The following is a 227,689-nucleotide window of genomic DNA, read 5'->3' on the forward strand; positions in this document are numbered from 1 at the left end:
GCCAAAAACCGCCTCTATCTCTCCGGACGTTAATGATCCGGCCGCACGTAACGTCAGTTTCGATCAGCTGGTGACTTCATACCACGAGCAAATCCGCGGGCTGGTCGATGGTGGCGCCGATATCCTGATGGTGGAAACCATTTTTGATACGCTCAACTGTAAAGCTGCCTTGTTTGCGATTGAGACTTTCTTTGACGAGCAGGGCAAGACCTGGCCTATCATGATTTCCGGCACGGTGACTGATGCTTCCGGCCGTATCCTGTCTGGCCAGACCGTGACTGCTTTCTGGCATTCGGTACGCCATGTCAAACCGCTGACGGTAGGCCTGAACTGTGCGTTGGGTGCGACACTGATGCGTCCCTATGCTGAAGAACTCAGCAAAGTCGCAGATACTTTCGTTTGTATTTACCCTAACGCCGGTTTGCCTAACCCGATGTCAGACACTGGCTTTGATGAAACGCCTGATGTGACTTCCAGCCTGGTCAAGGAATTTGCCGACAGCGGCTTTATCAATATCGCCGGGGGCTGTTGCGGTACTACGCCAGACCATATCAACGCCATTTATAACGCCATTAAAAGCTTGCCACCGCGCCAGGTGCCTGAGCTGCCAGTCACGACCAAGCTCTCTGGTCTGGAACCTTTCATCATCGATGAAAGCTCGCTGTATGTGAACGTCGGTGAGCGTACCAACGTCACTGGCTCTAAAGCGTTTGCACGCATGATCATCAACGAGCAATACGAAGAAGCGCTCAGTGTCGCACGCCAGCAGGTAGAAAACGGCGCACAGGTCATCGATATCAATATGGACGAAGGCATGCTGGATGCGGTCAAGGCGATGACGCATTTCCTCAACCTGGTCGCCTCCGAACCGGATATTGCCCGCGTGCCTATCATGATCGATTCGTCCAAATGGGCGGTGATCGAGGCCGGACTAAAGTGCGTGCAAGGTAAAGCCATCGTCAACTCGATCTCGATGAAAGAAGGCGAAACCGAGTTTTTACGCCAGGCCAAACTCTGCCAGCGCTACGGTGCTGCTGTAGTGGTGATGGCGTTTGATGAAACCGGCCAGGCTGATACTTACGCGCGCAAAACCGAGATTTGCAAACGCGCTTATGATTTGCTGGTGGGACAGGGTTTCCCGCCGGAAGATATTATCTTTGACCCCAATATTTTTGCCGTGGCAACGGGGATCGAAGAGCACAACAATTACGCGGTGGACTTTATCGAAGCCACACGCTGGATCAAGCAGAATTTGCCATATGCACGTATTTCCGGTGGTGTATCTAACGTGAGCTTTAGCTTCCGCGGCAACGAACCGGCACGTGAAGCCATTCATACCGTCTTCCTCTACCACGCCATCCAGGCGGGCATGACCATGGGCATCGTCAACGCCGGCATGGTCGGTGTGTATGACGATATCCCCGCAGAATTGCGTGAGCGGGTCGAAGACGTGGTGTTGAATCGCGTGGTCGACCCCGACAATCCGCTGGCGGCGACCGAGCGCATGATCGAGATCGCCGGCACGCTGGTGGCAGGCGGCAAAAAAATCGAAGCCACGCTGGCCTGGCGCGGTACACCAGAGCAGCCGGTACCGGCAAGCAAACGCCTGGAATACGCGCTGGTGCACGGTATCACCGACTTTATCGTGGCAGACACGGAAGAGGTGCGCCAGGAGATCATGAATAACGGTGGTCGGCCTATCCATGTGATTGAAGGCCCGCTGATGGACGGCATGAATGTGGTCGGCGACCTGTTCGGCCAGGGCAAGATGTTCTTGCCGCAAGTGGTGAAATCGGCGCGCGTCATGAAATCCGCCGTTGCGCACTTGATCCCGTTTATCGAAGAAGAAAAAGCGCTGGAAGAAAAACGCACCGGTGTGGTGGCCAAGCCCAAGGGCAAAGTGGTCATTGCCACGGTTAAAGGCGATGTGCACGATATCGGCAAAAACATCGTCTCGGTAGTATTGCAGTGTAATAACTTTGAAGTGGTGAACATGGGTGTGATGGTGCCCGCCGCCGAGATCCTGGCCATGGCCAAGGCGGAGAATGCCGATATCATCGGCCTGAGCGGCCTGATCACGCCATCGCTGGAAGAAATGGCCTATATCGCCAGGGAAATGCAACGCGACCCGCATTTTGTCGAAAACCAGACGCCATTGTTGATTGGTGGCGCGACCACTTCACGCGCGCACACCGCCGTGAAAATCGCGCCTCATTACGAAGGCCCGGTGATTTATGTACCGGATGCTTCGCGCTCGGTCAGCGTCATGCAAAACCTGCTGACGCCAGAAACTCGTGGCGCATACCTGGCCGAGATCCAGGCCGATTACGCCAAAGCGCGCCATCAGCATGCCAACAAAAAAGGCGTGCCCATGCTGAGCCTGGCTGATGCACGCGCCAATGCCGCCAAGGTGGATTTTGCAGCAGCCAATGCGCCGGTAAAACCTAAATTCATTGGTCGCCGTGTGTTTAAAAACATCGACCTGGCACTCATCGCACAATATATAGACTGGGGCCCGTTCTTCCAGACCTGGGACCTGGCAGGGCCTTACCCGGCCATCCTCAAAGACGAAGTCGTCGGTGAAGCCGCCAGCAAAGTATTTGCTGAAGCGCAGACCATGCTGAAACGCATCGTCGATGGCCGCTGGTTATCTGCGAATGGTGTGATTGCCTTGTTCCCGGCCAACCAGGTCAACAGTGACGATATCGAGATTTACACCGATGAAACCCGCAGTCAAGTGGCACTTACCTGGTATGGCATGCGCCAGCAAACACAAAAACCGGTGATCGATGGCGTAGCACGCCCTAACCAGTGCCTGGCCGATTTTATCGCGCCTAAAGGCACCGATGATTACATAGGCCTGTTTGCCGTCACCGCCGGCCTGGGCATGGAAAAACGCCTGGCCGACTATGAAAAGAATCATGATGATTACAACGCCATCATGTTCAAGTCATTGGCTGACCGTCTGGCAGAAGCGTTTGCCGAATATATGCATGAACGCGTGCGTAAAGATTTATGGGGTTATGTCGCAAGCGAGCAATTGGATAGTGAAGCCCTGATCAAGGAAAAATACCAGGGCATCCGTCCGGCACCAGGCTATCCCGCCTGCCCGGATCATACGGTGAAAGCAGATATGTTCAGGGTGCTGCAAGCGGAAGAAATCGATATGCAATTGACGGATAGCTACGCGATGTTACCGGCTGCGGCGGTGAGCGGTTTTTACCTGGCGCACCCTGAATCCAGGTATTTCAGTGTCGATAAGATCGGTAACGACCAAGTGGCAGACATGGCGAAGAGAAGGCATGTGGAGAAGGCATGGTTGGAGAGATGGTTAGCGCCTAACCTTGGGTAGGGGATAGTTGCTTTTATATGTCAGCTTGTGTCCCCGTCTTATCTGGTGCCTGGCTGGCTTTTATACGTCTTTTGATGCTCTTAAACTCAACAATTCTTTGGCATAAACCGCAATGTTGAGAGCCAGAAAACCAGTGCCAATCCGCTGACACCAGCACCTAGCAGGCATACTCCCTGCCAGCCTGATGAGGCATAGACCGACGTAGACACAATGGCGCCTAAACCGCTCCCTGCAGCGTAGAAAAGCATATAGCACCCCACCAGGCGGCTGTGCGCGTGCGTTTGGCTGCTAAAAATCATGCCTTGATTCGTGACATGAATCGCCTGGCCACCAATATCTAACATGATGATCCCGATCACAAGCCAGTAAAGAGAATGTGTGCCGTACCCAAGCGGCACCCATGATGTGAGGAGTAGTAGCAACGCGACCCCGCTGGTCACTTGTCCCAGGCCGCGGTCTGTCCAGTGTCCCGCTTTTGCTGCAATCAGCGCGCCGAGCACGCCAATGAGTCCGAACGCGCCGATAGCGGTATGCGAAAAACGATACGGTGGTGAACTCAAAGGCAAGACCAATGCGCTCCAGAAGATACTAAAAGCTGCAAACATCAGCAATGCAATCGCCCCGCGAATTTGCAGCACACGCTCAGTGCCCAGCAAGGTAAACATCGACACAATCAATTCCACATACGATAACTTTTGCAATGGCCGTGTCTGCGCTGGCAATACCCGCCAGAGAATGACGCCCAGCGTTAGCATCACCATGGCAGAGAGGAAATACACTCCGCGCCAACCGGTTAAATCAGCAATAAAGCCTGCCTGTACTCTTGCCAGCAGTAAACCGATGACGACACCACTTTGTGCGGCCCCAACCACGCGGCCCCGTTCTGCAGGTGCAGCAGCAGTGGCCGCATAAGCAATGAGCCCCTGAGTCATCGCCGTACCCAGCAGACCGATGGCCAGCATGCCCAAAAGCAGTAGCTTGGAGGATGAGGCCACACAAACACTTGCCAGCGCTAAAACCAGTAAAGCTAGTTGCGCCATCATCAACCGCTTCCTGTCCACCACATCACCCAAAGGCACAACCAGGAGCAAGGCTAACGCGCTGCCAAGTTGAGTCGCCGTGACGATGACTCCCACATCTGCAAGACTGATGGCAAATTCAGCAGCCAGAGCGTCCAGTAACGGTTGAGCGTAATACACGTTCGCCACACATAATCCACTGGCACAAGCAAACAGCAGGACTAGCTGGCGAGGCATCGAATGTGCTGGTTTCGATAATGTAGTGTGGTCATCAGGCATATATCAATTGTGCAATCTGGTTTCAAATTAAGACTGGTTGTATTGTAGATGAACTGGTCTTAAAATGAAACCAACTTATATTCGGCATTTATCCCAACCTTGATCATGAAAAAGCAACCAGGAAAACGCATCGAAACCTGTCCGGTGGCGCGCTCGGTAGATATTATTGGCGATCGCTGGTCATTACTCATCGTCCGTAATGCCTTTGACGGAACACGTCGATTTAGCGAGTTTCAGCGTGATCTGGGGGTGGCGAGAAGTATTCTTGCCGATCGTTTGCGTGACTTGGTAGATAAAGGGGTTTTGGAGGTGCAACCCGCCTCCGATGGCACGTCTTATCAGGAATATGTGCTGTCAACGTCCGGACAACAACTATTTACATTAATTGTGGCGTTGCGACAATGGGGCGAACAAAATTTGTTCACAAAAGGCGAAGTACATTCCCAGTTAATAGACAATCTCTCAGGTAACACGCTGAAGTTAATGCAAGCAACGGCGGCGGACGGTCGAATTGTTACTTCGCAGGAAGTAAGTGTTAAAAAAGTGCCCTAGTGATTAACCCAATACCTACTCTGGATTAATAGCTAATGACGAGGAGAAAAGGTATGACGCGAAAGAGGTATGTGCAGAAGACTTGGTTGGAGAGATGGTTAGCGCCGAACTTAGGGTAAGTGATTAACTGCAGATGAAAAAGCGCACAGAATAGTGCATTTTTTGTCTGATTGATTTAGAAAGCAATTCATGGGACTGGGGTATAGATGGATTGGTTGGCGTTTTCTTTCGCCCCTAGGCGAGTGACTTTTCTTTGCTTGCCCAAAGAATAAGTCACCAAAAGAAAGGGCACCCTAGCTTCCGCTTGTTCCCTGCGTTGCTCGCCAAAATAAGCGGTCACGAAACTCAACCTAGCGGCCTGCACACTACGCAGGCCACCGCGGGATTCGGACAGTCGCTCCCTTCCTCCTATTTTGCCTGCGCTACTCGGCGCGTCAGATAGGGGCCCGGTTAAAACCACCACGATGAAACGCTTGTTAAAAGTATGCATTCAGGGCGCTAAGGGACTTCTTTAATTTCTAAAACAAGAGCACCCCACAAACCAACTCCATTGTTTTGTTGGGTGCTCTTGTTTGTTCTATTTCAATGGTTGTGCGGGAAGCGATGTGAGGAGTCTCACTTAAGCAACCGCGTAGTGCTTTTCACGGGCCCCTATCTGACGCGCCGAGTAGCGCAGTCAGCGTGGGAGGTGTCGACCAGCGCCTGTTTGAGCTCCGCAACAAGCCGCGTTGTGTGTGGCTTGTCAGGGCGAGTTTCGCTGGACGCCCACGTTGATGAGCAACGCAGGAAATAAGCGGAAGCTAGGGTGTCTTGTTCTTTGCCTTCTTTCTTATGGACAAGCATAAGAAAGAGGGTCGCCTAGTGGCGAAAAGGTGAGCGGCTAACTATCACAAAACTACTAAGCCAATCAGATGGTTCTTAATCTCGACGAATTAAGGTTTTAAAAACTCTCTGATCGCTACCATCAATCTTTGCGTCGTTCCTCTATGCTGCAAAGCAAACTCCCTCGCCGCGAACGCCATTCTTTGTACTTTTGCCTTATCCGCTGCCAAACTGGCAATCATGCCACGCAGTTCTGAAACTGCACTAATTTGCACCGCTGCATTCGCCGCGACAGCCTCTCTTGTCACCTGTGCAAAATTAAACATATTCGGCCCTAAAATCGTCGGCACGCCCATCGCCGCTGCTTCGATCAGATTCTGCCCACCCAGCGGTTGCAAACTACCGCCCATCACTGCAAAGTCACTCGCCGCATAATAGGCATACATTTCACCCATGCTATTACCTAGCACCACTTGTACATCGTCATTCAGTGTTTGTGACAGCTCCGTACGCAACACATAGCGCAGGCCGCGTGCTTTTAATAAAGTTTCAACTTCGGCAAAGCGTTGCGGATGGCGCGGGACTAGCAACAGCAAAACGTTGCTCTCTTTTACCGCGTCTAGAATCAGCGGTTCTTCGCCTTCACGCGTGCTGGCCGCCATCAATACCGTACGGTGATTACCCAGCAATTCACGTAATGCTAGGCCTTTGGCCTGGCTATCAACCGGTGGCGTGACGTCAAATTTGAGGTTGCCGCATACGATGACATTGTTTGCGCCTAAGGCTTGCAGGCGTTGTGCATCGGCTTCAGTTTGTGCCGCGACCAATGCTAATTGTTGCAGGCCATCACTCGTCAGTTTGCCTAGTTTGGCATAACCGCGGGCAGATTTTTCGGATAAACGTGCACTCAGCAAGGCGACTGGAATCTGCTTTTGTTTTGCCTGGTCTATCAGGTGAAACCACAGCTCGGTTTCCATGATCAAGCCGATAGTCGGCTTGAAATAGTTTAAAAATCGTTTAGCTGCGCCTGGTGTATCAACGGGCAAGTAAGCTTGCAGCACGCGGCCATTGGCAATTTCATCACGCAATATCTGCTGGCCGGTTTCACGTCCGGTAGGCGTGCCGTGCGTCATCAGTATCTGGTGTTGGGGATATTCTTTCAGCAGCGCTTGAATCAGTGGCTGTGTAGCACGCGTTTCACCAACGGAGACGCAATGCACCCAGATCAGGGGCGCGTTGATTTTTGGTGTATATAAGCCGTAGCGTTCAGCCCAGTGCTGGCGGTATTCAGGCTGTTTGAGGCCGCGCCACAGCAGCTTGATTGGCAGCAACAGCGCCACCAGCAGCATCAACAGGGAGTATACGAATTTTGGCATGGCGCTATTCTCGCATATTTGCGCTGACATCTTGCCTGAATGCACCAATCAAATGCATGCGAAACACGAGAGTGATGACTCACCTATGCTTGAAGCCTTATAGCAAAAGTGATTAAAAAAGTGCAAGGTTTATGCACTAAAAAAAGGCATAAAAAATGGGTTGACGTTAACAAAATATAGGCATAAATTATAGTTAATAACACAAGATATAGTGTTTAGTCGGTGATGCGCCCCCAAGCTGAGGGCGCGGCTTTTTTGTGAGTTGTGAATGCTCACCCGGCGTGTTCCAAAGCGAGGTCAGTCGCTCAAGCCTTGGTGCTTACAGGCTGATGCATTAAACCAAATAAGAATCACCAAGGTGTGGAGAAGATCAATGCTAAAAGCCGTTGAAACGAATAAAAAAGCCTATACAGACGAAGCCGTGGTGGAAATCCCGGTGCAGCCTGTCTCGCTGGATATCTGGGATAAAAAATACCGACTGAAAACCAAATCTGGCGAACATGTTGATCTGAGCATGGATGATTCTTATAGCCGTGTTGCCCGGGCGCTGGCCGATGTGGAAACCACCGAAGAGAAAAAAGCCGAGTGGCATGAAAAATTCCTGTGGGCGTTACGCCGCGGCGCGATTCCGGCTGGCCGCATTACTTCTAATGCCGGAGCGCTGGAACACAAACCTGCCACTTCTACCATTAACTGCACCGTGTCCGGCGTGGTGGAAGACAGCATGGACGACATTCTGGGCAAAGTGCACGAAGCTGGCCTGACCTTAAAAGCTGGTTGCGGTATCGGTTACGAGTTTTCCACCCTGCGTCCTAAAGGCGCATTTGTTGCCGGTGCCGGTGCTTACACTTCCGGCCCGCTGTCGTTTATGGATATCTACGACAAAATGTGTTTCACCGTGTCTTCTGCTGGTGGCCGCCGTGGCGCGCAAATGGCGACTTTTGATATCAGCCACCCCGACGTGACTGACTTCATCAAGGCCAAGCGTGAAAATGGCCGTTTGCGCCAGTTCAACCTTAGCTGCCTGATCACCAAAGAATTTATGGAAGCAGTGAAAGCCGATGACGAATGGCGCCTGGCTTTCCCGGTCACCGAAAAAGAGGCGATTATCGATGGCCTGAACGTGAATGACGAGTCACAAGTAGTGTGGCGCGACTGGCCGGTCAAGCATAAATATCTGACCAAGGCCGATGGCCCTGAGGCCGGTAAAGTCGCTTGCCGCATCTACAAAACCCTCAAAGCGCGCCGCCTGTGGGATGTGATCATGTCTTCCACCTACGATTTTGCCGAGCCAGGCTTTATCCTGATCGACCGCGTCAATGAGATGAACAACAACTGGTTCTGCGAAAATATCCGCGCTACCAACCCGTGCGGCGAGCAACCATTGCCACCTTACGGCGCCTGCCTGCTGGGTTCAGTCAACCTGACCCGGTTTGTGCGCCAGCCATTTACTGTCGAAGCACATTTTGATTGGGACGAATACCGCGAAGTGGTCGGTGTATTCACCCGCATGCTGGATAACGTAGTTGAAATCAACGGCCTGCCACTCGAACAACAGCGCCAGGAAATCGCCCGCAAACGCCGTCACGGTATGGGTTACCTCGGTTTGGGTTCCACCCTCACCATGCTGAAAATGAAATACGGCGAAGAAGATTCAGTGAAATTCACCGAAGAAGTCACCCGCATCATGGCCGAAGTCGGCTGGGAAGTCGGCGTACAACTGGCTGATGAAAAAGGCCCGGCGCCTATCATGGACGAGAAGTTCGAAGTGACTGCCGACATGCTGCGCGTGCGCCCTGAAATGGCCGCCGATGGCATCAAGGTCGGCCAAAAACTGGCCGGTAAAGTGTTGCTGGGTAAATACAGCCGCTACATGCAGCAGTTCCCCGAAGGTTTGCGCAACCAGATCGCGACCAAGGGCGTGCGCTTTACGCACCACAGCTCCATCGCGCCAACCGGCACCATTTCACTGAGCCTGGCCAACAACGCCAGCAACGGTATCGAGCCTAGCTTTGCCCACCACTATGCCCGTAACGTGATCCGTGAAGGCAAAAAGTCGAAAGAGAAAGTCGATGTATTCAGCTACGAGCTGCTGGCTTACCGCGAACTGGTGAATGCGAATGCCATGCCGTTTAGCGACAAACCAGAAGAGCAATTGCCGGATTACTTCCTCGATTCATCCACCATCATGGCAAAAGCGCATGTGGATATCCAGGCCGCTGCGCAAAAATGGATAGATAGCTCCATCTCCAAAACCATTAACGTGCCTACCGATTACGACTTTGAGGATTTCAAAAACATCTATCTCTACGCCTATGACAAAGGCCTGAAAGGTTGTACGACTTTCCGCTTTAACCCGGAAGCGTTCCAGGGCGTATTGGTGACTGAGAAAGATCTGGAAAGCACCACCTATAAATTCACGCTGGAAGATGGCACTGAGATCGAAGCCAAAGGCAATGAAGAGATTGAGTACGATGGCGAGATTCATACGGCGGCCAACTTATTCGACGCCTTCAAAGAAGGCTACTACGGAAAATTTTAGTGTTTGCCTGCTGCGCTCGCCATTGCGGCGTTAAAAAGCAGTTTTAAATCCTCATGTACTATTTGTACACTCCGGTTTAAAACCGCTTTTCGCCTGGCACTGGCTTCGCTCGCGACGGCAACCATCTAAAATTTAGGTATTTTAGAAGATTGAATTTAATAAAGAATTGATTACTCCAATAGGGAGAACAACATGGCAATCAAGATCGACAAAAAAATCACCGCCTACAAACTGGTGACCGATGAAGACAAAAAAGCAACCGAGGCCGCAGCAGCGGCTGCAACGAATGTTATCCAGATGGGCGAACCGCTAAGCCGCCCGGATATGCTTGTGGGCAACACCTACAAGATCAAAACGCCGGTGACCGAGCACGCGCTCTACATCACCATCAACGACGTCATCATGAACGAAGACACGCCACAAGAGCACCGCCGCCCGTTCGAGATATTCATCAACTCCAAAAACATGGAACACTTCCAGTGGATAGTCGCACTGACCCGCGTCATGTCCGCTGTGTTCCGTAAAGGTGGCGATGTCACTTTCCTGGTAGAAGAGCTGAAAAGCGTGTTTGAACCTTCAGGCGGCTACTTCAAAAAAGGCGGCAAGTTTGTGCCTAGCCTGGTGGCCGAGATCGGCGAAGTAGTAGAAACCCACCTGCAAGAAATCGGCATGCTGAAAAAACCGGGCCTGGACGAACACCAGCAAAAACTGGTGGAAGAGAAAAAAGCCGAATACCTGGAAAAACATGCCAAGGCAGGTGATGAATCCAACGACGAAGGCTTTCCCAAAGGCGCGCAGCTTTGCAAGAAGTGTAATACCAAAGCAAGCATACTGATGGATGGATGCATGACCTGCCTGAACTGCGGCGACAGCAAGTGTGGTTAATCAAAAAGGGGCGTTAAGCCCCTTTTCTTTCGTTACTACTCATGCCTTACCAGCGATAAGTTGCCGTCAGCATTGCACGACGAGGTTCTCCGTAATAGCAACTGCCAAAAGAACAATTTGCAACGTACTCTTTATTGGTAAGGTTACGAACATTGAAAGCAAGATTCCAGTGGCGTAAATCGTATCCTACTAAAGCATCAAGCAAGGTAACAGAAGGGAGTTTTTCTGAAGCCGTATCGAAGTTTCCACGGGTGCTGCCATTGTATCGTGCGCCAAGCCCAACTTTGATGCCATTCGTAAACCGGTAATCATTCCAAATCGCAAGTGTGTTTTCAGGCGTGGCAATTGCGGGTGTGCCAACTTGGTTAGCATCCGCACTTTTAGTAATTTCAACCTTTGGCGTGTAAGTGTAAGCCACAACCATATTCATACTTTCAACTGGCTGAGTGTGCATTTCCAGTTCGAAGCCACGCACTTGTATCTGGCCAATTTGGCGAGGACTAAAAGTGATAGGGTCGTAAGTAATGAAATCATTACGCTTCAAATCGAAAATAGCAGCGCTATAAATTTCTTTGCTTCCGGTTGGCTGATAGCGTAGCCCTACCTCATATTGACGTCCAGTTTCTGGTTTGAAGCTTTGGAGCGTTACGGGGTCTAGTGTTGCTGTAGGTACAAAAGACTCAGAATAACTTATGTAAGGCGCTAAGCCATTATCGGAAAGATAAACTAAGCCGGCACGCCCGGTGAATCTATGATCGGTAAATTGTTGCGACCCACCACTGATTCGCTCTTCTTGATCAATCTTTGCCGTGTCGTACCGGCCGCCTAACGTAGCAACCCAATGGTCATCCCATTTGATCTGGTCTTGAAGATAAACACCTGTTTGCGCCAGCTTTATCCGCACATCACTTGAAGGGTCGCCAACAGGTATAGCTTGCGTATTATTGGGAGCAGACAAATCAAGATCTGGAGCATTGCCAGAATATGACTCATAGCTGTCTTTAACATGCTGGTAATCCAGACCAAGTAATACAGTATGCTTTGAGTTACCAAATTGGAAATGTGACTGCACCTGGTTGTCTATCGTAAATGCTTTCAGCTTTTCTGGGCTGCCGGTCATGCTTCGGGTGATGAACCGAAAATTATCTGGATCAGAAGGATTTCCGGCATTTACTGTTTGATATGCTCCTCCATATACCTGCCAGTACTCTAAATCTATTTCGCTATAACGTGCATTTTGTCTAAACGTGAATTGGTCATTAAATTGGTGTTCAAATAAATAGCCCACGTACCATTGCTTTTGATTAAAGCGGTTGAAGTTTTTATCGCCAGGAAAGGTGTTATATGAAAGTTTATCCCCTGATGGCGTTCTCAATAATGTGCCTTGCTCGGGAAGCGCTCCTGCAAATACGCCAGCATCAGAATGCATATACTGTGACATCAGTGTTAGCGTGGTCTTATCAGATGGTTTGAAAGTAATTGAAGGCGCAATGAAAACACGATCATCTTCCATGTGCTGGCGTGGAAGCTCTGCGTCTCGTAACAAGCCTGTCACTCGATAAAGCACAGAACCATCCTCATTCAATGCGCCTGAGAAGTCGCCAGCTATTTGCTTACGATCAAAATTACCCAATTGAACCTGTACCTCTCTGATTGGCGTTTCAGTAGGTCTTTTACTTGTCACATTAATTAAACCACCCGCTGAGTTCTGCCCATACAATATCGAAGCAGGACCTCTCAAAATTTCCATGCGCTCGATGCCATAATTCTCGACTTTCCACAGCGCAAAATTGCCTGAGTTTCGCCATTGCAAACCATCTTGATAAAATCCGGGTGAGTAAGCATCAACACCTCGTAATGCGATCCAGTCATATCGTGAATCCGGCCCGTATGGCGCGATATTTACACCAGGTGTATAAGCCATCCCTTCTTTAAGTGTTTGTGCGCCAATAGACTCAATAAAATCTTTTGTCACGACAGAAATAGATTGTGGCGTTTCAACAATCGGCGTATCTGTCTTCGTTCCTGTGGCAGAACGTTTTGCTACATACCCTTTGACGGGGCTCCATGCGGTTTCTTTTTCGACTGATGCCGTCACCTGGACTTCTGGCAGGACACTTTCTTTTGCAGGTGAAAGAATAATCGCATAACGCTTATCACCACGGTGCTCCACCTGCAAACCAGAGCCCTTAAGCAGGGCTTCCAGCCCATCCTGTACATTAAACTTTCCCTGAAGCCCGGGGCTTGACTTTCCCTCTGCCAGCGAGGCATTTGCAGATAGGAGAATACCTGACTCAGCAGCAAAGCGATTCAACACCTGACTAAGCGTTCCTGCGGGGATATGATACTCATGCACCTCGGTGGTGACTTCTGCTGCGCGTAAATTGGCAACGTTGCAGGCACTTCCCAGAATGATGGCAATCAGTGCCGCTCTTACATGATGAGCGACTTGTTTTGAATGATGTGTTTTCATTTTTACTCCCTGAAGATTACGAAATGCGTGATTACATATCTAATCCGAACAAGGGATATAAAAAGGGAACCTGATTTGAAAAAAACCTGAAGTTATTACGACCACTTAATTCTTTGGCAATAACTCCATATTACCCAGCCCATCAATGCTCAGTCGGATTGATAAGCTATTGGCAACTTCGGCCATGACGATTGGGACATTGCTGAATGGATATACGCCCATCACCCGATGATGGGCCAAGCTTCTAGCAACAGAGATTTTCTTAGTTGTGTAATTGGAGAGCTCAGCGACAAAGTCCTCTAGTTTAGAGTTGTCTGCAATGAGCATGCCACGGGTCCACGCTTCCCGGGCGGGCGATGCCGGTTCAAAATCATGAATAGACTGGTTATCGAAATAGGCTTGCCATCCTGCATCAACCACCTTAGCGCTTCCCCGAGTAGGTGTAATCGCTACTTGACCCTGGTAGACAGCAAGTAAAGTTTTTCCGGATTCCTGGCGTACCGTGAAACGAGTTCCCAAAGCCGTCAAACGACCATGTTGAGTATCAACAACTAGTGGACGTTGTTTTTCATCATGGCCCGATTGAAGCAGGATCTCGCCTGCTAACAAAGTGATGCGTCGCAGTGCCCAGCCGTATTCAACCTTTGCCTGACTATTGGCATTTAGCCAAAGCTTTCCGTGATCAGTTAATGCAACCATTGAGGTCTCGGCTGTGGGCGGTCTATACGTTTCATTTGTTGCTGTCAGTGTAGTAACCCAATCCTGCCAAGGGCTGTATTTTTTAATCAGCATCAGACTGAATACAGAAGCACCTGCAAATCCTAATACCTTCATGAAATCTCTTCTGGAAGAAGATTGTCTCAGTGCATCGAAAGATGCAGACTTGCTGGCGATATCATTAAGTTTTTGGAGTGAGGCATGGACACTTTCAACTTCTTGCCAGGCAAATGCATGAGCCGGGCTTGCTGCCAACCATGCTTTCCATGCTTGATGATCACTCTCATTAGCCCGTGCGTCATTGAGTACAGCAAACCATTCTGAGGCTTGTTGCAAAGCAAGATGTTCAGCAGCCAACATTAACCTTGCTCCTCATTGAGCGTACGGCGCAGAAGTAAGCAATGCATCATTGAAGTCGCCATATACTTTTTGATCATGCGTTCTGAAACACCTACGATGTCGGCAATTTCTTTGTAATTAAACCCATGAATTTGAGAGAGTAAGAAAGCCTGCTTGGCTTTAGGATTTAATCGGTTAAGCATTGCATCAATTCTCAATAAGGTTTCAATGACGATGGCTTTTACTTCTTGAGAGGCATAACTCTCATCACCGGATACGCTGAGGGCTTCGACATAACGCTGTTCTAATACCTGCCTGCGCCATTGATCAATGATTAACCCTTTAGCAATACGGACTAGGAAAATTCTTGGGGTAGATAAATCCTGTAATGCCTCATGCTTTAACAACAGCCGCAAGAAAGTATCCTGAGCTATATCAGCTGCGTTATGAGGGCAGCCCAGTTTTCTATTCAACCAGCTAAACAACCAAGTATGGTGACTTTTATATACGATTGAGATCGGTAGCTCGGACGAATTGGCCATGATACTTTTTAAATGCTTAGATGATAACAATTCTCATTCTAAAGCTTTAACTTCTATCTGTCCAAAATTGTGAAAGCAATGATTTCTAAGATGGGAAATTAAAAAGATATTGGAAGCTGCAGAAGGAGTAGTATGTGCGGTTAATCAAAAAGGGGCGTTAAGCCCCTTTTTCTTTTGTGGTCTGCACCATAAGTTGCATTCAGACCTTATCAGTAAACCATTCAAACGTTAACTGCCACCTATCGCCAATTCCAATTCATCAACCTCCACCGGCTTTACCAAATGTTCGTCAAACCCGGCATCCAAAGCACGTTTTTTGTCCTCAGGCTGCCCATATCCGGTGATGGCAATCTTGCGCACGTTTTTGCCTAACGCTAACTTGCCAAGTTGCGCTACCAATTGGTAACCATCCATGTCAGGTAGGCCGATATCAATCAACATGATATCTGGCTTGAAACTATCAATACTGGAAAGTGCCTCTTGAGCACTATGCACAGCCATAGAAACATGCCCCAGTATCCCTGTGATCATCACTAGCGTATCGGCTGCATCCACGTTGTCGTCGACAATCAAAATGCGCACTGGCGCTGATTCGGCTATGCTGGCCTGGTGATCAGTCGCCGTTGAAGAGACGATACGCGGCAGTCGAATTTCGAATGTAGAGCCTAGCCCCTCACCCATACTGAAAGCGCTTACACGGCCGCCATGCATGGCAATCAGGCGTTGCACAATCGCCAGGCCGATGCCCAACCCTCCCTGGGACCTATCCAGGGTCACCTGGCTTTGCACGAAAAGCTCGAAAATCTGCGGGAGCATTTCAGGGGCAATGCCGCTGCCCGTATCTGCCACTTCAATGATCACTTCAGCCTCTTCACTGCGGACATTGATCTTGATTTCGCTATGGGTTTCAGAATATTTGATGGCATTGGTAATAATATTCGCAACGCATTGCACAAGCCGTGCCATATCTCCTTCTACAAACAGTGAAGTAGGGGATGTGATCGTCAGGTGCTGTTGCTTGGCCTGGAGCTGCGGCTCGCACATTTCAACCGCCTGGGCGAGCACGTCAGAGATATTAATCACTTCTTTTTGCAGGTGAATATGGCCTTGCGTGACGCGAGATACATCAAGCAGGTCATCAATCAGCCGCGTCATATGCTTGGCTTGTCGGCGGATGATAGAGGCGGGCGTAGCCACCGATTCATTGGTCTTGGAAATGTGCCAGAGAATCTCGCCTGCCGTCACAATCGGGGCCAGGGGGTTACGAAGCTCGTGGGCTAACATGGCAAGAAACTCGTCCTTGCGCTTGTCGGACTCTTTCAGCGCTTCAATCAATTTGACTCTTCTGGTAATGTCGCGGAAAAGGACAGCAACGCCATCCCCAACCTTAAAAGCCCGTGCCTCAAACCAGAATGCCCGGCCATCCGGGAATACATAATAATGTTCCAGGAACTTAGGCTGCCCATCCAGTTGGACTTGCCTGTACATTTTGCCAATGTCAGATTCGTAGGTTTCCGGAAACTGCTGCCATTGATTAGCGCCTAGCAATTGCGCGCGAGGAATGTCTACAAACCTGCAAGTCGCGTCATTCACTTCAATAATGTTGAAGTCCTGGTCAAACAGGGCAAACGCTTCATCCATATTCGTGATCACGCCACGGTGTCTGGCTTCGCTTTCTGCGACACGCATCTCAACCAGTTTTTGCGCCGTCACGTCCACGGTAATGCCGTCAAAATGGATAGGGCTACCGTCAGCGTCATAATCGGTGCCGCCGAGCGCCCGGATCCACTTTACCTCACCCGTCATGGGGTTCACGGTGCGATAAATGATGTCGTAGGCATCCCGGCTGCTGATGGACTCAGCAATCGCAAGCCTGGTCCGTTCCCTATCATCCGGGTGTATCCTGTCGTAGAAATCTTCGATCTTGACCGCCGCTGCAGGCTCTATGAAAAAGTGATTTTTTACCTGCGCGTCCCACTCGAGCACATCAAAGGGCAGGTCGCAGTACCAAAAACCCACATGCGAGAGGCGGCTTGCGTATTCGAGGCGCCCGCGATTGAGCTTAAGCTCTTTATCTAACGTATCCCGTGCAATGCGCTCACTGGAAAACACCTGGTTGAAGTAATCCACAGATTCGGCAATCGCCTGATCAAGCGCCTCGTTAAAGCGCGTCACATCCTCTATGGCCGTGGCATCGGATAACGGCGTATTACTCATTGCCCATAAGCGCATCACTGAGGCACGCAGGGCGCGATATTCGCTCACAATCTGGGTAATAGAAAATCCGTCCTCTGCCCTAATCCTTCCATGTATTTCAGCGCCTGTTTCCGGTGACAATACTGGCGGTTTCGTGGAACGGGTGGCACTGGTTTGTGACTGACGCAAGTCTTCGGCAATCGCACGTAGAATTTCAGAGCGATGGTCCCGTCCCGCAAGTGCGTTTGTGTTTGCGGCAGATGAAAATTGTGACGCGACGAATGCATCCCACTCTTTCAGAATGTTGTCCAAATGTGAATCGATTACATCAGCCATCCGCATGGATGCGTCCCCTTATTACTAACCTAATCAATGTTTAACTACTTCTAAGCCAATTTTATAGCGTTACTTGCATCCCATGCGAATTTTGTGAGTTGTCGAATTGACTATACAAAGAAAGCGGTCTGAGTAAATTTGGCGGCTAGGGCTTCACAGTTGAAGTCGCTGAAAAAAAAGAAATCATCGCCAAAGCCCAGGAAAAAGTCGCCGCCCAAGTGGTTTTTTCCACCAGCGCCAACTCAGATGAAGCGCCAGTTGAAGCATCCAACAAACCCGTCGATCAAAACTTTAAAGAAGCCACTCTCAAAACAGAACGCGTTGCTCCGCAGATATTGCCATCCGCAGGCTGGGTTTTCCTGGGGCGCGTGGATAAAAATAAAACCCAATGGCAAGACGGTGGCTCACCCACCACTACCGCAACATGGCCGATTAAACCCGATGATGTGCTGACGGTAAAGGATGACGTCTACACTCGCGCAGTCACTAATGATCAATGGCATTCCAAAGCGCCGGTGACTACGGTTTCTAAGATAGGCGATAAGCTGAAGGTGGTAGAGCTGGATTATTCTTCAGCTAAAGCTGGTGGGTTTTTCGTTTGGGCTAAGGTTGTGCTTCAGTCTAGCTAAAGTATTTGAATATATGCATGGCTTGCTTGAACTGCTGAAATAGTAGTTGAGGTTAAACTAAGAGAGAGGTTTCGGCCTCTTCTTTATATAATTAGATGCTACAAAGGACATTCCTCAACTGAACTCGCAGCCGTGCTGCTTTAGCTGTATGTCATGCTATTATCGCTGTGCTATGCTGGTGGTGATCAAGTTTGCGTGCCTGTTACTTATCACCAAGGAGGAGGCTTGAATTTCACAATTGACGACATTCGACAAGCGCTAGACGTTGCGCCACAGATAATCAGCCCAAGCGGAATTATTCACCAGGATACGCTAGCCGGGCTCGAAGGTACTGTTGATTACTCTATTCACTTGGGATGGGATCTTTTGATCGCAAACTTGTGTGATCGCACATGGGGTACATTTAATGTTGCACTCCTTCGTCACATCCGAAAGCTTGAAAGTGAAGGCGTAGACATAGCTCCGATTCTGGAGTCTGCGCAACTCGAAGACAACCATTGGCGCTGGCTTGATAAGACTTTGCACTATCGAGGTGACAGCTACAAGTGGTTTTTTCTGATTGCGGAAAACTACCCTCAGGCAGCTTGTCTTGTCTATCACCCAAAAGCCAGTGTCGTTGGCGCGGGAGACATTTTCTATGTTGAATATATTGCTGCTGCACCCTGGAATCGCGAAAATGTTTTTGCTGAACGCATTTTTAAGGGGGTAGGACCAAAGCTTCTGAATCGCGTCATTAGCTATGCAAAAGATGACTTGAAACTCCGGCCAGGATTTTCGTTGCACTCACTTCCAAAGGCTGTTCAGTTCTATGAAAAGATTGGTATGACGGCTTTCCCCCAATATGATAAAGGGGAGTTGAAATTTTTCGAATGGGTAGATACTCAAATGCAAGCGAAAGGATAATTCAATGCAAATCCTTACTAAACTTGAAGATGATTTCCCGTGCCCTGCCTCTTCAGCGGTTGATGCACGTAAGTATTACGACGCATTTCTTAAAGCCGAAGCAATCCTGTCTGCGGCGCCTAAGCAATATCAAGCCTCTGGTGAAGAGCGCCTCCCAGAATTGATGAGTTTTATATATCGCGGTGGCGATGCTGTAGTAGCGCTTTACCGGAAACGCGACGACGCCTCAGAAGTGTTGAGCAATCTTTGGTTGTCTTCGGTCCGACAGACGGCTGGATGGTATGTGGCAGCTAACTCCACTCCAGTGTTTAAGAGCTTAGATAAAGCTATACTCTCCGATTTACCTAGACGATTTCAGGACCCGAAAACGCTAACACAAATCGGTCCATACTTAGCATTTCACGGTATCGTTTTCCTTTGGGAAGATTCAATTCCCTCAATGAAACTAGACGGTGCTGTGCTTTCTCTTTCATCGGGGCAAATTGTTATAGCGCTGAGTCTGAGATATTCACGCCTAGATCATTTCTGGTTTACTTTGATGCATGAGCTCGCGCACGTGGTCCTGCATGCTGACCAGTTAGATAAGCCGATACTTGATGATTTTGATTCCGTTTCAGAGAGTCTTATAGAGCAGCAAGCCGATCGCCTAGCATCGGATAGCTTGATTCCAAGAAACGAGTGGCGCAGTTGCCCTGCTCGATATACGAACTCAGCAGACGATATCGTTAGCTTTGCGCAACGGCTAGGCATTCCATCTCAATGCGTTGCGGGTCGCTTGCAAAGAGAGCTGGGTCGATATGATTTATTCTCCGAAATTATTAATAAATATAATGTTAGGGAGATTTTGAATGGCTCTAAAATATAACTACACGCCTTTTTTTAAATTTAAAACTAACGAAGTAGCCGGTCTCACTGCACTCAGTTCAGAGTTGAAGGCTCAAGTGACTCCTTTTTTTGATTTGCCTAGAAAAAATGGAATGACTAGAGTCGATTTTGAGAAATTGGTAGACGCTTGCTACAAAAAGGCAGAGAAATATTTAAAAGATTTCCCTTATATCTTCATCGACTCATTTGACATCCCGGATACGATTGCGAAACACGGCTCGCCAAATTGCAGAGTCGTAATCGAAGCATTCAAAGATTTTGAATATGTTCCCATACTGGGGTTAGATCGTGCCTCCGATCATAACCAGGCGATTTTTGATGCGAAGATTGATGATGAACTAATTTCAGACACTATAGCGGTGCGCTTTCAGTCCGATGAGTTCGCCTCCTTTGATTTGATCGAAGATGAATTGAGTGAATTGATTGCGGCCGGTGCGGAATTATTCTCCAACTGGATTTTCATTTTTGATTGCAGAGCCTGCTTGATAAGCAATCGAATGAAACTGGCGGCGGATGTTGCAAATTTTGTCTCAGCAGTAAATCAGAGTATTAAGGTAGAAAAGTACATTATCGTTGGCTCTTCCGTTCCCGCAACTATTACAGATATTGCTAGGCCAGGTGATGAGTCGGTTATAGCTAGGGCCGAACTCGAAATTTTCCATGCTGCTCAGGCAATGGTTGGTACCATTCCTCTGTCACTAGGTGATTACACCATCGTGAGTCCAACTTACTCAGAGCTTACGATTGCACCGGAGTTGATGCTTAGCGTAACGGCGCCAAAGGTGTTTTATGCATTTGAGAACTACCACTACATTGCCAGAGGTGGGCGCATAAAGACCAATGGGTACGGTCAATACGATGACATTTGTGAGGAGATAGTTAGTAAAAGCTTCTACCGAGGAGCCCCTTACTCATGGGGAGACAAATTCATTCAACAACGGGTAGACGGTGATCGAGAGAAGAACGTTACCCCTTCAACGATTCTGAAGCCAACAATCTGTGCTCATGTTGCCTATATGGCCATGGATTACCCGGCGTAATATCGGACAAGTTGCGGGTTGAAAGGGCTAGTCCGACACTCTCATTGATCACGCTTGTTGGGGAGCTCATAGCGATGAGTTTCGCAATCTTCTGTTTATTCATTCTTTCTATAGATGCAGTGGTGGTAACAGGGAATTGCATCAATTCTGAGCGCCATAAGCTCAACAATGCTATTTCAGGGAGATAGCACGGATTTCTTGTAGCGCCACGCACATGCTTGAGGATCACAGAACCGTTGTAGGAAGGATTAGCCAGCACGATTCCCCAATGCTTGGGCGTAATATTCTCAGCTCTTCTTAAGTGATTTGTAGTTGTAATCAGCGTTATTTTAGGGAACGCTTGGTCATAAAAATGTGATTGTCGGACGATACGGTTTATTGAGTCGGTTTCACCTTTTATTTCATAGCAGTGCATTGTTTTGTATACCGCAACAACATCTGCAATTGCATTGCCGTTGCACACGTGAACCTCCTCCAGAGTTGCACGCGGTGGATTAGATCTTCGACCTAGATTGTCTAGGAGTGCAATTCTAATTTCTTTATCTGTCAGTTTTTGCATGGTGAGGCGATTTCTTTACTGCTCCAGTCGGTGCTTAATAGTGTAAGGCTAAAGTTGCCGCTCAAGAAGTTTCTCACATTCTCCCAGATAACGGCTCATCATGCTCGCCCATTAACAGGGCACAGATCACAGTTTTAAAAGTAATCGGTGGTTAAAATGGCTATCGTAGGGCGAGTGAGTTTAACCTGATCCGCCGAACATCAATCCAAGTGTAATGAAATGTCCTTACATTCTGCGCATGACTCCGAACAAAACTAAAGATCAGACTCCTTTAATCTTAATACTTAAGCCAATCCCATCCATTGTGTGGTACCAAGAGCCAAAACTTGTACCGCCTGTTGATATGTAGCTGTGGCAGGTAGATGTTTACCAAGCTGGTGTAGCGAAATAAAGCCGGGATCCAAGTGGACATCTTTTTCACGAAATATGCTGTGCTCTTTGGCGTAAGTTTCCGCCAACGCCCTAAGCAATTCTGCAAGTGGTCTGTTCGGGTCGCCATAGGCCACTTCGTAATATTTCACATTGGCCGTCAGCAGCGAAGTAGGGCCGTCAATTGGCACGTTGCCAACCGCATAATAGCCTGCAATCGCTCGCAGACTTTTTAAGTGATGTTCTTTGCCAACAAAGTGGATGGTTTCACCGCGTGCTTGTAGCTCTTTGATGCCCACAGCCATGTCTTTTGTGGCAGCGTAGATAAGCGCGGCATAATTGTCAGCGCTTTTTCTGGCAAGGCTGTAGTTGATCATGGCGGTGCCGTTGTGATAAAGCTCCATTGCGCTGGTGGCGGCTACTTCGCCTTGTTCATCCAGCACCACTGAAACTGCCATTTTGGTGCCGTTTTCGTTACCACCCGCTAAGGCGGCAAGCCAGTTTTGCAATTGCTCGGCAGGCCATTCTGGATACTGATCTCTGGCAAGCCCGAATTCTTGCGGCAGCAGACTGGTTTGTTCGGCCACACTCAGGTTTTGCAGCCGCACGGTGATATATGTTGGCGGCAGGTTGAAGTCGTAGATCACTATCGTCGCATCCTCTTTTGCTACTCGCGCTTATTATGCAACGGCGGCGTTAAATCTTGTCTTGCGTGTTGGTATCAAAGTCGCTGGCAGCATGGCGTTCACGCAGTTGCTCGGATGGCTCTCCGGTGGTGCGATTGACCATGCGGCCACGTTGCACTGCAGGGCGCTCAAAAATCTCTGCTGACCACCGCTTGAGGTGTGTGTAACTCTCAGCATCTAAAAACTTGCCTGCATTGCCGTACGCTTCATTGCGCACTAATGTGCCATACCAGGGCCAGACGGCCATATCCGCAATTGAGTATTCATCGCCGGCGAGAAAGCGATTGTTCGCCAGGTGTTTATCCAGTACGTCTAACTGCCGTTTGACTTCCATCGCAAAGCGATCGACTGCGTATTTGATATGTACCGGTGCATAGGCATAAAAATGCCCGAATCCTCCGCCCAGGAAGGGGGCAGCACCCATTTGCCAGAATAACCAGTTCATTGTTTCGGTGTTTGATTTGTGATCTTTTGGCAGAAAGGCATCAAACTTTTTTGCCAGGTAAAGCAGGATGGATCCGCTCTCAAACACACGGGTGGGTTCAGCGGTAGAGTGGTCCACCATGGCCGGGATTTTAGAATTAGGGTTGATATCGACAAAGCCGGAGCCGAATTGGTCACTATCGAATATTTTGATCAGCCAGGCGTCGTATTCAGCGCCTTGATGGCCTAGCGCCAACAGCTCTTCGAGCATGATGGTCACTTTGACGCCATTGGGTGTGCCTAATGAATATAGCTGTAGCGGGTGCTTGCCGACGGGAAGTGCTTTTTCATGGGTGGCTCCAGCGGTGGGTCTGTTGATACTGGAAAATGTGCCGCCGTTTCCTGGCTCCCATGTCCATATTTCAGGAAGTTGGTAGCCTGCAGGAAAATTGTTTGCGGGTGAGTTAGACATAAAGATTAAGACCTTTGGCTGAGGAAAGTGAAGGCGAAAATATTGGTGTATATATTAAGTAAGAACATTCTAATGACATAGTTGATCTGCACAGTGTGACTGAAGTTACCTGCTATTGGCTGATTCAATCTGAAAAATCCCACAACATAATCAGCCTCTTGCTGATAAATATAAAGCTATGTATTCACTAACATTTCCAATCGGCGAAAAAGGAGATTGAGATGGCTAGTGACCCAAACCAGCTTGCTGACCCTGAACCAGACATTGAGGTTGAACCCGATGACGAGATCGTTGTTGATCAAGGTGTAGACCCTTACGAGGAAGCGGTTGAAAAGCCACTGAAGGATTCAGAAAACTTTATTCCATCTGAAGAGCTATAACAAAGTAATCCCGGTTAATCATACAACTTGAATTGGAGATGATGATGGCATTTGATTCAGCAGTGCCTATTGAAGGCGTGGAAGAAAAATCTACTGTGGTGAAGAATGTAGACAAAGATACCAGGCAGCAAAAAGACGTGAAAGACAATTTGGGAAACTTAGCAAAAAACCCTGCCATTGACCGGAAAACGCCACCGGATGTGGAGCCAGGGAAGTTACCTGAAGATAATAAATTCACTCAAAAATAACTAGCTGAAAAATATGCCAGCCCAGCCGGTTAACACCCTTTGAGTTGCTGGCTTTTACACTGCGCAGCCAATTGGGTGGCAGCGGCGACCTGTTCAGTAGTCATTTGCGCTAGCGTGTAATTCAGCATTTTTGTGTGACGGTTAACCAGGTGCTTATCTTCGTTTTGGGTGGCGAGCATTAGCCACATGGCTGATTTTACGGCATCTTTTTCTACGCCTATCCCTTGCCTGTAGATATTGGCCATATAGCCTTGGGCTTCACTATTGTTATTGCTGGCAGCCAGGTTTAACCATTTAAATGAGGCCGCCAAGTCTTGCGGAATCACGTCACCACTAAAATACAACATGCCTAAATTCAGCTGCGACTTCACGTGCCCTTGCTCCGCAGCTTGTTGATAATATTGCGCGGCTCTTTCATAAGGGATGCTTTGAATCTCACGCCTGAACACCAGCGAGGCCAACATATACTGCGCCTCTTTGTAATTCAAGTCTGCCGATTTTGTATACCACTTCACGGCTTCGTCCATATCCTGCTTTACGCCATCGCCATCGTGATACATCAGTCCCAAGTTGTAACAGGCCTTGGCGTCGTTTTGATTGGCAAGGAATAAATAAATGGTGTGTGCCGCTGCAAAGTCTTTTTGCGAGAGCTTTTGTTTGGCTTCTTCCAGCGTGTTGGCTTGCGCTATACAACAGACCAACATCCCTACTATGAACAATCGCATTTGCAGCATATGGACCTCTCGATGGTGAGTATTGATGGGTTGTTGGATAGGTGAAAACGTATTAACTATTTGCCTGCCAATGCTGCCTTCAAGCGCAAGAGCGCAGCCAGTACATTGGCCTTTGGAGTACCGATGTTCATGCGCATAAAACCCTCGCCGCCGCGACCAAACATGGCGCCGGGGGATAAACCTAGTTTGGCTTCTTCAATAAAAAAACGATTTAACGCGCGGTCATCAAGTTGTAGCTGACGGCAGTCCAGCCACAGCAAGTAGGTGGCTTGCGAGCATATGACGCGGATGGCTGGTAAGTGTTTTTTGATAAACGCAATGGCCTCATCACGCGTGTCTTGCAAATAAGCAATTAACGAATTCCGCCAGTCACCACCTCCGCGATAGGCGGCTTCAAACGCGACAAGATTAAAGGGATTAGTGACTGAAACCCCCATATGTTGCAGATGTTTCTGGATGGCGCGCCTGTGTGCTTCGTTCGGGATAATCAGGGCAGAAAGCCCGAGGCCGGGGATGTTAAACGTTTTGCTGGGTGAGACGGCGGTGATGATGCGGTGGGATGCCTCTGAGCTTGAGTCAGTATCCATACTCAACCGGCTTAAAGGCGTGTGTTTCGCGTCGCTGTATACCAGATCGGCATGAATCTCATCGCTGAGAATGGTCAGGTCGTGTTTTTCAGCGATGGCCAACAATGCAAGCAGTTCGTCTTTCTGCCACACGCGGCCAACCGGATTATGCGGCGAGCAAAGCAGCAATAGCTCTGCATCTTTTGCAGACTCCTCCAGCTGCGCCAAATCCATTTGGTAACAAAGATTGCCATCGTCTGTGAGCCGCAGCGGGTTTTCAATCAAACGACGATTCTGGTTAGTCACTGCCGAAAAAAATGGGAAATAAACCGGTGGCTGCACGATCACGCCTGCCTGTTCGGCAGTTAACGCAGCTACCACCAGGTTAAGCGATGGCACGACGCCTGGCGTCAGCACAATCCACTCACGTTTAACTTGCCAGTCATGGGTGGCAAGCAGCCAGTCCATCAGCGCTTGATACAGGCTTTCGGGCGCCATTGAATAGCCAAAAACGGGATGTTCGGCGCGGGCTTGTAGCGCTTGGGTGATGGCTTCCGGCACCGCAAAATCCATATCGGCTACCCACATCGGCATCACGTCATCAGTGCCAAAGGTGGCGACTCTGCCATCAAACTTCAGTGATTGAGTATGCTCACGTGCAAGGGGGTGGTCAAATAAGCCGGTCAACGGATGCGCTCCCATAGTGTTACTTCGGAGAGTGTGTGCTGGAATTTGTGCTGGGTTTCACGAATCACAAACGGGATATCCACGGGAGGCTGCATCAGGGTAAAGTGCTCGCCCAGGATGGCTTTCAGGCCGTCTAAGGTGGTCACGTTTTCACCATCTTTTTTATAGCCGCCTATCCATTCCTCACGTGGCGTGTGTTCTTCCAGCCAGGTATAAGGCGAGGTGATCATCAGCACACCGCCGATATTCAGGCGTTCATGAATCGCACTCAAAAATTGACGCGGGCTATAGAGCCTATCGATCAGGTTTGCCGCGAGAATAAAATCGTAGCCGGTGAATTGTGGTTTGAGGTTACAGGCATCGCCTTGCCAGAAGGCTACTTTATCCACCACTTCATTTAAACCAAGCTCAGTGAGATTACGTTCCTGGTAACTGATCAGGTCACCTTCGGTGGCCATGGTGTAACGCAATACCCCTTGCTGCGCTAACTTCAGGGCCAGGCCGATAAACCGCGCAGAAAAATCAATGCCGGTCACGTGATCAAAATGTCTGGCTAACTCGAAGGTGGCGCGCCCTGTGGCACAGCCTAAGTCCAATGCCTTTGCGGCGGGCCTGGATTGCAAATGTTGTATCGCATAATCACTTAGTGCCTTGGAGAAAATGGGCACACCAAAATAGCTATCCCCATAATGAAACTCGGCATACTCAGAAAGCAGTTTGTCTGACTCATAGTGCGAAGCGTTTTCTTCAATCGGCGTATCACTCACAATATAGCGGAATCCTGCATGTTGAAAAAAATGGCGCCTGAACGCATAACGGGCACTTTTCAGCGCCTCGTTGCCTGTGGAGATCCATGAGCCGCCTTTGAATAAATGATGGCGGCCATCAAAAGTGGGGGTCGTGAAATCATCGTATAAAGGATGCACTTGAAAACCGTCAAATGGAAAAATAGGCGTTTCGGTCCATTGCCAGACATTGCCCACCACATCAAACAATTCGCCCTGTGCAAACTGGTTAACGGGGCAGGGGGACGCAAAATGATCGAGGAACAGGTTGGCGTTCATGCTACCGGTTACCTTTTCATCTGACAAACCGGCATGTTCATAGAGACTATACCATTCATGCTCGGTAGGCATGCGTACCGGTTTGCCCAGTTGCACCGATAGCCAGTGACAGTAAGCTTTTGCCTCGTGATAATTAACTTCTACCGGCCAGCTCCACGGCATATCGACCTCTTCCGTCATTAGCCGTAGTTTCCAGGTATCGCCATGTTTTAACCAGAATGCCGGATGCTCGGCTTGCGCATATCGCCGCCAGGCCAGGCCTTCTTCCAGCCAGTATTCATCCTTTTGATAACCGTCAGCTTCCACAAAACTTAAAAATTCAGCATTTGACGTCAGGTATTTTGCTGCCTGAAAGGCGGAGCTCTGCGCTTTAAACTGGCCGTATTCGTTATCCCAACCGTAATAATCAGTAGATTTAGTGAGCTGTATATCCCTGGCCGGAATGTCTACCAGGCTATTCAGTGGCGCAGGGTCATCCTGTGTCTGGCACGGTGCCCAGGCTGGGTTTTGTTGCACATACTGCAGCGCGTGTTGCCGAATCAAAACCGAGCTGGTTTCCAGATGAATCCGTTCGTGCTCAATCCCCATCAGAATCGGCCACCAAGGACTTTCCCAATCAATCGGCAAATTAAACGGCAGTGTGCTGATCAGTTCATCTACCACCAGGCGCACGCTGGCCCTATATGCCTTGACCTCTGCGGGAGTCGGCCAGGTATAGTTCATCTCGTTCACGTCGTCCCAGCCCATTTCATCCACGCCTACCGCAAACATCGACTCAAATTGTGGATTGACACGTTGCGAGATCAACCCTGCCAGGATCAGTTTATTGATAAGAAACGTATTGGTATGACCGTAATAAAAAATCAGCGGATGTCTTAGCGGATTGGGTTTGACGTAATAAGCTTCGTCGCTCTTTAGCAACTGAAACAACGATTCATACACATCCGCAGTTTCATGGAAATAAGCCCGTATATGCTCACGGGTGATGAATGTTTTATTGTTGTGTATCGGGATGCTACGGTTGCGATGCTTGTTCATGTGTTGTGGTGATTAGTTTTCATGGTTGATCGGTAGCGCCAATCAATGTGTTCTTGGAAGATATACGCAAACATGTTTTCAACATATGCGCCTGAAAACGGCCGCCAGGAAAGCGAGTAAAAACGACTGCTTCACCTGATCATAAAAGCTCTTATTTGTTCGGTGTTCAACCGTATTAGTTCATTGCCGACCATTGAAAAAGTCACCAAAAATGCACACTGATTTATTTTTTGTGTAGCCTGGCATTCAATTGATCTATCACTTCGGCCCAGTCCGCATCCTTCAAAATCTCTTCACGTAAAAATGCAGCTTGTGCTGGTGTCCAGTAGGTTGCGTCAGCGAGTGAAATATAGCCTGCGAGATGGTTATGCGTTTGAATAAAGGTTTCTATCTCTTCATCACTGTTTGGCAAGCCAAGTTGGGCGAACAGGTTGTTGAGTGTGTGTAGTGAAGCTTCCATGATGGTTCCTATCGTTGTGATCTCTGAATAATTCACTGCCTGAACAATTCAGACATATTAACTCTAAAGAGAATTCCTACATCTTTTTAAGCAAACGCTGATGGAAGGGCTTTCCGGCATCGCCCATACTCTAAGCTCAAATTGTTTAAATCTGATTCAGGAGACTAGCAATGGTGGATAACAATGATGTGATTGCCATATTGAATGAATTAATCGAGACCTCAAAAGATGGTGAAGAGGGATTCCGCAGTTCGGCTGAACATGTGGATGATGCGCGTTTGAGGGATTTTTTCTTGCGCCGCTCAAAAGAGGTCGGTGAAAGCGTGCGTGAATTGCAGGTTTTGGTGAGCTCGTTAGGCGGCGTGCCAGTGAATGCGACGTCGATAGGCGGTACTTTGCACAGGCGCTGGATCGACCTTAAAACTGCATTGACTGCGAATGATAACTTGGCCGTATTAAATGAGACTGAACGTGGTGAGGATGTCGCGTTAGCGGCTTATCGCGAGGCCTTGGAAATTGGCTTGCCACAACCGATCCGGGCGATCGTCATCCGTCAGTTGGACGGCGTGAAACGCAACCATGATCTGGTGAAACAGTTACGCGATGTGTTTGATGCAGAAGCTGCGATTCACTCGTAGTACCAGCATCGTAATACCGAAAGTAGTCCAATGTGTTATTAAAGGAGAATGCTATGAATACCAGTCAGATTATTCCGGAAATGCCAGTCGTCTGTTCGCAGGGTGGCCAATTCGCTACCGTTGACCACATGGAGGGTCGCAATTCCATCAAGCTGAAAAAAGATGAACAGGGCCAACACCACTATATTCCTACCAGCTGGGTGACCGGCATTGAGGACGGCAAAGTGGTGGTCGACAGGCCTGGTGAAGAGGCGATGGAAGACTGGACTGAAACACCTACGCACTAACCCTCATGGCTGGCGCTTGATGCCTCGCCGATGATGGACCGTGATCTGAAAGACTCAAAGTGAACGCTTTGGGTCTTTTTGCTTTGGTAAGCGACTCCCCGGAATGAACCTTAAACAGGCTGCTTCGCAGGTGGAATCTTACAGCTTTTTAAGAGATGTCCTATGCAAGCCGGGTGCCGACATTGGCATACTTGATTCACTCAGAAGGCTAAATTGAATGCGGAGATTGAAATGATAGATCACAACGATGTCATTGCTGTGTTGAATGACCTGATTGAAACGTCTAAAGATGGCGAAGAGGGATTTCTCAGTTCGGCAAAACATGCAGATGACGCGCGTCTGAAAGACTTTTTCTTGCGTCGCTCGAAAGAAGTGAGCGCAAGTGTGCGTGAATTACAGGACCAGGTACGTGCCTTGGGTGGCGAACCAGTGGACTCCACTTCGATTGGCGGCATTCTGCACAGACGCTGGATCGATATCAAAACTGCCCTGACAAGTAACGATAACCTGGCAGTATTGAATGAAACTGAACGCGGTGAAGATGTGGCCCTGGCGGCCTACCGTAATGCTTTGGAGCAAGAGTTGCCAGCAGATGTGAGAATGCTGATTTTGCGTCAGGTGGAAGGTGTTAAACGCAATCATAATCTGGTGAAACACATGCGTAATATTTATAAAGCTGAAGCGGCTGTTCATTAATGATCAAACGCTGCAGAGCGTTAAATAATGGAGAGAATAATGAAAAAATCACAAACATGGGTTTACGGTATTTCGGTGGGTTTAATGGCGGTGAGTTTAATCGGCTGTGAGCGGCCGCCAGAACAGGAAAGAACCTCGGATAACAAAATCGTTGCTGAGCAGCCGCCTTTGGAAACCACAGCCAGCGAAATCGCTAAAGAATATGCCGATAACTCGGTGGCTGCGGATAACAAATTCAAAGACACTACTTTTAATGTCAGCGGCACCATCGTTGGCGTCAATAAAAATGCGATCAACGAGCCTTACGTCAGCCTGAAAGGTGGCGTTGACCCTAGCAAAGAGCCGCAGTTCGCCTTTATTGTGGCCGATAGGGAAAAGGCGTTTGAATTGAAGCCAGGACAAAACGTCAAGCTGCAATGTAAAGGCCTGGGTGATCTGGCTGACGCGCCTATGGCTGGTGAGTGCAAGATCCTGGAGTGAGCGCTAACTGTTTAATGTAATCAAGCGCTGGTATAGATAAAGAAAAGGAAATAGCAATGGCAACAGATTCAAAAAACCTAATTGAAGAAATTATTGATAACGCGATTGATCCCTCTACCCATCTTGGTCAAGAAGAGGCTGAGTCGACGGTGCCAGATTCTATTGATCCGGATATCATCAAGCGTACACGCAACGATCGCTTGCATAAGGACGACCCGCTCAATGAAAACCTGGTGCCTGACTCAGACAAAGTATCAGGCGCGTAGTGTGAAGTTAACCAGTACGCTATAAAAGAAAAGCCGCGATTCGCGGCTTTTTTCATCTCTACTGCTGACATGTCCTTTTACAATAATTCTTCCACGTGTTTTTTGATATTGGCCGCCAATTTTGGGGTGGGCAAATCATTCAAATCGCTACCAAACGGATCTTCGATTTCTTCTGCGATCAGCTCCAGGCTGGCTAGCACATAGAAAATAAATACCACTACCGGCACCACGTAATAGCCAAGATTGAACACAAATCCAAATGGCAAGGTCATGACGTAGAAGAAAATGAATTTTTTGATAAACGCGCTGTAAGAGTAGGGGATAGGGGTGTTTTTAATACGCTCGCACGCACCACAAATCTCGGTAAATGATTTCAGCTCTTCATTAATGATGAAAAACTGGTCGCCACTGATTTTGCCTGAGACATACAGCGCGTTGGCCTTTTGGAACAATTTCTGGGCAATCTGGTTGGGGTGATGCTCGTGGTGGTCTATCTCTAAATCCAGCCCTTCAAACAGCATTTTGCTGACTTCTTCGTTCATCAGATGCTTTGAAAGCACCGAAGCATAAGTCGGGATGATCTTTCTAAAAAAATCCAGGTCTTCTTCGTCAGACAAATAAGCAGAAAGCTTGATCGCAAGGTTGCGGCTGTTGTTCACCAGCGAACCCCACAGTTTTCTGCCTTCCCACCATCGGTCATAAGCGGTGTTGGTCCGGTAAGCCAGTAATAATGACAACACGAAACCGACGGTGGTGTGGATCAGGGAAAGGTTTTTCACATGACTGGTGTCAGCCAGTTTCCAGTACTCTAGCTCTAGGTAAGCAATCCCGCCTGCATACAAACCAATCAGTATCATCATTGGCGTCAGCTTGCGAAAGGTATCCGACTCGTGAAAACGGAAAATGAAGATAATCCAGTCTTTGGGGTTGTATTGAATCATGGGCTTTTATTTGTAGAGTAAGTGCGGCGAGTTTAGCATGGCCGCATCATAAAACCTGCTGTCCGGCCTGGCGATTCGATGATTCAAGTTCAGGGCTTTATCAATGCGAATGAAAGCATTTCTAACAGCACACTATGTTTTTCACCAGAGCTAAACGAAAGAAACCCGCCTAGCGTAAAACCATAGACGGGTTGTATGAAGCCTTAAACAATTGATTTAGGCTGGGATGCTCTCTGCCAATGCCTCTCTTTCCCAGGTGCGATGGGCTTTTAATGCAGTGAGCAATTTACTTTCTAACGCAGTCAGTGAGTCGCCACTGATCAAGCCGGCATCTTCTTTTAGCGGTAGGTCGTTCAGCAGTTTGGCTGCATCGCCAGTGAGTGCGATGGCTTTAAGGTGTTTATACGACTCATACAAAAAGTGAATGGCAGCGCCGTTTTTTAACAGCTTCTGGTTAATGTCATCACCATCCAGGACTATCACCGCATCAAATGCGATAGAGGGCTCGCCTTTGATGGAACCATCTACTTCTATCGATTTCTGATTGCGTGATTTGACCGGGGCGGAATTTTCACCCAGTAACATGACGGTGATTGCATGTTTTTCGGCAAAAGATCGAGTGGCCTGTAGTTGCTCATCCGAGATGCCTGCAAAAGCCAGGATGGCGATTTTTTTACCTTTCACATCCTCAGGCAAATGATTTTGCTGGCTAAGTGCTGGTGAGGCTTTCAGTTTGGTATCGGGTACTGCCACGGTTTGTTTTGTTGGCGGCGTGATGCCCAGATTGCTTGCTACTTTTCCGGCGAGGTCTAAATCGATGTTGGACAGGATCTCGTTCACCACGCGCTCGCGGATAAATTTGCGCTGTACTTTGCCCAGTTCAAAACTATAGGCATTCACCACGTGCGTTTTTTCATGATCACTCAGGCTGTTGTAGAACAGGCGGGGTTGCGAAAAGTGGTCGCTGAATGACGCTGACCGCTCGCGGATCTTATGTGCATCTATGCGTTCGTAATAGCTTTCAAAGCCCCCATCTTTGGCTGCTGGTGGGGTTTCTTTCGGCCAGCCGCCATCGATGGAGTTGGGTTCATAAGAAGCCTGGCCTTTGTTGATGGTGGTGCGATGGATGGCGTCGCGCTGGTTGTTGTGGAAAGGGCACACCGGTTTGTTGATCGGGATCTCATGGAAATTGGGCCCACCCAGCCGGCTGAGCTGGGTATCGGTATAAGAGAATAACCGGCCTTGCAGCAAGGGGTCATTGCTGAAATCAATGCCGGGCACGATATGGCCGGGGCAAAAAGCCACTTGTTCGGTTTCGGCAAAGAAATTATCCGGGTTGCGATTAAGCACCAGCTTGCCTAATGGCGTGATAGGTACCAGTTCTTCGGGGATGATTTTAGTCGGGTCAAGAATATCGAAATCGAAGTTGTGTTCGTCTTTTTCATCCACGATCTGCACGCCAAATTCCCACTCGGGATAGTTGCCTTGTTCAATGGCATTGCCTAAATCGCGTCGGTGGAAATCCGGGTCTTTGCCGGCCAGTTTTTGCGCCTCATCCCACACCAGCGAAAGCACGCCTTGCTTGGGTGTCCAGATGAATTTTACAAACTTGGAAGCGCCTTCGTCATTAATCAGCCTGAAGGTGTGCACACCAAAGCCCTGAACGGTGCGCAGGCTTTTGGGGATGGCGCGATCTGACATGGCCCAGATCACGGCATGTGAGGCTTCGGATTGCAAGGAGACAAAATCCCAGAACGTATCATGTGCCGAGCCGCCTGTAGGTACTTCATTGTGTGGCTCCGGTTTGACCGAGTGCACAAAGTCGGGGAATTTAATCGCATCCTGGATAAAAAACACCGGGATATTATTGCCGACCAGATCAAAATTGCCTTCGTCGGTATAAAACTTAATGGCAAAACCGCGCACATCACGCACGGTATCGGCGGAGCCTCTTGGCCCTTGCACGGTGGAGAATCTGACAAACACCGGCGTCTGCTTGCCTTTTTCACTAAGGAAACCTGCCTTGGAGAGTTTTGCATGATTGGCATACGACTCAAAATAACCATGCGCGGCAACGCCTCTGGCATGCACGATACGTTCCGGGATGCGCTCATGGTCGAAATGGGTGATTTTTTCGCGCAGCAGGAAATCTTCCAGCAACGTTGGCCCGCGCGCACCTGCGCGTAGCGAATTCTTGTCATCTGAGATTTTAACGCCCTGGTTTGAGCGTAGCGCCTGGCCGCTGGCATCGGATGTATATTGTTCTAGATCCTCAATTTTTGCCGAGGTATTTTGCTTGTCCAAAGCATCTGCACCCGCCGCACTACTTTTGTTTTTGCCCGTAGTACTATTTTTATCCGTGTTTTTATCCGTGGTCACCGCCATTTTGTTTCTCCTAACCCATGTTTTTAGTTTATTGATATTAGGAGGTTTGCTGGCAAACCATTATAGGCAGCTCACGGATAACCATGTAGGAATAACCAGCGCCTGTTTTGCCCTGCTTGCCGCTTGATGTGGGTAGCCTTAGAGACGCTAGCATAGCGCGCAAGCAGATGAGCCCGCTGCGTTTAATTCAATCGGGGGACTCGGCAAGACAAAGCTTGCGAATGAACACCTTAAGGGATGCCGATGATCTTGAGATATTCTTCCAAAGTCAGCGTCAATTGTTGCAATGAGTTGTTTACTTCATCCAGATGCTGATTGCCATTTAAATGCAATTTTTCCAATAACGCTTTGTGTTTCTCCACTGCGTTTAAATGCGCTTCGAGTTTGGCTTCTTTTAATTCTGAGGTCATCATGATTTCTCCTGATAAAAAGCTTTTACTTTATGAGATGGATTGTATTCAGGCTTATCTTTCGCTACAGATGTAGCCAAATTGCGCTCTTTTAGGTTGGAGTCATTAACTATGCGCAAAGTTTGGGCAGTGAATTAAATTAACTTCCAGAAACGAAACAACCCGCCAACAGCAAAACCGTTGGCGGGTTGTGTTAGTCACGCATTATTGATCTTGCGTATAAATCAGGCACGCATAAGCACCTATCGTGATTGGCGCTGAAAATCCATAGCCATCTAAACCTTGTTCATTCGCGGTGATATCGCCAGAAGGGGTCTCATCCATTTCTTCGTTATACAGGCCGGCGTCGCTGTTGAAACGTAGTTTCCAATCCCCGCCTTGCGGCAAGCCGATGACGTAGTTTTCTTTGCGGCCTTCGGCAAAGTTGAATACGACGACGACATCATCCCCGGCACCGCCTTCTTTCCAGCGGTGCATGGCGATAAGTTTGTCGGTGTCGTTCACATGGTAAACCGCAGTATGCTGGCCACTCAGGCCTGCGGAATGGCCGGCGCGGTTCAGGCGCAGGTTAATCAGGTCACGGTACAGGGTGGTGATGTCGGCATATTCATCGGCGCGCTGCCAGTCGATAGGGCGGTCATCGCGGAACCACTGGTCGCGCAGGAACTCCTGGCCCTGGAGCAGCATGGGGATACCAGGTGCAGTGAGCACCAGGGCAGCGCCCAGGCTGGAGCGTTTGATGGCATAGCGGTTGGGGTGCTCGCTAGGGTCTATTTCCGACACCAGGCGTTGTTTACCATTGGCCACTTCGTCGTGTGACTCGGTGTAGACCACGCGCTGGAAGGCATCCTGATTGTATTGGTTCAGCAGGGCGTCACGAACGACAGCCATGGAGCGGTTGGCATCGTCCATTTCGATCAGGATGTCACGGATGGGATGCACAAACCCCGCATCCCACTGGCTGCTGAAATTGGCGCCGCCGTGTTCTTTGTTCCGGGTGAGTTCCGGGCTATTTTGCAGGTCTTCGGCAATGGTGATTTTGCCGGGATGGCGAATTTGAACTTCACTGTTGATCCATTGCAGCAGGCTGAAACCTTCGGCAATCAGGTCTTGCGCGTCGGCTTCCACACTGCGGATATACAGGGTCATGTCGTAACGCAGGCCATCGGCATGATAGTCGCCCAGCCACATCATGGCGTTATCAAAAATGTACTGGCGGACTTCCCCGCGGCCATAATCCGGGCGGGTATCACCCCAGGGTGTGGTAGAGCGCCAGTCGTTGTAGAAATAGATGCCGCCTTTGTCATTTTCGCTCCAGCCGTCGAATTGCCACAGGCTAATATCGGACGGACCAAAGTGGTTGTACACCACATCCACGATCACAGCGATGCCTGCCTCGTGTGCGGCGGCCAAAAAGCGCTTGAAACCTTCCGCGCCGCCGTAGGCGCTTTCAATCGCATAAGGGTGCGCCGGGTTATACCCCCAGGAATAATCGCCGGCAAATTCGGCAATCGGCATCAATTCGACTGCATTAATGCCCAGGGCTTTCAAATGCGGCAGGCGTTCAATCGCACTGTCAAACGTGCCGACCTTGCCTTCTTCGGTATTAAAAGTGCCGATATGCATTTCATAAATCACCAGGTCATTCCAGGCTGGCATCTGGAACTGGTTATGTGGCGGCTCAAATAAATCCAATGGCGGGATCACGCCGCTGCCTACCGAGTTGGTGACGATCTTGGCATAAGGGTCTATGCGCTCCAGTTGCTGTTCGCCATTGATGATATGAAATTTGTATTCGTCGCCGGGTTTCGCGTGCGAGAGGTCGGCATACCAGTAGCCGTTTTCTTCATGTGCACAGGCATCTGTTTCTGCTTGCCAATCGTTAAATGAGCCTATGACAGACACTTGATCTGCATGCGGCGCCCATACGCGGAATGCTACTCCATGCGCATGCGGGATGGCACCCATGCCGGGTAGTGGGTCGAAGGTGGTTTGTAGATTGGCAGACGACATAATGATTAACTCCGCAATGGATGAGTGAGGGGCTGTGAGCCTGTTTTGCAGGCTGGGCGATGTAGGAGAATCTATATAATCAGCGATCCGGAAAAAAGACGCTGCATTCTGATAATGCTGTCAGCGCTTTCTGTCAGATAAGTCTTACTTGAGAATCAGCAATTGGCCTGCAATTGAAAGTCCTTCGTCCAACTAAAATAATCAAAAATTTGCATTACTAACAATATTATTGGACAGGTTGAAGATATATGCTGACATCGATTGAATTTGCGAATGAGGTTTTTGAAGAATTAAGTCTCGCTATAGATCAGGCTTGTAAAGAACGCTACTGGTTTACCGCCTGCCGCAATGCGCGCGTGCTCGGGTTTAAACAATCCGACATGAGTAGTGGCGCTACCTATGGGCAATGCTTCGAGTTGCAGATCGAGCCAGACATCTACCTTAGCCTCACTTATCAATCGATTGAGTCTTGTGAGACGCTCACGCCATCAGATATCGCTAAATTTGAGCTGCAGCTTAAACATGGCGATGTACTGATTAAGGCCTATAAAAATGAGTTTGAAGAGGCACCCATCTCACTGGTGAGAGCCGCTCGGCATAGAGACTATTCAGCCAGCCTTTAAATCTAGTCTGCATACATATTAAAAAAGCCGGGGATCCCGGTTTTTTTAATTTTACAGCTACAGCCCCTGCGTCGACTGGGGCTCATGCATAGGGCAGCCATTCAGCTGCCTGCGGAAAGTGCTCGAATGCTGGTACGTGAGTTTGCGGGCACGCATCACCGACCCTAGCGGCCTATGCGCCGTAATGCCGGTCCAGGGGCTAAACGCCAGTTTGTCTTCAATCGCTGGCGTGATTTTTTCATCCCATGCCGTCTGCGGTTGCACATCCAGGGTCGCCACTCTCAGGTAAGGGCTTGCACCTTCGGGCCAGGCGATAGACGCATCTTCAATTGGCATAGTGTGCAGATTCCGGCATAACTGCACCAATATCTCCCACTGCCCAGCATTGGTTGCAAAAAATGCATTCACCGCATGCCTCAAGGCATGGGGTTCATCATGATTGGCATTCACATGCTTGCCAATCAATGCCTGCAATGCTGGGCTGGATGGGCGCACAGATAATTTCGCCATATAAGGGCCATATAGCACCGGCACCTGGGTAAAAAATTGTTCGCCCAGGATATGGGTTTGTGGGTAACCGCCCAAACTTTTGATGGTGGCACTTTCGCCTCCCAGGCTTTCAATCACTTGTTCTACTCCACGCAAAAACGCCGAGATCACTTTTTTAAACTGGGGGAATTTATTGGTGGTTTTTGCCAGTAATTTCAGGCCAGGCAAAAAACTTTTGGCATCTTTATTCACAAAGGCCGGGCCGCTCACCAGCAGGAAATCCTGGGTATTCTCTGTTGGCTCACCTTGTAATCGCTCACCCTGCACGCCAATCAATTTCAGGGCAAAACCGCGCGGCGTCGAGACACTGTCATCAAGAAAATCTCCGGGGCTGGTGGAAAGCCGGATGACAGCCTCATAAGTTTTCTCATCCGCGAATATGCCCTGCTTCAATTCAGGAGGCAAGTCAGGCGCCACAGTCAATCTCCCAGTGAGCACGCCATGGCTTTTGATATGCACGCTACGGTAGCCATGCCTATCATCCTTTGCCGTCACATCACTGATGCTTTGCAATGTGTTAACCAGGTCTTGGATAGTTTGCTGCTCGTTCTCTTCTGGTGTTTCAAACGAGGGGTCATAGGTGATTGGTGGGGAAAGTGATGTTGTCATGGTATGGGCCTTGATGGATCCTGCTTTTAATCGTCTTCCAGCAGGACATTTATTTTTATTGAATGCATTTTCCCCATCATTTAATAACGTTTTCGGTTTTTTCTTTATCAGGAAGTTGCGCATTTTCTTGTAGGATAGGCTTACCAGTAGGGTGGGTGTAATGTCGTGCCTGGCGGGGAAACTTGCTTGCCAGAAGCCTGAAAACATTAGGATTCAGGCGCTTTTGAAGCAAACTAACTGAGAATAGAGTGGATAATCTATCTATTTCTTAGAGATTAAATTAAATTGGCGCTAATTAATATTGGGCAACCAGAAATGAATTATAAAAATGCCTTTTTCTAAAACAACAACGCCAGAACTTCTGCTCGCCAGGTATCGTAGCCTGATGGCTGATGTGCCCGTAGTGATCTTCGCCGGGCTGAGTGCAACGGCTATCCAGGTGGTAGCCTTGCGTGATGGCATTGACTGGCGTGTGTCGGTGGCGATGCCACTGGTGAGAATGACCTTGGCTGCCATGCTGTTCATCTATTGGTTCTGGCACCGGGAAGATAATCCGGGCATAGAAAAAGTCCGCTGGCGATTACGGGCAGCTTCGATTGTGCTGGTGTTTTCCGGCGTAGTGACTTTCTTCCGCAGTTTGTATCTGTTTAATCACACCGATAGCTTCGGCCATTATTTTCTCATCATCTACATCACATTATTCGGCCTGTGCTTTGCCTTCATTTTAAGCAAAATTGGCCTCGCCGCATTTATCTATAATTTCCTCCTGATTTCCGCCGCCCTGGTTTGCATTTTTATGGGTGATTTTGAGCAGCCCTATGTATTGGCCGGGCTGGTTCTGGTGTTTGAGATCGGTATGCTATTTGCCATGCGGGCAAGTACCAATGTGTTTGACCGGCTGGTGAATGCCACTTATGAAACGCATAGCCTATTGGAAGAAAACCAGCGCCTGGCTAATTTGGATGCATTGACACACCTGCCCAACCGACGCCAGTTTTTCATGCATGTGGAACAGCAGCTCGCACACGCAAAAAGAACCGCAGACCGGTTTGCCGTGGGCATTGTCGACCTGGATAACTTCAAGCCGGTGAATGATGTGTATGGGCACCATATCGGTGACCTGGTACTGGCGGAAATGGGTGAGCGACTGACGCGCATTAAAATCGCAGGAGTGCAGTTTTACCGCTTGGGTGGCGATGAATTTGCATTCCAGGTGATCACTGATCCGCAACATACCATCCTCAAGCAGATCGGCAAGGAAGTGAACCGTGTGATTTCGCAACCTATCATTGCCGATGGCATCCCTATCAGCATTAAAGCCTCGATTGGTGCCTGCGTGTTCTCAAATACCAAAGATACGGCGCAAGAGCTATACGAACATGCGGATTTTGCGCTTTACCATGTCAAGCGCACGGGTCGCGGCAGTATGGAAATCTATTCGCAAACGCTGGAAGAAGAGCGCCAGCACCTGAATAAAGTAGATCAGGCATTACGCGCCGCCGATATGGAGGCGGAGCTATTCCCGGTGTTCCAGCCCATCGTCAATGTGGATACTGGCGCCATTAGCTCTTTTGAAAGCCTGGCCCGCTGGAACAGCCCTGCCATCGGCATCGTACCGCCTGCCGTATTTATCGGCGTGGCGGAAAGCCTGGGCATTATCTCTGACCTCACGCGCTTGATGTTCCAGAAATCCATTATCGTCATGGGCGCCTGGCCGACGCATATCCGGCTGTCGTTTAACCTTTCAGCCTATGATGTGACCAATAAAGCAGTGATTGAAGAGCTGATTTACATGGTGGCGCAAAGCCGCATCCATCCTTCACGGTTTGTGTTTGAAGTGACCGAAACCGCCTTGCTGCAAGACTTTGCCACCGCCAAGGATAATATCGAGTTGTTACGCCAGTCTGGCGCGAGGATCGCACTGGATGATTTTGGCACCGGTTACTCCAGTTTGAGCCATGTGCAAAACCTGCCGCTCGATAAGCTCAAGATAGACCGCAGTTTTATCAAGGATATTGAAACCAACCCCACCAGCCAAACCATTGTGCGTTCGATTCTGGCGTTGTGCCAGGGCATGCAGGTGGAATGCGTGGCCGAAGGGGCTGAGACCGAGAGCCAGGTACAGTTTCTGCAGCAGATGGGCTGCCAGCTGATTCAGGGTTATTTCTATTCCAAACCGATGGCAGAGGAACATATCCAGGCGTATCTGGCCGAGCGCAGCCTGGTGCCGGATGCCGTCGTTCCAGACGTGATATTGACCGGCCTGGTTGCATAAGCACATCGCTTCACCAGGCCGTGCTGCAATGACTTTTAAAAAGTCGCGATCAATGAATCTTTCCTATTGTTGATGGCATGCCGGTCGCTTAACCTATGGGCTTTTGGAACTGGCCAGGAGCCCCCATCATGGGCAAGACATTCATGGGCATGCTATGCATGCTGTTGGTCGCAATGCAGGCGCATGCCGCTGATGTTACTGTCAATTTAGCCACCAGCGATGGCCGCACTTTTGATCGCCTGACCGCTGAAGAACTTGAAACGTTGAGCGCGCCTGATCAGGCGGCTTATCACATATGGGCAGCAGCACGTGGTGCTGAAACATCGACCTATCAGCAAACAGAAGGCCCTAATACCATGGATCTCTCATCCGATTTTTCGATGTAAGCCGCTATTCGTTCAGGTTTATTTTCTTAAACCTGGCGGCTAGCCTAAAATAGCGGCATGTCTCTGCAGTTGATCCAACGATACTTCCCCAGTTATCCCAGCCATGTGCATGCGCAGATTTTGCTATTGCATACCCAAAATAAGCTGGGCCACTATATCAGCCAGCGCTATCCACAAGCGCATATCATTCAAAGTGATAAGGCTCTGTATGATTTTTGCAATGAGTTCAAGCAGCGCTACCTGAAAAATGCGCCACTACTGGATAAAGTGTATTTTGATAACCGCCTGACCGTAGAGCGGCAAACATTAGGCTTGAACACCGCCATTTCCCGCGTGCAGGGTGGCAAGCTGAAAGCCAAGAAAGAGATACGCATTTCGGCTTTTTTTAAAGGCACGCCTGCTGAATTCCTGACCATGATCGTGGTGCATGAACTCGCCCATCTCAAAGAACGCGATCACGACAAAGCGTTTTACCAGCTGTGCCAGCATATGGAACCCAACTATATGCAATATGAATTTGATTGCCGCGTGCACCTGTTATGGCTGGCGTTAAACAAAGGTCAGGCAGATAACTCCACCTAGTTTTTGCATGGGAGTGAGCAAGTACTTACGGCTCAGCCACCGTACTGATCAGCTGCAGTAAAGTATCTGCTTCCACCGTAGGGCGGCTCACCAGTAACCAGACGGCGGCAATCCTGTCAGCCCTTGCATAAGCTTCAGTCAGCAGTTCCTCACTGAAGATATCCGGGTCTATCTCCGTGTATTGATACGTGCAACCGGCAGTTTTGGTCAGCTGTTTCACTGCTTCCAGAAACGGGTCATGGCCATCGACAATGGCAACACCGGTGTATAGCATCAGGCTACCTCCCGGTGCCAGACGCGTCAACGCGGCCTCTACGATATCCAGCGAAAGTTGTGCGCCTAATGGCCCGCTGCCATGACGGTAAGCGCGAGCAGAAGGGTCTACCAGATAGGGTGGGTTGGCGATGATCAAATCAAACTCGCCTTGCAGGTCATGCAACAGGTTGCTGTACTGGAAATGCACATTAGCAATGCTGCTGGCCTTGGCATTGGTGTTAGAAAATGACAATGCTCTTTCATTGATATCGATACCCAGGATCTCAGCGTAAGGCAATGCTTCTGCCAGCAAAATAGCGCCCACGCCCGAACCGGTGCCAATATCAACACAACGCTGTACTTTGCCTGGCAGTGTCGCCAGCGAGCGATACATGGCGTTGATAAAGCGATAGGTATCCGGGCCAAAAAATACCGCGTCTTGTGCATCCGTAGGAAAAGCCGAATGCAGGAATAATTTGTCGGCCACACTAGAAACACGCACCAGCGATTGCCAGCCATTGTCTACCGGCCGTAAAACATCAGCGGCGTGCATCAGCTCTAAAATCTCTACACCGACAATTTCTTTGGTAAATGCACGGTTCCAGCCAAACACATCATGCAGATTGTGGGCCCAGGCATTGGCTGGCCGCTGATTGACCAGTGTATGCGTGGTCGGGGTGACCGTCACAAACTGGTAGCCGCGCTCATATAAGATGCCGAGCAGTTTTTCTAATGGGTCCTGGGCTTTTAAATCATGGACTTGCGCTGTCACGGTGACATCCTTTGGCAATGACATAGAAGTAATGACATATCAGCTTAACAGAAGTCTGCCATTGTTTTAATAAGCGCATTCCTACATGTTTCTCCTTGATTGTCTGATAGGGAATTTGACGCTAACTGCGTAACTTACGCATATGATCAATCAAAGGCGTTCACTATGTCTGGTGTGCATATAGAAATCGGAAGACCGCAGGAAGCAGTCAAGCAGTGGTCTTCAAAGTCGATTTACTTCTCATTGCTAGAAACAAATCATATAGCCAGAACCAGGGCAGAGAGTGCTGTTTTTCTGGCCAAACAACTGAGCGAGACACATAGCCATGCTACTACCATGCCTTCCACGATAGAGCAGTTGGATGATTGGCTGGCTGAACACAATGAAAACGTTGGCCGTCAATATCATGCCTATCTGGCCGCCCGCAAAGCAGGCCAGCCTAGACAGTACTTCCGCACAAAATCGCATGCATTGTTTTTTTTGCGCGCCGTCGCACCGACCAAATTGGTGGATGGCTCCTGGCTGTATGGTTTAATGAAACACTGGCAAGACCCGAGGTTGGCTTCATTAATTAAAATCTATCTTGAAGAGCTGGGCGATGGCGTAGAAGCCATGAACCACGTAGTGCTTTACCGTAAACTGCTCAAACTGAATGCCTGCGAAGACTGGAAAAACCTGGATGAAGAATTCTTCACGCAAGGTGCTATCCAGTTAGCGTTAGCTGCGCACACCGATAGCCATTTACCTGAAGTCATCGGTTTTAATTTAGGCTACGAACAACTGCCGCTGCATTTGCTGATCACCGCTTATGAGCTCAAAGAGCTCAATATCGACCCCTATTATTTCACTTTGCATGCCACCATTGATAACGCCCAATCTGGTCATGCCCGGGCAGCAATCGATGCCGTGTGTGAGGCCATGCCACTGTTCGGTGAATCACGTGACTATATGCGACGCGTGATCGCAGGCGTGAAATTGAATGATGTCGGCTTAAGCACCCTGGATATCATCCAGCATTTCGATATGCAGGATGAGGTGGTGCGCATTCTGCAAAGCAAAGCCAATATCGGCCAATTCATGCATTCGGATCGTTGCGTCATTGCTGGAAAAACCGTCAACGAATGGTTGGGAGATCAAGAGCAGGTAGCCGTGTTTTTAGCTGAAATGGAAAAAGTCGGCTGGGTGAAACGCCATCAGGATCCTGAAGATAGCCCGTTCTGGAGAGTGATCGCCGGCGATAAAGCGCCTATGTTTGGCGTATTCACCGGCTACGAGCAGCAAGTCATTTACGACTGGATCGCAGGAGAAGCCATCGAAAGCCTGCCTATGCTGGCACGCTTGGGGCGCCCATGGCGTATGGTAGAAAAACAATCTATCGCCCAAGATGAAGCGCGTCAAAAACAGTATGCCAATGTGTATGACTTCAAGTCAGGCAATAAACTGACGCACCAGTTGCGGCAGGAAAATGATTTCAATCAGGACCAGCTTTCCTTCGAGCGGCATGTGCATAGCATTGATGACGAGCAGAAACTCATGCACTTTTTAGTGGACTGGATGTCACCCGCCAAACACTATACTGCGCTAGGTTTGTGTGCGACACGCTATTTTAAATCACATATGGATTCGTTATTTTAAATAGACAAACGTGTGAATAGACAACGGTGCTCCAGCCAAAATACAAAAGCCGCACAGTGATGCGGCTTTTGACTAACTAACAATCTCATCTAACGAGTTATGAGCAACAACCGCCCGAACTGCAACCACAGGACTTACCGGATGGCTTAAGCGTCTTTTTCTGCCAGGCCTGCTCAAATGCTTCCCTGCTCATCGGCTTGAGATGCAATGACTGTTGCAATTCGTCATCAACAGCCTGCGTCTGGTAACGGTTGAAATGCGCCAGATATCTGGCATAGGCGCGGTCAGTGCCTAACAACTTTTGCCAGTGTGTCCATAACCATTTTTTCAGTTTAAACATGCATGCTCCTTGCTAACTACTCGTTTGATAAGGCATTGTACAGAATGGTTCTTGTCATGGTGCATCTAAAAGATTCTATTGTTTATGAAAACGATGTGGGTAAGGGGTCGCATAGCATGCTGAAAAAGGTCGTCCTTCTGGCGGCGGCCAGAATCCAGACGGAGTTCATGCATCACCTGGATACAATAAAGAGTGAGTGCTGCACCTTTTGTGATGTTCTAATCGGTATTTCTTTGGTTGGCTGATCAATCGATTTCTCTGCTCTCTTGCAGCATTTCTTTTGGTTACATTTTCTTTGTGCAAGCAAAGAAAAGTCACTCGCCTAGGGGCAAAAAGGAAGGGTGAAATAGAGCACCGAACCATCCAAAGAAATAACGATTAGAACATCACGGTAGTGCAACATTTGCTCTTCGACTGTGATCAAGCTAAACATGAACTCTGCCTGGATTCCGGCCGTCGCCGAAATAACGAAGTAGCAAATCGTAGCATTCCTCTGACTAAGTGAATCCTGTATTAAGGGATCAGTTTTTAAAGTCTGGAATTATGAACTGTTTGCTCAGAACCTTTAATTTGCTTTCATCGGTAAATTCAGCCCGCGTACCTCAAATGTATGGGTATCAAGTAGTTTCCCCTGTGTATCCATCAGCGTCAGCCTATGTCTCCCCGGTAACGGCAGTGGCACCAAGACTTTGGTTTTTCCGCATACCGCCACGGGGCGATCATCCAGGAGCAGGCAGGATTTCCCACTGCCTCCCGATTGCAATAGCAGCGCTTGCCGCTGCTGTGGAATATCAGGATCCGGCGCAATAATCGCTGAATCCGGCGGCGCAATCAGCATAGCGGATGCCGGGGTGACATTGATCAAAATGGTTTGATTGGTAAGTGTCCGCGTCGCCTGGTTATGTTGGATTACCCAGTCTTTTCTTGGCGATTCTATGGCCGGTTGGTAGCGCACTTGCTGATGCAGCAGCCCCGCTGGCGCGGCGGGTTGCTGGCTGTGCCTGGATTGGTGCAGGTATTCAATGATGTCGCGCCAGACCGGCGCAGCGCCGGTAATGCCCGACACATCCCACATGGGTGCGCCGGAAAAATTACCTACCCATACGCCAACTGTGTAACGGTCTGTGTACCCTATTGCCCAGTTATCACGCATGGCCTTGCTGGTGCCGGTTTTCACCGCTGCCCAGGTGCGGGTGGAGAGTGGGCTGGAAAGGCCAAAGGTGTTGGTTCGTGCGCCGGGGTCGGAGAGGATATCGCCTATAATAAAACTGGCTTGCGGGCTGAAAACCTGCTTGTTATCCGCTGTCATTGTTACAGGTGTGGCAGCGGGGGCAAAGGTGGTGGCCTGCCATTTTCCGCCATTCGCCAGTGCGCGATAGGCATTGGTCAGTTGCAGCAAGGTGCTTTCTGCGCCACCGAGTGCCAGGCCAAAGCCATAGTGCTCGGCATCTCGCGTCAGGCTGCTTAATCCTAAGGCTCTCAGTGTTGCCAGAAACGGGTCTACCCCGACCAGCGTGAGAGTACGGATGGCGGGCACATTGAGCGATGCAGCCAAGGCGGTGCGTACGCTCACCGCGCCCTGGAAGTGCCTGTCGTAATCCTGGGGAATATAAAGGCCGGAAGGGGTGGTCAGCGCCAGCGGTGAATCATCCAGTACCGAGCTTGCATTCAGCCAGCCCTGATCAATGGCCAGGCCATACAAAAATGGTTTCAGGGTAGAGCCAGGCTGGCGTGAGGCAGTAACGCCATCGACTTCAGCCGCGCCAGACAGATCGCCACTGGAACCGACATAGGCGAGCACTTCACCGCTATGGTTATCCAGGACGACGACAGCGCCGTCTTCTACATTCTGGTCTTTCAATTGCGCCAGATGGGTGCGCAAGGTATTGCGTGCAAAACGCTGCAAACTGGCATCGACGCTACTTTGCAGGCGTTGGCCATTTTTGCTCAGCAAGTGTCGCGCAAGATGCGGCGCGTCGTCGATGCCGGGGATGGGGGATGGACGCGAAGGTAATAGCGCGGTGCGCAATGTTACCTCCAGGCAAGGTTGCTTTTTTGCGGGAATATTCACGCTGGCTGGCATGGCCTGTAAGGTGGCGCAGGCACGTCTGGCCAGCCGGCTACGGGCAGCGCCCGGTGACTTGATCAGCGATGCCAGGATAGCGGCGTCAATGTTATCCAAGCCATTGGGGCCTTTTGCCAGCAGGCCTCGGGCGGCGGCATCAATCCCGACCAGCTCCCCGCGGAAAGTGACGCGGTTAAGGTAGGCTTCGAGTATTTGCGGTTTGCTCCAGCGTAGTTCAAGCGCCAGCGCCATGCGTATCTGCCTGAGTTTTGCTGCCCAGCTATGTTGCCCTTTGCTTTCGCCAGGCTCAATTAACAGCTTTGCCAGCTGCATGGTGACGGTACTGGCGCCCCTGGCACGCGTGCGATGCAGGTTATCTATCAACGCAGAACCCGCCGCCAGTAAATCAATACCTGCATGACTGTAAAAACGTTTATCTTCAGCCACCAGCACTGCTTGTTGTAGCGTTGGCGATATTTCCTGTAACGGGATCCATTCCAGCATGCGGCGGTGCTTATCCAGGCGCAGGCGTTGCAAGACCTGGCCATCGCGGTCAAGTAGCACAGCTTCTGAACTGTAGGTCGCAGCTTTGGCTTGCTCAAAAGTGGGCGTGGGCGTGAAGAACACCCAGCCACTGGCAACAATGACTGTAAGCGTCAGTGCTGCCAGTAGCGTTTTCTTGCGCGTCACCTGGCCTGTGTCTCCGTTTTGACCTCTATCGCAGCCACAGGGATTTCGGCAAATATTTCCGGTGCATACATGGCTTCCACATGACTGGCCGGCATGGCGAAACGGCCAGCATTATTCAGTCTAACGGTATATTCAATACTGAATTTGCCTTTAGGCACGTAGGCATAATAAGCACGGAAGCCATCAAACGCGCGCTCTTCAAACGCCGGGCGCTGCCAGCCTGCTTTCTTTTCACCCGCTGATAGCTGGCTGGAATCACCACCCAGGCCACTGCCTAAAATAGTTGCCCCTGCCGGCACCGGGTCATTCACCACCACCCAGGTCATATCGCTTTGCGCGTCGATTTCCAGTTGCACACGGTAGGTATCGCCACGCTGCCATTGGCCACTGGTTTTCTGCTCTATGGCTGTGACTGTGCGCTTGAGTTTATAGCCAGCGAATAAAGGTTTATCTAGCGGCAAAGCGGCTTTGGAGGTGACAAATGCCCAGGGTTTGCCAGCACCCAGATGCTGGATGGAGAGTGGGGTGGAGGTTTTTGGCCATGCGAAATGCGTGGCCAACCCTGCACCCATGGGGGTGCCCTTGGTGGGGTCAGTATGGCGCGGGTCCTGTTGCGCGGCTGTTTTGGCATCCGCCCAGTTGAGCGATTGTGATTGCTCACCCAATTTGACCTGGGTAGTGCCTGCGACGGGCGTCTTCTCAAAATGGGTCTGGAAGTAACGCAGCGCAGTTGCGCCCCAGGCATTGGCGACTGTCGTGCTCCAATGGCCATTCACCTGACGTGCAAGGGCACCACGCGCGAGGCGACCAATATCTGCTGCCTCCATGTCCTGGTCTTCCGCCAGCAGGCGCAATGCCCGTACTGCATTGAGGTCAGGCGACACCATCAGCCACCACAGGTAATCCTGCTTTTCGGTGGAGAAACTCATGCTGGTGCCGGAGAACATCAGTCGTGATTGCAGGATCTGGCGTGCCTGTTTCAGCTTCTCATCGTGCCCGGCTATTTCCGGTAAGCGTTGCAATACCGATATCCAGTCGATCACCCCTGAGCTAGGCCACAGGTTAGGGCTGATCTCCAGTGAATCCAGCATGGCCGGGCGCGCCCGTTCATATCTGGCCAGGGCATCAATCGCTGCCAGTTTACGCAGCGTCAGATCAGCCGACTGCAGGCTGCCATAACGGTGTATGCGTCCGGCGACAAAGTCTTCCAGGCCTTTCAACATACGTTCGCGCGGCCCTTCCGGGATGGTGTACTGTGCTTCATCGGCGATACGCAGCAGGTAACTGGTCAGCGTGTCATCGCCCTGCAACCAGTCGATGGCGAAGTACCTGGCCAGGCCATCCTGGTCCAGGTGCGCAGGCAGGCTGTTCATCACCCGGTTCCAGCCATCTTCATTTTCCAGCGTGATAGCGACCGAAGCACGTTGCTCCAGGCACACATACGGGTACCGGCTCATCCATTCGCGTAGTGCATCCTGGTTGCCTGCCAATGAGCGCGTCAGTTGAATATCCACGCCACCGCGTCCGGCAATCGCGCCTGCCGGTTGCTGTACTGAGAAAGTCCACGGCGCATCCGGTTGCGCTTCTGTATTCTGCTGGCCTGAATTTAACTGCTGTAAGGTCTGCTGGTAAACCCTTACCGGATAAGCGGCACCGACTTGCTGCGATATTTTCAGGTTATCCTGCGCCGGTTTTTGTTGCTTGCCAGAAACGACTTCTTTAGCGCTAATCGCCCAGTTGAGCTGATCGACATTGAGTGGCACGGCAGCAGGGAAAGATAAGGTAGCACCCAAGCCTTGTTTCAAAGTCACTCGTTGTGTATGCGGCGTTTGGCTGACACCATCCGTCACTGAAACATCCAGCGTCAATGGCCGCTCAGCGCCATTGCGTACCGTGACCATGGCATTGAAATGGTCGCCCTCCCGCACAAACGGCGGCAACCCTGAGAACAGCATCACTTCCTGCCCGCTACGGATCAGCGTCGATGCCGTGCCGAAACGCATGGCGCCGGCATGGGCAATGGCCGCAATACGGAAAGAAGTCAAAGAGTCATTCAATGGCACATCCACCACTGCCTGGCCACGCGCATCCAGTTTCAGGCTGGGTTTCCACAACAGCAAGGTATCAAACAGTTCACGTGCATTCGCCCCTTGGCCGCCACCGCCGCCTGGTGCAACGGCTTTTTTGCCAAAGTGGCGTTTGCCTATGACTTGTGATTGCGCGGTCGAAGTACGTACTTCAATCGGGCGGCGTTCCATCATCGCTTCCAGCAAGTTCCATGATTGCGGTTTTGCCAGTTGCAGCAGGCCTTCATCGACAGCTGCCAATGCGACTTCAGCGTTGGCCGCCGGTTTGCCAGCCGGGTCTGTGACCGTGAGTTTTATGCGTGCCTTGTCGCGCACATGATAGGCCTGGCGGTCAGGCTCTACTTTCACTTTGAGGCTATACGCCTGCCAGCCGACACGAATTTGCGTCATGCCCAGCTTGAAAGCCGGCTTGGTCAGGTCCACCAGCGCCGTTGGCCGGGTATCAATTTCCACCGGCATTTTCTTGACCAGGCCAAGGAAGATCCCGACGCGGTATACCATACGTTTGAGCCATGAAAACTGACCTGTCACTTCAGGGTCTATACGGCCGCGCACCACCATCACAGAGACGTAAGCATTGGGGCCATAGTGGCTGGCAATCGGTACTTTGACAAATGGCGAACTGGCGCTGATGGGTACTACGAATGAATCCAGTATGCCTTCGCGTTCGACCGTCACCAGGGCGGTTGCCTTGCGGAAAGGCATGCGTACTTCAAAGCGTGCGGTTTCACCTGGTTCATAAGCACGTTTGTCGGCCCGTAAATCGATGCGATCGCTTTGTGAAGCATCAAACCAGGCGTTGTCGTCCGCAACATACACTTCACTGCTGGCGACGGCGACGTTGCCCTGGGTATCTTTGGCAGTGGCCACCAATATGATTTCGCCGGATTCCGGCGCGGCACCATCACAAATCAACATGCCGCGTTTATCTGTGCTGCCATTGCAAATAGTACCTGCATGCTTCACCTCAGCGGTTTGCTCATAGGCATAAAACCCGCCCAGCATACGTTTGCGGTAGGCGTAGGTTTTTCGCGTATACGCCTCTATGTATATTTTGCGATCTGCCCACGGCTTGCCCGCAGCATCCAGTGCCAGCACCTTGAATGCCAGCCGTTCTTTGGTGGCAAAAAAGCCTTCTATTTTCATGCCCAGTGACAGCGCTGAAGGCAGGATCATTGCCTGCGTGGCCGCATTTAAAATCTGCCCGTTGGGGTCGGTATATTCCATCTCCACTTCCAGCGCATGTGATTCCTGCACTTTGGGTAATTTGTCGAAGGTTATCCTGGCGCCGCCATTGCCATCCAGCGACATATTCACTGTCTTGGCCGGATAGTTTTTGGCGCTGGCCGTCGTGTCCGTGGCATCAATGTCTGCGCCTTCTTCCATCTCCGGATCGTAGGAATAAGGTTGTACGGCTTCAATGCCTTCTTTGGGAATGCGTCCGCCAAAACTGAAATCTTCAAACTGGCTGTATTGCAGGGGATAGCGCACCAGACGGCTACGGAATTTCACCGGTGCGCCAGCGGCAGCGCCGCCCGCCAGGTAATTCAGTTGTGCATCGATAGCCAGCTGGTTGCCGTTCACCAACGGTTGCGTTGGCGCTTTTAAAACTGCTTTCATTAACGGCACCCGGTATTGCTCCACGCGGAAAGAGCCGGACGACAGCATATACTGCCCGGCCATCATCGATACCGAGTACGTCCCCAGTTTGGCTTCTTTCGGAATCTCCCAGGTGGATACACCAGCCGCGTTAGACCAGGCTACGTCGACATCGTATTTCTCGCCACTGCCTTCATGCACGATGCTGATGGTATCTGGCTGCTGCTCGGCCAGGTTGAAGCCTTTGCCGGTGCGCACGCGGATAAAATGCTTCATAGAGACTTTTTCGCCCGCGCGGAAAAGCGGGCGGTCAAACACCGTGTGTGCAATCAGCGGTGTGCTGCTTGAGCCGCCACCCAGATTGAATTGCCACGGGCTGATGCCGTCATCCCAGGATGAAAACACAAACGACATGTCGTCATCCTTGCGTGCAGTTGCCAGCAATCCATAGCACTGGTTGTAATAGCCCTCAGAAAATTCTTCTTCAATATGTGCCATGCCTTTGCTATCGGTTTTGCCTTCCCACAGCGTGCGGCCTTCACAAGTGGACAGGCGCACGGTGGCATTGTTAACCGGTTGCGCATTATCCAGCCGCGTCACCCATACCAGTGACGATTCACGGCCTTTTTTCAGGTGCACCGCCATATTGGTGACCAACGCGCTGGAAGAAACATAATAGGGTTTATGTTCGCCATGCAAGGTCGCACCGAGGCGGTCACTGGCGAATTCAACCACGTAAAAGCCGGGTTTTTTCAGCGGAACGCCTATCAGTTCAAACGTTTTGTCGCCGTGAGCACGCGGCAATTGCAATGGGCTGGTTTTGAACCCAACATTCTTCGTCTCACCCATCAGCAACGGGATTTCACCTTCGCGCGGGTAGCGTTTGTGCTGTTTCTCAAACTGTCTATCCAGCTGGTTGTCAGGATGCTTGGTCACCCGGAAAAACCATTCTGCCAGCGTCGCATCGTCGTCCAGTGCCAGCCTGCCCACCACGCCGTTACTAGTCGCTGAGGCACCCGACTGCAGTTGCACACCCGTCAGCGTCGCTTCTACATTGCGCACACTCACGGGCAGGGCAGGCTGGGCATGTTGCTCCAGAATACCAAAACGGGAAGGGAACTTGATCAGCGGCGGGTCTTCATCGATATTGAGTTTCAGCGGAAAGGCAGCCATATTGATAGGCGAACGATTCGCGTCATCTTCAAAGCCGGAAGGCAGTGACAGGCTGACCACACTTTTTTCTGTAAATGGTCCGCTGAAAGATACAGACTCTACCGTGTTTCCGTTGTCACTTTTGGCAATCACGGGTGCTATCTGCTTGCCATCGGCAGTCTTCAGCAATAATTTGCTGGCCAGGTCACGTGCCACTGGCGCGGTAAACTGCACAGTGATGGGCAGCACCGGCACACAGCCTGCTTTCGGGTTGGTGCGTGTGCAATTCACGCTCACCTTGAATGCCTCGCGCACACGGAATTGCAGGGATTGGTTCTGCGAAGTGGCTATGCCTGACGTGGAGGCGATGCCTTTGTTCCACCACAAAGTCACTTCACTGCCTGCCGGTAACTTGCGGTCGCATTGGGCGACGATAATGTTCGCGTTTTTCAGGCGATTATCTTTGACTTCCACAATGCCCACGCGCGCGTTTTTAGTCAGCACCTGAAAAAAATTACTGGCGCGCGAAGCCTGTTCAGCCAGGATCTTGTCGCGTTGGCTGCCTTCGATAATCATCAAAGGAATACGGTCACCCACGCCTTTGATACTGCAGGCGGCATATTTTTTCACTGAATCGATGCTGACCGGCGCATCCAGCCCCAGCAGAAATACCTGTTCTTCATCGATAGCCTCATTGCCTTCATAAGGGTGGGCAATCTGTATCGCCGGGCCACCGGTCGTGAAACTGAATGCGCGTTGCTCGATCACCACGCCATTCAGGCTTTTGAGGGTAGGTTTAGGCGTGAAAGTACATTTCAGCCCGGCTGGCAGGTCACTGTCAAAATCATAAATCCAGTTGCGGCCATCTGCCCAATGTCCGCTGCCAGCGGCCGGGCAGCTAATATCAAAAGGAGATTCCAGCCTGGGGTCGCCAAATGCCACCATGGCTTCAGAAAAGCGGGCGCTTACTTGGCGAATCGCTTTGACTTCACCTTGCGGGGAGAAAGATTGTACGGTGACGGAAGTGTTTGCAGGCGCGGGTGCGGCATCCGCATTATTGGCTAGCAACAGCATGCTTAACAACACAATCTTCAACGCGCTCATGAATATCCTCTTACTTTTTATGTCAGGCCGGCGGTATTTTATCTGCTGCCCGTTTGGTTTTTGCGACATGGTGCGAACAGTCATAGGCGCCATATGCAGGATGGTTTAAGTGTAACCAGCTTTGGCGACTCTTGCCATATCCTCTGGATATTCTTAAGCAACTGTCATTTTGACGTTAGCGTTTAGCAGGCGCAGAGTATGCGCTGTGAAACACCTGTTTCAAGCTCCGTTAGCTTGATGAGCCAAGCACAATATAAAATCCTGTGATTAATCGTAATATCTATATGATGCTGTTGTGATCACTGCCGTTTTATACATTAAAAAATATTATGACCAACGAATTCTATTTCAACCTGATTCTCTTGTTTCTAGTTGCCATTATCGGCCTGGAACTGGTCGCCAAAAAACTCCGCTTACCACCCGCCGTGGCACAACTGGTCGGTGGGGCGATGATCGCTTTTTTACCCGGCTTACCTTCATTCGAGATTGATCCTGCGCTGGTGCTGGTCGTATTTTTGCCGCCCTTGCTCATGGATGGCGCCTATTTCACCGTCTGGCACGAATTCCGCCGCCACCTGACAGGCATCCTGTTATTGGCGATAGGCGCAGTGCTGTTCACGACGCTGGTGGTGGGTCTTGCCTTGCATGCTTGGAACCCAAGCTTGCCATGGGCGGTATGTTTTGCGCTGGGGGCGATTGTGTCACCACCGGATGCGATTGCGGCCAAGGCCGTATTGCAGCGGGTCGCGTTGCCGCGCAAATTGATGGTATTGCTGGAAGGAGAGAGCCTGCTCAATGATGCGACGGGCTTAGTGCTGTACAAGTTTTCGATTGCTGTGGCACTGACCGGGGTGTTTTCCATGCAGTCTGCCCTAGGTGATTTCGCGCTCTTAAGTGTAGGCGGCGTATTGCTGGGTGCGGCTTTTGGCTATCTGGTGTACAAAGTGCTGGGCTATTTGCAGGATACCGCATTGGTGATCCTGGCTGCGGCATTACCCGGCTGGATCTGTTATGTGGTCGGCGAGCACCTGGGCGTATCCGGCGTGATTGCCACCGTGACTTACGGCATGATACTGGGTTGGTTCCAGCATGAAATCATGACCGCCACCGCCCGCAGGCGCGGCAGTGCCTTCTGGGAGATCATGATATTCATACTGGAATCACTGGTGTTTATCCTGATTGGTTTATCCCTGCGCGGCGTGTGGGAGCGGATTGAGCATGCTGAAAAATCATGGGCGGCTTACAGTGTCGAAGTGTTGTTGGTGCTGGTCGCCGTGATTGCCACGCGTTTCGTGTGGATTTTTGCGGTGGACGCCATCGCCAAACTGTTTAAACATCATCCGCAAAAGACGCATTTGCAGACCAACTGGCGCGAATCCTTTATTAAAAGCTGGGCGGGCATGCGCGGCGTAGTCACGCTGGCGGCGGCATTGGCTGTGCCGGCGCAAGTGCCGGGGCGCGACCTGATGTTGCTCTGCGCGTTTGCCGTTATCCTGGTCACCGTGCTGGTGCAGGGTACCAGCATGGGCTGGTTGATTCGCGCGCTCAACATCAAGCACGTGGCGCATGAGCAGGTCTACCTTAACGAGCCCCAAACCTGGGCCAAACTGGAAGCCGTGCAGTTTGAGGTCGTCAAGCAACTGGCGCACGATGACGCGGGTGAAGTGATACATCCGCGCTTGCTGGAACAATATGGCTACCGTGCCAATTTATCCCACACCTTGAAAGATGCACATGCCTTGCCTGCCGATGTACGCAAAGCGCATTTCGATGTGGTGCTGGCGGCGGTGGCCGCTGGACGCGAAGAGCTGCTCAGGCTGCATCGCTCCGGCCAGATCCATGATGAGTTATTGCATATGATGGAACGCGACCTGGATATCCAGGAAATCGCTGCTTTGCACACCCGCGGTTGATGCATGGCGTGAATCCACATTTTTTGTGGATAACTTTTGGGATGTGCTGTGGGTGGATGCTGTAATTACTTGATTTTATGGGGTAATTTAGGGGTGATTAAAATAAGGGCGTTGGCTGGGATGCATAAATCTGCGTGACAAAAACATTTTTTTGTGTGTTGTCGGCAAGCAAAACCCGGCGTAGGATAGAGTGACCATAAGCCATGTTGAGGGACAGTGATGAAAAAACTTTTTTATATCGACTATCCACAAGAGCATTTTGAGGGCCAGGCGCATCGCTATCGTTGCGCATTTTGCAAACAGGAAACCACCAAAATCAATGGTCGCCTGGAAGGGCATTTAGCCAGTTGCGAATTCCGGATTGCCATGGAAAAAGTAGGTTTTGAATGCAATCAAAACCTGCCACGCCGAAATCTGGAAACGACAGACGAAGAAGATTGATGTTTCGTCCCGGCATATAAAAAATGAATCCCTATTAACCAAGAACCTTCGCTATGACCAACTTTACCCCCTGGCAATCCCTGATCGGTGGATTCCTGATAGGCTTTTCCACGCTGCTGTTAATCCGCTGGCTGGGCAAAGTGGCAGGCATCAGTGGGATTGTCGGGCAGCTCTGGTCGGGAAATGCCAGTGATAAGGCATGGCGGCTGGCGTTTGTTATCGGCCTGCTGATCTCGCCATTGATGTATCAATTATTCACACCGCTGCCGGCCATGCAGATCGAAGCCGATTTGCCAGTTTTAATTGTGGCGGGCCTGCTGGTTGGTTTTGGCACGCGCCTGGGCTCCGGTTGTACCAGCGGTCACGGCGTCTGCGGCCTATCACGGCTGTCGCTACGTTCGCTGGTGGCTACGATGACCTTTATGCTGGTTGCCATGCTGGTGGTGTGGGTCACCCGCCATTTATTACAAGCGTGAACACCACACACACTTATTTTAAAAGGGCGCACAACATGGTGAACTTGATTGCATTGCTGGCCGGGCTGATTTTTGGATTGGGCCTGATCATAGGCGGCATGACCAACCCGGCTAAGGTGCTGGCATTTCTGGATATCACCGGCGACTGGGATCCTTCATTGGCCTTTGTCATGATAGGCGCCATCGCCGTTGGCTTCTTTGCTTTTCGCGAGGCCAGGCAGCGCACCTGGAGCGTGTTGGGTTTGTCTATCGATTTGCCAAAAACGACCGGCATTGACCGGCCGCTCGTCATCGGTGCGGTCTTGTTTGGCATCGGCTGGGGCCTGGCTGGTTTTTGCCCCGGCCCGGCAGTGGCTTCGGTATTGATCGGCGGCAGTGGCGTGTGGATATTTGTCGCCAGTATGCTGGTCGGGATGGGGCTGTACACGCTAGCAGAACGGCAGGGCTGGCTCTAAGCAAGCGCGCTACTCGTGGTGACGTTGGAAAGTAGATTGCAGGATTGAAGGGACGTCATCAAACAAGTAGTGCGTCAAATGAAGATCGTATAACACGCTATCTACTGACGTTTTAACCTGGGGCAACCATTAACCTGAACAGCATTCCCAACCCGCCACTGATGACAATGACGGCAATGACATTGAGCCTGAAGCGAAATAATGCCAGCGCAGCCAGCAATGCCAGGCCAGCAGCAACCCAGTCTATTTCTCCCGGCGTTTGCTGCCAGAACACATGGTAGGCAAAAAATAATGCCAGGTTAACAATCACGCCCACAATGGCGGCAGTGATGGCACTGAGAGGTGCAGTGAATTTTATATTACCGTGCGTCGTTTCGATAAAAGGTGCGCCCATGAAAATAAATACAAAACTGGGTAAGAAGGTAAAGAATGTCACGATAGATGCGGCCACAAGCGCAGAAGCAAACACGGCATCGGCGCCTAAACTATGCGTGATCCAACCACCAACAAAACCGACAAAAGTAACCACCATAATCAAAGGGCCTGGCGTTGTTTCACCCAATGCCAAGCCGTCTATCATTTGCGTAGTGCTTAACCATTGGTAATGTTCCACAGCCCCTTGAAAAACATAAGGTAATACCGCATAGGCGCCGCCAAATGTCATCAGCGCAGCCTTGGTAAAGAACCAGCCCATTTGACTGTAGGTAGCGTTCCATCCGTAGCAGGTAGTTAACGCCAGCATCGCTGCAAGCCAAATGGCCAGGCCGGTCAACCCTATGTGCCAGAGCTTTTCCCAAGTGAATCGCGCGTGTTCTGGCGGTGGGGTATCATCGTCTATCAATGCTTTGCCAGCGTAGTGATCAACCACAGCATGCGCACCTGTCTGGAATGCCCTGGGAGCCAGGCGCCCACCAATATGCCCAATCACGCCGGCAACCAGCACAATGAGTGGAAAAGGCAGCTTGAGCAAGAAAATGGCGATAAATGCCAATGCGGCAATCGACCAGAGCATTTTATTTTTGAGTGTTCTCATGCCAATACGGTAGGCGGCGAGTAATACAATCGCGACGACCGCGGGCTTGATGCCGTAAAAAACACCGGCAACCGCAGGCACTGTGCCGTAAGCCATATAAACCCAGGCCAGCCCAATCAGAATGAAAAATGCAGGCAGCACAAACAGCGCGCCGGCAAAAATGCCACCCCAAGTCCTGTGCATCAACCAGCCGATATAAGTTGCCAGTTGTTGCGCTTCAGGGCCAGGTAACAACATGCAGTAATTCAGCGCATGCAAAAACCGTTTTTCAGAGATCCAGCGCTTTTTCTCGACCAGATCGTGATGCATGATGGCAATCTGCCCAGCCGGGCCACCAAAACTGATCAAGCCAAGCTTTAGCCAGTACAACAGAGCCTGTGTGAAAGAAATCCTGGCGGGAGGGGTGAGAGTGTTGTTATCTGTCGTATCCATAAGCGCTCGTGTCGTGGGGTGTCCCAAGAGTGAGAGCAGTCCTTGGACGAAGGTCGTCTTGATGCGGGGAGGCTGCGAAATCCCCATTCTGTAAAAATTATACTATCGATTGGTTTGTGACAACAATCCATGTGCAGGCTATATTGCAAGCGGCGCTATGTCACGAAAGCTTCATATTCACCCGGCACCGCCTAATGAGTCAACGTAAAGCCAACGCCCTGCCAGCGTTGTATTCACAAGGCCTCACACATCACAGATCAATCACATGCCTTAGCCGCACTAAATTTTTCAGATTTGTCTGGCTGAATCTATTCATACATACAACCATGTATGTTAGGATGGTTTCATAAAGATGAGGCCCCATCCGCAGGGTTTCGCACACTGACCTGAACGTCTGTCATAAAGGAACCCTTACCACATGAAACTCAATATCAATGGCAAAGAAACAGAACTGAATGTCAGCGATGATATGCCCATTTTATGGGCGATTCGCGATATCGCCGGATTGACCGGTACCAAATTTGGCTGTGGCATGGCTATGTGCGGCGCCTGTACTGTGCATCTCGATGGGCAAGCTATCCGCTCCTGCGTGACGCCGGTGAGTGCGGCTGCAGGTAAGAAAATCACTACCATTGAAGCCATGCAGGACGACAAAGTCGGCCAGGCAGTGCAGGCCGCCTGGCAGCAGATCGATGTCGTGCAGTGCGGTTACTGCCAGTCCGGCCAGATCATGTCGGCCACCTCCTTACTCAGGCAAAACCCCAAACCTAGCGATGCCGATATCGATGCTGCCATGAGCGGCAATATCTGCCGTTGCGGGACTTATCAGCGCATACGCGTAGCGATTCACCAAGCTGCTGAAAAACTGGCTTAAGGAGAGAGAGACCATGAATGAATTGATGAATCTTTCCCGTCGTAGCTTTATTAAAACCACTGCACTGGTCGCTGGTGGCCTGGTGGTGGCATTTACGATCCCGCAGGCGAAACGCTTTATGGCGGTGGCCAATGCTGCTGAAGCGCTCAAGCTGCCGCCTCCGAATGCATTCCTCAAGATAGGTGCGGATGACAGTATCACGGTATTGCTGGCGCATAGTGAAATGGGGCAGGGTATCTGGACCACTTTGTCCATGCTGATTGCCGATGAACTGGATGCCGACTGGAGCAAGATCAAGGTTGAGCATGCACCGGCAGCACCGGCCTATGTCCATACTGCATATGGCATCCAGATCACCGGCGGTTCATCGACCACCTGGTCTGAATTCGAGCGCTATCGACAGGCGGGCGCATTGACGCGTGCTTTACTATTACAAGCCGCTGCCAAACAGTGGAAAGTGCCGGTTGAAGGCTTGCGTGCTGAAAATGGGTATGTGATCAATGGCACCAAAAAACTGAGTTATGGGCAACTGGTAGAAACCGCGAGCACGCTGGAAACACCGAAAAATGTCACACTGAAAAAACCGGAACAATGGAAGTTTATCGGCAAACCGACTAAACGCCTGGACAGTGCCGACAAAATTAACGGCGTCGCCAAGTTTGGCCAGGATGTGCAATTTGATGGCTTGAAGATCGCCATGGTGGCGCGCGCGCCGGTGTTTGGCACAAAACTTAAATCGTATGACGATACGGCTACACGCAAGATACCGGGTGTGATCAAAGTCGTCAAAGTGCCGACCGGTGCTGCCGTGATTGCCGAACATTACTGGGCCGCCAAACAAGGCCGCGAAGCCTTGAAACTGGAATGGGATATAGCCAGCCATGACAAACCGGATACTGCACAGCTATTAAAACAGTATCAGGCATTGGCGCAAAAGCCGGGGATACAGGCCGCGAAAGCGGGCGATATTGCCAGTGCCGGTAAACAGGCCACACACACCTTGAATGCCGAGTACGTATTGCCCTTCTTGTCGCATGCGCCTATGGAACCTTTGAATTGCGCGGTGAAAATCACTGACAAAGGTTGCGATATCTGGACAGGTACCCAGATGCAAACCACAGACCAGGCGGCAGCTGCGAAAATCCTGGGATTGAAACCTGAACAAGTGAATATTCATACCCAGTTTCTGGGCGGTGGCTTTGGCCGTCGCGCCAATCCGCGCGCAGATTTTGTATCCGAAGCGGTGGAAGTCGCCAAGGCGGCAGGCTTGCCGGTGAAAACCGTGTGGAGCCGTGAGGATGATGTGAAAGGTGGTTTTTACCGCCCGATGTTTGTACACCGCGCCAGTATCGCGCTCGATAAACAGGGCAAACCACTGGCATGGCAGCACACGCTGGTCGGCCAATCCATCATCAAAGGCACGCCGTTTGAGAGTGTCATGATCAAGGATGGCATTGATGCGACTTCGGTAGAGGGTGTGGCAGATTCGCCTTATGTGAAGGGCACCGCCAATCACCAGGTGCACCTGCATTCGGTGCAAAGTGATATTCCGGTTTTGTGGTGGCGTTCGGTCGGGCATAGCCACTCCGGCTTTGTGATGGAAAGCCTGATAGATGAACTGGCGCATGCTGCCAAGCAGGATCCGCTGGCCTACAGGCGCCAGTTACTGAAAGATCACCCACGTCATCTGGCGGCACTTAACCTGGCAGCGGATAAAGCCAGCTGGGGCAAGCCATTGCCTGCCGGAGTGTTTCGCGGCATCGCCGTGCATGAATCCTTTGGCAGTTATGTGGCACAGGTCGCCGAAGTATCAGTGAAAGAAGGCGAAGTCAAAGTCCATCGCGTCGTCGTCGCTATTGATTGCGGCCTGGCAGTGAATCCGGATGGCGTGCAGGCACAAATGGAGTCTTCCGTAGCTTATGCACTAGGCGCGGCGCTGACCAGTGAGATCAGTTTTAAAGACGGGCAAGTGGTGCAATCCAATTTCCATGATTACCAGGTGTTGCGCATGAAAGATATGCCTAAAGTGGAAGTGCATATTGTGCAAAGTAACGAAAAAATGGGCGGTGTAGGTGAGCCGGGCGTGCCGCCTCTGGCACCTGCGGTGGCTAACGCCGTGTTTGCCGCCACCGGTAAACGCATACGCCGCCTGCCGATTGGTGACCAGCTGGCTTAACGCGCATGCAATCTTCTGATCACGAAGTCTTGCAGCGCGCCAGCGACTGGCTGCAACAAGGTTATCGCGCGCATTTGTTTACTGTCATCCAGACCTGGGGCTCCGCGCCCCGGCTGCCGGGCGCTATCCTGGTGGTGCGTGAAGACGGGCACCTGGTAGGATCCGTATCTGGCGGGTGTATCGAGGATGACCTGGCTGATAGAGCCAAACATCACGAATTGCCCGAGCAACCGGCGATCCTGGAATATGGCGTCAACCAGGCAGAAGCCCAACGGTTTGGTATCCCCTGTGGCGGGCAGCTCAGGATTTTTTGCGAACCCCTCAGCCATGAGTCGCAATTGGTGCCCATGCTGGAAAGCCTGTCACAACGGCGTTTGCTGAAACGCTCGGTGCATTTAAGCAGCGGTGAAGTGCGTCATCACTATGTATTGCCTGAAGGCCAGCCTTACCTGGAAGCCGACTGGTTCCACAGCTATTTCGGGCCGCAATGGCGCTTGCTCATTATTGGCGCCAACCAGTTAGGCTCAGTATTGGCCGCCATGGCACAGGCGCTGGATTTTCATGTCATGATCTGTGACCCGCGTGAAGAAATGCGCGCCGAGTGGCATGTAGAAGGCGCTGACTGGTTGCCTGGCATGCCGGATGATGTAGTGCTGGAGATCGCGCCTGACCCGCATACCGCCATTGTCGCCGTCACGCATGACCCGAAACTGGATGATATGGCCTTGCTGGAAGCATTGAAATCCCAGGCGTTTTATATTGGTGCCCTGGGGGCAGTGAAAAACCAGGAAAAGCGTAAGCAGCGTTTGCGTAGTTTTGATTTAAGCGAGCAGGAAGTCAACCGGCTGCATGGGCCGGTCGGGCTTAGGATAGGCAGTCGTACGCCTGCTGAAATTGCGGTATCCATATTGGCCGAGCTGATACAGGAACGTTCGCAAGTGCAACAGGTTGGCCTTTCCCAAACACTATCTCAAACAGGTAAAGCCCGCGCCGTCGCCTGATTGCAGGCAAGTGCATGCATCAAGGCAAATCCTGCGGGGTATCAATATCCTGCACAATGCCCTGATCATCACAGGCCAGCAAATACACTTCATGCTGATGGGCGCGCAACACTTCGCGTGCGCCCTGGTCACCACTCACCGCAAGCAATGGCTGCGCAAACCGGCTGGCAAAGCCGACCGGATGCCCTCGTTGCCCATTGATCGTCGGTTGCACGATGGCAGAAAACTTTAATTGATCCGCGATTTTGCGGATAGTATCTGGCTGGATAAAAGGCATATCCGCCAGCGCAATCACAAAGCCGGTGGCGTTAGGAAAAGCGGCTTGGGCAGCCCGTACGCCCAGCTTCAGGCTATCTGACATTTCAATCGCATCTGCCTGACAGGGTGTGACACGATAATCCTGGGTGGCTAAGGTGTTCTGCAAGGCAACATTCTCCTGACGCACGACAGCCACTGCATTGGGTAAAGCGTTTATCAATGCTAGACCGGCAGCTTCGGCCACAGATAAGCCATTTTCCAATGGATGCAACAGCTTATCCTGCTGGCCAAAACGGCGTGAAAATCCACCTGCCAGTAAAATGCCGACAATTAGCGATTGCTGCGCGGTATCTGCCACAAACATCCTTGAAAATTAAATAAGGCCATATTATTAATCATGTCGTGTGACTTTAAACGATTTGATTATTTCATGGGCTCGCTCAAGTGCTAAATCGTCTTATTCTTTTTATCAGGAACAAACTTCAAAACTGCACTATTGATGCAATAGCGTTTGCCTGTCGGCGGCGGGCCGTCATCAAACACATGACCTAAATGAATGCCTGAACTGGCGCTTAACACTTCGGTACGGCGTGCGCCATGACTGGTGTCTTCTTTCAACACCAATGCGCCGGGCAGCGGGTCGAAGAAGCTGGGCCAGCCGGTGCCGCTATTGAATTTTTTGTCACTACGAAATAGTCGCTCACCCGATACCGGGTCAACATAATAACCAGCAGCATGGTTATCCAGATTGGAGCCAGTGAATGGCAGCTCTGTGCCTTTCTCAAAGGCGATTTTCCGCTGCTCAGGACTCAATGTTTGCACACCCAGCCAGCGCCAGAAACGCTGTTTGTTACCATCGTAGCCAGTGTAGCGCGCAGCCTCTTTGCCGTTTTCAAACAGGACGATGGTGGGCGTTGCCCATAAATTTTCCTTCAGAGCCCAGCCAGCCGGTGCTTGAGTCGCATAGGTTTTGGCGATACTGACATCGGATTTCCACTGGTTCATGACGTCTTTTTCAAATGCTTTGCAAAAGTTGCATACTTCAGACTCGAATACCACCAGTTGTTGCGTGGCCAATTTCTTGCCATCCAGCGGTGCAGCGGCAATCGGCACAGTGAGTGTATTGCCGGGAAAAACCACGCCAGTGCCGCCCAGTCCGCAATAGCCATTCGGGTTCTTTTTCAGGTATTGCTGGTGGTAGCTTTCCGCCGGGTAAAACGCTTTCAGTGGCGTGATCTCGGTGGTGATGTTGCCTAACCCGGCTTTGCTTAAGGCCTGCTGGTAAATATCCCGGGTTTGCAGCGCCACTTTTTGCTGGCCGGTTGAGCTGTAAAAAATCGCACTGCGGTAATTAGAGCCCACATCATTACCCTGACGGTTGCCCTGAGTAGGGTTATGATTCTGCCAGAACGCCGCCAGCACTTTATCCAGTGTGGTCACACGGCTGTCGTAAGTGACTTTCAGCGCCTCCGCATGGGTGGCGGGTTTATTAGAATGACCTTCTTTGGAGACCGATTCGTAGGTAGGCGATGCACTGCTGCCACCCGCATAACCGACTTCCGTTTTGATCACACCAGGGATTTCTCCCATGCGTTTTTCGGCGCCCCAGAAGCAGCCCATGCCTAAGACCACCGTGTCTGTGGTAGGTAGAGTGTCTGCGCCTGCCGTGATGGAAAAACAGGCAAACAGGCACAGCAACAATACGTTTTTCAACCCTTGTATCAGTTTCATGATCATGACTCCTTCACACTGTAGCGCCCGCTACCTTGCGTCAAAATGGTGAACAACATCAATGCCAGCATGAGCGGTACTTTAAACCCCAGGCCGGCGTCGGTGTCTATCTGGTTCCAGCCAGCCCAGCCTAAATCAAAATGCACGGTGTAGATGGCGACAAAGGTGATAAATAACAAACCCAGCGCTGCCAACCGGCTATAAAAACCTATCAATATGGCAAAGCCAAACACGATTTCACCTGTGCCTGCCATCACCCAGTTCAGGTCTGGGCCTAGTAAACCTAACGGAAAAGGAAAGGACAGGCCGCTGAACCACTCCGGCGCATGAATGCCGCCGCTGAGTTTGGTATAGCCGGCCAGCAAGAATTCCTGCCCCGCCCACAGCCTTAAGGCTAGGAGGCCGAGGTCATGAATGCTCGCTATCAGTTTCGCGTGCCAGGAATGTAAGGAATTCATTTTTAAGGTCTCCATAATAATGTGATGTCCAGGCAGACTGGCGTACGAATGCCTGTATTAATGCTTTCCATTCAGTCTCCCCCAGCTGCTCACGGACAGCCGGAAAATGCGCTTCAACCATCTGGCTCGCCCCCAGGTACACCAGGTGCCGGTAAGCGCGCATGCCGGATTCGGTGTAGCCGGGTGGAATGACCTCAGTCACGCCTCTTATATAGAGATAGAAGTCTTCAGGCATGATAGTTGTTGATTGATGGTGGCGAGTGAAGGAATATCGTTGTCCCATTCCAGCAGGATGGGGATGTCATATTGCTGGTGCAGTGCCAGTGCGGCTTCGCGCGTTTCAGTTTCAACGGGCTGGCTATGCGTATCAATATACAGCCCGAAGCGCTCATCAAACTCGTGGCCAGCCACGTGCATATAAGTCACGCGTTGCATGTCTACCTCGGCTAAAAACTGCTGTAATTCGCTAAGCTGGTGGTTCTTGTGATTGACCGCGATATTGTTGATATCAAGCAAAATATGGCAGTCAGCCCGTTCAACCACACGCATCAGGAACTCCGCCTCGCCCATGTCGCCGATGTTGGTATAGTAAGTCGTATTTTCTACCGCCATCCTGGTACCCAATACATCCTGCACTTGTTTGATACGGTCACTGATGCGAATCACTTCACGATCAGTAAACGGAATCGGGAACAGGTCATACAACTGATGTGCGTCGCCGCTAGCGGCCAGGTGATCCGAGTAGTATTCAGCCTGCAGGTCATGCATCAGTTCACGCACGCTATTGAGAAACGTATGCTGGATGGGGGCTGTGCCGCCCAGGTTTAAAGAAACACCATGCAGCCGGACCGGACGACCTGCGTCTATGAGTTGGTAGAGGGGCGCTCTGTCACGTCGTACCCAGTTTTCAGGCGCGACTTCGAAGAAATCGGCATCAATCGCCGATACCTCCCACTCATTCATTTCAGCGCGGTAACCCAGTCCTGCCATGGCTATCTTCCTTATTCCTGGTTTCTTATTTCTAAAGTCGCGCTTATTTTTTAGAGCAAGACGCTTCTTTTTTACTGCAAGACGCTTCTTTTTTGGAACAAGAAGCCTCTTTTTGCTCACCGGCGGCTTCTTTTTTAGAGCAGGATGCGTCTTTTTTCTCGGAAGAGATTTCTTTTTTGCTACAGGTGCCGGCGCTACATTTCTTTTCTGGAGGGCTGCCGGCAAAAGCGCTGGTGGCAATGATCGTGGTGGCAAGTGCAGCTAATTGTTTGATATTCATTTTGAAAACTCCTGTTTAGGTTGAGATGCATCGTGCATGTTGCAGTGCAATATTCACAATGTTCTCTTGCTAATACGTGGCTGGGCAGATTATGGTTACACTCGTTGATAAAAATATTTTTTTAAGTTTCTGTAACCTTTATATCTTCATAAGCGAATAGATCAATGATGAGTGAGGAAGAACTGCGTGCGTTGATGTTGTGTGCCCTGGATGGCGATGCCGAGGCTTATCAGCGCGTGTTGCAAGGTGCCAGTTCGTTGATCAGGGCCTATTTAAGGCGACGCCTGACGAATGCAGCCGATGAAATTGAGGATTTGTTGCAAGAGACCTTATTGGCGATTCACACCAAACGCCATACTTACCGACGTGATGAACCATTCACGCCATGGCTATATGCGATTGCACGCTACAAAATGATCGACTGTTTGCGTAGACGTTCACACCATGAGGCGTTGAATGACCCCTTCGATGACGAAGCGGAATGGTCGGCTGTGAGCGATGAGGAGGCCAGTGCCTCTAAGAAAGATCTGGACGTGATGCTGGCGTCATTACCAGCGAATCAGCGTTTATCTATACAGCATACCAAGCTGGAAGGGCTGTCTGTGGCAGAGGCTGCCGCCTTAACCGGCATGTCCATCTCTGCTATCAAAGTGAGTGTGCACAGAGGCATGAAAGCGCTGGCCCATATGTGGAAGGAACAAGCATGAAAACCGATGAATTAATCAAGATGCTCTCGACCGGGGTTGAACCTGTCGCGCAACATGCCAATGCAAAAAGCATAGGCCAGGCATTGCTGGCGGGCGCTGTCATCTCTTTGATATTGTTGATCACTATCTATGGCATCCGGCCCGATCTGGGTGCAGTGAGTAGCAGCTTTGCTTTCTGGATGAAACTGGGTGTACCGCTTGCCAGCGCCCTGATGGCACTGGGGTTTGTCATCACCTTGTCGCACCCGGGCAAGTTTCCCAAAGTGGGCTATTGGGTGTTGTGCTTACCGGTTCTGGCGTTATGGCTATGGGCTATTTCGACCTGGGCAGGTGCAGATGCAAACCAGCAGGATGGCATGCTGTGGGGTAAGACCTGGCGCGTCTGCATCATGAATATCACGTTCCTGGCAGTGCCCGTTGGCGCTTTGACATGGCTGGCTTTACGAAACCTGGCGCCTACACAACCGGTCTTGACCGGAGCGATGGCGGGATGGCTGGCAGGGAGCACCGGTGCCAGTATCTACGCCCTGCATTGCCCTGAAATGGCGGCGCCGTTTCTCGCGGTCTGGTATGTGCTGGGGATGCTGGTGCCGACTGCCATCATGGCCTATGTCGGGCACCGTAGCTTGCGCTGGTGATGTCGCGGGATTCGCTTGCCATTAATTACTCTGCTTGAGCTTGGTAATCTGCTGTGCAATCAAATCCCCCTGGGCTTTATCCAGTGCCGAGACGGCAGGCTGTAGCGACTCCAGCGCACCCAGGTTGTTTTGCACCAGCGCGATGCGCGATAAGGCCAGCATGGCATCCAGGTCACGCGGGTTAATGGTGTAAGCCCGCTTGAAATCTTTTTCCGCCTGCGGCAGTTGCAGCAAGCCTTCTTCCGCCAGACCTAAAAAATACCAGGCATCTGCCGATTCGGGCTCTTTGCTGGTCCACGCGCTGGCGATGGTTTTCAGAGTGGCCCATTCCTCATTCTGGTAAGGGATCACTACCTGCATAAAGTATGGCCTCTCCTCTATGGGTAAAGCCCAAAATGGCACTTCCTGGGTTTTTAATGAAACCACCTCCGGGCTATCCATCAATTCCTTGATCCACTCAACCGGCAAGCTGTAGAAGAACGCATGGTGCCCAGGGCTTTTAAAAGTCGTCAGGCCAATCAAATTGAAGTTCTGGTCAAACAGGGCGCCGCCGCTGGAGCCCATGGCAAAGGTCGCGCTCGAACGCACAATCCGGCCACCATCGTAAGCGTAAATGCCTTTGATGGTGCCATAAGACGTTTGCGGCACCGGCGAGCCTGCAGGGAAGCTCAGGGTAAATACCTCTTCTTCATATTGCAGCGTTTTGCTTTCGCGCATGGCGACAGGTTTAAACGGCAACGGTGTAAATTTAAGCAGGCACAGATCGCGCCGCCAGTTAGCCTTGAGACCGGTTGGCTGGTAACCATCGCGGAATTTGGCGATATTGGCGCCGTTACTGTTGGCAATCACATGGCAATTGGTAGCAACATATTCAGGGCTGATCACCACACCAGAGCCGCGCCCATTGGAACCCCCCGGCAAGTCAGTGGTGACCATCACAATCGAGTGTCCCAGTTCTAGAGTATCTACCATATCCGGCTGCGCCTGTGCGGTAAGCACATGCGTAGTGAAACCCAGAGCAAAACCCAAAAACGCCACGATTGATTTCATGCGAATCCCCGCTTGTCGTTAAATGCAGCCAGTTAAAGTGGAAGTATGACCATATAAATAAAAAAACGTTTTCAGCATGCCACAGATACTGATGCTCAGGTGTGCGATAGAGCACACTAGGTATTTTTCCGTCCGGGTAAGGAAATTCTGACAAGCAAATAGGCGATATCCTTCTTATTCCTACAGGCCTGCCCCTCTACCATTTCAAATTAAATAATCAAGTTGAGTGGTTCACGATGCACAATGCAAAATCCTACATGGTTCCAAAAATGATTTTTGCCAATGTACTGGCAGTGATTATGATGACCTTTGAACAGCACGCTCCCGCAGAATTGCAGGAAAAACCGCAAAAGGTGGTTGATAAGCAAGCCAGTCAACCTGGCCCGGTGATGCAGGTGTCTGCCAGTAAAGAAGCCAGCCAGGAACCAGTGCTAGAGCATGCTGTGGCAAAAAAACGCATGCACAACTCGCAACATAAAGCGAGAACGCCGCATACCCAGTTTATTCACAGCAGGTCCGCGCCTGTCGACTGCTGCTTCCGTGGTTATAAAAGCTAGTTGGTGATCAAATATAAAAATGACTGACTAGATTGAACATCATTGATCCTCCAAAAGCCTCCTTGTGAGGCTTTTTTCTTGCAGGTCTTTGATGGAGGCAATACACTGGCACAAAACATTCTAAAGAAAAGTCTATGTTCAAGTCCTTTTTCCCTGACTCCCGCTGGTTCTGGCCTTCGGTCATTGTATGGTCTGTGATCTGCTGCGGTGTGTGGTTTGAGTTTTCCACCGTCATAGGCACAGCATTTGGCTTGGATATGAGTGAAAAAGAGCCCGTGATCGGGCTTGGCCATTTTGTCACTGATTCCTTCAAGTTATTTTATGTGTATTACGCGCTCAGTGTCGCTATCTTCGCTGCGCTCTGGTTCACCCTGAAACCCAGCCGCTGGCAATGGTGGTCGATAGTCGGTTCTGCGTTTATCCTGTTTTCTACTTATTACTCAGTGCAGGTATCGGTTGCCATCAATAACTGGCGGCGGCCGTTTTTTGATGGTGTACAGGCGGCGCTTTCGCCTAACTCCAAAGTGACCACGGCAGAGCTCTATACATTGATGCTGCAGTTTGCTGAAATCGCCTTCGTCGCCATTTTTATCTATGTCATCACGCGTTTCTTTGTCAGCCACTATATTTTCCGCTGGCGTACTGCGATGAACGACTTTTACACCAGCCAATGGCCGCAAGTACGCCGCATTGAAGGTGCCTCGCAACGGGTGCAGGAAGACACCATGCGTTTTGCTACCATTATGGAAGGCCTGGGCGTATCCATGGTAGAAGCCATCATGACGCTGGTGGCTTTCCTGCCGGTGTTGTGGAGCCTGTCTGCTTATGTCAGCGAGCTGCCAGTGTTTGGCGCGGTGCCAGCACCGCTGTTTACTGCGGCGATTGCCTGGTCAGTGTTTGGCACCTTGTTGCTGGCGGCGGTGGGGATTAAATTACCGAATCTGGAATTCAGGAACCAACGTGTTGAGGCGGCTTACCGTAAGGAACTGGTCTATGGCGAGGACAATGCCGAGCGGGCGCAGCCTGAGACGTTAAAATCGCTGTTCCTGGATGTGCGAAAGAACTACTTCCGTTTGTATTTCCACTATTTGTATTTCAACGTGGCACGCAGTTTATATTTACAGGCAGATAATATTTTTGCGTACCTGATTCTGGTGCCTACTATTGCAGCTGGCAAAATCACGTTTGGTATTTTGCAACAGATTCTGACGGCGTTTTCGCAAGTCAGCAATTCGTTCCAGTACCTGGTGAATTCGTGGACGACGATTGTTGAGTTGTTGTCGGTGTATAAACGGTTAACGGCGTTTGAAGCGGCGATCAAGCATGAGGCATTGCCGGAAATCGAGCATACGAGTTCGTAATGTAACCGCCCGTCATTCTGGCGTAGGGTGTAGCAGGTGTTTCAAAGAGCATGCTCTTTGCCTGCGGAACGACTGGCTTATGCAGAAGCCAGTGCGCCCTGCAAGGGAGAATCCAGGCAGAGTTCATGCATAGCTTTGTTGCAACAAAAAGCAAGTGTCGCCTTTGTTGATGGCTGTAATAGGTATTTCTTTGGGTGGTTGAGTATTAGACTTTGCTGCTTTATTGCACCGTTGCTTTTCGCCCCTAGGCGAGTGACTTTTCTTTGCTTGCCCAAAGAATAAGTCACTAAAAGAAAGGGCACCCTAGCTTCCGCTTGTTCCCTGCGTTGCTCGTCACCGTGGGCGTCCAACGGAACTCGCCCTAGCGGCTTGCATACTACGCAAGCCACCGCGGAGCTCAAACAGGCGCTGGCCGACAACTCCCACGCTGACTGCGCTACTCGGCGCGTCAGATAGGGGCCCGTTTAAAATCACCACGCGGTTACTTATACTGAAATTCATCAGATTGCATCCCGCCGACACACTGAAATAGACAAAGCAAAAAGACAAAATGACCAACAAAATAGTTTGTTGGTCATTTGCTTTAAATTCTTACAGAGTCACTTAGCGCCCTGAATACAATACGTTTAACTAACATTTCATCGTGGTGGTTTTAACCGGGCCCCTATCTGACGCGCCGAGTAGCGCAGTCAAAATAAGGGAGAAGGGAGCGACTGTTCGAATCCCGCAGTAGCTCACGGTTTGTGTGAGCTACCAGGTTGAGTTTCGTGACCGCTTATTTTGGCGAGCAACGCAGGGAGCAAGCGGAAGCTAGGGTGTCTTGTTCTTTGCCTTCTTTCTTATGGACAAGCATAAGAAAGAGGGTCGCCTAGGGGCGAAAAGAAAGGGCCCAATACCAAAGAGTAGCGAAAAAGAAAGCTTAACCATCGAAAGAAATACCGATTAAAACCTCAAGCAAGTAAGACAGTTGTTTTTTATTGCCACCAACCTAAGCATTCACCTTGCTTGGATTCTGGCCATCCCCTCAATGACGAGTAGTGGCAACTCTAACTATTTATATATAAGCCGACCATCTCACAGGCGCACAGCAGGTGGTTAGTCAATTATGCTATAGCATAGCAATCACACAATAATGGCCAGTCTTACCTGGCCACTCTCTGCATATGATCAAATTTCGGCTGTTGCTCTCGCATAAACTCCGCCAATGCCTCTTCCGACAACGGTCGGCTGTAATAATAGCCTTGCCCGACATCGCAACCACTATGTAGCAGGAACCGATGCTGGTATTCGGTTTCTATGCCTTCTGCCGTCACCGATTTATGCAAGCTTTTACCCAGGTTGATCAGTGCAAGTAAAATGTTGCCGTTGGTGACGCTTTGCTCCAGGTCTTGCACAAAGGCTTTGTCGATTTTGAGTTCATCAATCGGGTAGTTTTTCAGGTAGGCCATGTTTGAATACCCGATACCGAAATCATCAATCGCGATACATACGCCCAGCCGCTTGAGCTGTTCCAGCGTGCGTGTGAACATGGCTTCGTCTTTGAATCTGGCGTTTTCGGTGACTTCAAGCGTCAGTAAGTGTGGTGGTACGCGCTCTTGCCGCAATACCCTCTGCACGGTTTCTACCAGGTTGCCGCGTAAAAACTGGATGGGCGATACATTGACCGCTATAGGCACCAGGTAACCCCATTCGGTCTGCATGGATTTTATTTTCTGGCAGGCGGTTTGCAGCACCCATTCGCCGATGGCAAAAATATGCCCGGTTTCTTCTGCCACCGGGATAAATTCGTCCGGTGGAATCAGGCCCTTTTCAGGATGTTGCCAGCGGATCAGTGCTTCTAGTGCGCTGATATTGCCATGCTGCATATTCATTTGTGGCTGGTAGTACAGCATCAGCTCTTGCCGCTGTAGCGCATGACCCAGGCCGTATTCGATTTCATTGCGTTCACCCAGTTGTTGCGCCAAGGTGCCGCTAAACATTTGTACTTTGTTTTTGCCGGCATTTTTGGCGCTATACAGTGCCGAATCTGCACAACTGAGCAGGGCGTCTATCTCTTTGGCATGGTCCGGGTATATGCTCACGCCGACGCTGCAAGTCATGTTGAACACATAGTCGCCAATCTCTATCGGTAACGAGATGGCTTCCATCACGCGCGCCAATAGGGGTTCGGCATCTTCGCCGTCACGCAAGCCGGGGTAAAGCATGACGAATTCATCGCCGCCAAAACGCACGATGGCGTCGGTAGGGCGTGTGCTTTGGATCAGCCGCTGGGCGACATTTTCCAGCATTTTATCGCCTGCCCTGTGGCCCAGCGTGTCGTTGATCAGCTTGAAATGGTCCAGGTCGATAAATGCAATCGCGATCTTGCGCTGCATTTTGTCGGCTTCGGCAATCAGGCTGGCCAGTTTGCCGCTAAAGGCATGGCGGTTCAGTAAGCCGGTCAGTTTGTCGGTCACGGCCAGCTGGTGGATTTGCTGCTCATGATTACGGCGGTCAGTGATGTCTTCTACCGTGCCTTCGTAATAGAGGATATGGCCTTGCGTGTCGTATACCGCATGCGCGTTTTCTGAGATCCAGATGGTTTCCCCATTGTGCTGGTAGACCTCGGACTCAAAGTTTTGTACCCGGCCATAGGTGCTGATAGCCTGCGTAAATTCGCCACGACGGCTTTCGGCGACATACAGCTGGGTGCTGATATTGTTCAGGTCGCTGATGAGGTCCGCGGCAGAGGCATAACCGTATAAGTCGGCCAACGCCTGGTTGGCATTGAGGTAAGTGCCGGATTCCGTGGTCTGGAACATGCCCAGGGTCGAGTTATCAAACATGGAACGATATTTTTGCTCGGTGCTGAACAGCGCCTGCTCAATGCGTTTATGGTCGCTGACATCCTGGATAATGCCTTCCAGTGCGACAGGCTGGCCATCATCATCAAACACGCCGCTGCCGCGTTCTGCCACCCAGAAGATATCGCCATTGGCGCGCACAATCCGGTATTCCAGCTGAAAGCGCTCACGCTTCTCCAGCGCTTCGGCAATGGTGGCGCGCACCCTGTCGCGGTCATCGGCGTGGGTGATGTTTTCATAAGAGACTTCTTTATTCAGCAGCAGCGCTTGCGGGGTATAGCCGGTCAGCATCTCGCAGCCTTTGCTGACATAGATCATGGTCCAGCTGTCGTCATACAGGCAGCGATAGATCATGCCATCCAGGTTATCCAGCAGGGTATCCATCAGTCGTTGCTGTTGCGCGGTGAGTAGGGAGTCCATGATGTCGTTTTGCATGATGCCGAGTATGGTTTGGCTGTTCATCAGACAAGTACCTGTTCTTCCTGCCTGAGTGTGCGCACGGTCAGTGCCTTGTTCCACATGCTTTGCGCGGTGACCAGTGTCAGCATGCTGTGCTGCGCAATATTGGCAATGGCGATGCCCGGGTTATGGCTGACGCCCCTGAACAATGACGTCATCGGCTGGATTTGGCCTGGAGTCAGGTAAGGGATTTCACCCAGTGCCGAGACAAACACGCCAAATTTGAGTGAGGTGGTTTTATCTTCAATCACAATGATCTGACGGTAATCGGTAGAGTAATGTGCGTGGCCCAGCATGCGCGCCAGGTCTATGATAGGAATCACTTCATTCTGATAGGCATGCATGCCGGCGATAAACGGCGCCGGCTCTGGCAGGGTGCGTAACTGCACTTCATCGATCGCTTCACGCACATATTGCGTTTCTATGCCCATCCAGGTATCCGCCACGTAGAAGGTCGCGTATTCCTGGGTATCTTTGCCATATTGCAAAAACAGGTTAGGGTTGAATTTATTGTGGATGACCTGCGCTTCGGCACGGATGCGTTGATTAATCTCATCCACTTTGCCCAGTGGGGTAAAGATCAGGGCAAACACTTTATTGCGGTAGCTGTCTTGCGCGCCTTTGTATTCGCGGTAACCGTAAGAGGCATGCGCGCCGACGGCGTAATAGGTGTTGTGGTAAACGGCAATATCAAACAGTTGCTCGCCTTCTTTCAACTTGCAGATGGCCGGGATCAGTTCGAAACTTTCACCAATGGCGATTTCCTGGTGGGTGCTGGAAATCACGCTGAGCTGGTCATCCACAAACACGGTAAAGCTACCGGCAACCGGCGCATCATCGCCATCACGCGGCACCACATCTTGCAGCATGGCCTGGAACTGCGGCGCGCTATCAAACACAATGGCGATACCGCCAACAATACCGTTGCTCTCGAGGTGGCGGATAGGTGCTGCGTAAATATAAGTGCATTGGTCGCCATACAACGGCGTTTTTTCAAATGGTGAGACTACGTAATCCTGGGTCGACAGACAGCTGCGTGTGCGGCCTACCCAATCATCCTGCAAAGTGGTGCCGACCAGGTGTTCGTAACGGTGGTTAGACACCGCCATCACTTCACCCTGGCGGTCAAACACGATCAGGTTGTCATACACGGTATACAGGCCGTTGATGTAACGTAATACGTCGCTGATCTTGCGCTTGTCTTCTTTGCTCACCTGGCTTTGGCTCAATAGCTCCCTGAAACTGTGAGTAAGCGCCCACCAGCGAACGTCATTGGCGCGTTCATACAGGTTGCGGTCCAGGATATCCACTGCCATTTGTGCGCAAAAACTGGAGTTTTCCAGCATCACCGTCACCACGGTCTGGTACAGCTCAGACACCATCTGTTCAATGATCTGCTGTGTTTTGTGGCCGGTATTACTGATCTCGCACAACAGTGTTTTGGAGAAGTTCTTTTGCTGGGTATCCACATAATTGCTTTGCCAGATATTGCCGTTCCACACCGACTGGTTTAACTTGCTCTGGATGCTGGCCGCCTGCTTGGGGATATTCAGCAGGGTATCCGAGAAGATCATTGGGCTGCGCATGACCTTACGCAGGGTCTCGCCATCAATTTGGGCCACCATCGCGTGCATGGTGTGATGAAACGCATATTGCAGCGGAATCATGGCCTGACCCAGCCAGCCTGGCCCGAGGTAACCCTGGTAGCCTTCAGAATGCTTGGTTACGCATAAATATTCCCGACCGGCAAAACGACAGATGAACCAGTCCTGATCTGGCGCAGTACACAGTTTGGCGCCCAGTGGGATCTGGTAGGTATCGCTGGAAGCAATCACATTGCGTTGCTCATCGAGCAATATGCCCACGGTCCAGTCATTTTCGGCAATCAGGTTGTGGAAGATCGTATCCAGCTCATTCACAAACTTAAAGCACAGACACAATACACCTAACGGTTTACGGCCATCTTCGCTACGCACTTCATGCGCATAGACCAGTGATTTATAGGTACGGCCATTGACTTCTGTTTCGTAGAAACGCTCTATATATGCTTCTGATGATTGTTGTGCCAGCGCCACGATAGGGTGGAAATGATCCAGCATGGTTTGGCTGGGGTCCAGTTGATGCAGTAGCTGGCCCTGGCTATCAAACAGTACGATGTTCTCGTACACCGTATATTTTTTCTGGTACTCCTCAAAACGCGAACACAGGTCTTCGTGTTGTTGGTCGGTCATGGTGCCTTGCATATATTGCGCAAGATAATCGCGCACATCATCATCGGTGGCAAAAAAACCGATATCGGCGGTGCGCTCAAACAGGTTGCGCACCAGCAGGTTAATCGTTGCCAATGCCTTGGAAGATAATTGCGCCGCCGTTTTGCGTAATGTCTCCTGCGACAGATGCTGCAGCACGTCATTGGAAATGGTATTAAACGCACCACGCGTGTGCTCCATTTCGGAACCTGTGCCCGATAGTTGGGCCATGAGCGCCAGGCTGTCCCAGGAATTTTGTAGTTGATAGATGCGGGAACGAAAGTCATTCACTTGTTTAAAGTGGCTGGCAAGTTCATCGGTAAGGGGTTGCTTGAGCATGAAACACTTTCAAAAACGTCGAATATCCAACCCTTGTACAGCAAGAACGAGTCCTAAAGCCCAGGTGTAATTTGTTGAATAACAGGCAAAAAAGGCTGTTTCCTTCTGCTTTGAGGCCTGCAAACGCACGTTTTCAACTTGATTGAAACCTAATCGGGGCTGGAATACACGCTAAATGACGGTCTATCCATGCGATTTGCACACTCATGGGGCGGTGATTCCCTGTATTGGTGCAAAAAATATTGAAGTAAAAATAGAAAACAAGCTGTGAGATTTAATCTTTTTGCCTGGGCACAAGAACTGCTTGCAGGAGAAGTAACCAATCACCAATGAGAAAGGCAGCCTGGTATTTATGATAGGCAGCGCATTTGAGATTCACAACGTTTCGGGCGCCATTCGCGATGCGGTAGCGCCGGTGTTTTTGCTCACCGGCATAGGCTCCATTCTCGGCGTACTGATCGGCCGCCTGGGCCGCTCGATAGACAGGGCACGTTTTTTGACGGATGCGCCGGAAGAAAAACGTGAACGTTTTATGGATGAATTAAAGATTATTGTGCGAAGGACAAATTGGCTGCGCCGGGCCATCGGCCTGGCGACTTTTGCCGCCCTGTGTATTTGTGTCTCGATCGCCAGTATGTTTCTTTCAGTCGAAACCGGCTTGCGCTTGCCGCACCTGGTGATGATCTCTTTTATTATCTCAATGGCATCCCTGATACTGGCTTTGTTATGTTTTCTGCGCGAGATCGTGCTGGCCTCACGCGAGGTGATTGTGCCGTATCAGCAACTGGAAAAACTGAAGAAACCCTAACGGAACAGGTCAGCGATACAGCGCACGGATAATATCAGTCTGGGTCAGTATGCCCACCAGCTTGTTGTGCTGGTCCACCACTGGCACCAGTTGCAGATGATGGCTGGTCATCAGCGGGATGGTATGCATTAAATGCATGTCTTGCAGGATGGTAATGACAGGCGTCGCCATGATCTGGCCGACCACTTCCGGTTTGTTGCTGTGGGTAGTGGTTGACCAGCGGATCAGTTTTTTAAGCGCCGGGGCCACCTGGTTGAATTTTTCCGGTTTGGCGTGTCGCATGAAATCTGCCACGCTCAGCAAACCTATGACCAGGTTGGCTTTGTTTACCACCGGGATGGCCGGTTCAGATTGCTGCAATAGCACCTGCCAGGCATCTTCCAGCGTATCGCCAAATTGCAAGGTGTCAGTCACCGGGCGCATGACATGTTTGCATTCGATTTCTTCCAGTTTGCGGTGATAGGCAATCAGCTCGGTTTGTTGCAGCAACGCCTGCAAACTATCCGGGCTGATATCCAGCACTTCATGGAACTGGCCTAACGCCGCCTGCAAGTCTTCCTGCCGGAACCCGAATTGATAATTCATGTGCTCGGGCGAGGTCGGCTTGCTGTCGATCTGCACCGCCGGGTAACGGTAACCGGTCAGGGTATGGTACAGCCAGGCTGATAAGACCAGTAATACACTGTTTGCCAGCACCGGCCACCAGATAAATGTATAGCCCAGCTGATAGATGGTTTCGCCACCCAGTACTGCCGTCAACGCGACTGCACCGCTGGGCGGGTGCAGGCAACGCAGGGCGAACATCAGGGTAATCGCTGACAGCATGGCCAGGGCCGCGGCATAAGCCAGTTGCCCTGGCAGCAAGTGCGCAAAGAAAACACCACAGAGGGCAGCGACAGTGTTGCCAGCCAGGATTGCCCACGGTTGCGCCAGCGGGCTGGATGGTAAACAGAACAGAATCACGGCCGAAGCGCCCATGGGTGCGATCAGGAATATCGCGCTGAGCCAGTCACCAGGGATAGCAGCATGTGCCACCAGGCCAGTAGCCAAAATGCCGAGTCCGGCACCAAATGCAGCGCGGGCATGGTCACGCAGGGAGCCAGTCACCGGACGTGGCCAGTATGGTTTCAAAAACGCGGGAATAGCAGGCATAAGCAAATACAAACTGCGAGTGCACGATGAAAGTTCGCAGTGTATCACGCACACAGCCCGATACAGCCGCAAGGCAGCGGTTGAGAGCGCCAGTGTTGATACATCAAGATACAAATGCAGGGAAACTTCGCCGTGACTATTTCGCTCATAAACCCAGAAAGTGTTTTTTATGGTTTCCCATACAAGCACTCACGAAGTAATACATACCTTAGAAAGGAAGAAGTTATGCAGGCATTCATGCAATCGAAACTCACCCATTGGGTCAGTGTGCCCCTGGCGGTAGCCGCCTTGTTTGGCGCGGGCTACTGGGTAAAAGGCAATACTTTGGTCAATGACGCCCAGGCGACGACACCGGTGGCTGCGCAAACCATTGCCGGCCCCAGCGCCTATATCACTTTGCCAAATTTTGCCAGTATCGCTGCCAGCCAGGGTGCGGCAGTGGTCAATATCAGCGTCACCGGCACCGTGAAAACCAGTGGCATCCCAGGCATGGATCCGAATGATCCCATGTATGAGTTCTTCCGTCGTTTCCAGCCTAACCAGCCACAAACCGAGATGCCTATGAGCGGCATGGGCTCGGGGTTTATTGTGAAGCCGGATGGCGTGATCCTGACCAATGCGCACGTGGTCGATAAGGCCGATGAGGTGATTGTCAGGCTCACAGATAAGCGTGAGTTCAAAGCCAAGGTGATTGGTGTCGATAAACTGACCGATGTCGCTGTGCTGAAGATCGATGGCAAGGACTTGCCTACCGTGAAAATCGGCAGCACTAAAAACAGCAATGTCGGTGACTGGGTGGTGGCAATCGGCTCTCCGTTCGGCTTCGATAATACGGTGACAGCGGGCATTATCTCTGCCAAATCGCGCGCACTGCCGGATGAAGGCTATGTGCCGTTTTTGCAGACCGATGTTGCGATCAACCCTGGCAACTCAGGCGGCCCATTATTTAATTTAAATGGCGAAGTGGTCGGTATCAACTCTCAGATTTATAGCCGCAGTGGTGGCTACCAGGGGTTGTCATTTGCGATTCCTATCGATGTCGCCATGGGCATAGAGCAACAACTGCTGGATAAAGGCAAAGTCAGCCGTGGTCGCCTGGGCGTCGGCGTACAGTCTATCAACCAGGACCTGGCGAGCTCATTTGGCCTGAAAACCAATAGCGGCGCACTGGTCAGCAATGTAGAGAAAAATGGCCCGGCCGACAAAGCAGGCCTGGAACCGGGCGATGTCATCCTTAAGTTTAACAACCAGGTCATAGACCGCTCCAGCGACTTGCCGCCTATGGTGGCCAATTTGGCGCCTGGCAGTACCGTCAAGATGGAAGTCTGGCGTAAAAAGTCATTGAAGACCCTGAGCGTGCGTGTCGATGAAATGCAAACCGCGAAGATCGCACCTGCGATTGCGCCTGATAATAAACAGGCCAAGTTAGGCGTGAGTGTGCGCCTGCTAACTTCACGGGAGCTGGCACAGACCCAGATCAAGCAGGGCCTGCTGGTGGAAGAAGTGGGTAAGGGCCCGGCTGCCAACGCGGGCATCCAGCCCGGGGATGTGATCCTGGCGGTGAACGGTGACCAGGTCACCAGCGTCACACAGCTGCACGACAAATTATCTCCCAACACTAAAAACGTGGCCCTGCTGGTGATGCGCGGTGACAACAAGATTTATGTGCCAGTTAAAATCAGCTGATTGAAGTTTTTTTAAATCCCCTCCCTTTGCCCCGCGATTGCGGGGCTTTTTTCAGCCTTTTACAGGGCTTGCAAGTTTGGCTTTCTGACACGCTTATATTTACTCGGGTAGAATGCTGTTATGCAAAATTTCCAGATAGCCTCCACTAAAAACGATGCCTTGCAAAATGCGCTTACGCAGCGCATTAACCAGAAAACCAAACCCCTGGGCGCCTTGGGCAGGTTGGAGGCGCTGGCATTACAGCTGGGCCTGATCCAGAATACAGAACAGCCAGGCTTGCAGCAGCAGACCATGCTGGTATTTGCCGGTGACCATGGCATTGTCGCTGAAGGCGTCAGCCCCTATCCGCAGGCAGTCACGGCACAGATGGTGCTGAATTTCCTCAATGGAGGTGCGGCCATTAATGTGTTTGCGCGGCAACATGGTTTCCAGTTGCATGTCATCGATAGCGGCGTCAATGCCAAATTCGAACCGCACCCCATGCTGATCGATTCCAAGCTGGGCATGGGTACCCTGAGTTTCCTGCGCCATCCGGCCATGACGGCCGAAGAGTGTACGCAAGCGATTGCGCGCGGTGCCGAAATCGCCCGTGATGCGATTGCACAAGGCTGTAATGTCCTTGCGCTTGGTGAGATGGGCATAGGCAATACCTCCAGCGCCAGTTGCCTGATGAGTGTGCTATGCGGCCTGCCCTTGCATCAATGTGTAGGCCGTGGCACCGGCCTCAGCGATAAAGGGCTGGACCATAAATTAGCCGTGCTCACCACCGCCCTGCAAACCCACCATGTCGATGCCAGGAACCCCCTGCAAGCGCTGACCGTATTTGGTGGGTTCGAAGTCGCCATGATGGTGGGCGCCTTGCTGGCAGGCGCGGAAGCCAGGGCCACTTTGCTGATTGATGGTTTTATTGCGACTTCTGCACTATTGGTTGCGGCAAAGCTATACCCGCAAGTATTGGATTATTGCGTATTCGCACATTGTTCTGACGAGAGCGGGCACAGCAAAATGCTGGAGCATTTAAAAGTGCAGCCATTACTGCATTTGTCATTGCGGCTGGGTGAAGGCACCGGCGCGGTGTTGGCGTATCCCTTGTTGCAATCGGCTGTGGCTTTCCTGAACGAAATGGCCAGCTTTGAAAGTGCTGGCGTCAGCGAGAAAAACGCGTGAATCTCAACCTGCAATGGCGGTATTTCCTGCTCGCGGTCGGCTTTTTCACCCGACTGCCGGTGCCGACCCTGCCGGATTTCCAGGAAGCCGAACTCAATCACGCTGCGCGCTATTTCCCGCTGGTAGGGTTATTGATAGGCTTGATTGCTGCCATGGTCTGGTGGCTGGCCGCATTGATTTTCCCGCCTGCCATCTCGGTGTTATTCAGCATGCTGGCCACGATTTACCTGACCGGCGCTTTCCACGAAGATGGCCTGGCTGACAGCGCCGACGGGCTGGGCGGCGGGATGGATAAAGCGCGCAAACTGGAGATCATGCAGGATTCGCGCCTGGGCAGTTATGGCGCCATCGCGTTGATTGGTATCCTGCTATTCAAGTTCCAGGCGCTGACTGCCTTACCAGCGGCGGTGTTGCCATTTGCCCTTATTGCTGGCCATGCCTTAAGCCGCCTGGCTGCAGTTTATGTCATGGCAACCATGCCCTATGTCAGGTCTGCCGGTAAATCCAAGCCGCTCGCCACCACGCTGACACGTAAAGACCTTTGGTGCGCCAGCGCCTTTGGCTTATGGAGCTGGCTAGGTTTTGCCGGATTGCTGTGGCTGAATCATTCCGGCTTTGCTGCTTTACAGTTTTTATTGATCACAGAATTGCCTGTGTTGCTGGCCTGGTGGTGGTGGCGCAGCTTGCTGTTACGCAATCTGCAAGGCTATACCGGCGACACCCTGGGTGCCATGCAACAGTTTACAGAACTGGCTTTTTACCTGGGTTTGCTGGCGTGGAGTCGCCTGCTATGAAATTGATGCTATGAAACTCACATTGATCCGCCATACCAGCCTGCAAGTGGCTGAGGGGATTTGCTACGGGCAAACAGATATTGATGTGGCCGCCAGCTTTCATCATGAACTGGCTACCTTACAGGCAAAAATAGCTGGCGAGCAGTTTGATGCGCTGTATGCCAGCCCGCTGCAAAGGTGTAGCAAGCTGGCGCATGCACTCGATCTTGATCACCAGATCGCGCATGACGAGCGTTTGAAAGAACTGCATTTCGGCGACTGGGAAATGCAGGCGTGGAATGATATTCCGCGCGAACTGTTTGATGTCTGGGCGCAAAACTATGCTGATCTGTCTCCGCCCAATGGCGAGACATTCGCCGCTTTGCAACAACGCGGCATCGCATTTATCGATGAATGTTTACAGCACCACGCTAACCAGCACGTGTTAGTGGTGACCCATGGCGGCATGATACGGGCCATGATTGCACACGTGTTGAACATGCAACTGAAAGGCCTGTTCCGTTTTCATGTTGATTATGCCAGCCTGACCCGCCTGGATTTTTCAGGCGCTGTGCCCAAGATTGAGTTTGTTAACCGTTAAGACCGGTGGTGACTTTCATAAGTGCCTGCTCCAGTCGCGTCCATTCAGTTGCTGGCGGCAAACCAAACCGCAACGCTTGCGGTGATTCAAAATAGCGCGTCCAAATACCTTGTTCCGCCAGGGCGTGTTGTAGCTGACGGCTGGCAGGATGTTGCACATATTGGAATAAATCAGTGCCACCGCTTGGGCTTAATCCATATCGGTTAAGCAGCTCGAACAACTGCCTGGACTGCGCGGGTAAGTGTTCACGCATCTGTTGTTGCCAACTCGTATCTTGCAGCGCCAGTTGGGCGACATAGCGGCTAGGCCCGGTGATTGTCCATGGCCCCAGTAATGCTTCTACTTCTGCCAGGACTTTTGGCTCACCCAGCAAAAAGCCTACCCTGAGTCCTGCTAATCCGTAAAACTTACCCAGTGAGCGTAACACCCACAGCCCAGGCTGCCCTGTTTGGCTGGCAAGGCTGAGCTGTGGTGTGGTGTCCATAAATGCTTCATCCACCACCAGCCAGCCGCCGCGTGTTGCAAGTTGAGCATGCCAGCTTAATAAGGTAGCCACTGGATATGCCTGCCCGGTCGGGTTGTTGGGGTTGCAGAGCAGCAGCACATCCGTATTGTTCAGGGTATCTGCATCAGGCTGCAGATCAAAAAAATGCACTTGATGACCCGCGCCTTGCCAGGCATGGGCGTGTTCCTGATACATCGTGCGCGGCATGGCTACCCGGCAGGGCTTGCGCAAGGCAGGCAGCACTTGCAAAGCAGCTTGTGAGCCGGCACATGCCAGAAGATGTGGCGCGCCGTAATAGTTTTGCGCAGCCGCATGCAAACCATCATTGATAGTCGGCAAGCGTTGGAACAGCGCAGGCGGCAGGGGTGGGATCGGGTAGTGTTGCGGATTAATGCCGGTGGATAAGTCCAGCCAGTCTGCCAGCGGGATACCGTATTGCGTGGCTGCCTGTTGCAGGTTGCCGCCGTGTTCAAGCATAGATGTAGACCCCAATAACCACTGCGATCGCCAGCCAGGCGTACAACCCTATGCTGACCAATCGTAATGCACGCGGGATATCTTGCATGGTTGGCGTTATGTTGGTGCCCAGTGCCGGACGCTCATGCCAGACATCATGATAACGCGCACGTCCGCCCAAGGCGACGTCCAGCGCACCTGCGCCTGCGGACATGACTGGCCCGGCATTCGGGCTATCCCAGTGTTTCGCTTGCGTGCGCCACGCATGAAGTGCCTTTTTGGTACTGCCCAGCAATGCATAGGTTATGGCTGTTAAACGGGCAGGAATGTAGTTCAACAAGTCATCCAGCCGCGCGGCGGCCCAGCCAAAATAATAGTACTGGCTGGTTTTATAGCCCCACATGGCATCCAGCGTATTTGCCAGACGGTACAACAATACACCGGGCCCGCCTGCAATTAAGAACCAGAACAATGCTGCAAACACGCCATCATTGCCATTTTCAAGTACCGATTCCAGCGTGGCAGGCACGGGTTCAATCGCTTCTTTATCACGGCTGACCATATAGGAAGCCGCAAGTTGTGCCTGCAGGGTATCGTTATTTTTCAGTGCTGCATACACCGCCAGGGCATGTTGCCGCAGGCTCTTGTGACCTAGTGCAAAGTAGAGCAAATAGCCATGCACCAGCCAGCCAAACTGTGTTTGCGAGAGTAACCATGCAACATACGTCAGTGGCAACACAGCCAGCATCCATGCAAGCAAACCAGTCAGGCGTTGCGAGGATCTGGCTTGGGCGGTTGGCGGATTAAACCGCTGACTTAATAAATTGGCGAGACGACCGAATCCTACCAGTGGATGCCAGCTTGCGGGCTCCCCCAGCCAGCAATCAAGCGCAACCGCGCCGCAGGCAATCAGGGCGAGTATGAGATAATCGGCAGATGGATAAACAGGCAGTAAAAACATTAATGGTTCAGGGCACCACATCGGATGCCGGTAAAAGTACGCTGGTGGCCGGGTTGTGCCGCGTATTGTACCGCAGCGGGGTCGCTGTCGTCCCTTTCAAGCCGCAAAACATGGCGCTGAATGCCGCCGTGACCGCCGATGGTGGCGAGATTGGCCGTGCGCAGGCGGTGCAAGCCATGGCTTGTGGTTTACAGCCACACACCGATATGAATCCCGTGCTGTTAAAACCTAATTCTGATACCGGTTGCCAGGTGATTATCCACGGCCAGATGCAGGGTAACCAGGAAGCAAGCACTTACCACGAGTACAAAAAAGTCGCCATGCAGGCGGTGCTGCAATCCTACCAGCGGCTGCAACAACAATATGCATGCGTGGTGGTCGAAGGCGCGGGCAGCCCGGCCGAAATCAATCTGCGCGCCAACGATATTGCCAATATGGGTTTTGCCGAAGCGGTCGATTGCCCGGTGATCCTGGTCGCCGATATCGATAAAGGCGGTGTGTTTGCGCACCTGGTCGGTACTCTGGCGTTGCTCTCGGAGAGCGAGCAGGCAAGGGTGGCTGGTTTCGTGATCAACAAATTTCGCGGGGACATTGCTTTGTTACAGCCGGGGCTGGATTGGCTTGAGCAACGCACCGGTAAGCCTGTGATAGGCGTGTTGCCTTATATGCATGATTTGCACCTGGAAGCCGAAGATGCCGTTGCCACAACCCATGCGAAAAAAACAGGGGTAAAGCTGACCGTTGTTGTCCCGGTGTTACCGCATATCGCCAACCATACCGACTTTGATGCCCTGCGCTTGCATCCGCAAGTAGATGTGAAATTTGTACGTTTGAATGAGCCGGTCCCGCCTGCCGATTTGATGATTCTGCCGGGCAGCAAGAATGTACGCGGTGATTTGGCGGCGTTGCGAGAGCACGGATGGGAGCCCCTGATCGCGCGTCATCTACGTTATGGCGGCAAATTGCTGGGGATTTGCGGTGGCTTCCAGATGTTGGGCCAGCAACTGCATGACCCGCTGGCGATTGAAGGTGAAGCAGGCAGTAGTGCAGGCCTGGGCTGGCTGGCGATGGAAACCACACTGGAGCCTCACAAACAGCTTAAACAGGTATCCGGCAAGCTGGCCTTTGCCGATGCTGAGTTACAAGGCTATGAAATCCATATGGGGGTAAGTGCCGGCCCTGCATTAGCAAGCCCGGCGCACCTGGTTAACGATAAAGCAGAGGGTGCATTGTCAGCAGATGGCCAGGTGGCGGGCAGTTATATCCATGGCCTGTTTGATCATCCGCAAGCCTGCGCCGCCTGGTTGCAATGGGCCGGGTTATCAGATCAGCTTGCTTACGACTATCCGCAATTGCGTGAGCAAAGCCTGGAACAATTAGCGGATAGTTTGCGCAAGCACCTCAACTGGTCCGCACTCGCCGCTTATTTGCCAGCAGGTTTTACACCCACTTAACCGGCGACCACATTGATGGTCTGCTCAAACGCCTGCACCACTTGCCCGGCGCGGATTTTAGCGGTTTTGCGGCGTTCGATTTGACCATCTACAGAAATCAGCCCTTCAGCCACCATGGACTTGCCCTGGCCGCCGCTATCCGCCACACCTTCCAGTTTTAGCAGGTCGCAAAGTGCAATGAATTCACCTTTGAGTTGAAATGTCGTTGTCGGCATGATGTTGTGTTTTCCTGTGAAGTTATAGTAAAAATCGCGAAAATCAGGGCTTTTTCTGAGTTTCTGCTGGCAGATTCACTTCCAGAGTCAGTGACGCATTCTGGCTTTCCCACAGGTTCTCGTTCAGCTGGTGATGCACGGTCACAAACAAAAAATTCAGCCCGGCTTTTTTCGGGGTAAAAGTAAACTCACCTTGCTGATTGGCATGAATGTTAGATTCCCTCACGTTATCCAGGTCGTAAAGATCTTCAACACGGTGCTTGATAAAGTGTTCGTTATCCGTCACCACGATGATGCGCGCATTTGGCACCGGTTTGCCATCTTCCAGTATGCGGAATGCACCCTCAGCGCCCAGCACTAGGCCATTAGGCGACGTCAATGGAACGATTTCCAACCCTTTGTTAAATGGCCTGGCTACATACTTTTGCTGGCCTTTGAAAATATAGGTATCGGCATAACTGTAGTAATTCATGGTGGTCGGCTTGCCGGTCACGCGCTTCATATCTGCTGCGAAATACAGTTTTTTATCAGCCGTTTCGACTGCTTTATAGATAGGCCCAACGCGTTGGCCGGTGCTGATGCGGTAAGTGCCTTCTTCAGTGAGTGTAGGCTCCAGGTAAACCGCTGCCTTGGTCTTGGCGATAGGCTTGATGGCAGCTGTGGCACCGTTCGGGCTGGTGATGGTGAAGTTAGGCGAATCCATAGCAAAGTCTGCCTGGAAAGGAAACTCGGTAAACGCAGATTCAATGGTCAGGCGGTGGTGCGTGACATTGAACTGGTTAGGTTTCAAAAAGGGGACGTGTGCTTGTGCAGTCAACGAGGCGGCAAGTGTGACCAGCACGCTGGCGATGAGGGAGAACTTTTTCATGATTGTTCCTGAGGTTTAATTAACTATTTATTTAAGCGTGATGGGCAGCCCGGCAGCAATAAAGCTGACTTTGTCAGCAATCGCTGCCACGTGCTGGTTCAAGCGCCCCTGTTCATCCTGAAACTGGCGGTTGATTTCACCTAGCGGCACGATGCCCATGCCGACTTCGTTGCTCACCAGGAAAACGCTGGCCTGTAATTGCGGCAAGGCAGTCAGCAACGCCTGTTTTTCTGCCTGCCAGTCCAGCCGCTCCGGTTTGTCGCAATCCGGGCAAATGCATTGTGCCAGCCACAAGGTCAGGCAATCGACAATCAGGCAGGTGTCAGGCGCATCATTGTCCAGCAATGTCTGGCCCAGGTTAAAGGGCGCTTCTACTAATTGCCAGTAAGGCGGGCGGCGCGATTTGTGTTGCGCCACGCGGTTGGCGAATTCGTCGTCATACACTTGTGCGGTGGCGATATAAGTCACGGGTAGCTCAAGCGCAGAGGCCAGGCGCTCGGCAAACGCACTTTTGCCGCTGCGCGCACCGCCCAAAATCAGATGTGTCGTCATGTAAGACTCCCGGTTTGCTGTTGCCAGTGTTGGATAATGGTTTGCAATTGCGGTAAACCCTCAGTAAACAGGGCCGGTCCCGGTTGCAAGATATCGACAGATTTAATTTCATACAGATGGCCGTGCTGAACGGCCGGCATCATTTGCCAGCCTGCACGCGCCTTCACTTTTTCCGGCTGGAATTTTTTGCCGCACCAGGAACCGATCACAATGTCTGGCTGCGCCGCCAGCACTTGCTCTGAGGTCACCTGGCGGTCACGCGCATTGTGAAACTGGCTCAGCGCCGGAAAGCAATCCTGCCCGCCAGCCGCTGCGATCAACTCCGCCGCCCAGCGTATGCTGCACAGCATGGGTTCATCCCATTCTTCAAAGTAAATGGTGGGTTTGCGCGGCCAGCCAGCAGCCTGTTGGCGTGCAGCATCCAGCAATGCCTGGCACTGCGCAACCAGGGCGTATGCCTTGTCGCTGGCACCGACCAGGTCGCCCACGGTCAGTATCATTTGCAAGGTATCGTCCAGGCTACGCTGGTTGAATACATGCACCTGGCAACCGGCTTTGATCAGCGAAGCTGCAATGTCGGCCTGCAAGTTGGAAAAACACAACACCAGGTCTGGCTGTAATGCCAGTATCTTCTCTATATTCGCGCTGGTAAAGCCACTGATCTTGGGCTTTTCTTTCCTGGCAATGGCCGGGCGCGTGGTAAAGCCTGAAATACCGACGATACGGTGCTGTTCGCCTAGCAGATACAGTACTTCTACTGTTTCTGTGGTCAGGCAGACGATACGTTTTGGCCAGCGCTTCATGGCTGGTTCTCCTTGGTGCTTTGCCAGCCATTTTCCATCAGCATGTCGGAGAGCGGTTTTTCTGTCGCCCAGCCTTCTTCCACCAGCATGGGAGATTTGTAAAAGGTATTCACATAGCCCAGGCATAGAATAGCGACCGGTTTGGCATCCTCTGGCATACCCAGCAATGTCGCAAGTGCCTGCGGGTCAAACAGGCTGACCCAGCCCAGGCCTATGCCTTCGGCGCGTGCGGCCAGCCACAGGTTCTGGATGGCACAGCTAACCGAGGCCAGGTCCATTTCCGGCAGGGTGCGACGGCCGAAAATATATTTCTCGCGCTGGTCGCACAAAGTGGCGACCAACAGTTCACCGCAATCGAGAACACCTTCGACTTTCAGTCGCATGAATTCGGCCATGCGCGCGGTATTTTCGAATTCACCAATCGCTAGTGCGGTTTTTTTACGTTCTTCATCGACCAGTGCATGTATGCGTTTGCGCACATCCGCATCCGAAATGCGGATAAAACGCCACGGTTGCATCAGGCCCACACTAGGCGCCTGGTGCGCGGCTTGCAAAAGCTTCTGTAATAACTCGGGTGCAATCGGCGTAGGCAGAAAATGCCGCATATCGCGCCGCTCGGCAATGACTTTATAAATCGCCGCTTTATCGGCTTCAGAATAAGCAAAACTCATGGCAAAAAGAACTGCGCAGCCAGTGACGGGTTAGACGGGAAATAAAAATGCAGGAAGCTGGCGGTGATGTTCTGCTGGCGATACACCGCTTCACCGGCACCATATCTGCCTTTGCCATGCGCAATCGCAGGCATGCTCGTTTCAAAGCGGCCATAGTGAAACGTGTGCGCGCCTATGGTGGCTGCGACCTCGCCGGAGGTGGAAGGGAAGGTGGCGTGTTGCGTGCCCAGGCCCTGCCGTTTAGCTTCAATCGTGCCATGACCAGCCAGCAAACCGAAGACCGACTGTCCGTTCAGGCTTTCGCCCGCTGCCAGCATGCCGCCACATTCGGCCAGTACAGGCATGCCAGCTGCGACGGCTGCCTGCAAACTCTCACGCATGCCGGTGTTGTGTTGCAGCGTTTCTAAATGTAGCTCGGGATAGCCACCTGGTAGCCAGCAAGCATCTGCCACAGGTAATTGCTTATCGTATAACGGAGAGAAAAAAGTGATCTGTGCGCCCAATGATTGCAACAAATCCAGATTGGCCTGGTAGATAAAACAGAAAGCCGCATCTTTGGCGACAGCAATGGTTTTGCCTTGCAATAATGGCGCACAAGAATTCTTTTCTGGCGTATCAAAATTCACAGCCGGGGGTAAAGAGATGTCCTCTCCCAATAACTTTGCAGCCGCTTCAATACGTTGGTCTATATCAGTGATTTCCTGTGCCAGGTGCAAGCCCAGGTGACGTTCTGGCAGGCTCAGTTGAGCGTCGAATTTCATTGCGCCCAGCCAGGGGATATCCGCAGGCAAGGCTTCTTTGATCATATTGGCGTGGCCTTCACTGCCAACCTGGTTAGCAATCACGCCACCCCGCTGCAAGGACGGACGAAATGCATATAAGCCGTATGCCACCGCAGCACAGGTTTGTGCCATCGCTTTGGCATTGAGTACCAACCCTACCGGGATACCAAAACGCTCGGCAATGTCGGCACAGGACGGCTTGCCGTCGTAAAGCCCCATCACGCCTTCCAGTAATACCACATCATTTTCTTGTGCGGCCTGGTAGAGCAAACGCCGTGCATCCGCTTCGCCGCACATGCCCAGATCCAGGTTATAGACCGGCTTGCCGGTGGCGACTTCCAGTATCATGCCATCGATAAAATCCGGCCCGCATTTAAATGCCAGCACGCGTAAGCCGCGATTACGGTAGGCGCGTGCCAGCGCAGCGGTGGTCATGGTCTTGCCCTGGCCGGAAGCAGGCGCTGCGATCAGCATCGCATGGCAGGTTGCCGTCTGTTGGGTCACAAGTCTATTCCAGCCTGGGCTTTAATGCCTGCACGCCAGGCATGTTTGACATCCATCAATTCAGACACCGTATCGGCCGCGTTGCGCAATGCTTCAGAAGCGCCGCGGCCGGTGATGACCACATGCTGCATGGGCGGACGCTTGACAATGGCATCCAGCACCATTTGCTCATCCAGAAAACCATATTTGAAGGTGTAGGTGAGTTCATCCAGTACGACCAGATGAATCGCGGGATCTTGCAGCATGCCAGAGACTATTTGCCAGCCACGCATGGCTGTTTCAGTGTCGCGCTGGCGATCTTGGGTGTTCCAGGTAAAGCCTTCGCCCAACACATGCCAGGTCACTGCCGGATGCTGGCGGAAAAAGGCCTCTTCGCCGGTGTCAGATCTGCCCTTGATGAACTGGGCGACGCCGACACGCATGCCGTGGCCAAGTGAGCGGGCAACCATACCAAAAGCAGAAGAACTTTTGCCTTTGCCATTGCCGGTGAGTATGAGTAACAGGCCTTTTTCCTGCTTGGCCTGCTCGATTTTTTCATCAATGACCGCCTTTTTTCTTATCATGCGCACCTTGTGGCGGCTGTCGCGGTCATTGGTTTCCATATTGATCCCTAAGAATTATGCTTTTTCGTGTACAGAGCGTTTGGCCAGGCCAAATACCACATGTGCAATCAGTGCCACCACTACCCAGAACGCAATCGCTTCCAGCTGTTTTGGATAGTATTTCACCACGCGCGCGCCGAATTCAACCAGGGTCGGGTTTTCGTAACGGCCACCAAAGAAATAGAACCCGCCGCTGGAGAACAACTCAGCGATGGCGGAAGCTACTACCACGACACCTGCCAGTTTAAACAGGCTGCTGAATTCCCAGTTGGTATTGTCCGCTGTCCAGCGACCTGCCAGCCACATAGTGCCATACGCTGGCAGCAGAAAGCCGTACGCAGGTGTGACGCAGAAATTGCTGACGCCACCCCAGGTGACTGCCGCCAAATCCAGTCCGGCACACAAAGCCAGCAGCGCAACGAACAGGAGGGTGGAACGCAAGTAGTAGCCCGCAATAAAGAACGCGGCATATGAAGCGCTAGGCAGAAAATCGATTGAAGCGAAATGATGGCCGCGCGTGACGATGACCATCAGTGCAATGACCAATGCGATTGCCAGAGATTGAGTTGAAATTTTACGTGGCATGCCAACGACTCCCAAATTTTATTAAATTAGCCAGGGGTGGATTTTAGCCCAATTCGAACTGGCTTGGTCAAAATCCACCGGTTATTCAGTGCCTAATGCATGTCATAGTGAAGACTGAAAAATACATTCGCACCCATCGTGTTGTAATCGACGGTAGAGCTCACTTTCGCCAGTACATAATCCTTATCCAGGATATTGTTTGCGCGTGCCTGCAGTTTCCAGTCACGACTCAATTTATAGCCTAAAGTTGAGTTAAGTAAGGCATAGCCTGAAAGGGTGGTCGTGTTGGCGGCATTGTCGTAGCGTGGCGAGAAAGCAGAGACTTCCGTGCTCCAGTCCCAGTCGCCCGATTTATATTGCAGGATGAGATTGCCATAGCGTTGGCTTCGTCTGGCCAATAAATTATTCGACTCATCAACACGTGGGGATTGGATGGTCGCGTTGCCAGACACTTGCCAGTCTGCATTCAGCGCATACATCGCTTCAGTGGTGATTCCCTGGATTTCTACTTTACCTGCATTAATCGGACAGAAGCCTGCAAACGTAGCACCGCAAGTGGCTGTGACTGGACCTGCATTCTGGATGAGGTTGCGAATATGGTTGTCAAACAAAGTGAGTTTGGCCTGCATGCGATCCCCTTGATAGCGAAGGCTTGCTTCCAGGTTGTCTGACTTTTCCGGGCTGAGCAGTGGGTCGCCAAAATTGGGAAAATACAGCTGATTGAACGTTGGTGCTTTAAATGCTGAGCCATATTGTGTAGTCACTTGCCATTGTGGTGATAGCGTGTAGCCGTAGCCGATACCGCCAGTCACAAAGCTGCCATACTGAGTATTATGATCCTCTCGTAAAGACAGTTGGGTACTATGCGCTTCATACTGACCGACATAGCCTAGGGTAAAGCTGTCGTTATTTCTGCTTTTATCGATATTGCGGATACTATTGGTAGAGGTCAGAGCGTCCTGCTCAAGTCTGTCATAAGCAAATGTGAGTACGCCAATGGGTAACGTGAAGTCGTGTTGCCAGGTGATCTGCGTTTGATCCGTTTGAAATCTGGTTTGGCGGGTTGGCCTTTCAAAGTTAAATGAGCGGTCCTGCCCGATGCCGTATTTAAATGTGCTTTTCCAGAAATCGGTGATTTGATCTTTCAACGTGGCACTGTAGGCCTGCTGATGCATGGTGGAATAGTTGTTGAATCCATTGTTGTTGTCGTAATGGTTTTGGCCATCGGATCCGAAAAAATTCAGATTCAAGCTATGCCCCTCAGCGATATTGAGTGTGGCGAATGCAGAACCGCCTAGATTGCGGTAGCCATCGCGATCTCTGTCACGTGCCAAGGGCGGGTTTTTTCTGGCAGAAATGCCTCGCGTGTCATAGCTGCTCACTTGAGCACCAAACTGCAACGCTTTGTATTGAGTGCTCAGACCAACATTTCCTGTATAGGTATCATAGCTTCCAGCACCGACACTGCCATAAAGGCTGGTTTTGTCGGTTAATCCGCGGCGAGTAAAGATTTGGATCACGCCACCAATAGCGTCCGAACCGTATAGGCTAGAGGCGGGTCCTCTTAAAATCTCGATACGATCTATAGTTGATAATGGTAAGTTTTCAAAGGCAGTCGTACCAGTTGTGGCCGAGTTGATTCTTATGCCGTCAACCATAACTACCAGTTGATCAGCATTGGTGCCACGCATGTAGACGCTGGCGGTATTGCCCATGCCGCCATTAGTGAGAATCTGTATTCCCGGTTGCAATTTGAGTAAATCGACCAAACCACTACCGGAAAGGCGCTCGATTTCATCGCGTTCAATGATGGTCATGTCGCCGGTAGCTGTTTTTGTCGATATAGGCGTCCTGGCTGCAGTAACGTTGATTTCACTCAGGGAAAGTGATGCTTGCTGCGTAGTACTATCGCGAAAGATATCTTCTGAGAATGCTAAAGCCGGATAAATGGCAATAAGTGTTTTTATGAGGCTTTTATACATGATTTTCCTGTAGGCATGCGACCCCGCATGCGGTAATGATCACGTTGAATCACTACGGGAAAGGAACGTAATAAAGCTGGAAATAGCCACAAGACTATTTCCTGACTTAAACGCCGTCACCCCGCGGTGTTTCAACACTATTTTGGTTGTGAGGCCGGTCTCCGGGCTTGCAAGTTTTGATCTATCGCCTTCCCGAGTGTGTACTCAGTGGCATATGGATAGACCCGCACTTGCTTACCGTTGCGGGGGCAGCACAGGCATTGCGAATGTGGATTCACGCACCTGTTTCCCAGTTTCACTCCGTCTGCAAGAACACAGCGCGGAGCACCTGACAACTGGCGCTCATTTTAGTTGAAAGCGCCTGCTTTTGCGAGCAAACATTCATTGAACAAGCAAGCTGAAATTGTTAATTTACTTTGAAAAACTACGCTTAGCTATTGACCACAATCATTTTTTTCATTGATAATGGTTCGATGGATGCTGATCTGAAAAGTTTGGAAGAGCGTGTGGCGAAGTTAATTGCGCTGTGTCATCACCTGCGTGAAGACAATGGCCAGTTACGTCAGGAGGTGACGAAACTGCACCAAGAGTCGCAATCGCTCAAGCTGAATATGACGCAAGCCAGTGTACAGTTGGAAAAATTATTGTCTGCGCTGCCACAGGAAGGTCAATAAACGATGGCTAAACAACCAATCGATATTGAGATCATGGGTCGCGCGTTCAGTGTGACGTGTACCGACGAAGAGCGCGATGTGATCGTGCAGGCGGTCGGCTACCTTGATGGTAAAATGCGTGAGATCCGCGATGCGGGCAAGATGGTCAGTGTAGAGCGCATTGCGATCATGGCGGCACTGAATATCACGCATGAGTTATTGAATACCCGCAGTGATGGCGTGGATGTGGGCGATGTGAAAAAACGCATCACGACCATGCAACAGCAAATGGATGAAGTGTTATCCAGCCAACATAAATTGTTGTAATCCGCTTAACTTCATAAAATATTCACCGTCAATATTATTAATTGGCGTATCATTTTTTATACGGTGTGCTTTTAAGAAGGTGTATTAAGGCGTTGCCTGAGTCTAAATTCCTTGAACTAGTCTTTGTTATAGGTTTCGGCTCATCAGGTGCTGTGCGATCGCACTAAGTTGGGATATCTTTTAAGACTCCCTTGGCGTGTGAACCTAATGTACCTTAGGCTGTTACCACCTGAACTTTTTGGTTCAGGATTATGGCTCAGGTAACCCCTTAATACACCTTCTCAAAAGCACATGTGTCTCTTTCTGCCACGTTACCTTAAGGCGTGGTACATCAAGTCAGCCAGGCTGACGACTTCCAGGCAACTTTCATCGCAAGATTCCAGCACTACCGGCGGCGCATAACCAGCTTCACTGGCTTCCAGCCATCGCCGGGCACATACGCACCAGCGGTCACCAGCATGCAGCCCGGGGAAGCCATAATCCGGCATAGGCGTGGATAAGTCGTTGCCCTGCGCGGTGGAAAAAGCCAGGAACTCATCGGTCATTTCTGCACAAATCGTATGCCTGCCCCTATCTTCCGGGTGAAATCCGCAACAGCCATCGCGCATAAAACCGGTGACAGGATGCGTGCTACAAGGGATAAGCAGGGTGCCGAGGACGTTTTTAGCCATGATGTAATGTGGTGAGACTTTAGTTTATGATACTGGGGTTTATGATATTTGGGTTTTAAGATGTCAGGGTTGCTGGCACTGGCATTGATGATACTGGACATTTGCATGAGAGAAGAAGGTTTTAACACATGGCACGTTATTGGCTGATGAAGTCCGAACCATCGGATGTTTCGATTGATGATCTGGCGGGCCTGCCTAATCAAAGCATAGACTGGTATGGCGTGCGCAATTACCAGGCGCGCAATTTTATGCGTGATCAAATGAAAGTGGGCGATGGCGTGCTGTTTTACCACTCCAACTGTGAGGTGCCCGGCATTGTGGGTATCTGTGAGGTGAGCACCCTGGCGTATCCGGATAAGTTTCAGTTCGTGGCTGGCCACAAGTATTTTGATCCTAAATCCACCTCTGAAAATCCGCGCTGGGTCAATGTGGACGTCAAGCTGGTGCGTAAAACGCGGGTGCTTAGCCTGAAAGAGTTACGCGAGATCCCCGAGCTTGCCAATATGCGCACCTTGCAAAAAGGGAACCGATTGTCGATTACGCCGGTCGATCCCAAAGAGTGGGCATTCATCACGAAGTTGTTAGATGCATAAGCCTGGGCAGGAGACGCGCTATATTTTGCTAAGGCGATGGGATAGAGCATGAAAAGACAACGCAAAAAAGCGGTGCTATACATCCTTGTTGCCGGATTTTTGATTGCGTTTATTGGCGCGCTATTATTCCTGTGGATTTATTTTTCCAGCATGCGCGAAATGCACCAGACCACGCGCAATCTTTACGAGAAACCGTTTGCGGTTTCCAATGCCGCGCTGGAATTAAAAGCCGATTTATACCAGATTCGCAGCAGCTTGCTGTACGCCACGCTGATCCAGGCCGATGCCAGCGCCATGGGCGAAACCATCACTTTTATTGAAACACGCGAACGGCTGGCAGAAGAAAAGATAGCGATTATGCAGCATAGCTATTCTGGTGACCCGCAACAAGTCGTCAATCTGCAGCAAAAGTGGCAAACGCTGAACCAGGTACGCGATCAGATTCTGCAAAAGCTGGAGGATGCCAGATTTAAGGAAGCCAACCGCTTGATAGAAACCGACTGGACCACCCGTTTTTCAGAAGTGGCGCGGCTGAATGAATCTATCTTTACCTACGCCAATCAACGTGCCAATCAATATGTGGAAGAAAGCCAGCAGCGGCTACAACGGCATACCAAAGCAGGGCTGATTTACGCCTCTTTATTGCTGACGCTATTTCTAGGGGTGAGCGTGTTCGTGGTCTGGCGGATCTACCAGTTGCATGTCGAGGCTGACAAATTTGCGTTCACAGACTTTCTAACCGGCATCGCCAACCGCCGGCATTTCATGCACGAACTCGAATCCGAAATCAGGCGCAGCCAGCGCTATGAAGCGCCATTTTCATTCGCCATGGTCGATATCGATCATTTCAAGAAAATCAATGACAAACACGGCCATCATGCCGGGGATCTGGTGTTGCAGAATTTTTGCCTCAGGTGCGTCAATGCGCTGCGCACCAGCGATATGGTTGGCAGGCTGGGCGGCGAAGAGTTCGGTATCCTGATGCCCATGACCGATTTGCACGAAGCTGCGCGTGTCATAGAACGCCTGCGCTCCGAGATTGACCATAGCGTGCTGATTGAAAATGGCGAGAAAATTCACTATACCGCTTCGTTCGGGCTGGTGTCTACTTCACAACTGAATGACCAGCAAGGCCTGGCACATATGATGCGCATGGCTGATGCCGCGTTGTACACCGCCAAACAACAAGGCCGCAACCGGGTATTTATTGCCAACCATTAGCGCTGGCTCTCAGCAGCTGTATTTGAAAACTTAGTTCTAAGCCCTGGCCGCATTTCATATGCGGCTTTTTTCATGCGAGTGGACGCGTTTATAGCATACGTACTCACAGCAAACGCATGCCTGATCCTTGAGTAAAAAGGCGATGTGCATAGATTGTGCATGGCCTTATTTTTACGCACGTTAATGGTGCGTATCTGCATGTTTCCATCTTTAAGTCGCGATGATTTAAATCGTGATTCTTCTGTTTTATAAAGTCATCCTTATCAATTCATTTTGTTCTGTATTTATTTAAGTGGCTGATTATAAAGAGTTATTTTTTGTATTGTCAGGCGGTTAAGATAAAGATTGTGCTGCTTTATTTGTGTGCATGACAGGTTGGAATGCATCTTGCTGAAATGCAAGTACAGGCTTTCCAACGACACACCAAATTTGCTGTAACGGATTGGAGCACAACATGACAAAGTTTTTGATTGGTTTACTGGTAGCGTGCTTAACTGCACCATTGATGGCAGAACCTTCTGGCGAGTTATTGCAATCGTTAAACAGTCGTGTGTTGCGCATCCAGGTCGGCCTCACCAACGGTCAGTTCGGTCTGGGTTCCGGAGTGGTGGTGGCAGATAATCAAGTAGTGACCAACTGCCATGTGGTGGCGAACGCCAGCAGCATCAGTGTATTGAGTGGCGGCGCTGTTTACCATGCGGTAGGCGTAAAGCCGGACTGGAAACACGATGTCTGCATGCTGCAAATGGAAGATTTGCCGCTGGCTCCTGTCAAAATGAAATCCAGTAGCGAATTGAAATACGAGCAACCGGTATTCACCATAGGTTATCCGAGTTTCGTACCAGCGCCAGTCACCACCCAAGGCGTGGTAAAAGGCTTGTTCACCATGGATGATTCAGTCATTGTGCGTGCCACGCCTACTTTCAGGCAAGGTGCCAGCGGTGGCGGCCTGTTTGATGAGTCCGGTACGCTGGTAGGCCTGATCACGCTGAAGAGCCCAGGCAAGGATGCGTATTACTACTACATGTCCATAGACTGGGTGCAAGCGTTACTGAGCCAGCCAGCAGGCCCGGTGATGGTTAAAAGCGAGTTGCCATTCTGGGGTAAACCGGCTGCACAATGGCCAAACTTCATGAAAGTGGTGTTTCCTTACCTGCATAAAGACTGGGCCGGGCTGAAAACAGTGGCGGCACAATGGGTGAAACAAGAGCCTGCCAGTACAGAAGCCTGGTTCTACCTGGCTGCCGCAGAATATGAAACGCATGACCTGACCCTGGCTGAACAACATTTACACCGTGTAGTGAGTATGAACGAGCAACATAGCCAGGCTTTCTACTACCTGGGCCTGATCGCTGAAGCCAATGGCAAACATAGTGAGGCGCTGGCAAGTGTGGATACGCTGAATCAACTGGATGCAGAAAAAGCGGCAGAATTGATAGTAGCGATGAAAACGCAACCTTAAGCAAGGCGTCAACCTAAGAAAACAGGGTGGCAGAACACTTAGCCACCAAGCAGTACCTAACAAAAAAGCGCCTGATGGGCGCTTTTTTGTTGCTTGCTATTGCTGGTTATATTAGTTAAACCACTTCCAGATCCAGCTCTTCCACATGGTAATAATGCTCGTCATCCCACACAGTGAAATCCTGCGCTGTGACAACTGCTTCGTGAAAGTGATGAAAGGTCGCGATGCAATGATTCTCTTCGTCCATGACCTGATACATTGACATAATTTCCCGCCTTTCCTGAGTGGTGAATAAAGTGATCAAACAACATAAATACTGCAGTTGTTACATCATGCCACGGTGGCAGCTAAATGATTTTATGGAGAAAAGAGGTCTATTGGTCTCAATTTGTAATCATGCTTTATTGCCGTTTTTAACCCTCTTGAAATTCTCCTACACGCATTGTGAAAGCAGGAGGGTATGCTTTGTTAAATGCATTATTTAACTGAGGTTTACGGGCTTGTTTTGGCGATGATAAAAGGTGGTATTTTGTAAAATATTGCGGTTGGCGGTATAATTTCCGCCTTCTGAGGAACGCTGCGAGAGTTTTCAAACTCCCAGGCTCAGAGTGATAGCTGCAAAGCTTCTCAACTGCGTTCACTTTTCACTGTGCGAGCACGGAAAAAAGGTGAGCAAAACGTTTCCACCGGTTCTTCATGAACTTTCCCTGCTCAGTTTTCATTTTTTTAGGACTTCAAACATGAATACTGTAGCTGATTTCAAAGATTACATTGTGGCGGATATGAACCTGGCCGGCTGGGGCCGCAAGGAAATCGCCATTGCCGAAACCGAGATGCCTGGCCTGATGGCGATTCGTGAAGAATACGCTGCTGTGCAACCACTGCGTGGCGCGCGTATCACCGGTTCCCTGCATATGACCATCCAAACCGCGGTGTTGATCGAAACACTGAAGGACTTGGGCGCTGAAGTGCGCTGGGCTTCCTGTAATATTTTCTCCACCCAGGACCATGCCGCGGCTGCGATTGCTGCGACTGGCACGCCAGTGTTTGCCGTTAAGGGTGAAACACTGGAAGAGTACTGGGATTACACGCACCGCATTTTTGAATGGGCGGACGGTAGCTATTCAAACATGATTCTGGATGATGGCGGCGATGCGACGTTGTTGTTGCATCTGGGCGCGCGTGCAGAAAAAGATTTATCCGTGGTCGGCAACCCGACTTCTGAAGAAGAAGTGTGCTTGTTCAACGCGATTAAAGCCAAACTGAAAACTGACCCGACCTGGTATTCCGTTCGCCTGAAAGAGATCATAGGCGTAACCGAAGAAACGACCACTGGCGTGCATCGTTTGTACCAGATGCACAAAGACGGTAAATTGGCTTTCCCGGCGATTAACGTCAATGACTCAGTCACTAAATCCAAATTCGACAACCTGTACGGCTGTCGCGAATCACTGGTCGATGGTATCAAACGTGCTACCGACGTGATGATTGCCGGCAAGATCGCTGTTGTGGCTGGTTATGGTGACGTGGGTAAAGGTTCTGCCCAAGCGCTGCGTGCGTTGTCTGCACAAGTATGGGTCACTGAAATCGACCCGATCTGCGCATTACAGGCAGCCATGGAAGGCTATCGCGTGGTGACCATGGATTATGCGGCTGAGCATGCGGATATTTTCGTGACTGCGACTGGTAACTACCATGTGATCACACACGACCATATGGCAAAAATGAAAGACCAGGCGATTGTTTGCAATATCGGCCACTTCGATAATGAAATCGACGTTGCCGGGATTGAAAAATATCAATGGGATGAAATCAAGCCACAAGTGGATCACGTGATCTTCCCTGATGGCAAACGCATCATCCTGCTGGCAAAAGGCCGCCTGGTGAACCTGGGTTGCGGTACCGGCCACCCTAGCTATGTGATGAGCTCCAGCTTTGCCAACCAGACCATTGCGCAAATCGAGCTGTTTACGCAAACCAGCAATTACCCGGTCGGCGTTTACACCTTGCCTAAACACCTGGACGAAAAAGTGGCTGTGCTGCAGTTGAGAAAACTCAATGCACAACTGACAGTGTTGTCAGATGCACAAGCGGCCTACATCGGCGTGAGCAAGAACGGTCCTTACAAGCCAGATCACTACAGATATTAATAACTTTGCATGTTGCACCCGAAACGCCCGTCAGATGTCCTGGCGGAAGTTTCGGTGTACACTCTTCTTCAATCTAATGACGACGGGAGGGTGTGATGTTTAAGTTACTGATTGTATGGGTATTGAACGCATTGGCTTTAATGGCGGTGGCTTACCTGGTCCCTGGCATTCATGTGGCCAACTTTACCGCTGCATTGATCGCCGCGTTGGTGATTGGCCTGGTCAATATATTGATTAAGCCGTTGTTGGTGTTACTGACCTTGCCGATTACTTTGTTAACCCTGGGTTTATTTATCCTGGTGATTAACGGGGTATTGTTCTGGCTGGTCGGTAACTACCTGCAAGGTTTTTCAGTCAGCTCTATCCTGATCGGTGTGATTGGTGCTTTGGTCTACAGCGTCATTTCCGGGGTGCTGAGTTCGATAGTCCCGGATGGCAAAGACTAACAGGCTGGAAAGCGTAGCCTGCAATAAATAAAGATTAAACAAGTGAATAATAAAACTTCTTTCAGTTTTGAGTTTTTTCCGCCAAAAACAGCGGAAGGCATCGCCAACTTACGGCTAGCACGTAGCGAGCTGACTAAATTCTCACCGGAGTTCTTCTCCGTGACCTTTGGTGCAGGCGGCTCCACGCGTGATCGCACCATGGATACCGTGCTGGAAATTCAGGGCGAAGGCGTGGGGGCGGCACCGCATATTTCGTGTATCTCTTCGAGCAAGCAGGAGATCAGCGAGCTGTTGCAGGCCTATCAGGCCAAAGGCATCAAGCGCCTGGTGACCTTGCGCGGCGATATTCCTTCCGGTGAAGTCAGTGTCGGTGATTTTAAGTACGCGAATGAACTGGTCAGTTTTATCCGTGCCGAAACCGGTGACTGGTTCCACCTTGAAGTGGCGGCATACCCGGAGTTTCACCCGGAAGCAGGTTCTGCGCAAAAGGATCTGGAAAACTTCAAGCGTAAAATAGATGCCGGGGCAGATTCTGCGATTACGCAGTATTTTTATAATGTGGATGCCTATTTCCGCTTTGTAGAGGCGGCGCAAAAACTCGGTATCACCGCACCGATTATTCCGGGTATCATGCCGATTTATAACTACACGCAACTGGCGCGTTTTTCTAATGTGTGCGGGGCTGAGATCCCGCGCTGGTTAAGAATGCGCCTGGAAGCATATGGCGATGACCTGGCCTCATTGCGTGCATTCGGAGTGGATGTGGTCGCCGATATTTGCACCAAACTTTCGCAGGCGGGCATCGATAAAATGCATTTTTACACCTTGAACCAGGCGGGCATCATTGGCCAGATCATCCGCCAGCTTTAAATTGATCCTGCAAAAGTAAAAAAAGCGCGATGTAGATCGCGCTTTTTTGTTTTTAGAACTTTGTCTTTCGGGCGTGCTATTGCAATGACAGCCCTTTCGGGTTGAACAAGGCGTCTTCTACAAACAGGTAATCCTGTTTACGGTTTTCATCCCATAGCACCATCATAGTGATCCAGCGGATATCTTCCATGTTCAGGGTTTCCTGTGGCAGCACCATACCACGGTCTATGATCAGGTCACGTTCGTAAGCAGTGATGATGTCACTTTTCTGCAATAGACAAAGAAAATTCAGGCTCTCGTCATTGATCTTGTCTCGTTCCATCTCGCAGAAAATACGCAGCGCAGAAGGGTCCTGCAAATATTGCGGTTGCTCAACAGAACGACGCAGGTCTTTGACCCAGTCAACTGCGTGTAAAATATCCTGATGGTTAAATCCTGCCTGGGACAGCTCATAGGCCATGATCGCTTCGTCGGTTTCTTTCAACTCAAACGCTTCATGTTTATCCCAATAGTTTTGATAAATAAATATCAATACTTCCAACATGCACATCTCCTCAAACATGCTATTCAATCACTAGCGCCACAGTGTGAGGTTAAGCCAGTCTCTGGAATTGTCCATTCGCGAGATGGCTGACTACACCTTCTAATTCAAGTAGTGTAAGCATGGTGGAAACTTCCCCGGGCGTCAAGCCTGAGCGGGCGGCGATCTGTTCGGCAAAGATAGGGTCAAATCCCATGCAGGCCAAGACTGGGCTTGCTTCTGAGGGTAAATTAGTCCAATTGGGCATTAGCCCGTTTGGGCTAACAGCCAGGCTGGTATCGGCAAGGCGGATATGGCGTAACTCGCTGAGGATATCCTCGGTGGACTCCACCAGTTTGGCGCCCTGTTTAATCAGGGCATGACAGCCCTTGGCAACCGGGGAGTGGATGGAGCCGGGCACTGCAAATACTTCACGGCCTTGCTCGGTCGCTAGTTTTGCGGTGATCAGCGAGCCGCTGTCGACATTGGCTTCCACCACCAGGCAGCCTTCGGATAAGCCGCTGATGATGCGGTTGCGTCTGGGGAAATTATACGAAATTGAAGGCGTGCCCAACGCGTATTCCGACAACAGCAGTCCATGCTGGGCGATCTGGTGCGCCAGGGCTTTGTGTTTGGCCGGATACACGATATCCAGGCCGGTGCCGACCACGGCAATGGTGGCGCCATCTGCTTTGAGCGCGCCTCTGTGGGCAGCGCCATCAATGCCGAGTGCCAGGCCGCTGGCTACAGCAAACCCTGCCCGACACAAACTTTCGGCAAAGTTTTCGGCAGTGGCTTCTCCCTGTGCGGTGGCATGCCGGCTACCGACAATCGCCATGCACGGGCGTTTCAGGATTTGCAGGTTGCCTTTGGCATACAGCACCGGTGGCGGCTGGTCGGTTTCCAGCAGGCGTTTTGGGTAGTGCAGATCTGCCAGGGTGATCAGGTGATTGTCAGGTTGCGCCAGCCAGTCCAGGGCTTTGGCGATATCCGCGTGTTCCAAGGCGCGCTGGATACCTTCGGCCACTTCTTTGCTCACGGTATCGCGTAATGCCGTGTATGAAGCAGCCAGGATGGCTTCAGGCGTTTTAAAGGCCAGTAGCAGCTGGCATAAGGTCGTGCTGCCCAGCCCGTCTACCAGGGTGAGCGCTATCCATGGCGCGTATTGTTCTGCGGTGGCGTTTTTCTCGCCAGCGGTCACTTCAAAATTGTCGACATCGCCATTATCCATAAGTGGGATCTTACGGCGTACGCACAATATCTTCCACATGCACAGGTTGTGAGGCTTGCATCACCAATGCGTAAGACAACCTGGGGAAGGTTTTAAACACCATGACCAGGCCAACCGGTTCATCTGGCAATTGTAAGGTCACCGGATGTTCACGGTCAGAGGTCGGGTCTGTCATACTGGCGCCTTTACGGAGGATAGACAGCACATGTCCGCGTTCCAGCCCATCATTTGCGCCGCGATTTAACACCACCACCCGCCCGGAGCCGGTTTCATTGATACCATCGCTGATGCGGGCGATCTGGCCGCGCAACTGGTTTTCAGGGGCGTGAGGCAAATAGGTCTGTGTCAGTTCATCTTCAACCGCAATCAGTTTATCTTTCACCGCAATTTCTTCTTTGACCTGGCTGATGTTCAGCGTTGCCGGCTGGCCCGTGCGCAGCAGTCTGGCTTCACCCAGGTAATGCGCTTCAATGCCAAGGATTTCTCCGTTCTCAGGGTTCTTGACAGGTTCACCTTCACGGTAGATGGCCCAGATCGGCTGCGGTGTTTGCGGTAAACCTTGCACGTAAATGTGTGTGCCAGGGCTGAGTATTTCACGCTCTTCCTCTGCGGCGATAATCCTTGGTGCATTTTTCAGTTCGTCGGCAGATACCAGCATAGGCCTGGTTAGAAACGGCAGTATGGCATTCGGCTGTATGGTCGGTATCGCATCTGCCTTGATAGGCGTCACAATCACGCCCGGCTCCAGCGTGACTGATTCACGTATCAATCTGAGCACTGGTTTACCACTGCTGGTATCCAGTACAATCACGTCACCGGGATAAATCCAGTGCGGGTTTTTGATATGGTCGCGGTTGATTTGCCATATCTGTGGCCACTGCCAGGGGTTTTTAAGAAACTTGGCCGAGATGTCCCACAAAGTATCGCCTTTGACCACCACATGACGTTCTGGATGCTGCGGACGTAAAGTAATTTCATCTGCAAAAGCACACAGGCTGCTACAAGTCATGGCAAGCAAGGTTATAATTTGAACAATTTTGGTCATGTGACGTCTCTGTTATAGGCAGTACTTTGCATTTTTAGCGCCTAGAAATGAAGTACTTAGGTAAAGGCAACACGCATGTCGCAGTTTTATGCGCAATGTCGACCAATCTAGCATGGGTTTAAAGTTATTATCAAGATGAAAAAACAGGCGTTTTGCCCTGTTTTCGTTAAACACTTTGGATTGAAAGATTTGTAGAGCATGGCACTCCTTCCGATTTTGCAGTATCCGGACCCTCGCTTGCACACGGTTGCCAAACCCGTGAAGGTGTTTGATCAAGCGTTGCAGCAATTGGTCGCAGATATGGCTGAAACCATGTATGACGCGCCTGGCATAGGCTTGGCGGCGACGCAGGTCGACCAGCATATCCAGTTGATCGTGATTGATCTGAGCAAGGAAAAAAACGATTTGCTGGTGCTGATCAACCCGAAAATCATCGCCGAAGCCGGTCACCAGGATTATGAAGAAGGCTGCCTGTCTGTGCCTGGCATTTACGAGAATGTGACACGCGCGGAATTTATCACCGTGGAAGCACAAGACGCCACCGGCAAAACCTACAGGCTGGATGCCGAGGGCTTGCTCAGTGTGTGTATCCAGCATGAGATGGATCATTTAAAAGGCAAAGTGTTTGTGGAATATCTTTCGCCCCTGAAACGTAATCGGATTCGCAGCAAAATGGTCAAGCACGCGCGCGAAATCGAGCGTAATAGTTATTAACAGGCAAGGCGGATAGATGCGGATTATTTATGCCGGGACACCGGAATTTGCGGTGCCTGCTTTAGAGGGGCTGATTGCTGCCGGGCACGAGATCGTCATGGTGCTCACCCAGCCTGATCGCCCCTCCGGGCGTGGCATGCAGCTAAAGGCCAGCCCGGTCAAACAGCTGGCCTTGCAACATGGTTTGCAGGTGTTCCAGCCAGAAAGCTTAAAGCCGGCAGAAGTGCAGGCCGAGATTGCAGCGACCAACGCCGATGTGCTGATCGTCGCGGCCTATGGCCTGATTATCCCGACCGCGGTCCTCAATATTCCCCGGCGTGGCTGTTATAACATCCATGGTTCCTTATTGCCACGCTGGCGGGGTGCGGCGCCTATCCATCGCGCTATTCTGGCAGGCGATACCGAAACCGGTGTCACTATCATGGAAGTCGTGCCCAAGCTGGACGCAGGCAATATGATCAGCAAGTGGTCCGCGCCGATTACCGAAGCAGACACCACGCAAACTTTGCATGATGCGATTAGTCGCGAAGGCGCGCGCCTGATGGTAGCAGCCATGCATACCCTGCAAAGCAGCGGTCAACTGCTTTCTGAGGTGCAGGATGAGTCGCTGGTGACTTATGCGCACAAGCTGGAGAAATCCGAATCCGCCATCGACTGGACGCAATCTGCCGTTCAGTTATCCCGACAGGTGCGGGCATTTAATCCTTTCCCCGTCGCTACCACCAAATTTAAAGACCAGGTATGTAAGTTGTGGTTTGCCCAGGTTGCGCAAGATGCCGGCGTGCATGAGTCAACGTATGCAGCTGGCACCATTACACAGATCCAACCCTTGCAGATTGCTTGTGGCGACGGCGTATTAGAAATACACGAACTGCAAATGCCTGGCGGCAAACGGCAGACGGCGCAGCAGTTTGTCCACGGCCAGCATGTGCAGGTTGGGGACAGATTCTTTTAAGGCTGGTGCTGCGCTTTTTAAGGGCCTGTCATGTTGTATTCATCTGCCACAGTCACCATTGAAAAACACGCTTGCCTCCCCCATGTAGTTGTTGAGTAACAAAGAACTGAAGGAATGTGAATGTTAGGTAACTGGACTAAAACTTTTGTGCTGATGGCAGCGATCACTGCCTTGTTTGTCGCTGTCGGCGGCGCATTCGGCGGACAAAGTGGCATGCTGATGGCTTTGTTGCTGGCAGGTGGCATGAACTTCTACGCCTACTGGTTTAGCGACCAGGCTGTGCTGAAAATGTATGGCGCGGTAGAAATCAACGCTGAAAACAACTATGGCAATAACCAGTTCAGAAACTATTTCAACATGGTCAAAGAACTGGCGGAACATGCGCAATTGCCCATGCCGCGCGTATTTGTGATCAATGAAAGTCAGCCGAATGCGTTTGCCACTGGCCGCAATCCTGAGAATGCGGCTGTTGCAGCAACAACCGGCATTATGCAAATTTTGAGCGAGCGCGAACTGCGTGGCGTGATGGCGCATGAGCTGGCACACGTGAAGAACCGCGATACGCTGATTTCTACCATGTCGGCCACCGTTGCCGGCGCGATTTCTGCCATTGCGCAATTTGGCATGCTGTTTGGCGGCGGCAACAGGGATGGCGAAAACAGGCCTAACCCCATGCTGGGGATTTTGATGATCGTGATGGCACCGTTGGCGGCCAGTTTGATCCAGATGGCGATTTCCCGCTCGCGTGAATATGAAGCGGACCGTATGGGTGCAGATATCAGCCGCGACCCGAAAGCGTTGGCGAGCGCCTTGGAAAAGATCCATAACTACGCCCACCAGATCCCTAACCTGACAGCGGAGCAACATCCGGAGACAGGCCAGATGATGATTATCAATCCATTATCCGGTGCAGATTTTTCCGGCTTGTTCAGCACCCATCCCAAAACAGAAGAGCGTGTGCGTCGTTTACTGTCGCTAGCAAATCAATACTAATTGTCCTTATCGGGCATTTCAAAAGGCTTTCCTGAGGAAAGCCTTTTTTATTGCGCCTATCTTTATTTTTAATATCGAATCTTTAATATTGGCTTATTACAGTGTTTCTGCTGTGAAACAGGTGTCATCAAGTAAAATAGCATTTTTTAGCTAGAGTTCACCCGTGCAAGTTGCCCAGTTAATTGCCGCACACGCCGTTGCCGAAGTCCTGGCCGGCCATAACCTGACTGTTTCAATGCCCAAGGCATTGCGCAAAGTCAAAGCAGCCACGCCACAACAGCAGGCAGCTGCGCAGGATTATAGTTACCTCACTTTGCGTTTTTATGCGGAATCCGCTGCCTACCTGGCGGCACTGACGCCCAAACAGGTCTCGGATACCAGAGTAGAGGCGTTGTTGCTGATCGCTCTCTCGCAGTTGCTGCATGGTCACGATGATGATTTCACGGTCGTCAACCAGGCAGTTGAAGCCGCAGGTAAAACCGGGCAGCGCTGGGCCAAAGGCTTGGTCAATGCCGTGTTGCGCAACTTCCTGCGCCAGCGTGAAGCGCTGCAAGCGGAGGTGGCGCAAAGTGAAGAGGTACAGTGGAATTACCCGCAATGGTGGATAGCGCTACTCAAGCAGCAGTACCCTGAGCACTGGCAAGCAGTGCTGGCGGTGGGCAATGCGCACCCACCGATGACATTGCGCGTCAATATACGCAAAACCAGTGTAGAAGCCTACTTGCAGGCATTGCAGGAGGCAGGCATTGCCGTCACGCATTTGGGTAGTGCCGCCATACAGCTGCATCAGCCACTGCCTGTACATAAACTGCCGGGGTTTGAGCAGGGCTGGGTCAGCGTGCAGGATGCAGGCGCGCAATGGGCAGCGCCATTGCTGGATGTTGCACCGGGCATGCGCGTGCTGGATGCCTGTAGCGCACCAGGCGGCAAGACCTGCCATGTGCTGGAATCGCACGATGTGGAATTAACCTCACTGGACTTGGAAGCGGACCGTTTGAAGCGCGTCCATGAAAATCTGCAACGCCTGGATCTGACAGCCAAAGTGATTACTGGCAACGCAGCAGCGGCTGACTGGTTTGATGGCCAGTTGTTTGACCGCATTCTGGCTGATGTGCCGTGCAGTGCTTCCGGCATCGTGCGCCGACATGTGGATATGAAATGGTTGCGCAGACCTGAGGATTTAGCGACTTTTGCACACACACAGCAGCAAATTTTATCTAATTTGTGGCAAATGCTGGCAAAAGGCGGTAAATTGCTTTATGTGACATGTTCGGTATTCCAACAAGAAAACGAAATGCAGATCCAGCAATTTTTAACTTCCCATGACGATGCGACCCGACTGCCGGTACAGTTCGATGCAGCCCTGTTGCCGTGCGAGCATGCGGCACCTGGGCAATTGCTGCCGGTGGCTGCCCATGACGGATTATTTTATGCGTTGTTGCAAAAGCATTAAATCCTGGTTGTTATTAGGCTTTATGCTTTTCACTGCCTGGTCAGTGCTGGCCGGTGGTAACCATGCCCATATTAAAGTGGCAGAACTGGTGTTGCGCGATGACTTGTGGACGCTGGATGCTGAAATCGATATTCAGATGGGACATGCGCTTGAAGAAGCGCTGAATAAAGGCGTCACATTGAGCTTTTTATATGAATTCCAGATCGTGAAACCGCTTAAATACTGGTTTGATGATGAAGTGGTGACCGAGCGTCGCCTGGTCACCTTGAATTACCATGCGCTGACCAAGCAATACATCCTGCATTATCCCCAGCAACAAAAAGTATTTGATACCCTGAGCGATGCCAAACAGGAACTGGCCGTCATTCACGACTGGCGGCTGGCACCACATGCGGTACTTGAAAAAAACCAATCCTATCATGCCGCCCTGAAGATGCATCTGGATACCAGCAAGCTGCCCAAAGCCTTGCAGGTGGATGCCATTGGCGAGAGCGATTGGGAACTGGTGACGCCTACCTTTAGCTGGTGGGTGAAAGAAACCGTACGCTAAGCTATGCGTTATGTCCTGATCCTGTCGATTACGCTGGCCGCAGGTCTCCTGTACCTGCTATCGCTTGCCAGTGCCAATACCGCCATCAGTGGCGACTATTACATCATACTGCTCTACATCAATGCTGGCCTGGCGGTGTTGTTGCTCGGTGTCATTGGTTACCAGTTGCGCCACCTGTACCGTACCACCAAATCCAAGCAGGTCGGCAGCAAACTCAATTTCAGGTTGCTGGTCACCTTTGCGCTGATGGCGCTGATTCCCGGCATGATCGTATACCTGGTTTCGGTCAACTTCCTCAGCCGCTCGATTGAATCCTGGTTTAACGTCAAGGTCGAATCGGCGCTCGATGGCGGCCTGAGCCTGGGGCAGCGCGCACTGGATATCATGCTGTCCGAGCTGAAAGACAAAGCACAGGGCATGACGGTTTCCTTGTCCCTGCAAACCGCCAAGTCCAATTATGCGCAGCTAAATGATTTACGTGAAAAAGCAGGTATCCAGGATGCTGCATTACTCACGCCACAAGGTGCTATTCTCGCCGTAAGTAGCGCCGACCCCAGTAGTTTCTTACCTGAATTGCCATCGGTGCCGCAATTGCGGCAGGCCAGGAGCGGTGTCTACGGCAAGATCGAGCCTATCGTCGGCAAGGGCTTGTACATGCGGGTGCTGGTGCCGGTGGAGCCGTTAGGCATCATAGGCGAGGTGCGTATTCTGCAACTGATGCAGCCGGTGCCCAGAGCATTATCGAATACCGCAGAGGCGGTGCAGGATGTGTATCGCGAGTACCAGACCTTGTCGTATAGCCGTCAATCGCTGAAAGATATTTTCATGCTGACGCTGACCATGATCCTGTTGCTATCTATGCTGGGGGCATTGATCATCGCGTTTGCACTGAGCCGGCGTATGGCGCAGCCGCTGACGGTACTGGCGGAAGGCACGCGACTGATTGCCAGCGGTGATTACTCGCAGCAGTTACCTTCATTCGGTAAAGATGAACTCAGTGTGCTGGTGAAATCATTCAATAGTATGACGCGCCAGTTGCAGGACGCTAAGCTTGCTTCCGAACAAAGCCGTCAGCATGTGGAATCTGCGCGCGCTTATTTGGAAGCCATCCTGTCGCACCTTAGCTCGGGTGTGATGACGATCAATGAGCGCGCCGAACTGCGTGTCTATAACCTGGCGGCTACCAATATTCTGGGCATCTCGCTGGTCGGGTTTAAAAACAAGATATTTACCGAGGTTGCCACTGAAAATATTTATTTACGCCCATTTGTAGAAATTGTCATGCGCCATTATGATGAGACTTTGCAACTGGATCACCATGAGCGGCACCTGACTAGCCAGATTGATATTGAAAGTGAGCATGGCAAGCAGATTCTGATGTTGCGCGTGACAAGGCTGCCAGAAGGCGCCGGGCATGGCTTGGTCGTGGTGTTTGATGATGTGACTGTCATGGCGCAAGCGCAACGGGATGCAGCCTGGGCCGAAGTGGCCAGAAGGCTTGCGCATGAAATCAAGAACCCGCTCACGCCAATCCAGTTATCTGCCGAGCGCTTGCAGTTCAAGTTGCACGACAAACTGGACAGCAAAGATGCCGAGATGCTGCTCAAATCGACCGACACCATTGTGAATCAGGTACAGGCCATGAAGAATATGGTCAATGAATTCAGTGAATATGCCAGGACACCGGCGGCACTGTTGGTTAAACTCGATTTAAATGCTTTAATCCGTGATGTCAGCCGGTTGTACAATGGATCGACGGTCAAGTTGGAGCTGGTGTTGCAGCAGCAGTTGCCAGAGGTGCAAGCCGATGCCACCATGATGCGGCAGATTCTGCATAATTTATTGCAAAACGCACAGGATGCCATGAGCCAGGTCGAACAGCCGCTGGTCGCCATCATGACCGATTTCGACGGCGAACGTGTAAAATTGTCTGTGACAGACAATGGCGGTGGTTTCCCGACCGAGGTGATGGCAAGGGTGTTTGAACCGTATATTACGACCAAGTCACACGGAACCGGTTTAGGATTGGCTATCGTCAAAAAAATGATAGAAGAGCAGCGTGGACAGATTCGCATAGACAATCTGCCACAAGGGGGCGCCAGCGTCACCATACACCTGCCGGTAGATAAACAACAACAGCGTCGGCGCGTTGAGCGCATCGTGTAAGGAAATACGGTACATGGCATCACGGAATATACTGGTGGTTGATGACGAAGTCGGCATACGCGAGTTGTTGAGCGACATCTTGCGCGACGAAGGGCATCAGGTTCGCCTGGCAGAAAATGCCCAATTGGCGCGCGAAGAGCGACTCAAACAGCGCCCGGATCTGGTGCTGCTCGATATCTGGATGCCGGACTGTGATGGCATCAGCCTGCTGAAAGAATGGGCAAATGCCGGGTTGTTGACCATGCCTGTCATCATGATGTCCGGCCATGGCACTATTGATACCGCCATTGAAGCGACCCGTCTGGGGGCTTTTGATTTCCTCGAAAAACCCATCGCACTGCAAAAGTTGCTCAAAACAGTCGGCGCTGCCATCAAGCATACCGAGCACCTGGCGCATACGGAAATCAATCTTTCCAGCTTTGGTAAAAGTGCCGTCATTCAAGAACTTAAGCAGCGCCTCGAGCAACTTGCCCGCCACAAAAATACCTTGTTCCTGATCGGCAAAAAGGGCGGCAGTGTCGCGCTGTGTGCCAAATTTCTGCGTCCGCAAAATTCGCCATGGGTTTCACTCACTGAATATGACAAGCTGGTCTCGGCGCCGATGGAAATCCTGGAGCAGGCACGTGAAGGCGTCGTATTTGTTGATGAAGTCACCCGCTTAGGCAAAACCGAGCAAAAAGGCCTGAGTTTACTGATCGCCAAATCAGAAAAATACGGTGTGCGTGTCATCTGTGGCAGTGAGTTTGGCTTGCCGCAACTGATTGAAAAAACCATGCTGGAGCAGTCACTATTGCAGACCCTGGCCGGTGCTGCAGTCAAAGTGCCTTGCCTGGACGAGCATAAAGAAGATATCCCCGACTTGGCTAACGCCATGGCCACCTTGATGGTGGAAGCCAGCAAAATCGACTACAAAGCGTTTGATGTGGCGGCGCTGAATGCTTTACGCAATGCAGATTGGCCCGGCGACCTCGATGAGCTCGAATCGGTGGTGCAGAACCTGCTCATGACCAGCCTGGGTGGCAGCATTACGCAAGAAGATGTGCAGCGGGTGCTAAAGGATTTTCAGGGGCAGGTGGCAGAATCTGCGGAACAGCATATGCCCTTGAACCTTGACCAGCCTTTGCGTGAAGCAAGAGATGAATTTGAGCGTTTTTACTTTCAATACCATATGCGGCTGGTCAAAAATAACATGAGCCGCCTGTCAGACATCTCAGGCCTGGAGCGCACGCACTTATACCGCAAGCTCAAACAACTGGGCATTCGTATTAAAGGTTAATGCTTTAAAGCAAATAAAAAAGCCGGGGCAGCCCGGCTTTTTTATTTGCTGAACCAACTATTTCTGACGGTCATCCAGGCTGTAGCCAGTCTGTGGGTAAAGGCTAAGCAACCACATGCCGCCAGCAATACCCATGTATACAAAAAATGCATCCAGCGAAGCCTGGCTTAGTACAATCGCCATGAATACTGCTAGCACGCCCAGAATACGCGCACTGATTTTAGTTTTAAAGCCGACCAGCAAAGCTAAACCAAATACCAGTTGAATCAAAATCAGCAACGGCGCAAACACAGCAGGCAAGCCTAACTGGCCGAGCATGGATTGATATTGCAAATAGCCCTCAGGCACAGAAGTAATGGCAATCAACTTCAAAATCACAATGCCAAAGAACACCAGTGCCAGCAGAATCCTGGCTGCAGCAGTTTGTAAAGGACACATCACTTTTCCTCAAATCCTGTTTTTATAAAGCGCTTATAATGCCTGTGGCTAATCACAATTGCAAACTTTCATCCGGAGCGGAAATTTGTCCGTACAACGCATTCAATTAACCATTCATCGGTTTGATACGCAGCATGCATTGTGGCCGCAATGTCGCATCATCCGTACACGCGTGTTTATTGACGAGCAGCAGGTGCCGGTGGCGCTGGAATGGGATGCTCTGGATGCAGAAGCCATGCACTTGCTCGCCATTGTGGATGGGCAGCCAGTGGCATGCGCGAGAGTACTCCGTGATGGGCATATCGGCCGCATGGCGGTGTTGCCTGAGTGGCGGGGGCAAGGCATAGGGGAAGCGTTATTGCTGCAGGCGATCCAGGAGACCCAGCAGTTAGGAGTCACGCATGCGCGTTTATCGGCGCAAACCCATGCCATCGATTTTTATGCGCACGCAGGCTTTGTTGTGTGTAGTGCGCCTTATCTGGATGCCAATATCATGCATGTCGATATGCAGCTTGAGCTGGTATAATTGCGGTTCAAATTTTTCTCTCACTTCCAGACATAAAAGGAATTCGCATGTCAAAGATCGTATTAAAAGCCGGTGAAGCCACCGTATTTTCCGAAGGTAAAGATGTGACTGCAGCGATGCCGGAAATCGTCATCGGCGCTGTGGATGGCCCGGTTGGTACTGCATTTGCCAACATGATGGCGCAAACCAAAGGCCACACAGCCATGTTTGCTGTGCGTGATATCAACCAGTTGGTGCGCCCGGCGACCATGATGGTGCCTAAAGTCACCTTGAAAGATTCATTGAACATTGAATTGTTCGGCGGTGTGGTGCAAGCAGGTGTTGCCGATGGTATTACTGATGCAGTGATCGAAGGCATTATCCCTAAAGAGTTGGTGAATGATTTGTGTATCGTGGCATTGCTGTGGATTGATCCGGGCTGTGCCAAAGAGGCGAATCTGGACAAAGCTGACTTGTACAAAAATAACTACGAAGCGATCAAGCTGGCATTGAAGCGCGCTTTGAATGATGAGCCTAGCATTGATGAAATCATTGCCAACCGTCACAAAATCAAACACTGCATGTGGGAAGAAAGCTGGGATCAGAAGTAATCCAGCTTTATCCTGTTAAGCCCCGCAGTTGCGGGGTTTTTGTTATCTGGGAGGATAACGATGAAATCGCTCATAAAACGCTATCTGGCCGTTGTGTACGAATCACTCTTGATGATAGCGCTGGCACTGACGCTCACGGCTATTTATTACATGCTGTTTGGCGATGCCAGCCATGGCTGGAAAAGATTAGGATTGCAGCTACTGGTATGGGGAGTTATGGGTGCCTACTTTGTCCGCTGCTGGACAGTCACCGGGCAGACCTTAGCCAACCAGACATGGAAATTGAAAGTCGTTAACCAGCAAGGGCAGTTGCTGGCATGGCAACAAGCGGCGCTGCGCTATGTGCTGGCCAGCGTATTACTTTTGCCTGCCGGGTTGACGTTGTGGTGGGCCATAGTAGACCGTGACCAGCAGTTTTTGCATGACCGCTTACTTGGCTCGCGTATCGTCTGGGTCTAGTCGTTTAACCAGCTAACGCCGTTCAACGTAATGCAGCATGCCCAGGCCGGCAAACAGAAATAGTATGGTCGGGCCGATGGCACTAAACAAGGGTGACCAGTCGTTGAGCACCCCAAGGTGGACGAAGACGCGGTTCATGATTTGATACACCACGCCTAGCAAGATGCCGGAGAATATTTTGGCACTGATGCCGCCCGCGCGTTGTTGCAAAAAGCCGAAAGGCAAGGCCAGCACTACCATGACCAGGCAGGCCAGCGGATAGATCAGCTTGGACCATAACGCCACCTGGTAGCGGGTGCTTTTCTGGCCATTGCGATGTAAATGCTGGATAAAGCTGTACAGGTTCCAGGCCGACATTTTTTCCGGTAATACCAGTAATACATTGAGCAACTCTGGCCGGATCAATGACTCCCACTGCGCCTGTTTTACAAACTTTGAAGTCACCGAGCTATTTTGCACCGAACGCTCGTTATTGAAATTGGTTTGCGTGACGTTGAGTAACTTCCAGTGGTCATCGGCAAAATGTCCTTTTTCGGCATGGCTGATGCTACGCAGGCGGAATTGCGGGTCGAAGTCATAGATATCGATATTCACCAGGCTGCTGTCGGGCAGTACGGTGTTCACATTGACAAAACTGCTGCCATCTTTAATCCACAAACCGGATTTGAAGTCTTGTGCCACGACAGAATCAGTGGCCTGGATGCGGATACGCTGCGCCATTTTTTCACTCAATGGGGCGATGATTTCGCCAATCATAAAAGTCACAATCGCAAACACCAGGCCGATGCTGAGCAGGATTTTGGCAATGATTTTGAGTGAAATGCCACTGGTACGCATGACGATCAATTCGGAATTACCTGCCATCGCGCCCAGCGTGTAGACGATGCCCAGCAGCACAGCGACAGGTGCGACTTCATAGATATGCCCGGGGATGCTCAGCGCGACAAATGTCAGCATGCTGTTGACGCCGTAATGCCCGCGTCCCAGGCTATCCAGTTCTTGCAGCAGATCAAAGAATGAAAACATGGCGAGCAGGCCAAACAACACCAGCATGATGTTAAAGCTGATTTCGCGCCAGAAATAACGATTGAGTATGCGAAGCGTCATGGGTTATGCAGCCTTGGGGCGACGCTTGAACAGGTCTGGAATCAACGGCTTGAGGTGTTTTCGGCGATGATACAGATACCAGCCCAGCAAAATAAAACACAGATGCACCGGCCATAAGCCTATCCATGACGAAATCTTTCCTTGGGTGATCCAGGCCTGGAAAATACTCAGAATGTTGTTATAAACGATAAAAATCAGGATGGCGAACATGATATTCAGCGAGCGTCCGGCCCTGGGGTCGACAAAGCTCAATGGAATCGCCAGCAACACCATGACAATGGTGGAAATCGGGATGGCAAAGCGCCAATGCAGTTCTGCCTGGTCAGACAGTGAGGCATCTTTCATCAGCCCCATAGTGGTCTTGCCTTGCGCAGTGCCGGTTTCAGGGGCAGATTCCTTGGTCTCGATACGGATATCGTAGCGTTCAAACTCGGTGATGGAGACATCCAGGGTGTTCGGGATGACCTCGTAGCGCCGACCATTTTGCAGCACTAAAAAGTTATCGCCGTTTTTGGCTTTATAGCGGCTACCGCGATTGGCTGTGATGATGCCGGTTTTGCCATGCTGGTGCGACTGCACAAAGATATTTTTGACTTCGTAACCAAGTTTGTCAAAACTCTCGATAAAGTAAATGCGCTCCCCGCTATTCGATTCTTTAAACGCGCCAGGGCTGATCGAAGAAAGTTCGTCTCGTTTTTTCAGTTGCTCGCGGTAACCTTCCGCTTTCTCGGTCGCCCATGGCATCACAAACAGACTCAGCAGGCTGATGATTAGCACGATAGGGAAAATAAAGCGCAGGATAGGCACTACCCATTGCCGCAGGCTTAATCCGGCATTCATCCAGATCACCATTTCCGAATCGCGGTGCCAGCGTGTCAGCGTCAATAGCACTGCGAGGAAAATAGCCAATGACAGCATCATAGGCATCAATTTGACCAGGCTGAAGGTGAGGATAGTGCCGATAGCGTCGTTAGGCAAAATGCCTTTAGAAACCTGGCGCACGATGTTACCGGCGCGCTGTGCGACCACGATACCCAGAATAATCAGGAAAATGGCAGAAGATGAGGACATCAACTCTGCGGACAATGCACGTTTGAATATTTTCAATTTAAATGCACCGCTTTGAAATCAGCATAAAACACTAGATAATACAATCATCGCTCAAGTCACAGGCACTCGAACATAAAAGGATAAAGATGGAATTTAGCATAAAAAGCACTGGCCCGGAAAAATTGCGTACCGATTGTTTGCTAGTAGGCATTTATGAAGGTCGCAAGCTGACCGATCTTGCCAAGACTGTAGATGAAATCAGTGACAAGGCGATCACGCTTGCGCTGAAGTCCGGTGATATGGAAGGCAAGTCCGGCAGTACCTTATTATTGCGCCAGTTATCCGGCATTTCAGCAAGTAGGGTGCTGCTGGTTGGTTTGGGTAAAACTGAAGACAGCAGCCTGAGAACATTGCGAAGCGCTTTTCGTGCCGCGCTGAAAGCGTTACCGGCCGGGGTGGAATCGCTGGCCACGGATTTTGCCAGCCTGACGATCAAGAAAACAGATAGCCATTCAAAAGCGGCTGCGCTGGCTGAAGTCGCGCTGGATGCCAGCTACCAGGTCAATGCCGTCAAAGAAAAAAAGGCGGAGCCAAAACCGCTGCAACAGATTACATTGCTTGTAAATAAAGACGCGGCCGACGCGGTCAATGCAGGTTTGAAACAAGGTCAGAGCGTAGGCAATGGCGTCACGCTGGCCAAAGACCTGGGCAACTTGCCGCCTAATATTTGCACACCTACTTACTTGGGCAAGCAGGCTGAGAAATTGGCGAAAGACTATGGTTTTAAAGTAGAAGTGCTGGAAGAAGCCGAGATTGAAAAACTCAAAATGGGCTCTTTCCTGGGTGTGACACGCGGCAGCGACGAACCACCACGTTTTATTGTATTGCAGCATCTCAAAGGCAAAAAATCGCAGAAACCGGTAGTTTTGGTGGGCAAAGGGATTACTTTTGATACCGGCGGCATCTCGCTCAAACCGGGTGCCGATATGGATGAAATGAAATATGACATGTGCGGTGCTGCCTCGGTGCTGGGTGTTTTTAAAGCCATAGGCGAGCTGGATCTGCCATTGAATGTAGTGGGGCTGATCCCGACTTGCGAGAACATGCCTAGTGGCCGCGCCACCAAGCCGGGCGATGTGCTGACCAGTATGGCTGGCCTGACCATTGAAGTATTGAACACCGATGCAGAAGGGCGCCTGATTCTGTGTGATGCCCTGACCTATGCCGAGCGCTTTGAGCCTGCTGCCGTGATTGATATAGCAACCTTGACCGGCGCATGCGTGATCGCATTGGGCCATCATCCTAGCGGATTGTTTGCCAATAATGATAGCCTGGCCAGAAAACTGCTCGACGCCGGTGAAAAGGCCCAGGATAGAGCCTGGCAGTTGCCGTTATGGGATGAGTATCAGGGCCAGCTGGACAGTAATTTTGCCGATATGGGCAATATCGGTGGCCGTGCGGGTGGCAGTATCACCGCTGCTTGCTTCCTTTCCCGTTTTGCCAAAAAATACGACTGGGCTCACCTGGATATCGCCGGCACTGCCTGGAAATCCGGTAAGGAAAAGGGCGCTACTGGCCGTCCGGTACCGTTGCTGGTGACTTACCTTGTGCAGCAGGCCGTTGAGAAAGCCTGATAAGGTCATTGTAGAAGAACTATGACGCGGGTGCGCTTTTATACTGATATCCCTGACCGTGCCGGTTTGATTGTGCACCTGGTCGGGCAAGCGGTCGCCAGGCAACGACAGGTGACCATTTACCTGCCGTCTCCTGAAGCGGCAGAGGAATTGAGTCACAGTTTGTGGCAGCAGGCAGCATTTATCCCCAATGTGCTGGCAGATGCACCGCATGCGAGCCTGACGCCGGTGCTGCTAGCCTGGTTGCCGGAACATATCCGGCAGGATGATATGCTGTTTAATTGCCAGGCAGAGCTGCCAAAGTTTTTCAGTCGTTTCCGGCACTTGTTTGAGTTGATCGGGTCTGCCGAAGATGAAAAAACCGCGGGTCGCCAGCGTTATACGTTTTACCGTGACCGTGGTTACGAAATTCAGCATATGAACATGCAGACGCAGTAAGCGGCTATCAAGGGAGGTTGTGTGGATATTTCAGAAATTCCTGTATTAACCAAAGTCGTACAAAAAAATAACCCGGCCGCCCTGGACGTGGATGAGCTGGTTGCCCAGGTCAAACAGGCGTTATTGCCTGAGATTGCGGAGATCGTCGCCAGCCAGTTAGGCCAGCGCGCGTTTGAACGTTCTGTGGTCGAGCAGCAGGCGTTGTCCGAGTATGCAGAATCCATACAGCAGGATCTATCGCGACATGCACAAACCCAGGTTGGCGAGAGTTTGCAATCGATTGAGCAGGCATTTCGCGAAGCCATGGGCAATGTCGGTAAGCAACAGCTGCAATCTGTAGAAGAAGACGTGGCCCGTTTAACCGAAACGCAGCAGCAACTACTGGCGACCACTGAGCAAACCATACGTGAAGTGGCAGAAAACGCGGGCAGGCAAAAGCTGGAAGAAAAACTGGCGCAACTGATTGAAGACCAGCAAGCGCAAATTGCGACCAAAGTGCTGGAGATGCAAGCGCAGTTAGAGAAGACCACGGCGGATCACATCCACCAGCTGCAAGAAAGCAGCAAGGAAACGCTGACCACCGGTCAGGAGGCGATGGAAGCCAGGCTGGTGGAAGAGTACAAACTGACCCTGCAAAGCGCTTTTGCCGAATTCACCGATCAGCAAACCGCCGAGTTTAAACAGAAATTCAATACCGAACTGTCATCGGTTGAAGCCGAATTACAGACCAAAGTGCAGGCCATGGTCACCGCGCAAATGGAAGTCATAGAAGGTGAGTTGAACAAACGGCTGAAATCCAGCATCCTGGAAGTGTTGCAGGGCATCAAGTTTGTGATGCCCAGTATTTAGGGGTTGATCTTAGTCAGGGACACTAGCCTTTTCAGGCGTTGGCGAGCGTTAGAACAACAGGCGTGTGATCGCTAGGGCGTTCAAGTTTACGTGGCAATTTGTCGATCAGGCAACTTAGGCACAGAGGTTTTAATGCTTCACTGACCAGGATATGGTCTATGCGCAAGCCCATATTACGGCGGAAAGCCGCCATCCGGTAATCCCACCAGCTATATTGCCCTGCTTCCTCACTGAACAAGCGGAAACTATCTGATAAACCCAGTGCCAGCAAGTTCTGGAAAGCCTCCCGCTCTTGCGGGCTGACCAGTACCTGACCTTCCCAGGCCACAGGGTCATGGCAGTCACGGTCATCCGGCGCAATGTTGTAATCCCCCAGCAACGCCAGTTTTTCATGCTGCTTTAACTCATCAGCCACCCAATGGTGCAGCGCGTTCAGCCAGTTGAGCTTGTACTGGAATTTATCTGAATCCAGTGCCTGGCCATTCACCACATACGCACAAATCACCCGTACACCTTGTATGGTCGCCGCGATAATCCTTTTTTGTTCGTCCGCAAAGTTAGGCAGGTCAACATGCACCTGGTTGATGGCATGCGGGCTGATGATGGCGACGCCATTGTAGGTTCTCTGCCCGTTGTGGATGGCATTAAAACCGGCTTCTTTTAAAGCGGCATAAGGGAACTTGCTGTCCTCCTGCTTGGTTTCCTGGAGGCACAACGCATCGGGTTGGTTGGCGACCAGCCAGTCCAGTACATGCGGCAGGCGTACCGTCAGCGAGTTAACATTCCAGGTGGCCAGTTTCAACAGTATTCTCCAATCATGGGGGATGGGTGGCAATCAACGATTGCCATGACACTCGCGCATTTTACACCAGTCTTTTGCCATTTTCCGGCCATGTGTGTTGGGCTGACAGTCAGCATCCGCTAGCCGTGGTTGTGCGTTTTTAGACTGAATATCAGACAAATGGCGTATTTTTGAATTGTTCACCTACTATTAAAGTGGCACCTGAGTGAATTTACTTTCAGGAGAGCAGTTATGAAGCAGGACCTTAACCATGCACAGGGCAAGCGCGCTGGATTTTCCCGGGGCGAATGGGGCCTGGTGCTGGCGATTGTGCTGGTGGCGATGGCGTTAAGGCCGGGGATTGTTTCTATGGGCCCGGCCTTGCCCGCCATCATTGATGCCTTCCAGCTTAGCCATGCCATGGCTTCGTTAATGACAGCTATTCCCGATCTGTTAATGGGCGCGCTGGCCTTGCCTACCCCCTGGCTGGTGCGCAGGTTCGGCGTGAATAAAGTACTGATGCTGGCATTGGGTTTGCTGAGCCTCTCGATGGGTATGCGCGCGTATGCTGACAGTGAGCGGTTGTTAATCAGCGCTACGGTTGGTGTAGGGGCGGGCATTGCCGTTGCGGGGGCCATGTTTGCCGGCATTGTCAAAGCCAGTTTTGCCAATCGCGCCGCGTTCATGATTGGTATCTATGCGACCGCCTTGTCGTTAGGCAGTACCCTGTCCGCCGGGCTCACCGGCTGGATATTGCAAGCGACAGGTTGGCGGGTGGCGATTGGTGCCTGGGCAGCGTTGGGCGTGATTGCCATGATTGCCTGGTGGCGAGTGATGCCAAAATCAGTGGCCATACAGCCAGCATCTGGCACAGCGGTCACGCCAACAACACGTTTGCCACTGCGCACGCCAGTCGCATGGCTGATTGCCTTATTTTTTGCCTGTGTGAATTTCCTGTTCTATGCCATCCTGACCTGGACGGCGGCCATGTATCAGGAGGCCGGCATGCCAGCTGCTGAAGCGGGTGCCGTGCTCGCCAGTTTTACCTTTTGTTTCATGCTGGCAAACCCGGTAGTGGGCATGCTGAGTAAAAGCCTGGACCGGCGTGGCTGGTTAGCTGGCTGTAGCCTGTTATCTACCATAGGCCTGGCAGGCATGGCAACGCCAGGCGCATGGCCGTGGTTATGGGTGCCGGTGACGGCGTTTGGCCTCGGTGGCGCATTTACACTTGCAATGACTTTGCCACTGGATCATACGCATACGCCAGATGCGGCAAATCGCTGGAATGCATTTGTGTTGACCATAGGTTATTTGATTGCTGCTACCGGGCCTTTTATCATAGGGTTGATACATGACCACAGCGGGCATTTTGCCGGTGGTTTCCAGTTGCTGGTGGGTGTTTCTGCGCTGATGCTGGTGCTAGCCATGATGCTCAAACCACCCAGGTAAAACACCTCTGCAGCTTTAATATAAAATGACTGCAAGCCTGTCTTGCAGTTGTTGCATTCAATAGTTTGCAACCAAATGCATCGATACAAATATAAACCCCTGTCTATTTGGCCGATGTCATGGCCATGGTTTGCGGTATAAATCAGGCTGGACTTAATCATTGGCAAAACGCCCAACCAGCTTGTAGTGATACCGTTGTTCTAAATTACCATGAAACGCAATTCAACCCTCTCTTTGTTCAGATGGCTGGTGGCTATTGTCACGTTTGCCAGTACTGCGTTTGCGGTTGCTGCAGATAACATCACCTTGCAGTTGAAATGGCGGCATCAGTTCCAGTTTGCAGGCTATTACGCTGCCCACCAGCAAGGCTATTACAAAGACGAAGGCTTAAACGTCAACATCATTGAAGGCAGTAAAGACCGCTCGCCATTGCAACAGGTGTTATCAGGCCAGGCTGAATACAGCATAGGTGATGCAGAGATCCTGGTAGCACGCATTTCCGGCAAGCCAGTGGTGGCGCTGGCGGCCATTATGCAACACTCTCCCGGTATATTGCTCAGCCTGCAGGAAAGCAATATTCGTGAACCTCAGGACCTGATTGGCAAACGCATCATGATGTCGGCTGACGGCCAGGGGGTGTTCCAGTTCAAGGCCATGTTGCTGAAACATCATCTGGATATCAAGCAGATGACGATAGTGCCGCATACATGGCGTCTGCAAGACTTGATAGAGGGCAAAGTCGATGTGATCTCGGCATATGCCATGGACGAGCCAGGCCAGTTGCAGCAAATGGGCTATTCACCTTCTATCATCAGTAACCAGTCTTCTGGCGTGGATTTTTACGGCGATGTGCTATTTACCAGCGAGCGTGAATTGGCCACGCACCCTGAGCGGGTAGAGGCGTTTTTACGTGCGACTAAAAAAGGCTGGCTGTATGCACTAAACCATCAGGAAGAAATGGCCAATAGCATTGCTGGTATGCCCGGCGTTTCCAAGAGAGGCGTCACAGCACAAACCTTATTGCGGGAAGCCAGTTTGATGGAGCCCTATGTGCTGACTGGGGTGGTGCCCTGGGGCCATATGAATGAGGAGCGTTGGCTGGCAATTGCACAAACGCTGGCTGACTTAGGGCTAGTGCGCCCTGATTATAATCTGCGAGGGTTTCTGCATCAGGGCGATATGCGTATCAAACGGCCGTACATTGTATGGTTATCAAGAGGCGTCGCGGTGCTGCTAATGATCCTTGGCGTCACTTTTCTGTGGAATCTGCAGATCAGGCGGCAAGTAGTGCACCGCACCCAGGCATTGCAAAGTGAAATAGACCGCCGCAAGCAGGCAGAATATCTGCTCAAAGTAGCAGGCAGCGTGGCCAAGATTGGCGGCTGGATGATAGATATCAAAACCGACACCTTGCAATGGTCGGATGAAGTCGCTGCCCTGCATGAAATGCCTCCCGGCTATACGCCGACGGTGGAAGAAGGCGTACGCATGTTTGTGCCTGAGTATCAGCCACTGATGCAGCATGCGCTGAAAAAATGCATAGAAGAAGGGGTTGCCTACGACCTTGAGCTGGAAAAGATCACTGCGACAGGCCGTCGTTTCTGGGTGCGCGCCATGGGCCAGCCGGTGCGTGACCCGGATGGCCACATTGTTAAGCTGCAAGGGTCATTGCAGGATATTACCGCCCAAAAACAACTGGAAGCCATCAGGCAAGGGCAGGCCAAAATCCAGGCCATGATGCTGGCGGATGTTTCCCTGCACGAAATTCTTAATACAGTGGCACAACTGGTCGAGTTGCAATTCCCTGACGCCTGTTGTGCCATTCTGCTGCTTGACCAGGAAGGGTCGCATCTGCGGCATGCCGCCTTGTCCAAACTGCCTCTGCCATATATGCAAGCGATGGATGGTATCGCATGGCAAAGCAGCCAGATCGCGGTTGTTACCCAAAGTAGGGTGATTGCCAACGATATCAGTACCTACCCCTTCGGCGACGAGCACAGCACCTTAGCGTTGAGTCACGGCCTGAAAGCCTGCTGGAGTGCGCCTATTTTGTCGCGTAGCTGGCGTGCATTAGGTGTGCTGGTGATCTACAGGCGGCATCAATATGCGCCGGTAGCGGCTGAGATCGATTTTGTCGAAAGCTATGCGCAAATGCTGGGCCTGGCCATTGAACGAGAGCAGTCCGACGAACAACTGAATCTATTACGCAGCGGAATTTCGCGGCTCAATGACATTGTCATGATCACCGAGGCCCCTTTGCAGGCGCCCATGCAGCAAAAAATCGTGTTCCTTAACGAGGCATTCACAAAAATCACCGGCTCATCGCTGGAGCATTTAAGCGGCAGTTCACCTTTTGATATTTTCAATGTTGCGACACCCGGACGTGAGCTTGAGCGCATCAAACACGCTTTTCAGCACATGTTACCCATCACGGCCGAAGTGATCGCTGTCAATCTCGATGGCGCAGGCGTTTCACTGGAAATGGATGCCTTGCCCTTGCATGACAAAGGGGGGCGGTATACCCACTGGGTGCTGGTGTTGCGCGATATCACCGAACGCAAGCAGGCCGATGCGCAAATCCGCCAATTGGCCTATTACGACACCATGACTGGCCTGCCTAACCGCTTGCTGCTGCAGGAGAAACTGGCCGCTCATCTGCGAAAAGCAGTGCGCAAGAAAACCAGTGGTGCACTGCTGTTTATTGATATTGATAACTTTAAAACACTCAATGATACGCATGGGCACGATATCGGCGATGCGCTGCTGATCGAGGTGGCAAAACGCATCAAACATTCCGTCCGTCGTTTGGATACTGTCAGCCGCCTGGGCGGTGATGAGTTTGTCGTTGTACTTGATGGATTGAACCGGGATCAGGCACAAGCCGAAAAGCAGGCGCGTATCGTGTGTGAAAAGATCGTTGCCGCCTTTGAAAGCCCATTTAATTTAAATCATTACCAGCACTACACCTCGCCTAGTATCGGCGTTGCGCTGTTTGATTATGATGCCCCCAGCCAGGCGGAAGAGCTGTTACGGCGAGCCGATATGGCCATGTACAAAGCCAAAGAAGCCGGTAGAAACGGCTACCAGTTCTTTGATACCTTAATGGAAACCGAATTATTGCAGCGCGTGGCGCTGGAAGCTGATTTACACATCGCGATTGAATCGCAGCAATTCCTGTTGCACTTCCAGCCGCAATATAACCAGCAGCACGAAATCGTGGGTGCTGAGGCCTTGATCCGCTGGCAACACCCGGAGCGCGGCCTGATCATGCCAGGCCAATTTATCACCATGGCCGAGAGTTCAGGGCAGATTGTCGCGATTGGGCACTGGGTATTGCAGAAAGCCTGCCAGGTATTGCTGGCCTGGTCTACCCGCCCGCAACTGCGCTCGCTGGTACTCTCTGTAAACGTCAGCCCCAAACAATATCTACAGCCCAATTTCGTGCAGGAAGTACAGCGCATGGTGACTGAAACTGGCATTCATCCCGGCAGGTTGAAACTTGAACTGACAGAAAGCATGCTGGTGGACAATGTGGAAGACATTATTGCCAAAATGACTGCCTTGCGCGAAGTCGGCGTTTGCTTCTCGCTGGATGATTTCGGTACCGGCTATTCTTCTTTGTCTTACCTGAAACGCTTGCCGTTCGATCAGCTAAAAATCGATCAGTCATTTGTGCGCGACATGCTCAATGGGCATGATCACAAAAGTATCGTCAATGCCATTATTTCGCTAGGGCAGAGCTTGCAGCTGGAAGTATTGGCGGAAGGCGTGGAAACCGATGCACAATTACGCGTATTGACGGAGCTGGGTTGCCAGGCATTCCAGGGCTATTATTTCACCAGGCCATTAGCGATAGATGTGTTTGAACATTGGGTGAACAACAATGCAAGCTACGCTGCAAAAGATAGCGCTGTGTTAAAAATGCTTTAATCGATCCGCAAACGCACCATAAAAAACGGCCATCCTGTGACGGGTGGCCGTTTTTGTTTGTTAACGCTTAGGCTGGGACAGCATGTGGCAAAACCAAGCAGTATCTGACTAAGCGTCAGACCAAGTAGTGGTATTCACACCGTGACAGAATTACTTTTTGGAAAAAGCAGATTTCTTCCAGGTATATGTTCCGCAAGTGATCAAATACAGAATGGCCGAAAAGATGTTGAGTACCGGCACCATACTCCTGAAAGCCAGAAAGAATGCTTTGCCTAAAGCGTGCCTGAGCGTATCGAATTCGCAATTACGAAATTCAATCAGCGCACCTATGGCCGAAATCACTAACGGCACTAAATAAAAGGCAGAAAAAATTTCAAAATCCATGACATCTTGTCCATTGAGGTCGCATTGATGGTTGGGTGTTTTGACTATTTGAAGCAAGTTCAGCAATGCCAAACTGGAATTTTACAACGCAATCCGGTGCCGTTGGATAAATCCATCAGGTAGCATAAACCGGTATAACTGTTTAAAGCATCAAAGCCGGTAGATGTCTGTTGTTTGCTTTTTAAAAGGCGTGTCTTTAAAGCTGCTGAGTGCAGATATTTTACTTAGACATACACATCAATTTGATTCTGATAACCAGTCTGCCTGATTTGCCCTGAAAGTGATTGTGTGCCAGCCCCGGCCTTTGCTTTGGTGTCAGTTTTCTCCAGCGCTTGTTTGCTTTTCTCGGCTTCTTGCTGAATCAGTTGATTGAGTTTTATTTGCGCCATTTGTATTTGTAACTGAATATTTTTAGCTTTTTGCACGCCGGTTTCGCTTTGATCACCCAAAGCGGTTTGCAAATCCTTATTGAGTGCGGCAAGTTTTTGTTTCAGGCCTGCGATAGTATTGCTGTTACCTTGACTCGATGTGGAAGAGCCGCCGCTGGTGGAGCCCACTTGCATGTTGATAGAAATAGCCATAGGAATGCACGCATCATAATCATGTAGAAGATGACTGTTTAACGGCAGTTTTAAGCACAGGCTTTAATCAAGCACTGGTATTTGCTGACATGGGTCTAGTCGGAAATGACCTTGCATACATATGGGATTGAGGGCTAGCCATAGGCAACAAAAAGCCCCGTTTCTCAACGGGGCTTACAGTTACAACTGATTCAAACAACAATCAGGCTGCGAAGTTCTTGGCAGCAAATTCCCAGTTGGCCAGGCTGGCCAAAAAGGTTTCTACAAATTTTGGACGTGCATTGCGATAGTCTATGTAATACGCATGTTCCCACACGTCTATGGTCAACAGGGCTGTTTCACCAGTCGTTAATGGTGTGCCAGCGGCACCTGTGTTCAGGATATCAACTGTGCCATCGGCTTTTTTCACCAGCCAGGTCCAGCCGGAACCGAAATTGCCTACGGCAGAAGCCTGGAAAGCTTTTTTGAACTCTTCAAAAGAGCCCCATTTTGCGTTAATGGCATCAGCCAGTGCGCCAGTAGGTTCACCGCCACCGTTAGGTGACAGGCTGTTCCAGAAGAAGGTGTGGTTCCAGACCTGGGCTGAGTTGTTATAGATGCCACCGGAAGATTTCTTGATGATCTCTTCCAGGCTGGCATTTTCAAACTCGGTGCCCTTGATCAGGTTGTTGAGGTTGGTCACATAGGTTTGATGGTGTTTGCTGTAATGGTAGTCAAACGTTTCTGCGGAGATATGGGGTGCCAATGCATCTTTGGCGAATGGCAATGGAGGTAAGGTATGTTCCATGGTGTTTCCTTTTTTATGGTGTGTTGAATGAAATGGTATTGAAAAAGTCTTGTTAAGACGCTGTTATTTTTATGAGTGTGACATCCAGGTGCTGTTTAGAACCACAAGACCGGTAAAAGGTTTAGCAGTTTAATAGGATATTTTGCCATAGTTTGCGATGCAGTAACACGTTGCTGAATACTATCTAGTGAGCGGAAACGCTTATTTTTTGCGCGCACGCGGATGCGCCGCGTCATAAATTTTGCTCAGGTGCTGAAAGTCGAGGTGGGTATACACTTGTGTGGTGCTGATGTTGGCGTGGCCCAGCATTTCCTGCACTGCGCGTAAATCACCGCTGCTCTGCAAGACATGGCTGGCAAAACTGTGGCGCAACATGTGCGGGTGTACATGGTTATGCAGGCCTTGTTTCACTGCCCATTCGTTCACACGCATTTGTATACTGCGCCCGCTGATACGCCGGCCTTGCTGGCTGATAAAGACAGCCGTTTCAGCCGGGCGTTTGCTCAACCAGAGTGGGCGCACACTTAACCAGGCATGCATGGCAGAAACCGCTTTGCTACCCAGTGGCACCATCCGGGTTTTGTTACCCTTGCCGATGACGGTGACCACGCCTTCCTGTAAATCCAACCGCTCCAGGTCCAGGCCTGTCACTTCACTTAGACGCAGGCCGGAAGAATAAAACAACTCCAGTATGGCGCGGTCACGCACAACAATCGGGTCATCGCCTTCCAGTTCGACCAGCTTGTTGGTTTGCTCGATAGAGAGGGCATGCGGCAACGTTTTGGGTGCCTTGGGTGCGCGCAAGCCTATCACCGGATTGGAGGGGAATTGATGATGCAAGACCAGGTAGTGGAAGAACCCACGCCAGCTGGAGAGCATGCGTGCAATGCTACGGCCACTCAGGCCTTGACTGTGCAAGCTGGCAATACTGCGTCGTATCATCTGCGGAGTGAGTGTTTTCAGGTCCTGCGTATGCTGTTTTAACAGCAGGGAGATGTCGCGCTGGTAGTTGTTGCGGGTATGTTCACTGAGGCCGCGCTCAAAATGCAGGAAGTCGAGGTAATCATCCAGCAGTTCATGCATGATGATTACCTCTAATGTGTGACTTTACGCTGACAATTGCCGCAAGAAGATACCTCTCGGCGGAAACCTCAGCGGGGGCTTTCATATGATGTATCTGGCAAGCGAGGCGCTGACCAGTTCGCCTATCCTATTTAAAAACAGCGTGCCCATGCCGGCATAAAAGCGGCTGCGTTGTTCACTTGGGATCGCCAGCAGGCCAAAGGTCACCTCCTGATAACGCATGGGGATCACTGCCAGTGAGGCCGGTGATTCAGTGAACCAGCCTGCAATATCCATCGTGGGTAAGGTGCCGCAATACGGTTGGCTTAAATCCTTGGCCCAGTTTTTCAGTGAGTCTTCAGCGGCAATAAAAATATCATCGGCAGCATGGCTTTCATTTGTCCATAGCCTGAGCCTGGCATTCGGTAATTGAAAGTGTGTCGCCAGAAACTCCACCAGGTGCGCATGCAATGCCGGCACGTCTTTGGCAAATAATAATCCCAGCGTTAATTCATGGACTTTGTTGGCAGTGGCTTCATTTTCTTCCGCCGTGAGGATCAGCTCGGTAAAGCGCGATTCCAGCACACGGATTTTGTCACGCTGGGCGATTTGCTGGCGTTCTGCCAGTGAAATCGTGCCTTTGCCATGTGGGCTGGGCAGGAACAACTCAGCCAGCAAGTGCGCATGGCTTTCAAAAAAGTCCGGGTGCGCCTTCAGGTAATGCTTGATATCGTTTTCGTTAATACTGTCTTCCATAATGCTTCTGCAATCTGCTTAAATTTCAATGTCGCCTTCAAAGACGATGTCTGCCGGCCCTGTCATCATGACCGGATGTTGTCCGCCAGCCCATTTGATGGTTAATATCCCGCCGCGTGTATGTACTTTTACCGGGCTTTGCAATGTGCCTAACTGAATGCCGCTCACTGTTGCTGCACAAGCGCCGGTGCCGCAGGCCAGCGTTTCACCGCTGCCACGTTCGTACACCCGCAGGTTGATTTCGTGCTCGTTTAATACCTGCATAAACCCGGCATTCACGCGTTGCGGAAAGCGCGGGTGTGATTCGATTTGTGGCCCAAGTGTCGCCACTTCAGCAGTATGCACGTTATCCACCAGCATCACCGCATGCGGGTTACCCATAGAGACGGCGCTGATAGTCACCAAGTCATTTTGCAATGGCAGCTCATAGGCAGTCGCTTCGGCCTCTGCCTCGAAAGGGATCTGTGCCGGGGCGAATCTTGGCGCACCCATATCCACGGTGACCTGGCCGTCATCCTGCAAAGTCAGGGTCAGGTTGCCGCTGGCGGTTTCCACCTTGATTTCGCGTTTGTCAGTCAGGCCTTTATCCACCACAAATCGCACAAAGCAACGGGCGCCGTTGCCACATTGCTCGACTTCGCTGCCATCGGCGTTGAAAATTCGGTAGCGGAAATCTATTCCGGGCGTGTCTGTGCTTTCCACCATTAACAGTTGGTCACAACCGACACCGAAATAGCGATTCGCGATGTGCTGTATCTGTGTGTGGGATAAGTGCACAGGGGTTTGTGTCGCATCAATCACTACGAAGTCATTACCTGCGCCCTGCATTTTGGTGAATCTGAGTTTCATGGCTTGAAATGATACTCTAACAACCCTTGCAATGGCAGCTTACGCACAACATTTATTCCGTTTGGCCGGCAAACTCGGGTAGAATCTTCCTTCCTTTTAGGTGCCGGCTTCAGCCTTTAGTCGGTGCTATTGATCAACCATTTTTACTTTTCAAGGCGTCAAACATGAGTGAATATCTTTTTACTTCGGAATCGGTTTCCGAAGGCCATCCGGATAAACTGGCTGATCAGGTGTCTGACAGCATTCTGGATGCAATCCTTGCCCAGGACCCCACTGCCCGCGTTGCTGCTGAAACATTAGCCAATACTGGCTTGATCGTGCTTGCTGGTGAAATCACCACCACCGCCAATGTGGATTACATCAAGGTAGCGCGCGATGCAGTGAAGCGTATCGGCTATGACAATACCGATTACGGCATTGATTACAAAGGCTGCGCAGTATTAGTGGCTTATGACAAGCAATCCCCTGATATCGCACAGGGCGTAGACAATGCCAATGATGATCCGCTGGACCAAGGTGCTGGCGATCAGGGCCTGATGTTTGGTTATGCTGTGAATGAAACGCCGCAACTGATGCCATTGCCGATCTGGCTGAGCCACCGTGTGATGGAGCGTCAGGCGCAACTGCGTAAAGATGGCCGCTTGCCATGGTTGCGTCCGGATGCCAAGTCACAAGTGACTGTGCAATATATCGACGGCAAACCGCACAAGATTGATACGGTGCTGGTTTCTACCCAGCACGCGCCAGACATGACGCTGGAAGCTATTCGTGAAGCCGTGATTGAAGAAATCATCAAGCCAACGTTACCGGCTGAGCTGATCAAAGGCGAGATTAAATTCCTGGTCAACCCGACTGGCCGTTTTGTGATTGGCGGTCCGCAAGGGGATTGTGGCCTGACAGGCCGTAAAATTATCGTCGATACCTACGGTGGCGCAGCCCCTCACGGCGGCGGTGCATTCTCCGGCAAAGACCCGTCAAAAGTAGATCGCTCTGCGGCCTATGCTGGCCGTTATGTCGCCAAGAATATCGTGGCCGCTGGCCTGGCAGACAAGTGCCTGGTGCAAGTCAGCTACGCGATTGGCGTGGCGCAGCCGACTTCTATCATGGTAGAAACCTACGGTACCGGCAAGATTTCTGATGACAAACTGACGCAGTTGGTGCGTGAGCATTTTGACCTGCGCCCGAAAGGCATCGTGAAAATGCTCGATCTGCTGCGTCCGATTTACACTAAAACAGCTGCCTATGGGCATTTTGGCCGCGATGAGCCGGAATTCACCTGGGAAGCGACCGATAAAGCGGCTGAATTGCGCGCGGCTGCCGGATTGTAATATCGCCAGTAAGGCATTGATGCAGAAAGTAATTTTAAAGAGGGCTTTTAGCCCTCTTTTTTTTCGATTTGTTGACGATATCAAGCGTAAGATGATGCGTATAAAGTACAAAGAGTAAAGACTCAAGCTGGCAGTATGTTAAAAACAATCGCCGTCAACCAGGTAAGAATCGGGATGTATATTCATGAGCTGAAAGGCCCATGGATGGATCATCCCTTTTGGCGCACCAAGTTCATCCTCAAAGATGAGATGGATCTGCTCAAATTAAGGGGCAGTGCACTCAAGCAGGTGGTGATTGATATCAAGCGCGGGCTGGATGTGTTGCCAGAACCGGAGCCGGTTGCCCAGACATTGACGGATAAGGAGCTGGCGCTACTGGAGCTGGATAGCCTCTCTCTTGAGGAAGTGATGCCTCAGGTCAAACAGGCACCACTGGATGCGGAGCACCGCAAAGCGGCAAAAATCATCCAGGCTTCCCGCCGTGAGATCATGTCCATGTTCAAAGATTTGCGCATGGGCAAAGTGATTGAGGCTGCAAACGTGATGCCGCTGGTCGAGGAGATTTCCGCCTCGGTCTCCCGCAATACGCATGCGTTAATCAGCCTGGTGCGGTTGAAAACGGCTGATGATTACACCTATATGCATTCGATCGCAGTCAGTGCATTAATGACCAACCTTGCTAAAGAGCTCAAACTGTCAGAGGTTGAAGTCAAGCAGGCCGGGCTGGCCGGATTGATGCACGACATGGGTAAGGCCGAAGTGCCGTTACAGATTCTGAATAAACCCGGATCGTTAACCGATAATGAATTCGATGTCATCCGCCAGCATCCGCAAATTGGCTATGACCTGCTGGTGAGGGCTAATATTACGGATCCAGTCACACTGGATGTCTGTTTACATCACCACGAAAAGATAGATGGTAGCGGCTATCCAGGCCATTTGACTGGCGACAGTATCAGTATTTATGCCAGGATGGGTGCCATCTGTGATGTTTACGATGCGCTGACTTCTACACGCGCTTATAAGCCTGGCTGGGAGCCCGGCATTGCCCTTAAACGCATGGCTTCGTGGAGTGGTCATTTTGACCCGGTAGTGCTAGAAGCCTTTGTTAAAAGTATGGGGATATACCCGATAGGTACGGTGGTCATGCTCAAGTCTGGCCGCCTTGCAGTCGTCGTGCGCCAGTCGCCAGACAGCCTGTTAACACCAGTCGTCAAATCGTTTTTCTCCACCAAGTCGCTGGTGCATATCCCGGTGGAAGAGATTGATCTATCCAGGCAGGGTGCCGATGAAATAGTCAGCAACGAATCTGCGATGAGCTGGGGTATTGGTAATATTGATCACTTGTGGGCATCGCAATAACAGCCGTACCCACGATTTAAAAAAAGGAGCCTCAGGCTCCTTTTTCATTTGGTAGTTCTACTTCTAGCAAACATTACTCAGCTGCTTTTTTCGTGCGCTTGGCTGCTGCCGGTTTTGCTGCTGGTGTTTTCTTTGGAGTGGCTGCTGCCGCTTTCTTGACTGCCGCTTTCTTGACTGGGGTTTTCTTGGCAGGGGCTTTTTTTGCCGCCGTCTTTCTACCTGTAGACTTGCCTCCGCCCTTGGCCGCTTTTTCTGTGAGTAATTCCAGCGCCTGCTCTAAAGTCAGCTCTTCCGGCGTCACGCTTTTAGGCAGGGTCGCACGGATACCGGCATGTTGCACATAAGGGCCAAATCGGCCAGAAAACACTTCTACCCGGCCTTCGCCAGACGGGTGCGCGCCCAAATCGGCCAATACCGCCGGGCCGCTGGCCGCAGCCAGTAAAGCCACGGCGCCAGCGAGATCTATGCCAAACACACTCTCGCTTTTGGGGATGGATTTGAATTTGCCATCATGATTGACATAAGGCCCGAAGCGGCCAATATTGGCGATGATTTTTTTGCCCGTTTCCGGATGGGTGCCGAGGTCGCGTGGCAAACTCAACAGCATATGTGCGGTATCAATATTGACCTGGCTGAGCGGAATCTCTTTCGGGATGCTGACGCGCTTGGGTTTTTTCTTTTCGCCTTCGACTGGCAAACCTACTTGTAGATAAGGGCCGTACGGGCCATTCATCAGGTAGATTTCTTTGCTGGTTTCTGCATCCTGGCCAATGACCACCGGCTCGCTGGCGGCATTGGCTTCACCATCCAGGTTGCGCTTGTAATCGCATTTCGGGGTGGCGTTATAGCCAGTACAGCCAATAAAACTGCCATAACGGCTGAGTTGTTTTTGCAACTGGCGGCCACATTTCGGGCAGAATTCATCGATTAACTCATTGCCAGGGCGTTCAACATCGGCTTTGCCCAGGATCTGCTGGTTAAAGCCTTGCCAGAACTTGTCCATGACTGGTATCCAGTCCAGGTTGCCTTCGGCAATTTCATCCAGTTCGTTTTCCAGCTTGGCGGTGAAGTCGTAATCGACATACTGCGTAAAGTGTTCTGTCAGGAACTTGTTCACCACGCGGCCGACATCGGTCGGGGTAAAGCGTTTTTTATCCAGGATGACGTATTCGCGGTCTTGCAAGGTGGAGATGATGCTGGCGTATGTCGAAGGGCGGCCAATACCGTGCTCTTCCAGAGCTTTCACCAGGCTGGCTTCTGAGTAGCGTGGTGGCGGTTCGGTAAAGTGTTGTTCGCCAAAGATTTTTTCTACTGTCAGCACTTCACCAGTTTCCAGATGCGGCAATTTTGCTTCTGCATCTTCGTCATCCTTGTCGTCGTCCTTGCCTTCCATATATACGGCAATAAAGCCGGGGAAGATCAAGGTCTGGCCGCTGGCACGGAATAATGTGGCTTCACTACCCACAGCCAAATCAACGCTCACGGCATCGTATTTGGCCTGTGTCATCTGGCACGCCAATGTGCGTTTCCAGATCATTTCATACAATTTGAATTGTTCGTCGTTGAGGTACTGGCGCACGCTGGCCGGTGAACGCGTGATATCGGTCGGGCGGATCGCCTCATGCGCTTCCTGCGCATTTTTGGCCTTGGTTTTGTACATGATGGGCGCTTTTGGCAGGTAGTCTGCATCAAAATGCTTTTTCACATAATCACGTATCTGCATCACCGCTTCAGCCGCCAGGCTGAACGAGTCGGTACGCATATAAGTGATCAAACCTACCGTACCGCTGCCTACATCCATACCTTCATACAGTTGTTGCGCCACACGCATGGCACGGCTGGTGGTAAAGCCTAATTTGCGGACGGCTTCCTGTTGCAGCGTAGATGTAGTGAATGGGGCAGCCGGGCTGCGGCTACGTTGTTTTTTCTCGACGCGGGTAACCGTGGTTTTACCGGCGGAGGCTAATAAGAGTTTGCCTACAATATCTGCCTGCTGGTCGTGCTGCGTAACGGTGAATTGCTCCACCTTTTGGCCATTGAGCTGTACCAGTTTTGCATCAAACCCATGCGCATGCTTGAGCGCACTCATATGGATGCTCCAGTATTCCTGGCTGGTAAAGGCTTCAATCTGCAGTTCGCGCTCGACAATCAGGCGCAAGGCCGGGCTTTGAACACGGCCTGCGGACAAGCCGCGACGGATTTTTTTCCACAGCAGGGGCGATAAATTAAAGCCCACCAGGTAATCCAGTGCCCGGCGCGCTTGTTGCGCATTCACCAGGTCCATTGAGATATCACGCGGATGATCAATGGCGTATTTCACAGCCGTTTGCGTGATCTCGTTGAATTCAACACGTTTGATCAGCTTGTTCTTGATCAGCTTTTTTTCAGCCAGAATCTCGGCAATATGCCATGAGATCGCTTCACCTTCGCGGTCCGGGTCGGTTGCCAGGTAGATGCTGTCTGCATTTTTAACTGCTTTGGCAATCGCATCCACATGCTTGCTGTTGCGATCGATAATGTCGTACTTCATCGCAAACTGCTGTGTGGGGTCCACCGCGCCGTTTTTCGGGATCAGGTCGCGCACATGTCCGTATGAAGCCAGGACTTCAAAATCACTACCCAGATACTTTTTAAGGGTCTTGGCTTTTGACGGGGATTCAACGATAAGCAGTTTAGACATTAGGTGGTGTGTGTAAGAGTTGGCTAGATAATAGCAAGCGTTCTAAGAAATAGACAACATATCAGTGCCGAAAGTCCATATTTTTTAAGACTTTCCGGCATCAAGCGTTATTTATTCCTCAGTCGTGACTGAAATGGGGAAAGGTTTACGCGCAAACTCGATGCGTTTGTCATCCTGCGAGGCAATGGTCAGCGCCATGTCGGTGGGCGCAAATTTTTCATGATCAAACATCGGGTCTTCATCCTCCTCTTTGGCCTGGCTCAGGTGTTTGAAGTCATACAAATCAAAGTCAGCCAGGTGCGAAGGCTCGACATTGCCAATCGCGCGGAAAATATTATTGATACGGCCTGGCTGTTCGCGTTCCCAGTTGTTAAGCATATCCTTGATTTTTTGGCGTTGCAGGTTTTCCTGCCCGCCACATAAATCGCACGGGATAATCGGGAACTGCATGGCGCGGGCATAAGCCGCAATGTCTTTTTCTGCGCAATAAGCCAATGGGCGGATGACCATGAATTCGCCACGGTTGGTGGCAAGCTTGGGTGGCATCGCTTTCATTTTGGCGCCATAAAACATATTCAGGAACAAGGTTTGCACGATGTCATCCCTATGGTGGCCCAGTGCGATTTTAGTCGCACCCAGTTGCTGTGCGGTTGTGTAGATAATGCCGCGACGCAGGCGTGAACACAGGCTGCAAGTGGTTTTACCTTCGGGGATTTTTTCTTTAACGATGGAATAAGTATCCGCCTCGACAATACGGTATTCCACGCCCAGTTGATCCAGGTAACGCGGCAGCACATCCTCAGGGAAGTTAGGCTGTTTCTGGTCGAGGTTCATCGCGATCAATTTGAAATTGATAGGCGCACGTTCTTGCAAAGCCAGCAAAATCATCAGCATGGCGTGGCTGTCTTTACCGCCGCTCATGCACACCAGCACGGTATCGCCTTCTTCTATCATATTGTAATCGCCGATGGCTTTGCCGGTGGCGCTGATCAACTGATTGCGCAGTTTCAAGAAGTTTTGGCTAACATCGTCTGGGTAGTGTTTGGTCTTCATAGGCGCGCATTATAGCGGAAAGCAATGTATTGTCTACGCTAAGTCTTTGATTATCCTCGTTGATTTGAGTAGGTCAGCCCTGTTTTCAAGCTGTATGCAGTGTCGCAGTGAGTTCAAGCGCACGCTGGCAGATTAAATGCTCAGGTGGCGGCCACCATCCACGGCCAGCACATGCCCGGTCACAAACGGCGCGTCATAAATCAGGAATTTCACCGCTTTGGCGATATCCGCCGGCTCGCCTGTGCGCTTAAGCAATGTCTGGTTGATGACCTGCTGGCGATAGACTTCATCAAACTCTTGATTATCATCCGGCCATAACACCGGCCCCGGTGCCACAGCGTTGACTCTCACCCTGGGGGCAAGTTCCTGCGCCAGTGATTTGGTCAGGCTGACCAGTCCGGCTTTCGCGGCACTGTAAACAATGTAGTGTTTTTTCGGACGCTCGATATGCATATCGGTGATATTAATGATGCAGCCCTCACTTGCCTGTAGCGCATCAGCCGCCGCCTGGCTGAGGAATAATGGCGCTTTCAGGTTGCTGCCCATCAGGTCTTCCCATTGCTCCGGCTGAATTGATCCCAGTTGGGTTGGATAGTAGCTGGATGCGTTATTGATTAAAGCATCCAGCCGCCCAAAGTGCTGTAAGGTGGCTGCTACCAGTGTCGGCAGATCGCCAGTGTCTAGCAGGTTCCCCTGCTGAATGGCAACACTGTCAGGGCGCTCAGCATTCAGTTCGGCCTGTAAGGCCAACGCTTCAGCAACACTAGTGTGATAGTGCAGCATGATATTAGCGCCATTGCGATGCAGCTCACGCGTAATGGCAGCGCCCACGCGTTTGGCTCCCCCGGTAATTAAGATCACCTTGGTTGCTTGTTTTGCGGTTGCTTGCTTGGCGACTTGCTCGGCTGCTGGACTGGAATTCACGTTGCACTCTTTATTCTGGACTGGTCACATTATAATGGCTGAATGACTGCGCAAACCATTTCATCACGATTGCCTGCGCTAGATGCGTCGGCGCAACAGCATTGCGAGGCTGTGGTCGCATATCTGCGGCAGCAGATACAGCTGCAAGGCGGCTGGATATCCTTTGCCGACTACATGCAAATCGCGCTTTACGCCCCCCACCTTGGCTATTACAGCGGTGACGCCAGTAAGTTTGGCCAACCCGGTGATTTCGTCACCGCACCAGAGATTTCGCCTCTGTTTTCACGGGCGGTGGCCAATCAGGTCAGCCAGGTGCTGGGCCATACCGGCGGTCATGTGCTGGAATTGGGCGCCGGCACCGGAAAACTGGCTATCGGTGTCTTGCAGCAATTAAGTGAGCTAGGGCAGTTGCCTGAGCACTACTATATTCTGGATGTCAGTGCTAACTTGCGTGCGCGACAGCAACAGGCTTTGAAAACCGCCTTGCCTGAAGCCGTATTTTCCCGTGTGCAATGGCTGGAAACACTGCCCCACACTTTTACCGGCGTAGTCATAGGCAACGAAGTGCTGGACGCGATTCCGGTGCAGTTGGTTCACTGGCAAAACGGGCAATGGCTGGAGCGGGGCGTGATAGATGACAACGGATTCAGCTGGCAAGACAGGCCGCTGCAAGAGGTGTCGCTGACAACGCATATCGATACCAGCGAGTTGCCAGACAGCTACATCACCGAAGTTTCCCCGGCTGGGCAGGGCCTGATCGCCAGTTTGGCAGCCATGCTGCAACAGGGCTTGATACTCATGCTCGATTATGGTTTTTCAGCGCGTGAGTACTATCACCCGCAGCGTAATCAGGGCACCGTCATGTGCCACTTCCAGCATTATGCGCATGATGATCCATTTGTCTATCCAGGCTTGCAGGACATCACTGCCCATGTCAATTTCACTGCCGTGGCTGAAACCGCACTCGCGCACGGGTTAAGTTGCGCAGGCTATACCTCGCAAGCGCAGTTTTTGATGAATTGCGGCATTTTGCAGATGCTGGAAGCGATCTCACCTGAATATAGCGCCCGTTACTTGCCTGTAGTCGCGGCAGTGCAAAAGCTGCTTTCCCCGGCAGAGATGGGGGAGTTGTTTAAGGTAGTCGCGTTGAGTAAAGAGTTGGAATTGCCATTGGCGGGGTTTTCGCAGGGGGATAAGCGGCATCAGTTGTGATAGGCGTTTTGGCGTTGGTCAAGGAGGAACTGTAGTCGCAGATTGGCGGGTGGTGCATAGGTTTGGCGCAATGTTCTGTGCGCTTGGGAGAGTGTTGGTTTATGCGCGAAGCAGACGCTTCCTGCAAAGGTTCGTCATTCTGGCGGAGGCCAGAATCCAGGCAAGGTTCATGTTTAGTCTGGTGACTGTAAAAAAAGTGCCATCCTTGCATGGAAGTCCTAATAGGTATTTCTTTGGGTGGTTCAGTTTTCTATTTTGCTGCTCGATTGCATCATTGCTTTTCGCCCCTAGGCGAGTGACTTTTCTTTGCTTGCCCAAAGAATAAGTCACCAAAAGAAAGGGCACCCTAGCTTCCGCTTGTACCCTGCGTTGCTCATCAACGTGGGCGGCCAACGAAACTCGCCCTAGCGGCTTGCAAAGAACGCAGGCCACCGCGGAGCTCAAACAAACGCTGGCCGACAACTCCCACGCTGACTGCGCTACTCGGCGCGTCAGATAGGGGCCCGTGAAAAGCACCACGCGGTTACTGAAGTGAGAATACGCACATTGCATCCCGCCGACACACTGAAATAAAACAAAGTAAACGGACAAAATGCCCAACAAAATAGTTTGTTGGGCATTTACTTTGAGGTCTTTAAAAAAGCCATTGAGCGCCCTGAGTGCAGAATGTTTAACCAACTTTGCATCGTGGTGGTTTTAACCGGGCCCCTATCTGACGCGCCGAGTAGCGCAGGCAAAATAAGATACAAGGGAGCGACTGTCCGAGTTCCGCGGTGGCTTGCGTTTTTTGCAAGCCGCTAGGGCGAGTTTCGTGACCGCTTATTTTGACGAGCAACGCAGGAGATAAGCGGAAGCTAGGGTGCATTTCTTTTGGTTACATTTTCTTTGTGCAAGCAAAGAAAAGTCACTCGCCTAGAGGCGAAAAGCAATGCCAGTTAAACTCACCAACCTAGAAATACAGCGGTGTGACTTTCTCAAAATAATCACTAACAAAAGAAATTTTCAGTCATCTCGTATATAAGCGAAACGCACGCTCTAAAGTATAATGCGGCCCATGACCGAAATCGACCAAACACCTGAATCTTCCGAAGCTCCTTACCAACGCCGCATCCGCAGTTTTGTCCTGCGCCAGGGTCGGCTGACCAAGGGCCAAGAGCGTGCGCTGGAAACCGGCTGGCCGCAGTTCGGCATTGAATATGCCGAGCAATCCTTAGATCTGGTGAACACTTTTGGTCGTGACTACAGCCCGAAAATCCTCGAAATTGGTTTTGGCATGGGCGATGCAACTGCAAAAATCGCGCAGACTTTGCCGGACAGTGATTTTCTGGCGGTGGAAGTGCATACGCCAGGTGTGGGCGGTTTGCTCAAGCTGATGCTGGAAGGCGATATTTCCAATATCCGTATCGTGCAGCACGACGCGGTCGAAGTTTTACAGAATATGCTGGCCGACGCGTCTCTGGATGGCGTACATATTTTCTTCCCCGACCCCTGGCACAAGAAACGTCACCATAAGCGGCGTTTAATACAGGCTGAGTTTGTAAAGCTGCTGTGCTCTAAATTGAAAGCGGGCGCTTACATCCATGTGGCGACTGACTGGCAGGAATATGCTGAGTGGGTGCTGGAAGTGTTACGCGCAGAACCGTTGTTGCAAAATACAGCAGCGGATTATGCAGAGAAGCCAGCTTACCGGCCACTGACCAAGTTTGAGAATCGCGGCCTGAAGCTAGGCCATGGCGTGTGGGATCTGGTGTTTAAACGGGTTGGGTAAAGCGCTGGCAGTTGTTGCAAACTGCAGCTTTTAATCGGGTAAAGGCTGCGCGGCTGCGGGGTCTGTATCCGCAGTTAAAAACCATTCACCAAGTACTTTTTCAGCTTCATCCACGCCTTGTTTTTTTAGGCTGGAGAATAATTGCACGCTGATTTCTTCCCCCCAGGTGTCGTTCAGTTCTTTGCGGACTTTGTTCAAGGTGATGGTTGATTCACCGCGGGATAATTTATCGCTTTTGGTCAGCAGTACATGTACCGGCTTGCCTGTCGGGCAAAACCAGTCCAGCATTTGTTTATCCAGAGGAGTAAGCGGATGGCGGCTATCCATCACCAGCACCAGTCCTGCCAGGCTTCTGCGTTCACTTAAGTAGCGCGACAAAACATTTTGCCAGTGGTTGCGCATAGCTTCCGGCACTTTGGCGTAGCCGTAACCGGGCAAATCGACCAAATGCTTGTCATCGCCCAGCGTAAAAAAGTTAATCAACTGGGTACGACCAGGCTGTTTACTGACAAATGCCAGGCGATTATGGTTGGCCAGTGTGTTGAGTGCACTGGATTTTCCGGCGTTCGAACGTCCGGCAAAGGCGACTTCGATCCCGCTGGCAGGCGGCAGGTCGCGTAAATGATGTGCCGAAATATGGAAGCGGGCGTTTTGGAAAACTGGCATGGTGGGGTTGAGTTGCCTCAAGGTTTTATGGACTATTCAGCTGTGAATGCTATCACGAACAGGGTTTGTTTGATAAAATGGCGCCAAATAAAATGTTGGGGCATTGAATTATGTTGAAGAGTTTTAAAGCAGGGTTGTTTGTACTGCTGGTAACGGGCATGCAGCCTGTCTTTGCTGAGGAGGCTGCTACTACCGAAGCAGCGCCTGCGGTAAATAGTCCAGATAAAGTGGTGCAGAACGTATGTGCGGCCTGTCATGGTGCTGATGGCAATAGCGTGATCACGGCTAACCCGAAACTGGCTGGCCAACATCCTGAATATTTGCTCAAGCAGTTGACCAATTTCAAGGATGGTACGCGGGCGAACCCGGTGATGAGCGGTATGGCCGGTGCCTTGAGCCAGGAAGACATGGAAGGGATCGCGAAATACTTCTCCAACCAGAGTATCAAGCTAGCCAAAGCGAAAGAAAACGGTAAAGGCTCACTCGGTGAAAAGATTTATCGCGGCGGTATCGCAGCGACTAAAACGCCAGCCTGTGCTGCTTGCCATGGTGTGACAGGTGCTGGTTTGCCTAAACAGTTCCCTCGTCTGGCTGGTCAGCATGCCGATTACACAGTGCAGCAGTTGCGTACTTTCCGCACTGGTGAGCGTGCTAATGCGCCGATGATGATGACTATTGCGGCCAAAATGAGCGATGCTGAAATGCAGGCAGTTGCTGATTATATCCAAGGTCTGCGTTAATCTGAGCAACACAGGGAAAGGTGGCCGCGGCCACCTTTTTTGCTAAGTACCTGTTTAAATGATCCAAAGGTACTTGGTCCCTGTCTCAGTTGATGCAATGAGCACCCATGCAACCTTTTATTGACCATGTCGTCCACAAGTGCGCGTGCAACGTTACTGCGTTGTACCTGGCTATCCTGCCCTGCTAATCACATAAGCTAATCCTGAAGAGAACATATTGAAAGCGCCCGTTCCTTTATCACAACGTGTCTACGAACTCATGAGTTCAATGCGCTTTGCCGTGAGCCTGCTGACTTTGCTCGGCGTGGCCTCTATCATTGGTACTGTTCTGAAACAGAACGAACCATACCAGAACTACATTATCAAGTTTGGCCAGTTCTGGTTTGAGCTATTTGAGATGCTGGGCCTGATCGATGTCTATCATGCCGCTTGGTTCCTGACGATTCTATTGTTCCTGGTCATCTCTACCACGCTGTGTGTGTTGCGCAATACACCAGTGATGTTGAAAGAGTGGCGTGCCTACAAGGAAAACGCTACCGAGAAATCCTTGCGCCTGTTCAGTCACCAAACCAGCCTGGCAGCGCCTCAGCCTCCGGCTGCAACACAAGCGCAGTTAAGCGAGTTTTTAACCGCTGAGCGCTATACCTTTAAAACCAAACAGCAAGACAACGGCGATGTGCTGTTTGCCGCCCGCCTGGGCACGCACCAGCGCCTGGGTTATATTTTTACCCACGCAGCAATTGTGGTGATCTGTTTCGGCGGCTTGCTGGATGGCAATTTACCTTTAAAGGTGCAGGAGCTGATGGGGTTCAAGAAGATTGAAACCCGTGATATCGCTACTCGCAAGGTGCCAGAAGAAAGCCGGTTGGGCGTCAATAATTTATCGTTCCGCGCCAATATGACGTTGCCGGAAGGTGAGCGCGACAATGTGGCTTTTGTGCGCGTGCGCGATGGTTACCTGGTGCAGGATCTGCCATTCACGGTAGGACTAAAGGATTTCCGCATTGAACATTATCCGACCGGGATGCCAAAATCGTTCGAGAGCGATATCGTCATTACCGATCCTGAGTTGGATAAGCCGATTGAAACGACCATACGCGTCAATCATCCCTATATCCATAAAGGCATTGCGATTTACCAATCTGACTTTCAGGATGGCGGATCACAACTCAAATTTAAGTTATGGAACCTGGCGGCGGCCAATCAGGATAGCTTTGATATCGATGGCGTGATCCTGCAAAAAGGTTCGCTGGGCGAGGGCGCGCAAAAGTTGAGCGTGGAGTTCAATGAATTCCGCCAGTTCAACATTCTGAATTTGTCCAAAGATGGCAAAGGCAAACCGCATAATGTAGGCCCGAATACCACCATTAAATTGCGCAATGCCAGCGGCCAGGCGCGTGAATATGTCAATTACATGCAGCCCTTGCAACTGGATGGGCGTGCCTATTTTGTCTCAGGCATGCGTGAGACGGTGCAGGATGAGTTCAAATACCTGCGCGTACCGGCCGATGATGAGCTCGAAATCGACGGCTTTATGGCCTTGCGCCAAACCATGCGTAATGAACAGTCTATGCGTGACATCGCCAGTCAGGTGGCTCAGCAAATGCCTAGTGGCAATGCGCAGTTGAAGGTGCAGTTTGAGCAAAGCTTGCAGCAATTGTTATTGACCTTTAAACGTGGTGGTTATACTGAGCTTTCCAAAATCATTGAAAATGCCGTGCCTAAAGACCAGCGCGAGCAAGCCGCACAAACTTATTTGAAGTTATTAAACACGGCTGCACTACAGGCTTACCAGATAAGCCGTGCGCAACGGAATCTGCCGCCAGCGCCACAAGACCAGGCCACTGCGATATTTGTGCAAGATAGTTTGAATGCCATGAATGACCTGTTCTTCTATGGCACTCCCTACTATTTCCAGTTGAAGAATTACACACTTAAACAGGCCAGTGGTTTCCAGCTGACGCGCTCTCCTGGGCAAAACTGGGTATACCTGGGTTCGGTGATGCTGGTATTAGGTATTTTTTCCATGTTTTATATCAGGGAACGACGGGTGTGGTTATTAATCAAACCCACACAGCAGGAAGTTTTACTGGCAATGTCGTCTAACCGTAAAAATATGGATCTGGACCAGGACTTTGTCCGCATGCAACAGCAACTTACCGGGTTGTTGCAAACGCAGGTGCCATTAGCGCCTGTTTAAATATCGATAGGGGAATTTCGATGAGTACATCACCTACATGGACTAAACCAACGTCCTTTTGGCAATCGCTGACTGCCTATGACTGGTTGTATGCAATGCTGTTGCTGGCTGGCGGCATTTTTTCCTACCAGCGTTATGCTGGCTATATGGATATCTACGAAGTCAGTTTTCTGTTTGGTGCGGTGGGTGTATTCAGCTACCTGGGCTGGCGTTGGTCGGCGATTGCCAGGCTGGTGCTGGGTGTGGCTATCGTCAGTTTAATTGGTGTCTACAGCTACCATGGCGACCTAGCCAATGGCGGTCAACGCTTCCTGCTCAAGTTTTTACTGGCGAGCCAGTCGGCAGTGATGTGGATGAATGTGTTGTTTGTGCTGGCGATGCTCACTTATTGGCTGGCGCTGTTCCAGCGTTCTGACTTTACCGCGAAAGTCGCTTCCGCACTCACTTGGGCCGCCACCTTATTCGGCTTTGTCGGGCTGATGGTGCGCTGGTATGAGTCTTACCTGATTGCGCCGGATATCGGTCATATTCCTATCAGTAATCTGTACGAAGTGTTTATTCTGTTTTGCCTGATTACTGCCTTGCTTTACCTGCATTATGAGCAACTGTTCAAAACCCGCCAGCTCGGTGGCTTTGTGCTGGTGGTGATCAATGCAGCAGTCGGGTTTATCCTTTGGTATACCTTTGACCGCCATGCCAACGAAATCCAGCCATTGGTGCCGGCGCTGCAAAGCTACTGGATGAAGATACACGTGCCTGCCAACTTTATCGGGTATGGCGCATTTTCATTGGCTGCCATGGTGGCTGGCGCATATTTGCTGGTCAGGAATGGCGTGCTGGCAACGCGTTTGCCTGCATTGCATGTGCTGGATGACCTGATGTACAAAGCCATCGCCATCGGCTTTGCCTTCTTTACCATCGCGACCATTCTGGGTGCCATGTGGGCAGCGGAAGCATGGGGTGGTTACTGGTCATGGGATCCTAAGGAAACCTGGGCTTTAATCGTCTGGCTGAACTATGCAGCCTGGCTGCACTTGCGCCTGATGAAGGGCTTGCGCGGCACCGTACTGGCCTGGTGGGCGCTGGTAGGCTTGCTGGTCACGACCTTTGCTTTTTTAGGTGTGAATATGTTCCTGAGTGGTCTGCATTCTTACGGCACTTTGTAGACATGGGTGAAATACGATAACCGCAGGTCAAACAAACTAACTAACCTATAAAAAATGGCCTGAATAAGTCATTCTTTTAGATCTGCCAACGGGCAAGCGTGAATAGCGCTTGCCCGTTTCTTTTTGTCAATCCGCTATAGTGGATTGTTGTTTACTTATGTTAATAAATGTTAGTATTTTATGCGCTGGGCTGGTAATCGCTCAGTCAATAAAGTGCTTATCAACTATAAACAAGGAGTCAACATGAACAGGCAGCGAGGGTTTACCTTGATTGAATTAGCAATTGTGCTGGTGATTGCAGGGCTATTGCTGGCAGGCGTGATGCGTGGGCAGGAGTTGATCGCTAACGCCAAAGTAAAAAGTCTGGCCAGTGACTTCAGGAATGTACCGACTTATTTTTATGGCTATCAGGACAGGTTTCGCGTGCTGCCTGGCGATGATCATGCGGCTAACACGCACCTCACTGATGGTGTGAATGCCAGTACAGCTGGTCAAACGCAGAATGGCTTGATACAAGGGACTTGGAATTCAGAGGCTGCAACAGATGAGTCATTTCTGGTGTGGCAGCATTTGCGTCTGGCAGGTTTGGCTACTGGTTCCGTGAATATGGCCAGCCCGCAATACCTGCCTCGCAACAGCGAAGGTGGACGGATAGGGGTGGCGAGCGTCGGTACATTGGGGGCAGTACCCGCAAACACGTTTAACACTGCGCATGCCATGTGTTCCGATGGTATTTTAGGCAGATACGCCACACAACTCGATACCACGCTGGATGATGGTGCAGGAGATAGCGGTGCGATGCGCATATTGGTTAGTGGCGTAACGGGCACTGGTGTAGCCGCGCCTCAGGCAGGCTCGCCGTATTTAGTTTGCATGAGTTTTTAGTGTAGAATACAACATATCTGTCACGCAAAAAGCCTGTTTTTCGGGCTTTTTGTTTTATGCGTTATACATACAGATTTCTCATCGCATTCTGATTTAGAATGAGAGCCGCTTGCAAAAGAAACCAACCACATGGCCCAATCAATCGTAGAAATTAAAGATCTTTCCTTTGGATACAAAGGTAAGTTGCTGCATCACGGCATCAACATGACCTTTGAAAAAGGTAAGGTGGTGGCGATTATGGGCGGCAGTGGTAGCGGTAAAACCACTTTGCTACGCCTGATCGGTGGCCAGCTCAAGCCCACCAAGGGGGAAGTGCAGGTTGGTGGTGAAGTGGTGCATAAACAAGACCGTGACGGTATTTACCGCTTGCGCAGGAAAATGGGCATGCTGTTTCAACACGGTGCCCTGTTTACCGATTTATCTGTGTTTGAAAATGTTGCTTTCCCGATTCGTGAGCACACCGATCTACCGGAAAGCATGATTCGTGACCTGGTATTGATGAAGCTGAATGCCGTGGGTTTGCGCGGGGCGCATGCACTCAAGCCGACAGAACTCTCAGGCGGCATGGCGCGGCGCGTGGCATTGGCCAGGGCGATCGCGCTTGACCCTAGCATTATCATGTACGACGAGCCCTTTGCCGGGCTGGACCCGATTTCGATGGCAGTGATCTGTGACCTGATCCGCAGCCTGAACGATGCGCTGGGCGCCACCTCTATCATTGTCACGCATGATGTGGAAGAGACTTTCCAGTTTGCCGATTATGTGTATTTTGTGGCAAATGGCGTGGTGGCGGCTGAAGGCACGCCTGAAGACTTGCGTAACTCGGAGTTGCCATTTGTGCACCAGTTTGTGCATGGTGAAAAGGATGGTCCGGTGCCTTTCCACTATGCAGCGCCTGAGTACCATGCCAGTTTGTTAAGAGGGGCACGTTGATGCGCAAACTAGAACGCCTGCTCAAGAATCTTGGTGCTGGCTTTATTAATAAGATGTGGCGATTTGGCGCAGGTGCCCGGTTATTCGGGCTGACCATGATCTCTTCCGGTGAAAGTTTTCGCCGCTTCAGATTGACAGTGCGGGAAGTGTATTTCACCGGCGTGTTGTCGTTAATCATTATCCTGGTATCTGCATTTTTCGTCGGTATGGTATTGGCCTTGCAGGGATACCATACCTTGCAGCGGTATGGGTCTTCAGAAGCCATTGGCGTGCTGGTGGCACTGGCGCTGGTGCGTGAACTTGGCCCGGTAGTGACTGCTTTGCTGTTTGCAGGCCGTGCCGGCACGGCGATTACCGCCGAAATCGGCCTGATGAAAGCCACCGAGCAGCTTTCTGCCATGGAAATGATGGCGGTGAGCCCGATTGCACGCGTGATTGCACCAAGGTTCTGGGCGGGCGTGATTGCCATGCCTATCCTGGCGACCTTGTTCACCATGATGGGGATTTTGGGCGGGTATATGGTGGCCGTGCCACTGATTGGTGTAGATGCAGGGGCTTTTTGGTCGCAGATGCAGGCCAATGTGGATTGGGAATACGACATCCTGAATGGCGTATTCAAAAGCGTGGTGTTCGGCATCGCGTGTACCATGATTGCCTTGTTTGAAGGCTACGATGCGCCGCCGACAGCAGAAGGCGTTAGCCGGGCAACGACACGTACAGTGGTGACTTCATCACTGGCAGTATTGGCATTGGATTTTATATTAACAGCGTTCATGCTTGGCTAGATAAGCAACACTAGTTAAAAGCATTCGTGAGGAGCAGCAATGGAAAGAACAACAATTGATTTATGGGTAGGTATTTTTGTGGCGATGGGCTTTGCTGCATTACTGGGCCTAGCCATGAAAGTCGGCAACCTGACCACCACCAATATCGGTGCAACTTATACCGTCACCGCGAACTTTGAGAATATTGGCGGTCTTAAACCACGTGCACCAATTAAAAGTGCCGGCGTTGTTGTGGGCCGTGTTGAAGGAATTAACTTTGATTCAAAAACTTATGAGGCCGTTGTCAGTCTGAATATCGACAAACGTTACAGCTTCCCTAAAGATACATTCGCCAATATCTACACGGCGGGCTTGTTGGGTGAGCAGTATGTGGGTCTGGAAGCGGGCGGCGACGAAACCAGCTTGAAAAATGGCGACAAGATTATGCAGACACAAGACGCCGTGGTTCTGGAAAAATTGATTAGCCAGTTTTTATACAGCAAAGCGACTGAAGGGGATGATAAACCAGCGAAAACTGCTGCGGCATCAACCGAAACGGGTGCTGATGCGTTAGATGCCAGTCCGTTGGACAAAATTGGTAAGTAATTTAAATGCTTAATAAAGGGAATTCGATGAAAAAATGGTGGATGGCTTGTGCCATATGGCTGGTAAGTAATGTGGCATTTGCAGGATTGGCACCGGATCAACTGGTGAAAAAAACTGCCGATGATGTCGTTGACGTCATCAAGTCTGATAAAGATATTCAGGCCGGTAACCAGCAAAAGATTTTTGCACTGGCTGAAGAAAAGATTCTGCCAAACTTTGACTTTGATAAAGTATCCCGCCTGGTGCTGGGTAAAAACTGGACCAAAGCGACCCCTGAGCAACAAACTGCTTTCCAGGCTGAGTTTAAAACGCTGCTGTTGCGCACATATGCCACCGCATTGTCCAAGTATAAAAACCAGTCTATCGAGTACAAGCCTTTCCGTCTGGAAGCCGGGGCAGATACCGCAACGGTGAAAACAGCGATCCAGCAACCAGGTGGTGACCCGATTTCTGTGGATTACACACTCGGTAAAAAAGGCGAAGACTGGAAAGTGTTCGATATCGTGATTGAAAGTGTGAGCCTGGTCACTAACTACCGTAGCCAGTTTGCGCAGGAAATCCGCCAGAACGGTTTGGACAGTTTGAATAAAAAGCTGGCTGAAAAAAACAAAGCCGCTACTGGTAAATAATTTCTCAATAAAGGGTCATCGTGGCAACTATTACGCAACAAGCAAATACATTGAGCTTTAGTGGTGATTTGCTGATTAATAATATCAGTGAAGCCTTAACTCAGTTGCAAACGTTGCGCCTGGACCCACCACTGACGCTGGACTTCTCTAAAGTGGAAGAAGTGGATACGGTGGCAGTGAGTTTGATTTTCGAGATTCAGCGCCAGTTTCATCATGAGCACGCCCAGGCCGGTTCTATCTCGGTAGTGGGGGTGCCTGACAATCTGCGTAGCTTGATGCAGTTATATGGTGTGGATAGTTTCTTGTTGAATTAACTTGATATCTCAGTCAGCAAACCCCAGCTCTGTGGACAGAGGTGGGGTTTCGTTTTTTTAGGATAGGGAAAGGCAACACCGTGGCGGCAGCCGTTGAAATCCAGGGTATTACCAAGCATTTTGGTGCGTTTGAAGCACTCAGGGGGGTAGATCTGACTATACAGCAGGGAGAATTCTTTGCGCTACTCGGCCCGAATGGGGCTGGTAAATCGACATTGATTAACCTGTTGTCTGGTTTGTTAAAACCCACCAGCGGGCATATCCGTATCATGGGTCATGATGTGCAATCCGCTTATCAACAAGCGCGTATGGCTCTGGGCGTCGTGCCGCAGGAGCTGGTATTTGACCCGTTTTTTAATGTACGTGAAATGATGCGTTTCCAGGCCGGCTATTTTGGCTGTGGACCTGAAAATGATGACTGGGTGGATGAAGTGATCGAGGGCTTGGGGCTGACTGACAAAGCGCACACCAATATGCGGCAGTTATCTGGCGGCATGAAGCGTCGTGCCCTGATTGCACAGGCGCTGGCACATAAACCGCCCGTCATCGTGCTCGATGAGCCGACGGCAGGGGTCGATGTCGAACTGCGCCAGATGCTGTGGGGCTTTATCCAAAAGTTGAACCAGCAGGGTCATACCATTATCCTGACTACGCATTACCTGGAAGAGGCAGAAACCTTGTGCGAACGCGTGGCCATGATGAAGCATGGCAAGATAGTGGCGCTGGACACCACCAAGCAGCTATTGCACAGCCACGCCGCCAAGCAGTTGTCGCTACGCCTGGAAGGCGCAGTGCCGGCGCAGCTTCAACCCTTGATCAAGCAGCAACAGGGCGACGAGGTCATTTTTAATCTGCCTGACATCGGCCGCATTGAAGTGATTTTATCCGCGTTGCGCCAGGCAGAAGTCACTGTGCTGGATATCCAGTTGCAAGAAGTGGATCTGGAAGACGTTTTCCTGAATCTGGTGGGTAGTCGCGGAGGGCAAGTATCATGAAATGGCTATTAAAGCGGCTGAATCCTTTTTATTGGCTGGATGACCATATCAGCGCGCGCTACCGTGGCATGTATACGCTATTTAAAAAAGAGCTGTTAAGGTTTTGGCGGGTGGCGTTTCAAACCATTGCGTCGCCCATATTGACAGCCTTGCTCTATTTGCTGATTTTTTCACATGTGCTGGAATCGCATGTGAAAGTCTATGAGCAGGTCAGTTACACCGCGTTCCTGGTGCCTGGCCTGATGATGATGTCCTTGCTGCAAAACGCATTTGCCAATAGCTCTTCCAGCCTGATTCAGTCCAAAGTGATGGGGAATATTATTTTTCTCATGCTGACGCCATTGACCTACCTTGAGTTTTTTGTGGCATTCCTGGCCGCTTCCATGATTCGTGGCTTAGTGGTCGGTCTAAGTATCTATCTGGTGGCTTTATGTTTTGTCGATGTGCCCACAGTACATCCCTTATGGATCATGACCTTTGCCCTGCTGGGTAGTGCATTGCTCGGAACGTTTGGCGTGATTGCCGGTATCTGGGCCGATAAGTTCGATCAGATGGCGGCCTTCCAGAACTTTGTCATCATGCCGCTGACATTCCTCTCTGGCGTGTTTTACTCTATCCATTCCCTGCCGCCGTTCTGGCAGGCGCTATCGCAATTGAATCCTTTTTTCTACATGATAGATGGGTTTAGATATGGATTCTTTGGCCAGGGGGATGTTTCGCCGTGGCTAAGCTTCAGTGTCGTAGGTGCGTTTCTGCTGGCATTAGCGTGGCTATGCCTAAAGATGTTAAAATCCGGTTATAAATTACGTAGTTAGTGCGATCCGGTAGTAGCAAAACTGCTACACCGTTTGTGGCTGATATTGAAATAAAAGCGAGGTCTTGTGTTAACAGCAGCTCAATTACAGTCGTATATCCTGAGTGGTTTGGAATGCGACTATATAAAAGTGAACGGGGATGACGGCACGCATTTTGATGCGGTGGTCGTGAGCCCTTTATTTGAAGGTAAGCGCATGGTGCAGCAGCATCAGTTGGTATATGCCGCACTGGGTGACCGCATGCGCGCCGAAATCCATGCGCTGGCCATGCAAACCTACACGCCGACACAGTGGCAACAGATGCAGCAAGCATAAATGCTTCATGCTGCGACTCAATAGAATAGATTGGAGAAAATATGGACGCACAAGCAAAAATCAAAGAGACAGTCACCGGCAATAAAGTGGTGCTGTATATGAAAGGTAGCCCGAAATTCCCACAATGTGGGTTTTCAAATGTGGCGACACAAATCCTCGATGCCTGTGGCGCTGAGTTTGTGGCAGTAGACGTGTTGCAAGATATGGATATTCGCGAAGGCATCAAGCAATATGCGAACTGGCCAACGATTCCACAACTGTATGTCAAAGGCGAGTTTATTGGTGGTGCTGACATTATGCGTAGCATGTACCAGAGCGGTGAGCTGCAAACCCTGTTGTCGGAAGCATAATCTTGGACAAACTGATTATTGAGGGTGGCGTGCCTTTGCACGGCGAAGTGGTCGTGTCCGGCGCCAAGAATGCCGCCTTGCCGATTTTGTGTGCAGGATTGCTGGCGGAAACGCCGCTGATATTGACTGGCGTACCAGAGTTGCGGGATGTGGCTTCTACGCTGAAGCTGCTGGACACTATGGGTGTGAAGGTCAGTAAAACGGATGACCAGGTCAGCCTGGATGCCAGCGATGTGGCTTCGTTTGAAGCGACCTATGAAATGGTGAAAACCATGCGCGCCTCTATCCTGGTGCTGGGCCCGTTGTTGGCGCGTTTTGGTACGGCACGGGTGTCATTGCCCGGCGGCTGTGCCATAGGTTCGCGCCCGGTAGACTTACATATCAAGGGCCTGCAGGCCATGGGTGCGGCCATGCATATCACGCATGGCTATATCCAGGCCAGTACCTTGCACTTGCCTAATCGCCGTCTGCAAGGCGCGATTTATTATATGGATATGGTCACGGTGACCGGCACTGAGAACCTGATGATGGCCGCCGCGCTGGCACAGGGCACTACTGTGCTGGAAAATGCAGCCAAAGAACCCGAAGTGGTTGATCTGGCCGAATGCCTGAATAAAATGGGCGCGAAAATCACGGGCGCTGGCACTGATACCATCACCATCGAAGGTGTAGAACGCTTGACCGGGGCTCAGCATCATATCGTCTGTGACCGTATTGAAGCTGGCACTTATATGGTGGCCGCCGCCATGACAGGTGGCGAGGTTACCTTGAAAAACGCACGTGCCGATCTGCTGGAAGCCGTTATCGAGAAGCTGCGTGAAGCGGGTGTGCATATCAGCACTGATGCCGACACCATCACCGTGAAAAGCAATGGTCAGCTGAAAGCGGTGAATATCCGCACCGCCCCGCACCCGGCTTTCCCTACCGACATGCAGGCGCAGTTTATGGCCATGAACACCATGGCAGAAGGCGTCTCCACGGTGGTGGAAACCATTTTTGAAAACCGTTTTATGCACGTGCAGGAACTGCAACGCATGGGTGCCAACATTGAGATCCAGGGCAATACCGCGTTTGTCAAAGGTGTGCCTACACTGGAAGGCGCCAATGTGATGGCAACTGATTTGCGCGCTTCTGCCGGATTGGTATTGGCCGGGCTGGTAGCAGAAGGTGAAACAGTGATAGACCGCATTTACCACCTTGATCGTGGCTATGAACGGCTGGAAGAAAAATTGAATCGATTGGGCGCCAAAGTACGCAGATCACATTAAATGATGTGCCTATTAAATAATACGCAAATTAAAATAATACCTAGGTTAAACAAACCATGATTACTATCGCACTCAGCAAGGGGCGCATTTTTGAGGAAACCACACCGCTACTGGCAGCGGCAGGTATCCGTTCGCTGGAAGATCCTGAATCTTCACGTAAACTGATCCTGCCCACCAACCGTGACGATGTGCGGTTGATTATTGTCCGTGCCACCGATGTGCCCACCTATGTGCAATATGGCGCGGCTGATATCGGCATTGCCGGTAAGGATGTGCTGGATGAGCATGGTGGAGAAGGCCTGTACCAGCCACTGGATTTGAATATCGCCCGCTGCAAGATGATGGTGGCGGTACGCGAAGACTTTGATTACGAGGCCAGCATCCGCCAGGGTGCGCGTTTAAAGGTGGTCACCAAGTATGTGAAAACGGCGCGTGAGCATTTCGCGGCCAAAGGCATGCATGTGGATCTGATCAAGTTATATGGTTCTATGGAGCTGGGCCCTCTGGTAGGGCTGGCCGATGCGATTGTCGACCTGGTCAGCACCGGCGGCACCTTACGTGCCAATAGACTCAAAGCCGTTGAAGAGATAGGTGCGATCAGTTCCCGCCTGGTAGTGAACCAGGCCTCGTTCAAGGTGAACCGCCCCTCGTTGCAGCCGATTATTGACAGTTTTGCTGAAGCTATCCAGAAAGATTCATCACAGTAAACATATGAAGATTAAACGTTTAACCACCCAATCTGCAGATTTCGATCGCGAATTGAAAGCCTTGCTGGCGTTTGAAACTGCGCAGGATGATGATATTGACCAGGTGGTCGCTAATATTCTCAAGGATGTGAAAGCGCGTGGCGATGCTGCTGTGCTGGAATATACCAACCGTTTTGATAAAACCAGTGCTGATAACCTGGCACAACTGGAGATCCCGCAAGCTGAATTACAGGCGGCTCTGACCAGTTTGCCAGCCGCCCAGCGTGAAGCCTTGCAAGCCGCGGCTGATCGTGTACGTAGCTATCACGAAAAACAGGTCATGCAATCCTGGCAATACACTGAAGCGGACGGCACCTTGCTCGGTCAGCAGGTGACTTCGCTGGACCGGGTGGGCTTATACGTACCTGGCGGTAAAGCTGCTTATCCTTCTTCGGTATTGATGAATGCGATTCCCGCCAAAGTAGCAGGCGTGCAAGAGTTGATCATGGTGGTGCCGACGCCAAATGGTGAGAAGAACCCATTAGTGTTAGCAGCCGCTGCCGTATGCGGTGTAACGCGTGTATTCTGTATTGGTGGCGCGCAAGCGGTAGGCGCACTGGCTTATGGCACCGAGACTGTGCCGCAGGTGGATAAGATTGTCGGCCCGGGTAATGCCTATGTCGCTGCTGCCAAACGCCGCGTATTCGGCGTGGTCGGCATTGATATGGTGGCAGGTCCGTCTGAAATCCTGGTCATCAGCGATGGCAAGAGCAATCCTGACTGGACAGCCATGGATTTGTTCAGCCAGGCAGAGCATGATGAGTTGGCACAGGCGATTTTATTGTCACCGAGCGCCGAGTTCCTCGATCAGGTGCAAGCCAGCATTGAGCGCCAGGTCACAGAAATGCCCAGGCAGGAAATCATCCGGACCTCCTTGCAAAATCGCGGCGCACTGATACAGGTGAAAGGCCTGGAAGAAGCAGCCGAGATTTGTAACTTTATTGCGCCTGAACACCTGGAGTTATCCATGGATGACGCGTTAGCGTTCAGCAAGAAAATCAAACACGCCGGTGCCATCTTTATGGGACGCGATACCTGCGAAGCCTTGGGTGACTACTGTGCCGGGCCTAACCACGTGTTACCGACTTCACGCACTGCGCGCTTCAGTTCGCCATTGGGTGTGTATGATTTCCAGAAACGCTCCAGCCTGATTATGGTATCCAGTGAAGGTGCGCAAACCCTGGGTAAGATTGCAGCGACGCTCGCTTATGGCGAAGGCCTGCAGGCGCACGCACGCAGCGCCGAATACCGCTTGAAATAAGGTCGGCAAATGAGTAAATTCTGGAGCCCGATCGTGCATGCCCTGACACCTTATGTGCCAGGCGAACAACCCAAAATCCAAAACCTGATCAAGCTGAATACCAACGAGAATCCTTATGGCCCCAGCCCCAAGGTGATTGCCGCTTTGCAGGCGGAAGCGGCAGATAGTTTGCGCTTGTATCCTGACCCGGATTCCAGCCGTATGAAAGCGGCCATCGCTGAATATCACGGCTTGCAAACCAACCAGGTGTTTGTGGGTAATGGTTCGGATGAGGTGCTTGCGCATGTCTTTCAGGCCTTGCTCAAACACGACCTGCCATTGTTGTTTCCTGATATCACTTATAGTTTTTATCCGGTCTATTGTGGCTTGTATGGCATTCAATATGAAACCGTCGCGCTCAATGCGCAGTTTGAAATTGCGATTGATGATTATCTGCGCCCCAATGGCGGCATTATTTTTCCCAACCCCAATGCACCGACAGGGATTCCGCTGCCTTTAGCCGAAATTGAGCGATTGCTGCAAACAAATAAAGACTCCGTCGTCGTGATTGATGAGGCGTATGTGGATTTTGGCACTGAATCAGCTGTTTCCTTGATTAGCCGCTATCCTAATGTGGTGGTGACGCATACTTACTCTAAATCGCGTTCGCTGGCCGGGCTGCGGATTGGCTATGCCGTCGGCGATACCGGTTTGATAGAAGCGCTGATCCGGGTCAAAGATAGTTTTAATTCTTATCCGATTGATCGTTTTGCTGAAGCAGGCGCAGTAGCCGCCCTGCAGGATGAGGCTTATTTTCAGCAAACCCGGCAGCAGGTCATTACCGCACGCGAGCAATTAGTCAATGATTTGCAGGCGTTGGGCTTCGAAGTGTTGCCATCTGGTGCCAATTTTATCTTTGCGCGCCATCCGCAATTCGCCGGTGAGCAACTTGCCGCAGGCTTGCGCGAAAAGGCTGTGATCGTACGCCATTTCAAAAAACCAGCCAGGATTGCGGACTTTTTGCGTATCACCATAGGTAACGATAGCCAGAATCTTGCGTTAATAACTGCTGTAAAGGGCCTTTTGCAGGCTTGATGTCGCTAAAATCAAAGTACGTGCAGCAATATAACTGCTAACATCGCTTAAATGATTCTTTAGCGACGTAAAAAAAGATGACGCAATATTGTCATTTTGTTTGAAATACGGTTATGATGCACGCTATTGTACATAATGTGCAGTGAGGGTTGCGTTTGCATCATTGCTGCGCAAAAGTTCATTGGATTTAAAATAGAGCAAACTCGGAGGAAGAAAAATGGCACAAACCCAGATGGCATTAGACTCATTGGATTTTGACGCAACAATCGCTTTGGCCGCCAAAGTGGCGCCACATGTTGATATCCTGGAAATTGGTACACCTTGTATCAAGCATAACGGTATCGAACTGTTGAAAGCATTGCGTACTAAATTCCCTAACAACAAGATTTTGGTTGACCTGAAAACTATGGATGCTGGCTTCTACGAAGCTGAGCCATTCTACAAAGCCGGTGCGGATATCGTTACTGTACTGGGTACTGCAGATGTTGGTACGATCAAAGGTGTGGTCGATGCTGCTAACAAATACGGTAAAGAAGCACAAGTTGACCTGATCAACGTAAAAGACAAAAAAGCTCGCACATTAGAAGTAGTTAAATTGGGCGCGCACATCATTGGTGTACACACTGGCTTGGATCAACAAGCTGCTGGTCACACACCATTTGCTGACCTGGGCCTGGTATCTGGCTTGAAAACAGGCGCTAAAGTATCTGTTGCTGGTGGTGTTAAAGCTGCAACAACCAAACAAGTAGTTGATGCTGGTGCTGACATCGTTGTTGCTGGTGCCGCTATCTACGGTGCTGCTGATCCTGCTGCTGCTGCTTCAGAAATCACAAAAATTGCACACGGTGCTGGTACTTCTGCTAAAGGTGGCAACAAGTTGCTGCCATGGATTATCGCTGCTGTTGCTGCAGTACTGGTATTCTCACTGCTGGGCAAAAAATCTGAAGAAGCTGCACCTGCTTCAGAAGCTCCAGTGGCTGAAGAAGCTGCACCTGCTGACGCTGCTCCTGCAGCTGAAGCACCAGTAGTTGAAGAAGCGCCTGCTGCGACAACTGAAGAAGCTGCACCTGCTGCAGAAGCTCCAGCTGAAGCCAAGTAATCGCTTAGCACTCTCTCTGCTGACTATCTTCGGATAATCGGTAGGCTAAAAAAGCAGTCCTCACGGGCTGCTTTTTTGTTTTTAGTGACAGATTTTGCCTGGCCGTGAAGACTTGCGGTAAAATGCCTGTATTATTTGCTAAATCTCTGTGAACACCCCTTTTCCCACTATGTCACGCCAAGCTGAAGTCACGCGCAATACACTCGAAACCCAAATTACAGTTGCTATCAATCTGGATGGCACTGGTGTGTCTGATTTGCAGAGCGGATTGGGCTTTCTGGATCACATGCTGGATCAGATTGCCCGCCACGGCATGATTGATTTGAAAGTGCATGCCAAAGGTGATTTGCATATTGATGGGCATCACACGGTTGAAGATATCGGCATTACGCTGGGCCAGGCTTTTGCCAAGGCGCTGGGCGACAAAAAAGGACTGACGCGGTATGGCCACAGCTATGTGCCGCTAGATGAGGCGTTGAGTCGTGTTGTGCTCGATCTGTCCGGACGTCCTGGCCTTGAGTTTGACTGCCAGTTTACGCGTGCCATGATCGGTGAGTTTGATGTAGACTTGTTCTATGAGTTCTTTCAGGGGTTCATCAACCACTCGCTGGTGACTTTGCACATCGACAACCTGAAAGGGCACAATGCGCATCACCAGGCAGAAACCATTTTTAAAGCGTTTGGCCGTGCCTTGCGCGTCGCCATCACGCCTGACCCGCGCATGGCCGGAATGATGCCATCGACCAAGGGTTCGCTATAAAGCCGACACGCCATACATGAATCGTTTGCAAGTCGCCGTCATTGATTACGGCATGGGTAATTTAAGATCTGTCGCCAATGCTTTGAAAGCAGTTGCGCCGGATCTGCACATCGAAATCACCAGTGATCCGGAGCAGATTGCCGCTGCTGAGCGCGTTGTGTTTCCTGGACAGGGTGCAATGCCGGATTGTATTCATGAACTGGATACCCGCGGTTTACGCCAGGCGGTGATTGCTGCCACTCGCGACAAGCCTTTCCTGGGGATTTGTATCGGTTTGCAAATGCTGTTTGAGCATTCCGAAGAAGGCGATGTCCCTGGCCTGGGTATTTACCCCGGCGAAGTGAAGCGCTTTCCGGCCGAAAAAATGCTAGATGCTCATGGCGGCAAGCTGAAAGTCCCGCATATGGGTTGGAGTCAGGTCCAGCAAACCTTGACACATGATTTGTGGCGGGATATTCCTGACCTGGCCCGCTTTTATTATGTGCATAGTTACTATGTGGCGCCTGCGGAATCGGCGCTGACAGCAGCGACCACGGCTTACCCGTTTGACTACACCTGCGCCATTGCGCAGGACAACGTATTTGCCGTGCAATTTCATCCGGAAAAGAGTGCAGAATCAGGCTTGCAACTTTTGCGTAATTTTGTAAACTGGAAACCATGATTGTGTTTTCCCAAACTTTGTCAAAACTCGTTATATTTCAATACTAAACAGCATGTTAATTATCCCGGCAATTGATTTAAAAGATGGTCACTGCGTACGCTTAAAGCAGGGGCTGATGGAAGAGTCCACCGTATTTTCTGAGGACCCGGCGGCCATGGCCAGACACTGGGTGGATCAGGGTGGCAAACGCCTGCACCTGGTTGATTTGAATGGTGCATTTGCCGGTAAACCGGTCAATGAAAACGCCATCAAGTCAATTGTGGCAGCCGTCGGTGGCGATATCCCTATCCAGCTGGGTGGCGGTATTCGCGATCTGGATACGATAGAACGTTATCTTGATGATGGTATCAGTTACATCATCATAGGCACTGCCGCCGTGAAAAACCCTGGTTTTTTGCATGAGGCATGCTATGCATTCCCCGGCCAGATCATGGTCGGCCTGGATGCCAAAGATGGCAAGGTCGCTGTAGATGGCTGGTCTAAGTTGACTGGTCACGACGTGATAGACCTGGCGAAGAAGTTTGAAGATTATGGTGTGGAAAGCATTGTCTACACGGACATTGGCCGTGACGGCATGCTGACCGGCGTCAATATTGAAGCAACCGTGGCCCTGGCACAAGCCTTGACCATCCCCGTCATTGCCAGCGGTGGTGTGACCAACCTTGAAGATGTGCGCAAATTATGTGCGGTGCAGGCTGAAGGGATCATTGGTACGATTACCGGCCGCGCCATTTACGAAGGCACACTGGACTTTACCGCAGCCCAGAAGCTGGCAGACGAGCTCAGCGCGTAATGGGATGTGCTAAACGCATCATTCCTTGCCTGGATGTGACGAATGGTCGCGTGGTCAAAGGCGTCAACTTTCTTGAACTGCGCGATGCCGGAGATCCGGTAGAGATTGCGCAGCGCTATAACGATCAAGGCGCCGATGAGCTGACGTTTCTCGATATCACCGCCAGTTCTGATGACCGTGACCTGATTTTGCATATTATTGAGCGCGTCGCCGAGCAGATATTTATTCCGCTGACTGTAGGCGGCGGGGTGCGTAAAGTAGAGGATGTGCGCCGCTTGCTGAATGCGGGTGCCGACAAAGTCAGTATCAATACCACTGCGGTACTGAATCCGCAGGTGGTTGAAGATGCTGCCAGCCGGTTTGGTTCGCAATGTATCGTCGTTGCCATTGATGCCAAAAAAGTCGACAACCAGCCGTTTGAGTGGGAAGTCTTTACCCATGGTGGCCGCAACGCAACAGGCCTCGATGCTGTTGAATGGGCGCGCAAAATGGTAGGGCTGGGCGCTGGTGAATTGCTAGTCACCAGCATGGACCGGGATGGCACCAAGATAGGCTTCAACAATCCATTGAATAAAGCGATCAGTGACGCTGTAGACGTGCCCCTGATTGCTTCCGGTGGCGTTGGCAACTTGCAACACCTGGTAGATGGCGTGACACTGGGTGGGGCGGATGCAGTGCTGGCCGCCAGTATCTTCCATTATGGTGAATTTACGGTAAAGCAAGCGAAAGACTATATGCGTGAACACGGATTGGAAATTCGATGACTTGGCTGGATCAAGTGGCTTGGACAGCTGATGGCCTGGTGCCCGTGATCGCCCAGGAACACTCTTCTGGCAAGATCCTGATGTTTGCCTGGATGAATCGTGAAGCGTTGCAGCTGACACGAGAAACGGGTCATGCCGTGTATTACTCCCGCTCGCGCAGCAAGCTGTGGCACAAAGGCGAAGAGTCCGGACACACCCAGATCGTGCATGATATCCGCCTGGATTGCGACAATGACGTGGTGTTGCTGACGGTAGAGCAGCAGGGTGGCATTGCTTGCCATACCGGCCGCCACAATTGTTTTTTCCAGCAGTTGCAAGAGGATAGCTGGGTAACGGTTGAGCCTGTCATCAAGGACCCGAAAGCGATTTATCATGAGTGATGTCTTAAATCGGTTGTCTGAATTGCTAGAGCAGCGCAAATCTGCGGATCCTGCTACTTCATACGTGGCCAAACTGCATGCCAAGGGTCTGGACAGTATTCTGAAAAAGATTGGCGAAGAAGCGACAGAAACGGTGATCGCTGCCAAAGGCGGCAATGCCGAAGAGATTATTTATGAAACCGCCGATTTATGGTTTCACACTCTGGTGTTGCTGAGTCATGCCGGGTTAAGCGCGCAGGATGTGCTCAATGAGCTGGCACGCCGCGAAGGCTTGTCTGGCATTGCAGAGAAAGCGAGCAGGGCAGAATGAGTGCGGATTGCATTTTTTGTAAGATCGCTGCGGGTAGCATACCCTCTAAAAGCATTTATGAGGACGACCATGTCATCGCTTTCCACGACATTCGTCCTATGGCTAAAGTGCACTTCCTGATTGTGCCAAAAAAGCACATTGAAACATTGAAAGACTGTACCGCTGAGGACCAGGATTTACTCGGCGGCATGATGTTGCTGGCGCCCAAGCTGGCAGCAGAACAAGGGTTGATTGGCTACAAAACGCTGATGAATGTGGGCCGTGAAGGCGGGCAGGAGGTTTTTCATATTCATTTGCATGTCTACGGTGGTGGGGCTGCGGCATAACCGCATCCACTGCATAGTTTAAGGAGATTGTGATGGGAAGCTTCAGTGTATGGCATTGGTTGATTGTATTGCTGATCGTAGTGCTGGTGTTTGGTACCAAAAAATTGCGTAATATCGGCAGTGATGTCGGTGGAGCGGTCAATGAGTTCAAAAAAGCCGTCAATGAAGGCAAAGGCGAATCCAGACCAGACGAGCTGTCTGATAAGAAATAAGCGCTGCCCTCACTGTGTTTGATATCTCTTTTTCTGAGCTACTGGTCATCGCCATTGTTGCACTGGTGGTGATCGGGCCGGAAAAACTGCCAAAAGTCGCCCGCACTGCGGGCGCTTTTTTTGGCCGTTTGCAGCGATTTGTCGCGCAGGTCAAAGACGAAGTCAATCGTGAGTCGCGCTTTGCAGAGTTGCAGAAGTTACAGGAAGAAGTGCATTCAAGCCTGCAACAAAGTTATGTCGATATTGAACGTAGTATTCTGCCGACAGAATCACAGGTCATCGATGAACCGGTTGAGATTGAGCCTGCTAAAAAGCCGCGCAAGCCACGCCAGGTAAAAACTAAGGAAGTCACGCAAACTACGCCAGAAAACCCGGTAGCAACGCCCAGGCGTCGATCTAAAGTGGCAATCAAGGGAAATCAACCTGCACCGGTATCAGACACAGGGCAACTCCCTGCGCATGGTGATGCAACAGCTGTCAGCCCTGCACCTAAGCGTCAGCGCAAACCTAAACCCAAGCCTGCCGGTGACACGACGGATATGTTTGTCGATGAGCCGCAGTCTTAGCGTGTAATCAATCGCGCTTTAGCCTATGACGCCTACTGAAAATTTTATTACCCATCTGGTTGAACTGCGCAACCGCCTGCTGCGCGCGGTCGTCGGCTTGCTGGTGATATTCGTTGCTTTGTTCCCTTTTGCCGACAAGCTCTACAGCTTGCTTGCGGCACCATTGCTGGCCAAGCTGCCACAGGGCGCACAAATGATTGCAACAGCGGTCACTACGCCGTTTTTTGTGCCTATGAAAGTCACCATGCTGGCAGCGTTTCTACTGGCGTTGCCATGGATTCTCTATCAATGCTGGGCATTTGTAGCGCCGGGTTTGTACACGCATGAAAAACGCATGCTATTGCCTTTGCTAGTGGCATCGCTGATCCTGTTTTTTATCGGCATGGCCTTCGCTTACTTTGCTGTTTTTCCTGTGGTGTTCGGTTTCCTGGTTGGCAGTGCGCCGCAAGGTGTGGCGGTGATGACCGATATTGCCGAATATCTGGATTTTGTGATCGGGATGTTCCTGGCCTTTGGTTTTGCGTTTGAAGTGCCTGTGGCTGTGGTGTTGATGGCGCTGATGGGCTGGGTGACTTTAGAACAACTGAAGGAAGCGCGCTCTTACGTGATTGTCGGCGCATTCGTGTTGGGGGCTATTTTTACGCCGCCAGATATCGTGTCCCAGTTTATGCTGGCCATCCCGCTATGGATCTTATACGAAGCCGGGTTGCTGGTGGTACGCTGGCTACCCCCGCGCGATACCAGCCCGACCTCTGTATAAATGAAATATTAGTTATTTAGGTATTTTGTTCGGTAGTGGGCGCTTACCTACCACCAGGTCGATATCTACTTTTTTGCCGGTGCGTAAAATAGACAAAGTGGCTTTCTCGCGCGGTTTCAGCAAGGCAATGATATTCAGCATCGATTGACTATCCGCCACTGGTTTTTTATTGATGGCGGTGAGGATATCTCCGGGGCGTAATCCAGCACGGTCTGCCGGGCTATCCAGCAACACGCCTGCGATCAGCGAGCCGTTGATGCTCTTCAAATTAAACGATTCTGCCAGTTCAGGTGTGATGTCTTGTGCTTCTATGCCTATCCAGCCACGTGTGACCGAGCCGCTGGAGGTGATCTGTTCCATGACCTGCTGGGCGATGCTGACAGGGATGGCAAAGCCTATGCCCATGCTGCCGCCATTGCGGGAATAAATGGCACTGTTGATCCCGATCAGGTTACCGTTCGTATCAATCAATGCACCGCCGGAATTGCCGGGATTAATCGATGCGTCAGTCTGGATGAAGTTCTCGAACGTATTAATACCTAAATGATTGCGCCCCAGCGCGCTGATAATGCCTTGCGTCACCGTTTGGCCTACGCCAAACGGGTTACCAATCGCCAGCACCACATCGCCTACCTTCATTTGCTCACTATTGCTAAAAGTGATGGCAGGTAAATCTTTGCGGTCGATTCTAAGCACGGCTATATCGGTTTCAGGGTCGGTACCGACCACGGTTGCCGACGATTTGCTGCCATCACTCAGGGCTACCTCAATCTGGTCTGCCGAGCTGATGACGTGGTTATTGGTAAGGATCAGGCCATCGGCACTGACAATCACGCCACTGCCCAGACTGTTTTCCGGCTGCTCATCCTCCTCTTCCATTTCCTCGCCAAAAAAATGCCGAAATAACGGGTCATTTTTTAGGGCCCGGTGCGGGTCCTGGCTGATATGCGCGGTAGTGAAAATATTGACGACAGAAGGCGTCGCCTTGCTGACAGCGCCGCGATAGCCTGTTTTTGCGATGGCGGCAGCCTGGTCGCTGGCGGTGGATTGTTTGACCACCACCTGTTGAACGTTCGATTGCACCAGCAGGTTGGGATAAAATAGTTTCATCACAAACAGAATACCGAGGCAGACGGTGACCGCTTGTGAGAATATAGTCCAGAGTTGTCGCATGGGCGCAGTCAAATAATTGTTTTAATAATTGATCAGTATATGAGAGTCAGAGATGGAATTGAATCGTCTTGTTAGCGAATTGGCTAATTTTTTGCAAGTTGTCAGATTTCAGGACTATTGCCCGAACGGATTGCAGGTGGAAGGGCGGGCAGAAGTCCACCGTATCGTGACTGGTGTTACTGCCAGCCAGGCTTTGATCGACGCTGCGATTGAAGCGAACGCTGATGCCATCATGGTACATCATGGCTACTTCTGGCGCGGCGAGCCTGCGGAAATCACCGGCATGAAACGCAAGCGCTTGAAGCAGCTGCTCACGCACGACATCAGTCTGCTGGCTTACCATTTGCCTTTGGATGCCCATCCTGAAGTGGGTAACAACGTACAGCTGGGTAAAGTGCTGGGATGGCCGCTGGTGCGCTATCTGGATGACAAGAATATGCTGCCGATGGCGGCTTTGCCGCACGCGCTTTCATTACAGCAATTGGGCGATCAGGTCAGCGAGCAATTAGGGCGCCAGGTGCAACTTTTGGGAGACTCTGAACAGCAGGTGCGCACGGTTGCCTGGTGTACAGGCGCGGCGCAGTCATATATTTCGCAGGCAGTCACCGCCGGCGTGGATGTCTTTGTCAGCGGTGAGGTGTCAGAACAGACATGGCATACCGTGCAGGAGACCGGTACGGCCTACATTGCGGCCGGGCATCATGCCACTGAACGCTATGGTATCCAGGCGTTAGGGCAGTGGCTGGCAGAGAACTATGGAATTGAGCATATTTACATAGAAGTGGAGAACCCGATTTAATTGATAATTATCAATAAGTTATTGAATTATATTTGGATTGTGCATGTGGAAAATGTATAATCGCGACTCAAGTTTTGATCTAACTGTTACCTTAAAAGGGTAGATTAAGGAAGCCAATGTCAGAAAACAAAATCGACAACCCTAGTTTGTCGTTTTGCGCGCCATCTGAGGTGGATTTGCAAAAGCGTGATTTTTTGGTGAAAGCAACTGCTGCCACCGGTGCTGTCGGTGTCGCTGCGGTAGCGGTGCCATTTGTCGGCAGCATGTTACCCAGTGAGCGTGCAAAAGCCGCTGGAGCACCAGTAGAAGTCGATATCAGCAAGCTGAAACCAGGTGAAAAAATGACAGCCGAATGGCGTGGTCAGCCAGTCTGGATCGTGCGCCGTTCGCCAGAAATGATGGCCATACTGGATAAGCACGATGCGGATTTGTCTGACCCCGCGATGGAAGTGCCTCAGCAGCCTGAATATTGCAAAAACAAAGCACGCGCGATTAAACCTGAATTTGCTGTGATGTTGGGCACATGCACGCACTTGGGTTGTTCGCCGAATGATAATTTTGCGCAAACAGCCGAGTGGCCAGGTGGCTTTGTCTGTCCATGCCACGGGTCTAAGTTTGACCTGACTGGCCGGGTATTCAAAGGCTCGCCAGCGCCGACTAACCTGATTGTGCCGCCACATCAATATCTGACAGAAACCACCATCCTGATTGGTGATGACAAAAAGGCGGAGGCTTAAACACCATGGCAAATAATAATAAAACGATTGCCGCTGGCGTGCTGGATTGGGTAGATGCCCGTTTCCCGCTGACCAGTACCATCAAAGGACACCTTACCGAGTATTACGCACCGAAAAACTTCAATTTCTGGTATTTCTTTGGTTCATTGGCTTTATTAGTACTGGTGCTGCAAATCGTCACCGGTATTTTCCTGACCATGAACTACAAGCCAGATGCTGAGCTGGCATTTGCTTCAGTGGAATACATCATGCGGGACGTATTTGGCGGAAACATTATTCGTTACATGCACTCGACTGGCGCCTCCATGTTTTTTGTGGTGGTCTACCTGCATATGTTCCGTGGCATTATCTACGGTTCATACCGCACGCCGCGCGAGCTGATCTGGCTGTTTGGTGTCGGTATTTTCCTGGTGTTGATGGGTGAGGCCTTTTTCGGTTACCTGCTGCCATGGGGCCAAATGTCCTACTGGGGTGCGCAGGTGATTGTGAACCTGTTCTCTACCGTGCCATTTATCGGTCCTGATCTTTCCGAATGGTTGCGTGGTGACTATCTGGTGTCTGATGCGACATTGAACCGCTTTTTTGCATTCCACGTGATTGCTTTACCGCTGGTGCTGTTAGGCCTGGTCGCTGTACACATCGTGGCTTTGCATGAGGTAGGTTCCAACAACCCTGACGGTGTGGAAATCAAAAAGTATAAAGATAAAGAAACCGGTATTCCGCTGGATGGGATTCCTTTCCATCCTTACTACTCGGTCAAGGATCTGGTCGGCGTGGTCGCTTTCCTGATGGTGTTCTTTGCCATTGTGTTCTTTATGCCGGAAATGGGTGGTTACTTCCTCGAAGCCAACAACTTTGTGCCTGCTGATCCGCTGAAAACACCGGCACACATTGCACCGGTCTGGTACTTCACTCCTTATTACTCCATCTTGCGTGCAGTGCCGCCTATCGGTATTTCACAGTTCCCTGGGGTAGTGGCGATGGGCTTGTCAGTCGTTGCATTTGCTTTCCTGCCATGGCTGGATAGAAGCCCAGTGAAGTCTATTCGCTACCGTGGCCAATTGTACAAGCGCTGGTTGACGGCTTTTGTGATCAGCTTTGTCATTCTGGGTTATCTGGGAACAGTTCCAGGCGATGTCTGGGGCCAGTTCGGGCCGTGGCTGGGGCGCGCAGATCGTGCCACTGTGGTCGCACGTATTTGTATGGTGGTCTACTTTGCATATTTTGCATTAATGCCTTGGTACACCAAAAAAGACAAAACCAAACCAGTGCCGGAAAGGGTGACATACAAATGATGAAGAAATTGTTTATTCAGGCATTTGCCAGTGTAGCGCTGCTGGTTTCAGGCCTTGCTTTGGCGAATGAGGTGCATATTGATGTAACGGCACCGATCAGCATGAGTGATAAAGCCTCTTTGCAACGCGGGGCCAAGATTTTCGTGAACTACTGCCTCAACTGCCATAGCGCCAACTACATGCGTTACAACCGTTTGCAGGATATCGGCCTGACCGACAAACAGATCAAGGATAACTTGCTGTTTGCCGGTGAGAAGGTTGGTGAGCCCATGCGTGTCAGCATGAATCCCAAAGATGCCAAGCAATGGTTTGGTGCGGCGCCTCCTGATCTGAGCGTGGAAGTGCGTGCGCGTGGCGCAGACTGGGTCTATGCCTACCTGCGCAGCTTCTACAAGGATGACAGCCGTCCTACCGGTTGGAATAACCTGGTGTTTGATAAAGTGGCCATGCCGCATGTGTTGTACGAATTGCAGGGCGTGCAGGTGCTGGATCATGAAACGCATACACTGAAACTGGAAAAAGCCGGCAAATTGAGTACTGAAGAATACGACCAGTTTGCAGGTGATTTAACCAACTTTATGGCATTTATGGCAGAGCCTGCGAAACAATCCCGCTTGTGGATTGGTGTCTTCGTGCTGCTGTTCTTGTCTGTGCTGTTAGTCTTGGTGAAGAAAATCAAAGCTGAATACTGGAAAGATATTCGTTAACCAGCAACCAAGTCCGACACCAGGGCCTTGGCCTTGGTGTCTTTTTTTATAGGGAAAAATGATTATGATGAGATTGTATTCGGGCACTGTCGATCCTTACAGCCACCGTTGCCGTATCGTGCTGTTTGAAAAAGGCATGGACTTTGAAGTCATTGATGTTGACCTCACCAACAAAACTGAAGACCTCGCCATTCTGAACCCTTATGGCGAAGTGCCTGTGTTAGTTGAGCGTGACCTGGTATTGTCAGAGGCTAATATTATCAATGAATATATTGATGAGCGCTTCCCGCATCCACAACTGATGCCGGCTGATCCTGTCATGCGTGCACGTGCGCGCCTGTACCTGTATAACTTTGAAAAAGATTTGTTTAATCACATCAAAGATGTAGAGTCTGGTGAAGACGACAGGGTGGAGCGTGCACGTAAAGTCATACGCGATAACTTGACGCAACTGGTGCCTATCTTCAGCAAGCAGAATTATTTGATGGGCGATGAATACTCCATGCTGGATGTGGCGATCACGCCGTTGTTATGGCGCCTGGGCCATTATGGTATTGAATTGCCAAATCAGGCGGCGCCGTTGCTGAAGTATGCTGAGCGTTTGTTCTCGCGCCCTATGTATGCTGAAGCGATGACCCCTTCTGAAAAGGCCATGCGCAAGTAATTTTTAGTTCGCAGATATACAGCGCGGTGAAATTTTCCCGCGCTGTTTTTTTAAGGAAAGTCAGCATGAGTACATTGATCCCTACTACTGCTTATTTGATACGCGCGATACATGAATGGTGTGTTGATAATGCATTGACGCCACATCTGTTGGTGAAGGTGGATGCGCAAACGCGTGTGCCTATGGCGTTTGTGAAAAATGGTGAAATTGTGCTGAACATCAATTACACCGCGGTGAAAGATCTGCATATTGATAACGATGCCGTGGTATTTTCGGCGCGGTTCAGCGGTGTGGCGCAGCATATTTATGTACCTATCGGCCGCATTGCCGGTGTGTTTGCCCGCGAGAACAGCCAGGGCATGTTTTTTGAGGTGAGTGATGGCCATGCGCCAGAGCCTTTCACAAAAGCCGAATTATCGGTAGCAGAGGCGCCTGCACCCGCTGCGCCCAAGAAATCCCATCTGAAAGTTGTCAAGTAGTCCTGCCCATCCGCAAAAAAGCCTTGTCATAAAAGAGGCCTGTTGCGGATGCACTGATCTTTTTGCTGAGAATAAAAAAATTTCTCAAAGCACTAGATAAAACTCATAAAAAAGTGCTATAGTTGCGCCTTTCCGAAATGCCGGGTTAGCTCAGTTGGTAGAGCAGCGCACTTGTAATGCGAAGGTCATCAGTTCGATTCCGATACCCGGCACCATAGATTAAATACAGTTAGCATTGACGCTGATTGAATTTGCCGCGATAATCGCGGTCGATTTTGGAGGGGTGGCCGAGTGGTTAAAGGCGACGGACTGTAAATCCGTTCTCTCAGAGTACGCTGGTTCGAATCCAGCCTCCTCCACCAAATTTTCTGCCTGTAGGCGTTTGTAAAGCGGGATGGTGAGAGCCCTCCTTGGGAGTTCTGCACAGTGCGGGTGTAGCTCAGTTGGTAGAGCACTTGCCTTCCAAGCAAGATGTCGCGAGTTCGAACCTCGTCGCCCGCTCCAACAGCAATGAAGGCATGAAGCGCCCATGTGGCTCAGTGGTAGAGCACTCCCTTGGTAAGGGAGAGGTCGCGGGTCCGATTCCCGCCATGGGCACCAGTTTTGCTCTCGTTAAAGTTAGTGGCAAAAAATTGGTGACGTAAAGTTTGGTAGCATAGAGCTTGTTTAAGTAGTGGCGTTTCAGGGTGGTGTCATCCGCGTCGCGTAATTTGTGAAAACACAATTATTTATTGGCATTTTCAGTATCAATAAAGGAAAACATCATGGCAAAAGGCAAATTTGAACGTACCAAGCCACACGTGAACGTTGGTACGATTGGTCACGTTGACCACGGTAAGACAACCCTGACAGCGGCTATTACCACTGTATTGACTAAGAAATTTGGTGGTGAAGCGAAGGCTTACGATCAAATTGACGCGGCGCCAGAAGAAAAAGCACGTGGTATCACGATCAACACAGCACACGTTGAATACGAAACAGCAGCACGTCACTACGCGCACGTTGACTGTCCAGGTCACGCTGACTACGTTAAAAACATGATTACCGGTGCTGCCCAGATGGACGGCGCGATCCTGGTATGTTCAGCTGCTGACGGCCCAATGCCACAAACACGTGAACACATCCTGTTGGCCCGCCAGGTTGGCGTACCATACATCGTTGTATTCCTGAACAAAGCTGACATGGTAGATGACGCTGAGTTGCTGGAACTGGTTGAAATGGAAGTGCGTGACCTGTTGTCTAAATATGACTTCCCAGGCGACGACACCCCGATCATCAAAGGCTCAGCGAAACTGGCCCTTGAAGGTGACCAATCAGAAATCGGCGAACCAGCCATCTTCGCATTGGCTGACGCATTAGACAGCTACATCCCAACGCCAGAGCGTGCTATCGACGGTACCTTCCTGATGCCAGTAGAGGACGTATTCTCTATCTCTGGTCGTGGTACTGTAGTGACTGGCCGTATCGAGCGCGGTATCGTTAAAGTCGGCGACGAAATCGAAATCGTTGGTATCAAGCCAACATTGAAAACAACATGTACTGGTGTTGAAATGTTCCGTAAATTGCTGGACCAAGGTCAAGCAGGCGACAACGTAGGTGTATTGTTGCGCGGTACCAAGCGTGAAGAAGTTGAGCGTGGTCAAGTATTGTCCAAATCAGGTTCTATCAAGCCACACACTAAGTTCACAGCAGAGATCTACGTGCTGGGTAAAGATGAAGGTGGTCGTCATACGCCATTCTTCAACGGCTACCGTCCACAGTTCTACTTCCGTACGACAGACGTGACTGGTGCAGTTGAATTGCCAGCAGGTACCGAAATGGTGATGCCAGGTGATAACGTATCTATCTCAGTAGCGCTGATTGCGCCTATCGCGATGGAAGACGGCTTGCGCTTCGCGATTCGTGAAGGTGGTCGTACTGTTGGTGCTGGCGTTGTAGCCAAAATCATCGAATAATTGATTTGATCGTGTAAAAACCTGCACTACAACCCGTGCAGGTTTTACGTTTAAGAGTACAGGCCAATAGCTCAATTGGTAGAGTATCGGTCTCCAAAACCGAGGGTTGGGGGTTCGAGACCCTCTTGGCCTGCCAAACACCCAGTTAGCTGATTTCCAGCGATGCTGAAGGTGTAAAAAACATAAAGTTAAGGTTATGATCGATAAAATCAAACTGGCTTTGTCCCTGTTGTTGCTAGCTTTGGGGATTGCCGGTTTTTATCTTTTTGAAGATAAAGCAATGGTTGTTAGAATACTTGCCGTTCTGGCAGGTATTGTCGCGTCTGTCGCGGTAGCATGGACTGCTCCGCAAGGTAAACAGGCGCTGAGCTTTTTTAATGAATCTATTGCGGAAGCAAAGCGTGTTGTCTGGCCAACGCGTCAGGAAACCATCCAAACCACACTGGCCGTGATTGTGCTGGTTGTGATTATGGCGGCGTTCCTGGCGTTGGTGGATATCAGTTTCGCTTACATGGTGCAATGGATTATGGGTCGAGGTGCTTAATGTCAATGCGTTGGTATGCAGTTCAAGCTTTCTCCGGCATGGAAAAATCCGTGAAAGCCGGTTTGGAAGAACGTATTATCAGATCCAACTTACAGGATCAGTTTGGTGACATTCTGGTGCCGGTAGAAGAAGTGGTTGAGATGAAGGGTGGTCAAAAGACCATTTCCGAGCGCCGCTTGTATCCTGGTTATGTCCTGGTGCAGATGGATATGACAGATGAAAGCTGGCACCTGGTTAAGAGCACACCACGTGTGACTTCATTTATCGGTGGTACCGCACAGCGTCCGACCCCGATCAAAGATAAAGAAGTAGAGATTATCCTGCGTCGCATGGATGATAGTAAGTCAAACCCAACGCAGAAGATGACCTTTGAAAAAGGCGAGAGCGTGCGCGTGATCGACGGCCCTTTCAAAGATTTCTCTGGCAGTGTGGAAGAGATCAATTACGACAAAAACAAAGTACGTGTTTCTGTGGTGATTTTTGGTCGTGCCACACCTGTCGAGCTCGACTTTGCACAAGTCGAAAAAGAAGTTTAAGTAATCAAAACTTAGTAGTAGTTTTTTCAACGGGGAGCTCGTAAGGGCGCTTGTACCCATTTAAGGAGTCAAAAATGGCAAAGAAAGTCATTGGCTACATCAAGCTGCAGATCCCTGCAGGTAAAGCCAACCCAAGCCCACCAGTTGGTCCAGCACTTGGTCAACGTGGTTTGAACATCATGGAATTCTGTAAAGCGTTTAACGCCGCTACTCAAGGTGTTGAACCAGGTCTGCCAGTACCAGTTGTGATTACTGCGTTTGCTGACAAGAGCTTTACGTTCATCATGAAAACCCCACCAGCAACGGTGCTGATTAAAAAAGCAGCCAAGCTGGAAAAAGGGTCTCCACGTCCTCATACAGACAAAGTAGGCAAAATCACTCGTGCGCAAGCTGAAGAAATTGCCAAAACAAAACAACCTGACCTGACTGCTGCAGATCTGGATGCTGCTGTACGTACCATCGCTGGTAGTGCACGTAGTATGGGTATTGAAGTGGAGGGTGTATAACATGGGTAAAAGAATTGATGCGTTGCGCGCGAAGATCGACCGCAACAAGCTGTATCCGGCGACTGATGCACTGAACCTGGTTAAAGAAGGCGCAGCTGCAAAATTTAACGAATCTGTTGATGCAGTAGTGAACCTGGGTATCGACCCACGTAAATCTGACCAACTGGTACGTGGTGCGATCGTATTGCCTAACGGTACTGGTAAATCAGTACGCGTAGCCGTATTTGCACAAGGTGCACAAGCTGAAGCTGCTAAAGCGGCTGGTGCTGAAATCGTTGGTTTTGAAGATCTGGCTGAGCAAGTGAAAGCCGGTATGCTGGACTTTGACGTAGCGATTGCTACGCCTGATGCGATGCGTATCGTTGGTGCTTTGGGCCAGGTATTGGGTCCACGTGGTTTGATGCCAAACCCAAAAGTGGGTACCGTGACACCAGACGCAGCCACTGCAGTTAAAAACGCAAAAGCTGGTCAAGTACAATACCGTACCGACAAAGGTGGTATCGTACATTGCACTATCGGTCGCGCTTCTTTCACTGTTGAGCAATTGCAAGGCAACCTGGCTGCTTTACTCGAAGCATTGAACAAAGCCAAGCCAACTAGCTCAAAAGGCGTATACCTGAAAAAACTGTCTGTCTCCAGCACCATGGGTCCTGGCGTTCGTATCGATCAGACAACAGTTGCAGCTTAAGTATTAAATACTGGCCTCGCAAGAGGCCAGGCAAGAACTTTGGGCTTGAGTCAGGCGGTTTATTCACCTGGCTCAAGAGCATCAAAGACCGTTGGTGTGTTTCACTTAATTGAAAAACACGTTGTGAATGGGTGAGAAATCCTCTGTTTGCAAGTGTTTGAAACCAGCGCAGATGGCGATCCCCAACACAGGATATTTCCATGCCCTGAACAAGGACGCCGTGAGTGGCTCGATGCAAGTCGGGCTTTCATTAACGGAAGGAGAACAGACCTTGAGTCTTAATCTTACAGAGAAAAAAGAAGTCGTTGCAGAGGTAAGCGCCCAAGTGGCGAATGCACAGTCAATCATTCTTGCTGAGTATCGTGGTATTGGCGTTGCCAACATGACGAAACTGCGTGCTGAAGCACGTGAAGCAGGTGTGTTTCTGCGTGTATTAAAAAATACCCTGGTTCGTCGTGCAGTAGAAGGTACGCCTTTTGCAGCATTGGCTGACGACATGGTTGGTCCACTGGTTTACGGTATTTCTGCTGACCCGGTGGCGGCTGCTAAAGTGTTGAACAACTTTGCTAAAAGCAATGATCAGTTCAAGCTGGTTGCAGGCGCGATGCCTAATGAGCGTTTAGACGCTGCTGGTGTGCAAGCACTGGCTTCAACATTGAGCCGCGATGAGTTGCTGTCCAAACTGGCTGGCATGCTCAACGAAATCCCGACCAAGTTTGCTCGTGCCGTTGCAGCAGTACGCGACGAAAAAGAAAAGCAAGCCGCTTAATTTTTAATCAAATTTATTTTAGGAAATTATTATCATGGCAATTTCAAATGCTGATATTTTGGATGCAATTGGTAGCAAGACCGTATTAGAGCTGACCGCATTCATCAAAGAAATCGAAGAGAAGTTTGGCGTTTCTGCTGCTGCTGTTGCAGTTGCTGGTGGCGGTGCTGCCGGTGCTGCTGCTCCTGCTGCTGCTGAACAAACTGAGTTCAATGTGATCTTGAACAGCGCTGGCGACAACAAAGTTAGCGTGATTAAAGCTGTGCGTGAATTGACTGGTCTGGGCTTGAAAGAAGCTAAAGACGTCGTTGACGGCGCACCTAAAGCAGTTAAAGAAGGCGTAAGCAAAGCTGACGCTGAAGCTGCTATCAAGAAATTGATCGAAGCTGGCGCGACTGCTGAATTGAAATAATTCATCATTGTGCTACTGGCTGGGCTGACGGGCAACCGTCGGCCTTCGCCGTTTCTGGCGTTGCAGATTATTCATATGCTGTGATTGTCAGTGCAGGTGTTGTAAAAGTAGTGTTATGGCCGCATTTAACCTTATCTAAGTGGCTGTTTTTAATACGAAGTTAGAAATCAAAACATTGCAGTGGATGAAAAGTGTTTTGTCTTCTACCCTCAAAATCTCAGGAGACGCTATGAGCTATTCCTTTACCGAAAAGAAACGCATCCGCAAAAGCTTTGCCAAGCGCGACAGTGTTCAAGAGGTTCCTTATCTGCTGGCTATGCAGTTGGAGTCTTACAAATCATTCCTGCAAGAAAATGTCGCAGTAGACCAACGTAAAGACCAGGGCCTGGAATCAACTTTCCGTTCAATTTTCCCTATCGTCAGCCATTCAGAGAATGCACGTCTGGATTATGTCAGCTACCAGTTAGGTGCAGAGCCGTTTGACGTCAAAGAATGTCAACAACGAGGCCTGACCTATGCTGTGCCGTTGCGCGTGAAAGTACGCCTGACCATTATGGACCGTGAAGCTTCCAAGCCAACGGTGAAAGAAGTCAAAGAGCAAGAAGTGTACATGGGTGAATTGCCACTCATGACCGAGAATGGTTCTTTTGTAATTAACGGTACTGAGCGCGTGATCGTGTCCCAGCTACACCGTAGCCCGGGCGTGTTCTTTGAGCATGACCGTGGTAAAACCCACAGCTCAGGCAAGTTGCTGTTCTCAGCACGTATCATTCCTTACCGTGGTTCATGGTTAGACTTTGAGTTTGACCCTAAAGATTACCTGTATTTCCGCGTTGACCGTAGACGCAAAATGCCAGTGACTATCCTGCTGAAGGCATTGGGCTACAACCCGGAACAGATCCTGGAAACATTCCACGACACTGACACTTTCCACATTGGCCCTAAAGGCCTGGAATTCGAGTTAGTGGCTGATCGCCTGCGTGGCGAAGTGGCGAAATTTGATATTGCCGATAAAGACGGCACCGTGCTGGTTGCTAAAGACAAGCGCGTAACGGTGAAACACATCCGTGATATCGAAAAAGCCGGCATTAAAGCCATGGCTGTGCCTACCGACTTTATTATGGGTCGCGCAGTTGCCAGAAATATCATCGATACCGAAAGCGGTGAGTTGATTGCCAATGCCAACGACGAAATCACGCCAGCATTGCTGGAAAAATTAGTCGCTGCCAAAATCAGCGAAGTCGATACCATTTACACCAATGACCTGGATCACGGTGATTTCATCTCGCAAACATTGCGCAGTGATGAGATCCCTGACCAGTACAGCGCACGCGTGGCGATTTACCGCATGATGCGTCCTGGTGAGCCACCGACCGAAGATGCAGTACAAGCCTTGTTTAACGGCCTGTTCTTCTCTGAAGATAGGTACGACCTGTCAGTCGTTGGCCGCATGAAGTTTAACCGTCGTGCATACCCAACCAAGCTGGAAGACCGTTCTGCCACCTGGATCCGCCGTTTCTACGAAAAAGTGGGCCCACAAGGCGATACCGGTGCCAATGTGTTGTCTAACGAAGACATCCTGGCCGTGATCGGTGTGCTGATTGAGCTGCGCAATGGTCGCGGCGAGATTGACGATATCGATCACCTGGGTAACCGCCGTATCCGTTCAGTCGGTGAATTGGCTGAGAACCAGTTCCGTGCCGGTCTGGTACGTGTTGAGCGTGCAGTGAAAGAGCGTTTGTCACAAGCGGAATCAGAGAATCTGATGCCACATGATTTGATCAACGCCAAACCAGTCTCCAGCGCGATCCGTGAGTTTTTTGGCTCCAGCCAATTGTCACAATTTATGGACCAGACTAACCCGTTGTCCGAGATTACGCACAAACGCCGTATCTCAGCCCTGGGCCCTGGTGGTTTGACACGTGAACGTGCCGGTTTTGAGGTGCGTGACGTACATACCACCCACTATGGCCGCGTATGTCCTATCGAAACGCCGGAAGGTCCAAACATTGGTTTGATCAACTCTCTGGCGCTGTATGCGCGTACCAATGATTATGGTTTCCTTGAGACACCTTATCGCTTGGTCGAAGGCAACAAAGTCAGTGATCAGATCAACTTCCTGTCTGCGATTGAAGAAAGCCAGTATGTGATTGCCCAGGCAAACACCGAAGTGGCGAAAGACGGCAGCTTTAAAGAAGACTTGATCTCTGCGCGTTTCCATAATGAATTCACCATGACGCAGCCAGAGCGCGTACAGTACATGGACGTGGCGCCAGGACAGATTGTGTCTGTGGCGGCTTCATTGATTCCTTTCCTGGAACACGATGATGCGAACCGTGCATTGATGGGGGCCAACATGCAACGTCAGGCTGTGCCTTGTCTGCGAGCTGAAAAAGCCGTGGTAGGTACTGGTATTGAACGTACGGTTGCGATTGACTCGGGTACTGTTGTTACTTCCCGTCGCGGTGGTATCGTTGATTACGTCGATTCAGGCCGTATTGTGATCCGTGTACACGATGCTGAAGCACAAGCGGATGAAGTCGGTGTGGATATCTACAACCTGACCAAGTACACACGTTCTAACCAGAACACCAACATCAACCAGCGTCCATTGGTCAAAGTGGGTGATGTCATCGCTCGCGGTGACGTAGTTGCAGATGGTGCGTCAACTGATATGGGTGAATTGGCTTTAGGTCAAAACATGCTGGTAGGCTTTATGCCTTGGAACGGCTATAACTACGAAGACTCGATCTTGATCTCCGAGCGCGTAGTGGCTGATGACCGTTACACTTCAATCCACATTGAAGAGTTGTCAGTAGTGGCACGTGATACCAAACTGGGACCTGAAGAGATTACCCGTGATATTTCCAACCTGTCCGAGCGTATGCTGGGCCGTCTGGATGACTCCGGCATTATCTACATCGGTGCTGAAGTTGAAGCAGGTGACGTACTGGTGGGTAAAGTGACACCAAAAGGTGAAACGACTTTAACGCCGGAAGAAAAATTGCTGCGTGCGATTTTCGGTGAAAAAGCTTCTGACGTAAAAGATACTTCCCTGCGCGTGCCTTCTGGCATGACAGGTACAGTGATCGACGTACAAGTGTTCACGCGTGAAGGCATTGACCGTGATACCCGTGCCCAGCAGATTATTGATGACCAGTTGTCTCACTACAAAAAAGATCTGGGCGACCAGATGCGTATTGTTGAAGATGACGCGTTTGGCCGTATCAGCCGTTTGCTGACAGGTAAAGCGGCTACTGGCGGCCCTAACAAGCTGAAAAAAGGCGACAGCGTCACTGCTGAATACCTGGAAAGCGTTGGCCGTTATGACTGGTTTGATATTCGTCTGAACGACGAAGAAGCGGCCCGTCAACTGGAACAATTGAAAGACAGCCTCAGCCAGGCACGCGTCGAGTTCGACAACAAGTTTGAAGAGAAGAAGCGTAAGCTGACTCAAGGTGACGAATTGCCACCTGGTGTTCAGAAAATGGTCAAAGTCTATTTGGCAGTGAAGCGTCGTATCCAGCCTGGTGACAAAATGGCGGGTCGTCACGGTAACAAGGGTGTGATCTCCAAGATTTGCCCGGTTGAAGACATGCCGCACATGGCCGATGGTACGCCGTTGGACATCGTGTTGAACCCATTGGGCGTTCCTTCACGGATGAACATCGGCCAGATTCTGGAAACGCATCTGGGTTGGGCTGCTAAAGGTCTGGGCAAGCGCCTGGGCGATATGTTGCAAGCCGAAGCCAAAGTGGTTGAAATCCGTGGCTTCCTGGACAAGATCTACAACAGCAGCACTGGCAAGAAAGAAGACATTGCCGGCCTGACAGATGTTGAAGTGATTGACCTGGCAACTAACCTGAAACACGGCGTGCCATTTGCGACTCCGGTGTTTGACGGCGCTGCTGAATCCGATATTAAAGCCATGCTGGACCTGGCTTTCCCGGACGACGATGAACATACCAAGAAACTGCAGTTCCACGCAGGTAAGACACAGGTTAAATTGTTTGATGGCCGTACCGGTGATGCTTTCGAGCGTCCGGTCACTGTGGGTTACATGCACGTGCTGAAACTGCATCACTTGGTTGATGACAAAATGCACGCACGTTCTACCGGTCCTTACAGTCTGGTGACACAGCAACCATTGGGCGGTAAAGCACAATTCGGTGGCCAACGTTTCGGTGAGATGGAAGTTTGGGCACTGGAAGCATATGGTGCGTCATACACCTTGCAAGAGATGTTGACTGTGAAATCGGATGACGTGAATGGCCGTACCAAAGTGTACGAAAACATCGTCAAGGGTGAGCACAAAATTGATGCGGGTATGCCTGAATCATTCAATGTGTTGGTGAAAGAAATCCGTTCACTGGCTATTGATATCGATTTAGACCGTAATTAATCCCGCCATTAAGGAGAGTCTCTATGAAAGCGTTATTAGATTTATTTAAACAGGTTACGCAAGAAGAAGAGTTCGACGCAATCAAGATTGCGCTGGCTTCACCTGAAAAAATCCGCTCATGGTCTTATGGCGAAGTTAAAAAGCCAGAAACCATCAACTACCGTACCTTCAAACCTGAGCGGGACGGTTTGTTCTGCTCTAAAATCTTTGGCCCTATCAAAGATTACGAGTGTTTGTGCGGTAAATACAAACGCCTGAAGCACCGTGGCGTGATTTGCGAGAAGTGTGGCGTTGAAGTCACACTGAGCAAAGTGCGTCGTGAGCGCATGGGCCACATCGAACTGGCTTCACCAGTGGCGCATATCTGGTTCCTGAAATCCCTGCCTAGCCGCTTGGGTATGGTGCTGGACATCGCTCTGCGTGACATCGAACGTGTACTGTACTTTGAAGCATTCATCGTGATCGACCCAGGCATGACACCACTGACACGTGGTCAATTGCTGACGGAAGATGACTACATCGCCAAGGTAGAAGAATACGGTGACGAATTCAACGCCGTGATGGGTGCTGAAGCGATTCGTGAGTTGTTGCGCACGATGGACATCAACCGTGAAATCGAAACTTTGCGTAGCGAGTTGTCTGCCACTGGTTCTGAAGCCAAGATCAAGAAAATTGCCAAGCGCCTGAAAGTGCTTGAAGCATTCCAGAAATCTGGCATCAAGCCAGAGTGGATGATCCTGGAAATCCTGCCGGTATTGCCGCCAGAGTTGCGTCCTTTGGTACCACTGGATGGTGGCCGTTTCGCAACGTCTGACCTGAACGACCTGTATCGCCGTGTGATTAACCGTAACAACCGTTTGAAGCGTTTGTTAGAGTTGAAAGCACCGGAAATCATCGTCCGTAACGAAAAACGTATGCTGCAAGAAGCGGTGGATTCACTGCTGGATAACGGTCGTCGCGGTAAAGTGATGACGGGTGCTAACAAGCGTCCGCTGAAATCACTGGCTGACATGATCAAAGGTAAGGGCGGTCGTTTCCGTCAGAACTTGCTGGGCAAGCGTGTGGATTACTCCGGTCGTTCCGTGATCGTGGTTGGTCCGCAATTGAAATTGCACCAGTGTGGTCTGCCTAAGAAAATGGCGCTGGAACTGTTCAAACCTTTCATCTTCCACAAACTGGAAGTATTAGGTCTGGCTACCACCATCAAGGCTGCGAAGAAGAAAGTTGAAGAGGAAGGACCAGAAGTCTGGGATATCCTTGAAGACGTGATCCGCGAGCATCCGGTATTGTTGAACCGTGCACCTACACTGCACCGTCTGGGTATCCAGGCGTTTGAGCCAGTGTTGATCGAAGGTAAAGCGATCCAGTTGCACCCGCTGGTGTGTTCAGCCTTTAACGCCGACTTTGACGGTGACCAGATGGCGGTACACGTACCATTGAGCCTGGAAGCGCAGATGGAAGCCCGCACATTGATGCTGGCGTCTAACAACGTGCTGTCTCCAGCCAACGGCGAACCAATCATTGTGCCGTCACAGGATATCGTCTTGGGTCTGTATTACATGACCCGCGAAAAAGTGTCTGCACGCGGTGAAGGCATGATCTTCAGTGATATCAAGGAAGTACAGCGTGTGTACGACCAGGGCCTGATTGATCTGCATGCCAGAGTGACTGTGCGTATTAAAGAGTTTGAGCTGGATGTTGCCGGTGAGAAGACTGAAAAGATCAATCGCTACAACACGACTGTTGGTCGTGCATTGCTGTCTGAGATCCTGCCACCTGGCTTGCCATACAGCTACATCGACAAGGCACTGAAAAAGAAAGAAATTTCACGCCTGATCAACGCCAGCTTCCGTAAAGTAGGCATCCGTGAAACAGTGATTTTCGCTGACAAACTGATGTATACCGGTTATTCCTACGCGACTAAAGCAGGTATCTCTATCAGCATCAACGATATGTTGGTGCCGCCAGAGAAAGAGCAATTGATCGCTGCTGCTGACGCTGAAGTGAAAGAGATCGAAGACCAGTATGTCTCCGGTCTGGTGACACAAGGTGAGCGTTACAACAAGGTGGTCGATATCTGGGGTCGTGCCGGTGACAAAGTGGCTGACGCCATGATGAAACAGTTGCGCGAAGAAGATGTAAAAGACGCTGATGGCAATGTGGTCATGAAAGACGGCAAGGCTGTACGTCAGGAGTCGTTTAACGCGATTTACATGATGGCCGACTCTGGTGCTCGTGGTTCTGCCGCGCAGGTGCGTCAGCTGGCTGGTATGCGCGGCCTGATGGCGAAACCGGATGGTTCCATTATTGAAACGCCGATTAAGGCGAACTTCCGTGATGGCCTGAACGTATTGCAGTACTTTATTTCTACCCACGGTGCTCGTAAAGGTTTGGCTGATACGGCATTGAAAACAGCGAACTCAGGTTACCTGACTCGCCGTCTGGTAGATGTGACACAGGATCTGGTTGTCACGCAGCTGGATTGCGGTACAGTTGAAGGTTTGGTCACTAAAGCCTTGGTAAAAGGTGGTGAAGTGGTCGAGCCATTGCATGACCGTATCCTGGGTCGTACTGCAGCCCTTGATGTTCTGCATCCTGAAACGCAGGAAGTCATCTATTCAGCGGGTACATTGTTGGGTGAAGATGAAGTAGAAAAAATCGATGCCCTGGGTATTGATGAGGTCAAAGTACGTACTGCACTCACTTGCGATACGCGTTACGGTATTTGTGCCAAGTGTTATGGTCGTGACCTGGGTCGCGGCAAGTTGATCAGTATGGGTGAAGCTGTTGGTGTGATCGCGGCGCAATCTATCGGTGAGCCAGGTACTCAGCTGACCATGCGTACTTTCCACATCGGTGGTGCGGTATCGCGTGCGGCTTCTGTGTCTCAGGTTGAGAGTAAGTCGAACGGTGTGGCTGGCTTTACGTCAACCATGCGCTATGTGACTAACTCACGTAACGAGCAAATCGTGATTTCGCGTAATGGCGAAGTGGTGATTTCTGAAGAAAATGGCCGTGAGCGTGAGCGTCATAAAGTGCCTTACGGTGCGACACTGACCATCACAGATGGTAAAACAGTGAAAGCCGGTCAGGCATTGGCGACATGGGATCCACATACCCGCCCGATTATTACCGAGTACGCTGGTCATGTGAAATTCGAGAACGTTGAAGAAGGCGTGACCGTAGCCAAACAGGTAGATGAAGTGACCGGTTTGTCTTCACTGGTGGTGATCGATCCTAAACAACGTGCTGGCCAGTCCAAAGGCCTGCGTCCGCAAGTGAAATTGCTGGATGCGAACGGTGTGGAAGTCAAAGTCGCTGGTACAGATACGCCAGTGAACGTGACCTTCCAGCTGGGTTGTATTATCACGGTGAAAGATGGTCAGGAAGTTGGCGTGGGTGAAGTGCTGGCACGTATCCCGCAAGAATCTTCCAAAACCCGTGATATTACCGGTGGTCTGCCACGTGTAGCTGAACTGTTCGAAGCGCGTTCACCAAAAGATGCCGGCATGCTGGCTGAGGTGACAGGTACTGTTTCGTTCGGTAAAGATACCAAAGGCAAGCAGCGTTTAGTCATCACGGATCTGGATGGTATTACCAGCGAGTTCCTGATCGCTAAAGACAAGCACGTGACTGCGCATGATGGTCAAGTGGTGACTAAGGGTGAGTCTATTGTTGACGGCCCGGCTGATCCGCAAGATATTCTGCGTCTGCAAGGCCGCGAGGCGCTGGCACGTTACATCATCGATGAAGTGCAAGACGTGTATCGCTTGCAAGGCGTGAAGATCAACGACAAGCACATTGAAGTGATCGTACGTCAGATGTTGCGCCGTGTACGTGTGACGGATGCCGGTGATACAGGCTTCATTACTGGTGAACAAGTAGAGCGTGCAGATCTGTTGACTGAAAACGAACGCGTAGTTGCTGAAGATAAGCGTCCGTCTACTTTCGAGTACGTGTTGCTGGGTATCACCAAAGCTTCGCTGTCTACCGATTCGTTCATCTCGGCGGCTTCCTTCCAGGAAACCACCCGCGTGTTGACTGAAGCGGCTATTTTGGGCAAACGCGACGATCTGCGTGGCCTGAAAGAAAACGTGATCGTGGGTCGATTGATTCCAGCCGGTACCGGTTTGGCTTATCACGAGTCCCGCAAGCGCGCAGCGATTGCATCACTGACACCAAATGTGGCAGAACCTTCACAAGCCATGTTGGCCGCTGAAGCGATGTTTGCACCTGAAGTAGTGGTAGAAGAGACTGCTGCAGACGACAACATAGCCGAGTAATTCGATCACTGTTGTCCCTGTTTTCAAGGGGTGTCTCGCATGAATAATGCTTGACACCCCTTGACTCATTTACTAAAATGCTGGGTTTCTCAGAATGGCCTTATTGTCTCAATAAGGCATTATTGTTGATATGCCACCAAAGCTGAGTCTTCCTGCTCAAATTGGTGGTTCTTAAAAAAGGTGAAGAGGTTAAGGCAATGCCAACCATTAATCAGTTAGTACGTAAACCACGCGTTAAAGTGGTTACAAAGAGCAAGGTTCCAGCTTTGGAAGCTTGCCCACAGAAGCGTGGTGTGTGTACCCGTGTATACACAACAACTCCAAAAAAACCAAACTCTGCGTTACGTAAAGTTGCCAAGGTGCGTTTGACCAATGGCTACGAAGTAATTAGCTACATCGGCGGTGAAGGCCACAACCTGCAAGAGCACAGTGTGGTATTGCTGCGCGGCGGCCGTGTAAAAGATTTGCCAGGTGTGCGTTACCACATGGTGCGCGGTAGCTTGGATACTGCTGGTGTGAAAGACCGTAAACAGTCACGTTCCAAATACGGTGCCAAGCGTCCTAAAGAAGCTAAAGCTTAATTTATTAAGCTTGCACAAGTTTTTCCATACTTTTATAGCGGCTGAAATGCCTTGCGAGTGTCATTGCTAGCAAAAATTTAATTGAAAAGAGAATGTTATGCCAAGACGTAGAGAAGTCCCCAAACGTATTATCTTGCCGGATCCAAAATTTGGTAGCCAGGAAGTGTCCAAATTTGTAAATGTGCTGATGACAGGTGGTAAAAAATCTGTTGCTGAGCGCATCATTTACGGTGCCTTTGATCAGGTGGCCAGCAAGAGCGGTAAGGACCCGCTGGAATTATTCACCACAGCGTTGAATAATCTGCGTCCTGTCGTTGAAGTGAAGAGTCGCCGTGTTGGTGGTGCAAACTACCAGGTGCCTGTAGAAGTGCGCCCAAGCCGCCGTAGTGCGCTGGCTATGCGCTGGTTGCGTGATGCAGCCCGCAAGCGGGGCGAGAAGTCCATGGGCCTGCGTTTGGCAGCTGAGCTGATTGAAGCTTCAGAAGGCCGTGGTTCAGCAATGAAAAAACGTGAAGAAGTTCACCGTATGGCAGAAGCTAACAAAGCTTTCTCACACTTCCGTTTTTAATTAAACGACCTCGTTCTTTAATAATTAGTTGAATTGATAGCAAAGGTAAACTATCGTGGCACGCAAAACCCCTATTGAACGCTACCGGAATATTGGTATTTCTGCGCACATTGATGCAGGTAAAACAACCACTACAGAACGTATTCTGTTCTACACAGGTGTGAACCATAAAATTGGTGAGGTGCACGATGGTGCAGCCACTATGGACTGGATGGAGCAAGAGCAGGAGCGTGGTATCACCATTACTTCTGCAGCGACCACCTGTTTCTGGAAAGGTATGGACCTTTCCTTGCCTGAGCATCGATTCAACATTATTGATACCCCAGGGCACGTTGACTTTACCATTGAAGTAGAGCGCTCCATGCGTGTGCTGGATGGTGCCTGCATGGTTTACTGTGCAGTAGGTGGTGTACAGCCGCAATCTGAAACTGTGTGGCGTCAGGCCAACAAGTACAAAGTGCCACGTCTGGCCTTTGTCAACAAAATGGACCGTTCCGGTGCCGATTTCTTCAAAGTCGTAGACCAAATGAAAACGCGTTTGCGCGCGAATCCAGTGCCTGTGGTGATCCCTATTGGCCGTGAAGATACTTTTACTGGCGTGGTTGACCTGATCAAAATGAAAGCCATCATCTGGGATGAGGCTTCACAGGGTATGAAATTCAACTACGGTGATATTCCTGCTGATCTGGTCGAAACCGCCAACAAGTGGCGCGAGCAAATGGTTGAGTCAGCTGCTGAAGCCAGCGAAGACTTGATGAACAAGTACCTGGAAAACGGTGAGTTGGAAGAGAAAGACATCGTTCTGGGGCTGCGTACACGTACCATCGCTGGTGAGATTCAGCCGATGTTGTGTGGTTCAGCGTTTAAAAACAAAGGTGTTCAGCGTATGCTGGATGCGGTTGTTGATTTCCTGCCATCACCGATCGATATTGATGATGTGACTGGTGAAGATGACTACGGCAAGCCTGCCAGCCGTAAAGCTGACGACAAAGAAGGCTTCTCTGCCCTGGCGTTTAAATTGATGACGGATCCGTTCGTTGGTCAATTGACGTTTATCCGCGTTTACTCCGGCGTGCTGAACAAGGGTGATACCGTTCTTAACTCTATCAAGAATAAGAAAGAACGTATCGGCCGTATCGTGCAGATGCATGCAAACAACCGTGAAGAGGTTGAAGAGGTTCTGGCTGGTGACATCGCCGCCTGTATCGGCTTGAAAGACGTTACAACCGGTGAATCTTTATGTTCACCTGACAAGCCTATCATTCTTGAGCGCATGATTTTCCCTGAGCCAGTGATTCACGTGGCTGTGGAACCAAAAACCAAGAGTGACCAGGAAAAAATGGGTCTGGCGTTGGGTCGCCTGGCACAGGAAGATCCTTCATTCCGCGTGCGTTCAGATGAAGAGTCTGGTCAAACGATTATTTCCGGTATGGGTGAGTTGCACCTGGAGATCCTGGTAGACCGTATGCGTCGTGAATTCAACGTTGAAGCTAACGTTGGTGCACCGCAAGTGGCGTACCGTGAAGCGATCCGCAAATCAGTCGAAGTTGAAGGCAAGTTCGTTAAGCAATCCGGTGGTAAGGGTCAATACGGTCACGTATGGCTCAAAATGGAACCTAACGAAGCTGGTAAAGGCTTTGAGTTCGTTGACCAGATCAAAGGTGGTACCGTGCCGCGTGAATTCATTCCTGCGGTTGAAAAAGGCTTGCGTGAAACTATTCCTGCCGGTGTATTGGCTGGTTTCCCGGTGGTTGACGTGAAAGTCACCTTGTTTGATGGTTCATACCATGACGTTGACTCGAACGAAAACGCATTTAAAATGGCGGCTTCTATCGGCTTTAAAGATGGTATGCGTAAAGCAGACCCAGTATTGCTTGAGCCTATGATGGCAGTAGAAGTTGAAACGCCTGAAGATTACATGGGTGACGTAATGGGTGACTTATCTTCACGCCGCGGCATTATCCAGGGTATGGATGACATGCCTGGTGGCGGTAAGGCGATTAAAGCTGAAGTGCCATTGTCAGAGATGTTTGGTTACTCCACTGTAGTGCGTTCCTTGTCACAAGGTCGTGCCACATACAGCATGGAATTCAAGCATTATTCCGACGCACCGAAGAACGTTGCTGAAGCAATCATCAACAAAAAATAATTGATTTAATACAGATTTAATTAAAAGGAAAACATCATGGCAAAAGGCAAATTTGAACGTACCAAGCCACACGTGAACGTTGGTACGATTGGTCACGTTGACCACGGTAAGACAACCCTGACAGCGGCTATTACCACTGTATTGACTAAGAAATTTGGTGGTGAAGCGAAGGCTTACGATCAAATTGACGCGGCGCCAGAAGAAAAGGCACGTGGTATCACGATCAACACAGCACACGTTGAATACGAAACAGCAGCACGTCACTACGCGCACGTTGACTGTCCAGGTCACGCTGACTACGTTAAAAACATGATTACCGGTGCTGCCCAGATGGACGGCGCGATCCTGGTATGTTCAGCTGCTGACGGCCCAATGCCACAAACACGTGAACACATCCTGTTGGCCCGCCAGGTTGGCGTACCATACATCGTTGTATTCCTGAACAAAGCTGACATGGTAGATGACGCTGAGTTGCTGGAACTGGTTGAAATGGAAGTGCGTGACCTGTTGTCTAAATATGACTTCCCAGGCGACGACACCCCGATCATCAAAGGCTCAGCGAAACTGGCCCTTGAAGGTGACCAATCAGAAATCGGCGAACCAGCCATCTTCGCATTGGCTGACGCATTAGACAGCTACATCCCAACGCCAGAGCGTGCTATCGACGGTACCTTCCTGATGCCAGTAGAGGACGTATTCTCTATCTCTGGTCGTGGTACTGTAGTGACTGGCCGTATCGAGCGCGGTATCGTTAAAGTCGGCGACGAAATCGAAATCGTTGGTATCAAGCCAACATTGAAAACAACATGTACTGGTGTTGAAATGTTCCGTAAATTGCTGGACCAAGGTCAAGCAGGCGACAACGTAGGTGTATTGTTGCGCGGTACCAAGCGTGAAGAAGTTGAGCGTGGTCAAGTATTGTCCAAATCAGGTTCTATCAAGCCACACACTAAGTTCACAGCAGAGATCTACGTGCTGGGTAAAGATGAAGGTGGTCGTCATACGCCATTCTTCAACGGCTACCGTCCACAGTTCTACTTCCGTACGACAGACGTGACTGGTGCAGTTGAATTGCCAGCAGGTACCGAAATGGTGATGCCAGGTGATAACGTATCTATCTCAGTAGCGCTGATTGCGCCTATCGCGATGGAAGACGGCTTGCGCTTCGCGATTCGTGAAGGTGGTCGTACTGTTGGTGCTGGCGTTGTAGCTAAGATCATCGAGTAATTCATTTTATGGGCGGCAGGAATTTCCTGCCGCTTTTGCTCTTTTTAAGGAAAAAACATGGCAGCTCAAAAAATTCGTATCCGTCTGAAAGCATTTGATTATCGTTTGATCGACCAATCAGCTTTGGAAATTGTGGATACTGCGAAACGTACTGGTGCAGTTGTAAAAGGTCCGGTGCCATTGCCAACACGTATTGAGCGCTTTGATATTCTGCGTTCGCCACACGTGAACAAAACTTCACGTGACCAGTTCGAAATCCGTACCCATCAGCGTTTGATGGACATCGTGGATCCTACAGATAAAACTGTAGATGCATTGATGAAGCTGGATCTGCCAGCTGGTGTGGATGTAGAAATCAAGCTGTAATTCAAAAAGTTTGTCATTCTCGACATGGCCTTCAATTTGAAGGCTATTGTCAAATCAAGAATAGTTCGGTATAATCCGCGCTCTTCGGTGGACGGTCAATTGTAATCGTCCACTTTAAACTATTATAAGGAACTGATCATGAGCTTAGGGCTTATTGGTCGCAAGGTGGGCATGACCCGCATTTTTACAGAAGAAGGCGCAAGCGTTCCTGTAACAGTGCTGGAAGTGATTCCTAACCGCGTGACACAAGTAAAGACAGTTGCAACTGATGGCTATACAGGCCTGCAAGTTGCATACGGTGAGCGTCGTGCTAGCCGTATCAACAAAGCGTTGACTGGACACTTTGCCAAAGCTGGCGTAACTGCTGGTGCTGGTATCAAAGAATTCAATGTAGGTGATGATGTTCTGGCTAACTTCCAGGTCGGTGGAAATGTCACTGTTGATATTTTCTCCGTCGGTCAGTTGGTAGACGTGACAGGTACATCCATCGGTAAAGGTTTTGCCGGTGCGATCAAGCGTCACAACTTCTCCTCTAACCGTGCTTCTCACGGTAACTCTCGTTCACATAACGTACCGGGTTCTATCGGTATGGCGCAGGATCCGGGTCGAGTATTCCCTGGTAAGCGCATGCCTGGTCATTTGGGCGACGTTAAAGTCACTACCCAAAACCTGGAAATCGTACGTGTAGACGTAGAGCGTAATCTGTTATTGATTAAAGGTTCCGTACCTGGCTCCAAAGGTGGCAATGTTGTTGTACGTCCAGCCATCAAAGCGAAAGGGGCTGCATAATGGAATTAAAGCTGATTGATCTGAACGGCAAAGTTGCTAAAAAAGGCGTTGATGCGTCTGACGTAACTTTCGGTCGTGAATTTAACGAGTCACTGGTGCACGAAGTTGTTGTTGCTTACATGGCGAATGCCCGTACAGCGACTCGCGCACAGAAAACACGTGCTACTGTTGCCCACACTACCCACAAGCCATATGCGCAAAAAGGTACTGGTAACGCTCGTGCTGGTATGACTTCCAGCCCGATCTGGCGCGGAGGTGGTCGTGCATTCCCTAACAGCCCTAACGAAAACTACAGCCACAAAGTAAACCGTAAGGCTTACCGTGCTGGCATGCAGACTATCTTGTCTGAACTGGTTCGTCAGGATCGTTTGAAGGTTGTTGATACATTTACTATCGACACACCAAAAACAAAACAATTGGTACAAAAAATCAATGCACTCGGTGTTGACGGTGGTGTGTTGGTATTGATCGATGGTTTTGATGAGAATTTGTACTTGTCTTCCCGTAACCTTCCAAACGTTCTGGTAGTTGAAGCGCAATTTGCTGACCCGGTCAGCCTAGTGCGTTTCCCTAACGTTTTGGTCACTGCTGGTGCAGTGAAAAAACTTGAGGAGATCTTGGCATGATTACCGCAGCAACCAAAACTCAAGATCGTTTATTGCAAGTGATTTTGGCACCACAAATTACCGAGAAGGCAACGTTCATTGCTGACAAGCATCAGCAAATTGCTTTTAAAGTGCGTACTGATGCAACCAAGCCAGAAATCAAGGCTGCTGTTGAATTGGTATTCAAGGTCGAAGTGGCTTCTGTATCTGTGATTAACGTTGCAGGTAAAGTGAAGCGTGCTGGCCGCCGTACTGGTAAGCGTAGTGACTGGAAGAAGGCTTACGTTAGCCTGAAACCAGGTCAAGAAATTAATTTTGCAGCTGGCGAATAAGGAGAGAAGACATGGCATTAGTTAAAGTCAAACCAACTTCCCCCGGTCGTCGTGGTGTATTGAAGGTTGTCACACCTGATTTGCACAAAGGTAAGCCTTACGCGCCGCTGTTGGAAAGTCAAAGTAAAAATGCTGGTCGTAATAACAACGGCCGCATCACAACCCGTCACCAAGGTGGCGGTCATAAGCAGCATTACCGTGTGATCGACTTCCGTCGTAACAAGGATGGTATTCCTGCAACTGTAGAGCGTATCGAGTACGATCCAAACCGTACAGCCAACATCGCGTTGCTGTGCTATGCGGATGGTGAGCGTCGTTACATCATTGCGCCACGTGGCATTGCTGCCGGTGCGCAACTGGTGAGTGGCTCTGAAGCGCCTATCCGTGCTGGTAATGCTTTGCCTTTGCGCAACATTCCAGTCGGTAGCACGATTCATTGTATCGAGATCCAGCCAGGCAAAGGCGCGCAAATCGCACGTTCAGCCGGTACTTCTGTCCAGTTGCTGGCACGTGAAGGTGCTTACGCCCAGTTGCGTTTGCGCTCCGGTGAAGTTCGCCGTGTACACGTAGATTGCAAGGCAACCTTGGGTGAAGTGGGTAACGAAGAGCATTCATTGCGTTCTATCGGTAAAGCCGGTGCGATGCGCTGGCGTGGTGTCCGCCCAACCGTCCGCGGTGTGGTGATGAACCCGGTTGATCACCCGCACGGTGGTGGTGAAGGCCGTACTGCTGCTGGTATGAACCCAGTTTCACCATGGGGTCAGAAAACTAAGGGTTATCGTACACGTAAGAATAAGCGTACTGATAACATGCGCGTAAGTCGTCGTCCGAGAAATGTAAGGTAATCGCCATGGCACGTTCTATTAAAAAAGGTCCATTTGTGGACGCTCACTTGGCTAAAAAAGTCGAAACTGCGTCAGCGAACCGCGATAGAAAACCAATCAAAACTTGGTCTCGTCGTTCGACTGTATTGCCAGACTTTATTGGTTTAACCATCGCAGTGCACAACGGTAGACAGCATGTGCCTGTGTTGATTTCTGAAAACATGGTTGGTCACAAGCTTGGCGAATTTGCGTTAACACGCACGTTCAAAGGGCACGCGGCTGATAAAAAAGCGAAGAAGTAAGGGGCTGATATGCAAGTTACTGCAATTTTAAAAGGCGTACACCTTTCTCCGCAAAAAGCGCGTTTGGTGGCCGACTTGGTTCGTGGCAAAAAAGTAGATCACGCTTTGAATATTCTTGCGTTCACGCCTAAGCGTGGTGCTGAGATTATCAAAAAAGTCGTGTTGTCTGCGATTGCCAATGCCGAGCATAACAATGGGGCTGATATTGACGCATTGAAGGTGACTTCAATCTACGTTGATAAAGGTGTTGTCATGAAACGTATCCGTGCACGTGCAAAAGGTCGCGCTGGTCGTATTACGAAACCAACATGTCACATTCATGTGACGGTCGGTGACTCAAAGGAATAATATGGGACAGAAAATTCATCCAATTGGGTTCCGTTTGAGCGTTCAGAAAAACTGGGCGTCACGTTGGTACTCAAATAGCCAGAACTTCCCTGCGATGTTGCAAGGCGACATTAAAGTGCGCGAGTTCTTGAATAAGAAGCTGGCTAGCGCTGCTGTAAGCAAGATCATCATTGAGCGCCCAGCTAAAAACGCAAAAATCACCATCCACAGTGCCCGTCCAGGCGTTGTGATTGGTAAAAAAGGTGAAGACATCGAGTCTTTGCGTTCTTCACTGCAAGGGTTGATGGGCGTGCCTGTTCACCTGAACATTGAAGAAGTGCGTAAGCCAGAATTAGACGCAACATTGATCGCACAATCCATTGCCCAGCAATTGGAAAAGCGCGTGATGTTCCGTCGTGCCATGAAACGTGCGATGCAAAACGCAATGCGTTTGGGCGCACAAGGCATCAAGATCATGAGTTCCGGTCGTTTGAACGGTATCGAGATCGCACGTACTGAGTGGTATCGTGAAGGCCGTGTGCCTCTCCATACACTGCGTGCTGATATCGACTACGGTGTGGCAGAAGCTTCTACCACCTACGGTATCATCGGGATTAAAGTTTGGGTATTCAAAGGTGAGATTTTTGGTGATAACGCTGCTGCAAATGCTGCTGTTGCCGATGCTGAGCCAGAGAAAAAAGTAAGAAAGCCGAGGGCTAAAGATGCTGCAACCAGCTAGACAGAAATACCGCAAGATGCAAAAGGGTCGCAATAAAGGTATTGCGACTACTGGTAACAAGGTAAGCTTTGGTGAATTTGGTTTGAAAGCGATTGGTCGTGGTCGTTTGACCGCACGCCAGATCGAAGCTGCACGTCGTGTGATGACTCGTCACATTAAACGTGGTGGCCGCGTTTGGATCCGTGTGTTTCCTGATCAGCCAATTTCTAAAAAACCTGCTGAAGTACGTATGGGTAATGGTAAAGGTAGTGTTGATTACTACATCGCTCAAATTCAGCCAGGCAAAATGTTGTACGAGATGGATGGCGTGAGTGAAGAATTGGCTCGCGAAGCGTTCAAATTGGCTGCTGCTAAGTTGCCGATTGAAACTACATTCATGACCCGTCAAATCGGCAGTTAAGGAGTAGTGAAATGAAAGCTTCAGAATTTCGAGCAAAATCAGCTGAAGAGCTGAACACCGAGTTGGTTGAATTGCGTCGCGCACAGTTTTCACTGCGCATGCAATTAGCCACTCAACAATTGAACAAAGCAGATCAGCTGGGTAAAGTGCGTAAAGATGTAGCTCGCGTTAAAACCGTGCTGGCTGAGAAGGCGAAACAAGCATGATGACTGAAAAAGCGAAAGTAGTACGCACTTTGACTGGTCGCGTAGTAAGCAACAAAATGGATAAAACCGTGACTGTGCTTGTTGAGCGTAAAGTTAAGCATCCTCTGATTGGTAAAGTGGTTTCTAAATCAAATAAATTTCATGCACATGATGAAGCAAATGCATGCAATGAAGGCGATTTAGTCACAATTACTGAATCACGCCCATACTCCAAGACCAAGTCTTGGGTAGTAAGCAAAATCGAAGCTAAATAAGGCTTCAAAATATAAAACTGGAAAAGCGCTTGTCATAAGCGTTTTTTTGGTTGTATAATGTTGGACTTTTCGGTGTCCGCCTTAGTTGGCATGTAGCTGGCACCCCAATACTGACCGTGGTCTATTGGCCGAAAAATGTTCTTGAATGAAAGTTCAAAGCAGCGGCTGGTAGTGGTTATAACGGATTAAGTTGGAGATTATTTCTCATGATTCAAATGCAATCTCGGCTGGAAGTAGCCGACAACACTGGTGCGCGTTCCGTGCAGTGTATCAAAGTCTTGGGTGGTTCCAAGCGTCGTTATGCCAGCATTGGCGATATCATCAAGGTCAGCATCAAAGATGCTGCCCCGCGTGGTCGCGTCAAAAAAGGTGAAATCTACAATGCTGTGGTTGTGCGTACCGCTAAAGGTGTGCGTCGCCCAGATGGTTCTTTAGTTAAATTCGATGCCAATGCCGCAGTCTTGTTAAACAACAAGCTTGAGCCAATTGGTACACGTATTTTTGGCCCGGTGACACGTGAGTTGCGCAGTGAGCGCTTCATGAAGATCGTTTCATTAGCGCCTGAAGTGCTGTAATAGGCGGGAGACGATAAATGAGCAAAATTCGCAAAGGTGACCAGGTCATTTTGAATACAGGTAAAGACGCAGGTAAAACAGGTACTGTTTTAAACGTCTTGTCTACCGGCCATGTGGTGGTGGAAGGCTTGAATGTGGTTAAAAAACACACTCGCCCTAACCCTATGCGTGGTGTTACTGGTGGCATCATCAGCAAGGAAATGCCTTTGGACATTTCTAATGTAGCGCTTTATAACGCTGCAACTAAAAAAGCTGATCGTGTTGGTTTTAAGGTACTCGAAGATGGTCGCAAGATTCGTGTATACAAATCTAGCGGCGAGTCAATCGACGCATAGGAATACATATGGCACGTTTAAAACAATACTATAAAGATACAGTGGTTTCCAAATTGACTGAACAATTTGGCTACTCCTCCTCAATGCAGGTGCCACGTATCGAAAAAATCACCCTGAACATGGGTGTTGGCGAAGCAGTGGCTGATAAGAAAGTCATGGAAAACGCAGTTTCCGATATGGAAAAAATTGCTGGTCAAAAACCTATCGTGACTAAGGCTAAAAAGTCTGTTGCTGCGTTTAAGATCCGTGATGACTATCCTGTTGGTTGTAAAGTCACATTGCGCCGCGAGCGTATGTATGAATTCCTGGATCGTCTGATTACTGTGGCTATTCCACGTATTCGTGACTTCCGTGGTATTTCAGGCAAGTCCTTTGATGGCCGTGGTAATTACAACATGGGTGTTAAAGAACAAATCATTTTCCCGGAAATCGAATACGACAAAATCGATGCTCTGCGCGGAATGAACATCACCATTACCACGACAGCTCAAACAGATGAAGAAGCAAAAGCACTGTTGGCTGCATTTAGTTTCCCCTTTAGAGGTTAAGTCATGGCAAAAGTATGTATGACAGAGCGCGAGCAGAAGCGTCGCGAAACCGTAAAAAAATATGCAGCCAAACGTGCTGAACTGGTTGAGATCATTAACAGCCAGTCTGCAAGCGTTGAAGATCGTTTTGCTGCACGTTCAAAATTGCAAAGTTTGCCACGTAATTCCAGCCCAGTGCGTACACGTAATCGTTGTGCATTGACTGGTCGTCCACGTGGTGTGTTCAGTAAATTTGGTATCGCACGTAATGAGTTGCGTAAGTTGATGATGGCTGGTCATGTACCAGGCGTCACCAAGGCCAGCTGGTAACGGAGGAATAGAACATGAGTATGAGTGATCCGATTGCCGATATGTTGACCCGTATTCGTAACGCGCAACGTACGAATAAGCCATCAGTTTCAATGCCTGCCTCTAAAGTTAAAGGCGCCATTGCAAACGTACTGAAAGATGAAGGTTACATTGAAGATTTCAACGTTCAAGACAATGAAGGTAAGCCTGTTTTGAACATCAGCCTGAAGTACTATGCCGGTCGTCCAGTAATTGAGAAGATTGAGCGTGTATCTAAGCCAGGTCTGCGTATATACAAAGGTAGTCAAAACATTCCACGAGTGATGAACGGTTTAGGTGTAACCATCGTTTCTACCTCAAAAGGTGTAATGACTGATCGTAAAGCACAAGCTGCCGGTATCGGTGGTGAAGTTTTGTGCATCGTGGCCTAAGAGGAGTTTGATATGTCACGTGTTGCTAAAAATCCGGTTGCGATTCCTGCCAAGGTAGAAGTCGTGATCTCTCCTGCTGCGATTGCAGTGAGTGGCCCTCTGGGTAAACTGAACCAAGCGTTGTCTGCAGATATTTCTGTGACACGTGATGGTGAGCAGTTGTTGGTGAAAGCTAACAATGAAACACAGCATGCGCGAGCAATGTCTGGGACGATACGTGCCTTGCTGGCAAATATGGTGCTAGGTGTTTCTGCTGGTTTTACCCGTAAATTGACACTGATTGGTGTGGGTTACAAAGCTAATGCTCAAGGTTCAACATTGAACCTGGAATTAGGTTACTCACATCCGATCAACCACAAGATGCCTGAAGGCGTGACTGTGCAAACACCAACGCCAACAGAAGTTGTGTTGACTGGTGCAAACAAGCAAGTGCTTGGCCAAGTCGCTGCGCAGATTCGTGGTTACCGTGCTCCTGAGCCATACAAAGGTAAAGGCGTACGTTACGCGGATGAAGTGGTTGTCATCAAAGAGACCAAGAAAAAATAAGTAAAGCACTTCTAGGCTAGCAATAGCCTGAACAGTGAATCAATATTAAAGGTAAATTCAATGAAAAACGTTAATAACCGATTGCGCAGAGCACGTAAAACCCGTGCCAAAATCGCCGAGTTAAAAGTGACACGTTTGAGTGTACATCGCACCAATACTAATATTTATGCACAGATCATCACAGAAACAGGTGATCGCGTATTGGCGAGTGCATCTACTGTTGAGGCGGAAGTGCGTCAACAACTGAAAAACGGTGGCAACATCGAAGCTGCAACCTTGATTGGCAAACGTATCGCTGAAAAAGCTGTAAAAGCAGGCATCACTGACGTTGCTTTTGATCGTTCAGGCTACAAGTATCACGGTCGTATTAAAGCTTTGGCTGACGCTGCCCGTGAACATGGTCTCAAATTCTAATGGGTGAGATGAATAATGGCTAAAGATTTTGAACAGCAGCAAACAGACGGTTTGCGTGAAAAAATGATTACTGTTAACCGTGTAAGTAAAACGGTTAAGGGTGGTCGTATCATGAGCTTCGCTGCATTGACCGTGGTTGGTGATGGTGACGGCACTGTGGGTATGGGTAAAGGTAAAGCACGTGAAGTGCCAGTGGCTGTACAAAAAGCCATGGATGAAGCCCGCCGCAGCATGGTGAAAGTGAATTTGAAGAATGGTACTTTGCATCATAGAGTTACCGGTGTACACGGTGCTGCTAAAGTGCTGATCCTGCCTGCCTCTGAAGGTACCGGTATTATTGCTGGTGGCACGATGCGCGCTATTTTTGAAGTGATGGGTATCACAAACGTGATTGCTAAGAGTCTTGGTTCTTCCAACCCTTACAATCTGGTGCGTGCAACCTTGAACGGTCTTGCTTCCATGAACACACCAGCTGAAATTGCTGCTAAACGTGGTAAGACCTTAGAAGAAATCAGAGGTTAATCATGGCTAAAGCGAAAAAAGAAAACGCTAACTTAAAAGTAACGTTAGTAAGAAGTTTGATTGGCCGTATTGAAGCGCATAAAGCGACAGTACGTGGCTTGGGTCTGCGTCGTATGCACCACACAGTTGAAGTGCAAGATACGCCTGAAATCCGCGGCATGATCAATGCTGTAAGCTATCTTTTAAAGGTTGAAGCATAATGCAATTGAACACGATTAAGCCTGCAGAAGGCGCTAAAAAGGAACGTCGTCGTTTAGGTCGTGGCATTGGCTCCGGTTTGGGTAAAACTGGTGGTCGTGGTCACAAAGGCCAAAAGTCACGTGCCGGTGGTTTCCACAAGGTAGGTTTCGAAGGCGGTCAAATGCCTTTGCAACGTCGTTTGCCTAAACGTGGTTTCAACTCATTGACGCATGCTGATACTGCACGTATCCGTACCAGCGAATTATCTTTGGTTGATGTTGAAGTGATTGATATTTTGGCTTTAAAAGCAGCCAAACTGGTCCCAGCTTCTGTGAAATCAGTCAAAGTGTATTTGTCAGGTGATGTCACTACTAAAGTCCAGGTTCAAGGCTTGTTGTTGACTAAAGGTGCTAAAGCAGCCATCGAATCTGCTGGCGGCAAAGTACTCGAAGTTTAATTGTTGTCATAAGAGAGTATCAGCTTGGCACAGGATAATATTTTAAGTTCCGTAAGCAAACTTGGCGAATTAAAAGCCCGGTTGTGGTTCTTGTTGGGGGCGTTGATCGTTTATCGACTCGGCGCTCATATTCCGGTGCCAGGCATTGACCCTACTGTGTTGAAGCAACTATTCGACACGCAAAAGGATGGCATTCTGGGAATGTTCAACATGTTCTCTGGTGGTGCATTGTCACGGTTCACCGTGTTTGCCCTCGGGATCATGCCTTACATTTCAGCTTCCATCATTATGCAGTTGCTGACTGTGGTTTCACCGCAGTTAGAGCAGCTGAAAAAAGAAGGTGAAGCTGGCCGTCGTCAAATCACCAAATACACTCGCTACGGCACTGTGTTGCTGGCAACTTTCCAGGCACTTGGCATTGCCATTGCGTTGGAAGGGCAGGCTGGCTTGGTGCTTGATCCAGGTTTGGCGTTCCGTATCACTGCGGTCACCACGCTGGTCGCTGGCACGATGTTTTTGATGTGGCTGGGTGAGCAGATTACCGAGCGCGGCATTGGTAACGGTATTTCGATTATCATTTTTGCCGGTATTGTGGCTGGTTTGCCGCATGCGATTGGCAGTACATTAGATTTGGCAAAAACAGGGGCATTCTCTATCCCATTAGTGATCTTCCTGTTTGTTGCGGTGATTTTAGTAACGGCGTTGGTGGTGTTCGTTGAGCGTGGTCAACGTAAGATTACGGTCAACTATGCCAAGCGTCAGGTCGGCAACCGTATTTATGGTGGTCAATCTACCCACCTGCCGTTGAAGTTGAATATGTCTGGTGTGATTCCACCGATCTTCGCTTCAAGTATTATTTTGTTCCCAGCCACCCTTGCCGGTTGGTTTGGAAGTAGTGAGCATATGTATTGGTTGAAGGATGTCAGTGCCAAACTGTCACCAGGTCAGCCATTGTATATTTTGTTGTTTGCAGCCGCGATCCTGTTCTTTGCGTTTTTCTACACAGCTTTGGTGTTCAACCCCAAAGAAACTGCAGATAACCTGAAGAAGAGTGGTGCTTTTGTTCCCGGGATCCGTCCTGGTGATCAAACGGCTAAATATATCGACAGAATTATGGGACGTTTGACATTGATCGGTGCGTTGTACATCACACTGGTTTGTTTATTGCCGGAATTCCTGGTGTTGAAATTTAATACGCCGTTTTATTTTGGTGGTACGTCATTGCTGATTATTGTTGTAGTCACGATGGACTTTATGACGCAGGTGCAATCACACTTGATGTCTCAGCAATATGAAGGTTTGCTCAAAAAGGCAAATTTTAAAGGATCTGGTCGCTAACCTTGTAGTCTGCCATTGGCAGAGTACCTGCAAAGATAGTGCTAAATGATTTAACCCGTGTGTGAATAAACATTCCGCACAAAGTAAGTGAATTAACTAAAGGAAATAAGATGAGAGTTCGCGCATCAGTTAAAGCATTGTGCCGTAACTGTAAAGTGGTAAGACGTCGCGGTGTTGTTCGTGTTATTTGTACAGACCCACGTCATAAACAACGTCAAGGTTAATTGGTATAACAATTTCTTGTGAGGGTCTGGATTGGCTGATATAATATGCGGCTTTTCTTTTCTACGCACAAGTTTGATCGTGATGAACGATTGATTATTGGAGTTTAAGTATGGCTCGTATTGCCGGGGTGAATATCCCAAACCACAAACATGCAGAAATCGCTTTAACATCGATTTACGGTATTGGCCGTAATACTGCGCAGAAAATCTGTGCAGCCGCTGGTGTACTGACGACAGCGAAGGTGAAAGACCTGAACGATGCAGAAGTGGAAAAGTTGCGTGACGAAGTTGCGAAGTTCACTGTAGAAGGTGACTTGCGCCGTGAAGTAACCATGAACATCAAGCGTTTGATGGATCTGGGTTGCTATCGTGGTATCCGTCATCGTCGCGGTTTGCCAGTGCGCGGACAGCGTACCAAGACCAATGCGCGTACGCGTAAAGGTCCTGTCAAAGCCATCAAGCAAGCTAAATAATCTCTTTGAACATTAGTAGATATTAAGGACAGTACAACATGGCAAAAGCTAATGTACGCGTTAGAAAAAAAGTTAAAAAGAATATTGCCGAGGGTATCGCTCACGTGCACGCTTCTTTTAACAATACGATTATTACGATTACCGATCGTCAGGGCAATGCGTTGTCATGGGCTACTTCCGGTGGTCAAGGTTTTAAAGGTTCACGTAAAAGTACTCCTTTTGCCGCGCAGGTTGCTTCTGAAGTAGCTGGTAAAGCTGCTCAGGAATCTGGCGTTAAGAATCTGGAAGTACGCATCAAGGGCCCAGGCCCAGGTCGTGAGTCTGCTGTACGTGCATTGAATGCTGCTGGTTTCAAGATCACAAGCATTACTGACGTGACACCAGTACCGCACAACGGTTGCCGTCCACCTAAAAAACGCAGGATTTAATTCATTTCGCTGATTTAATTATTAGCGAATCGATTAACGGAGAATATTTTGGCTAGAAATCTAGACCCTAAATGCCGCCAGTGCCGTCGTGAAGGTGAGAAGTTGTTTCTAAAAGCTGAAAAATGCTTTACAGACAAATGCGCAATCGAAAAGCGTAACTTCGCACCAGGTCAGCATGGTCAACGCCGTGTTGCCCGCGTATCGGACTACGGTGTGCAGTTGCGTGAAAAACAAAAAGTGCGTCGTATTTACGGAGTATTGGAAGGTCAATTCCGTGCTTACTACGCTAAAGCTGATGGTCAAAAAGGAATTACCGGCGAGAGCTTATTGCAATTGCTGGAATCACGTTTAGACAATGTAGCTTATCGTATGGGGCTGGCAGGTTCGCGTTCCGAAGCTCGTCAGGTTGTACGCCATAACAGCATTCTGGTGAATGGCAAACGTGTGAACATCCCTTCTTACCAGGTTAAAGCAGGTGATGTGATCAGTGTTTCACAAAAGGCTAAATCGCAATTGCGTATTACAGCTGCAGTTGAAGCAGCTGAGCAGCGCGGCTTTCCTGAGTGGTTGGACGTCAACATCAAGGCATTGAGTGGTATGTACAAGGCTAAGCCTCAGCGTGATGCGTTGCCAGTTACCATCAATGAGTCATTGATCGTTGAGTTGTATTCTAAGTAATCACTTAGTCCAGGCTAAGGTTTATTTGTTTATACCCAATTACTCCAAGGAAATATATGCAAAATAGCCCTACAGAATATTTGAAGCCACGCGTAGTAGACGTTGAGGTCATTAATCCTCTGCGTGCGCGTGTGACTTTAGAACCAATGGAGCGCGGTTTCGGCTATACATTGGGTAACGCTTTGAGAAGAGTGCTTTTATCTTCTATCCCAGGTTTTGCCATTACAGAAGTTAAAATCGATGGCGTAGTACATGAGTACTCCACGATTGAAGGCGTTCAGGAAGATGTTGTTGATATCCTGCTGAACCTTAAAGGCGTTGCACTGAAACTGCACAACAAAACTGAAACCATCTTGGTATTAAGCAAGTCTGGTGAAGGTATTGTGACTGCTGGTGACTTTGAAGTTGGTCACGATGCTGAAATTGTGAACCCGAATCACGTGATTGCGCATATCACCAAAGGTGGTAAGTTGAATCTGGAAGTGAAGATTGAAATGGGTCGTGGTTATCAGCCTGTGCCAGCACGCCAGAAAGCAAACGATGAAGACCGCGTATTGGGCTTCATGATGGTCGATGCTTCTTTCAGCCCGATCAACAAGGTGAGCTACCATGTTGAGAGTGCACGTGTTGAGCAACGTACTGACTTGGACAAGCTGATCATGGACGTTGAAACCAACGGCATCATCGAGCCAGAACAAGCCATTCGTGATGCAGCACGTATCCTGATCGGCCAGTTGTCAGTATTTGCAAATCTGGAAGGCGCTTCTGCAGATGTAGAAGTAAAAGCTGCACCACAGGTTGATCCTATCCTGTTGCGTCCAGTGGATGATCTGGAATTGACAGTACGTTCTGCCAACTGCTTAAAAGCGGAAAATATTTTTTACATTGGTGATTTGATTCAACGCACAGAAAACGAGCTGTTAAAAGCTCCAAACCTGGGCAGAAAATCATTGAATGAAATTAAAGACGTGTTGGCCTCCAAAGGCTTGACACTTGGAATGAAGCTGGAAAACTGGCCACCTGTTGGCTTGGAAAAAGCTTAATTTCTAATAAGATAAATACTTAAGGAATTACTATGCGTCACGGTAATAGCAATCGTAAATTGAACAGAACAAGTAGCCACCGTGCTGCTATGTTCCGCAACATGGTGACCTCTTTGCTGCGTCACGAAGTCATCAAGACTACTTTGCCAAAAGCAAAAGAACTGCGTAAGTATGCAGAGCCTTTGATCACTCTAGGTAAAACACCTACCTTGGCAAATCGTCGCCTGGCTTTCAGCCGTTTGCGTGACCGTGATATCGTAGGTAAATTGTTCGCTGAACTTGGCCCACGTTACACAGAGCGCAATGGTGGTTACCTGCGTATCCTGAAATGTGGTTTCCGTAATGGCGACAACGCACCAATGGCTTTTGTTGAGTTGGTTGATCGTCCGGAAGTTGCAGAAGCACCAGCTGCCGCAGAATAATCTCTGTCGCACGCTTCAAATAAAAAAGCCAGCATTGCTGGCTTTTTTGTTTTTCTAATCCCCTTCATTCTATATATTCAAAAGAATGACTCTCTGTCGGATGATGTTTACAGGGTGTTATCTCGCGCATTTAACCAGTCTGTGACCTGCGCCTCATTAAACGGCCAGTATAAGTAAGTTTCACCAGCGCCTGCTAATACAGGAATGCTGGTCGCAAACTTCTCCAGCAGCTGATTGTCATCAATAATGTCAGTTGTTTTGTAAGCTAGTCCAAGCGCCTGTAGTACACGCTCTGCATCGTCACATAAGTGGCAGCCCAGGGTGCCGTATAAAATCAAATACTTCTGCATAAATCGCTAGGTAGTGTCATCAACGCTTTGTACAATATTACCTGTAAAAAATAAACCCTGCTCAACATTGGAAAAAGCATGACTGAAATTCGTGAACATGATGAGAAGGTGAATGAAAGTAAGGAGAGCCTGGGCGAGACATTGCAACAGGTGATTAACTTACTCGGCAAGCACAAGCTGGTAGAGCATGTCGTGCACAAGCAGGATATGCCTAACCACGATCTGGTTGAGTCGCTCGTCCACAAACAAAACCTGAATATCCTGCAACACAAGCTGGATCAGCTACATCCGGCTGACGTGGCCTACATCCTGGAATCACTGCCGCTGGATGACCGTCTCATGGTGTGGGACCTGGTCAAAGCTGAGCGCGATGGTGAGATTCTGCTAGAAGCGTCTGATGCGGTGCGTCAGACCCTGATTGCGGACATGGACAGCGAGGAGCTGCTTGCAGCGGCCGAGCAGCTGAATACAGATGAACTGGCTGACCTGGCCCCTGACCTGCCAAAAGACGTGTTGCAGGACTTGATGTACAGCCTGGATACGCAAAACCGTGAGCGGCTGCAATCAGCACTTTCGTATCCCGAAGATACCGTAGGTGCGATCATGGATTTTGATATTGTCACCATCCGTGACGATATCACTCTGGAAGTTGTGTTACGTTACCTGCGCCGCTTGCCAAAGTTTCCGGACCACACTGATAAATTGTTCGTGATTAATCGTGACGACATCCTGCAAGGCGTTCTGCCACTCAAACGCATCATTCTGAATGACCCTGAAACCCAGGTCGGCGACATTATGTCTACCGATGCGGTGGTATTCCATCCGGAAGATATGTCTGACCAGGCGGCAATGGCATTTGAACGATATGACCTGGTGACTGCGCCCGTGGTGGACAACAATCGTAAGCTAGTCGGCCGCATCACGGTCGACACGGTCATGGATATCATCCGTGAAGAAGCCGAAGCTGACATGCTGTCCTGGGCCGGTTTGCGCGAAGAAGAAGACTTTTTCGCCTCGATCTGGAAATCCGTACAAAACCGTTGGGCGTGGCTGGCAATTAACCTGGTCACTGCATTGGTGGCGTCGCGTGTGATTGGCCTGTTTGAAGACAGTATCGAGAAAATTGTAGCTCTTGCCGCGTTGATGCCGATTGTTGCGGGTATTGGTGGTAACTCAGGTAACCAGACCTCAACCATGATTGTGCGCGGTCTCGCACTCGGGCAAATCTCCAGCTATCACATGAAGTCGCTATTGCAAAAAGAGTTGGGCGTCGCATTGCTCAACGGATTGATTTGGGGTGGTGTACTAGGCTTGGTGGCCGATATGTTATATGGCAATTATGCGTTAGGCCTGGTCATGATGGCTGCCATGACGCTTAATTTACTATTGGCGGCGGTCAATGGGGTGATGATCCCCTTAGTGATGAATAAGCTGGGGCGTGACCCTGCTGTAGGGACCAGTGTCCTGATCACTGCGATCACCGATAGTGGTGGTTTTCTTATATTCCTTGGTTTGGCAACCATCATCTTGTTGTAGATAAAAATAATGGATAACGACATTAATATTCTTTGGAAAGAAATCGTTCAGGATTTTACTACCGCTTCTGCCATGTGGCAGTTATTAGTGGTCGGGTGCATTCTTGCTGTAAGTGGCTTGCTTAATTGGCACCTGCGTAAGCAGATCCAGGCTGGCCGGGTAAATGTAGTTTACAAAATGCTACTTGGTGGCATAGAGCGCCTGTTTTTTCCTTTTGTGGGCTTTTTGCTATTGGTGATTGCGCGCTACTCGTTACAGCACTGGATGCATGTAGGCCTGATCCGCTTGGCCGCACGCATGCTGCTGGCCATGATCATTATCCGTAGCGTTGTATTTGTGCTGCGCTACGTGTTTTCACCCAGCGCCTGGTTGCAATCATTTGAACGTGTGATTGGCTGGACAGTTTGGGTGATAGTTGCCTTGCATATAGGCGGTTTCCTGGACCCTGCATTGCAGGTGCTTGAAGATGTGCAATTCAGCGTCGGCAAGCAAAAGCTGGATCTGCTACTGCTGATTCAAGGCGGATTGACCATCGTAATCACCATGCTGGTCGCCTTGTGGCTGAGTCGTATGCTAGAGCTACGACTGATGGCCTCGGAGAATATCGATAGCAACTGGCGAGTCATCATGGTCAAGCTGGTACGCATGGTGGCGATCGTGATCGCCTTGCTGATGTCTTTGGCCGCCGTAGGTATTGATGTCACCATGCTATCGGTATTTGGTGGTGCTTTGGGTGTGGGTCTGGGTTTTGGATTACAAAAGATTGCCAGCAACTATGTGAGTGGTTTTATTATCCTGATGGATAAGTCGCTGCATATGGGCGATATTGTGACCATACGTGGTTTCTATGGCATGGTGGGAGAGCTGCGCTCGCGCTATATTGTCCTGCGCAAGCTGGATGGCACAGAGTTTATCATCCCTAATGAAACCATCATCACTGACGTGGTGATCAATCATACCTCCGCGGCGCACAAAGCAAAGGTGCCGGTTTCGGTGCAGATCTCATATGCAAGCGATCTTGATTTAGCCATCAAATTATTACAAGAAGTTGGTAGAACGCATGAGCGCACTCTTAGAGATGACAGTGCGGTCGAGGTGATCATCAAATCATTTGGTCAGTACGGAATTGATTTGCAGTTGGCAGTAGGGGTGCTTAATCCTGAAGAAGGCACCGCCAAGCTGCAAAGTGAGGTCTATTACGAGATCTGGCAGCGCTTTAAAGCGAATAATATTCAGATCCCATACCCACAGCAGGATGTGCGCATTATTTCCGGCCAAGGCGCGTTGAATGCGGCTGCGGAGTAATTAAGCATCACCTGAGGTAATAGCTAATAAAAAAGCCTGCATATGCAGGCTTTTTTATTTAAGACGGTAAGAAATAAATTATTTCAATTTAGTTTCTTTGTACAGTACATGCTTGCGAGCGACTGGATCAAATTTCTTGATTTCCATTTTCTCTGGCATGGTACGTTTGTTTTTAGTAGTGGTATAGAAATGACCTGTACCAGCACTTGATTCCAATTTGATTTTTTCACGCATGATAATATCCTTTGCAGACTAAATGTCGCGAGTTAGATTTTTTCGCCAGCTGCACGCAAATCAGCCAACACAGCGTCGATACCATTTTTGTCGATAGTACGCAAAGCAGCGTTAGTAATGCGCAGGCTTACCCAGCGATTTTCGCTCTCAACCCAGAACTTACGGTTTTGCAAGTTAGGCAAGAAACGGCGTTTTGTTTTGTTTTGTGCGTGAGAAACATTGTTACCCACCATCGGCTTTTTGCCTGTTACCTGACATACACGTGCCATGGTTATCTCCAAATACTTTATCTTTTTCAGAAAGAGCGAGATTATAGAATGAAAAGCAATCCTAAATCAAGCAATTGTTATGGTTTTTAATGATTAATGTTTTCCGGTACTGCCAAAGCCGCCTTCACCGCGTTCACTGGAGGTGAATTCATCCACAATATGAAAATCTGCTTGCACCACGGGCACGATCACCATCTGCGCGATACGCTCCAGCGGGTTCAAAATGAACGGCTCTTTACTGCGGTTCCAGCATGAAACCAGTAGTTGGCCCTGGTAGTCTGAATCGATCAGCCCGATCAGGTTGCCGAGCACGATGCCGTGCTTATGGCCCAACCCGGAGCGTGGCAAAATCAGCGCTGCATAATAGGCGTTATCAATGTGGATCGCCATGCCGGTCGGGATCATGATGGTTTCACCCGGCTGTATGGTTTGGGTGTGCTCGATACAGGCACGCAAGTCCAGCCCGGCAGAGCCAGGCGTCGCATACGTCGGCATCATGTGGTGTAAACGCGGGTCCAGGATTTTGAGGTCTACCGTAATTGACATAGTGCTTGCTCCAAAAAGATTGCGCTATTAAACACCAAATAACGATGAAAATCACTAAGCGCGATAACTAGCTCACAATAAAAAAGCCAGCGAGTGCTGGCTTTAAGGATATTGTTAGCTAGAACTTGTATTGGGCGCTTAATCCAAGCAGGTAGTTGCGGCCCGCTGCTGGTTCAAAGAATAAGCTATTACCATCATTCACCCGCACTGAGCCGATGTAGTCTTTGTCGGTAATATTTTCCAAGCGGATAAATTCTTTGAATCTCCAGCTGCTCAAGTTCTGCTCTAGGCCTGCCCTGATGTTGTAAATGGTATATGAAGGAGCTTTATCTATATTGATGTCATTCACATAAACTTCACTGTTATGCCTGGCTTCTAGCGCTGAGAAGAATCCAAGTGCCGGATATCTCCAGGCTACCTCGCCATAGACTTGTGATTTGTAGGTGCCAGGGATTCTGTTGCCTGAGTTGACTGTTCCGGTTGTACCAGCTGCATTGATGACGGTAACGAAGGGGTCTTCAAATTTGGCATTCAGTAAAGTATATGATGCAAAAACAGTAAAGTTATTGTCAAGGTTAGCATCTACTGAGGCTTCGATACCTGTGCGTTTTGTTTGACCTGCATTTTGATAGCTAGAGCGGCCAGAAACCGTTTGGCGGGTAACGATTTCGTTATCAGTATCCACTTTGAACAGGGTTAGGTTTGCTCTGATATTGTCCGTAATAAAAGCTTTTGCCCCCAGCTCAAAGTTGCGGCTCTCAGCAGCTTTGAGTGCAAGATTTGGCCTGCTGGCGACACCGCCGGCAACACTGTCGAAAGCAGCTTCAATAAAAGTCGGTGTTTCAAAACCTTTGCCGAAGTTGGCGTAAAGGTTTAATTTTTCTGTTGCTTTCCAGACTACGCCGATAACGGGTGTAGTTTTCTGGTATTCAGCAGAGCCACTGTTGTCGCCATTTGATCCAGTACCAGTCGTGAAGTCATCCTGTACGTCGAGTTTAACTTTCGTGTGTCGAGCACCGGCATGCAAATCAATGGTCGGTGTGATACTAAGTTTGCCCTGAATATATTGATCAAAGTTTGATGTGATGTTTTGTTCAAGTCGATTTTGAACGTTGGCCGGCGCCCCTAAAGCCAAAACATTTGTATCTCTACGGTCATCGGTAGATTTTCCGTAAGTGAGCCCCAGAGTGATTTGGTAAGGTAAAGAACCCAAGTTTCCGAAATTATCCCATCTCAAATCCGCACCATAAAATTCACGTTCGATTTCACTGAGTCGGGCGTTAGTTGCTCCAAGCGTTGTGACAGTTGCTGTCGTTGTTAATATTTGAGCGTTCCGACGAGTGCCGACATAAGGAATAAAACTAATTTTATTGTTTTCATTTAGCGCATGCTCAATGTTAAAACCAATTTGCGTATGGTCACGTTTTACACTGGTATTAGCAAATAATGCAGCAGGAACAACCTTATCCCGGCTTGCGCTAGAGAAGGCGCGCGCTCTGTTAAGCCCTAACGGGTCCTGAGCTTCCTGATCAAACCAGTTAACCAAAGCAGTGACTCTTGTATCTTCATTCAGATTAAATCTAAATTTTGCAGTCGCCATTTGCTTGTTGCTACTGCTATTCGCACGATATCCATCAGATTCAAAATTGGAGACATTCAATGAGTACTCTAAGCCTTCTAACTGGCCCGCGGCTTCTAGCACGTTTCGCTTGGTCCCGTAACTACCAAACATAGTAGTTGCACCAATTGTCGGGGTGGCAGGCGCATCTGCAGTAAACATTTGAATCACGCCGCCAGATGAGTTGCCATAAAGTGAGGAGAATGGTCCGCGCATGACTTCTATGCTTTTAATTGCGGAAAGATCCACGACACCTGGCTGACCCTGACCATCTGGCATTGTCAATGGAATGCCATCAACGTAGACACGTACACCCCTTACTCCAAATGAGGAGCGCGAGCCAAAACCGCGGCTGGAGATTTGCGGGTCTTGCGATTGCTGTGTCCGGTTTTGCGCGGTAATACCAGGCACCCGAATCAGGCTTTCGGACAACTGCATTTGCAATTGTCCTTCTTTGATATCTTTCTCAGTGACCACATCAATCGCCACAGGCAGGTCAAAACTATCCTGTGCCTGGCGGGTGGCAGTCACCACAACTGGCGAAAGTGTCAGGACTTTTTCTTCTTCAGCTTCAGCCACGGAAAAACCACCGAATACGGATGAAACTGCCAAACAGACTGGCGTTAAACGAAACACAAAAGCGCGCATAAGTTACTCAATACTAATGAAATTAATTGGCGCGATTGTAAGCTGTTTGGCAGGCTGGGCCCCTCAGTATTTTCATGAATATGCTGAGGGGCTGTGTATTTACAGTGGATTAGTTCAGGTGGTGTTTAAGGTGCGTGAGTATTTTCGCAGCAATCGTGGTTTTGTCGGCTATATCCAGAGGGTACTCACCAGTCGCATCAATGAGGGTGACACTGTTGTTGTCGCTGCCTAAAGCAAGGCTGGCCTGGTTTGCCACAATCAAAGGGATCTTTTTATCCAGCCGTTTTTTCCTAGCATGTTCTAACACCCGCTCGGTTTCTGCGGCAAAACCGACACAGTAGGGCGGATTTGGTAATGAGGCAACGTCGGCCAGGATATCCTTATTCTTTTTGAGTTCAATAGTAAGTGTCCCCTCACTTTTTTTGATTTTCTGCTCGGCTGAAACCAACGGGCTGTAATCTGCCACAGCGGCTACGCCGATAAACACGTCTTGATTGGCGATGTGCTGCATGACGTTTTGATACATGTCATGCGCGGTGCTGGCATGATATGCATGACTGACCTGAGGCCGTGAAGCGGTCGCGTGGCCATGGATCAATGTCACTTCAGCGCCCATCTGCGTGGCCACTTTGGCAAGTGCAAACCCCATTTTTCCACTGCTGATATTGGTGATGCCGCGCACCGGGTCCAGCATTTCCATGGTGGCGCCAGCGGTGATCAGGATTTTTTTGCCGGCCAGTAGCTTGGGCGTAAAGTGTGTTTGCACGCCTTCGAGCAGCATGTCGGGTTCCAGCATCCTGCCCTGGCCGACTTCGCCACAGGCCTGCTCGCCGCTATCTGGCCCTAATACAGTGACCTGATCTTTTAGTAATTGCTCAATGTTGCGTTGCGTACCTGGGTTCTCCCACATTTGCCTGTTCATGGCTGGCGCAATCAGGAGTGGGCACTCACGTGCAAGGCATAATGTAGAGAGTAGGTCGTTGGCAAAGCCATGTGCCAGCTTGGCAATGAAGTCAGCACTAGCTGGTGCAACCAGAATGGCGTCTGCTTGTCGGCTCAGTTCTATGTGTGGCATTGCATTTGCAATACGCGTATCCCAGCTATCAACAAATACCGGGTTGCCGGATAGTGCCTGTAAGGTGGTCGGCGTAATGAAATGGGTGGCAGCTTCTGTCATCACTACCTGTACGGTATGGCCTTGCTTGATCAGCAGGCGGATCAGTTCGGCAGTTTTGTAAGCCGCGATGCCGCCGGTGACGCCTAAAAGTAGATGATGAGGCTGTGAGTGAGCGCTATGCATGCCTGTATTTTAACTGCAAAGCACGCTGATTTGGAATCAGGCCGAATAGCAGCATTTTTAAACATGTTAAGATATGGTAATTAAACAAGGTTAAGTGCATGCTGAAAACGGTAAGGGTGATTTTCTGGGTGGCAGTGATCGCGACAGCAATGATGCAGGTCTGGGATGAATATCAGGGGCGGCAATGGCATAAACCCTTGCATGTGGCCTTGTATCCGGTGAATGCAGATGCATCTGCAGATGCTGAGGCGTATATGGCGACTTTGCAGGAAGAGGATTTTAAAGTCATAGAGCAATATTTTTCCCGCGAGGCGCTCAGATATCAGTTGCCATTGCAGAGACCGATTGTGTTTCATCTGGGCCCTGGCATCAAAGAGATCCCGCTTGCGCCGCCCGCTCTTCACGCAAATTACCTTGACATCATCGTTTGGAGCCTTAAATTCCGCTGGTTTGCCTGGCAGCATCAACCAGCGCTTGGCGTGCCCATAGATATCAAACTGTATCTGCTGTATCACGATATCAAAACACATACGCGATTATTGCATTCAACGGCATTGCAAAAAGGAAGGATAGGCCGCGTGAATTTGTTTGCAGCGCCTGCCCAGCATGCCGGCAATACAGTTGTGATCGCACATGAGTTGCTACATACCCTGGGTGCTAGCGATAAATATGATTTGAATACTAACGCGCCTTTGCTGCCGCAAGGCTATGCCGAGCCTTATATGCAACCCTTGTATCCGCAAAAGAAGGCGGAAATCATGGCCGGGAGAATCCCGCTTTCTGCTAACCGGGCGCGCATGGCCAGGAGCCTGGATGAAACAATCATTGGCCGGCCAACGTCCAGGGAAATCGGCTGGGCAAAGTAATCTATGCGAGGATAAGCGATGGCAATCACTGACTGGCCTGAACAAGAACGCCCACGTGAAAAACTATTGCGCGCAGGCGCCATGACGCTGTCGGATGCAGAGTTGCTTGCTATCTTTTTAAGGGTAGGCGTCGTTGGCAAAACCGCTGTCGACCTAGCGCGTGATTTATTGCAGCATTTTCAAAGTCTGAATGGCATTTTCTCCGCCAGCATGGCCGAGATGCAGCAGGTACATGGCATGGGTGAGAGTAAATATTGTCAGCTGCAAGCAGTGCTGGAAATGAGCAAGCGCGCGCTGGGTGAAACATTGCAACAGGCCGATAGCTTTCATTCGCCCGCACAGGTAAAAGCCTATTTACAGTTGCAGTTATCCCATCTTTTGCGTGAAGTGTTCGGTATTCTGTTTCTGGATGCACAAAACCGCTTGAGTGCTTATGAAACATTATTTGAAGGTAGCTTGATGCAGACCAGCGTTTACCCACGGGAAGTGGTCAAACGTGCGCTTGCGCTGAATGCGGCGGCTGTGATCCTGAGTCATAACCATCCTGGTGGCTCAGCCACGCCTAGTCGGGCCGATGAACAATTGACCCTGACTTTAAAAGAGTCGTTAAGCCTGGTGGATGTGAAGGTGCTGGATCACATTATTGTGGCCGGTCAGGACACGTTTTCATTTAGCGAGCGGGGATTGATCTGAAACTAAAGGCTTGAATATATTGATTTGAAGCGAAGGCAGGGGAGTGGTGGGTGCTAACGGGGTCGAACCGCTGACATTCGCCTTGTAAGGGCGACGCTCTACCAACTGAGCTAAGCACCCGTGCCTTGTAACGAAGGCCGCATTATACCTAACCCTTTTGTTCTTGCAAGAGGGGCGGCTTAGTTTTTCACATGCATAGTGTGATCAGCATTGCCAGGGATAAACCGCTAAACGGTCAAACGTTTGGTGATATTAATCAACTGCAGTGAAATGTCTGCCATACCCGTCCTGCGCTTGTTTGCCATCTCGGAAAGCAAGGAATAGGCTTCTTCTTCATTAAGGGCGCGCTGGCGCATCAAAATGTCTCTGGCACCATCCACCAGTTTTTGATCTTCCAGACTCAAAGAGGCATGGCGTGAAGCGTCAAAAGGTGCTGAAGTCGTGGGCGTTGAAGGTCTCATTGGTCGAAAATAAAGATAAGTTTAATGCTGAACAGGATTTAGCAATCTGTGTGCCAATTAGTAGGCTGATTGTAAGTCTATGATTGTTAAGGTATATTGCGCACATGTTGCGGATTGTCTGACAACGACTTATTCTCATTACCCGCACCAACGCAGTGCCATTGCACCAAGCTGCCAGCGCTATCATGCAGGCAGACTTTGAAAACATGAATAATTAGAAAGAAAATAAATACGATGAAGGATTTTTTAGGGCGTGCTGGCTGGGCCGGTCTGACATTGCTGGGGGTATTCGCGGTGGCACAAGTGGCGCTCTCCAGAGGGGAAACACTGAATGTCTTGTGGCTGATCACAGCGGCTATCTGTATTTATGCGATCGCCTACCGTTTTTATGCTGCCTGGATCGCCGCCAGTGTATTAAGCCTGGACGCCACACGGGCGTCGCCTGCCGAGCGCCTGAGTAATGGCCGGGATTTCGTGCCCACCAATCGCTGGGTGGTGTTTGGTCATCACTTTGCTGCTATTGCAGGGCCTGGGCCTTTGGTCGGGCCTACATTGGCAGCGCAATTTGGCTACCTGCCCGGCACGCTATGGATACTGATCGGAGCGGTGCTTGGTGGTGCGGTGCAGGATATGGTGACACTGTTTTTATCCACCCGCCGCAATGGCCGTAGCCTGGGGCAAATGGCACGCGATGAAATCGGTGTCATAGGCGGTGTTGCCGCCATGTTTGGCACGTTTATGATCATGATTATCCTGATCGCCGTGTTAGGGCTGGTGGTGGTGAATGCCATGAAGCATAGCCCCTGGGGAACCTCCACCGTGGCAGCAACCATCCCGATCGCCATGTTTGTAGGCGTGTATATGCGTTACCTGCGGCCAGGACGCGTGCTTGAAGCTTCGTTGCTGGGTGTGATCTTGTTATTAGGGTCGGTCGTGCTTGGTGGTTGGGTAGATCATCACCCGGTGTTCTCGGCCTGGTTTGACCATGAGGGCTTGCCGCTGGCGTTTAGCGTCATTGCCTATGGTTTTGCCGCTGCTGTGCTGCCGGTATGGTTGCTGCTGGCGCCGCGCGATTATTTATCTACCTTTATGAAACTGGGCACTGTGCTGATGCTGGCCATCGCCATTTTATGGCTGCGTCCGGATATCCGCATGCCTGCCATCACTCCATTCATTGATGGCACAGGCCCCATCTTTGGCGGCAAGTTGTTCCCGTTTGTGTTCATCACCATTGCCTGCGGGGCGATTTCCGGTTTCCATGCCTTGATTGCCAGCGGCACCACCCCCAAGCTGATCACCAGTGAAAGTGACATCCGCATGATAGGTTATGGCGCCATGTTGCTGGAAAGTTTTGTGGCGCTGATGGCCATGATTGCGGCGACTATTCTTGAACCTGGCGTCTTCTTCGCGATCAACAGCCCAGCCGGTGTGGTCGGTAAAGAGGCACTCGATGCTGTGAATACCATCAGCAGCTGGGGCTACCAGGTGTCTGTTGAGCAAATGCAGAATTTGGCCAGTGCCATGGGTGAAAGTACCTTATTTGCCCGCACCGGCGGCGCACCTAGCCTGGCAGTCGGCATGGCCAGTATTCTAGGCACTGTGTTTGGTACCCATCTATTGGCGTTGTGGTATCACTTTGCCATTATGTTTGAAGCTATTTTTATTTTAACCACTCTTGATGCCGGTACCCGCGTTGGCCGCTTTATGCTACAGGATATGCTGGGTAACCTGCATCCCAAGTTGGGCGAGACGTCTTATACACCTTCGGTTATTTTCACCAGTGCACTCGTGGTCGCCGGTTGGGGATATTTCCTTTACATCGGTGTGATAGACCCCAATGGCGGCGTGAATATCCTGTGGCCATTGTTTGGTATTGCCAACCAGATGCTGGCAGCGATTGCCTTATCTGTAGGTACCGGCATATTGATCAAATCAGGCAAAGCCAGCAAAGCCTGGATTACCGGCTTACCTTTAATCTGGCTACTGATTATTACGACCACCGCGGCTTATGAAAAAATCTTTAGCAATGATCTGCGGGTAGGTTTTTTTGCTGCAGCTAATGATTTGTCACACAAACTGGCAGCGGGGCTATTACCGCCTGACAAAGCCGCTGTCGCACCGCAATTGATTTTTAACCAACAACTCGATGCCTGGCTGACCCTGTTTTTTGTGGTAGTTTTGTGGGTGGTTTTTGTGGATGTGTTCGTTATGAGCTGGCGTTACTTCGCAGGCAAACCAGTTTTGCCTTCCACCGAGACGCCTTATGTGCCGACCAGCTATGTCCCCGGCAAATTTTCAGGTTAGGAATCGTTGATATGAAATGGCTCAGGCAATGCTGGCAGCGCATCCGCCAATTATCAGGTGATGATGTTTATGACCGGTATCTGGCACATTATGCCGAACACCATGCACATGAACCTGATGTTGCTGCGCCTTTGTCACGCGCTGAGTTTTTCAAACAATGGCAGGATCAGAAGTGGCAGGGCATTAAACGTTGCTGCTGAACACCGGTCTTATTTGGCCGAACAATAAGACAAGGTTTTGAAAGCACAAGGTTTTGAAAGCAGTAGTACAAGTCTGTAGGGCTTGTGCTTAATGCGTAGGTGATTACCCCGCACATGGTTGTTTTCTAACGAAACCGCCCCGGCCAGCAGGGATCTACGCAACATTTGCTGGTCCAGCGAGTATTGCTATACAGGTCTGAATGTAACAAACCTGTATCAGGTGCGCATGGTGCTGCGTATTCGGTTAAAATAAAACATTAACGACTATCCTAGTGTTTCAGATGCCTAAATACCGCTCACACACGACTACGCAAGGTCGTAACATGGCTGGTGCCCGCGCCCTTTGGCGAGCCACCGGTATGAAAGATGAAGACTTCTCCAAGCCGATTATCGCTATTTCAAACTCGTTTACCCAGTTTGTGCCCGGGCACGTGCATCTTAAAGATTTAGGTCAGTTAGTCGCACGTGAAATTGAGAAAGCCGGTGGCGTCGCCAAGGAATTCAATACCATTGCCGTGGATGACGGCATTGCCATGGGCCATAGCGGCATGCTGTACAGCCTGCCCAGCCGCGACTTGATCGCCGACAGTGTGGAATATATGGTGAATGCGCATTGTGCAGATGCACTGGTGTGTATTTCCAACTGCGACAAAATCACGCCTGGCATGCTGATGGCAGCACTGCGCTTGAATATCCCTGTGGTATTCGTCTCTGGCGGCCCGATGGAAGCCGGCAAAGTAAACTGGCAAGGCACCGTGCGTAAACTGGACCTGGTAGATGCCATGGTTGAAGCGGCAGATAGCCGCATCAGCGATGAAGAAGTCGCTGAAGTTGAACGTTCTGCCTGCCCAACGTGCGGCTCCTGTTCCGGCATGTTTACCGCAAACTCGATGAACTGCCTGACAGAAGCATTAGGCTTGAGTTTGCCTGGCAATGGTTCTACCCTGGCAACACATGCCGCGCGTAAACAATTATTTTTGCAGGCTGGCCGCCTGATTGTCGATCTGGCCAAGCGCCATTACGAGCAGGATGATTATTCCGTCTTGCCGCGCAATATCGCCAATATGCAGGCCTTTGAGAATGCCATGAGCCTGGATGTGGCCATGGGCGGCTCTACTAATACCGTGTTGCACCTGCTTGCCGCAGCGCACGAAGCGGGCATCGACTTCACCATGCGCGATATTGACCGTATCTCGCGCCAGGTGCCTTGTGTATCTAAAGTGGCGCCAGCCACCAGCAAATATCACATGGAAGATGTGCATAGGGCAGGTGGCGTGATGGGCATATTAGGGGAACTCAATCGCGCTGGTGTCATCCATACGGATGTGCCGACCGTTCATAGTGCAAGCATGGGTGAGGCGTTAGCCAAGTGGGATATCGTCACTACGCAAGATGAAGAGGTGAAAAAGTTTTATCGCGCCGCGCCTGGTGGTATTTCCACCACCATTGCTTTCAGCCAGAGCATGCTGTGGCCGGAGCTGGATGATGACCGTGAAAACGGTTGTATCCGCAACAAGGAACATGCTTACTCACAAGATGGTGGCTTGGCCGTGTTGTACGGCAATATCGCGCTGGATGGCTGTATTGTGAAAACTGCCGGTGTCGACGAGAGTATTTTGAAATTCACTGGCCGCGCACGCGTGTTTGAAAGCCAGGATGACGCAGTGGAAAGTATCCTCGCCGACCAGGTAGTCGCTGGCGATGTGGTTGTGATACGTTATGAAGGCCCACGTGGCGGACCAGGCATGCAGGAAATGTTGTACCCGACTTCCTACCTGAAATCCAAAGGCCTGGGTAAGGAGTGTGCTTTGCTGACAGACGGACGTTTTTCGGGGGGTACTTCAGGATTGAGCATCGGCCATGCTTCACCGGAAGCGGCAGAAGGTGGCGCTATCGGGCTGGTGGAAGAGGGTGATACGATAGAGATCGACATCCCTAACCGGACTATCCATTTAGTCATCAGCGATGAAGACATGGCGCACCGCCGTGCCACTATGGAAAACAAAGGGCACCATGCCTGGAAACCAGTGAGCCGCGAACGCGTGGTTTCGCCAGCGTTGCGTGCCTATGCCGCCATGAGTACCAGCGCCGCCAGAGGCGCAGTCAGAGATGTGTCACAAATTGAAAGGGGTGGTAAATGACCGCACATGCAACATTGGAACATGGTCAACCCGATATGACAAAGCGTATGAAACTGCATGCGCACGTCAACCAGCTGCAAGATGAGAATGGCCTGCAATACCTTGAGATCGATAACCCGCTGGCGACTGGCAAAATTGCGCTGCAAGGCGCACATGTCATGGAGTGGCAGCCTAAGTTCTTATCTGATCCGGTATTGTGGCTGTCCAGCAATGCACGCTACGTGAAAGGCCGTTCAATCCGTGGTGGCACACCGATCTGCTGGCCATGGTTTGGCGCACATCCGACTGATAGCACTTTGTGTCCACATGGCTTTGCGCGCGTGATTCCATGGCGCGTGATGGATATTGATGCGACGCCAACCGGCGCCACACGCATTATCCTTGAAATGCAACAAACCCCTGAAGCGCAACGCCAGTTGTCTTACCCTTATGAGTTGACACTGACGATTACCATAGGCCGCCGTTTGCGGATAGACCTGGCCACTACCAATCTGGCCAAGCACCCATTTGTCATCAGTGAAGCTTTCCATACTTACTTTAATGTCAGCGATATCTCCAATATTAAAATCACTGGCATGCAGGACTGCGTCTACCTAGACAAATTGCTGGATTACGAGCGTAACGTTGAACACAATGCACTCGCCTTTGATGGCAGTGAATATGACCGTGTTTACGTGCACCATAGTTCGGATTGCGCGATCCATGACAGCGGATTTAACCGCATTGTGCATATCGCGAAATCGGGCAGTGATGCCACCGTGGTATGGAACCCGGGCGCAGAAAAAGCTGGCACTATGGGCGACATGGGCGTGGGTGACGAATGGCGCAAAACCATTTGTGTAGAAACCACCAATGCGCTGGATAATATGGTCGTCATCAATCCTGGCCGCAAACACATCTTAAGCGCCGAATACTCTATCGAAACGTTGTAAATCCCTTCTAAAACGCGCGTGTCAACGCATTCGTGACACGCGCGTTTTACCTTTGTTGGCAAAATACCACCCAAATCTAAATTAGTTGGTTCGGCTTTTGAATTTCACGGCTTCGTACTTGTGGAATTTGAATGGTCAGGTAAGATGCCACATGCATGAAAATGCATTGGGGATTTATTATTTTAAAGATATTCAAGGAGTGCGCATGAAAGTTTTATTTTCTGCAATCACAACAGCCATCTTACTCATGGCTGGTCAGGCACAAGCTGCAGATGCAGCTGCAGCAAAAGCATTGGCACAGAAAAGCGGTTGTTTAGCTTGTCACAGTGTCGATGCGAAAGTATTGGGTCCAGCATATAAAGATGTTGCAGCAAAATACAAGGGTGATAAATCAGCAGAAGGCAAGCTGATTGATAAAGTGAAAAAAGGTGGCAGCGGTGTTTGGGGAAACATTCCTATGCCAGCTAACAGCCCGCAAGTGAAAGACGAAGATATCAAGACGATTGTTGAGTGGATTCTAGCTCTGTAATTGCTACTTGTGAAATTAAAAAAGCCGACTTCATGTCGGCTTTTTTATTGCTGGAATAACGGCTTAGTTATTTGCGTAATTTGGGCGTTTTGCTTAATGGCGTAATTTGCTGTGGCGGATGGAGTAAACAAAGTAGAACGCAACGCCTACCAAGGCCCAGCTGATAAAGCGATGCCAGGTTTCTGCCGGCAGGAAAGACATCAGGGCGCCGCAAGCAACCACACCGGCAACCGGGATGAGCGGATTAAATGGATTCTTGAATGGGCGCGCTAGATCCGGATGGGTGATGCGTAAACGGATCACACCGACACAAACCATGATGAAACTGGCAAGTGTGCCAATATTGACGGTTTCGGCGAGTTCACCCAGCGGAATAAATCCGGCAACGATAGACACCACAAAGCCGCACATCAGAATGATTTTACTCGGCGTCTGGCGATCAGGATTCACCTCGGAAAAGACAGGCGAAATCAGGCCGTCTCTACTCATCGCAAACAGAATACGTGTCAGCCCGTAAAGCAAAACCAGCAGGACGGTGATCAGCCCGGCAATCACGCCGGTTGCTACCAGTGTAGATGACCAGTGATAACCCAGTTTAGTCAGCGCAAACGCTACCGGGGAAGACGTGTTTAATTCTGTATATGGCACCACACCAGTCAAGGTGCCAGAAACGATAATGTAGATAATGGTACAAAACAGCAGCGAAGCGATCAGGCCTATCGGCAGGTCGCGTTGCGGGTTTTTGCATTCTTCTGCCGCCGTGGAGACAGCGTCAAACCCGAAGTAGGCAAAAAACACCAGTGATGCACCGGCGAATACGCCTATATTCTTGCCATTCTCCAGCGTTTCAAACCAGCCGAATGGCATAAATGGTTGCCAGTTGTCGACATTGATATGACCTACGGCCAGGATAATAAAGGTCGCAATGGTGGAGAGTTTGATCGCCACCATCAGGTTATTGGCGCGCGCACTTTCTTTCACGCCCACCATCAGCAATATGGTTAAGATCCAGATGATCGCAAACGCCGGCAGATTGATGCTGCCACCTAACACCGGCGCTTTGGTCAGGTGTTCCGGAATGTGGAAGCCAAGACTGCTGGCGGTATTCACAAAGTAGCCGGCCCAGCCATTGGCCACCGCGGCGGCACCGACGCCATATTCCAGTAGCAGCATCCAGCCCATCATCCAGGCCGCGAATTCACCAAAGGCGACATAGCTGTAGCCGTATGCACTGCCTGAGCCACCGATAGAAGAGGACAGTTCAGCATAGGCGAGCGCTGCGAAGCCTGCTGCAATGCCTGCAATAACAAATGAAAGCACCACGGCCGGGCCTGATTGTGTGGCCGCTGCAATCCCTGTGAGCACGAAAATGCCAGTGCCGATGGCGCCGCCAATCCCGAGTAATGCCAGGTCAAATGCGCTTAAACATTTTCTCAGGCCGGTGTGCGCATGTGGCTGAATTGGTTTTTTACGTAATAATTGTTTTAACATTGCTTGATCCCCTTGTCATACAAGGGTAAAGCAATCGTTATACCAGCGTCAATGCTAACGAGAAATTAGCCGGGAATCGAAGGGTGTGTATAAGGTCAGCTGGCGTAATGTTGCTGCAAGGTGGCGATCATATAGCTATGATCCAGAACGCCTGCGCTCTCGCGGATGCTGTGCATAGCCCACATCGGGTTGCCGACATCTACCGTGGCAATGCCCAGTTGTGCGGCCATGATAGGGCCGATGGTGCTGCCGCACCCAAGGTCGGTGCGGTGCGCATATTGCTGGTAAGGCACGCCAGCCTGCTCGCACAGCTGTATAAAGCGCGCGGCGGTGGCGGCATTGGTGCTGTAACGCTGGTTGGCGTTGGTTTTGATCACCGGCCCCTGATTCACCTGTACATGGTGGCAGGGTTCATAGCTGCCTGCGTGGTTGGGATGAAAAGCATGCGCCATGTCGGCACTGATAAAGAAACTGTGCGAGAAACTACGCAACTTATCTTCGGCTGTCAGTTGTTGGGTATGGCTGATACGCTCCAGCACATCGAGCAGAAAACTGCCGCCAGCGCCGGTAGCCGTTTCGGAGCCGACCTCTTCATGGTCGAATAATGCACAAATAGAGGTCGCCTGCGGTTTTTCGGTGCTGATTAAAGCTTGCAGTGCGGCATGGCAGGAAGCCAGATTATCCAGCTGACTGTTGGCGATAAACTCTTGTTCCATGCCCCAGAAGCTACCGGTTTGCGTGTCATACAAAGCCAGATCCCAGCTCAAGATGTCCTCGGCGGACACCTGTAGCGTATTTGCCAATGTGTCAGACAGTAATTGTCTGGCGGTTTCGCTGCTGGCGGCATGGCCAAAAATCAAAGGCAGGCCAGTTTGCTTGTTGAGTGCCAGGCCTTTTTCATTCACTTCGCGATTCATATGGATCGCCAGGTTAGGCAGGCGGGCGATGGCTTGATCCAGTTTGATCAGGTGAGGAGTGAAGCCTGATGCAGTTCTTACAATGACGCGTCCGGCCAGGCTGAGGTCGCGGTCGGTAAACGTCGCCAGGATAGGCCCGCCGTAAACCTCTACGCCGAGTTGCGCGAGACCTTCAGTGCTGTAGGCTGCCTTGGGTTTTAAGCGCAGGCCGGGCGAATCGGTATGCGCACCGACGATGCGGAACCCTTGCTCGGCAATGGGCGCTTGACCCAGCACGAACGCAATAATAGAACCGCCGTCGCGCACAACGTAGTATTTGCCGCCTGGGTTAACTTGCCAGGCATCCTGCTCATTCAGTTGGGTGAATCCTTGGGCGGCGAGGGCCTGTTCAACATGCGTGACTGCGTGCCATGGGCTGGGGCTGGCATCAATAAAGTTCAGCAGGGCTAGTGCACGTTGTCTGGCTTCTGTTGAGATTGGCATGTTAAACCCAGTCTTTCTCGATCAAAAAATCTGTGTACAGTTTGGCTTCCGGGCTGCCGGTTTCCGGTTTCCAGTCATAGCGCCATTTAACGAGGGGCGGCATGGAAAGCAAAATGGATTCGGTGCGGCCATTGGATTGCAAGCCAAAGATGGTGCCGCGATCATAAATCAGGTTGAATTCGACATAACGGCCACGGCGATAAGCCTGAAAATCACGCTCGCGCTCGCCGTACGACTGATTTTTACGACGCTGCACGATAGGCAGGTAAGCTTGTAAGAATGCATCGCCAATCGCCCGTTGCAAGGCGAAACTCTGGGCAAAGCCAAGTTCGCTAAAATCATCAAAGAAGATGCCGCCCACACCGCGAGGCTCTTTGCGGTGCTTGAGGAAGAAGTATTCGTCACAAGCCTGTTTGAAGCCCGGATAGTATTGCGCACCAAACGGGGCTAAGGCTTCTTTATTGACACGGTGAAAATGGATGCAGTCTTCTTCGTCACCATAATAAGGCGTGAGATCCATGCCGCCGCCAAACCACCAGATATCCGCTTCGCCTGCATGTTGTGCTTTGGCGACAAAGAAACGCACATTCATATGCACGGTCGGGATATAAGGGTTGTGCGGATGAAACACCAGCGACACGCCCATGGCTTCCCATGGCCTGCCTGCGGCTTCCGGATGGGCGACACTGGCTGCGGGTGGCAATTTGTTACCTAACACATGTGAGAAACCCACGCCTGCACGTTCAAACACATTGCCATTTTCCAGCAGGCAGGAGTTACCGCCGCCGCCTTCCGGGCGCTGCCAGCTATCCTGCAAAAAGTTTTTGCCATCTACCAGCTCAACCGCTTCCACAATGCGTGCCTGCAATCCTTGCAGGAAATCATAAACGGCGTGTGGCTGGATAGTGTCTGTCATGGAAGTATTCTTTAATGGCTAATGGCGCGGTAACCGATATCCTGGCGATGTTGCGCACCTTCAAATTTGATGGATTCAAGGATTTTGTAGGCGGCTTGCTGGGCTGATTTCACATCATCACCCAAGGCGGTCACGCATAATACACGCCCGCCACTGGTGACGACTTTACCGTCTTTCAGGGTGGTCCCGGCATGGAACACATGTCCATCCTGCACGTTGTCAGGCAGGCCGGTGATTTCATCACCTAGTTTGGGTGTTTCCGGGTAATTGGCACTCGCCATCACCACGCCCAGGGCAAAGCGGCTATCCCACTCTGTGGTCGCCTGATCCAGCGTGCCATCCACGGCATGTGTTGCCAGAGCGACCAGGTCAGACTTCAGGCGCATCATGATAGGCTGCGTTTCCGGGTCGCCCATACGGCAGTTGAATTCCAGTGTTTTGACCTCGCCACTCGGTGAAATCATTAAGCCTGCATATAAAAAGCCAGTGTAAGGAATACCATCTTTGGCCATGCCTTCTACAGTTGGAATGATGATTTCACGCATCGCCCTGGCATGGACGTCGGGCGTGACCACTGGTGCCGGGGAGTACGCGCCCATGCCGCCGGTATTGGGGCCCAGATCGGCATCCAGCAACCGTTTGTGGTCCTGGCTGGTGGCGAGCGGCAAAATATTCTTGCCATCGACCATCACCATAAAACTGGCTTCTTCGCCGGTTAAAAACTCTTCAATCACGACGCGTGCGCCAGCATCGCCCAGCTTGTTGTCAGCCAGCATGGCATCAACCGCTGCGTGCGCTTCTTCCAGTGTCATCGCCACGACCACACCTTTACCTGCAGCTAAACCATCGGCTTTAATGACGATAGGCGCACCGTTGGCATCGATATAAGTGTGCGCTTCAGTCACATCACTAAAAGTCTGATATTTCGCTGTAGGAATGTTGTGGCGGATCATGAATGCCTTGGCAAAATCCTTGGAGCTTTCCAGTTGTGCCGCGGCTTTGGTCGGGCCAAAGATTTTTAAATTGGCAGCACGGAATGCATCCACGACCCCTTGTGATAAAGGCGCTTCCGGGCCAACAATGGTCAGTGCGATCTGTTCATCTTGCGCGAATTTTACCAACTCATCAATCTTGGTGATCGGCACATTGGTCATGTCTGGAGCTGTGGCAGTGCCTGCATTGCCAGGGGCGACAAACACGCGGCTGACTGCTTTGTTATGGGATACTTTCCAGGCCAGGGCGTGCTCACGGCCGCCAGAACCAATCACTAAAATTTTCATCATTCACTACCTAAAAGTTATAGCCACAGCGCGCAGAGAACTTCAAATTGACAAAGCCTGTTGTGGCTTTTCGCTGTGGCCTCTGTGGCAAATTAAATTAATGTCTAAAGTGGCGAATGCCAGTGACGACCATCGCCAGGCCGCGCTCATCTGCTGCCGCAATCACTTCTTCATCACGCATGCTGCCACCCGGGTGGATCACGCAGCTGGCACCGGCATCGGCCAGTACATCTACGCCATCACGGAACGGGAAGAAGGCATCTGAAGCGACCACCGAGTTTTGCAGGCTGAGGCCAGCGTTTTGGGCCTTGATGGCGGCGATCTTGGTACTATCGACACGACTCATCTGGCCAGCGCCTACGCCCAGGGTCATACCATTGCCGCAAAATACGATGGCATTCGATTTCACATATTTCGCTACATTCCAGGCAAACAGCAAATCCTGCAACTGTTCCGGGGTAGGTTGACGCTTGGTGACGACTTTGATATCCGCCAGTTGTAAGTCGTGGTTGTCGGCAGATTGCAACAGAATGCCTGAGCCTACGCGTTTTGAATCCACCGCATTACGGCCTTGTTGCCAGGCATTGCTGCCACCAGCGGGTAATGCGATTTTGAGTACACGCACATTGGCTTTTGCACTGAACACAGCCAAGGCTTCGGGTGTGAATTCAGGCGCAATCAATACTTCAACAAACTGTTTGCTGACCACTTCGGCAGCGGCGCCATCCAGAATGGTATTAAAAGCGATAATGCCGCCAAAGGCTGAAGTCGGGTCAGTTTTAAAGGCTTTGCCATAGGCTTCAAAGGCATTGGCACCCTGTGCCACGCCGCATGGGTTGGCGTGTTTGACAATCACACAGGCTGGCGTAGTGAAAGATTTCACTGCTTCCCAGGCGGCATCGGCATCGGCGATATTGTTATAACTTAATTCTTTACCTTGCAGTTGCTGGGCGGTGGCCAGGCTGCCTGGCGCCGGATACAGGTCACGGTAGAACGCGGCTTGCTGATGGCTGTTTTCACCGTAACGCAAGTCCTGCACTTTGATAAAGTTGCTGTTCATCTGCCCAGGGAACTGGCTCAGTATCGGTTTGCCAGCGGTTTCCGTTTCGGAGAAATCAATCGCAGACAGGTAGTTGCTGATCGCAGCATCGTATTGGGCAATACGGTTAAACGCCGCCACGGATAATTTAAAGCGCGTAGCTTTTGATACTACGCCGTTGTTGGCTTTCAGCTCGGCAGTGACATCTGCGTATTGCGCAGCATCGGTCAGCACGGCGACATCATTCCAGTTTTTGGCAGCGGAACGCACCATGGCCGGGCCACCAATATCAATATTCTCAATCGCGTCTTCCAGCGTACAGTCGGCTTTGGCAACGGTAGCTTCGAACGGGTACAGGTTCACCACCAGCAGGTCGATGTTCTCTATGCCATATTCCTGCATGGCAGCCACATGTTCCGGCAGGTCGCGACGGCCTAGTAATCCGCCATGCACTTTTGGGTGCAGCGTCTTGACGCGGCCATCCAGCATTTCCGGGAAGCCGGTAAAGTCGCTGACTTCTTTCACCGGGATTTGGTGGTCACGGAACAGTTTGGCGGTGCCGCCAGTAGAAAGAAGCTCTACACCGAGTTGCTGTAATGATTGTGCCAGTTCGAGCACACCGGTTTTATCTGAAACACTGATAAGCGCGCGTTTAATTGTCATGGTATTTAATCTGAGGGGTTGCTGATTATAAAATTGGGTTGGCTCAACACTTAAGAAAATTCTGAATCAGTGTCTGCGCGAGCGAATTGCATGTATTGCGCGGTACTCATGGTCTCGATGTATGTTTGTACTATCTCAACGCCTGCGAGCCATACGCCTTGCACTTCATCTCGCGTGATCACTTAATAAGGTATTTCCTTAAAGCCAAGTCGTGAAATGGTTATTCAAGGCCGTAAGCGGCCATTTTTTTTCTTAAGGTATTACGGTTGATGCCTAACATGTCAGCCGCTTTACTTTGGTTGCCGCCCACCTTGATCAGTACCACTTCCAGCATGGGTTTTTCAACACAGCCTAATACCATGTCGTAAATGGCATGCGGTGGCTGGCCATCCAGGTGGGTGAAATACTCGTCCAGTGACTCGCGGATGGCGAGACTTATTTTGCCATCGGTTTGCATTATGCTGCCAGCTCCTGATCGTTTTCTGCTTCGGTATCGGTCAGGTCATCTGCATAAACCAGCCTGTCACTCTTGGCTTTCAGTTCGCTAAAGAAATCACTGATGGCGTGCAATTGCAGCTCTATGGTTTGCAGGGTGTTCATGTTGTGGCGGAAAGCCGCTGAGCCCGCCAGGCCTTTGGTATACCAGGAAATATGTTTGCGAGCGACACGCATGCCGGTCAAATCGCCATAAAATTCATATAAATCATGCAGATGCTCCAGCATGACCTCGTGGATTTCATCCACGGTCGGCGGCAGCATGTGCTCACCGGTATTCAGGAAATGCTCGGTCTCGCGGAAAATCCATGGGCGGCCTTGTGCAGCACGGCCTATCATCACGGCATCAGCCTTGGTGTAATCGAGTACAAACCTGGCTTTTTCAGGGGTGGTGATATCGCCATTGGCAATCAGCGGGATACTAATGGCCTGTTTGACGGCGGCAATTGTGTCGTATTCGGCATCGCCATGGTAAAGGTCGTTACGGGTGCGGCCGTGTATGGTCAGCGCTTGCACGCCTATGTCTTCAGCCATTCTGGCGATCATGATGGCGTTTTTATTTTGTCTGTCCCAGCCGGTGCGGATTTTTAAAGTCACCGGCACATCCACAGCATTCACCACCGCTTTAAGGATTTGTGAAACCAGCGGCTCATCACGCAGCAGGGCAGAGCCGGCCATGACATTACAGATTTTTTTGGCCGGGCAACCCATATTGATGTCTATGATCTGTGCGCCATTGTCGACATTGTGTCTGGCGGCTTCAGCCATCATGGCAGGTTCGGCACCGGCGATTTGCACCGAGATCGGGCTGACTTCACCTTCATGGTTGGCGCGGCGTTTGGTTTTTTCACTGCCATATAACAATGAGTTGGACGTGACCATTTCGGACACGGCCAGTCCGGCGCCCATTTTTTTGCATAGCATGCGGAATGGACGGTCGGTGACGCCAGCCATGGGCGCGACAACCAGGTTATTTTTTAATAGGTGAGGTCCGATTTGCATGAGAATCAGTAGGCTCTGATAAGTCAGTGAAAAGACTGACTATTTTAACTGCAAATCGGAAGCGAGGGAATTGTTTACAGTAAATTTGCTTATTTTTTACGCAGTTTGATATGTGTATCAATCAGTTGCAGCGCGTTATGCCGGAATAGTGTGCCTTCGGTATCCTTGACCCACATATGCAACAGGCCTGAGAAAAACAAATGCGTATCCAGCGCCAGTTCGCCAGCCGTTAGCTGCGTGCCCACTTGCCCCAGCTCTTGTGCTTTGGCGTAGGCCTGTTCTAATTTGTAGATTAATCCGCTGCAATTGCCTAAAATAGATTTGAGTACATCGGCGAATTCATCTACATATTCGCACTTGGTCATCATCACTTCATAAGTCTCGCGGGTGGTTAAATCCTCAGCTAGCATTTGAATGGTGTTTTCCAGATGTTTACGTATGCGGCCCAGAGGGTCGAAGCTGCCGCCGTCAGGATTACCTAATAGGGTATCTTCCATGCGGTCTATCAGCGGGAGGTAAACCTCTTCGCGCATGGCATGGAATAACTCTGCCTTATTGGCAAAGTGCCAGTAAACGGCACCACGTGTGACGCCAGCGTGAGTAGCGATGTGCTCCAGGCTGGTGCGGCTTACCCCTTTTAGCAGGAACACTTCACGTGCAGCGCTGACGATGCGTTGACGGGTAATTGCGGCGTCTTCTTTGGTTTTTCGTACCATGCTAAAGCGTCACTCCATAATATAAAAAATAATTGTTGTTTGGTTGCGGACTACAACACAGGCAAATATGAATTTTTTGCGTAACCCATTTACATACATCCATGTTTGTATATAATATACATCCAAGATTGTATGTAATCAAGTTTATTTTGAAAATTTTTAAGGGATAACATGTTGATTTCACAGAGTATCCAACCTCATCGTGCACTGATTGTGCTGGCTTTGGGTGTTGTATTAAGTGCTTGCGGAAAATCTTCCAACGAACAAGGGCCTGCCGCTGGCGGCATGCCAGCCATGCCGGTCAGTGTGCAATCGGTCACTGCAGAAACAGTGCCTATCCAGACGGAAGTGGTCGCACAAACTGAAGGTGCCAAGCAGATTGAAGTGCGCCCACGCGTAGGTGGGATCGTGCTGAAACGTTTGTATCAGGAAGGCGAATCAGTCAAGGCTGGCCAGGATATGTTCCTGATCGACCCGATGCCGTTCCAGTTACAAGTGGATCAGGCACGCGCCATGATCGCCCAGCAAAAAGCCAGGATAGACCAGACTGCACGCGAAGCACAGCGCCTGAAAGGCTTGCTGGAGACTAAATCGATCAGCCAGCGTGAGTTTGATAATGCCACTTCTGATAATTCAGTGGCGACAGCGACCATGATGCAATACCAGGCGCAACTGCGTGAAGCCGAGCTGAATTTATCTTATACACATGTAAAAGCGCCGGAAAGCGGTATTGCCGGACGTTTCGTACTCTCTGAAGGTGCGCTGGCTAGTGCCAATACCACTTTGCTGAGCACCATCGTACAGGTGTCGCCGATCTGGGTGCGTTTCAGTTTGTCAGAGTCTGACTTGATCAGCCTGGGCGGTCATTTGCGTCCAGGTAAAGTACAGGATATCCGTTTGATCCTGGGCGATAACACTGAGTATCCGTTGTCAGGAAAAATCAACTTTTCTGCCAGCCAGATCGACCCGGCATTAGGGACGCAACAGTTGCGTGCTGAGTTCCAGAATCCGGACAGCGCATTATTGCCAGGTCAATTTGTCCGCGTACGTTTGACGACCGGTAAGCGTGATGGCGTGTTCCTGATCCCGCAAACCGCGGTGTTGACCGGCCAGCAAGGCAAGTTCGTGTTTGTGGCTGAAAAAGATAAAGAAGGCAAAACCGTTGCCGGTGTCAGACCGATTGTGGCTGGCGGCTGGTTTGGCGAACGCTGGAGCGTGCTGGAAGGCCTGAAAGCCGGAGATCAGGTGATTCTTGATAATCTGATCAAAGTACGTCCGGGCGCACCCGTTGCACCGCACGCACCTGATGCTGCACCAACAGCAG

Annotated in this window: 229 protein-coding genes, 6 tRNA genes and 2 riboswitches (2 of these 237 only partly in view); of the genes, 155 read left to right on the forward strand and 80 right to left on the reverse strand. The window is 50.5% G+C overall.

Features of this window, described 5'->3' with window-relative positions; genetic code table 11:
* Nucleotides 1-3,352: the 3' portion of a methionine synthase gene (gene metH / locus ACSSVF_RS05195; RefSeq protein WP_492405894.1), read on the forward strand. It extends 437 nt beyond the left edge of the window; 3,352 of the gene's 3,789 nt are visible here — the last part of the coding sequence; the start codon falls outside the window, past its left edge; the stop codon is at nt 3,350-3,352.
* Nucleotides 3,353-3,438: 86 nt separating this feature from the next.
* On the opposite strand, the gene ACSSVF_RS05200 is transcribed toward metH, so the two are convergent.
* Nucleotides 3,439-4,608: an MFS transporter gene (locus ACSSVF_RS05200; protein ID WP_492405895.1), complete on the reverse strand. Its 1,170-nt coding sequence runs from the start codon at nt 4,606-4,608 to the stop codon at nt 3,439-3,441.
* A 147-nt stretch (nt 4,609-4,755) separates the two neighbouring features.
* On the opposite strand from ACSSVF_RS05200, the gene ACSSVF_RS05205 reads away from it, so the two are divergent.
* Complete coding sequence (locus tag ACSSVF_RS05205) at nt 4,756-5,202, forward strand: winged helix-turn-helix transcriptional regulator (protein WP_492405896.1); 447 nt, start codon at nt 4,756-4,758, stop codon at nt 5,200-5,202.
* Between the two features lie 932 nt (nt 5,203-6,134).
* On the opposite strand, the gene waaA is transcribed toward ACSSVF_RS05205, so the two are convergent.
* Entirely contained in the window at nt 6,135-7,400 is a 1,266-nt protein-coding gene (gene waaA / locus ACSSVF_RS05210) for a lipid IV(A) 3-deoxy-D-manno-octulosonic acid transferase (protein ID WP_492405897.1), read from the reverse strand.
* A 373-nt stretch (nt 7,401-7,773) separates the two neighbouring features.
* Between waaA and ACSSVF_RS05215 the strand changes: the two genes are divergently transcribed.
* A complete protein-coding gene (locus ACSSVF_RS05215) occupies nt 7,774-9,942 on the forward strand; it encodes an adenosylcobalamin-dependent ribonucleoside-diphosphate reductase (RefSeq protein ID WP_492405898.1) in 2,169 nt (722 codons plus the stop codon).
* A gap of 192 nt (nt 9,943-10,134) precedes the next feature.
* The gene (locus ACSSVF_RS05220) at nt 10,135-10,827 is read left to right on the forward strand and encodes a TSCPD domain-containing protein (RefSeq protein ID WP_492405899.1); all 693 of its coding nucleotides are present in this window, start codon (nt 10,135-10,137) and stop codon (nt 10,825-10,827) included.
* A 46-nt stretch (nt 10,828-10,873) separates the two neighbouring features.
* Here ACSSVF_RS05220 and ACSSVF_RS05225 read toward each other — a convergent pair whose 3' ends face one another.
* The 4 genes from ACSSVF_RS05225 to ACSSVF_RS05240 form a co-directional block, all read right to left on the reverse strand.
* On the reverse strand, nt 10,874-13,300 hold the full coding sequence (locus ACSSVF_RS05225) for a TonB-dependent siderophore receptor (RefSeq protein ID WP_492405900.1): 2,427 nt from the start codon (nt 13,298-13,300) through the stop codon (nt 10,874-10,876).
* 105 nt (nt 13,301-13,405) lie between these two features.
* A complete protein-coding gene (locus ACSSVF_RS05230) occupies nt 13,406-14,377 on the reverse strand; it encodes a FecR domain-containing protein (protein ID WP_492405901.1) in 972 nt (323 codons plus the stop codon).
* Nucleotides 14,377-14,898, reverse strand: coding sequence for a sigma-70 family RNA polymerase sigma factor (locus ACSSVF_RS05235; RefSeq protein WP_492405902.1), 522 nt, complete (start codon nt 14,896-14,898; stop codon nt 14,377-14,379). Before ACSSVF_RS05235 ends, ACSSVF_RS05230 begins: the two co-directional genes overlap by 1 nt.
* Nucleotides 14,899-15,126: 228 nt before the next feature.
* Nucleotides 15,127-17,430: an ATP-binding protein gene (locus tag ACSSVF_RS05240; protein WP_492405903.1), complete on the reverse strand. Its 2,304-nt coding sequence runs from the start codon at nt 17,428-17,430 to the stop codon at nt 15,127-15,129.
* Between the two features lie 218 nt (nt 17,431-17,648).
* Between ACSSVF_RS05240 and ACSSVF_RS05245 the strand changes: the two genes are divergently transcribed.
* From ACSSVF_RS05245 to ACSSVF_RS05260, 4 genes are all read left to right on the forward strand, one after another.
* Entirely contained in the window at nt 17,649-18,059 is a 411-nt protein-coding gene (locus ACSSVF_RS05245; RefSeq protein WP_492405904.1) for a hypothetical protein, read from the forward strand.
* Between the two features lie 153 nt (nt 18,060-18,212).
* Nucleotides 18,213-18,962, forward strand: a complete 750-nt coding sequence (locus ACSSVF_RS05250) for a hypothetical protein (protein ID WP_492405905.1) — start codon at nt 18,213-18,215, stop codon at nt 18,960-18,962.
* 4 nt (nt 18,963-18,966) lie between these two features.
* A complete protein-coding gene (locus tag ACSSVF_RS05255) occupies nt 18,967-19,827 on the forward strand; it encodes an ImmA/IrrE family metallo-endopeptidase (RefSeq protein ID WP_492405906.1) in 861 nt (286 codons plus the stop codon).
* On the forward strand, nt 19,811-20,887 hold the full coding sequence (locus tag ACSSVF_RS05260) for a beta family protein (RefSeq protein WP_492405907.1): 1,077 nt from the start codon (nt 19,811-19,813) through the stop codon (nt 20,885-20,887). The genes ACSSVF_RS05255 and ACSSVF_RS05260 overlap by 17 nt, the downstream gene beginning before the upstream one ends.
* Here the strand turns inward: ACSSVF_RS05260 and ACSSVF_RS05265 are convergent.
* From ACSSVF_RS05265 to yghU, 3 genes are all read right to left on the reverse strand, one after another.
* A complete protein-coding gene (locus tag ACSSVF_RS05265) occupies nt 20,814-21,446 on the reverse strand; it encodes a sce7726 family protein (RefSeq protein WP_492405908.1) in 633 nt (210 codons plus the stop codon). The two genes, ACSSVF_RS05260 and ACSSVF_RS05265, sit on opposite strands and share 74 nt — an antisense overlap.
* Nucleotides 21,447-21,730: 284 nt before the next feature.
* Nucleotides 21,731-22,462 carry a hypothetical protein gene (locus ACSSVF_RS05270; protein WP_492405909.1) on the reverse strand — a complete coding sequence of 244 codons (732 nt, stop codon included), beginning with the start codon at nt 22,460-22,462 and terminating at the stop codon, nt 21,731-21,733.
* A 49-nt stretch (nt 22,463-22,511) separates the two neighbouring features.
* Nucleotides 22,512-23,396, reverse strand: coding sequence for a glutathione-dependent disulfide-bond oxidoreductase (gene yghU / locus ACSSVF_RS05275; protein ID WP_492405910.1), 885 nt, complete (start codon nt 23,394-23,396; stop codon nt 22,512-22,514).
* A 221-nt stretch (nt 23,397-23,617) separates the two neighbouring features.
* On the opposite strand from yghU, the gene ACSSVF_RS05280 reads away from it, so the two are divergent.
* Complete coding sequence (locus tag ACSSVF_RS05280) at nt 23,618-23,776, forward strand: hypothetical protein (protein WP_492405911.1); 159 nt, start codon at nt 23,618-23,620, stop codon at nt 23,774-23,776.
* Between the two features lie 38 nt (nt 23,777-23,814).
* Nucleotides 23,815-24,024, forward strand: coding sequence for a hypothetical protein (locus tag ACSSVF_RS05285; RefSeq protein ID WP_492405912.1), 210 nt, complete (start codon nt 23,815-23,817; stop codon nt 24,022-24,024).
* 29 nt (nt 24,025-24,053) lie between these two features.
* Here ACSSVF_RS05285 and ACSSVF_RS05290 read toward each other — a convergent pair whose 3' ends face one another.
* The 4 genes from ACSSVF_RS05290 to ACSSVF_RS05305 all read right to left on the reverse strand — a co-directional run bounded on the left by ACSSVF_RS05290 (nt 24,054) and on the right by ACSSVF_RS05305 (nt 28,573).
* Nucleotides 24,054-24,749: a tetratricopeptide repeat protein gene (locus tag ACSSVF_RS05290; RefSeq protein WP_492405913.1), complete on the reverse strand. Its 696-nt coding sequence runs from the start codon at nt 24,747-24,749 to the stop codon at nt 24,054-24,056.
* 65 nt (nt 24,750-24,814) lie between these two features.
* Nucleotides 24,815-26,026: a MalY/PatB family protein gene (locus tag ACSSVF_RS05295; protein ID WP_492405914.1), complete on the reverse strand. Its 1,212-nt coding sequence runs from the start codon at nt 26,024-26,026 to the stop codon at nt 24,815-24,817.
* Nucleotides 26,008-28,113, reverse strand: coding sequence for a 5-histidylcysteine sulfoxide synthase (gene ovoA / locus ACSSVF_RS05300; RefSeq protein WP_492405915.1), 2,106 nt, complete (start codon nt 28,111-28,113; stop codon nt 26,008-26,010). Before ovoA ends, ACSSVF_RS05295 begins: the two co-directional genes overlap by 19 nt.
* A gap of 223 nt (nt 28,114-28,336) precedes the next feature.
* A complete protein-coding gene (locus ACSSVF_RS05305; protein WP_492405916.1) occupies nt 28,337-28,573 on the reverse strand; it encodes a DUF2789 domain-containing protein in 237 nt (78 codons plus the stop codon).
* Between the two features lie 170 nt (nt 28,574-28,743).
* Between ACSSVF_RS05305 and ACSSVF_RS05310 the strand changes: the two genes are divergently transcribed.
* From ACSSVF_RS05310 to ACSSVF_RS05330, 5 genes are all read left to right on the forward strand, one after another.
* A complete protein-coding gene (locus tag ACSSVF_RS05310) occupies nt 28,744-29,211 on the forward strand; it encodes a PA2169 family four-helix-bundle protein (RefSeq protein ID WP_492405917.1) in 468 nt (155 codons plus the stop codon).
* Between the two features lie 53 nt (nt 29,212-29,264).
* Nucleotides 29,265-29,498, forward strand: coding sequence for a DUF2171 domain-containing protein (locus ACSSVF_RS05315; RefSeq protein ID WP_492405918.1), 234 nt, complete (start codon nt 29,265-29,267; stop codon nt 29,496-29,498).
* Between the two features lie 231 nt (nt 29,499-29,729).
* A complete protein-coding gene (locus ACSSVF_RS05320; RefSeq protein ID WP_492405919.1) occupies nt 29,730-30,194 on the forward strand; it encodes a PA2169 family four-helix-bundle protein in 465 nt (154 codons plus the stop codon).
* A gap of 39 nt (nt 30,195-30,233) precedes the next feature.
* Nucleotides 30,234-30,674 (forward strand): OB-fold protein, encoded by a 441-nt coding sequence (locus ACSSVF_RS05325; protein ID WP_492405920.1) that lies wholly within the window; start codon nt 30,234-30,236, stop codon nt 30,672-30,674.
* 56 nt (nt 30,675-30,730) lie between these two features.
* Nucleotides 30,731-30,940: a hypothetical protein gene (locus ACSSVF_RS05330; protein ID WP_492405921.1), complete on the forward strand. Its 210-nt coding sequence runs from the start codon at nt 30,731-30,733 to the stop codon at nt 30,938-30,940.
* Nucleotides 30,941-31,017: 77 nt separating this feature from the next.
* On the opposite strand, the gene ACSSVF_RS05335 is transcribed toward ACSSVF_RS05330, so the two are convergent.
* The 4 genes from ACSSVF_RS05335 to ACSSVF_RS05350 all read right to left on the reverse strand — a co-directional run bounded on the left by ACSSVF_RS05335 (nt 31,018) and on the right by ACSSVF_RS05350 (nt 36,689).
* Entirely contained in the window at nt 31,018-31,881 is an 864-nt protein-coding gene (locus ACSSVF_RS05335) for a bestrophin family protein (RefSeq protein WP_492405922.1), read from the reverse strand.
* A 216-nt stretch (nt 31,882-32,097) separates the two neighbouring features.
* Entirely contained in the window at nt 32,098-34,266 is a 2,169-nt protein-coding gene (katE, locus tag ACSSVF_RS05340) for a catalase HPII (RefSeq protein WP_492405923.1), read from the reverse strand.
* A gap of 230 nt (nt 34,267-34,496) precedes the next feature.
* Nucleotides 34,497-34,679 carry a hypothetical protein gene (locus tag ACSSVF_RS05345; protein ID WP_492405924.1) on the reverse strand — a complete coding sequence of 61 codons (183 nt, stop codon included), beginning with the start codon at nt 34,677-34,679 and terminating at the stop codon, nt 34,497-34,499.
* A 201-nt stretch (nt 34,680-34,880) separates the two neighbouring features.
* Complete coding sequence (locus ACSSVF_RS05350; protein WP_492405925.1) at nt 34,881-36,689, reverse strand: alpha-amylase family glycosyl hydrolase; 1,809 nt, start codon at nt 36,687-36,689, stop codon at nt 34,881-34,883.
* Between the two features lie 248 nt (nt 36,690-36,937).
* Between ACSSVF_RS05350 and ACSSVF_RS05355 the strand changes: the two genes are divergently transcribed.
* Complete coding sequence (locus tag ACSSVF_RS05355; protein WP_492405926.1) at nt 36,938-37,312, forward strand: hypothetical protein; 375 nt, start codon at nt 36,938-36,940, stop codon at nt 37,310-37,312.
* Nucleotides 37,313-37,369: 57 nt separating this feature from the next.
* Here ACSSVF_RS05355 and ACSSVF_RS05360 read toward each other — a convergent pair whose 3' ends face one another.
* Nucleotides 37,370-38,470, reverse strand: coding sequence for a catalase family protein (locus ACSSVF_RS05360; RefSeq protein WP_492405927.1), 1,101 nt, complete (start codon nt 38,468-38,470; stop codon nt 37,370-37,372).
* Between the two features lie 328 nt (nt 38,471-38,798).
* On the opposite strand from ACSSVF_RS05360, the gene ACSSVF_RS05365 reads away from it, so the two are divergent.
* From ACSSVF_RS05365 to ACSSVF_RS05375, 3 genes are all read left to right on the forward strand, one after another.
* Complete coding sequence (locus ACSSVF_RS05365) at nt 38,799-40,745, forward strand: putative bifunctional diguanylate cyclase/phosphodiesterase (protein WP_492405928.1); 1,947 nt, start codon at nt 38,799-38,801, stop codon at nt 40,743-40,745.
* Between the two features lie 128 nt (nt 40,746-40,873).
* Nucleotides 40,874-41,131, forward strand: a complete 258-nt coding sequence (locus tag ACSSVF_RS05370; protein ID WP_492405929.1) for a hypothetical protein — start codon at nt 40,874-40,876, stop codon at nt 41,129-41,131.
* 57 nt (nt 41,132-41,188) lie between these two features.
* Entirely contained in the window at nt 41,189-41,713 is a 525-nt protein-coding gene (locus ACSSVF_RS05375) for a YgjP-like metallopeptidase domain-containing protein (RefSeq protein ID WP_492405930.1), read from the forward strand.
* A 25-nt stretch (nt 41,714-41,738) separates the two neighbouring features.
* Here the strand turns inward: ACSSVF_RS05375 and ACSSVF_RS05380 are convergent, their stop codons facing one another.
* Nucleotides 41,739-42,740 (reverse strand): methyltransferase, encoded by a 1,002-nt coding sequence (locus tag ACSSVF_RS05380; RefSeq protein ID WP_492405931.1) that lies wholly within the window; start codon nt 42,738-42,740, stop codon nt 41,739-41,741.
* 165 nt (nt 42,741-42,905) lie between these two features.
* Between ACSSVF_RS05380 and ACSSVF_RS05385 the strand changes: the two genes are divergently transcribed.
* Nucleotides 42,906-44,375 carry an iron-containing redox enzyme family protein gene (locus ACSSVF_RS05385; RefSeq protein WP_492405932.1) on the forward strand — a complete coding sequence of 490 codons (1,470 nt, stop codon included), beginning with the start codon at nt 42,906-42,908 and terminating at the stop codon, nt 44,373-44,375.
* A gap of 97 nt (nt 44,376-44,472) precedes the next feature.
* On the opposite strand, the gene ACSSVF_RS05390 is transcribed toward ACSSVF_RS05385, so the two are convergent.
* The 3 genes from ACSSVF_RS05390 to ACSSVF_RS05400 form a co-directional block, all read right to left on the reverse strand.
* The gene (locus ACSSVF_RS05390; RefSeq protein WP_492405933.1) at nt 44,473-44,715 is read right to left on the reverse strand and encodes a hypothetical protein; all 243 of its coding nucleotides are present in this window, start codon (nt 44,713-44,715) and stop codon (nt 44,473-44,475) included.
* Between the two features lie 565 nt (nt 44,716-45,280).
* Nucleotides 45,281-47,470 carry a penicillin-binding protein 1C gene (gene pbpC / locus ACSSVF_RS05395; RefSeq protein WP_492405934.1) on the reverse strand — a complete coding sequence of 730 codons (2,190 nt, stop codon included), beginning with the start codon at nt 47,468-47,470 and terminating at the stop codon, nt 45,281-45,283.
* Nucleotides 47,467-53,412, reverse strand: coding sequence for an alpha-2-macroglobulin family protein (locus tag ACSSVF_RS05400; RefSeq protein WP_492405935.1), 5,946 nt, complete (start codon nt 53,410-53,412; stop codon nt 47,467-47,469). Before ACSSVF_RS05400 ends, pbpC begins: the two co-directional genes overlap by 4 nt.
* Before the next feature lie 329 nt (nt 53,413-53,741).
* On the opposite strand from ACSSVF_RS05400, the gene ACSSVF_RS05405 reads away from it, so the two are divergent.
* The 4 genes from ACSSVF_RS05405 (at nt 53,742) to ACSSVF_RS05420 (ending at nt 56,697) form a co-directional block, all read left to right on the forward strand.
* Complete coding sequence (locus tag ACSSVF_RS05405) at nt 53,742-55,325, forward strand: Na+/H+ antiporter (RefSeq protein ID WP_492405936.1); 1,584 nt, start codon at nt 53,742-53,744, stop codon at nt 55,323-55,325.
* Between the two features lie 219 nt (nt 55,326-55,544).
* On the forward strand, nt 55,545-55,766 hold the full coding sequence (locus tag ACSSVF_RS05410; protein WP_492405937.1) for a hypothetical protein: 222 nt from the start codon (nt 55,545-55,547) through the stop codon (nt 55,764-55,766).
* Nucleotides 55,767-55,819: 53 nt separating this feature from the next.
* Nucleotides 55,820-56,242: a YeeE/YedE family protein gene (locus ACSSVF_RS05415; RefSeq protein WP_492405938.1), complete on the forward strand. Its 423-nt coding sequence runs from the start codon at nt 55,820-55,822 to the stop codon at nt 56,240-56,242.
* 35 nt (nt 56,243-56,277) lie between these two features.
* On the forward strand, nt 56,278-56,697 hold the full coding sequence (locus tag ACSSVF_RS05420) for a DUF6691 family protein (protein ID WP_492405939.1): 420 nt from the start codon (nt 56,278-56,280) through the stop codon (nt 56,695-56,697).
* Between the two features lie 112 nt (nt 56,698-56,809).
* Here the strand turns inward: ACSSVF_RS05420 and chrA are convergent, their stop codons facing one another.
* On the reverse strand, nt 56,810-58,162 hold the full coding sequence (gene chrA, locus ACSSVF_RS05425) for a chromate efflux transporter (RefSeq protein ID WP_492405940.1): 1,353 nt from the start codon (nt 58,160-58,162) through the stop codon (nt 56,810-56,812).
* A 418-nt stretch (nt 58,163-58,580) separates the two neighbouring features.
* On the opposite strand from chrA, the gene ACSSVF_RS05430 reads away from it, so the two are divergent.
* The 3 genes from ACSSVF_RS05430 to ACSSVF_RS05440 are packed head-to-tail and all read left to right on the forward strand — an operon-like array spanning nt 58,581 to nt 62,213.
* A complete protein-coding gene (locus ACSSVF_RS05430; protein WP_379032793.1) occupies nt 58,581-59,036 on the forward strand; it encodes a (2Fe-2S)-binding protein in 456 nt (151 codons plus the stop codon).
* A gap of 13 nt (nt 59,037-59,049) precedes the next feature.
* Nucleotides 59,050-61,212, forward strand: a complete 2,163-nt coding sequence (locus tag ACSSVF_RS05435; RefSeq protein WP_492405941.1) for a xanthine dehydrogenase family protein molybdopterin-binding subunit — start codon at nt 59,050-59,052, stop codon at nt 61,210-61,212.
* Nucleotides 61,213-61,217: 5 nt separating this feature from the next.
* Nucleotides 61,218-62,213 (forward strand): XdhC family protein, encoded by a 996-nt coding sequence (locus tag ACSSVF_RS05440; protein WP_492405942.1) that lies wholly within the window; start codon nt 61,218-61,220, stop codon nt 62,211-62,213.
* A 19-nt stretch (nt 62,214-62,232) separates the two neighbouring features.
* Here the strand turns inward: ACSSVF_RS05440 and ACSSVF_RS05445 are convergent, their stop codons facing one another.
* The 6 genes from ACSSVF_RS05445 to ACSSVF_RS05470 form a co-directional block, all read right to left on the reverse strand.
* A complete protein-coding gene (locus ACSSVF_RS05445) occupies nt 62,233-62,829 on the reverse strand; it encodes a nucleotidyltransferase family protein (RefSeq protein ID WP_492405943.1) in 597 nt (198 codons plus the stop codon).
* Between the two features lie 89 nt (nt 62,830-62,918).
* A complete protein-coding gene (gene msrA / locus ACSSVF_RS05450) occupies nt 62,919-64,202 on the reverse strand; it encodes a peptide-methionine (S)-S-oxide reductase MsrA (RefSeq protein WP_492405944.1) in 1,284 nt (427 codons plus the stop codon).
* A gap of 2 nt (nt 64,203-64,204) precedes the next feature.
* Entirely contained in the window at nt 64,205-64,660 is a 456-nt protein-coding gene (locus tag ACSSVF_RS05455) for a DoxX family protein (protein WP_492405945.1), read from the reverse strand.
* Nucleotides 64,611-64,895 (reverse strand): HvfC/BufC family peptide modification chaperone, encoded by a 285-nt coding sequence (locus ACSSVF_RS05460; RefSeq protein WP_492405946.1) that lies wholly within the window; start codon nt 64,893-64,895, stop codon nt 64,611-64,613. The genes ACSSVF_RS05455 and ACSSVF_RS05460 overlap by 50 nt, the downstream gene beginning before the upstream one ends.
* Complete coding sequence (locus ACSSVF_RS05465) at nt 64,868-65,650, reverse strand: MbnB/TglH/ChrH family RiPP precursor modification enzyme (protein WP_492405947.1); 783 nt, start codon at nt 65,648-65,650, stop codon at nt 64,868-64,870. Before ACSSVF_RS05465 ends, ACSSVF_RS05460 begins: the two co-directional genes overlap by 28 nt.
* A gap of 43 nt (nt 65,651-65,693) precedes the next feature.
* Nucleotides 65,694-65,930 carry a hypothetical protein gene (locus ACSSVF_RS05470; RefSeq protein WP_492405948.1) on the reverse strand — a complete coding sequence of 79 codons (237 nt, stop codon included), beginning with the start codon at nt 65,928-65,930 and terminating at the stop codon, nt 65,694-65,696.
* Nucleotides 65,931-66,094: 164 nt separating this feature from the next.
* Here ACSSVF_RS05470 and ACSSVF_RS05475 point away from each other — a divergent pair, with 164 nt between their 5' ends.
* Nucleotides 66,095-66,637: a sigma-70 family RNA polymerase sigma factor gene (locus tag ACSSVF_RS05475; RefSeq protein ID WP_492405949.1), complete on the forward strand. Its 543-nt coding sequence runs from the start codon at nt 66,095-66,097 to the stop codon at nt 66,635-66,637.
* Complete coding sequence (locus tag ACSSVF_RS05480; protein ID WP_492405950.1) at nt 66,634-67,275, forward strand: DUF1109 domain-containing protein; 642 nt, start codon at nt 66,634-66,636, stop codon at nt 67,273-67,275. Before ACSSVF_RS05475 ends, ACSSVF_RS05480 begins: the two co-directional genes overlap by 4 nt.
* 21 nt (nt 67,276-67,296) lie before the next feature.
* Here ACSSVF_RS05480 and ACSSVF_RS05485 read toward each other — a convergent pair whose 3' ends face one another.
* Complete coding sequence (locus tag ACSSVF_RS05485) at nt 67,297-68,325, reverse strand: trypsin-like peptidase domain-containing protein (RefSeq protein WP_492405951.1); 1,029 nt, start codon at nt 68,323-68,325, stop codon at nt 67,297-67,299.
* Nucleotides 68,326-68,582: 257 nt separating this feature from the next.
* Here ACSSVF_RS05485 and ACSSVF_RS05490 point away from each other — a divergent pair, with 257 nt between their 5' ends.
* Both ACSSVF_RS05490 and sbmA read left to right on the forward strand, forming a co-directional pair.
* Complete coding sequence (locus ACSSVF_RS05490; protein ID WP_492405952.1) at nt 68,583-68,882, forward strand: hypothetical protein; 300 nt, start codon at nt 68,583-68,585, stop codon at nt 68,880-68,882.
* Between the two features lie 134 nt (nt 68,883-69,016).
* Nucleotides 69,017-70,243, forward strand: coding sequence for a peptide antibiotic transporter SbmA (sbmA, locus tag ACSSVF_RS05495; protein WP_492405953.1), 1,227 nt, complete (start codon nt 69,017-69,019; stop codon nt 70,241-70,243).
* 1,142 nt (nt 70,244-71,385) lie between these two features.
* Here the strand turns inward: sbmA and ACSSVF_RS05500 are convergent.
* Both ACSSVF_RS05500 and ACSSVF_RS05505 read right to left on the reverse strand, forming a co-directional pair.
* The gene (locus ACSSVF_RS05500; protein WP_492405954.1) at nt 71,386-73,548 is read right to left on the reverse strand and encodes a sensor domain-containing protein; all 2,163 of its coding nucleotides are present in this window, start codon (nt 73,546-73,548) and stop codon (nt 71,386-71,388) included.
* Nucleotides 73,548-76,133: a chemotaxis protein CheW gene (locus ACSSVF_RS05505; RefSeq protein WP_492405955.1), complete on the reverse strand. Its 2,586-nt coding sequence runs from the start codon at nt 76,131-76,133 to the stop codon at nt 73,548-73,550. Before ACSSVF_RS05505 ends, ACSSVF_RS05500 begins: the two co-directional genes overlap by 1 nt.
* A gap of 352 nt (nt 76,134-76,485) precedes the next feature.
* On the opposite strand from ACSSVF_RS05505, the gene ACSSVF_RS05510 reads away from it, so the two are divergent.
* Nucleotides 76,486-76,941: a DUF2721 domain-containing protein gene (locus tag ACSSVF_RS05510; RefSeq protein ID WP_492405956.1), complete on the forward strand. Its 456-nt coding sequence runs from the start codon at nt 76,486-76,488 to the stop codon at nt 76,939-76,941.
* 9 nt (nt 76,942-76,950) lie between these two features.
* On the opposite strand, the gene ACSSVF_RS05515 is transcribed toward ACSSVF_RS05510, so the two are convergent.
* Entirely contained in the window at nt 76,951-78,093 is a 1,143-nt protein-coding gene (locus ACSSVF_RS05515) for an HPP family protein (protein WP_492405957.1), read from the reverse strand.
* Between the two features lie 225 nt (nt 78,094-78,318).
* Between ACSSVF_RS05515 and ACSSVF_RS05520 the strand changes: the two genes are divergently transcribed.
* The 4 genes from ACSSVF_RS05520 to cobC all read left to right on the forward strand — a co-directional run bounded on the left by ACSSVF_RS05520 (nt 78,319) and on the right by cobC (nt 82,320).
* Nucleotides 78,319-79,779, forward strand: a complete 1,461-nt coding sequence (locus tag ACSSVF_RS05520; protein ID WP_492405958.1) for a DegQ family serine endoprotease — start codon at nt 78,319-78,321, stop codon at nt 79,777-79,779.
* A gap of 120 nt (nt 79,780-79,899) precedes the next feature.
* Nucleotides 79,900-80,946: a nicotinate-nucleotide--dimethylbenzimidazole phosphoribosyltransferase gene (cobT, locus tag ACSSVF_RS05525; protein WP_492405959.1), complete on the forward strand. Its 1,047-nt coding sequence runs from the start codon at nt 79,900-79,902 to the stop codon at nt 80,944-80,946.
* Nucleotides 80,943-81,740: an adenosylcobinamide-GDP ribazoletransferase gene (locus ACSSVF_RS05530; RefSeq protein WP_492405960.1), complete on the forward strand. Its 798-nt coding sequence runs from the start codon at nt 80,943-80,945 to the stop codon at nt 81,738-81,740. Before cobT ends, ACSSVF_RS05530 begins: the two co-directional genes overlap by 4 nt.
* 10 nt (nt 81,741-81,750) lie before the next feature.
* Entirely contained in the window at nt 81,751-82,320 is a 570-nt protein-coding gene (cobC, locus tag ACSSVF_RS05535; RefSeq protein WP_492405961.1) for an alpha-ribazole phosphatase, read from the forward strand.
* On the opposite strand, the gene cobD is transcribed toward cobC, so the two are convergent.
* Both cobD and cbiB read right to left on the reverse strand, forming a co-directional pair.
* Nucleotides 82,310-83,302, reverse strand: coding sequence for a threonine-phosphate decarboxylase CobD (gene cobD / locus ACSSVF_RS05540; RefSeq protein WP_492405962.1), 993 nt, complete (start codon nt 83,300-83,302; stop codon nt 82,310-82,312). The two genes, cobC and cobD, sit on opposite strands and share 11 nt — an antisense overlap.
* Nucleotides 83,295-84,242 carry an adenosylcobinamide-phosphate synthase CbiB gene (gene cbiB / locus ACSSVF_RS05545; RefSeq protein WP_492405963.1) on the reverse strand — a complete coding sequence of 316 codons (948 nt, stop codon included), beginning with the start codon at nt 84,240-84,242 and terminating at the stop codon, nt 83,295-83,297. The genes cobD and cbiB overlap by 8 nt, the downstream gene beginning before the upstream one ends.
* 2 nt (nt 84,243-84,244) lie before the next feature.
* Between cbiB and ACSSVF_RS05550 the strand changes: the two genes are divergently transcribed.
* Nucleotides 84,245-85,696, forward strand: coding sequence for a cobyric acid synthase (locus tag ACSSVF_RS05550; protein ID WP_492406309.1), 1,452 nt, complete (start codon nt 84,245-84,247; stop codon nt 85,694-85,696).
* Here ACSSVF_RS05550 and ACSSVF_RS05555 read toward each other — a convergent pair.
* From ACSSVF_RS05555 to ACSSVF_RS05595, 9 genes are all read right to left on the reverse strand, one after another.
* Nucleotides 85,693-85,911: an RNA-binding S4 domain-containing protein gene (locus ACSSVF_RS05555; RefSeq protein ID WP_442584867.1), complete on the reverse strand. Its 219-nt coding sequence runs from the start codon at nt 85,909-85,911 to the stop codon at nt 85,693-85,695. The two genes, ACSSVF_RS05550 and ACSSVF_RS05555, sit on opposite strands and share 4 nt — an antisense overlap.
* 43 nt (nt 85,912-85,954) lie before the next feature.
* Nucleotides 85,955-86,779: a DUF4198 domain-containing protein gene (locus tag ACSSVF_RS05560; protein WP_492405964.1), complete on the reverse strand. Its 825-nt coding sequence runs from the start codon at nt 86,777-86,779 to the stop codon at nt 85,955-85,957.
* Nucleotides 86,780-86,806: 27 nt separating this feature from the next.
* A complete protein-coding gene (cobU, locus tag ACSSVF_RS05565; protein WP_492405965.1) occupies nt 86,807-87,331 on the reverse strand; it encodes a bifunctional adenosylcobinamide kinase/adenosylcobinamide-phosphate guanylyltransferase in 525 nt (174 codons plus the stop codon).
* Complete coding sequence (locus ACSSVF_RS05570; protein WP_492405966.1) at nt 87,328-88,134, reverse strand: cobalamin-binding protein; 807 nt, start codon at nt 88,132-88,134, stop codon at nt 87,328-87,330. Before ACSSVF_RS05570 ends, cobU begins: the two co-directional genes overlap by 4 nt.
* Entirely contained in the window at nt 88,131-88,805 is a 675-nt protein-coding gene (gene bluB / locus ACSSVF_RS05575; protein WP_492405967.1) for a 5,6-dimethylbenzimidazole synthase, read from the reverse strand. Before bluB ends, ACSSVF_RS05570 begins: the two co-directional genes overlap by 4 nt.
* Nucleotides 88,802-90,061: a cobyrinic acid a,c-diamide synthase CobB gene (locus ACSSVF_RS05580; protein ID WP_492406310.1), complete on the reverse strand. Its 1,260-nt coding sequence runs from the start codon at nt 90,059-90,061 to the stop codon at nt 88,802-88,804. Before ACSSVF_RS05580 ends, bluB begins: the two co-directional genes overlap by 4 nt.
* A gap of 26 nt (nt 90,062-90,087) precedes the next feature.
* Nucleotides 90,088-90,693 carry a cob(I)yrinic acid a,c-diamide adenosyltransferase gene (gene cobO, locus ACSSVF_RS05585; RefSeq protein ID WP_492405968.1) on the reverse strand — a complete coding sequence of 202 codons (606 nt, stop codon included), beginning with the start codon at nt 90,691-90,693 and terminating at the stop codon, nt 90,088-90,090.
* 15 nt (nt 90,694-90,708) lie between these two features.
* Entirely contained in the window at nt 90,709-91,278 is a 570-nt protein-coding gene (locus tag ACSSVF_RS05590) for a hypothetical protein (protein ID WP_492405969.1), read from the reverse strand.
* 92 nt (nt 91,279-91,370) lie between these two features.
* Nucleotides 91,371-93,260, reverse strand: a complete 1,890-nt coding sequence (locus tag ACSSVF_RS05595; RefSeq protein ID WP_492405970.1) for a TonB-dependent receptor domain-containing protein — start codon at nt 93,258-93,260, stop codon at nt 91,371-91,373.
* A gap of 135 nt (nt 93,261-93,395) precedes the next feature.
* A riboswitch (cobalamin riboswitch) is annotated at nt 93,396-93,607 on the reverse strand.
* A gap of 159 nt (nt 93,608-93,766) precedes the next feature.
* Here ACSSVF_RS05595 and ACSSVF_RS05600 point away from each other — a divergent pair.
* Both ACSSVF_RS05600 and ACSSVF_RS05605 read left to right on the forward strand, forming a co-directional pair.
* The gene (locus ACSSVF_RS05600) at nt 93,767-93,934 is read left to right on the forward strand and encodes a hypothetical protein (RefSeq protein WP_442584858.1); all 168 of its coding nucleotides are present in this window, start codon (nt 93,767-93,769) and stop codon (nt 93,932-93,934) included.
* A gap of 3 nt (nt 93,935-93,937) precedes the next feature.
* Nucleotides 93,938-94,240: a cell division protein ZapA gene (locus ACSSVF_RS05605; RefSeq protein ID WP_379032706.1), complete on the forward strand. Its 303-nt coding sequence runs from the start codon at nt 93,938-93,940 to the stop codon at nt 94,238-94,240.
* A gap of 311 nt (nt 94,241-94,551) precedes the next feature.
* Here ACSSVF_RS05605 and ACSSVF_RS05610 read toward each other — a convergent pair whose 3' ends face one another.
* Nucleotides 94,552-94,911: a DUF2237 family protein gene (locus ACSSVF_RS05610; RefSeq protein ID WP_379032703.1), complete on the reverse strand. Its 360-nt coding sequence runs from the start codon at nt 94,909-94,911 to the stop codon at nt 94,552-94,554.
* A 128-nt stretch (nt 94,912-95,039) separates the two neighbouring features.
* Here ACSSVF_RS05610 and ACSSVF_RS05615 point away from each other — a divergent pair, with 128 nt between their 5' ends.
* From ACSSVF_RS05615 to ACSSVF_RS05625, 3 genes are all read left to right on the forward strand, one after another.
* A complete protein-coding gene (locus ACSSVF_RS05615) occupies nt 95,040-95,504 on the forward strand; it encodes an EVE domain-containing protein (protein WP_492405971.1) in 465 nt (154 codons plus the stop codon).
* Between the two features lie 48 nt (nt 95,505-95,552).
* Complete coding sequence (locus tag ACSSVF_RS05620; RefSeq protein ID WP_492405972.1) at nt 95,553-96,725, forward strand: GGDEF domain-containing protein; 1,173 nt, start codon at nt 95,553-95,555, stop codon at nt 96,723-96,725.
* Between the two features lie 454 nt (nt 96,726-97,179).
* Nucleotides 97,180-98,187, forward strand: a complete 1,008-nt coding sequence (locus ACSSVF_RS05625) for a trypsin-like peptidase domain-containing protein (protein WP_492405973.1) — start codon at nt 97,180-97,182, stop codon at nt 98,185-98,187.
* 115 nt (nt 98,188-98,302) lie between these two features.
* Here the strand turns inward: ACSSVF_RS05625 and ACSSVF_RS05630 are convergent, their stop codons facing one another.
* Nucleotides 98,303-98,452 carry a hypothetical protein gene (locus ACSSVF_RS05630; protein ID WP_442584853.1) on the reverse strand — a complete coding sequence of 50 codons (150 nt, stop codon included), beginning with the start codon at nt 98,450-98,452 and terminating at the stop codon, nt 98,303-98,305.
* A gap of 298 nt (nt 98,453-98,750) precedes the next feature.
* Nucleotides 98,751-98,833: riboswitch (S-adenosyl-L-homocysteine riboswitch) on the forward strand.
* Between the two features lie 94 nt (nt 98,834-98,927).
* Here ACSSVF_RS05630 and ahcY point away from each other — a divergent pair.
* The 3 genes from ahcY to metF all read left to right on the forward strand — a co-directional run bounded on the left by ahcY (nt 98,928) and on the right by metF (nt 101,653).
* The gene (ahcY, locus tag ACSSVF_RS05635) at nt 98,928-100,337 is read left to right on the forward strand and encodes an adenosylhomocysteinase (protein WP_492405974.1); all 1,410 of its coding nucleotides are present in this window, start codon (nt 98,928-98,930) and stop codon (nt 100,335-100,337) included.
* 95 nt (nt 100,338-100,432) lie between these two features.
* Complete coding sequence (locus ACSSVF_RS05640) at nt 100,433-100,783, forward strand: phage holin family protein (protein WP_492405975.1); 351 nt, start codon at nt 100,433-100,435, stop codon at nt 100,781-100,783.
* A gap of 42 nt (nt 100,784-100,825) precedes the next feature.
* A complete protein-coding gene (gene metF, locus ACSSVF_RS05645; protein ID WP_492405976.1) occupies nt 100,826-101,653 on the forward strand; it encodes a methylenetetrahydrofolate reductase [NAD(P)H] in 828 nt (275 codons plus the stop codon).
* Between the two features lie 76 nt (nt 101,654-101,729).
* Here metF and ACSSVF_RS05650 read toward each other — a convergent pair whose 3' ends face one another.
* The 3 genes from ACSSVF_RS05650 to ACSSVF_RS05660 are packed head-to-tail and all read right to left on the reverse strand — an operon-like array spanning nt 101,730 to nt 104,449.
* Nucleotides 101,730-102,197: a Smg family protein gene (locus ACSSVF_RS05650; protein WP_492405977.1), complete on the reverse strand. Its 468-nt coding sequence runs from the start codon at nt 102,195-102,197 to the stop codon at nt 101,730-101,732.
* 49 nt (nt 102,198-102,246) lie between these two features.
* The gene (gene dprA / locus ACSSVF_RS05655) at nt 102,247-103,404 is read right to left on the reverse strand and encodes a DNA-processing protein DprA (protein WP_492405978.1); all 1,158 of its coding nucleotides are present in this window, start codon (nt 103,402-103,404) and stop codon (nt 102,247-102,249) included.
* A 10-nt stretch (nt 103,405-103,414) separates the two neighbouring features.
* Nucleotides 103,415-104,449 (reverse strand): LysM peptidoglycan-binding domain-containing protein, encoded by a 1,035-nt coding sequence (locus tag ACSSVF_RS05660; RefSeq protein WP_492405979.1) that lies wholly within the window; start codon nt 104,447-104,449, stop codon nt 103,415-103,417.
* 198 nt (nt 104,450-104,647) lie between these two features.
* Between ACSSVF_RS05660 and def the strand changes: the two genes are divergently transcribed.
* The 7 genes from def (at nt 104,648) to ACSSVF_RS05695 (ending at nt 112,556) form a co-directional block, all read left to right on the forward strand.
* Nucleotides 104,648-105,163: a peptide deformylase gene (gene def, locus ACSSVF_RS05665; RefSeq protein WP_492405980.1), complete on the forward strand. Its 516-nt coding sequence runs from the start codon at nt 104,648-104,650 to the stop codon at nt 105,161-105,163.
* 16 nt (nt 105,164-105,179) lie between these two features.
* Nucleotides 105,180-106,118, forward strand: coding sequence for a methionyl-tRNA formyltransferase (fmt, locus tag ACSSVF_RS05670; RefSeq protein WP_492405981.1), 939 nt, complete (start codon nt 105,180-105,182; stop codon nt 106,116-106,118).
* A 120-nt stretch (nt 106,119-106,238) separates the two neighbouring features.
* Nucleotides 106,239-107,111 (forward strand): zinc metalloprotease HtpX, encoded by an 873-nt coding sequence (gene htpX, locus ACSSVF_RS05675; protein WP_492405982.1) that lies wholly within the window; start codon nt 106,239-106,241, stop codon nt 107,109-107,111.
* Between the two features lie 163 nt (nt 107,112-107,274).
* Nucleotides 107,275-108,564 (forward strand): 16S rRNA (cytosine(967)-C(5))-methyltransferase RsmB, encoded by a 1,290-nt coding sequence (rsmB, locus tag ACSSVF_RS05680; RefSeq protein ID WP_492405983.1) that lies wholly within the window; start codon nt 107,275-107,277, stop codon nt 108,562-108,564.
* Nucleotides 108,542-109,114 (forward strand): DUF4390 domain-containing protein, encoded by a 573-nt coding sequence (locus tag ACSSVF_RS05685; RefSeq protein ID WP_492405984.1) that lies wholly within the window; start codon nt 108,542-108,544, stop codon nt 109,112-109,114. Before rsmB ends, ACSSVF_RS05685 begins: the two co-directional genes overlap by 23 nt.
* 3 nt (nt 109,115-109,117) lie before the next feature.
* Nucleotides 109,118-111,280 (forward strand): sensor histidine kinase, encoded by a 2,163-nt coding sequence (locus tag ACSSVF_RS05690; protein ID WP_492405985.1) that lies wholly within the window; start codon nt 109,118-109,120, stop codon nt 111,278-111,280.
* Nucleotides 111,281-111,293: 13 nt separating this feature from the next.
* Entirely contained in the window at nt 111,294-112,556 is a 1,263-nt protein-coding gene (locus ACSSVF_RS05695) for a sigma-54-dependent transcriptional regulator (RefSeq protein WP_492405986.1), read from the forward strand.
* Nucleotides 112,557-112,613: 57 nt separating this feature from the next.
* Here ACSSVF_RS05695 and ACSSVF_RS05700 read toward each other — a convergent pair whose 3' ends face one another.
* On the reverse strand, nt 112,614-112,994 hold the full coding sequence (locus tag ACSSVF_RS05700; protein ID WP_492405987.1) for a DoxX family membrane protein: 381 nt from the start codon (nt 112,992-112,994) through the stop codon (nt 112,614-112,616).
* An 85-nt stretch (nt 112,995-113,079) separates the two neighbouring features.
* Between ACSSVF_RS05700 and ACSSVF_RS05705 the strand changes: the two genes are divergently transcribed.
* Genes ACSSVF_RS05705 through ACSSVF_RS05715 form a run of 3 tightly spaced genes read left to right on the forward strand, consistent with a single transcriptional unit; the run spans nt 113,080 to nt 114,569 of the window.
* On the forward strand, nt 113,080-113,520 hold the full coding sequence (locus ACSSVF_RS05705) for a GNAT family N-acetyltransferase (protein WP_492405988.1): 441 nt from the start codon (nt 113,080-113,082) through the stop codon (nt 113,518-113,520).
* Between the two features lie 47 nt (nt 113,521-113,567).
* Nucleotides 113,568-114,110, forward strand: a complete 543-nt coding sequence (fae, locus tag ACSSVF_RS05710; RefSeq protein WP_442584835.1) for a formaldehyde-activating enzyme — start codon at nt 113,568-113,570, stop codon at nt 114,108-114,110.
* A gap of 60 nt (nt 114,111-114,170) precedes the next feature.
* Nucleotides 114,171-114,569 (forward strand): RDD family protein, encoded by a 399-nt coding sequence (locus ACSSVF_RS05715; protein ID WP_492405989.1) that lies wholly within the window; start codon nt 114,171-114,173, stop codon nt 114,567-114,569.
* A 12-nt stretch (nt 114,570-114,581) separates the two neighbouring features.
* Here ACSSVF_RS05715 and lptG read toward each other — a convergent pair whose 3' ends face one another.
* The gene (lptG, locus tag ACSSVF_RS05720) at nt 114,582-115,676 is read right to left on the reverse strand and encodes an LPS export ABC transporter permease LptG (protein ID WP_492405990.1); all 1,095 of its coding nucleotides are present in this window, start codon (nt 115,674-115,676) and stop codon (nt 114,582-114,584) included.
* A gap of 3 nt (nt 115,677-115,679) precedes the next feature.
* Complete coding sequence (lptF, locus tag ACSSVF_RS05725; protein ID WP_492405991.1) at nt 115,680-116,783, reverse strand: LPS export ABC transporter permease LptF; 1,104 nt, start codon at nt 116,781-116,783, stop codon at nt 115,680-115,682.
* Between the two features lie 89 nt (nt 116,784-116,872).
* Between lptF and ACSSVF_RS05730 the strand changes: the two genes are divergently transcribed.
* Genes ACSSVF_RS05730 through ACSSVF_RS05740 form a run of 3 tightly spaced genes read left to right on the forward strand, consistent with a single transcriptional unit; the run spans nt 116,873 to nt 119,647 of the window.
* Nucleotides 116,873-118,360, forward strand: coding sequence for a leucyl aminopeptidase (locus tag ACSSVF_RS05730; protein ID WP_492405992.1), 1,488 nt, complete (start codon nt 116,873-116,875; stop codon nt 118,358-118,360).
* A 21-nt stretch (nt 118,361-118,381) separates the two neighbouring features.
* Nucleotides 118,382-118,798: a DNA polymerase III subunit chi gene (locus tag ACSSVF_RS05735; RefSeq protein ID WP_492405993.1), complete on the forward strand. Its 417-nt coding sequence runs from the start codon at nt 118,382-118,384 to the stop codon at nt 118,796-118,798.
* A 21-nt stretch (nt 118,799-118,819) separates the two neighbouring features.
* On the forward strand, nt 118,820-119,647 hold the full coding sequence (locus ACSSVF_RS05740; RefSeq protein ID WP_492405994.1) for a hypothetical protein: 828 nt from the start codon (nt 118,820-118,822) through the stop codon (nt 119,645-119,647).
* Nucleotides 119,648-119,678: 31 nt separating this feature from the next.
* Here ACSSVF_RS05740 and xth read toward each other — a convergent pair whose 3' ends face one another.
* Entirely contained in the window at nt 119,679-120,449 is a 771-nt protein-coding gene (gene xth / locus ACSSVF_RS05745; RefSeq protein WP_492405995.1) for an exodeoxyribonuclease III, read from the reverse strand.
* A gap of 231 nt (nt 120,450-120,680) precedes the next feature.
* Between xth and ACSSVF_RS05750 the strand changes: the two genes are divergently transcribed.
* From ACSSVF_RS05750 to ACSSVF_RS05760, 3 genes are all read left to right on the forward strand, one after another.
* Nucleotides 120,681-121,877, forward strand: a complete 1,197-nt coding sequence (locus ACSSVF_RS05750; RefSeq protein WP_492405996.1) for an MFS transporter — start codon at nt 120,681-120,683, stop codon at nt 121,875-121,877.
* Nucleotides 121,878-122,087: 210 nt separating this feature from the next.
* Nucleotides 122,088-125,807: an EAL domain-containing protein gene (locus tag ACSSVF_RS05755; protein WP_492405997.1), complete on the forward strand. Its 3,720-nt coding sequence runs from the start codon at nt 122,088-122,090 to the stop codon at nt 125,805-125,807.
* A 157-nt stretch (nt 125,808-125,964) separates the two neighbouring features.
* The gene (locus tag ACSSVF_RS05760) at nt 125,965-126,165 is read left to right on the forward strand and encodes a hypothetical protein (RefSeq protein ID WP_492405998.1); all 201 of its coding nucleotides are present in this window, start codon (nt 125,965-125,967) and stop codon (nt 126,163-126,165) included.
* A gap of 250 nt (nt 126,166-126,415) precedes the next feature.
* On the opposite strand, the gene ACSSVF_RS05765 is transcribed toward ACSSVF_RS05760, so the two are convergent.
* The 5 genes from ACSSVF_RS05765 to dapF all read right to left on the reverse strand — a co-directional run bounded on the left by ACSSVF_RS05765 (nt 126,416) and on the right by dapF (nt 130,226).
* Nucleotides 126,416-126,772, reverse strand: a complete 357-nt coding sequence (locus tag ACSSVF_RS05765; RefSeq protein ID WP_492405999.1) for a hypothetical protein — start codon at nt 126,770-126,772, stop codon at nt 126,416-126,418.
* A gap of 202 nt (nt 126,773-126,974) precedes the next feature.
* A complete protein-coding gene (locus tag ACSSVF_RS05770; protein ID WP_492406000.1) occupies nt 126,975-127,559 on the reverse strand; it encodes a superoxide dismutase in 585 nt (194 codons plus the stop codon).
* A 201-nt stretch (nt 127,560-127,760) separates the two neighbouring features.
* Nucleotides 127,761-128,642 (reverse strand): tyrosine recombinase XerC, encoded by an 882-nt coding sequence (gene xerC, locus ACSSVF_RS05775; RefSeq protein WP_492406001.1) that lies wholly within the window; start codon nt 128,640-128,642, stop codon nt 127,761-127,763.
* A gap of 81 nt (nt 128,643-128,723) precedes the next feature.
* Nucleotides 128,724-129,377 (reverse strand): DUF484 family protein, encoded by a 654-nt coding sequence (locus ACSSVF_RS05780; RefSeq protein ID WP_442584765.1) that lies wholly within the window; start codon nt 129,375-129,377, stop codon nt 128,724-128,726.
* 18 nt (nt 129,378-129,395) lie between these two features.
* Nucleotides 129,396-130,226 carry a diaminopimelate epimerase gene (gene dapF, locus ACSSVF_RS05785; protein ID WP_492406002.1) on the reverse strand — a complete coding sequence of 277 codons (831 nt, stop codon included), beginning with the start codon at nt 130,224-130,226 and terminating at the stop codon, nt 129,396-129,398.
* Between the two features lie 164 nt (nt 130,227-130,390).
* Between dapF and metK the strand changes: the two genes are divergently transcribed.
* The gene (gene metK, locus ACSSVF_RS05790) at nt 130,391-131,554 is read left to right on the forward strand and encodes a methionine adenosyltransferase (protein ID WP_379032618.1); all 1,164 of its coding nucleotides are present in this window, start codon (nt 130,391-130,393) and stop codon (nt 131,552-131,554) included.
* Between the two features lie 135 nt (nt 131,555-131,689).
* Nucleotides 131,690-132,916 carry an HD-GYP domain-containing protein gene (locus ACSSVF_RS05795; protein ID WP_492406003.1) on the forward strand — a complete coding sequence of 409 codons (1,227 nt, stop codon included), beginning with the start codon at nt 131,690-131,692 and terminating at the stop codon, nt 132,914-132,916.
* Between the two features lie 73 nt (nt 132,917-132,989).
* Here ACSSVF_RS05795 and topA read toward each other — a convergent pair whose 3' ends face one another.
* From topA to ACSSVF_RS05810, 3 genes are all read right to left on the reverse strand, one after another.
* Nucleotides 132,990-135,596 (reverse strand): type I DNA topoisomerase, encoded by a 2,607-nt coding sequence (gene topA, locus ACSSVF_RS05800; protein ID WP_492406004.1) that lies wholly within the window; start codon nt 135,594-135,596, stop codon nt 132,990-132,992.
* 111 nt (nt 135,597-135,707) lie between these two features.
* Nucleotides 135,708-136,649, reverse strand: a complete 942-nt coding sequence (ttcA, locus tag ACSSVF_RS05805) for a tRNA 2-thiocytidine(32) synthetase TtcA (RefSeq protein ID WP_492406005.1) — start codon at nt 136,647-136,649, stop codon at nt 135,708-135,710.
* A gap of 132 nt (nt 136,650-136,781) precedes the next feature.
* Nucleotides 136,782-137,507 (reverse strand): pteridine reductase, encoded by a 726-nt coding sequence (locus ACSSVF_RS05810; protein ID WP_492406311.1) that lies wholly within the window; start codon nt 137,505-137,507, stop codon nt 136,782-136,784.
* 108 nt (nt 137,508-137,615) lie between these two features.
* On the opposite strand from ACSSVF_RS05810, the gene ACSSVF_RS05815 reads away from it, so the two are divergent.
* Complete coding sequence (locus ACSSVF_RS05815; protein WP_492406006.1) at nt 137,616-138,785, forward strand: class I SAM-dependent methyltransferase; 1,170 nt, start codon at nt 137,616-137,618, stop codon at nt 138,783-138,785.
* 99 nt (nt 138,786-138,884) lie between these two features.
* Here the strand turns inward: ACSSVF_RS05815 and ACSSVF_RS05820 are convergent, their stop codons facing one another.
* Nucleotides 138,885-139,463, reverse strand: coding sequence for a hypothetical protein (locus ACSSVF_RS05820; RefSeq protein WP_492406007.1), 579 nt, complete (start codon nt 139,461-139,463; stop codon nt 138,885-138,887).
* A gap of 376 nt (nt 139,464-139,839) precedes the next feature.
* On the opposite strand from ACSSVF_RS05820, the gene trmB reads away from it, so the two are divergent.
* Nucleotides 139,840-140,553 carry a tRNA (guanosine(46)-N7)-methyltransferase TrmB gene (trmB, locus tag ACSSVF_RS05825; RefSeq protein ID WP_492406008.1) on the forward strand — a complete coding sequence of 238 codons (714 nt, stop codon included), beginning with the start codon at nt 139,840-139,842 and terminating at the stop codon, nt 140,551-140,553.
* Between the two features lie 30 nt (nt 140,554-140,583).
* Here the strand turns inward: trmB and yihA are convergent, their stop codons facing one another.
* Nucleotides 140,584-141,219 (reverse strand): ribosome biogenesis GTP-binding protein YihA/YsxC, encoded by a 636-nt coding sequence (yihA, locus tag ACSSVF_RS05830; protein ID WP_492406009.1) that lies wholly within the window; start codon nt 141,217-141,219, stop codon nt 140,584-140,586.
* Nucleotides 141,220-141,329: 110 nt separating this feature from the next.
* On the opposite strand from yihA, the gene ACSSVF_RS05835 reads away from it, so the two are divergent.
* From ACSSVF_RS05835 to tatC, 28 genes are all read left to right on the forward strand, one after another.
* Nucleotides 141,330-141,959 carry a c-type cytochrome gene (locus tag ACSSVF_RS05835; protein WP_492406010.1) on the forward strand — a complete coding sequence of 210 codons (630 nt, stop codon included), beginning with the start codon at nt 141,330-141,332 and terminating at the stop codon, nt 141,957-141,959.
* 268 nt (nt 141,960-142,227) lie between these two features.
* Complete coding sequence (locus tag ACSSVF_RS05840) at nt 142,228-144,159, forward strand: cytochrome c biogenesis protein ResB (protein WP_492406312.1); 1,932 nt, start codon at nt 142,228-142,230, stop codon at nt 144,157-144,159.
* 20 nt (nt 144,160-144,179) lie between these two features.
* On the forward strand, nt 144,180-145,325 hold the full coding sequence (gene ccsB / locus ACSSVF_RS05845; RefSeq protein ID WP_492406011.1) for a c-type cytochrome biogenesis protein CcsB: 1,146 nt from the start codon (nt 144,180-144,182) through the stop codon (nt 145,323-145,325).
* A gap of 243 nt (nt 145,326-145,568) precedes the next feature.
* Entirely contained in the window at nt 145,569-146,210 is a 642-nt protein-coding gene (locus ACSSVF_RS05850; protein ID WP_492406012.1) for a type II secretion system protein, read from the forward strand.
* Between the two features lie 129 nt (nt 146,211-146,339).
* Nucleotides 146,340-147,143, forward strand: a complete 804-nt coding sequence (locus ACSSVF_RS05855) for an ABC transporter ATP-binding protein (protein WP_492406013.1) — start codon at nt 146,340-146,342, stop codon at nt 147,141-147,143.
* Nucleotides 147,143-147,928 carry a lipid asymmetry maintenance ABC transporter permease subunit MlaE gene (mlaE, locus tag ACSSVF_RS05860; RefSeq protein ID WP_492406014.1) on the forward strand — a complete coding sequence of 262 codons (786 nt, stop codon included), beginning with the start codon at nt 147,143-147,145 and terminating at the stop codon, nt 147,926-147,928. Before ACSSVF_RS05855 ends, mlaE begins: the two co-directional genes overlap by 1 nt.
* Before the next feature lie 39 nt (nt 147,929-147,967).
* Nucleotides 147,968-148,513, forward strand: a complete 546-nt coding sequence (gene mlaD / locus ACSSVF_RS05865) for an outer membrane lipid asymmetry maintenance protein MlaD (RefSeq protein WP_492406015.1) — start codon at nt 147,968-147,970, stop codon at nt 148,511-148,513.
* A 26-nt stretch (nt 148,514-148,539) separates the two neighbouring features.
* The gene (locus ACSSVF_RS05870; RefSeq protein WP_492406016.1) at nt 148,540-149,142 is read left to right on the forward strand and encodes an MlaC/ttg2D family ABC transporter substrate-binding protein; all 603 of its coding nucleotides are present in this window, start codon (nt 148,540-148,542) and stop codon (nt 149,140-149,142) included.
* Nucleotides 149,143-149,162: 20 nt separating this feature from the next.
* The gene (locus ACSSVF_RS05875; RefSeq protein ID WP_492406017.1) at nt 149,163-149,456 is read left to right on the forward strand and encodes an STAS domain-containing protein; all 294 of its coding nucleotides are present in this window, start codon (nt 149,163-149,165) and stop codon (nt 149,454-149,456) included.
* Nucleotides 149,457-149,536: 80 nt separating this feature from the next.
* The gene (locus ACSSVF_RS05880; protein WP_492406018.1) at nt 149,537-150,451 is read left to right on the forward strand and encodes an ABC transporter ATP-binding protein; all 915 of its coding nucleotides are present in this window, start codon (nt 149,537-149,539) and stop codon (nt 150,449-150,451) included.
* Between the two features lie 68 nt (nt 150,452-150,519).
* Nucleotides 150,520-151,266: an ABC transporter permease gene (locus ACSSVF_RS05885; RefSeq protein WP_492406313.1), complete on the forward strand. Its 747-nt coding sequence runs from the start codon at nt 150,520-150,522 to the stop codon at nt 151,264-151,266.
* Nucleotides 151,267-151,332: 66 nt separating this feature from the next.
* Entirely contained in the window at nt 151,333-151,581 is a 249-nt protein-coding gene (locus tag ACSSVF_RS05890; RefSeq protein WP_442584745.1) for a BolA family protein, read from the forward strand.
* 41 nt (nt 151,582-151,622) lie between these two features.
* Nucleotides 151,623-151,931 carry a Grx4 family monothiol glutaredoxin gene (gene grxD, locus ACSSVF_RS05895; RefSeq protein ID WP_444701981.1) on the forward strand — a complete coding sequence of 103 codons (309 nt, stop codon included), beginning with the start codon at nt 151,623-151,625 and terminating at the stop codon, nt 151,929-151,931.
* A 2-nt stretch (nt 151,932-151,933) separates the two neighbouring features.
* Nucleotides 151,934-153,199: a UDP-N-acetylglucosamine 1-carboxyvinyltransferase gene (gene murA / locus ACSSVF_RS05900; protein ID WP_492406019.1), complete on the forward strand. Its 1,266-nt coding sequence runs from the start codon at nt 151,934-151,936 to the stop codon at nt 153,197-153,199.
* Nucleotides 153,200-153,255: 56 nt separating this feature from the next.
* Nucleotides 153,256-153,906, forward strand: coding sequence for an ATP phosphoribosyltransferase (hisG, locus tag ACSSVF_RS05905; RefSeq protein WP_492406020.1), 651 nt, complete (start codon nt 153,256-153,258; stop codon nt 153,904-153,906).
* Between the two features lie 4 nt (nt 153,907-153,910).
* Nucleotides 153,911-155,206, forward strand: a complete 1,296-nt coding sequence (hisD, locus tag ACSSVF_RS05910) for a histidinol dehydrogenase (protein WP_492406021.1) — start codon at nt 153,911-153,913, stop codon at nt 155,204-155,206.
* 9 nt (nt 155,207-155,215) lie between these two features.
* On the forward strand, nt 155,216-156,280 hold the full coding sequence (hisC, locus tag ACSSVF_RS05915) for a histidinol-phosphate transaminase (RefSeq protein WP_492406022.1): 1,065 nt from the start codon (nt 155,216-155,218) through the stop codon (nt 156,278-156,280).
* Nucleotides 156,281-156,497: 217 nt separating this feature from the next.
* Entirely contained in the window at nt 156,498-157,379 is an 882-nt protein-coding gene (hxlA, locus tag ACSSVF_RS05920; protein WP_492406023.1) for a 3-hexulose-6-phosphate synthase, read from the forward strand.
* Between the two features lie 169 nt (nt 157,380-157,548).
* Nucleotides 157,549-158,139, forward strand: a complete 591-nt coding sequence (hisB, locus tag ACSSVF_RS05925) for an imidazoleglycerol-phosphate dehydratase HisB (RefSeq protein ID WP_492406024.1) — start codon at nt 157,549-157,551, stop codon at nt 158,137-158,139.
* Between the two features lie 16 nt (nt 158,140-158,155).
* The gene (gene hisH, locus ACSSVF_RS05930) at nt 158,156-158,800 is read left to right on the forward strand and encodes an imidazole glycerol phosphate synthase subunit HisH (RefSeq protein ID WP_492406025.1); all 645 of its coding nucleotides are present in this window, start codon (nt 158,156-158,158) and stop codon (nt 158,798-158,800) included.
* Nucleotides 158,801-158,852: 52 nt separating this feature from the next.
* A complete protein-coding gene (hisA, locus tag ACSSVF_RS05935; RefSeq protein WP_492406026.1) occupies nt 158,853-159,593 on the forward strand; it encodes a 1-(5-phosphoribosyl)-5-[(5-phosphoribosylamino)methylideneamino]imidazole-4-carboxamide isomerase in 741 nt (246 codons plus the stop codon).
* Complete coding sequence (gene hisF / locus ACSSVF_RS05940) at nt 159,593-160,357, forward strand: imidazole glycerol phosphate synthase subunit HisF (RefSeq protein ID WP_492406027.1); 765 nt, start codon at nt 159,593-159,595, stop codon at nt 160,355-160,357. Before hisA ends, hisF begins: the two co-directional genes overlap by 1 nt.
* The gene (gene hisI, locus ACSSVF_RS05945) at nt 160,354-160,737 is read left to right on the forward strand and encodes a phosphoribosyl-AMP cyclohydrolase (RefSeq protein WP_492406028.1); all 384 of its coding nucleotides are present in this window, start codon (nt 160,354-160,356) and stop codon (nt 160,735-160,737) included. Before hisF ends, hisI begins: the two co-directional genes overlap by 4 nt.
* Nucleotides 160,730-161,047, forward strand: coding sequence for a phosphoribosyl-ATP diphosphatase (locus ACSSVF_RS05950; RefSeq protein ID WP_492406029.1), 318 nt, complete (start codon nt 160,730-160,732; stop codon nt 161,045-161,047). Before hisI ends, ACSSVF_RS05950 begins: the two co-directional genes overlap by 8 nt.
* The gene (locus tag ACSSVF_RS05955; RefSeq protein ID WP_492406030.1) at nt 161,044-161,373 is read left to right on the forward strand and encodes a histidine triad nucleotide-binding protein; all 330 of its coding nucleotides are present in this window, start codon (nt 161,044-161,046) and stop codon (nt 161,371-161,373) included. Before ACSSVF_RS05950 ends, ACSSVF_RS05955 begins: the two co-directional genes overlap by 4 nt.
* 32 nt (nt 161,374-161,405) lie before the next feature.
* Complete coding sequence (gene tatA / locus ACSSVF_RS05960; RefSeq protein WP_492406031.1) at nt 161,406-161,585, forward strand: Sec-independent protein translocase subunit TatA; 180 nt, start codon at nt 161,406-161,408, stop codon at nt 161,583-161,585.
* Between the two features lie 14 nt (nt 161,586-161,599).
* The gene (tatB, locus tag ACSSVF_RS05965; RefSeq protein WP_492406032.1) at nt 161,600-162,151 is read left to right on the forward strand and encodes a Sec-independent protein translocase protein TatB; all 552 of its coding nucleotides are present in this window, start codon (nt 161,600-161,602) and stop codon (nt 162,149-162,151) included.
* Nucleotides 162,152-162,176: 25 nt separating this feature from the next.
* On the forward strand, nt 162,177-162,911 hold the full coding sequence (tatC, locus tag ACSSVF_RS05970) for a twin-arginine translocase subunit TatC (protein WP_492406033.1): 735 nt from the start codon (nt 162,177-162,179) through the stop codon (nt 162,909-162,911).
* Between the two features lie 12 nt (nt 162,912-162,923).
* Here the strand turns inward: tatC and ACSSVF_RS05975 are convergent, their stop codons facing one another.
* Nucleotides 162,924-164,084: a S1C family serine protease gene (locus tag ACSSVF_RS05975; RefSeq protein WP_492406034.1), complete on the reverse strand. Its 1,161-nt coding sequence runs from the start codon at nt 164,082-164,084 to the stop codon at nt 162,924-162,926.
* A gap of 52 nt (nt 164,085-164,136) precedes the next feature.
* On the opposite strand from ACSSVF_RS05975, the gene ACSSVF_RS05980 reads away from it, so the two are divergent.
* The 52 genes from ACSSVF_RS05980 to rplQ all read left to right on the forward strand — a co-directional run bounded on the left by ACSSVF_RS05980 (nt 164,137) and on the right by rplQ (nt 201,431).
* Complete coding sequence (locus tag ACSSVF_RS05980; protein WP_492406035.1) at nt 164,137-164,883, forward strand: Nif3-like dinuclear metal center hexameric protein; 747 nt, start codon at nt 164,137-164,139, stop codon at nt 164,881-164,883.
* A gap of 116 nt (nt 164,884-164,999) precedes the next feature.
* Entirely contained in the window at nt 165,000-165,620 is a 621-nt protein-coding gene (gene petA / locus ACSSVF_RS05985; protein WP_442584727.1) for a ubiquinol-cytochrome c reductase iron-sulfur subunit, read from the forward strand.
* A 5-nt stretch (nt 165,621-165,625) separates the two neighbouring features.
* The gene (locus tag ACSSVF_RS05990; protein WP_492406036.1) at nt 165,626-166,915 is read left to right on the forward strand and encodes a cytochrome b; all 1,290 of its coding nucleotides are present in this window, start codon (nt 165,626-165,628) and stop codon (nt 166,913-166,915) included.
* A complete protein-coding gene (locus tag ACSSVF_RS05995; RefSeq protein WP_492406037.1) occupies nt 166,912-167,622 on the forward strand; it encodes a cytochrome c1 in 711 nt (236 codons plus the stop codon). Before ACSSVF_RS05990 ends, ACSSVF_RS05995 begins: the two co-directional genes overlap by 4 nt.
* A gap of 64 nt (nt 167,623-167,686) precedes the next feature.
* The gene (locus ACSSVF_RS06000) at nt 167,687-168,286 is read left to right on the forward strand and encodes a glutathione S-transferase N-terminal domain-containing protein (RefSeq protein ID WP_492406038.1); all 600 of its coding nucleotides are present in this window, start codon (nt 167,687-167,689) and stop codon (nt 168,284-168,286) included.
* Between the two features lie 65 nt (nt 168,287-168,351).
* A complete protein-coding gene (locus ACSSVF_RS06005) occupies nt 168,352-168,765 on the forward strand; it encodes a ClpXP protease specificity-enhancing factor (RefSeq protein WP_492406039.1) in 414 nt (137 codons plus the stop codon).
* A 139-nt stretch (nt 168,766-168,904) separates the two neighbouring features.
* A tRNA-Thr gene (locus tag ACSSVF_RS06010) sits at nt 168,905-168,980 on the forward strand.
* A gap of 62 nt (nt 168,981-169,042) precedes the next feature.
* Nucleotides 169,043-169,127, forward strand: a tRNA-Tyr gene (locus ACSSVF_RS06015).
* A gap of 66 nt (nt 169,128-169,193) precedes the next feature.
* Nucleotides 169,194-169,269: transfer RNA gene (locus tag ACSSVF_RS06020), tRNA-Gly, on the forward strand.
* Nucleotides 169,270-169,290: 21 nt separating this feature from the next.
* Nucleotides 169,291-169,365 (forward strand) — tRNA-Thr (locus ACSSVF_RS06025).
* Nucleotides 169,366-169,529: 164 nt separating this feature from the next.
* The gene (tuf, locus tag ACSSVF_RS06030) at nt 169,530-170,720 is read left to right on the forward strand and encodes an elongation factor Tu (RefSeq protein ID WP_442584715.1); all 1,191 of its coding nucleotides are present in this window, start codon (nt 169,530-169,532) and stop codon (nt 170,718-170,720) included.
* Nucleotides 170,721-170,780: 60 nt separating this feature from the next.
* Nucleotides 170,781-170,856, forward strand: a tRNA-Trp gene (locus ACSSVF_RS06035).
* A gap of 60 nt (nt 170,857-170,916) precedes the next feature.
* On the forward strand, nt 170,917-171,264 hold the full coding sequence (gene secE / locus ACSSVF_RS06040; protein WP_442584722.1) for a preprotein translocase subunit SecE: 348 nt from the start codon (nt 170,917-170,919) through the stop codon (nt 171,262-171,264).
* Entirely contained in the window at nt 171,264-171,800 is a 537-nt protein-coding gene (nusG, locus tag ACSSVF_RS06045) for a transcription termination/antitermination protein NusG (RefSeq protein WP_379035199.1), read from the forward strand. The genes secE and nusG overlap by 1 nt, the downstream gene beginning before the upstream one ends.
* 74 nt (nt 171,801-171,874) lie before the next feature.
* Nucleotides 171,875-172,306, forward strand: a complete 432-nt coding sequence (rplK, locus tag ACSSVF_RS06050) for a 50S ribosomal protein L11 (RefSeq protein WP_379057022.1) — start codon at nt 171,875-171,877, stop codon at nt 172,304-172,306.
* Between the two features lies 1 nt (nt 172,307).
* A complete protein-coding gene (gene rplA / locus ACSSVF_RS06055; protein WP_492406040.1) occupies nt 172,308-172,994 on the forward strand; it encodes a 50S ribosomal protein L1 in 687 nt (228 codons plus the stop codon).
* A 271-nt stretch (nt 172,995-173,265) separates the two neighbouring features.
* Nucleotides 173,266-173,763 (forward strand): 50S ribosomal protein L10, encoded by a 498-nt coding sequence (rplJ, locus tag ACSSVF_RS06060; RefSeq protein WP_492406041.1) that lies wholly within the window; start codon nt 173,266-173,268, stop codon nt 173,761-173,763.
* Nucleotides 173,764-173,797: 34 nt separating this feature from the next.
* Nucleotides 173,798-174,175 carry a 50S ribosomal protein L7/L12 gene (gene rplL, locus ACSSVF_RS06065; RefSeq protein WP_492406042.1) on the forward strand — a complete coding sequence of 126 codons (378 nt, stop codon included), beginning with the start codon at nt 173,798-173,800 and terminating at the stop codon, nt 174,173-174,175.
* 229 nt (nt 174,176-174,404) lie between these two features.
* Nucleotides 174,405-178,577, forward strand: a complete 4,173-nt coding sequence (gene rpoB, locus ACSSVF_RS06070) for a DNA-directed RNA polymerase subunit beta (protein WP_492406043.1) — start codon at nt 174,405-174,407, stop codon at nt 178,575-178,577.
* Between the two features lie 23 nt (nt 178,578-178,600).
* On the forward strand, nt 178,601-182,860 hold the full coding sequence (gene rpoC / locus ACSSVF_RS06075) for a DNA-directed RNA polymerase subunit beta' (RefSeq protein WP_492406044.1): 4,260 nt from the start codon (nt 178,601-178,603) through the stop codon (nt 182,858-182,860).
* Between the two features lie 197 nt (nt 182,861-183,057).
* Nucleotides 183,058-183,441: a 30S ribosomal protein S12 gene (gene rpsL / locus ACSSVF_RS06080; RefSeq protein ID WP_018987692.1), complete on the forward strand. Its 384-nt coding sequence runs from the start codon at nt 183,058-183,060 to the stop codon at nt 183,439-183,441.
* 97 nt (nt 183,442-183,538) lie between these two features.
* Nucleotides 183,539-184,009, forward strand: coding sequence for a 30S ribosomal protein S7 (gene rpsG / locus ACSSVF_RS06085; RefSeq protein WP_019881216.1), 471 nt, complete (start codon nt 183,539-183,541; stop codon nt 184,007-184,009).
* A gap of 55 nt (nt 184,010-184,064) precedes the next feature.
* A complete protein-coding gene (gene fusA, locus ACSSVF_RS06090; RefSeq protein WP_492406045.1) occupies nt 184,065-186,158 on the forward strand; it encodes an elongation factor G in 2,094 nt (697 codons plus the stop codon).
* A gap of 36 nt (nt 186,159-186,194) precedes the next feature.
* Entirely contained in the window at nt 186,195-187,385 is a 1,191-nt protein-coding gene (tuf, locus tag ACSSVF_RS06095) for an elongation factor Tu (protein ID WP_442584715.1), read from the forward strand.
* Between the two features lie 57 nt (nt 187,386-187,442).
* Nucleotides 187,443-187,751 (forward strand): 30S ribosomal protein S10, encoded by a 309-nt coding sequence (rpsJ, locus tag ACSSVF_RS06100; RefSeq protein WP_018986280.1) that lies wholly within the window; start codon nt 187,443-187,445, stop codon nt 187,749-187,751.
* A gap of 138 nt (nt 187,752-187,889) precedes the next feature.
* Nucleotides 187,890-188,540 (forward strand): 50S ribosomal protein L3, encoded by a 651-nt coding sequence (gene rplC, locus ACSSVF_RS06105; protein ID WP_492406046.1) that lies wholly within the window; start codon nt 187,890-187,892, stop codon nt 188,538-188,540.
* Nucleotides 188,540-189,166, forward strand: a complete 627-nt coding sequence (gene rplD / locus ACSSVF_RS06110) for a 50S ribosomal protein L4 (protein ID WP_325241274.1) — start codon at nt 188,540-188,542, stop codon at nt 189,164-189,166. Before rplC ends, rplD begins: the two co-directional genes overlap by 1 nt.
* Nucleotides 189,163-189,477: a 50S ribosomal protein L23 gene (gene rplW / locus ACSSVF_RS06115; protein WP_055827143.1), complete on the forward strand. Its 315-nt coding sequence runs from the start codon at nt 189,163-189,165 to the stop codon at nt 189,475-189,477. The genes rplD and rplW overlap by 4 nt, the downstream gene beginning before the upstream one ends.
* An 11-nt stretch (nt 189,478-189,488) precedes the next feature.
* Entirely contained in the window at nt 189,489-190,322 is an 834-nt protein-coding gene (rplB, locus tag ACSSVF_RS06120; RefSeq protein WP_325241270.1) for a 50S ribosomal protein L2, read from the forward strand.
* A gap of 5 nt (nt 190,323-190,327) precedes the next feature.
* Entirely contained in the window at nt 190,328-190,603 is a 276-nt protein-coding gene (gene rpsS, locus ACSSVF_RS06125) for a 30S ribosomal protein S19 (RefSeq protein WP_091472934.1), read from the forward strand.
* Between the two features lie 9 nt (nt 190,604-190,612).
* Nucleotides 190,613-190,951, forward strand: coding sequence for a 50S ribosomal protein L22 (gene rplV, locus ACSSVF_RS06130; RefSeq protein ID WP_492406047.1), 339 nt, complete (start codon nt 190,613-190,615; stop codon nt 190,949-190,951).
* A 1-nt stretch (nt 190,952) separates the two neighbouring features.
* The gene (gene rpsC, locus ACSSVF_RS06135; RefSeq protein ID WP_379057012.1) at nt 190,953-191,669 is read left to right on the forward strand and encodes a 30S ribosomal protein S3; all 717 of its coding nucleotides are present in this window, start codon (nt 190,953-190,955) and stop codon (nt 191,667-191,669) included.
* Nucleotides 191,653-192,069: a 50S ribosomal protein L16 gene (gene rplP, locus ACSSVF_RS06140; RefSeq protein ID WP_055827127.1), complete on the forward strand. Its 417-nt coding sequence runs from the start codon at nt 191,653-191,655 to the stop codon at nt 192,067-192,069. The genes rpsC and rplP overlap by 17 nt, the downstream gene beginning before the upstream one ends.
* Before the next feature lie 11 nt (nt 192,070-192,080).
* A complete protein-coding gene (rpmC, locus tag ACSSVF_RS06145; protein ID WP_055827124.1) occupies nt 192,081-192,275 on the forward strand; it encodes a 50S ribosomal protein L29 in 195 nt (64 codons plus the stop codon).
* Nucleotides 192,272-192,529 carry a 30S ribosomal protein S17 gene (rpsQ, locus tag ACSSVF_RS06150; RefSeq protein WP_379032495.1) on the forward strand — a complete coding sequence of 86 codons (258 nt, stop codon included), beginning with the start codon at nt 192,272-192,274 and terminating at the stop codon, nt 192,527-192,529. The genes rpmC and rpsQ overlap by 4 nt, the downstream gene beginning before the upstream one ends.
* A 206-nt stretch (nt 192,530-192,735) precedes the next feature.
* Entirely contained in the window at nt 192,736-193,104 is a 369-nt protein-coding gene (gene rplN, locus ACSSVF_RS06155; protein ID WP_019881229.1) for a 50S ribosomal protein L14, read from the forward strand.
* A 17-nt stretch (nt 193,105-193,121) separates the two neighbouring features.
* Nucleotides 193,122-193,439, forward strand: a complete 318-nt coding sequence (gene rplX, locus ACSSVF_RS06160) for a 50S ribosomal protein L24 (RefSeq protein WP_492406048.1) — start codon at nt 193,122-193,124, stop codon at nt 193,437-193,439.
* Between the two features lie 8 nt (nt 193,440-193,447).
* Entirely contained in the window at nt 193,448-193,987 is a 540-nt protein-coding gene (gene rplE, locus ACSSVF_RS06165; RefSeq protein ID WP_442584712.1) for a 50S ribosomal protein L5, read from the forward strand.
* 3 nt (nt 193,988-193,990) lie between these two features.
* Nucleotides 193,991-194,296 (forward strand): 30S ribosomal protein S14, encoded by a 306-nt coding sequence (gene rpsN / locus ACSSVF_RS06170; protein WP_492406049.1) that lies wholly within the window; start codon nt 193,991-193,993, stop codon nt 194,294-194,296.
* Nucleotides 194,297-194,310: 14 nt separating this feature from the next.
* On the forward strand, nt 194,311-194,706 hold the full coding sequence (gene rpsH / locus ACSSVF_RS06175; RefSeq protein ID WP_379032485.1) for a 30S ribosomal protein S8: 396 nt from the start codon (nt 194,311-194,313) through the stop codon (nt 194,704-194,706).
* Between the two features lie 12 nt (nt 194,707-194,718).
* Entirely contained in the window at nt 194,719-195,252 is a 534-nt protein-coding gene (gene rplF / locus ACSSVF_RS06180) for a 50S ribosomal protein L6 (RefSeq protein WP_492406050.1), read from the forward strand.
* 60 nt (nt 195,253-195,312) lie between these two features.
* Entirely contained in the window at nt 195,313-195,666 is a 354-nt protein-coding gene (gene rplR, locus ACSSVF_RS06185) for a 50S ribosomal protein L18 (protein WP_055827104.1), read from the forward strand.
* 15 nt (nt 195,667-195,681) lie between these two features.
* Nucleotides 195,682-196,188 (forward strand): 30S ribosomal protein S5, encoded by a 507-nt coding sequence (gene rpsE / locus ACSSVF_RS06190; protein WP_492406051.1) that lies wholly within the window; start codon nt 195,682-195,684, stop codon nt 196,186-196,188.
* A 2-nt stretch (nt 196,189-196,190) separates the two neighbouring features.
* Entirely contained in the window at nt 196,191-196,388 is a 198-nt protein-coding gene (rpmD, locus tag ACSSVF_RS06195) for a 50S ribosomal protein L30 (RefSeq protein ID WP_325241244.1), read from the forward strand.
* Nucleotides 196,388-196,825 (forward strand): 50S ribosomal protein L15, encoded by a 438-nt coding sequence (gene rplO / locus ACSSVF_RS06200; RefSeq protein WP_492406052.1) that lies wholly within the window; start codon nt 196,388-196,390, stop codon nt 196,823-196,825. The genes rpmD and rplO overlap by 1 nt, the downstream gene beginning before the upstream one ends.
* A gap of 24 nt (nt 196,826-196,849) precedes the next feature.
* The gene (gene secY, locus ACSSVF_RS06205; protein ID WP_492406053.1) at nt 196,850-198,163 is read left to right on the forward strand and encodes a preprotein translocase subunit SecY; all 1,314 of its coding nucleotides are present in this window, start codon (nt 196,850-196,852) and stop codon (nt 198,161-198,163) included.
* A gap of 110 nt (nt 198,164-198,273) precedes the next feature.
* Complete coding sequence (rpmJ, locus tag ACSSVF_RS06210; RefSeq protein ID WP_325241676.1) at nt 198,274-198,387, forward strand: 50S ribosomal protein L36; 114 nt, start codon at nt 198,274-198,276, stop codon at nt 198,385-198,387.
* A gap of 110 nt (nt 198,388-198,497) precedes the next feature.
* Nucleotides 198,498-198,860 carry a 30S ribosomal protein S13 gene (rpsM, locus tag ACSSVF_RS06215; RefSeq protein WP_442584709.1) on the forward strand — a complete coding sequence of 121 codons (363 nt, stop codon included), beginning with the start codon at nt 198,498-198,500 and terminating at the stop codon, nt 198,858-198,860.
* 38 nt (nt 198,861-198,898) lie between these two features.
* The gene (gene rpsK / locus ACSSVF_RS06220) at nt 198,899-199,288 is read left to right on the forward strand and encodes a 30S ribosomal protein S11 (protein WP_018986256.1); all 390 of its coding nucleotides are present in this window, start codon (nt 198,899-198,901) and stop codon (nt 199,286-199,288) included.
* A gap of 48 nt (nt 199,289-199,336) precedes the next feature.
* Complete coding sequence (rpsD, locus tag ACSSVF_RS06225) at nt 199,337-199,966, forward strand: 30S ribosomal protein S4 (RefSeq protein ID WP_442586896.1); 630 nt, start codon at nt 199,337-199,339, stop codon at nt 199,964-199,966.
* Between the two features lie 56 nt (nt 199,967-200,022).
* On the forward strand, nt 200,023-201,009 hold the full coding sequence (locus ACSSVF_RS06230; RefSeq protein WP_055827085.1) for a DNA-directed RNA polymerase subunit alpha: 987 nt from the start codon (nt 200,023-200,025) through the stop codon (nt 201,007-201,009).
* 32 nt (nt 201,010-201,041) lie between these two features.
* The gene (gene rplQ / locus ACSSVF_RS06235) at nt 201,042-201,431 is read left to right on the forward strand and encodes a 50S ribosomal protein L17 (protein WP_492406054.1); all 390 of its coding nucleotides are present in this window, start codon (nt 201,042-201,044) and stop codon (nt 201,429-201,431) included.
* A gap of 107 nt (nt 201,432-201,538) precedes the next feature.
* On the opposite strand, the gene ACSSVF_RS06240 is transcribed toward rplQ, so the two are convergent.
* Nucleotides 201,539-201,781: a glutaredoxin family protein gene (locus ACSSVF_RS06240; protein ID WP_492406055.1), complete on the reverse strand. Its 243-nt coding sequence runs from the start codon at nt 201,779-201,781 to the stop codon at nt 201,539-201,541.
* Between the two features lie 78 nt (nt 201,782-201,859).
* On the opposite strand from ACSSVF_RS06240, the gene mgtE reads away from it, so the two are divergent.
* Nucleotides 201,860-203,317: a magnesium transporter gene (mgtE, locus tag ACSSVF_RS06245; protein ID WP_492406056.1), complete on the forward strand. Its 1,458-nt coding sequence runs from the start codon at nt 201,860-201,862 to the stop codon at nt 203,315-203,317.
* A gap of 9 nt (nt 203,318-203,326) precedes the next feature.
* Nucleotides 203,327-204,622: a mechanosensitive ion channel family protein gene (locus ACSSVF_RS06250; protein WP_492406057.1), complete on the forward strand. Its 1,296-nt coding sequence runs from the start codon at nt 203,327-203,329 to the stop codon at nt 204,620-204,622.
* A 78-nt stretch (nt 204,623-204,700) separates the two neighbouring features.
* On the opposite strand, the gene rpmG is transcribed toward ACSSVF_RS06250, so the two are convergent.
* The 5 genes from rpmG to coaBC all read right to left on the reverse strand — a co-directional run bounded on the left by rpmG (nt 204,701) and on the right by coaBC (nt 209,237).
* Nucleotides 204,701-204,856 carry a 50S ribosomal protein L33 gene (gene rpmG / locus ACSSVF_RS06255; RefSeq protein WP_011478679.1) on the reverse strand — a complete coding sequence of 52 codons (156 nt, stop codon included), beginning with the start codon at nt 204,854-204,856 and terminating at the stop codon, nt 204,701-204,703.
* A gap of 32 nt (nt 204,857-204,888) precedes the next feature.
* Nucleotides 204,889-205,125, reverse strand: coding sequence for a 50S ribosomal protein L28 (gene rpmB / locus ACSSVF_RS06260; RefSeq protein ID WP_091472854.1), 237 nt, complete (start codon nt 205,123-205,125; stop codon nt 204,889-204,891).
* Between the two features lie 93 nt (nt 205,126-205,218).
* Entirely contained in the window at nt 205,219-205,671 is a 453-nt protein-coding gene (gene dut, locus ACSSVF_RS06265; protein WP_492406058.1) for a dUTP diphosphatase, read from the reverse strand.
* 118 nt (nt 205,672-205,789) lie between these two features.
* On the reverse strand, nt 205,790-207,937 hold the full coding sequence (locus ACSSVF_RS06270; protein ID WP_492406059.1) for a TonB-dependent receptor family protein: 2,148 nt from the start codon (nt 207,935-207,937) through the stop codon (nt 205,790-205,792).
* Nucleotides 207,938-208,046: 109 nt separating this feature from the next.
* On the reverse strand, nt 208,047-209,237 hold the full coding sequence (gene coaBC / locus ACSSVF_RS06275; RefSeq protein ID WP_492406060.1) for a bifunctional phosphopantothenoylcysteine decarboxylase/phosphopantothenate--cysteine ligase CoaBC: 1,191 nt from the start codon (nt 209,235-209,237) through the stop codon (nt 208,047-208,049).
* A gap of 98 nt (nt 209,238-209,335) precedes the next feature.
* Here coaBC and ACSSVF_RS06280 point away from each other — a divergent pair, with 98 nt between their 5' ends.
* On the forward strand, nt 209,336-210,103 hold the full coding sequence (locus ACSSVF_RS06280; protein ID WP_492406061.1) for a hypothetical protein: 768 nt from the start codon (nt 209,336-209,338) through the stop codon (nt 210,101-210,103).
* Nucleotides 210,104-210,121: 18 nt separating this feature from the next.
* Nucleotides 210,122-210,796: a RadC family protein gene (radC, locus tag ACSSVF_RS06285; RefSeq protein WP_492406062.1), complete on the forward strand. Its 675-nt coding sequence runs from the start codon at nt 210,122-210,124 to the stop codon at nt 210,794-210,796.
* A gap of 44 nt (nt 210,797-210,840) precedes the next feature.
* Here radC and ACSSVF_RS06290 read toward each other — a convergent pair.
* Both ACSSVF_RS06290 and ACSSVF_RS06295 read right to left on the reverse strand, forming a co-directional pair.
* Nucleotides 210,841-210,916: transfer RNA gene (locus ACSSVF_RS06290), tRNA-Val, on the reverse strand.
* Nucleotides 210,917-211,023: 107 nt separating this feature from the next.
* The gene (locus tag ACSSVF_RS06295) at nt 211,024-211,200 is read right to left on the reverse strand and encodes an ANTAR domain-containing protein (RefSeq protein WP_492406063.1); all 177 of its coding nucleotides are present in this window, start codon (nt 211,198-211,200) and stop codon (nt 211,024-211,026) included.
* Nucleotides 211,201-211,491: 291 nt separating this feature from the next.
* On the opposite strand from ACSSVF_RS06295, the gene ACSSVF_RS06300 reads away from it, so the two are divergent.
* The 5 genes from ACSSVF_RS06300 (at nt 211,492) to ACSSVF_RS06320 (ending at nt 217,363) form a co-directional block, all read left to right on the forward strand.
* Nucleotides 211,492-213,561: a carbon starvation CstA family protein gene (locus ACSSVF_RS06300; RefSeq protein WP_492406064.1), complete on the forward strand. Its 2,070-nt coding sequence runs from the start codon at nt 211,492-211,494 to the stop codon at nt 213,559-213,561.
* A gap of 11 nt (nt 213,562-213,572) precedes the next feature.
* Nucleotides 213,573-213,761, forward strand: a complete 189-nt coding sequence (locus ACSSVF_RS06305; protein ID WP_492406065.1) for a CstA-like transporter-associated (seleno)protein — start codon at nt 213,573-213,575, stop codon at nt 213,759-213,761.
* A 281-nt stretch (nt 213,762-214,042) separates the two neighbouring features.
* A complete protein-coding gene (ilvD, locus tag ACSSVF_RS06310) occupies nt 214,043-215,902 on the forward strand; it encodes a dihydroxy-acid dehydratase (protein ID WP_492406066.1) in 1,860 nt (619 codons plus the stop codon).
* A complete protein-coding gene (locus ACSSVF_RS06315) occupies nt 215,899-216,834 on the forward strand; it encodes a D-hexose-6-phosphate mutarotase (RefSeq protein ID WP_492406067.1) in 936 nt (311 codons plus the stop codon). Before ilvD ends, ACSSVF_RS06315 begins: the two co-directional genes overlap by 4 nt.
* A gap of 205 nt (nt 216,835-217,039) precedes the next feature.
* Nucleotides 217,040-217,363 (forward strand): c-type cytochrome, encoded by a 324-nt coding sequence (locus ACSSVF_RS06320; RefSeq protein WP_492406314.1) that lies wholly within the window; start codon nt 217,040-217,042, stop codon nt 217,361-217,363.
* Between the two features lie 93 nt (nt 217,364-217,456).
* Here the strand turns inward: ACSSVF_RS06320 and ACSSVF_RS06325 are convergent, their stop codons facing one another.
* From ACSSVF_RS06325 to ACSSVF_RS06360, 8 genes are all read right to left on the reverse strand, one after another.
* On the reverse strand, nt 217,457-218,854 hold the full coding sequence (locus ACSSVF_RS06325) for an amino acid permease (protein ID WP_492406068.1): 1,398 nt from the start codon (nt 218,852-218,854) through the stop codon (nt 217,457-217,459).
* A gap of 95 nt (nt 218,855-218,949) precedes the next feature.
* On the reverse strand, nt 218,950-220,254 hold the full coding sequence (locus tag ACSSVF_RS06330; RefSeq protein ID WP_492406069.1) for a M18 family aminopeptidase: 1,305 nt from the start codon (nt 220,252-220,254) through the stop codon (nt 218,950-218,952).
* A 1-nt stretch (nt 220,255) separates the two neighbouring features.
* The gene (gene hemF, locus ACSSVF_RS06335; RefSeq protein WP_492406070.1) at nt 220,256-221,170 is read right to left on the reverse strand and encodes an oxygen-dependent coproporphyrinogen oxidase; all 915 of its coding nucleotides are present in this window, start codon (nt 221,168-221,170) and stop codon (nt 220,256-220,258) included.
* Between the two features lie 11 nt (nt 221,171-221,181).
* Nucleotides 221,182-222,450: a phosphoribosylamine--glycine ligase gene (gene purD / locus ACSSVF_RS06340; protein WP_492406315.1), complete on the reverse strand. Its 1,269-nt coding sequence runs from the start codon at nt 222,448-222,450 to the stop codon at nt 221,182-221,184.
* 97 nt (nt 222,451-222,547) lie between these two features.
* Nucleotides 222,548-224,152 carry a bifunctional phosphoribosylaminoimidazolecarboxamide formyltransferase/IMP cyclohydrolase gene (purH, locus tag ACSSVF_RS06345; protein ID WP_492406071.1) on the reverse strand — a complete coding sequence of 535 codons (1,605 nt, stop codon included), beginning with the start codon at nt 224,150-224,152 and terminating at the stop codon, nt 222,548-222,550.
* 220 nt (nt 224,153-224,372) lie between these two features.
* Nucleotides 224,373-224,609, reverse strand: a complete 237-nt coding sequence (locus ACSSVF_RS06350) for a helix-turn-helix domain-containing protein (protein WP_379032405.1) — start codon at nt 224,607-224,609, stop codon at nt 224,373-224,375.
* The gene (gene dusB / locus ACSSVF_RS06355; RefSeq protein ID WP_492406072.1) at nt 224,609-225,649 is read right to left on the reverse strand and encodes a tRNA dihydrouridine synthase DusB; all 1,041 of its coding nucleotides are present in this window, start codon (nt 225,647-225,649) and stop codon (nt 224,609-224,611) included. Before dusB ends, ACSSVF_RS06350 begins: the two co-directional genes overlap by 1 nt.
* An 89-nt stretch (nt 225,650-225,738) precedes the next feature.
* The gene (locus ACSSVF_RS06360) at nt 225,739-226,365 is read right to left on the reverse strand and encodes a TetR family transcriptional regulator (RefSeq protein WP_492406073.1); all 627 of its coding nucleotides are present in this window, start codon (nt 226,363-226,365) and stop codon (nt 225,739-225,741) included.
* Between the two features lie 171 nt (nt 226,366-226,536).
* Between ACSSVF_RS06360 and ACSSVF_RS06365 the strand changes: the two genes are divergently transcribed.
* Nucleotides 226,537-227,689, forward strand: the 5' portion of a protein-coding gene (locus tag ACSSVF_RS06365; protein WP_492406074.1) for an efflux RND transporter periplasmic adaptor subunit. The gene runs 32 nt beyond the window's last position; only the first 1,153 of its 1,185 coding nucleotides appear in the window; its start codon is at nt 226,537-226,539; its stop codon lies beyond the right edge, outside the window.

It is taken from the genome of Methylophilus sp. E2MeOHC9, from assembly GCF_058744375.1.

Bases quoted from the DNA above. Each gene is read 5' to 3' on its own strand.
- ACSSVF_RS05770 (WP_492406000.1), bottom strand. From the start codon at position 127,559: ATGGAACATACCTTACCTCCATTGCCATTCGCCAAAGATGCATTGGCA.
- ACSSVF_RS05855 (WP_492406013.1), top strand. From the start codon at position 146,340: ATGGCCCAATCAATCGTAGAAATTAAAGATCTTTCCTTTGGATACAAA.
- ACSSVF_RS05375 (WP_492405930.1), top strand. From the start codon at position 41,189: ATGTCTCTGCAGTTGATCCAACGATACTTCCCCAGTTATCCCAGCCAT.
- ACSSVF_RS06250 (WP_492406057.1), top strand. From the start codon at position 203,327: ATGGATAACGACATTAATATTCTTTGGAAAGAAATCGTTCAGGATTTT.
- cobT (WP_492405959.1), top strand. From the start codon at position 79,900: ATGCAAAATTTCCAGATAGCCTCCACTAAAAACGATGCCTTGCAAAAT.
- ACSSVF_RS05695 (WP_492405986.1), top strand. From the start codon at position 111,294: ATGGCATCACGGAATATACTGGTGGTTGATGACGAAGTCGGCATACGC.
- rplK (WP_379057022.1), top strand. From the start codon at position 171,875: ATGGCAAAGAAAGTCATTGGCTACATCAAGCTGCAGATCCCTGCAGGT.
- rpmD (WP_325241244.1), top strand. From the start codon at position 196,191: ATGGCTAAAGCGAAAAAAGAAAACGCTAACTTAAAAGTAACGTTAGTA.
- xerC (WP_492406001.1), bottom strand. From the start codon at position 128,642: ATGCATGAACTGCTGGATGATTACCTCGACTTCCTGCATTTTGAGCGC.
- ACSSVF_RS05580 (WP_492406310.1), bottom strand. From the start codon at position 90,061: ATGCTGATCGCAGCGCCTGCTTCCGGCCAGGGCAAGACCATGACCACC.
- ACSSVF_RS05690 (WP_492405985.1), top strand. From the start codon at position 109,118: ATGCGTTATGTCCTGATCCTGTCGATTACGCTGGCCGCAGGTCTCCTG.
- ACSSVF_RS05955 (WP_492406030.1), top strand. From the start codon at position 161,044: ATGAGTGCGGATTGCATTTTTTGTAAGATCGCTGCGGGTAGCATACCC.
- htpX (WP_492405982.1), top strand. From the start codon at position 106,239: ATGTTAGGTAACTGGACTAAAACTTTTGTGCTGATGGCAGCGATCACT.
- ACSSVF_RS05700 (WP_492405987.1), bottom strand. From the start codon at position 112,994: ATGTGTCCTTTACAAACTGCTGCAGCCAGGATTCTGCTGGCACTGGTG.
- ACSSVF_RS05360 (WP_492405927.1), bottom strand. From the start codon at position 38,470: ATGACAACATCACTTTCCCCACCAATCACCTATGACCCCTCGTTTGAA.
- ACSSVF_RS05630 (WP_442584853.1), bottom strand. From the start codon at position 98,452: ATGTCAATGTATCAGGTCATGGACGAAGAGAATCATTGCATCGCGACC.
- ACSSVF_RS05235 (WP_492405902.1), bottom strand. From the start codon at position 14,898: ATGGCCAATTCGTCCGAGCTACCGATCTCAATCGTATATAAAAGTCAC.
- ovoA (WP_492405915.1), bottom strand. From the start codon at position 28,113: ATGAACAAGCATCGCAACCGTAGCATCCCGATACACAACAATAAAACA.
- tatC (WP_492406033.1), top strand. From the start codon at position 162,177: ATGACGCCTACTGAAAATTTTATTACCCATCTGGTTGAACTGCGCAAC.
- hisI (WP_492406028.1), top strand. From the start codon at position 160,354: ATGACTTGGCTGGATCAAGTGGCTTGGACAGCTGATGGCCTGGTGCCC.
- hisG (WP_492406020.1), top strand. From the start codon at position 153,256: ATGATTACTATCGCACTCAGCAAGGGGCGCATTTTTGAGGAAACCACA.
- ACSSVF_RS05465 (WP_492405947.1), bottom strand. From the start codon at position 65,650: ATGGCAGGACTGGGTTACCGCGCTGAAATGAATGAGTGGGAGGTATCG.
- ACSSVF_RS05550 (WP_492406309.1), top strand. From the start codon at position 84,245: ATGGTTCAGGGCACCACATCGGATGCCGGTAAAAGTACGCTGGTGGCC.
- ACSSVF_RS05390 (WP_492405933.1), bottom strand. From the start codon at position 44,715: ATGTTTAAACTGAAAAAATGGTTATGGACACACTGGCAAAAGTTGTTA.
- ACSSVF_RS05460 (WP_492405946.1), bottom strand. From the start codon at position 64,895: ATGCCTGAAGACTTCTATCTCTATATAAGAGGCGTGACTGAGGTCATT.
- ACSSVF_RS05620 (WP_492405972.1), top strand. From the start codon at position 95,553: ATGAAAAGACAACGCAAAAAAGCGGTGCTATACATCCTTGTTGCCGGA.
- ACSSVF_RS06315 (WP_492406067.1), top strand. From the start codon at position 215,899: ATGACCGCACATGCAACATTGGAACATGGTCAACCCGATATGACAAAG.
- mgtE (WP_492406056.1), top strand. From the start codon at position 201,860: ATGACTGAAATTCGTGAACATGATGAGAAGGTGAATGAAAGTAAGGAG.
- ACSSVF_RS05765 (WP_492405999.1), bottom strand. From the start codon at position 126,772: ATGGCTATTTCTATCAACATGCAAGTGGGCTCCACCAGCGGCGGCTCT.
- ahcY (WP_492405974.1), top strand. From the start codon at position 98,928: ATGAATACTGTAGCTGATTTCAAAGATTACATTGTGGCGGATATGAAC.
- ACSSVF_RS05365 (WP_492405928.1), top strand. From the start codon at position 38,799: ATGCCTTTTTCTAAAACAACAACGCCAGAACTTCTGCTCGCCAGGTAT.
- cobD (WP_492405962.1), bottom strand. From the start codon at position 83,302: ATGCTTGAACACGGCGGCAACCTGCAACAGGCAGCCACGCAATACGGT.
- ACSSVF_RS05355 (WP_492405926.1), top strand. From the start codon at position 36,938: ATGCTGACATCGATTGAATTTGCGAATGAGGTTTTTGAAGAATTAAGT.
- ACSSVF_RS05685 (WP_492405984.1), top strand. From the start codon at position 108,542: ATGCGTTGTTGCAAAAGCATTAAATCCTGGTTGTTATTAGGCTTTATG.
- ACSSVF_RS05560 (WP_492405964.1), bottom strand. From the start codon at position 86,779: ATGAAAAAGTTCTCCCTCATCGCCAGCGTGCTGGTCACACTTGCCGCC.
- rpsC (WP_379057012.1), top strand. From the start codon at position 190,953: ATGGGACAGAAAATTCATCCAATTGGGTTCCGTTTGAGCGTTCAGAAA.
- ACSSVF_RS05350 (WP_492405925.1), bottom strand. From the start codon at position 36,689: ATGTCGTCTGCCAATCTACAAACCACCTTCGACCCACTACCCGGCATG.
- rpsJ (WP_018986280.1), top strand. From the start codon at position 187,443: ATGGCAGCTCAAAAAATTCGTATCCGTCTGAAAGCATTTGATTATCGT.
- rpmB (WP_091472854.1), bottom strand. From the start codon at position 205,125: ATGGCACGTGTATGTCAGGTAACAGGCAAAAAGCCGATGGTGGGTAAC.
- ACSSVF_RS06270 (WP_492406059.1), bottom strand. From the start codon at position 207,937: ATGCGCGCTTTTGTGTTTCGTTTAACGCCAGTCTGTTTGGCAGTTTCA.
- ttcA (WP_492406005.1), bottom strand. From the start codon at position 136,649: ATGAAGACCAAACACTACCCAGACGATGTTAGCCAAAACTTCTTGAAA.
- dprA (WP_492405978.1), bottom strand. From the start codon at position 103,404: ATGGATAATGGCGATGTCGACAATTTTGAAGTGACCGCTGGCGAGAAA.
- ACSSVF_RS05605 (WP_379032706.1), top strand. From the start codon at position 93,938: ATGGCTAAACAACCAATCGATATTGAGATCATGGGTCGCGCGTTCAGT.
- ACSSVF_RS05650 (WP_492405977.1), bottom strand. From the start codon at position 102,197: ATGTTGGAAGTATTGATATTTATTTATCAAAACTATTGGGATAAACAT.
- ACSSVF_RS05640 (WP_492405975.1), top strand. From the start codon at position 100,433: ATGTTTAAGTTACTGATTGTATGGGTATTGAACGCATTGGCTTTAATG.
- ACSSVF_RS05385 (WP_492405932.1), top strand. From the start codon at position 42,906: ATGTCTGGTGTGCATATAGAAATCGGAAGACCGCAGGAAGCAGTCAAG.
- trmB (WP_492406008.1), top strand. From the start codon at position 139,840: ATGACCGAAATCGACCAAACACCTGAATCTTCCGAAGCTCCTTACCAA.
- rplN (WP_019881229.1), top strand. From the start codon at position 192,736: ATGATTCAAATGCAATCTCGGCTGGAAGTAGCCGACAACACTGGTGCG.
- ACSSVF_RS05200 (WP_492405895.1), bottom strand. From the start codon at position 4,608: ATGCCTCGCCAGCTAGTCCTGCTGTTTGCTTGTGCCAGTGGATTATGT.
- ccsB (WP_492406011.1), top strand. From the start codon at position 144,180: ATGAGTACATCACCTACATGGACTAAACCAACGTCCTTTTGGCAATCG.
- ACSSVF_RS05500 (WP_492405954.1), bottom strand. From the start codon at position 73,548: ATGAACAGCCAAACCATACTCGGCATCATGCAAAACGACATCATGGAC.
- ACSSVF_RS05225 (WP_492405900.1), bottom strand. From the start codon at position 13,300: ATGAAAACACATCATTCAAAACAAGTCGCTCATCATGTAAGAGCGGCA.
- ACSSVF_RS05520 (WP_492405958.1), top strand. From the start codon at position 78,319: ATGCAGGCATTCATGCAATCGAAACTCACCCATTGGGTCAGTGTGCCC.
- ACSSVF_RS05370 (WP_492405929.1), top strand. From the start codon at position 40,874: ATGGGCAAGACATTCATGGGCATGCTATGCATGCTGTTGGTCGCAATG.
- rplB (WP_325241270.1), top strand. From the start codon at position 189,489: ATGGCATTAGTTAAAGTCAAACCAACTTCCCCCGGTCGTCGTGGTGTA.
- sbmA (WP_492405953.1), top strand. From the start codon at position 69,017: ATGTTCAAGTCCTTTTTCCCTGACTCCCGCTGGTTCTGGCCTTCGGTC.
- rplW (WP_055827143.1), top strand. From the start codon at position 189,163: ATGATTACCGCAGCAACCAAAACTCAAGATCGTTTATTGCAAGTGATT.
- rpmG (WP_011478679.1), bottom strand. From the start codon at position 204,856: ATGCGTGAAAAAATCAAATTGGAATCAAGTGCTGGTACAGGTCATTTC.
- ACSSVF_RS05330 (WP_492405921.1), top strand. From the start codon at position 30,731: ATGGCAACAGATTCAAAAAACCTAATTGAAGAAATTATTGATAACGCG.
- rpsE (WP_492406051.1), top strand. From the start codon at position 195,682: ATGGCTAAAGATTTTGAACAGCAGCAAACAGACGGTTTGCGTGAAAAA.
- cbiB (WP_492405963.1), bottom strand. From the start codon at position 84,242: ATGTTTTTACTGCCTGTTTATCCATCTGCCGATTATCTCATACTCGCC.
- ACSSVF_RS05220 (WP_492405899.1), top strand. From the start codon at position 10,135: ATGGCAATCAAGATCGACAAAAAAATCACCGCCTACAAACTGGTGACC.
- ilvD (WP_492406066.1), top strand. From the start codon at position 214,043: ATGCCTAAATACCGCTCACACACGACTACGCAAGGTCGTAACATGGCT.
- ACSSVF_RS05840 (WP_492406312.1), top strand. From the start codon at position 142,228: ATGCGCTTTGCCGTGAGCCTGCTGACTTTGCTCGGCGTGGCCTCTATC.
- cobC (WP_492405961.1), top strand. From the start codon at position 81,751: ATGAAACTCACATTGATCCGCCATACCAGCCTGCAAGTGGCTGAGGGG.
- tuf (WP_442584715.1), top strand. From the start codon at position 186,195: ATGGCAAAAGGCAAATTTGAACGTACCAAGCCACACGTGAACGTTGGT.
- ACSSVF_RS05835 (WP_492406010.1), top strand. From the start codon at position 141,330: ATGTTGAAGAGTTTTAAAGCAGGGTTGTTTGTACTGCTGGTAACGGGC.
- ACSSVF_RS06300 (WP_492406064.1), top strand. From the start codon at position 211,492: ATGAAGGATTTTTTAGGGCGTGCTGGCTGGGCCGGTCTGACATTGCTG.
- rplR (WP_055827104.1), top strand. From the start codon at position 195,313: ATGAAAAACGTTAATAACCGATTGCGCAGAGCACGTAAAACCCGTGCC.
- ACSSVF_RS06320 (WP_492406314.1), top strand. From the start codon at position 217,040: ATGAAAGTTTTATTTTCTGCAATCACAACAGCCATCTTACTCATGGCT.
- rpsL (WP_018987692.1), top strand. From the start codon at position 183,058: ATGCCAACCATTAATCAGTTAGTACGTAAACCACGCGTTAAAGTGGTT.
- ACSSVF_RS06005 (WP_492406039.1), top strand. From the start codon at position 168,352: ATGAGTACATTGATCCCTACTACTGCTTATTTGATACGCGCGATACAT.
- ACSSVF_RS05420 (WP_492405939.1), top strand. From the start codon at position 56,278: ATGGTGAACTTGATTGCATTGCTGGCCGGGCTGATTTTTGGATTGGGC.
- ACSSVF_RS05625 (WP_492405973.1), top strand. From the start codon at position 97,180: ATGACAAAGTTTTTGATTGGTTTACTGGTAGCGTGCTTAACTGCACCA.
- rpmC (WP_055827124.1), top strand. From the start codon at position 192,081: ATGAAAGCTTCAGAATTTCGAGCAAAATCAGCTGAAGAGCTGAACACC.
- nusG (WP_379035199.1), top strand. From the start codon at position 171,264: ATGTCAATGCGTTGGTATGCAGTTCAAGCTTTCTCCGGCATGGAAAAA.
- ACSSVF_RS05730 (WP_492405992.1), top strand. From the start codon at position 116,873: ATGGAATTTAGCATAAAAAGCACTGGCCCGGAAAAATTGCGTACCGAT.
- waaA (WP_492405897.1), bottom strand. From the start codon at position 7,400: ATGCCAAAATTCGTATACTCCCTGTTGATGCTGCTGGTGGCGCTGTTG.
- ACSSVF_RS05595 (WP_492405970.1), bottom strand. From the start codon at position 93,260: ATGTATAAAAGCCTCATAAAAACACTTATTGCCATTTATCCGGCTTTA.
- mlaD (WP_492406015.1), top strand. From the start codon at position 147,968: ATGGAAAGAACAACAATTGATTTATGGGTAGGTATTTTTGTGGCGATG.
- ACSSVF_RS06230 (WP_055827085.1), top strand. From the start codon at position 200,023: ATGCAAAATAGCCCTACAGAATATTTGAAGCCACGCGTAGTAGACGTT.
- hisC (WP_492406022.1), top strand. From the start codon at position 155,216: ATGAGTAAATTCTGGAGCCCGATCGTGCATGCCCTGACACCTTATGTG.
- ACSSVF_RS05490 (WP_492405952.1), top strand. From the start codon at position 68,583: ATGGTTCCAAAAATGATTTTTGCCAATGTACTGGCAGTGATTATGATG.
- ACSSVF_RS05415 (WP_492405938.1), top strand. From the start codon at position 55,820: ATGACCAACTTTACCCCCTGGCAATCCCTGATCGGTGGATTCCTGATA.
- ACSSVF_RS05815 (WP_492406006.1), top strand. From the start codon at position 137,616: ATGACTGCGCAAACCATTTCATCACGATTGCCTGCGCTAGATGCGTCG.
- ACSSVF_RS06000 (WP_492406038.1), top strand. From the start codon at position 167,687: ATGATGAGATTGTATTCGGGCACTGTCGATCCTTACAGCCACCGTTGC.
- hisA (WP_492406026.1), top strand. From the start codon at position 158,853: ATGTTAATTATCCCGGCAATTGATTTAAAAGATGGTCACTGCGTACGC.
- ACSSVF_RS05795 (WP_492406003.1), top strand. From the start codon at position 131,690: ATGTTAAAAACAATCGCCGTCAACCAGGTAAGAATCGGGATGTATATT.
- ACSSVF_RS05430 (WP_379032793.1), top strand. From the start codon at position 58,581: ATGAAACTCAATATCAATGGCAAAGAAACAGAACTGAATGTCAGCGAT.
- ACSSVF_RS05615 (WP_492405971.1), top strand. From the start codon at position 95,040: ATGGCACGTTATTGGCTGATGAAGTCCGAACCATCGGATGTTTCGATT.
- rpsN (WP_492406049.1), top strand. From the start codon at position 193,991: ATGGCAAAAGTATGTATGACAGAGCGCGAGCAGAAGCGTCGCGAAACC.
- rplL (WP_492406042.1), top strand. From the start codon at position 173,798: ATGGCAATTTCAAATGCTGATATTTTGGATGCAATTGGTAGCAAGACC.
- hisF (WP_492406027.1), top strand. From the start codon at position 159,593: ATGGGATGTGCTAAACGCATCATTCCTTGCCTGGATGTGACGAATGGT.
- metK (WP_379032618.1), top strand. From the start codon at position 130,391: ATGAGTGAATATCTTTTTACTTCGGAATCGGTTTCCGAAGGCCATCCG.
- fmt (WP_492405981.1), top strand. From the start codon at position 105,180: ATGCGGATTATTTATGCCGGGACACCGGAATTTGCGGTGCCTGCTTTA.
- ACSSVF_RS05780 (WP_442584765.1), bottom strand. From the start codon at position 129,377: ATGGAAGACAGTATTAACGAAAACGATATCAAGCATTACCTGAAGGCG.
- ACSSVF_RS05505 (WP_492405955.1), bottom strand. From the start codon at position 76,133: ATGCTCAAGCAACCCCTTACCGATGAACTTGCCAGCCACTTTAAACAA.
- ACSSVF_RS05260 (WP_492405907.1), top strand. From the start codon at position 19,811: ATGGCTCTAAAATATAACTACACGCCTTTTTTTAAATTTAAAACTAAC.
- ACSSVF_RS06350 (WP_379032405.1), bottom strand. From the start codon at position 224,609: ATGCAAACCGATGGCAAAATAAGTCTCGCCATCCGCGAGTCACTGGAC.
- tuf (WP_442584715.1), top strand. From the start codon at position 169,530: ATGGCAAAAGGCAAATTTGAACGTACCAAGCCACACGTGAACGTTGGT.
- ACSSVF_RS05305 (WP_492405916.1), bottom strand. From the start codon at position 28,573: ATGGAAGCTTCACTACACACACTCAACAACCTGTTCGCCCAACTTGGC.
- ACSSVF_RS05755 (WP_492405997.1), top strand. From the start codon at position 122,088: ATGAAACGCAATTCAACCCTCTCTTTGTTCAGATGGCTGGTGGCTATT.
- rplO (WP_492406052.1), top strand. From the start codon at position 196,388: ATGCAATTGAACACGATTAAGCCTGCAGAAGGCGCTAAAAAGGAACGT.
- hemF (WP_492406070.1), bottom strand. From the start codon at position 221,170: ATGACAGACACTATCCAGCCACACGCCGTTTATGATTTCCTGCAAGGA.
- ACSSVF_RS05435 (WP_492405941.1), top strand. From the start codon at position 59,050: ATGAATGAATTGATGAATCTTTCCCGTCGTAGCTTTATTAAAACCACT.
- ACSSVF_RS05980 (WP_492406035.1), top strand. From the start codon at position 164,137: ATGGAATTGAATCGTCTTGTTAGCGAATTGGCTAATTTTTTGCAAGTT.
- ACSSVF_RS05250 (WP_492405905.1), top strand. From the start codon at position 18,213: ATGCTATTATCGCTGTGCTATGCTGGTGGTGATCAAGTTTGCGTGCCT.
- ACSSVF_RS06280 (WP_492406061.1), top strand. From the start codon at position 209,336: ATGCTGAAAACGGTAAGGGTGATTTTCTGGGTGGCAGTGATCGCGACA.
- ACSSVF_RS05990 (WP_492406036.1), top strand. From the start codon at position 165,626: ATGGCAAATAATAATAAAACGATTGCCGCTGGCGTGCTGGATTGGGTA.
- ACSSVF_RS05610 (WP_379032703.1), bottom strand. From the start codon at position 94,911: ATGGCTAAAAACGTCCTCGGCACCCTGCTTATCCCTTGTAGCACGCAT.
- ACSSVF_RS05715 (WP_492405989.1), top strand. From the start codon at position 114,171: ATGAAATCGCTCATAAAACGCTATCTGGCCGTTGTGTACGAATCACTC.
- ACSSVF_RS06240 (WP_492406055.1), bottom strand. From the start codon at position 201,781: ATGCAGAAGTATTTGATTTTATACGGCACCCTGGGCTGCCACTTATGT.
- ACSSVF_RS05995 (WP_492406037.1), top strand. From the start codon at position 166,912: ATGATGAAGAAATTGTTTATTCAGGCATTTGCCAGTGTAGCGCTGCTG.
- yghU (WP_492405910.1), bottom strand. From the start codon at position 23,396: ATGTCTAACTCACCCGCAAACAATTTTCCTGCAGGCTACCAACTTCCT.
- yihA (WP_492406009.1), bottom strand. From the start codon at position 141,219: ATGCCAGTTTTCCAAAACGCCCGCTTCCATATTTCGGCACATCATTTA.
- ACSSVF_RS05290 (WP_492405913.1), bottom strand. From the start codon at position 24,749: ATGCGATTGTTCATAGTAGGGATGTTGGTCTGTTGTATAGCGCAAGCC.
- ACSSVF_RS06360 (WP_492406073.1), bottom strand. From the start codon at position 226,365: ATGGTACGAAAAACCAAAGAAGACGCCGCAATTACCCGTCAACGCATC.
- dapF (WP_492406002.1), bottom strand. From the start codon at position 130,226: ATGAAACTCAGATTCACCAAAATGCAGGGCGCAGGTAATGACTTCGTA.
- rplP (WP_055827127.1), top strand. From the start codon at position 191,653: ATGCTGCAACCAGCTAGACAGAAATACCGCAAGATGCAAAAGGGTCGC.
- hxlA (WP_492406023.1), top strand. From the start codon at position 156,498: ATGGCACAAACCCAGATGGCATTAGACTCATTGGATTTTGACGCAACA.
- msrA (WP_492405944.1), bottom strand. From the start codon at position 64,202: ATGAAACTGATACAAGGGTTGAAAAACGTATTGTTGCTGTGCCTGTTT.
- cobO (WP_492405968.1), bottom strand. From the start codon at position 90,693: ATGGAAACCAATGACCGCGACAGCCGCCACAAGGTGCGCATGATAAGA.
- purH (WP_492406071.1), bottom strand. From the start codon at position 224,152: ATGACAATTAAACGCGCGCTTATCAGTGTTTCAGATAAAACCGGTGTG.
- grxD (WP_444701981.1), top strand. From the start codon at position 151,623: ATGGACGCACAAGCAAAAATCAAAGAGACAGTCACCGGCAATAAAGTG.
- ACSSVF_RS05590 (WP_492405969.1), bottom strand. From the start codon at position 91,278: ATGCCACGTAAAATTTCAACTCAATCTCTGGCAATCGCATTGGTCATT.
- rpsM (WP_442584709.1), top strand. From the start codon at position 198,498: ATGGCTCGTATTGCCGGGGTGAATATCCCAAACCACAAACATGCAGAA.
- purD (WP_492406315.1), bottom strand. From the start codon at position 222,450: ATGAAAATTTTAGTGATTGGTTCTGGCGGCCGTGAGCACGCCCTGGCC.
- rpsG (WP_019881216.1), top strand. From the start codon at position 183,539: ATGCCAAGACGTAGAGAAGTCCCCAAACGTATTATCTTGCCGGATCCA.
- ACSSVF_RS06305 (WP_492406065.1), top strand. From the start codon at position 213,573: ATGAAATGGCTCAGGCAATGCTGGCAGCGCATCCGCCAATTATCAGGT.
- ACSSVF_RS05215 (WP_492405898.1), top strand. From the start codon at position 7,774: ATGCTAAAAGCCGTTGAAACGAATAAAAAAGCCTATACAGACGAAGCC.
- lptG (WP_492405990.1), bottom strand. From the start codon at position 115,676: ATGACGCTTCGCATACTCAATCGTTATTTCTGGCGCGAAATCAGCTTT.
- ACSSVF_RS05205 (WP_492405896.1), top strand. From the start codon at position 4,756: ATGAAAAAGCAACCAGGAAAACGCATCGAAACCTGTCCGGTGGCGCGC.
- ACSSVF_RS05885 (WP_492406313.1), top strand. From the start codon at position 150,520: ATGTATACGCTATTTAAAAAAGAGCTGTTAAGGTTTTGGCGGGTGGCG.
- ACSSVF_RS05510 (WP_492405956.1), top strand. From the start codon at position 76,486: ATGATAGGCAGCGCATTTGAGATTCACAACGTTTCGGGCGCCATTCGC.
- ACSSVF_RS06330 (WP_492406069.1), bottom strand. From the start codon at position 220,254: ATGCCAATCTCAACAGAAGCCAGACAACGTGCACTAGCCCTGCTGAAC.
- tatA (WP_492406031.1), top strand. From the start codon at position 161,406: ATGGGAAGCTTCAGTGTATGGCATTGGTTGATTGTATTGCTGATCGTA.
- rpoB (WP_492406043.1), top strand. From the start codon at position 174,405: ATGAGCTATTCCTTTACCGAAAAGAAACGCATCCGCAAAAGCTTTGCC.
- rplQ (WP_492406054.1), top strand. From the start codon at position 201,042: ATGCGTCACGGTAATAGCAATCGTAAATTGAACAGAACAAGTAGCCAC.
- rplD (WP_325241274.1), top strand. From the start codon at position 188,540: ATGGAATTAAAGCTGATTGATCTGAACGGCAAAGTTGCTAAAAAAGGC.
- ACSSVF_RS05410 (WP_492405937.1), top strand. From the start codon at position 55,545: ATGAAAAAACTTTTTTATATCGACTATCCACAAGAGCATTTTGAGGGC.
- rplV (WP_492406047.1), top strand. From the start codon at position 190,613: ATGCAAGTTACTGCAATTTTAAAAGGCGTACACCTTTCTCCGCAAAAA.
- ACSSVF_RS05265 (WP_492405908.1), bottom strand. From the start codon at position 21,446: ATGCAAAAACTGACAGATAAAGAAATTAGAATTGCACTCCTAGACAAT.
- ACSSVF_RS05405 (WP_492405936.1), top strand. From the start codon at position 53,742: ATGACCAACGAATTCTATTTCAACCTGATTCTCTTGTTTCTAGTTGCC.
- ACSSVF_RS05455 (WP_492405945.1), bottom strand. From the start codon at position 64,660: ATGAATTCCTTACATTCCTGGCACGCGAAACTGATAGCGAGCATTCAT.
- hisH (WP_492406025.1), top strand. From the start codon at position 158,156: ATGAATCGTTTGCAAGTCGCCGTCATTGATTACGGCATGGGTAATTTA.
- ACSSVF_RS05345 (WP_492405924.1), bottom strand. From the start codon at position 34,679: ATGATGACCTCAGAATTAAAAGAAGCCAAACTCGAAGCGCATTTAAAC.
- ACSSVF_RS05320 (WP_492405919.1), top strand. From the start codon at position 29,730: ATGATAGATCACAACGATGTCATTGCTGTGTTGAATGACCTGATTGAA.
- ACSSVF_RS05335 (WP_492405922.1), bottom strand. From the start codon at position 31,881: ATGATTCAATACAACCCCAAAGACTGGATTATCTTCATTTTCCGTTTT.
- rpsK (WP_018986256.1), top strand. From the start codon at position 198,899: ATGGCAAAAGCTAATGTACGCGTTAGAAAAAAAGTTAAAAAGAATATT.
- ACSSVF_RS05515 (WP_492405957.1), bottom strand. From the start codon at position 78,093: ATGCCTGCTATTCCCGCGTTTTTGAAACCATACTGGCCACGTCCGGTG.
- ACSSVF_RS05850 (WP_492406012.1), top strand. From the start codon at position 145,569: ATGAACAGGCAGCGAGGGTTTACCTTGATTGAATTAGCAATTGTGCTG.
- ACSSVF_RS06325 (WP_492406068.1), bottom strand. From the start codon at position 218,854: ATGTTAAAACAATTATTACGTAAAAAACCAATTCAGCCACATGCGCAC.
- rplE (WP_442584712.1), top strand. From the start codon at position 193,448: ATGGCACGTTTAAAACAATACTATAAAGATACAGTGGTTTCCAAATTG.
- ACSSVF_RS05440 (WP_492405942.1), top strand. From the start codon at position 61,218: ATGCAATCTTCTGATCACGAAGTCTTGCAGCGCGCCAGCGACTGGCTG.
- radC (WP_492406062.1), top strand. From the start codon at position 210,122: ATGGCAATCACTGACTGGCCTGAACAAGAACGCCCACGTGAAAAACTA.
- ACSSVF_RS05485 (WP_492405951.1), bottom strand. From the start codon at position 68,325: ATGAAATCAATCGTGGCGTTTTTGGGTTTTGCTCTGGGTTTCACTACG.
- ACSSVF_RS05470 (WP_492405948.1), bottom strand. From the start codon at position 65,930: ATGAATATCAAACAATTAGCTGCACTTGCCACCACGATCATTGCCACC.
- ACSSVF_RS05280 (WP_492405911.1), top strand. From the start codon at position 23,618: ATGGCTAGTGACCCAAACCAGCTTGCTGACCCTGAACCAGACATTGAG.
- ACSSVF_RS05295 (WP_492405914.1), bottom strand. From the start codon at position 26,026: ATGGGAGCGCATCCGTTGACCGGCTTATTTGACCACCCCCTTGCACGT.
- coaBC (WP_492406060.1), bottom strand. From the start codon at position 209,237: ATGCATAGCGCTCACTCACAGCCTCATCATCTACTTTTAGGCGTCACC.
- hisB (WP_492406024.1), top strand. From the start codon at position 157,549: ATGTCACGCCAAGCTGAAGTCACGCGCAATACACTCGAAACCCAAATT.
- rplC (WP_492406046.1), top strand. From the start codon at position 187,890: ATGAGCTTAGGGCTTATTGGTCGCAAGGTGGGCATGACCCGCATTTTT.
- ACSSVF_RS05230 (WP_492405901.1), bottom strand. From the start codon at position 14,377: ATGTTGGCTGCTGAACATCTTGCTTTGCAACAAGCCTCAGAATGGTTT.
- rpoC (WP_492406044.1), top strand. From the start codon at position 178,601: ATGAAAGCGTTATTAGATTTATTTAAACAGGTTACGCAAGAAGAAGAG.
- dusB (WP_492406072.1), bottom strand. From the start codon at position 225,649: ATGCAAATCGGACCTCACCTATTAAAAAATAACCTGGTTGTCGCGCCC.
- ACSSVF_RS05285 (WP_492405912.1), top strand. From the start codon at position 23,815: ATGATGATGGCATTTGATTCAGCAGTGCCTATTGAAGGCGTGGAAGAA.
- def (WP_492405980.1), top strand. From the start codon at position 104,648: ATGGCACTCCTTCCGATTTTGCAGTATCCGGACCCTCGCTTGCACACG.
- rpmJ (WP_325241676.1), top strand. From the start codon at position 198,274: ATGAGAGTTCGCGCATCAGTTAAAGCATTGTGCCGTAACTGTAAAGTG.
- rpsH (WP_379032485.1), top strand. From the start codon at position 194,311: ATGAGTATGAGTGATCCGATTGCCGATATGTTGACCCGTATTCGTAAC.
- rplX (WP_492406048.1), top strand. From the start codon at position 193,122: ATGAGCAAAATTCGCAAAGGTGACCAGGTCATTTTGAATACAGGTAAA.
- ACSSVF_RS05480 (WP_492405950.1), top strand. From the start codon at position 66,634: ATGAAAACCGATGAATTAATCAAGATGCTCTCGACCGGGGTTGAACCT.
- ACSSVF_RS05735 (WP_492405993.1), top strand. From the start codon at position 118,382: ATGACGCGGGTGCGCTTTTATACTGATATCCCTGACCGTGCCGGTTTG.
- ACSSVF_RS05325 (WP_492405920.1), top strand. From the start codon at position 30,234: ATGAAAAAATCACAAACATGGGTTTACGGTATTTCGGTGGGTTTAATG.
- petA (WP_442584727.1), top strand. From the start codon at position 165,000: ATGTCAGAAAACAAAATCGACAACCCTAGTTTGTCGTTTTGCGCGCCA.
- rplA (WP_492406040.1), top strand. From the start codon at position 172,308: ATGGGTAAAAGAATTGATGCGTTGCGCGCGAAGATCGACCGCAACAAG.
- ACSSVF_RS05975 (WP_492406034.1), bottom strand. From the start codon at position 164,084: ATGCGACAACTCTGGACTATATTCTCACAAGCGGTCACCGTCTGCCTC.
- hisD (WP_492406021.1), top strand. From the start codon at position 153,911: ATGAAGATTAAACGTTTAACCACCCAATCTGCAGATTTCGATCGCGAA.
- ACSSVF_RS05400 (WP_492405935.1), bottom strand. From the start codon at position 53,412: ATGAGCGCGTTGAAGATTGTGTTGTTAAGCATGCTGTTGCTAGCCAAT.
- chrA (WP_492405940.1), bottom strand. From the start codon at position 58,162: ATGGATACGACAGATAACAACACTCTCACCCCTCCCGCCAGGATTTCT.
- ACSSVF_RS05870 (WP_492406016.1), top strand. From the start codon at position 148,540: ATGAAAAAATGGTGGATGGCTTGTGCCATATGGCTGGTAAGTAATGTG.
- fae (WP_442584835.1), top strand. From the start codon at position 113,568: ATGTCAAAGATCGTATTAAAAGCCGGTGAAGCCACCGTATTTTCCGAA.
- ACSSVF_RS05240 (WP_492405903.1), bottom strand. From the start codon at position 17,430: ATGGCTGATGTAATCGATTCACATTTGGACAACATTCTGAAAGAGTGG.
- bluB (WP_492405967.1), bottom strand. From the start codon at position 88,805: ATGAGTTTTGCTTATTCTGAAGCCGATAAAGCGGCGATTTATAAAGTC.
- secE (WP_442584722.1), top strand. From the start codon at position 170,917: ATGATCGATAAAATCAAACTGGCTTTGTCCCTGTTGTTGCTAGCTTTG.
- katE (WP_492405923.1), bottom strand. From the start codon at position 34,266: ATGGCGGTGACCACGGATAAAAACACGGATAAAAATAGTACTACGGGC.
- cobU (WP_492405965.1), bottom strand. From the start codon at position 87,331: ATGACGACACATCTGATTTTGGGCGGTGCGCGCAGCGGCAAAAGTGCG.
- ACSSVF_RS05570 (WP_492405966.1), bottom strand. From the start codon at position 88,134: ATGAAGCGCTGGCCAAAACGTATCGTCTGCCTGACCACAGAAACAGTA.
- ACSSVF_RS05475 (WP_492405949.1), top strand. From the start codon at position 66,095: ATGATGAGTGAGGAAGAACTGCGTGCGTTGATGTTGTGTGCCCTGGAT.
- dut (WP_492406058.1), bottom strand. From the start codon at position 205,671: ATGTCAATTACGGTAGACCTCAAAATCCTGGACCCGCGTTTACACCAC.
- rpsQ (WP_379032495.1), top strand. From the start codon at position 192,272: ATGATGACTGAAAAAGCGAAAGTAGTACGCACTTTGACTGGTCGCGTA.
- ACSSVF_RS05310 (WP_492405917.1), top strand. From the start codon at position 28,744: ATGGTGGATAACAATGATGTGATTGCCATATTGAATGAATTAATCGAG.
- ACSSVF_RS05950 (WP_492406029.1), top strand. From the start codon at position 160,730: ATGAGTGATGTCTTAAATCGGTTGTCTGAATTGCTAGAGCAGCGCAAA.
- topA (WP_492406004.1), bottom strand. From the start codon at position 135,596: ATGTCTAAACTGCTTATCGTTGAATCCCCGTCAAAAGCCAAGACCCTT.
- ACSSVF_RS05750 (WP_492405996.1), top strand. From the start codon at position 120,681: ATGAAGCAGGACCTTAACCATGCACAGGGCAAGCGCGCTGGATTTTCC.
- mlaE (WP_492406014.1), top strand. From the start codon at position 147,143: ATGCGCAAACTAGAACGCCTGCTCAAGAATCTTGGTGCTGGCTTTATT.
- rplF (WP_492406050.1), top strand. From the start codon at position 194,719: ATGTCACGTGTTGCTAAAAATCCGGTTGCGATTCCTGCCAAGGTAGAA.
- ACSSVF_RS05660 (WP_492405979.1), bottom strand. From the start codon at position 104,449: ATGACCAAAATTGTTCAAATTATAACCTTGCTTGCCATGACTTGTAGC.
- ACSSVF_RS05315 (WP_492405918.1), top strand. From the start codon at position 29,265: ATGAATACCAGTCAGATTATTCCGGAAATGCCAGTCGTCTGTTCGCAG.
- rpsS (WP_091472934.1), top strand. From the start codon at position 190,328: ATGGCACGTTCTATTAAAAAAGGTCCATTTGTGGACGCTCACTTGGCT.
- ACSSVF_RS05555 (WP_442584867.1), bottom strand. From the start codon at position 85,911: ATGCCGACAACGACATTTCAACTCAAAGGTGAATTCATTGCACTTTGC.
- ACSSVF_RS05255 (WP_492405906.1), top strand. From the start codon at position 18,967: ATGCAAATCCTTACTAAACTTGAAGATGATTTCCCGTGCCCTGCCTCT.